This is a genomic window from Klebsiella planticola (assembly GCF_000783935.2).
GTDB lineage: Bacteria > Pseudomonadota > Gammaproteobacteria > Enterobacterales > Enterobacteriaceae > Klebsiella > Klebsiella planticola.
Genome location: NZ_CP026047.1, coordinates 747,647 through 975,742 on the forward strand (window position 1 = coordinate 747,647; position 228,096 = coordinate 975,742).

At 53.9% G+C, this 228,096-nt stretch carries 221 protein-coding genes, 2 tRNA genes, 1 other RNA gene and 9 pseudogenes (2 of these 233 only partly in view); 109 read left to right on the forward strand and 124 right to left on the reverse strand.

What is annotated here, in order from left to right; translation table 11 throughout:
• The 3 genes from MC50_RS03480 to MC50_RS03490 all read right to left on the reverse strand — a co-directional run.
• Window positions 1–148: the 5' end (the start) of a carbohydrate porin gene (locus MC50_RS03480; RefSeq protein ID WP_032690874.1), read on the reverse strand. It extends 1,196 nt beyond the left edge of the window; 148 of the gene's 1,344 nt are visible here — the first part of the coding sequence; it begins with the start codon at window positions 146–148; its stop codon lies off the left edge, out of view.
• A gap of 124 nt (window positions 149–272) precedes the next feature.
• Complete coding sequence (locus MC50_RS03485) at window positions 273–1,706, reverse strand: glycoside hydrolase family 32 protein (RefSeq protein ID WP_032698857.1); 1,434 nt, start codon at window positions 1,704–1,706, stop codon at window positions 273–275.
• A gap of 18 nt (window positions 1,707–1,724) precedes the next feature.
• On the reverse strand, window positions 1,725–2,966 hold the full coding sequence (locus tag MC50_RS03490) for an MFS transporter (RefSeq protein ID WP_004867177.1): 1,242 nt from the start codon (window positions 2,964–2,966) through the stop codon (window positions 1,725–1,727).
• Window positions 2,967–3,210: 244 nt separating this feature from the next.
• On the opposite strand from MC50_RS03490, the gene MC50_RS03495 reads away from it, so the two are divergent.
• On the forward strand, window positions 3,211–4,206 hold the full coding sequence (locus MC50_RS03495; protein ID WP_032696717.1) for a LacI family DNA-binding transcriptional regulator: 996 nt from the start codon (window positions 3,211–3,213) through the stop codon (window positions 4,204–4,206).
• Here MC50_RS03495 and araE read toward each other — a convergent pair whose 3' ends face one another.
• Both araE and kduD read right to left on the reverse strand, forming a co-directional pair.
• Entirely contained in the window at window positions 4,207–5,625 is a 1,419-nt protein-coding gene (gene araE / locus MC50_RS03500) for an arabinose-proton symporter AraE (RefSeq protein WP_032696716.1), read from the reverse strand.
• Window positions 5,626–6,003: 378 nt separating this feature from the next.
• Window positions 6,004–6,765: a 2-dehydro-3-deoxy-D-gluconate 5-dehydrogenase KduD gene (gene kduD, locus MC50_RS03505; protein ID WP_004867185.1), complete on the reverse strand. Its 762-nt coding sequence runs from the start codon at window positions 6,763–6,765 to the stop codon at window positions 6,004–6,006.
• A 537-nt stretch (window positions 6,766–7,302) separates the two neighbouring features.
• Here kduD and MC50_RS03510 point away from each other — a divergent pair.
• Complete coding sequence (locus tag MC50_RS03510) at window positions 7,303–8,478, forward strand: oligogalacturonate lyase family protein (RefSeq protein ID WP_047663443.1); 1,176 nt, start codon at window positions 7,303–7,305, stop codon at window positions 8,476–8,478.
• A gap of 282 nt (window positions 8,479–8,760) precedes the next feature.
• Here the strand turns inward: MC50_RS03510 and MC50_RS03515 are convergent, their stop codons facing one another.
• From MC50_RS03515 to MC50_RS03525, 3 genes are all read right to left on the reverse strand, one after another.
• On the reverse strand, window positions 8,761–9,456 hold the full coding sequence (locus tag MC50_RS03515) for an oligogalacturonate-specific porin KdgM family protein (protein ID WP_032690868.1): 696 nt from the start codon (window positions 9,454–9,456) through the stop codon (window positions 8,761–8,763).
• Between the two features lie 253 nt (window positions 9,457–9,709).
• Window positions 9,710–10,888, reverse strand: coding sequence for an acetyl-CoA C-acetyltransferase (locus MC50_RS03520; protein ID WP_047663444.1), 1,179 nt, complete (start codon window positions 10,886–10,888; stop codon window positions 9,710–9,712).
• 105 nt (window positions 10,889–10,993) lie between these two features.
• On the reverse strand, window positions 10,994–11,875 hold the full coding sequence (locus tag MC50_RS03525) for a LysR family transcriptional regulator (protein ID WP_032690867.1): 882 nt from the start codon (window positions 11,873–11,875) through the stop codon (window positions 10,994–10,996).
• A gap of 140 nt (window positions 11,876–12,015) precedes the next feature.
• Here MC50_RS03525 and MC50_RS03530 point away from each other — a divergent pair, with 140 nt between their 5' ends.
• The 6 genes from MC50_RS03530 (at window position 12,016) to mrkJ (MC50_RS03555) (ending at window position 17,368) form a co-directional block, all read left to right on the forward strand.
• Complete coding sequence (locus MC50_RS03530) at window positions 12,016–12,477, forward strand: multidrug/biocide efflux PACE transporter (RefSeq protein ID WP_032690866.1); 462 nt, start codon at window positions 12,016–12,018, stop codon at window positions 12,475–12,477.
• 135 nt (window positions 12,478–12,612) lie between these two features.
• Window positions 12,613–13,842, forward strand: coding sequence for an amino acid permease (locus MC50_RS03535; RefSeq protein ID WP_032690865.1), 1,230 nt, complete (start codon window positions 12,613–12,615; stop codon window positions 13,840–13,842).
• A 116-nt stretch (window positions 13,843–13,958) separates the two neighbouring features.
• Complete coding sequence (locus tag MC50_RS03540; RefSeq protein ID WP_047663445.1) at window positions 13,959–14,825, forward strand: aldo/keto reductase family oxidoreductase; 867 nt, start codon at window positions 13,959–13,961, stop codon at window positions 14,823–14,825.
• 415 nt (window positions 14,826–15,240) lie between these two features.
• Window positions 15,241–15,936: a flagellar brake protein gene (locus MC50_RS03545; protein ID WP_032696715.1), complete on the forward strand. Its 696-nt coding sequence runs from the start codon at window positions 15,241–15,243 to the stop codon at window positions 15,934–15,936.
• A gap of 4 nt (window positions 15,937–15,940) precedes the next feature.
• The gene (locus MC50_RS03550; protein ID WP_047663446.1) at window positions 15,941–16,516 is read left to right on the forward strand and encodes a helix-turn-helix transcriptional regulator; all 576 of its coding nucleotides are present in this window, start codon (window positions 15,941–15,943) and stop codon (window positions 16,514–16,516) included.
• Window positions 16,517–16,651: 135 nt separating this feature from the next.
• On the forward strand, window positions 16,652–17,368 hold the full coding sequence (mrkJ, locus tag MC50_RS03555) for a cyclic-di-GMP phosphodiesterase MrkJ (protein WP_032696714.1): 717 nt from the start codon (window positions 16,652–16,654) through the stop codon (window positions 17,366–17,368).
• A 45-nt stretch (window positions 17,369–17,413) separates the two neighbouring features.
• Here the strand turns inward: mrkJ (MC50_RS03555) and MC50_RS03560 are convergent, their stop codons facing one another.
• From MC50_RS03560 to MC50_RS03595, 8 genes are all read right to left on the reverse strand, one after another.
• The gene (locus tag MC50_RS03560; RefSeq protein ID WP_077267060.1) at window positions 17,414–18,001 is read right to left on the reverse strand and encodes a fimbrial protein; all 588 of its coding nucleotides are present in this window, start codon (window positions 17,999–18,001) and stop codon (window positions 17,414–17,416) included.
• A 77-nt stretch (window positions 18,002–18,078) separates the two neighbouring features.
• Entirely contained in the window at window positions 18,079–19,071 is a 993-nt protein-coding gene (locus MC50_RS03565; RefSeq protein ID WP_032690860.1) for a fimbrial protein, read from the reverse strand.
• Complete coding sequence (locus MC50_RS03570) at window positions 19,062–21,548, reverse strand: fimbria/pilus outer membrane usher protein (RefSeq protein WP_047663447.1); 2,487 nt, start codon at window positions 21,546–21,548, stop codon at window positions 19,062–19,064. Before MC50_RS03570 ends, MC50_RS03565 begins: the two co-directional genes overlap by 10 nt.
• Window positions 21,549–21,559: 11 nt before the next feature.
• Window positions 21,560–22,261: a fimbrial biogenesis chaperone gene (locus MC50_RS03575; RefSeq protein ID WP_032690859.1), complete on the reverse strand. Its 702-nt coding sequence runs from the start codon at window positions 22,259–22,261 to the stop codon at window positions 21,560–21,562.
• Window positions 22,262–22,354: 93 nt separating this feature from the next.
• The gene (locus MC50_RS03580; protein WP_004867230.1) at window positions 22,355–22,963 is read right to left on the reverse strand and encodes a fimbrial protein; all 609 of its coding nucleotides are present in this window, start codon (window positions 22,961–22,963) and stop codon (window positions 22,355–22,357) included.
• A 480-nt stretch (window positions 22,964–23,443) separates the two neighbouring features.
• Window positions 23,444–24,145: an ArsR/SmtB family transcription factor gene (locus tag MC50_RS03585; protein ID WP_032690858.1), complete on the reverse strand. Its 702-nt coding sequence runs from the start codon at window positions 24,143–24,145 to the stop codon at window positions 23,444–23,446.
• Window positions 24,146–24,151: 6 nt separating this feature from the next.
• The gene (locus MC50_RS03590) at window positions 24,152–24,541 is read right to left on the reverse strand and encodes an amino acid-binding protein (protein WP_046853488.1); all 390 of its coding nucleotides are present in this window, start codon (window positions 24,539–24,541) and stop codon (window positions 24,152–24,154) included.
• A complete protein-coding gene (locus MC50_RS03595; RefSeq protein ID WP_032690856.1) occupies window positions 24,534–24,860 on the reverse strand; it encodes an antibiotic biosynthesis monooxygenase family protein in 327 nt (108 codons plus the stop codon). The genes MC50_RS03590 and MC50_RS03595 overlap by 8 nt, the downstream gene beginning before the upstream one ends.
• A gap of 384 nt (window positions 24,861–25,244) precedes the next feature.
• Between MC50_RS03595 and MC50_RS03600 the strand changes: the two genes are divergently transcribed.
• Window positions 25,245–25,457, forward strand: coding sequence for a YdgH/BhsA/McbA-like domain containing protein (locus MC50_RS03600; RefSeq protein WP_015585822.1), 213 nt, complete (start codon window positions 25,245–25,247; stop codon window positions 25,455–25,457).
• A gap of 95 nt (window positions 25,458–25,552) precedes the next feature.
• Here MC50_RS03600 and MC50_RS03605 read toward each other — a convergent pair whose 3' ends face one another.
• Window positions 25,553–26,425: an EamA family transporter gene (locus MC50_RS03605; RefSeq protein ID WP_032690855.1), complete on the reverse strand. Its 873-nt coding sequence runs from the start codon at window positions 26,423–26,425 to the stop codon at window positions 25,553–25,555.
• An 81-nt stretch (window positions 26,426–26,506) separates the two neighbouring features.
• On the opposite strand from MC50_RS03605, the gene MC50_RS03610 reads away from it, so the two are divergent.
• Window positions 26,507–27,013: a MarR family winged helix-turn-helix transcriptional regulator gene (locus tag MC50_RS03610; protein ID WP_032698845.1), complete on the forward strand. Its 507-nt coding sequence runs from the start codon at window positions 26,507–26,509 to the stop codon at window positions 27,011–27,013.
• Here MC50_RS03610 and MC50_RS28770 read toward each other — a convergent pair.
• Window positions 27,013–27,186 (reverse strand): annotated as a pseudogene (locus MC50_RS28770) (nickel transporter); the annotation flags it as partial. The gene MC50_RS03610 and the pseudogene MC50_RS28770 overlap by 1 nt on opposite strands.
• Window positions 27,187–27,353: 167 nt before the next feature.
• Here MC50_RS28770 and MC50_RS03620 point away from each other — a divergent pair.
• From MC50_RS03620 to MC50_RS03675, 12 genes are all read left to right on the forward strand, one after another.
• Entirely contained in the window at window positions 27,354–27,824 is a 471-nt protein-coding gene (locus MC50_RS03620) for a MarR family winged helix-turn-helix transcriptional regulator (RefSeq protein ID WP_032698841.1), read from the forward strand.
• Window positions 27,825–28,184: 360 nt separating this feature from the next.
• Complete coding sequence (locus tag MC50_RS03625; protein WP_032698840.1) at window positions 28,185–29,354, forward strand: amidase; 1,170 nt, start codon at window positions 28,185–28,187, stop codon at window positions 29,352–29,354.
• Between the two features lie 141 nt (window positions 29,355–29,495).
• Window positions 29,496–30,662, forward strand: coding sequence for an acyl-CoA dehydrogenase family protein (locus tag MC50_RS03630; RefSeq protein WP_032696708.1), 1,167 nt, complete (start codon window positions 29,496–29,498; stop codon window positions 30,660–30,662).
• A gap of 19 nt (window positions 30,663–30,681) precedes the next feature.
• Window positions 30,682–31,026 carry an IacB protein gene (locus MC50_RS03635; protein ID WP_080748436.1) on the forward strand — a complete coding sequence of 115 codons (345 nt, stop codon included), beginning with the start codon at window positions 30,682–30,684 and terminating at the stop codon, window positions 31,024–31,026.
• A 3-nt stretch (window positions 31,027–31,029) separates the two neighbouring features.
• Window positions 31,030–31,557 (forward strand): nuclear transport factor 2 family protein, encoded by a 528-nt coding sequence (locus tag MC50_RS03640; RefSeq protein WP_047663449.1) that lies wholly within the window; start codon window positions 31,030–31,032, stop codon window positions 31,555–31,557.
• Window positions 31,558–31,618: 61 nt separating this feature from the next.
• Window positions 31,619–32,926 (forward strand): aromatic ring-hydroxylating oxygenase subunit alpha, encoded by a 1,308-nt coding sequence (locus tag MC50_RS03645; protein WP_032698838.1) that lies wholly within the window; start codon window positions 31,619–31,621, stop codon window positions 32,924–32,926.
• Window positions 32,923–33,402, forward strand: a complete 480-nt coding sequence (locus MC50_RS03650; protein WP_047663450.1) for an aromatic-ring-hydroxylating dioxygenase subunit beta — start codon at window positions 32,923–32,925, stop codon at window positions 33,400–33,402. The genes MC50_RS03645 and MC50_RS03650 overlap by 4 nt, the downstream gene beginning before the upstream one ends.
• 7 nt (window positions 33,403–33,409) lie before the next feature.
• On the forward strand, window positions 33,410–34,150 hold the full coding sequence (locus tag MC50_RS03655; RefSeq protein ID WP_032698836.1) for an SDR family NAD(P)-dependent oxidoreductase: 741 nt from the start codon (window positions 33,410–33,412) through the stop codon (window positions 34,148–34,150).
• A 24-nt stretch (window positions 34,151–34,174) separates the two neighbouring features.
• On the forward strand, window positions 34,175–35,143 hold the full coding sequence (locus MC50_RS03660; RefSeq protein ID WP_102990867.1) for a PDR/VanB family oxidoreductase: 969 nt from the start codon (window positions 34,175–34,177) through the stop codon (window positions 35,141–35,143).
• 11 nt (window positions 35,144–35,154) lie between these two features.
• Entirely contained in the window at window positions 35,155–35,649 is a 495-nt protein-coding gene (locus tag MC50_RS03665; protein ID WP_047663451.1) for a flavin reductase, read from the forward strand.
• A 158-nt stretch (window positions 35,650–35,807) separates the two neighbouring features.
• On the forward strand, window positions 35,808–37,076 hold the full coding sequence (locus MC50_RS03670; RefSeq protein WP_032696697.1) for an MFS transporter: 1,269 nt from the start codon (window positions 35,808–35,810) through the stop codon (window positions 37,074–37,076).
• 218 nt (window positions 37,077–37,294) lie between these two features.
• The gene (locus MC50_RS03675) at window positions 37,295–37,540 is read left to right on the forward strand and encodes a hypothetical protein (protein WP_032696696.1); all 246 of its coding nucleotides are present in this window, start codon (window positions 37,295–37,297) and stop codon (window positions 37,538–37,540) included.
• Between the two features lie 110 nt (window positions 37,541–37,650).
• Here the strand turns inward: MC50_RS03675 and MC50_RS03680 are convergent, their stop codons facing one another.
• Window positions 37,651–38,124, reverse strand: coding sequence for an Lrp/AsnC family transcriptional regulator (locus MC50_RS03680; protein WP_032696695.1), 474 nt, complete (start codon window positions 38,122–38,124; stop codon window positions 37,651–37,653).
• Window positions 38,125–38,275: 151 nt separating this feature from the next.
• Between MC50_RS03680 and MC50_RS03685 the strand changes: the two genes are divergently transcribed.
• From MC50_RS03685 to MC50_RS03745, 13 genes are all read left to right on the forward strand, one after another.
• Window positions 38,276–38,887: a LysE family translocator gene (locus tag MC50_RS03685; protein ID WP_047663452.1), complete on the forward strand. Its 612-nt coding sequence runs from the start codon at window positions 38,276–38,278 to the stop codon at window positions 38,885–38,887.
• Between the two features lie 1,062 nt (window positions 38,888–39,949).
• Window positions 39,950–40,555, forward strand: coding sequence for a tyrosine-type DNA invertase (locus tag MC50_RS03690; RefSeq protein ID WP_047663453.1), 606 nt, complete (start codon window positions 39,950–39,952; stop codon window positions 40,553–40,555).
• Between the two features lie 537 nt (window positions 40,556–41,092).
• Complete coding sequence (gene fimE / locus MC50_RS03695) at window positions 41,093–41,689, forward strand: type 1 fimbria switch DNA invertase FimE (protein ID WP_032690843.1); 597 nt, start codon at window positions 41,093–41,095, stop codon at window positions 41,687–41,689.
• A gap of 495 nt (window positions 41,690–42,184) precedes the next feature.
• A complete protein-coding gene (fimA, locus tag MC50_RS03700; RefSeq protein WP_032690842.1) occupies window positions 42,185–42,733 on the forward strand; it encodes a type 1 fimbrial major subunit FimA in 549 nt (182 codons plus the stop codon).
• A 72-nt stretch (window positions 42,734–42,805) separates the two neighbouring features.
• Complete coding sequence (gene fimI / locus MC50_RS03705; RefSeq protein WP_032690841.1) at window positions 42,806–43,345, forward strand: type 1 fimbrial minor subunit FimI; 540 nt, start codon at window positions 42,806–42,808, stop codon at window positions 43,343–43,345.
• Between the two features lie 35 nt (window positions 43,346–43,380).
• Window positions 43,381–44,106, forward strand: a complete 726-nt coding sequence (locus MC50_RS03710; RefSeq protein WP_032696874.1) for a fimbria/pilus periplasmic chaperone — start codon at window positions 43,381–43,383, stop codon at window positions 44,104–44,106.
• Window positions 44,107–44,179: 73 nt separating this feature from the next.
• A complete protein-coding gene (locus MC50_RS03715) occupies window positions 44,180–46,816 on the forward strand; it encodes a fimbrial biogenesis usher protein (RefSeq protein ID WP_047663454.1) in 2,637 nt (878 codons plus the stop codon).
• A 10-nt stretch (window positions 46,817–46,826) separates the two neighbouring features.
• The gene (gene fimF / locus MC50_RS03720) at window positions 46,827–47,357 is read left to right on the forward strand and encodes a type 1 fimbrial adaptor subunit FimF (protein ID WP_032690839.1); all 531 of its coding nucleotides are present in this window, start codon (window positions 46,827–46,829) and stop codon (window positions 47,355–47,357) included.
• 12 nt (window positions 47,358–47,369) lie between these two features.
• Window positions 47,370–47,873 (forward strand): type 1 fimbrial minor subunit FimG, encoded by a 504-nt coding sequence (gene fimG, locus MC50_RS03725; RefSeq protein ID WP_047663455.1) that lies wholly within the window; start codon window positions 47,370–47,372, stop codon window positions 47,871–47,873.
• A 17-nt stretch (window positions 47,874–47,890) separates the two neighbouring features.
• The gene (locus MC50_RS03730) at window positions 47,891–48,796 is read left to right on the forward strand and encodes a fimbrial protein (protein ID WP_032690837.1); all 906 of its coding nucleotides are present in this window, start codon (window positions 47,891–47,893) and stop codon (window positions 48,794–48,796) included.
• A gap of 28 nt (window positions 48,797–48,824) precedes the next feature.
• Window positions 48,825–50,273, forward strand: coding sequence for an EAL domain-containing protein (locus MC50_RS03735; RefSeq protein ID WP_046853553.1), 1,449 nt, complete (start codon window positions 48,825–48,827; stop codon window positions 50,271–50,273).
• 490 nt (window positions 50,274–50,763) lie between these two features.
• Window positions 50,764–51,987, forward strand: coding sequence for an MFS transporter (locus MC50_RS03740; protein ID WP_047663456.1), 1,224 nt, complete (start codon window positions 50,764–50,766; stop codon window positions 51,985–51,987).
• A gap of 183 nt (window positions 51,988–52,170) precedes the next feature.
• Window positions 52,171–53,409, forward strand: coding sequence for an MFS transporter (locus MC50_RS03745; protein WP_032690833.1), 1,239 nt, complete (start codon window positions 52,171–52,173; stop codon window positions 53,407–53,409).
• A 162-nt stretch (window positions 53,410–53,571) separates the two neighbouring features.
• Here the strand turns inward: MC50_RS03745 and MC50_RS03750 are convergent, their stop codons facing one another.
• Complete coding sequence (locus MC50_RS03750) at window positions 53,572–53,844, reverse strand: GNAT family N-acetyltransferase (protein ID WP_004867312.1); 273 nt, start codon at window positions 53,842–53,844, stop codon at window positions 53,572–53,574.
• 11 nt (window positions 53,845–53,855) lie between these two features.
• Window positions 53,856–54,086, reverse strand: a complete 231-nt coding sequence (gene yjdI, locus MC50_RS03755; RefSeq protein ID WP_015585797.1) for a 4Fe-4S mono-cluster protein YjdI — start codon at window positions 54,084–54,086, stop codon at window positions 53,856–53,858.
• Between the two features lie 310 nt (window positions 54,087–54,396).
• On the opposite strand from yjdI, the gene MC50_RS03760 reads away from it, so the two are divergent.
• The 4 genes from MC50_RS03760 to MC50_RS03775 are packed head-to-tail and all read left to right on the forward strand — an operon-like array spanning window position 54,397 to window position 59,087.
• A complete protein-coding gene (locus MC50_RS03760) occupies window positions 54,397–54,627 on the forward strand; it encodes a YtcA family lipoprotein (RefSeq protein WP_369974010.1) in 231 nt (76 codons plus the stop codon).
• A 6-nt stretch (window positions 54,628–54,633) separates the two neighbouring features.
• Complete coding sequence (mdtN, locus tag MC50_RS03765; RefSeq protein WP_015585795.1) at window positions 54,634–55,662, forward strand: multidrug transporter subunit MdtN; 1,029 nt, start codon at window positions 54,634–54,636, stop codon at window positions 55,660–55,662.
• 9 nt (window positions 55,663–55,671) lie between these two features.
• Entirely contained in the window at window positions 55,672–57,609 is a 1,938-nt protein-coding gene (locus tag MC50_RS03770; protein WP_102990866.1) for an FUSC family protein, read from the forward strand.
• 5 nt (window positions 57,610–57,614) lie between these two features.
• On the forward strand, window positions 57,615–59,087 hold the full coding sequence (locus tag MC50_RS03775; RefSeq protein WP_190306320.1) for an MdtP family multidrug efflux transporter outer membrane subunit: 1,473 nt from the start codon (window positions 57,615–57,617) through the stop codon (window positions 59,085–59,087).
• Between the two features lie 28 nt (window positions 59,088–59,115).
• On the opposite strand, the gene MC50_RS03780 is transcribed toward MC50_RS03775, so the two are convergent.
• Window positions 59,116–61,845, reverse strand: coding sequence for a LuxR C-terminal-related transcriptional regulator (locus tag MC50_RS03780; protein ID WP_047663458.1), 2,730 nt, complete (start codon window positions 61,843–61,845; stop codon window positions 59,116–59,118).
• Window positions 61,846–62,042: 197 nt separating this feature from the next.
• Here MC50_RS03780 and MC50_RS03785 point away from each other — a divergent pair, with 197 nt between their 5' ends.
• The 3 genes from MC50_RS03785 (at window position 62,043) to MC50_RS03795 (ending at window position 64,865) form a co-directional block, all read left to right on the forward strand.
• Window positions 62,043–62,822 (forward strand): acetoin reductase, encoded by a 780-nt coding sequence (locus MC50_RS03785; protein WP_032690828.1) that lies wholly within the window; start codon window positions 62,043–62,045, stop codon window positions 62,820–62,822.
• A gap of 201 nt (window positions 62,823–63,023) precedes the next feature.
• Window positions 63,024–63,662 carry a TetR/AcrR family transcriptional regulator gene (locus MC50_RS03790; protein ID WP_049266593.1) on the forward strand — a complete coding sequence of 213 codons (639 nt, stop codon included), beginning with the start codon at window positions 63,024–63,026 and terminating at the stop codon, window positions 63,660–63,662.
• Window positions 63,663–63,689: 27 nt separating this feature from the next.
• Complete coding sequence (locus MC50_RS03795) at window positions 63,690–64,865, forward strand: TCR/Tet family MFS transporter (protein WP_047663459.1); 1,176 nt, start codon at window positions 63,690–63,692, stop codon at window positions 64,863–64,865.
• A gap of 76 nt (window positions 64,866–64,941) precedes the next feature.
• On the opposite strand, the gene MC50_RS03800 is transcribed toward MC50_RS03795, so the two are convergent.
• From MC50_RS03800 to MC50_RS03810, 3 genes are all read right to left on the reverse strand, one after another.
• On the reverse strand, window positions 64,942–66,495 hold the full coding sequence (locus MC50_RS03800) for a peptide MFS transporter (protein ID WP_032690824.1): 1,554 nt from the start codon (window positions 66,493–66,495) through the stop codon (window positions 64,942–64,944).
• 571 nt (window positions 66,496–67,066) lie between these two features.
• Complete coding sequence (locus MC50_RS03805) at window positions 67,067–67,504, reverse strand: HNH endonuclease (RefSeq protein WP_223306633.1); 438 nt, start codon at window positions 67,502–67,504, stop codon at window positions 67,067–67,069.
• Between the two features lie 181 nt (window positions 67,505–67,685).
• The gene (locus MC50_RS03810; RefSeq protein ID WP_032698821.1) at window positions 67,686–68,072 is read right to left on the reverse strand and encodes a VOC family protein; all 387 of its coding nucleotides are present in this window, start codon (window positions 68,070–68,072) and stop codon (window positions 67,686–67,688) included.
• A 91-nt stretch (window positions 68,073–68,163) separates the two neighbouring features.
• Here MC50_RS03810 and MC50_RS29205 point away from each other — a divergent pair.
• A pseudogene (locus tag MC50_RS29205) lies at window positions 68,164–68,262 on the forward strand (type VI secretion system tube protein Hcp); the annotation flags it as partial.
• Window positions 68,263–68,671: 409 nt separating this feature from the next.
• On the opposite strand, the gene MC50_RS03820 reads toward MC50_RS29205, so the two are convergent.
• Both MC50_RS03820 and actS read right to left on the reverse strand, forming a co-directional pair.
• Window positions 68,672–68,745: transfer RNA gene (locus MC50_RS03820), tRNA-Gly, on the reverse strand.
• Window positions 68,746–68,825: 80 nt separating this feature from the next.
• Window positions 68,826–69,548 (reverse strand): amidase activator ActS, encoded by a 723-nt coding sequence (actS, locus tag MC50_RS03825; RefSeq protein ID WP_046853475.1) that lies wholly within the window; start codon window positions 69,546–69,548, stop codon window positions 68,826–68,828.
• 231 nt (window positions 69,549–69,779) lie between these two features.
• Here actS and idi point away from each other — a divergent pair, with 231 nt between their 5' ends.
• Window positions 69,780–70,334 (forward strand): isopentenyl-diphosphate Delta-isomerase, encoded by a 555-nt coding sequence (idi, locus tag MC50_RS03830; protein ID WP_032690820.1) that lies wholly within the window; start codon window positions 69,780–69,782, stop codon window positions 70,332–70,334.
• Window positions 70,335–70,451: 117 nt separating this feature from the next.
• Here the strand turns inward: idi and lysS are convergent, their stop codons facing one another.
• The 5 genes from lysS to xerD form a co-directional block, all read right to left on the reverse strand.
• A complete protein-coding gene (gene lysS / locus MC50_RS03835; RefSeq protein WP_004867343.1) occupies window positions 70,452–71,969 on the reverse strand; it encodes a lysine--tRNA ligase in 1,518 nt (505 codons plus the stop codon).
• A gap of 9 nt (window positions 71,970–71,978) precedes the next feature.
• Window positions 71,979–73,077 (reverse strand): peptide chain release factor 2 gene (gene prfB, locus MC50_RS03840; RefSeq protein ID WP_099001586.1). Its coding sequence is split into 2 segments (ribosomal slippage): window positions 71,979–73,001 and window positions 73,003–73,077, totalling 1,098 coding nucleotides; the frame shifts between segments, so codons are not numbered across the junction.
• 122 nt (window positions 73,078–73,199) lie between these two features.
• Window positions 73,200–74,933 carry a single-stranded-DNA-specific exonuclease RecJ gene (recJ, locus tag MC50_RS03845; protein ID WP_032696678.1) on the reverse strand — a complete coding sequence of 578 codons (1,734 nt, stop codon included), beginning with the start codon at window positions 74,931–74,933 and terminating at the stop codon, window positions 73,200–73,202.
• A gap of 5 nt (window positions 74,934–74,938) precedes the next feature.
• Window positions 74,939–75,652: a bifunctional protein-disulfide isomerase/oxidoreductase DsbC gene (gene dsbC / locus MC50_RS03850; protein ID WP_032690818.1), complete on the reverse strand. Its 714-nt coding sequence runs from the start codon at window positions 75,650–75,652 to the stop codon at window positions 74,939–74,941.
• A gap of 22 nt (window positions 75,653–75,674) precedes the next feature.
• Window positions 75,675–76,571, reverse strand: coding sequence for a site-specific tyrosine recombinase XerD (gene xerD, locus MC50_RS03855; RefSeq protein WP_032690817.1), 897 nt, complete (start codon window positions 76,569–76,571; stop codon window positions 75,675–75,677).
• Window positions 76,572–76,749: 178 nt separating this feature from the next.
• Here xerD and fldB point away from each other — a divergent pair, with 178 nt between their 5' ends.
• Window positions 76,750–77,271 carry a flavodoxin FldB gene (gene fldB, locus MC50_RS03860; RefSeq protein WP_032690816.1) on the forward strand — a complete coding sequence of 174 codons (522 nt, stop codon included), beginning with the start codon at window positions 76,750–76,752 and terminating at the stop codon, window positions 77,269–77,271.
• 7 nt (window positions 77,272–77,278) lie between these two features.
• Here the strand turns inward: fldB and MC50_RS03865 are convergent, their stop codons facing one another.
• Together MC50_RS03865 and sdhE are read right to left on the reverse strand one after the other, a co-directional pair.
• On the reverse strand, window positions 77,279–77,689 hold the full coding sequence (locus tag MC50_RS03865; protein ID WP_032690815.1) for a protein YgfX: 411 nt from the start codon (window positions 77,687–77,689) through the stop codon (window positions 77,279–77,281).
• A complete protein-coding gene (gene sdhE, locus MC50_RS03870) occupies window positions 77,670–77,936 on the reverse strand; it encodes an FAD assembly factor SdhE (protein WP_004867358.1) in 267 nt (88 codons plus the stop codon). The genes MC50_RS03865 and sdhE overlap by 20 nt, the downstream gene beginning before the upstream one ends.
• 296 nt (window positions 77,937–78,232) lie before the next feature.
• On the opposite strand from sdhE, the gene ygfZ reads away from it, so the two are divergent.
• On the forward strand, window positions 78,233–79,216 hold the full coding sequence (ygfZ, locus tag MC50_RS03875) for a tRNA-modifying protein YgfZ (protein ID WP_047663460.1): 984 nt from the start codon (window positions 78,233–78,235) through the stop codon (window positions 79,214–79,216).
• Window positions 79,217–79,325: 109 nt separating this feature from the next.
• On the opposite strand, the gene trhA is transcribed toward ygfZ, so the two are convergent.
• Both trhA and yqfB read right to left on the reverse strand, forming a co-directional pair.
• Window positions 79,326–79,985 carry a PAQR family membrane homeostasis protein TrhA gene (gene trhA, locus MC50_RS03880; RefSeq protein ID WP_004867362.1) on the reverse strand — a complete coding sequence of 220 codons (660 nt, stop codon included), beginning with the start codon at window positions 79,983–79,985 and terminating at the stop codon, window positions 79,326–79,328.
• A 161-nt stretch (window positions 79,986–80,146) separates the two neighbouring features.
• The gene (gene yqfB / locus MC50_RS03885) at window positions 80,147–80,458 is read right to left on the reverse strand and encodes a N(4)-acetylcytidine aminohydrolase (protein WP_004867365.1); all 312 of its coding nucleotides are present in this window, start codon (window positions 80,456–80,458) and stop codon (window positions 80,147–80,149) included.
• A gap of 49 nt (window positions 80,459–80,507) precedes the next feature.
• Here yqfB and MC50_RS03890 point away from each other — a divergent pair, with 49 nt between their 5' ends.
• The 6 genes from MC50_RS03890 to MC50_RS03915 all read left to right on the forward strand — a co-directional run bounded on the left by MC50_RS03890 (window position 80,508) and on the right by MC50_RS03915 (window position 86,432).
• On the forward strand, window positions 80,508–81,236 hold the full coding sequence (locus MC50_RS03890; RefSeq protein ID WP_032690813.1) for a MurR/RpiR family transcriptional regulator: 729 nt from the start codon (window positions 80,508–80,510) through the stop codon (window positions 81,234–81,236).
• A 119-nt stretch (window positions 81,237–81,355) separates the two neighbouring features.
• Window positions 81,356–82,789, forward strand: coding sequence for a 6-phospho-beta-glucosidase (locus MC50_RS03895; protein WP_032690812.1), 1,434 nt, complete (start codon window positions 81,356–81,358; stop codon window positions 82,787–82,789).
• 134 nt (window positions 82,790–82,923) lie between these two features.
• Window positions 82,924–83,283: a hypothetical protein gene (locus MC50_RS03900; RefSeq protein WP_047663461.1), complete on the forward strand. Its 360-nt coding sequence runs from the start codon at window positions 82,924–82,926 to the stop codon at window positions 83,281–83,283.
• Window positions 83,284–83,330: 47 nt separating this feature from the next.
• Window positions 83,331–85,328, forward strand: a complete 1,998-nt coding sequence (locus MC50_RS03905; protein ID WP_047663462.1) for a protein-disulfide reductase DsbD family protein — start codon at window positions 83,331–83,333, stop codon at window positions 85,326–85,328.
• Between the two features lie 2 nt (window positions 85,329–85,330).
• Window positions 85,331–85,942 (forward strand): DsbA family protein, encoded by a 612-nt coding sequence (locus MC50_RS03910; protein WP_047663463.1) that lies wholly within the window; start codon window positions 85,331–85,333, stop codon window positions 85,940–85,942.
• A complete protein-coding gene (locus MC50_RS03915; protein WP_032690808.1) occupies window positions 85,932–86,432 on the forward strand; it encodes a protein disulfide oxidoreductase in 501 nt (166 codons plus the stop codon). Before MC50_RS03910 ends, MC50_RS03915 begins: the two co-directional genes overlap by 11 nt.
• Window positions 86,433–86,538: 106 nt before the next feature.
• Here MC50_RS03915 and MC50_RS03920 read toward each other — a convergent pair whose 3' ends face one another.
• The 8 genes from MC50_RS03920 to MC50_RS03955 all read right to left on the reverse strand — a co-directional run bounded on the left by MC50_RS03920 (window position 86,539) and on the right by MC50_RS03955 (window position 96,581).
• Window positions 86,539–87,282 (reverse strand): SDR family oxidoreductase, encoded by a 744-nt coding sequence (locus tag MC50_RS03920; protein ID WP_032690807.1) that lies wholly within the window; start codon window positions 87,280–87,282, stop codon window positions 86,539–86,541.
• A gap of 60 nt (window positions 87,283–87,342) precedes the next feature.
• Window positions 87,343–90,216, reverse strand: a complete 2,874-nt coding sequence (gcvP, locus tag MC50_RS03925; RefSeq protein ID WP_032690806.1) for an aminomethyl-transferring glycine dehydrogenase — start codon at window positions 90,214–90,216, stop codon at window positions 87,343–87,345.
• Window positions 90,217–90,330: 114 nt separating this feature from the next.
• A complete protein-coding gene (gene gcvH, locus MC50_RS03930; protein WP_004867393.1) occupies window positions 90,331–90,720 on the reverse strand; it encodes a glycine cleavage system protein GcvH in 390 nt (129 codons plus the stop codon).
• A gap of 24 nt (window positions 90,721–90,744) precedes the next feature.
• The gene (gcvT, locus tag MC50_RS03935; RefSeq protein WP_047663464.1) at window positions 90,745–91,839 is read right to left on the reverse strand and encodes a glycine cleavage system aminomethyltransferase GcvT; all 1,095 of its coding nucleotides are present in this window, start codon (window positions 91,837–91,839) and stop codon (window positions 90,745–90,747) included.
• A 435-nt stretch (window positions 91,840–92,274) separates the two neighbouring features.
• Window positions 92,275–93,477, reverse strand: coding sequence for an FAD-dependent 2-octaprenylphenol hydroxylase (gene ubiI, locus MC50_RS03940; RefSeq protein WP_032690804.1), 1,203 nt, complete (start codon window positions 93,475–93,477; stop codon window positions 92,275–92,277).
• 10 nt (window positions 93,478–93,487) lie between these two features.
• The gene (gene ubiH, locus MC50_RS03945) at window positions 93,488–94,666 is read right to left on the reverse strand and encodes a 2-octaprenyl-6-methoxyphenyl hydroxylase (RefSeq protein WP_032690803.1); all 1,179 of its coding nucleotides are present in this window, start codon (window positions 94,664–94,666) and stop codon (window positions 93,488–93,490) included.
• Window positions 94,663–95,979 (reverse strand): Xaa-Pro aminopeptidase, encoded by a 1,317-nt coding sequence (gene pepP, locus MC50_RS03950; protein ID WP_046853469.1) that lies wholly within the window; start codon window positions 95,977–95,979, stop codon window positions 94,663–94,665. The genes ubiH and pepP overlap by 4 nt, the downstream gene beginning before the upstream one ends.
• A gap of 23 nt (window positions 95,980–96,002) precedes the next feature.
• The gene (locus tag MC50_RS03955) at window positions 96,003–96,581 is read right to left on the reverse strand and encodes a YecA/YgfB family protein (RefSeq protein WP_015585772.1); all 579 of its coding nucleotides are present in this window, start codon (window positions 96,579–96,581) and stop codon (window positions 96,003–96,005) included.
• Between the two features lie 166 nt (window positions 96,582–96,747).
• Here MC50_RS03955 and zapA point away from each other — a divergent pair, with 166 nt between their 5' ends.
• From zapA to MC50_RS03975, 3 genes are all read left to right on the forward strand, one after another.
• Window positions 96,748–97,077, forward strand: coding sequence for a cell division protein ZapA (gene zapA, locus MC50_RS03965; protein WP_004867406.1), 330 nt, complete (start codon window positions 96,748–96,750; stop codon window positions 97,075–97,077).
• 41 nt (window positions 97,078–97,118) lie between these two features.
• Window positions 97,119–97,302, forward strand: a non-coding RNA gene (gene ssrS / locus MC50_RS03970) — 6S RNA.
• Between the two features lie 121 nt (window positions 97,303–97,423).
• Window positions 97,424–98,023, forward strand: a complete 600-nt coding sequence (locus MC50_RS03975) for a 5-formyltetrahydrofolate cyclo-ligase (RefSeq protein ID WP_032696670.1) — start codon at window positions 97,424–97,426, stop codon at window positions 98,021–98,023.
• A 1-nt stretch (window position 98,024) separates the two neighbouring features.
• Here the strand turns inward: MC50_RS03975 and MC50_RS03980 are convergent, their stop codons facing one another.
• From MC50_RS03980 to rpiA, 3 genes are all read right to left on the reverse strand, one after another.
• A complete protein-coding gene (locus MC50_RS03980) occupies window positions 98,025–98,639 on the reverse strand; it encodes a DUF2238 domain-containing protein (protein ID WP_032690801.1) in 615 nt (204 codons plus the stop codon).
• A gap of 33 nt (window positions 98,640–98,672) precedes the next feature.
• On the reverse strand, window positions 98,673–99,905 hold the full coding sequence (gene serA, locus MC50_RS03985) for a phosphoglycerate dehydrogenase (RefSeq protein ID WP_032690800.1): 1,233 nt from the start codon (window positions 99,903–99,905) through the stop codon (window positions 98,673–98,675).
• Between the two features lie 267 nt (window positions 99,906–100,172).
• Complete coding sequence (gene rpiA / locus MC50_RS03990) at window positions 100,173–100,832, reverse strand: ribose-5-phosphate isomerase RpiA (protein WP_004867416.1); 660 nt, start codon at window positions 100,830–100,832, stop codon at window positions 100,173–100,175.
• A gap of 167 nt (window positions 100,833–100,999) precedes the next feature.
• Between rpiA and argP the strand changes: the two genes are divergently transcribed.
• A complete protein-coding gene (argP, locus tag MC50_RS03995) occupies window positions 101,000–101,893 on the forward strand; it encodes a DNA-binding transcriptional regulator ArgP (protein ID WP_004867418.1) in 894 nt (297 codons plus the stop codon).
• Window positions 101,894–101,946: 53 nt separating this feature from the next.
• Here argP and MC50_RS04000 read toward each other — a convergent pair whose 3' ends face one another.
• The 13 genes from MC50_RS04000 to tkt all read right to left on the reverse strand — a co-directional run bounded on the left by MC50_RS04000 (window position 101,947) and on the right by tkt (window position 116,107).
• A complete protein-coding gene (locus MC50_RS04000; RefSeq protein ID WP_015585769.1) occupies window positions 101,947–102,708 on the reverse strand; it encodes an oxidative stress defense protein in 762 nt (253 codons plus the stop codon).
• Window positions 102,709–102,793: 85 nt separating this feature from the next.
• Window positions 102,794–103,435: an arginine exporter ArgO gene (argO, locus tag MC50_RS04005; RefSeq protein WP_032690799.1), complete on the reverse strand. Its 642-nt coding sequence runs from the start codon at window positions 103,433–103,435 to the stop codon at window positions 102,794–102,796.
• 149 nt (window positions 103,436–103,584) lie between these two features.
• Window positions 103,585–104,442 (reverse strand): small-conductance mechanosensitive channel MscS, encoded by an 858-nt coding sequence (gene mscS / locus MC50_RS04010; RefSeq protein ID WP_032698022.1) that lies wholly within the window; start codon window positions 104,440–104,442, stop codon window positions 103,585–103,587.
• Between the two features lie 188 nt (window positions 104,443–104,630).
• Window positions 104,631–105,710, reverse strand: coding sequence for a class II fructose-bisphosphate aldolase (fbaA, locus tag MC50_RS04015; protein ID WP_004867428.1), 1,080 nt, complete (start codon window positions 105,708–105,710; stop codon window positions 104,631–104,633).
• A gap of 195 nt (window positions 105,711–105,905) precedes the next feature.
• Complete coding sequence (pgk, locus tag MC50_RS04020; RefSeq protein ID WP_032690798.1) at window positions 105,906–107,069, reverse strand: phosphoglycerate kinase; 1,164 nt, start codon at window positions 107,067–107,069, stop codon at window positions 105,906–105,908.
• Between the two features lie 77 nt (window positions 107,070–107,146).
• On the reverse strand, window positions 107,147–108,166 hold the full coding sequence (gene epd / locus MC50_RS04025; protein WP_015585767.1) for an erythrose-4-phosphate dehydrogenase: 1,020 nt from the start codon (window positions 108,164–108,166) through the stop codon (window positions 107,147–107,149).
• 287 nt (window positions 108,167–108,453) lie between these two features.
• The gene (locus MC50_RS04030; protein WP_032698024.1) at window positions 108,454–109,164 is read right to left on the reverse strand and encodes a nucleoside/nucleotide kinase family protein; all 711 of its coding nucleotides are present in this window, start codon (window positions 109,162–109,164) and stop codon (window positions 108,454–108,456) included.
• Complete coding sequence (locus MC50_RS04035; RefSeq protein ID WP_016154381.1) at window positions 109,161–109,670, reverse strand: MltR family transcriptional regulator; 510 nt, start codon at window positions 109,668–109,670, stop codon at window positions 109,161–109,163. The genes MC50_RS04030 and MC50_RS04035 overlap by 4 nt, the downstream gene beginning before the upstream one ends.
• A 15-nt stretch (window positions 109,671–109,685) precedes the next feature.
• Complete coding sequence (gene glpX / locus MC50_RS04040; RefSeq protein WP_032698809.1) at window positions 109,686–110,657, reverse strand: class II fructose-bisphosphatase; 972 nt, start codon at window positions 110,655–110,657, stop codon at window positions 109,686–109,688.
• Window positions 110,654–111,931, reverse strand: a complete 1,278-nt coding sequence (locus tag MC50_RS04045) for a zinc-binding dehydrogenase (RefSeq protein ID WP_047663465.1) — start codon at window positions 111,929–111,931, stop codon at window positions 110,654–110,656. The genes glpX and MC50_RS04045 overlap by 4 nt, the downstream gene beginning before the upstream one ends.
• 24 nt (window positions 111,932–111,955) lie before the next feature.
• Window positions 111,956–113,335 (reverse strand): PTS mannitol transporter subunit IICB, encoded by a 1,380-nt coding sequence (locus tag MC50_RS04050; RefSeq protein ID WP_064384454.1) that lies wholly within the window; start codon window positions 113,333–113,335, stop codon window positions 111,956–111,958.
• 27 nt (window positions 113,336–113,362) lie between these two features.
• Window positions 113,363–113,806 carry a PTS mannitol transporter subunit IIA gene (gene cmtB, locus MC50_RS04055; protein WP_046853465.1) on the reverse strand — a complete coding sequence of 148 codons (444 nt, stop codon included), beginning with the start codon at window positions 113,804–113,806 and terminating at the stop codon, window positions 113,363–113,365.
• 309 nt (window positions 113,807–114,115) lie between these two features.
• On the reverse strand, window positions 114,116–116,107 hold the full coding sequence (tkt, locus tag MC50_RS04060; RefSeq protein WP_032698806.1) for a transketolase: 1,992 nt from the start codon (window positions 116,105–116,107) through the stop codon (window positions 114,116–114,118).
• A 277-nt stretch (window positions 116,108–116,384) separates the two neighbouring features.
• Here tkt and loiP point away from each other — a divergent pair, with 277 nt between their 5' ends.
• Window positions 116,385–117,143, forward strand: coding sequence for a metalloprotease LoiP (loiP, locus tag MC50_RS04065; protein WP_032690789.1), 759 nt, complete (start codon window positions 116,385–116,387; stop codon window positions 117,141–117,143).
• A gap of 42 nt (window positions 117,144–117,185) precedes the next feature.
• Here loiP and MC50_RS04070 read toward each other — a convergent pair whose 3' ends face one another.
• The 14 genes from MC50_RS04070 to MC50_RS04135 all read right to left on the reverse strand — a co-directional run bounded on the left by MC50_RS04070 (window position 117,186) and on the right by MC50_RS04135 (window position 129,903).
• Window positions 117,186–118,826: a thiamine pyrophosphate-binding protein gene (locus MC50_RS04070; RefSeq protein ID WP_032698805.1), complete on the reverse strand. Its 1,641-nt coding sequence runs from the start codon at window positions 118,824–118,826 to the stop codon at window positions 117,186–117,188.
• Window positions 118,827–118,840: 14 nt separating this feature from the next.
• The gene (locus tag MC50_RS04075; protein ID WP_032697630.1) at window positions 118,841–120,310 is read right to left on the reverse strand and encodes an aldehyde dehydrogenase; all 1,470 of its coding nucleotides are present in this window, start codon (window positions 120,308–120,310) and stop codon (window positions 118,841–118,843) included.
• Window positions 120,311–120,319: 9 nt separating this feature from the next.
• Window positions 120,320–121,090: an aspartate dehydrogenase gene (locus MC50_RS04080; RefSeq protein ID WP_047663466.1), complete on the reverse strand. Its 771-nt coding sequence runs from the start codon at window positions 121,088–121,090 to the stop codon at window positions 120,320–120,322.
• Window positions 121,091–121,099: 9 nt separating this feature from the next.
• Window positions 121,100–121,894, reverse strand: a complete 795-nt coding sequence (locus MC50_RS04085; protein WP_047663467.1) for an SDR family oxidoreductase — start codon at window positions 121,892–121,894, stop codon at window positions 121,100–121,102.
• On the reverse strand, window positions 121,878–122,648 hold the full coding sequence (locus MC50_RS04090) for an alpha/beta fold hydrolase (protein ID WP_032690784.1): 771 nt from the start codon (window positions 122,646–122,648) through the stop codon (window positions 121,878–121,880). Before MC50_RS04090 ends, MC50_RS04085 begins: the two co-directional genes overlap by 17 nt.
• A gap of 9 nt (window positions 122,649–122,657) precedes the next feature.
• Window positions 122,658–123,188: a cupin domain-containing protein gene (locus tag MC50_RS04095; protein WP_032690783.1), complete on the reverse strand. Its 531-nt coding sequence runs from the start codon at window positions 123,186–123,188 to the stop codon at window positions 122,658–122,660.
• 10 nt (window positions 123,189–123,198) lie between these two features.
• Window positions 123,199–124,455, reverse strand: a complete 1,257-nt coding sequence (locus MC50_RS04100; RefSeq protein ID WP_032690782.1) for an MFS transporter — start codon at window positions 124,453–124,455, stop codon at window positions 123,199–123,201.
• A gap of 26 nt (window positions 124,456–124,481) precedes the next feature.
• A complete protein-coding gene (locus MC50_RS04105; protein WP_047663468.1) occupies window positions 124,482–125,678 on the reverse strand; it encodes an NAD(P)/FAD-dependent oxidoreductase in 1,197 nt (398 codons plus the stop codon).
• Complete coding sequence (locus MC50_RS04110; RefSeq protein ID WP_032697624.1) at window positions 125,675–126,601, reverse strand: VOC family protein; 927 nt, start codon at window positions 126,599–126,601, stop codon at window positions 125,675–125,677. Before MC50_RS04110 ends, MC50_RS04105 begins: the two co-directional genes overlap by 4 nt.
• An 88-nt stretch (window positions 126,602–126,689) precedes the next feature.
• Window positions 126,690–127,478: an IclR family transcriptional regulator gene (locus MC50_RS04115; protein WP_004867460.1), complete on the reverse strand. Its 789-nt coding sequence runs from the start codon at window positions 127,476–127,478 to the stop codon at window positions 126,690–126,692.
• Window positions 127,479–127,492: 14 nt separating this feature from the next.
• Window positions 127,493–128,242: an SDR family oxidoreductase gene (locus tag MC50_RS04120; protein ID WP_032690779.1), complete on the reverse strand. Its 750-nt coding sequence runs from the start codon at window positions 128,240–128,242 to the stop codon at window positions 127,493–127,495.
• Window positions 128,242–129,264, reverse strand: coding sequence for an aromatic ring-hydroxylating oxygenase subunit alpha (locus MC50_RS04125; RefSeq protein WP_032690778.1), 1,023 nt, complete (start codon window positions 129,262–129,264; stop codon window positions 128,242–128,244). Before MC50_RS04125 ends, MC50_RS04120 begins: the two co-directional genes overlap by 1 nt.
• 10 nt (window positions 129,265–129,274) lie before the next feature.
• A complete protein-coding gene (locus MC50_RS04130) occupies window positions 129,275–129,583 on the reverse strand; it encodes a recombinase-like helix-turn-helix domain-containing protein (RefSeq protein WP_032690777.1) in 309 nt (102 codons plus the stop codon).
• Window positions 129,580–129,903 (reverse strand): Rieske (2Fe-2S) protein, encoded by a 324-nt coding sequence (locus tag MC50_RS04135; RefSeq protein WP_004151769.1) that lies wholly within the window; start codon window positions 129,901–129,903, stop codon window positions 129,580–129,582. The genes MC50_RS04130 and MC50_RS04135 overlap by 4 nt, the downstream gene beginning before the upstream one ends.
• Before the next feature lie 429 nt (window positions 129,904–130,332).
• Here MC50_RS04135 and MC50_RS04140 point away from each other — a divergent pair, with 429 nt between their 5' ends.
• Entirely contained in the window at window positions 130,333–131,544 is a 1,212-nt protein-coding gene (locus tag MC50_RS04140; protein WP_047663469.1) for an MFS transporter, read from the forward strand.
• A 3-nt stretch (window positions 131,545–131,547) separates the two neighbouring features.
• On the opposite strand, the gene speB is transcribed toward MC50_RS04140, so the two are convergent.
• From speB to MC50_RS29350, 4 genes are all read right to left on the reverse strand, one after another.
• A complete protein-coding gene (gene speB / locus MC50_RS04145; protein ID WP_032690775.1) occupies window positions 131,548–132,468 on the reverse strand; it encodes an agmatinase in 921 nt (306 codons plus the stop codon).
• Window positions 132,469–132,720: 252 nt separating this feature from the next.
• The gene (gene speA, locus MC50_RS04150; protein WP_004867474.1) at window positions 132,721–134,697 is read right to left on the reverse strand and encodes a biosynthetic arginine decarboxylase; all 1,977 of its coding nucleotides are present in this window, start codon (window positions 134,695–134,697) and stop codon (window positions 132,721–132,723) included.
• Between the two features lie 8 nt (window positions 134,698–134,705).
• Window positions 134,706–134,822 (reverse strand): acid stress response protein YqgB, encoded by a 117-nt coding sequence (yqgB, locus tag MC50_RS28450; protein ID WP_015585756.1) that lies wholly within the window; start codon window positions 134,820–134,822, stop codon window positions 134,706–134,708.
• 85 nt (window positions 134,823–134,907) lie between these two features.
• Window positions 134,908–135,057: a hypothetical protein gene (locus MC50_RS29350; RefSeq protein WP_418324751.1), complete on the reverse strand. Its 150-nt coding sequence runs from the start codon at window positions 135,055–135,057 to the stop codon at window positions 134,908–134,910.
• Between the two features lie 465 nt (window positions 135,058–135,522).
• On the opposite strand from MC50_RS29350, the gene metK reads away from it, so the two are divergent.
• The 8 genes from metK to ruvX all read left to right on the forward strand — a co-directional run bounded on the left by metK (window position 135,523) and on the right by ruvX (window position 143,241).
• Window positions 135,523–136,677, forward strand: coding sequence for a methionine adenosyltransferase (metK, locus tag MC50_RS04160; protein WP_032690773.1), 1,155 nt, complete (start codon window positions 135,523–135,525; stop codon window positions 136,675–136,677).
• Between the two features lie 403 nt (window positions 136,678–137,080).
• A complete protein-coding gene (locus MC50_RS04165) occupies window positions 137,081–138,475 on the forward strand; it encodes a sugar porter family MFS transporter (protein ID WP_032690772.1) in 1,395 nt (464 codons plus the stop codon).
• Window positions 138,476–138,554: 79 nt separating this feature from the next.
• Complete coding sequence (locus tag MC50_RS04170; RefSeq protein ID WP_032690771.1) at window positions 138,555–139,055, forward strand: SprT family zinc-dependent metalloprotease; 501 nt, start codon at window positions 138,555–138,557, stop codon at window positions 139,053–139,055.
• A 94-nt stretch (window positions 139,056–139,149) separates the two neighbouring features.
• Window positions 139,150–139,857 (forward strand): deoxyribonuclease I, encoded by a 708-nt coding sequence (gene endA, locus MC50_RS04175; RefSeq protein WP_032697619.1) that lies wholly within the window; start codon window positions 139,150–139,152, stop codon window positions 139,855–139,857.
• Between the two features lie 87 nt (window positions 139,858–139,944).
• Complete coding sequence (gene rsmE, locus MC50_RS04180) at window positions 139,945–140,676, forward strand: 16S rRNA (uracil(1498)-N(3))-methyltransferase (protein ID WP_032697617.1); 732 nt, start codon at window positions 139,945–139,947, stop codon at window positions 140,674–140,676.
• A 20-nt stretch (window positions 140,677–140,696) separates the two neighbouring features.
• Window positions 140,697–141,644 carry a glutathione synthase gene (gene gshB / locus MC50_RS04185; RefSeq protein WP_032697616.1) on the forward strand — a complete coding sequence of 316 codons (948 nt, stop codon included), beginning with the start codon at window positions 140,697–140,699 and terminating at the stop codon, window positions 141,642–141,644.
• A 617-nt stretch (window positions 141,645–142,261) separates the two neighbouring features.
• Window positions 142,262–142,825 (forward strand): YqgE/AlgH family protein, encoded by a 564-nt coding sequence (locus tag MC50_RS04190; RefSeq protein ID WP_015585751.1) that lies wholly within the window; start codon window positions 142,262–142,264, stop codon window positions 142,823–142,825.
• The gene (gene ruvX / locus MC50_RS04195; protein WP_004867490.1) at window positions 142,825–143,241 is read left to right on the forward strand and encodes a Holliday junction resolvase RuvX; all 417 of its coding nucleotides are present in this window, start codon (window positions 142,825–142,827) and stop codon (window positions 143,239–143,241) included. The genes MC50_RS04190 and ruvX overlap by 1 nt, the downstream gene beginning before the upstream one ends.
• 74 nt (window positions 143,242–143,315) lie before the next feature.
• Here ruvX and MC50_RS04200 read toward each other — a convergent pair whose 3' ends face one another.
• Window positions 143,316–143,969 carry a LuxR C-terminal-related transcriptional regulator gene (locus MC50_RS04200; protein ID WP_047663470.1) on the reverse strand — a complete coding sequence of 218 codons (654 nt, stop codon included), beginning with the start codon at window positions 143,967–143,969 and terminating at the stop codon, window positions 143,316–143,318.
• Between the two features lie 334 nt (window positions 143,970–144,303).
• The gene (locus tag MC50_RS04205) at window positions 144,304–145,284 is read right to left on the reverse strand and encodes a type IV pilus twitching motility protein PilT (RefSeq protein ID WP_047663471.1); all 981 of its coding nucleotides are present in this window, start codon (window positions 145,282–145,284) and stop codon (window positions 144,304–144,306) included.
• A gap of 16 nt (window positions 145,285–145,300) precedes the next feature.
• Between MC50_RS04205 and MC50_RS04210 the strand changes: the two genes are divergently transcribed.
• The 8 genes from MC50_RS04210 to MC50_RS04245 all read left to right on the forward strand — a co-directional run bounded on the left by MC50_RS04210 (window position 145,301) and on the right by MC50_RS04245 (window position 152,099).
• Window positions 145,301–146,005 carry a YggS family pyridoxal phosphate-dependent enzyme gene (locus MC50_RS04210; protein ID WP_032697613.1) on the forward strand — a complete coding sequence of 235 codons (705 nt, stop codon included), beginning with the start codon at window positions 145,301–145,303 and terminating at the stop codon, window positions 146,003–146,005.
• 17 nt (window positions 146,006–146,022) lie between these two features.
• A complete protein-coding gene (locus tag MC50_RS04215) occupies window positions 146,023–146,589 on the forward strand; it encodes a YggT family protein (protein WP_032697611.1) in 567 nt (188 codons plus the stop codon).
• A complete protein-coding gene (gene yggU / locus MC50_RS04220) occupies window positions 146,586–146,876 on the forward strand; it encodes a DUF167 family protein YggU (RefSeq protein WP_032690761.1) in 291 nt (96 codons plus the stop codon). Before MC50_RS04215 ends, yggU begins: the two co-directional genes overlap by 4 nt.
• A gap of 12 nt (window positions 146,877–146,888) precedes the next feature.
• The gene (locus MC50_RS04225; protein ID WP_032690759.1) at window positions 146,889–147,482 is read left to right on the forward strand and encodes an XTP/dITP diphosphatase; all 594 of its coding nucleotides are present in this window, start codon (window positions 146,889–146,891) and stop codon (window positions 147,480–147,482) included.
• The gene (hemW, locus tag MC50_RS04230; RefSeq protein ID WP_047663472.1) at window positions 147,475–148,614 is read left to right on the forward strand and encodes a radical SAM family heme chaperone HemW; all 1,140 of its coding nucleotides are present in this window, start codon (window positions 147,475–147,477) and stop codon (window positions 148,612–148,614) included. The genes MC50_RS04225 and hemW overlap by 8 nt, the downstream gene beginning before the upstream one ends.
• Window positions 148,615–148,926: 312 nt before the next feature.
• Window positions 148,927–149,973, forward strand: coding sequence for an ABC transporter substrate-binding protein (locus tag MC50_RS04235; protein WP_047663473.1), 1,047 nt, complete (start codon window positions 148,927–148,929; stop codon window positions 149,971–149,973).
• 61 nt (window positions 149,974–150,034) lie between these two features.
• Window positions 150,035–150,847, forward strand: a complete 813-nt coding sequence (locus tag MC50_RS04240; protein ID WP_047665388.1) for an ATP-binding cassette domain-containing protein — start codon at window positions 150,035–150,037, stop codon at window positions 150,845–150,847.
• Between the two features lie 4 nt (window positions 150,848–150,851).
• A complete protein-coding gene (locus MC50_RS04245; RefSeq protein ID WP_032690756.1) occupies window positions 150,852–152,099 on the forward strand; it encodes a sugar ABC transporter permease in 1,248 nt (415 codons plus the stop codon).
• A gap of 53 nt (window positions 152,100–152,152) precedes the next feature.
• Here the strand turns inward: MC50_RS04245 and MC50_RS04250 are convergent, their stop codons facing one another.
• The 3 genes from MC50_RS04250 to trmB are packed head-to-tail and all read right to left on the reverse strand — an operon-like array spanning window position 152,153 to window position 153,968.
• Window positions 152,153–152,872 carry a YggN family protein gene (locus MC50_RS04250; protein ID WP_032697607.1) on the reverse strand — a complete coding sequence of 240 codons (720 nt, stop codon included), beginning with the start codon at window positions 152,870–152,872 and terminating at the stop codon, window positions 152,153–152,155.
• Between the two features lie 50 nt (window positions 152,873–152,922).
• On the reverse strand, window positions 152,923–153,249 hold the full coding sequence (locus MC50_RS04255; RefSeq protein ID WP_032690754.1) for a YggL family protein: 327 nt from the start codon (window positions 153,247–153,249) through the stop codon (window positions 152,923–152,925).
• Window positions 153,249–153,968, reverse strand: coding sequence for a tRNA (guanosine(46)-N7)-methyltransferase TrmB (trmB, locus tag MC50_RS04260; protein ID WP_032690753.1), 720 nt, complete (start codon window positions 153,966–153,968; stop codon window positions 153,249–153,251). Before trmB ends, MC50_RS04255 begins: the two co-directional genes overlap by 1 nt.
• 136 nt (window positions 153,969–154,104) lie before the next feature.
• Between trmB and mutY the strand changes: the two genes are divergently transcribed.
• From mutY to MC50_RS04280, 4 genes are all read left to right on the forward strand, one after another.
• Window positions 154,105–155,163 carry an A/G-specific adenine glycosylase gene (mutY, locus tag MC50_RS04265; protein WP_032698798.1) on the forward strand — a complete coding sequence of 353 codons (1,059 nt, stop codon included), beginning with the start codon at window positions 154,105–154,107 and terminating at the stop codon, window positions 155,161–155,163.
• A 27-nt stretch (window positions 155,164–155,190) separates the two neighbouring features.
• Window positions 155,191–155,466, forward strand: coding sequence for an oxidative damage protection protein (locus tag MC50_RS04270; protein WP_047663474.1), 276 nt, complete (start codon window positions 155,191–155,193; stop codon window positions 155,464–155,466).
• 50 nt (window positions 155,467–155,516) lie between these two features.
• Window positions 155,517–156,599 (forward strand): membrane-bound lytic murein transglycosylase MltC, encoded by a 1,083-nt coding sequence (mltC, locus tag MC50_RS04275; protein ID WP_015585742.1) that lies wholly within the window; start codon window positions 155,517–155,519, stop codon window positions 156,597–156,599.
• Between the two features lie 239 nt (window positions 156,600–156,838).
• Window positions 156,839–158,098: a nucleoside permease gene (locus tag MC50_RS04280; protein WP_032690751.1), complete on the forward strand. Its 1,260-nt coding sequence runs from the start codon at window positions 156,839–156,841 to the stop codon at window positions 158,096–158,098.
• A gap of 37 nt (window positions 158,099–158,135) precedes the next feature.
• On the opposite strand, the gene citG is transcribed toward MC50_RS04280, so the two are convergent.
• The 8 genes from citG to MC50_RS04320 are packed head-to-tail and all read right to left on the reverse strand — an operon-like array spanning window position 158,136 to window position 165,446.
• Entirely contained in the window at window positions 158,136–158,939 is an 804-nt protein-coding gene (citG, locus tag MC50_RS04285; RefSeq protein WP_047663475.1) for a triphosphoribosyl-dephospho-CoA synthase CitG, read from the reverse strand.
• Window positions 158,917–159,456, reverse strand: a complete 540-nt coding sequence (gene citX, locus MC50_RS04290) for a citrate lyase holo-[acyl-carrier protein] synthase (RefSeq protein WP_047663476.1) — start codon at window positions 159,454–159,456, stop codon at window positions 158,917–158,919. The genes citG and citX overlap by 23 nt, the downstream gene beginning before the upstream one ends.
• Before the next feature lie 4 nt (window positions 159,457–159,460).
• Window positions 159,461–160,978 carry a citrate lyase subunit alpha gene (gene citF, locus MC50_RS04295; RefSeq protein ID WP_032697601.1) on the reverse strand — a complete coding sequence of 506 codons (1,518 nt, stop codon included), beginning with the start codon at window positions 160,976–160,978 and terminating at the stop codon, window positions 159,461–159,463.
• Window positions 160,979–160,988: 10 nt separating this feature from the next.
• Window positions 160,989–161,864 carry a citrate (pro-3S)-lyase subunit beta gene (gene citE / locus MC50_RS04300; protein ID WP_004867558.1) on the reverse strand — a complete coding sequence of 292 codons (876 nt, stop codon included), beginning with the start codon at window positions 161,862–161,864 and terminating at the stop codon, window positions 160,989–160,991.
• Window positions 161,864–162,154 carry a citrate lyase acyl carrier protein gene (citD, locus tag MC50_RS04305; protein ID WP_032697600.1) on the reverse strand — a complete coding sequence of 97 codons (291 nt, stop codon included), beginning with the start codon at window positions 162,152–162,154 and terminating at the stop codon, window positions 161,864–161,866. The genes citE and citD overlap by 1 nt, the downstream gene beginning before the upstream one ends.
• A gap of 16 nt (window positions 162,155–162,170) precedes the next feature.
• Window positions 162,171–163,190 carry a [citrate (pro-3S)-lyase] ligase gene (gene citC / locus MC50_RS04310; RefSeq protein WP_032690746.1) on the reverse strand — a complete coding sequence of 340 codons (1,020 nt, stop codon included), beginning with the start codon at window positions 163,188–163,190 and terminating at the stop codon, window positions 162,171–162,173.
• A gap of 13 nt (window positions 163,191–163,203) precedes the next feature.
• A complete protein-coding gene (locus MC50_RS04315; protein ID WP_047663477.1) occupies window positions 163,204–164,067 on the reverse strand; it encodes a fumarylacetoacetate hydrolase family protein in 864 nt (287 codons plus the stop codon).
• 17 nt (window positions 164,068–164,084) lie between these two features.
• Entirely contained in the window at window positions 164,085–165,446 is a 1,362-nt protein-coding gene (locus MC50_RS04320) for a 2-hydroxycarboxylate transporter family protein (RefSeq protein ID WP_032690744.1), read from the reverse strand.
• Window positions 165,447–165,793: 347 nt separating this feature from the next.
• Here MC50_RS04320 and MC50_RS04325 point away from each other — a divergent pair, with 347 nt between their 5' ends.
• Both MC50_RS04325 and MC50_RS04330 read left to right on the forward strand, forming a co-directional pair.
• Entirely contained in the window at window positions 165,794–167,431 is a 1,638-nt protein-coding gene (locus MC50_RS04325) for an ATP-binding protein (protein WP_047663478.1), read from the forward strand.
• Window positions 167,421–168,113: a response regulator gene (locus MC50_RS04330; protein ID WP_047663479.1), complete on the forward strand. Its 693-nt coding sequence runs from the start codon at window positions 167,421–167,423 to the stop codon at window positions 168,111–168,113. The genes MC50_RS04325 and MC50_RS04330 overlap by 11 nt, the downstream gene beginning before the upstream one ends.
• Before the next feature lie 46 nt (window positions 168,114–168,159).
• Here the strand turns inward: MC50_RS04330 and MC50_RS04335 are convergent, their stop codons facing one another.
• Window positions 168,160–170,316: an ornithine decarboxylase gene (locus MC50_RS04335; RefSeq protein WP_032690740.1), complete on the reverse strand. Its 2,157-nt coding sequence runs from the start codon at window positions 170,314–170,316 to the stop codon at window positions 168,160–168,162.
• 436 nt (window positions 170,317–170,752) lie between these two features.
• Here MC50_RS04335 and MC50_RS04345 point away from each other — a divergent pair, with 436 nt between their 5' ends.
• The 6 genes from MC50_RS04345 to MC50_RS04370 all read left to right on the forward strand — a co-directional run bounded on the left by MC50_RS04345 (window position 170,753) and on the right by MC50_RS04370 (window position 176,079).
• Window positions 170,753–171,466 carry a DUF554 domain-containing protein gene (locus tag MC50_RS04345; RefSeq protein WP_032690739.1) on the forward strand — a complete coding sequence of 238 codons (714 nt, stop codon included), beginning with the start codon at window positions 170,753–170,755 and terminating at the stop codon, window positions 171,464–171,466.
• A 105-nt stretch (window positions 171,467–171,571) separates the two neighbouring features.
• A tRNA-Phe gene (locus tag MC50_RS04350) sits at window positions 171,572–171,647 on the forward strand.
• Window positions 171,648–171,842: 195 nt separating this feature from the next.
• A complete protein-coding gene (locus tag MC50_RS04355; protein WP_044346284.1) occupies window positions 171,843–173,111 on the forward strand; it encodes a tyrosine-type recombinase/integrase in 1,269 nt (422 codons plus the stop codon).
• 830 nt (window positions 173,112–173,941) lie between these two features.
• The gene (locus tag MC50_RS28650) at window positions 173,942–174,103 is read left to right on the forward strand and encodes a hypothetical protein (RefSeq protein ID WP_040216727.1); all 162 of its coding nucleotides are present in this window, start codon (window positions 173,942–173,944) and stop codon (window positions 174,101–174,103) included.
• A gap of 234 nt (window positions 174,104–174,337) precedes the next feature.
• Entirely contained in the window at window positions 174,338–175,117 is a 780-nt protein-coding gene (locus MC50_RS04365) for a hypothetical protein (protein WP_044346295.1), read from the forward strand.
• A 74-nt stretch (window positions 175,118–175,191) separates the two neighbouring features.
• On the forward strand, window positions 175,192–176,079 hold the full coding sequence (locus MC50_RS04370) for a hypothetical protein (protein WP_047663480.1): 888 nt from the start codon (window positions 175,192–175,194) through the stop codon (window positions 176,077–176,079).
• A 617-nt stretch (window positions 176,080–176,696) separates the two neighbouring features.
• On the opposite strand, the gene MC50_RS04375 is transcribed toward MC50_RS04370, so the two are convergent.
• The 8 genes and pseudogenes from MC50_RS04375 to MC50_RS04405 all read right to left on the reverse strand — a co-directional run.
• The gene (locus MC50_RS04375; protein ID WP_047663481.1) at window positions 176,697–177,455 is read right to left on the reverse strand and encodes a hypothetical protein; all 759 of its coding nucleotides are present in this window, start codon (window positions 177,453–177,455) and stop codon (window positions 176,697–176,699) included.
• Between the two features lie 3 nt (window positions 177,456–177,458).
• Entirely contained in the window at window positions 177,459–177,680 is a 222-nt protein-coding gene (locus MC50_RS28455) for a hypothetical protein (protein WP_047722926.1), read from the reverse strand.
• Complete coding sequence (locus MC50_RS04380) at window positions 177,680–180,070, reverse strand: S8 family serine peptidase (RefSeq protein WP_047663482.1); 2,391 nt, start codon at window positions 180,068–180,070, stop codon at window positions 177,680–177,682. Before MC50_RS04380 ends, MC50_RS28455 begins: the two co-directional genes overlap by 1 nt.
• A complete protein-coding gene (locus MC50_RS04385; protein ID WP_047663483.1) occupies window positions 180,063–181,256 on the reverse strand; it encodes an AAA family ATPase in 1,194 nt (397 codons plus the stop codon). The genes MC50_RS04380 and MC50_RS04385 overlap by 8 nt, the downstream gene beginning before the upstream one ends.
• A 794-nt stretch (window positions 181,257–182,050) precedes the next feature.
• A complete protein-coding gene (locus tag MC50_RS04390) occupies window positions 182,051–183,109 on the reverse strand; it encodes a hypothetical protein (RefSeq protein ID WP_047663484.1) in 1,059 nt (352 codons plus the stop codon).
• Window positions 183,110–183,152: 43 nt separating this feature from the next.
• Window positions 183,153–183,425 carry a hypothetical protein gene (locus MC50_RS04395; RefSeq protein ID WP_047663485.1) on the reverse strand — a complete coding sequence of 91 codons (273 nt, stop codon included), beginning with the start codon at window positions 183,423–183,425 and terminating at the stop codon, window positions 183,153–183,155.
• A complete protein-coding gene (locus tag MC50_RS04400) occupies window positions 183,422–183,964 on the reverse strand; it encodes a hypothetical protein (protein WP_047663486.1) in 543 nt (180 codons plus the stop codon). Before MC50_RS04400 ends, MC50_RS04395 begins: the two co-directional genes overlap by 4 nt.
• Window positions 183,965–184,176: 212 nt before the next feature.
• Window positions 184,177–184,617: pseudogene (locus MC50_RS04405) on the reverse strand (IS66 family transposase); the annotation flags it as partial.
• 376 nt (window positions 184,618–184,993) lie between these two features.
• On the opposite strand from MC50_RS04405, the gene MC50_RS04410 reads away from it, so the two are divergent.
• Genes MC50_RS04410 through MC50_RS04420 form a run of 3 tightly spaced genes read left to right on the forward strand, consistent with a single transcriptional unit; the run spans window position 184,994 to window position 190,924 of the window.
• Window positions 184,994–186,382: a hypothetical protein gene (locus MC50_RS04410; protein ID WP_047663487.1), complete on the forward strand. Its 1,389-nt coding sequence runs from the start codon at window positions 184,994–184,996 to the stop codon at window positions 186,380–186,382.
• A complete protein-coding gene (locus tag MC50_RS04415; protein WP_047663488.1) occupies window positions 186,379–188,286 on the forward strand; it encodes a phospholipase D-like domain-containing protein in 1,908 nt (635 codons plus the stop codon). The genes MC50_RS04410 and MC50_RS04415 overlap by 4 nt, the downstream gene beginning before the upstream one ends.
• Window positions 188,276–190,924 (forward strand): DEAD/DEAH box helicase, encoded by a 2,649-nt coding sequence (locus tag MC50_RS04420; protein ID WP_047663489.1) that lies wholly within the window; start codon window positions 188,276–188,278, stop codon window positions 190,922–190,924. Before MC50_RS04415 ends, MC50_RS04420 begins: the two co-directional genes overlap by 11 nt.
• Before the next feature lie 224 nt (window positions 190,925–191,148).
• Here MC50_RS04420 and MC50_RS04425 read toward each other — a convergent pair whose 3' ends face one another.
• The 3 genes from MC50_RS04425 to MC50_RS04435 all read right to left on the reverse strand — a co-directional run bounded on the left by MC50_RS04425 (window position 191,149) and on the right by MC50_RS04435 (window position 193,968).
• On the reverse strand, window positions 191,149–192,600 hold the full coding sequence (locus tag MC50_RS04425) for a hypothetical protein (RefSeq protein ID WP_047663490.1): 1,452 nt from the start codon (window positions 192,598–192,600) through the stop codon (window positions 191,149–191,151).
• Window positions 192,600–193,445, reverse strand: coding sequence for a hypothetical protein (locus MC50_RS04430; RefSeq protein WP_047663491.1), 846 nt, complete (start codon window positions 193,443–193,445; stop codon window positions 192,600–192,602). Before MC50_RS04430 ends, MC50_RS04425 begins: the two co-directional genes overlap by 1 nt.
• Before the next feature lie 73 nt (window positions 193,446–193,518).
• The gene (locus MC50_RS04435) at window positions 193,519–193,968 is read right to left on the reverse strand and encodes an integrase core domain-containing protein (RefSeq protein WP_080748437.1); all 450 of its coding nucleotides are present in this window, start codon (window positions 193,966–193,968) and stop codon (window positions 193,519–193,521) included.
• A gap of 432 nt (window positions 193,969–194,400) precedes the next feature.
• Here MC50_RS04435 and MC50_RS04440 point away from each other — a divergent pair, with 432 nt between their 5' ends.
• The 3 genes from MC50_RS04440 to mrkJ (MC50_RS04450) all read left to right on the forward strand — a co-directional run bounded on the left by MC50_RS04440 (window position 194,401) and on the right by mrkJ (MC50_RS04450) (window position 196,672).
• Window positions 194,401–195,111: a flagellar brake protein gene (locus tag MC50_RS04440; RefSeq protein ID WP_047663492.1), complete on the forward strand. Its 711-nt coding sequence runs from the start codon at window positions 194,401–194,403 to the stop codon at window positions 195,109–195,111.
• A gap of 118 nt (window positions 195,112–195,229) precedes the next feature.
• On the forward strand, window positions 195,230–195,814 hold the full coding sequence (locus MC50_RS04445) for a helix-turn-helix transcriptional regulator (RefSeq protein WP_047663493.1): 585 nt from the start codon (window positions 195,230–195,232) through the stop codon (window positions 195,812–195,814).
• A 141-nt stretch (window positions 195,815–195,955) separates the two neighbouring features.
• On the forward strand, window positions 195,956–196,672 hold the full coding sequence (gene mrkJ / locus MC50_RS04450) for a cyclic-di-GMP phosphodiesterase MrkJ (protein WP_047663494.1): 717 nt from the start codon (window positions 195,956–195,958) through the stop codon (window positions 196,670–196,672).
• A gap of 61 nt (window positions 196,673–196,733) precedes the next feature.
• Here mrkJ (MC50_RS04450) and MC50_RS04455 read toward each other — a convergent pair whose 3' ends face one another.
• From MC50_RS04455 to MC50_RS04475, 5 genes are all read right to left on the reverse strand, one after another.
• Window positions 196,734–197,384: a fimbrial protein gene (locus MC50_RS04455; RefSeq protein WP_047665395.1), complete on the reverse strand. Its 651-nt coding sequence runs from the start codon at window positions 197,382–197,384 to the stop codon at window positions 196,734–196,736.
• A gap of 14 nt (window positions 197,385–197,398) precedes the next feature.
• Window positions 197,399–198,373 carry a fimbrial protein gene (locus tag MC50_RS04460; RefSeq protein ID WP_047663495.1) on the reverse strand — a complete coding sequence of 325 codons (975 nt, stop codon included), beginning with the start codon at window positions 198,371–198,373 and terminating at the stop codon, window positions 197,399–197,401.
• A complete protein-coding gene (locus MC50_RS04465; RefSeq protein ID WP_047663496.1) occupies window positions 198,364–200,850 on the reverse strand; it encodes a fimbria/pilus outer membrane usher protein in 2,487 nt (828 codons plus the stop codon). Before MC50_RS04465 ends, MC50_RS04460 begins: the two co-directional genes overlap by 10 nt.
• 11 nt (window positions 200,851–200,861) lie before the next feature.
• Entirely contained in the window at window positions 200,862–201,563 is a 702-nt protein-coding gene (locus MC50_RS04470; RefSeq protein ID WP_047663497.1) for a fimbrial biogenesis chaperone, read from the reverse strand.
• 95 nt (window positions 201,564–201,658) lie between these two features.
• On the reverse strand, window positions 201,659–202,264 hold the full coding sequence (locus tag MC50_RS04475; protein WP_047663498.1) for a fimbrial protein: 606 nt from the start codon (window positions 202,262–202,264) through the stop codon (window positions 201,659–201,661).
• Window positions 202,265–202,661: 397 nt separating this feature from the next.
• Here MC50_RS04475 and MC50_RS04480 point away from each other — a divergent pair.
• Window positions 202,662–202,793: pseudogene (locus MC50_RS04480) on the forward strand (IS110 family transposase); the annotation flags it as partial.
• 110 nt (window positions 202,794–202,903) lie between these two features.
• Here the strand turns inward: MC50_RS04480 and MC50_RS04485 are convergent.
• Window positions 202,904–203,189, reverse strand: a pseudogene (locus tag MC50_RS04485) (IS3 family transposase); the annotation flags it as partial.
• An 83-nt stretch (window positions 203,190–203,272) separates the two neighbouring features.
• On the opposite strand from MC50_RS04485, the pseudogene MC50_RS04495 reads away from it, so the two are divergent.
• A pseudogene (locus tag MC50_RS04495) lies at window positions 203,273–203,964 on the forward strand (IS5 family transposase); the annotation flags it as partial.
• A 166-nt stretch (window positions 203,965–204,130) separates the two neighbouring features.
• Here MC50_RS04495 and MC50_RS04500 read toward each other — a convergent pair.
• The 4 genes and pseudogenes from MC50_RS04500 to MC50_RS04515 form a co-directional block, all read right to left on the reverse strand.
• The gene (locus MC50_RS04500) at window positions 204,131–204,547 is read right to left on the reverse strand and encodes a site-specific integrase (protein ID WP_223306634.1); all 417 of its coding nucleotides are present in this window, start codon (window positions 204,545–204,547) and stop codon (window positions 204,131–204,133) included.
• 300 nt (window positions 204,548–204,847) lie between these two features.
• Window positions 204,848–204,968, reverse strand: a pseudogene (locus tag MC50_RS28780) (transposase); the annotation flags it as partial.
• A 266-nt stretch (window positions 204,969–205,234) separates the two neighbouring features.
• The gene (locus MC50_RS04510; RefSeq protein ID WP_047665397.1) at window positions 205,235–205,441 is read right to left on the reverse strand and encodes a helix-turn-helix transcriptional regulator; all 207 of its coding nucleotides are present in this window, start codon (window positions 205,439–205,441) and stop codon (window positions 205,235–205,237) included.
• 275 nt (window positions 205,442–205,716) lie between these two features.
• The gene (locus MC50_RS04515) at window positions 205,717–205,959 is read right to left on the reverse strand and encodes a helix-turn-helix transcriptional regulator (protein ID WP_052135770.1); all 243 of its coding nucleotides are present in this window, start codon (window positions 205,957–205,959) and stop codon (window positions 205,717–205,719) included.
• A 112-nt stretch (window positions 205,960–206,071) separates the two neighbouring features.
• Here MC50_RS04515 and MC50_RS04520 point away from each other — a divergent pair, with 112 nt between their 5' ends.
• Window positions 206,072–206,938 (forward strand): hypothetical protein, encoded by an 867-nt coding sequence (locus MC50_RS04520; RefSeq protein ID WP_047663500.1) that lies wholly within the window; start codon window positions 206,072–206,074, stop codon window positions 206,936–206,938.
• A 342-nt stretch (window positions 206,939–207,280) separates the two neighbouring features.
• Here the strand turns inward: MC50_RS04520 and MC50_RS04525 are convergent, their stop codons facing one another.
• Both MC50_RS04525 and MC50_RS04530 read right to left on the reverse strand, forming a co-directional pair.
• Window positions 207,281–208,738, reverse strand: a complete 1,458-nt coding sequence (locus tag MC50_RS04525; RefSeq protein WP_080748438.1) for a YfjI family protein — start codon at window positions 208,736–208,738, stop codon at window positions 207,281–207,283.
• A gap of 234 nt (window positions 208,739–208,972) precedes the next feature.
• Window positions 208,973–209,605, reverse strand: a complete 633-nt coding sequence (locus MC50_RS04530; protein WP_072024984.1) for an inovirus Gp2 family protein — start codon at window positions 209,603–209,605, stop codon at window positions 208,973–208,975.
• A 540-nt stretch (window positions 209,606–210,145) separates the two neighbouring features.
• Between MC50_RS04530 and MC50_RS04535 the strand changes: the two genes are divergently transcribed.
• From MC50_RS04535 to MC50_RS28790, 10 genes and pseudogenes are all read left to right on the forward strand, one after another.
• Window positions 210,146–210,970: a DUF932 domain-containing protein gene (locus tag MC50_RS04535; RefSeq protein WP_044349280.1), complete on the forward strand. Its 825-nt coding sequence runs from the start codon at window positions 210,146–210,148 to the stop codon at window positions 210,968–210,970.
• Window positions 210,967–211,224 (forward strand): DUF905 domain-containing protein, encoded by a 258-nt coding sequence (locus MC50_RS04540; protein ID WP_044349282.1) that lies wholly within the window; start codon window positions 210,967–210,969, stop codon window positions 211,222–211,224. The genes MC50_RS04535 and MC50_RS04540 overlap by 4 nt, the downstream gene beginning before the upstream one ends.
• A gap of 79 nt (window positions 211,225–211,303) precedes the next feature.
• On the forward strand, window positions 211,304–211,747 hold the full coding sequence (locus MC50_RS04545) for an antirestriction protein (protein ID WP_047663501.1): 444 nt from the start codon (window positions 211,304–211,306) through the stop codon (window positions 211,745–211,747).
• A gap of 11 nt (window positions 211,748–211,758) precedes the next feature.
• Window positions 211,759–212,238, forward strand: a complete 480-nt coding sequence (radC, locus tag MC50_RS04550) for a RadC family protein (protein WP_044349286.1) — start codon at window positions 211,759–211,761, stop codon at window positions 212,236–212,238.
• A gap of 13 nt (window positions 212,239–212,251) precedes the next feature.
• Entirely contained in the window at window positions 212,252–212,473 is a 222-nt protein-coding gene (locus MC50_RS04555; RefSeq protein ID WP_044349288.1) for a DUF987 domain-containing protein, read from the forward strand.
• A 24-nt stretch (window positions 212,474–212,497) separates the two neighbouring features.
• Window positions 212,498–212,857 (forward strand): type IV toxin-antitoxin system YeeU family antitoxin, encoded by a 360-nt coding sequence (locus MC50_RS04560; RefSeq protein ID WP_044349290.1) that lies wholly within the window; start codon window positions 212,498–212,500, stop codon window positions 212,855–212,857.
• A gap of 40 nt (window positions 212,858–212,897) precedes the next feature.
• Entirely contained in the window at window positions 212,898–213,275 is a 378-nt protein-coding gene (locus MC50_RS04565; protein ID WP_044349292.1) for a TA system toxin CbtA family protein, read from the forward strand.
• Window positions 213,272–213,763 carry a DUF5983 family protein gene (locus MC50_RS04570; protein WP_044349294.1) on the forward strand — a complete coding sequence of 164 codons (492 nt, stop codon included), beginning with the start codon at window positions 213,272–213,274 and terminating at the stop codon, window positions 213,761–213,763. Before MC50_RS04565 ends, MC50_RS04570 begins: the two co-directional genes overlap by 4 nt.
• Before the next feature lie 128 nt (window positions 213,764–213,891).
• A pseudogene (locus tag MC50_RS28785) lies at window positions 213,892–214,098 on the forward strand (DUF4942 domain-containing protein); the annotation flags it as partial.
• On the forward strand, window positions 214,095–214,220 hold the full coding sequence (locus MC50_RS28790; RefSeq protein ID WP_223306642.1) for a DUF4942 domain-containing protein: 126 nt from the start codon (window positions 214,095–214,097) through the stop codon (window positions 214,218–214,220). The pseudogene MC50_RS28785 and the gene MC50_RS28790, both read left to right, overlap by 4 nt.
• A gap of 919 nt (window positions 214,221–215,139) precedes the next feature.
• On the opposite strand, the gene MC50_RS29355 is transcribed toward MC50_RS28790, so the two are convergent.
• Entirely contained in the window at window positions 215,140–215,613 is a 474-nt protein-coding gene (locus tag MC50_RS29355; protein WP_444547675.1) for an alpha-amylase family glycosyl hydrolase, read from the reverse strand.
• On the opposite strand from MC50_RS29355, the pseudogene MC50_RS04590 reads away from it, so the two are divergent.
• Window positions 215,600–216,064: pseudogene (locus MC50_RS04590) on the forward strand (iron-containing redox enzyme family protein); the annotation flags it as partial. The gene MC50_RS29355 and the pseudogene MC50_RS04590 overlap by 14 nt on opposite strands.
• Here MC50_RS04590 and MC50_RS04595 read toward each other — a convergent pair.
• Window positions 216,065–216,643: a TetR/AcrR family transcriptional regulator gene (locus MC50_RS04595; RefSeq protein WP_047663502.1), complete on the reverse strand. Its 579-nt coding sequence runs from the start codon at window positions 216,641–216,643 to the stop codon at window positions 216,065–216,067.
• 886 nt (window positions 216,644–217,529) lie between these two features.
• Here MC50_RS04595 and MC50_RS04600 point away from each other — a divergent pair.
• On the forward strand, window positions 217,530–218,015 hold the full coding sequence (locus MC50_RS04600; protein WP_032697582.1) for a GNAT family N-acetyltransferase: 486 nt from the start codon (window positions 217,530–217,532) through the stop codon (window positions 218,013–218,015).
• A 636-nt stretch (window positions 218,016–218,651) separates the two neighbouring features.
• Here the strand turns inward: MC50_RS04600 and MC50_RS04605 are convergent.
• Genes MC50_RS04605 through MC50_RS04620 form a run of 4 tightly spaced genes read right to left on the reverse strand, consistent with a single transcriptional unit; the run spans window position 218,652 to window position 223,551 of the window.
• Window positions 218,652–219,209: a DJ-1/PfpI family protein gene (locus MC50_RS04605; protein ID WP_032697581.1), complete on the reverse strand. Its 558-nt coding sequence runs from the start codon at window positions 219,207–219,209 to the stop codon at window positions 218,652–218,654.
• 22 nt (window positions 219,210–219,231) lie between these two features.
• On the reverse strand, window positions 219,232–220,422 hold the full coding sequence (locus MC50_RS04610; protein WP_032697580.1) for a glycoside hydrolase family 88 protein: 1,191 nt from the start codon (window positions 220,420–220,422) through the stop codon (window positions 219,232–219,234).
• A gap of 13 nt (window positions 220,423–220,435) precedes the next feature.
• Window positions 220,436–221,716 carry an oligosaccharide MFS transporter gene (locus tag MC50_RS04615; RefSeq protein WP_047663503.1) on the reverse strand — a complete coding sequence of 427 codons (1,281 nt, stop codon included), beginning with the start codon at window positions 221,714–221,716 and terminating at the stop codon, window positions 220,436–220,438.
• On the reverse strand, window positions 221,713–223,551 hold the full coding sequence (locus MC50_RS04620) for a DUF2264 domain-containing protein (protein ID WP_102990865.1): 1,839 nt from the start codon (window positions 223,549–223,551) through the stop codon (window positions 221,713–221,715). The genes MC50_RS04615 and MC50_RS04620 overlap by 4 nt, the downstream gene beginning before the upstream one ends.
• A gap of 229 nt (window positions 223,552–223,780) precedes the next feature.
• On the opposite strand from MC50_RS04620, the gene MC50_RS04625 reads away from it, so the two are divergent.
• A complete protein-coding gene (locus MC50_RS04625) occupies window positions 223,781–224,641 on the forward strand; it encodes an AraC family transcriptional regulator (RefSeq protein WP_032690723.1) in 861 nt (286 codons plus the stop codon).
• A gap of 9 nt (window positions 224,642–224,650) precedes the next feature.
• Here the strand turns inward: MC50_RS04625 and MC50_RS04630 are convergent, their stop codons facing one another.
• The 3 genes from MC50_RS04630 to MC50_RS04640 are packed head-to-tail and all read right to left on the reverse strand — an operon-like array spanning window position 224,651 to window position 226,861.
• Window positions 224,651–225,424, reverse strand: coding sequence for an amino acid ABC transporter substrate-binding protein (locus MC50_RS04630; RefSeq protein WP_032690722.1), 774 nt, complete (start codon window positions 225,422–225,424; stop codon window positions 224,651–224,653).
• Between the two features lie 35 nt (window positions 225,425–225,459).
• Window positions 225,460–226,227 carry an amino acid ABC transporter ATP-binding protein gene (locus tag MC50_RS04635; protein ID WP_047663504.1) on the reverse strand — a complete coding sequence of 256 codons (768 nt, stop codon included), beginning with the start codon at window positions 226,225–226,227 and terminating at the stop codon, window positions 225,460–225,462.
• Window positions 226,205–226,861: an amino acid ABC transporter permease gene (locus tag MC50_RS04640; RefSeq protein WP_049268324.1), complete on the reverse strand. Its 657-nt coding sequence runs from the start codon at window positions 226,859–226,861 to the stop codon at window positions 226,205–226,207. The genes MC50_RS04635 and MC50_RS04640 overlap by 23 nt, the downstream gene beginning before the upstream one ends.
• Before the next feature lie 541 nt (window positions 226,862–227,402).
• On the opposite strand from MC50_RS04640, the gene MC50_RS04645 reads away from it, so the two are divergent.
• Window positions 227,403–228,096: the 5' portion of a pyridoxal-phosphate dependent enzyme gene (locus MC50_RS04645; protein ID WP_181950508.1), read on the forward strand. It continues 683 nt past the right edge of the window; only the first 694 of its 1,377 coding nucleotides appear in the window; it begins with the start codon at window positions 227,403–227,405; its stop codon lies off the right edge, out of view.

Consider the following 228,096-nt stretch of genomic DNA (forward strand, 5'->3'; position numbering starts at 1 on the left):
CCGCCTCCGCGCTGGCCGCCCGCTGTTCGGTCGCCTTGAGCCGCTGCTCCATTTGCGCCAGCCGCTCCTCAAGAGATAACGGCGCCTGTGCATTAGCCAGAGGGGTAAATAAAGACGTCACAATACATCCGACCCAGATCTTTTTCATCGGTAAACCCTTTCTTATTATTTAATTAAATGAAATTTTTTATTTATGGATAAAACCGGCGACGACGATGACAATAATAACCCGCCCGTCGCCGCGGACGGGTTATTAACAACATTGAGTTTATTTATTCTAACTGCCAGGCGCCGCCCTCAGATAATAAAGCGGTACCGCTCCAGGCAAATAATGATAATTCCCGGCGGGAAGCGTCCGGATAAATACGGCTACTCAGGCAGGCCTCGCCATCATTGACGAAGACCTCAACCGAGGAGCTATCAAAGAACAGGCGCAGTTTCAGCGGCGCAGCGGCGGTGAGCGGTACGCTGCGTACGCCGCACAGGCCGTACTGCGGATAGTGGCGTTCGAGCACCAGACGCTGCATCTGCGCGTCAACGTAGACGCGTAGACCGTCGCCAAAGCTCAGTCCATATTGTTCGGCGGTGCTGTTGGCGCAGTCCCAGTGCAGGATCACCTCCATCGCGTCGCAGTTTTCCACCATCAGCAACTGCTGATTCTTCACGGTGCTGACCGGCCACGGGAACCAGGCGCGACGCAAACACTCCACCTCTTTCGCCGGACGCATCTGCAGACGGTTGTCCTCACTCAGGCTCAGCTCACGCGGGAGAGAGAGCATTCCTGCCCAGCCGTCCTGCTGTTCCGGCATCGGTGATTCCCACATATCCAGCCAGCCGATGACGATACGGCGGCCGTCGGGCGTTTCGAAGCTTTGCGGAGCGTAAAAGTCATGCCCGTGGTCCATTTCAACAAACTGACCTTCCCGCGCAAAGCGCTGTCCGGACTGCCAGTCGCCGAGCAGGTAGCCGCTCTGGAATAAATTACGGTTCTCGTAGCCCTGCGCCGCCAGCCCCTGCGGAGAGAACATCAGCACGTGCTTATCGCCGAGGGTGAAGAAGTCCGGGCATTCCCACATATAGCCCATCTTCTCTTCCGCTTCGTCGAGGACCCCTTCCTCATGCCACTGATGCAGATCGTCCGAGCGGTACAGGCGCACCTGACCGGTATCGCCGACGCGGGCGCCGACGATCATGTACCAGCTGTCGCCGACGCGCCACACCTTCGGGTCGCGGAAGTGATGCAGTCCCGGCGGCGTATCCAGTACCATCCCCTGACGCTCAAAGTGAATGCCGTCGCGACTGGTGGCCAGACACTGCACCTGATAGAGATTCTCTTCGTCGCTGGGATCGCCGTGGAATTTATGCCCGGTATAGATCAGCGCCAGCGTATCGCCGTCCACCACCGCCGAACCGGAGAAGCAGCCATCTTTATCCTCCGGCCCTTCCGGCGCCAGCGCCACCGGCAGGTGTTCCCAATGGACTAAATCCTTGCTGCGCGCATGACCCCAGTGCATCGGCCCCCACTGCGTGGAGTAAGGATGATGCTGATAAAAGGCGTGATACCAGCCGTCAAACCAGACCAGACCATTGGGGTCGTTGATCCAGCCCGCACGGGCGGCGAGATGGTAGCGTGGGTACCAGCGCAGGTTTAACGCCTCGCGTTTCGCCTGCAGTTCCTGCTCAGCGTTAGCAACGGTATACATCATATTCTTCACTCTTTTCATTCAGATAGCGGAGGGTTGCGACATCATCGGATCCGAAGATGAGCGACTGGATCGCAACAAGAAAATGGAGATAAAGGTGGTGCAGAACACCAGCAGTCCCATAATCAGATAGGACTGGGCGAAGCCATATTTCTCGTAGCTGTAGCCCGCCAGCGGCGACAGCACCGTGGCAATGACCGAGCTGGTGCAGGCAAAGCCCACCAGGTACAGCGTGGAAGAGAGGCGTTTATCAAAGTTTAAGCTGTTGTATTTAAAGATGGCGACCAGCAGTACCGGCAGCTCCACCGCATGGAGCAGTTTGGTGATGGAAATCAGCAGCGGCCCTTCCACCAGCCCGGAGGCCACCATACGTAATGCCATGACCATCCCGGCGAAAATCAGGCCGTTTTTCGCGCCAATACGGTTAACCAGCCACGGCGCGCAGAACATCCCGGCCGCTTCGAGGAATACCTGGAAAGAATTCAGGTAGCCGTACATCGCGTTCCCTTCCTGCAAGGTTGCGAACTGCGAGGAAAAGTAGACCGGGAACTGTTGGTCGTAGACGCCGTAAATGCAGGTCCCGACGACAAAAAAGACCAGCGCCCAGAAACGCGGCAGCGTCAGCAGACGCAGCGCATCCTCCAGCGTCACTTTGCCGCCCGAGATCGCTTCCTGCATGGCCTGCGGTGCGGAGGAGACCCGCAGCCGCGCCAGCAGAACAAAGAATACCAGGCCGGAACAGCTGGCGACCGCAAAGTTAAGTTTCGGATTGATGTTAAACAGCAATCCGGCAAAAAAGGTCGCCACCGCCCAACCCAGCGATCCCCACATACGCGCCCGACCAAATTCAAACTGGCTCTGGCGCGCCACGCGTTCGGTATAGGATTCGAGAACCCCGATGCCGCCGTTAAAGGTTAAGCCGATATAGATCCCGCCAAAAATACTGCCGAGCAGCACGTTTATTTTCAGCAGATAACCAAACAGCAGATAGGCCGGCCCGGAGAGAATCAGTAGCACGGTGATATACCACAGCAGGTTTTTACGCAGCCCGAGCTTGTCCTGAATAAAGCCGTAACACACCTGGGCAAACAGCGCTGATACGGAAAGCACGGCGTAGATGATCCCGGTATCCCCCGCCTTGAGCCCGACTTCCTGGTGCAACCAGATAGAGAGCAATGAGCCGGAAGAGGACCAGGTAACAAAAAAGAAAAACAGTAAGGCGCTGAGGAGCGGATAGCTGTGAGAGTGATGGGCTTTCATCATGACATTCTCGTGTAGGGGTAATGCATGCAATGGTAACGTTAACAAAAAACATAAATCATGCCGTTTTACTGAGATACATGATGTTAATCACAAAAGTTAACGTTAACATAACGAAGGTGCGATCGCGATCAAATAATCCGGCCCACGGAGAGAACACGGCATACGATAGAATATCGTATGATCCTTTTACATCAGCAACTTAGTTGTATAGCCTGTTGCATGCGGCAACGGTGGAGTGTGAAATATGGCATCCTTGAAAGATGTGGCAAAACTGGCAAACGTATCTCTGATGACGGTTTCACGGGCGCTGAACAACCCGGAACGTCTGAAACCCGAGACGTTGGCTCGCGTTCAGGCGGCTATCGAACAGACCAACTATGTCCCCGACCTGTCAGCCAAGAAAATCCGCGGCGCGCGCGCCACGCCGAATACCATTGGCGTACTGGCACTGGATACCGTCACCACGCCGTTTTCGGTTGAGATCACGTTATCTATCGAAGAGACCGCCCGCGCGCATGGCTGGAACAGCTTCGTGGTGAATATGTTTTCCGATGATAGTCCGGAAACCATCGTCGATCTGCTGCTCTCCCACCGTCCTGACGGTATCATCTACACCACCATGGGGCTGCGCCAGGTCCCCGTTCCGGCCAAGCTGCTGACGCTCCCCTGCGTCCTCGCCAACTGCGAAAGTCTTAACGACCCGGTCGCCAGCTATATTCCTGATGATGAGCAGGGTCAGTACGCTGCGGTAAAAGCGCTGCTCGCCGCAGGCTACCGTAACCCGCTCTGTTTACATCTCCCGGCCAACCATCTTGCCACCGTGCGCCGCCGCCACGGGCTGGAGCGCGCCTGCCGCGAAGCCGGTATCGATCCGGATACGTTGGTGCACAGCTATATGACCTGGGGCGATCAGCACTATCAAGATATTCCCGCCGTGGTGCAGGCCCATCTGCGTCGGGGGAAACCGTCGTTCGATTCGATTATCTGCGGCAACGATCGTATCGCTTTTATGGTCTATCAGACGCTGCTGGCGCAAGGATTGCGGATTCCGCAGGACGTTGCGGTGCTGGGCTACGATAATATGGTCGGCATTGGCGATCTATTTTTACCGCCGCTATCGACGGTGCAGCTGCCGCACTATGACATCGGGCGCCTGAGCGCCCTGCATATTATTCACGGTGATAACCATCGGGAAACGGTACGCGTAGCCAGTCCGTGGCTGCCCAGAGCATCCTTGTGATTAATTACCGATATTGCGCAGCTTTTCGCCGGACATCAGTCGGCGCTCAATATGTTCGAGCGTGACGTTTTTGGTTTCCGGAATCAGCCAGAACGTCACGCCGATAAACGCCACGTTCAGCGCGGTGTAGAGCCAGAAGGTCCCCGCTGCGCCAATCGTATCCAGCAGCGTCAGGAAGGTGGCGCCGATAATCATGTTCGACACCCAGTTGGTGGTGGTCGAACAGGTGATGCCAAAGTCGCGGCATTTCAGCGGCTGAATTTCCGAACACAGGATCCACACCACCGGCGCGGCGCTCATCGCATAGCCTGCAATGCACATCATGGTCATGCCGACGGAAAGCCAGGACAGCCCGCTGGAGGCGGTACCGTTATCAAACTGCATCAGGCAGTAGCCCAGCACCAGCGTTCCGATAGCCATCACGCTAAAGCCGATTTTCAGCGCCGGTTTACGCCCCGCTTTATCGACGGTAAAGACCGCGATAAAGGTCGCAAACATAAAGGTCAGGCCCACTACCAGCGTGGCAACCATCTGCTGCTCGGTGGTGGTGAAGCCGGCCATTTTAAAAATACGCGGCGCGTAGTACATGATGATATTCATGCCGGTAAATTGCTGCATCGCCTGTAACAGCATGCCAAGGAAGACCGCGCGGCGGACGTTGCGATTGATCTTAAACAGCGCCCAGCCGCCTTGCTTAAGCTTCAGGCTTTCGCGGATTTCATTGAGCTCATCACGGGCTTTTTCCGAAGTATCGCGCAGCATACGCAGCACCTCTTCCGCTTCGACGTGGCGCCCCTTTTCAGCCAGCCAGCGCGGGCTGTTCGGCAGGAAAATCACCAGAACCATCAGCAGGAGCGCCGGCAGCGCCAGAACGCCCAGCATCGCCCGCCAGTTACCGCTGTAGCTGAATGCGGTGTCGGACAGGAAGGCCATGACGATCCCCAGCGTCACCATCAGCTGATACATACTGATCATCTTGCCGCGCACATTTTCACTCGCCATTTCAGAAAGATACAGCGGCGCGGTATACGAGGCGATCCCCACGGCGATACCGAGAATGATCCTTGCCGCCAGCAGCATTTCGACACTCGCGGCAAACGCCGATCCGACCGACCCGGCCACAAACAGTACCGCCCCCGCCATCAGACTGTATTTACGTCCCAGTCGGAAGGAGAGCCAGCCGTTGAACAGCGCGCCAACCGCCGCCCCAAGCATCATGCTGCTGACCACCCACTCCTGCAGCCGGCTGGATAAGACAAAATGGTCGGTAATAAAGGGCAGCGCCCCGGCAATCACCCCTATATCGAGGCCAAATAGCAATCCAGCCACCGCAGCGGCAATAGAGACAAACTGGTTCATGCGTCGGGTATCACGCTGGCTACGCGCCAGGACCGTCGTGCCGTCACTGATTGAGGTCATTTTTTTCCTGCCTGAGCAAAGTAAAACGTTCAGTGAAAGTACGCGATCGACGCGACAAAGTGTCAGGGAGGAGACGTCAAAGATATGGATTAAATAGCTGGAAGGAGTTGTTTTGTGATGGACATTAAACTTTCTATTATTGCCGTTTCATCAATCACTGTTTATTAACTCCCTTTATTTATTGGTATATAGCTGAAAGCATGACGAAATGATATGGACGATCTTCAAATTAAGAGCCATCTAAATATGGATAATTAATGTTCATTTTTTATCGCTGTTGCGCCGGTTGCCGCATGGTGAAGTGACCTGGCCCACCGCCGCCAGGCATAAAAAAACCCTGCCGTCACAGCAGGGTTTATCGCCTGTCGCCGCGCGAGCTTAGCGCGCCAGCCAGCCGCCATCGACCGCCACGGTGTAGCCGTTAATGTAATCCGATGCGCTGGAGGAGAGAAAGACCACCGGCCCTTTCAGATCGTCCGGTAAGCCCCAGCGCCCTGCCGGAATGCGGTCAAGAATTTCCGCGCTACGCTGTTCATCGGAGCGCAGCTGCTGGGTGTTGTTGGTCGCCATATAGCCCGGCGCAATCGCATTGACGTTGATGTTGTACTTCGCCCACTCGTTCGCCAGCAGACGGGTCACCCCCATCACGCCGCTTTTTGATGCGGTGTAGGACGGTACGCGAATACCGCCCTGGAAAGAGAGCATCGACGCGATATTAATGATCTTGCCGCCGTTACCCTGGGCAATAAAGTGCTTCGCCGCCGCCTGAGACATAAAGAACACGGTCTTGATGTTCAGATCCATCACGTCATCCCAGTCTTTCTCACTGAATTCAAGGGCATCCTGACGGCGAATCAGACCGGCGTTGTTGACCAGAATATCGATATGACCGAATTCGGCAACCGCGCGCTCAAGCAGTTGAGGAATACCGTCAATCTGGCGCAAATCGGCGGTCAGGCTCAGGAAACGACGTCCCAGCGCGGTAACACGCTCAATCGTTTCCACCGGCTCAACAATATTAATGCCGACAATATCGCAGCCCGCTTCGGCCAGACCGAGCGCCATACCCTGACCCAGACCGGTATCGCAGCCGGTGACAACAGCCACTTTACCCTGTAGAGAGAATGCATCAAGTATCATACTTTGTTCCTTAATCTTTCAGAGCCCGTACAACACAGGCAAGGTTCTATTTGTCCGATCCGCATCCCTCACGGTTGCTTACGCCAGGGAAAACGCTCTGGGTATTACCCACCTTAAAAATAAAACACAGTTTCGTTTTACTGGTGTCGACATCTTACCCCCGAGGAAAGGTGTTTTCAATTTTTATTAAAACAATGTTTCATATTTTCACCATCTATTTATCAAAAATGCAAAACCGATCACGGAGCGATGCGCAAGAAAAGATATAAAAATAATAAAATACAATGAGTTAATTTAACTTTGAAAAAGGACGGCAAAACGCAAAAAGTGGGCATGAAAACAAAGATCGCCTCGAGATGCCAGGTGACAGAGCGGTAAAACCGCGATCCAGAGCAACATTTTATGGCGAATTGCGCTCGTCATCACAAATAATGAAACGATGTTTTGATAAATTAACACTCATCTTTTAAATCAACCTCACCTGGCTACACGTCCCCTGCAGACAGGCGACATCGCGGGAAGGAAAAGGAGTACATCATGGCTAAAGGCATGCGGGTAAAATTGAATTATGCAGTCAGTCGCGATCCGGATACCGGCGCGGAGATCACCCGCTTAACCCCTCCGGAAGTAACCTGTCATCGTAACTATTTCTATCAGAAGTGTTTTTTTAATGATGGCAGCCACCTGCTGTTCGCCGGCGAGTTTGATGGCCACTGGAACTACTATCTGTTAAATATCGCGACAGCCGAGGCCGTTCAGCTCACCGAAGGCGCCGGCGATAATACCTTCGGCGGCTTTCTCTCACCGGATGACTCCGCGCTCTATTACGTTAAAAACGACCGTACGCTGCTGGAAGTCAACCTTTCAACCCTCCAGGAACGTCAGGTCTACCGCGTCCCGGATGAGTGGGTCGGATACGGTACCTGGGTCGCCAACAGCGACTGCAGCAAACTGGTCGGTATTGAGATTGCGAAAAGCGACTGGACGCCGCTCAACGACTGGCAGATTTTCCACGACTTCTTCCATAAAGGTCCGCACTGCCGTCTGCTGCGCGTCGACCTGCAAAGCGGCGAGAGCCGCGTTATTCATGAAGAGAAAAAATGGCTGGGCCATCCTATCTACCGTCCGTTCGACGACAACACCGTCGCCTTCTGCCATGAAGGGCCGCACGATCTGGTCGACGCCCGGATGTGGATGGTCAACGAAGATGGCAGCCACGTACGGAAAGTCAAAGAGCATGCCGAGGGTGAAAGCTGTACCCACGAATTCTGGGTCCCGAACGGTTCTGCGCTGATTTATGTCTCTTATCTGAAAGGTCAACAGGGACGGACGATTTATCGCTTCGATCCGGATACCGGCATCAATACCGCGCTGATGCCGATGCCCGCCTGCTCGCATCTGATGAGCAATTTCGACGGCACGCTGTTAGTCGGGGATGGCTCTGGTACGCCGGTGGATGTGAAAGATACCAGCGGTTACACCATTGATAATGACCCTTATCTCTATGTCTTTGATGTCGCGAAACAGGCTTACTTCCGCGTTGCCCGGCATGATACCTCCTGGGCGACGGTCGCCAATAGCCGTCAGGTCACCCATCCGCATCCTTCGTTTACGCCGGACGATGGCGCAATCTTGTTCAGCTCGGACAAAGACGGAAAACCGGCTATCTACATCGCGAAACTGCCAGTGCATCCGGAGATGCTGCAGGCGTAATATCCGTATCGTTTTTGAGTGTGTTTCTGTAACTGGCCTTGCCCTCCTTCGCGGAGGGCTTTTTTGTTTCATTACCGCCCGGCGGGGTATCTGAGGCAGGCAAAAGCCGTTTCTGCTCACCTTCTGTTGCACCCGTGCCGGTGAAATTTTCCGCGGCTCCTCTCAACAGCGCGGGCGGCAAACCTGCTTTCGCCAGAATCAGTGCTAAAGGACGCGCTGCCGGACGACAGCAACAGAAAACCCCGGCTAACGGCTCCGGGGTCATGACGGAAGAGGGTTTTATCAGAAGCTGTAAGCCACCCCGACGCGGAAACGGGTCTGGCGATCGCTGCGGTCATTCACCCCAACGTTGCCCACTTCACCATACGGCGCCCAGTTTTTGTCCAGCTTATAGGCCAGCTTCACGTTGTACTCCTGGGAGTAAGGCTTGTTGTCGTTGCGGTTCACCCCCTCGGAGCTGCGGGCATAAACATAGTTCAGCTCGGTACGCCAGTTGCCCATCACAAAACCGGCCCACGCATCGCCACGGTTCACTTTATCGTCTTCTTTGCCGGCGCTCGCCGGGTAGCGGGTATAGTCGTAGCGATAACGGGCCGCCACGTAGAAACCATTATCGAAGCTGTATTGCACCCGCAGATTGGGTTTGTAGATTGAGCGGCTATCGTTACTCTCAATATTAAACCCCGGCGTCACGGAGAAGTTCTGATTCGCCTTCCACTGCCAGCTAATGGTCTCTTCGTGGCCGTTGCCGACAAAATCTGAATACGGTTGCGAGGTATTATCGCCGCCTGACTTCCACTTTGCCTCAACGGAGAAGCCGAATCCGTTGGCAAAGCGATGGGAGACCGAGACGCGGTCGGCGTTGGTTTTATCTGTTTTACCTCCATCAATGAATTCATGACGCAAATCAACGGTGACAGCGGAAGCGGAAAACGCTGCGGCACAGAGAGAAGCAAGGGCCAGAGATCTTGCAAACATAGGGTACCCCTCAAAATTAAAATTATGTTTCTATTTTATGAAACTGCATTTTATTTTTTAAGGACGTATGTTTTAGTGATCGAGATCGTAATTATTTGTTTCAAAAAACATGGCACAGCAGGACGTGACAAAGCTCAACAAAAAAGGCCTTTATCACCCCTGTTTCGCTGAATTTTGCCGGGATCTGCGGGGAGAAAAGCCAATAAAAAAGCCTCCGCAAGGAGGCTTGAGAAGCAGGTAAAGCAAAGCGGGACTATGCGCGTTCTACCGCCAGCGCAACGCCCTGACCACCGCCGATACAGAGCGTAGCCAACCCTTTGCGGGCATCGCGTTTAATCATCTCGTGCACCAGAGAAACCAGAATACGACAGCCGGATGCCCCAATAGGATGGCCCAGCGCAATCGCCCCGCCGTTGACATTGACCCGCCGCTCATCCCATTCCAGCACTCGTCCCACAGAAATCGCCTGGGCGGCAAATGCCTCATTGGCCTCGATAAGATCGACCTCATCCAGCCGCCAGCCCGCTCTCTCCAGACAGCGGCGCGTCGCGTGTACCGGCGCGATCCCCATCAGGGCCGGATCGACGCCGACGCTGGCAAAAGCGCGGATCCGCGCAAGGATCGGCAGACCGAGCTCCTGCGCTTTCGATTCGCTCATCATCATTACCGCCGCCGCGCCGTCATTGATGCTGGAAGCGTTGCCTGCGGTCACTGAACCCAGCCGATCGAAGGTGGGTAGCAGACTGGCCAGCCCTTCGGCGCTGGCATCGACCCGCGGCTGCTCATCGGTATCAACGGAGCGCGGCGCCCCGTTCAGCTCGGTGGTCACCGGCACAATCTCATCACGAAAGCGCCCTGAATCAATCGCCCGCCGGGCCTTTTGCTGCGAACTCAGCGCCCAGGCATCCTGCAGCTCGCGGCTGATACCATATTCACGCGCCAGATTTTCCGCCGTGACTCCCATGTGATAATCGTTGAAAGCATCCCACAAACCATCGTGAACCAGGCTGTCAATCAGCTGGCTGTTACCCAGCTGAGCGCCGGTGCGGCTATCGGTGAGAACGTGCGGCGCCCGGCTCATATTTTCCTGACCGCCGGCAATCACCACGTCGGCTTCACCGCACTGGATTGCCTGCGTCGCCAGATGCAGCGCCTTCAGTCCGGAACCACACACGTCGTTAATCGTAATGGCAGAAACGGTATTCGGCAGACCGCCGCGGATCGCCGATTGACGGGCCGGGTTTTGCCCGGTCCCCGCAGTCAGCACCTGCCCGAGGATCACTTCATCAACACTTTGCGGGTCGATACCGGTACGTTCCACCAGAGCCTTGACCACGAGACTCCCCAACTCTACCGCGGAGTGGCGCGACAACGTTCCCTGAAAACACCCTATCGGGGTGCGCAACGCACCAACGATCACGACATCTTTCATCCTCTACCTCTGCCCTGCCTGTGCGCAAAGAAACAGCAACATAGTAGAGAATTGTTATCAAAAAATTTCGCAATTGTTTAAAAAAAGTGAGGCAAATCACAAAGATTAGCCCCGCGTTGCGGGTTCCTGGCGCTGTAAATGCTGACGCAGCCAGCTCCCGGCTTTCCCCGGTGGCGCCTTCTTATTCCACAGTAAATCAACGGAAATCGCCCGCGGCCAGCCGGGAATGTTCAGCGCCACCAGCGTGCCTGACCCGGCAAACTCTTCAACCAGCGCACAGGGTAAAATGCACCATCCCAGCCCCTGTACCGTCATGCTGAGCAGCAGTAAATAGTTCGGCGCCGACCAGACCTGGCCTTTCGCAGGCTCCAGCGAGCTGGCCAGAAAAGTGCTCAGGCGCAGTTCTCGCCAGCTATGCAGCTCATCCCAGGTGACCCGCCCCTGTGCCGCCAGCGGATGCGCGGGGGCCACGTAGATAGCCATCGCCGTTTGTAACGGCAGCCGGGTGCTGCCAATCTCCGTCGGATAGCTATCCCGGGCCTCAATCAGCCCCACCTGCGCGCGCTCCTTCTGCAACAGGTCAATGACATCCTCATCTTCCCCTATGAGGCATTCAAACTCGGTGTGGGGAAAACGACGATCGAACTGCTGCAGCAGATCCTCCAGCACATCCGGGTGCAACGTGTCGGAGAGAACAAACGTCAGGCGCGCTTCCGTTTCATCAGACAGTGAAATAGCCAGCTCATCCAGCCGATCGCTGGCCGCCAGAATCGCTTTGACGTAACTCAGCACCTGTTCACCCTGCGGCGTCAGCGTGGGATGGCGGGTCGCGCGGTCAAACAGCGCGACGCCCAGATCGGCTTCAAGGTTTGAAATGGCGGTGCTGATGGTGGACTGGCTTTTGCGCAGCCGGCGGGCGGCGGCAGAAAAAGACCCGCAGGCCACGGCTTCAACAAATGCGGTGAGAGCTTCGGGAGAATAGCGCATGAACTATCTACTTTATCGATGGAATCTATCTTTTGTTTATCATATTTATCCATAAAATGCGGAGTAATTTCTCAGAATCTGTTCCCTCCCTGTCGCAGAGGAACCGGTCAGAGCAACGGCTTTTTCGGAGGTAGCAAGCCATGCAACAGAACCAATTTCAGCGTAAGACGCTGACAGAGCGCGTTATCCATGCAGTCAGTTTTGAAGGACTCGCCACATTAATTCTTGCCCCGACCGCCGCCTGGCTGATGCAGCGTTCGGTTCTTGAAATGGGTGGGCTGAGCGTGCTGCTCGCGACGCTGGCCATGGTGTGGAACCTGATTTATAACGCCGCTTTTGACCGCCTGTGGCCGGTATCTCGCGTGGTGCGAACCCTGAAAGTCCGCGCGCTGCACGCCATCGGCTTTGAGTCCGGGTTTATTCTTATCGGGGTCACCGCCGTGGCACTGATTCTCGGGATCCCGGTGATCCAGGCGTTTATGCTGGAAATCGGCTTTATGCTGTTCTTCCTGCCCTACACCATGCTGTTTAACTGGGGATGGGATACCCTGCGCGAACGGGTACTGAAATATCGCCAGCAGCGGATCCTGGCACGCAGCTAACTACACTTCATCGCCGGGGAGGATGCCCGGCGATCCCCTGCCTTATTTGTCATCCGAAAGTATCGCAACGGCGCATTCATTGTTGTGGTAAATTACACTCCTTTTTTTTGGTCTTACGGTTGATAAATTCACACAATGTCTAAAATTTGGTCTAAAGAAGAAACTCTTTGGAGTTTTGCCTTATATGGCACTGCCGTAGGCGCTGGCACTCTGTTTTTGCCGATCCAGCTGGGGTCTGCTGGCGCCATTGTTCTGTTCATCACCGCGCTGGTCGCCTGGCCGTTAACCTACTGGCCGCATAAAGCACTGAGTCAGTTCATTCTCTCCGCGAAAGTTGCGCCCGGCGTCGGGATCACCGGGGCGGTTAACCATTACTACGGCAAGAAAGTGGGTAATCTGATCACCGCGCTCTATTTCCTCGCCTTCTTCGTGGTGGTTCTGATTTACGCCGTGGCAATCACCAACTCGCTCGCCGAGCAGCTGGCAAGGCACATGCCGATTACGCCCGCCGTTCGCGCCATGCTAAGTCTGGCCGTGGTCATGGTGTTAAACCTGATCTTTTTGATGGGCCGCCATATCACAATTAAGGTGATGGGTTTTTTGGTGTTCCCGCTGATTGCCTGCTTCCTGTTCTTGTCGATCTATTTAATCGGCGACTGGCAACCTGAGCACCTCACCAGTCAGTTGCAGCTGACCTCACATACGTTCCACCAGGTCTGGATCTCGATCCCTGTGATGGTTTTCGCTTTTAGCCATACGCCAATCATTTCAACTTTTGCTATCGATCAGCAGGAGAAATATGGTGATCTGGCTATGGGTAAATGCAAAAAAATCATGAAGGTGGCCTATACCATCATCTGCGCCAGCGTGCTGTTTTTTGTCTTCAGCTGCCTGCTGGCGATACCGGTCTCCTATATTGAAAGCGCACGCAACGAAGGGGTGACCATTCTCTCCGCGCTGTCGATGATGCCAGGCTCCCCGGCGTGGCTGGCGATAACAGGCATCGTGGTCGCCGTCGTGGCCATGTCGAAGTCATTTCTCGGCACCTATTTTGGCGTGATTGAAGGCGCCAGCGAAATCGTGAAAACGTCGCTGAATCAGGTCGGCATTCGTAAAAGCCGCGCCTTTAACCGCGCGATGTCGATTCTGCTGGTCTCAACGCTGACGTTCATAGTTTGCTTCATCAATCCAAACGCCATTTCCATGATCTATGCCATCAGCGGTCCGCTGATCGCCATGATCCTGTTCATCATGCCGACGCTGTCGACCTACATTATTCCCGCACTCAAACCCTACCGTTCAGTGGGTAATTTCATCACCCTGGTAGTCGGCCTGCTGTGCGTTTCGGTCATGTTCTTTAGCTAATTTTCCCCTCTGCGGCAGCGGTTATCACCGCCGCCGCACGTTCTGCCAATATTCCTGCCATCCGGACTTCCTCGCCAGGTTTACACTTAGGGTTTGCACACCAGTGGGGAGTCGCCATGTCCAGCGTAAAACTATCCGGAAACGGAACATTAGGTCATCGCCAGGTCTATCGCCTGGGTTACGGGGCCATGCAGTTAGCCGGCCCCGACGTATTTGGTCCGCCTGCCGATCCGGACGCCGCTATCCGTGTCCTGCGCGCAGCGGTAGAGGCGGGGGTCAATCATATTGATACCTCCGATTTTTACGGTCCGCATATTACTAACCAGCTGATTCGCAAAGCGCTCTACCCTTATGCAGACGATCTCTGCATCGTGACGAAAGTCAGCGCTCGTCGTGATGAAAAGGGCAACTGGCTGCCGGCGATGTCGCCGGAAGAGCTCACCCAGGCGGTGGAAGACAACCTGCGTAATCTGGGGCTCGATGTTCTGGAGATCGTCAATCTGCGCAGCATGCTCGGCACCCACGGTCCGGTAGAAGGCTCACTGGAAGCGCCGCTGACCACGCTGCTTGAACTTAAAGAACGTGGGCTTATTCGCCACATCGGCCTCAGTAACGTCACGGCGAAGCAGGTGGCCGATGCGCAAAAATTGACGCCGGTTGTTTGCGTGCAAAACCAATATAACGTCGCCAATCGCGGAGACGATGCGCTGATTGATGAGCTTGCCGCACAAAATATTGCCTACGTCCCTTTCTTCCCGCTTGGGGGATTTACCCCGCTACAGGCACAGGAACTGAATGATGTTGCCGCCGCGCTGGAGGCGACACCGATGCAGGTTGCGCTCGCCTGGCTGCTGCAACGTTCGCCTAATATTCTGCTGATCCCGGGCACCTCTTCGCTCCAGCATCTGCAGGAAAACCTGGCCGCTGGCGCATTAACCCTGCCTCCTGAAGCCATCGCTACATTAGCGAAATTGCAGAGCTGACGGTCTTCGGTACACCTGTGCGTTTCCTTCCGCACAGGTCCTTGCCGGACGCCCTTTTCCCCTCCTATTATTTGGCTGGAATTAGCCCAACGCTGCTGGCACTATATATCCTACAAATGGGTATATGCTTGCACTAATCTGCACGAAACAACCCTATATACAGCATTGATTTATACTAATTTGACAAGTCCCCTTATTGGGGACTTCTGTCGTTTTTGCCTTCCCCAAAATTCTTTACAACTCTTGATTACAGGAAAAACAACATCTGATTCGACGTTTATACAAATCAATTTAGCGACAAAGATAGCTAATAACATCAAATGCTCATAAAAACATCTGGTTAATGCAATCAGAATGTTGGCATTGCCATAAGAAAAATTAACTACACACAATAAATAATCAACAAGGATTTTACATGACAGAGGGAACAATAAAGACCAGCAGGTATGAAATCATTGCTATTTTCAGGGAGGAACTTCGAAAGCAATCCGAGATAGAAATTTTCTTTAATAACAAAAACATCATGACCCGACTTACCCGGGTCGATTTTGCTGAGTTCCATATCGTCACCCATAGCAAAATCCCCCCCGGGCATAAATATAAATTCATCCTGCATAGTGATTCAGGAAAGATTGAGTTCTGTTCATCGTTAAAGAAAAGTTATAACTCCGACGCGGAACACGGCAATAAAGTCTCTTTTGCCTTACCCGAATGCATTCATGTGGTGCAACGACGTCGCGACCCTCGCTTTCGTTTGCATCACCGTTATGACTTTTTTTGTCGTGGTCGACATAGAAATGGCGAAAACTATCTTTTCGATATTAAAGACATTTCAGATGGCGGCTGTGCGCTGATCGCGAAAAGCCCGAATCTGAAGTTTCTCACGCATAATTCAATCCTCAAAAATTCAGTTCTGTCTCTGGCTGAGCATGGTGAAATCACTATTGATTTAGCAATAAAAAATGTTGTTGAAGTGACATTTGATGAAGACAGTGAAAGCTATCACCAGGTTTCCTGTCAGTTTAAATTCCGCAACCGCGAAGATAAGACCAGAATAGAGAAAATGCTGCTCGATTTGATTCTGGAAGCTAAGCGAAAAAAGAGAGTCTGACCCCTTGGACAGGATATTTCTGTATACCGATGATAATTTAATCGGTCAATCAATTCATCGGTATCTGGTTGATAACAATAAAAATATCACCATCTTCCGTTATCAGGATATCACTCGGGGGGCAATCGCCCCCCTGTCTGGGATCGTTATTTTCAACGCCATTCATAAGGACTTTTCTGCTGCCGACACGATGTTATTGCTCAACGATATGCGCTGGCGTCTTCTGCACTGCGCCCGGCTAATTCTGGTGGTCAGGAGCGATATTGCCAGCCTGTTCAGAGAACTAATAAACATAGATAACACAATGATTCTTACAGAAAAAACACCACTACACGATTTTTATCGCGCCGTCAGCGCGCCGGCAGACGACGGCGATTTTTCAGTACCGAAGAAGCTCTCCGCCAGAGAGCGCCAGGTGCTGGAGCTGACCCTGACCTGTCACAACAACAAAAAAATTGCCACCCTGCTGAATATTGACCATAAAACCGTACACAGCCACCGGATTCATATCATGCAAAAACTTGGCATGCATAATTCGCGAGCAATGCACAATAAAATAGTCGATATGTATCAATGCTAGAAAAAAAACCGCCCCCAATCGAAACCGGATAATTAATTGAAAAGTTACTTTTAATAAACATTCCAAACTGCAGAAAGGTCACTTATAATAATTTCACCCTGCAGCGATGTTCTGTAAAGTGCCTGACACGAGAAAATGAACGCTAACCTATTTTCTGACTATAACTTATCCCGTGGCGATATCTCTGTTCGTTATGTTTTTCAAAAAATGTTCTCACCGCGGGACACTCTCGTGGCAGTGGAGTGTTTAAGCCGCTTCGATTCTATTCCTGTGGCGCCGGAATTTTTCTTTCGCCATGCCAATGCGGCACTTCGTGAAAGTATTTTCATGGAACAACTGGCATTGATTGAAAAACATCAGGCATGGTTTATTGATAATGGTATTTCCGCGACAATCAATGTTGACGATCATATTCTCGGGATGTTGCGCCAGCCGCAACTCGAAACCTACATTAACCATCTGAAGTGTGTACATTTTGAGGTTACGGAAAATGCCAACAGCCTGCTTAATAACGCCTTAGCCAGCTGGAAAACTCCCCAGACGTCGACACTGTGGCTCGATGACTTTGGTTCTGGTTATGCCGGTATTAATGCTATTCGTGGATACCATTTTGATTATGTCAAAATTGACAAAGATTTTTTCTGGCATCTCATGCAGAAAGAATCCGGGCGGCCGCTGATGGATGCCCTGGTGACATTCCTGTCACGTAATAACCACAATGTCATTATTGAAGGTGTCGAGAGCGAAGCGCATAAAAACTGGCTTAAGGGAATGGAGTGGTTTGCTATTCAGGGTCATTACTGGAAAGAAGTCAGCATTGAACAACTGGTGCAGGAAAGGGTTAGCGCATAAAAATATCGCAATCATGCGGTATTTTATACGCTAAATAACACGCGCTTAATTATACACGAGTTCCCAGGTTGCCCAGCTGGTCAGCGGGCCGGTTGTCGCTTTTTCCGGGGACGGCGTGACATAGCCGATATAATAAGTAAATACACCGCCATTAACCGATTTTTCAACAAGCGGTACCCGATTTTGTTGCGGATCGGCGGGGACAATTTTATTACTCTTATCCAGCGTATTATTATCATTGGTTGACAGCGCCAGATAGATATTACGCGCCCCATCCGGTAGCGTATTCGCCAGATAGCCCGCATTTTCGTTCGCGACAGCATCGATCATAAATCCATCAATCCAGCGCACATTCACCGCGCGAATCTCATTTTTATCCGCCGCGCCGCCATCATGGCGGAGCTGACAATTCGACAACTCAAGAGTGAAGGACTGCGGCTTCATAAATGCGCCGGCCCCGCGGCCGTGGACTTCCGCCAGACTCACCGGCGCCAGCCAGACATTGCCGCTCCCGGCATTATTCGCGCCGTTAAGCGCAACGCTGCAGGAGATATCCGTCACCCGGCCGACAAAATCAACGCGTCCGTTATCATAATTGGTCATAAAACCGTAGGCCGACGAGGCGGCCAGCATCGCGCCAGCAACGGCCAGTCTGATGCATTGCCGGCCATATGTGCCACATCCATATTGCTTCATGCCCGCCTCCTGAATTAATCGTACGTCAGGTTAAAGATCATGTGCGATTCCACCTCGCCGGTACTGGTTGTCGGCAGGTATTGATAAAATCGCGCATGATAAGGTTGCGTAAAGTAACGCGTCTCCTGAGAACGCAACGTGCCTACGCTGTACTTCTTGTTAAATTCCAGCGGTACGCCATCCTTCAGTACCTGAATCCCGACCCCTTTGGCGGCGGAACTCCCGGCTTTTTCATTGAGCAATGCCCCTTGCTTAAGCGTGGTGCTGGTTGCCAGAGTTCCGGAAAAAGAGGTCTGGATATTGGCATATCCCGACTCGCTTAATCCGCCGCTGCACTGCAGCTCAATATTAAAATCCCGACCGCCTGCCGTTGTTCCGACCCCCTGCAGATCGCTACGCTTAATGCTGCCCACATCAACGTTCATATTCTTCCCGCTCAGTACCGTACAGGAAGGTGAGACAACGGTGATCGCATTGGCGCTCAGGTAGGTTTCCAGAATTGGGTTATTCCCCCTTTCCCAGTCATAGGAGGTATATTTCCCCGTTGCCAGCGTACCGCTGCCGGTCACCGCCGCGGTTTTGATCAGCTCAAGAGTAAAGCGCGAGCCTTCCAGAGAGTAGTTGGTCCCTCTGCCGCCGTTCGATGTAAAGGTGCCTGGATAAATAATATTAACCGTGGCACCGCCGCGGCTAAAACGCATGCCAATCCCTGGAACGCTAGTGGAATAGACCTTATTACCCAGATCCCGAACGCCAGTGGCGATAATATCGGCCTTAAAAGTGTTGCTGTTGGTACAGTAATAGCTGACGCCATTTCCCGCCGGCATGGTCCAGTCCTGCTTCGCGATAACCGCACCTACCGGCAGATCCGGTGATACCACTACCCGTCCCATGGCCATATCCAGCCTGACCGTGCTTGCCGCTCTACGCGAACAGTCCGCCCAGACCGTCGAGGTTCCAAGGGCCAGCAGGCCAACCGCCATCATCAATCGTTTACTCAGCGACATACCGTTTCCTTTAATTTTGCCTGGCCCAGATCCACCGCACATTGTCCGCCGCTCCACTTGACGATCGCCTGCTTAATCCCGGCATCGCTGATAAACATCATGCTTCCCTGACCAACAACCCCAATATCCTTACCAGACGGGTCCAGAATGGTGGCGGCAAACGGCAGCGGTTGGCCATTGGCCTGGCGCGCCTGAAGCGTGAGGGTGTTCTGTACCGTGGTATCAAACGAGACTTTCACCACGCTGCCTTCCCACGGAACGACCTGAGCCACAGTCCGCTCAAAGGCGATATCCTCCTGGCTGCCTTTCGGATCGATCTCGACGGCGTTGATCCGGTAAGGTCGCAGATAGGGCAGGATGGCGTAGCCGTTACTGTCGACTCGGGTCCCAGGTGAACCCGGCAACATGGCGCCCGCCGCATCTTTGGCTTCAATCAGCGCCATGGTATTGCCGCTCTCCGGTGAGAACACCACGCCATGACGATGGGCGATCAGCGTCCCGCTGGCGCCCAGCCCGCTCTGCCGGTAGCCTTCGCCCTGGCTGTAGCTGCCGTTAAGCGTGGTCCACGGCGTACGGTAGCTGCCGTTTAAGGCGACATCATGCTGACCACCGGTCGCTGCGGTCGTTGAAATGCCGTAGTTGAGGTTGTTCTCGCTATCCAGCGAACCGTTAACCCCAATCTGCGAGCTGCCGAAATGCGAATTGTTGAAGGTGGTGTTCGACGTCAGGTTGGCGGTGCGGTTCTCGCCAAACCACAGCGGATAGCTGAAGTTCAGCGAGATGCGATCGTCACGACGATGGCCGGAGTTATCCGGCGTATACACGCGCTGCGCGCTGGCTGACCATGAGAGGCGGCCGAACATATTGTTGTAGCTAAGCTGGTACTGCTTCTCGGTACCCGAACGGTTCCAGTAATCGGCAATCTGGCCACTCAGATAAAAACCGCCCCAGCCGTCCGGCAGGTTCTGGTTAACGGTGAAGGTCATGCCGTTTTTCTGCCGCCACAGGGTATAGTTGTTATTGCGGTTCTTCTCCTGATCGACGGCGTACAGCGCGTCGTTCAGGTTATAGTAGCCTTTCGTGGAGTAGCGGTATGCCGCCAGCACGATGCTGGTCTGGGTATCGGTAAACATCCGGTTAAAGGTGGCGCGATAGCTCTGCCCCTTTTCATCCAGGGTATCGCTCTTCAGTCGCGACTGGGTAATGTCAAATGACAGGGCGCCAATACCGGTATTCATCCCGGCCCCCAGCAGAAACGCCTGATAATCATCAAAACCGGTCACGCCGGTATAGCCGGTAAACATGTTGCTCAGGCCACGCTGCCAGGTGGCCTGGTAGAGCATGGGCTTATTGCGCAGCGAATTGTCATCGACTTTACCGGCCGACAGCGCATAGCGGGTCATGCCAGGACGCAGCAGCTGTGCCACCGACGCATACGGCACGCTGAAGACCTGCACCGATCCATCGGCCTCTTTTACCGACACCTCAAGGTCATTACCGTACCCGGACGGGTAAACATCCTGCAAAGTAAACGGCCCCGGCGGTACCGAGGTCTGATAAATAATATTGTTGCCCTGACGCACCGTCACCAGGGCATTGCTCTGCGCCACGCCGCGAATTTCCGGGGCATAGGAGCGCATTCCGTCCGGGAACATGTTGTCATCGGTCGCCAGGTTGACCCCACGCAGACCGATGGTGTCGAAGAATTCGCCGTTGGTAAATATCTGCCCGCCGCTGACAATCGAGTTGATTTGCGGGATCGGGCGCTGAAGATAGGTTTGGTTACTGTTCCAGTGCGCCTTCCCCTGCTGCTGCTGCCAGTCGAGGTTACCGATGTGCTTGAGGAGCCAGCCGTCCCAGGAGAAGCCGGCGTTAACGCCGAGATAGGCGCTGCTGTTGTCGGAGCCGTTGGCGGCAGAGGTATGGCTGGTCCAGGTGTTCGCCATCCAGCCAAGATTCAGCGCCGCAATGCCTTTATCCCAGAACTCCGGGCTGACAAAATTTTTCAGGCGCTGATCTTCGTAGATTTGCGGTACAGAAACTTCCAGCCGCAGCGAGGACTGTATCAGGTTATCTTTAACGTTTTCTTCGTTACGCCACTCCTTCAGACGTCCACAGTAACCTGCCTGCTGACTCAGCTGAGGATTGAGTTTTTCCGCCGCAATACCATAGCGCTCAAGCATTTCACGGGTGTAGCAGATCCCCATGTTGCCGTCTTTATCGCGGGTGACGTTCAGTTCATAGCGCCCTTTCCACTCATTGTTGGTATACACATCGAGCGAATAGGTCCCTTCCGTGATAGCACTGGCGGAGAAGCGAGACAGATCGACCTTTTCCCGGCTACCAACGATAAAACCATCATTAAACTGGTATACCGTTCCCGGGCTTTCCTGTCCGCTGGAAACTGGCGGAAAGCAGAACAGCGCCATCGCTACCGCTGTACTTAATCTTCCCGGGCAGATAGACCTCTGCTTCATGATCGTGTCCCTTATTTAACGGCTACTTTCACTGCCACATCTGCGCCATAGTCATTGATATTATTGATGGTCAGGGTCTCGCCTCGGCTCACGGAGGAAGAGAGGGACACGGTCTGACTGGACTGCGGAGCCAGCATCACCGTTTTGCTGTTCAGGGCTTTACCGCCATCGCGGGAAATACGGCTGACGGTGAGATAAAATGGCGTAGGGTTGCTGATTGACAGGCTGCTACCGCTGGCTGAAAGCGCTAATTTCTCCGGCGCCGCGTCGCGGTTACCCAGTCCGGCGGGACGGTAGATAAACTTAAAGCGCGAACGGATCGCCAGCTGGAGGACGTTCTGCCCTTCATTTTTCTGGTTGGCCACCACCGGCGGGATTTCCAGAAGATTCAGCCACCACAGCGTCTCTTTATTTTGTGCCAGTCCGGCGGCGCTACCCAGTTTAATACGTAAAGTCTGGCCGCTCTTTGCATCGACGCGTGAAATCGGGGGCGTAATAATAAACGGCGTGGTAATGGTATCCGGCGTCGCATCGGCATTGCCGTTATCCAGCCAGGCTTGCGCCAGCGCCGGACGGTCTGCGGTATTAGAAAGCTGTACCGTTATTTCTTTTTCATTTCCAGGATAAATAAAGCGGGTGCCGTTGACGATAATATTGTTGGCGTTGGCCGCAACACTAAAAATGAAACAGAAAAAAAGGACAATATGCTTCATGCTGACCTCAGAAGAAAAAAATAAGCGGCAGCAACTGCCGCTTTATCGTTGTTTTAAACCGCCGTTCGCGGCGGTTTTATTTTCTGTCGATAATTACTGGTAAGTAATTTCGTAGGTCGCGTAGCTGTTAACCACACCGGTGGTAACAGAAGCCGGGGTGTTGGTTGCATAGCCAACGTAGTAAGTGAAGCGTGCGCCATCCTGAACTGCGGTTGCGTCGCCTTTCGCTTTCGGCTGAGTGCTCACGCCTGGGATGATTTTGTTGGTCAGCGCAGTCGCGCTATCGGTGGACAGGACCAGCTGAATATCTTTCGCGCCAGAGGCTTCGGTGTTTGCCAGGTAGCCCTGCTGCTCAGTCGTTGCGCCAGCCAGCAGGTTACCACCGGTCCAGTTCACACCCAGTTTGCTCACGTCGTCTTGTTTGTCGCCGTTAGCAGCCTGGCAATCAGAGACGTCAATGGTGAAAGATTTAGGCTTCAGGTAGGTATTAGCCGCCGCTGCTTTAACTTCGGTCAGGGTAACCGGTGACAGGTAAACGTTAGCATCGCTGCCCTGGCCGTTAACGGAAACAGTACAGGATACATCGGTAACTTTACCGAAGAAATTAACCTGGCCACCGCCAACATTCGTATCAGCTGCGTTCGCTGCAGTCATACCGAAAAATGCTGTTGCCATAGCTGCAGAGAGAAGAACCTTTTTCATTGCCATTTCCTTGTCAGAGTGAGTTTTATATCAATAAACCAACAGTAAACCTGCACAAAAGTCAGAAGCGTTATGCGATGCTCACTTGTGCAACTGTGAATAGAAACTTCGACTGACCGGAAGCCGCAATATTTAAGGCGTCAGGACGCGAACTCTGTTTAAAGAATTCGTTAATGCTGTCGGCGTCAAAGAATGCTATTTTTCGCCAACAAATATACATTTGCTTATAACTTGTTACATCGGCCTTACGATAGATTTCAGCTATTGATAACAAATAAACAATAGACAAAAACAAACGTTAAGTTATTTACATCAGAAGGGACAAGGCGCAGGCAATATATTTTGCAGAGGGATTATCATGGCAAATAATACGATTCCATGACTATAGCGAACATTCTGAATAATACTGAGAGGGGGGTTGCTGAAATAACATAAACCGGTTAGAAAATTTCCCCCTGCTACCTGACGTGTAGCTGCCCGCTACAGCTGCAGATGGAAGTGCTGGCGCAGCGCGAGCCTGCCTGTTCGGGTGATACTCACTTCACGAAATCCCGGCGTCAGAGTGAACCAGCCTTTGCGCTGACCATGCTCTAACAATGCGGCCCCGACGGCACCGCCGGGATGGAAACGCCGCTCGCTCCAGTCCAGACAGGCGCAGCATACCCTGCGCCGGTTCCCGGCCGGCAAGGTAATGCCCAAACGGGCAAACTGCGCCTCGCCGCTCGCCGTCAGCGCGCTACCGTCCGGCACAATCCACGCCTCACGCAAGAGAAAAGCATAAATCGCCACCGCCACTTCACCGGCAAGGTGATCGTAGCAGGTTCGCGCCGTACGCAGACCCACCGGGGTCCGGGTGGTCAGCACGATGGCGCTTTTTCCGGCCATCGCCATCATATTTTCCAGCAGTCCGGCAACATCGGCACTCGCCAGCCGGTAATAGCGATGCCGTCCCTGCGCCAGACAAACCAGCAAATGGGAGCTGACCAGACGGCTGAGATGGGCGCTGGCGGTTGAGGCCGAGACCTCGGCCACCGTCGCCAGCTCCGTCGCGGTCCACGCGCGCCCGTCCATTAATGCACAGAGCATTTTCACCCGTGAAGCATCGGCCATGGCGGACGCCAGCGCGGTGATGGCCACGGCCAACGACTCATCATCCTCAATAACATGAGCGGGTTTTAGCATAACGCCTCACAAGGTGGTGGCCCAGGAACGCGTGGCTTCCTGCGCCAGTGGAAAGTTATCGGTCACCAGAATCAGGCGGTTAGCATGATCGCTGTACTGGGTCAGGATATTCACCCCGCGTTCGGCCAGCGCGTGAGCTATTGCGCCCAGCTCGCCGGGCTGTTCCTGTTTTAATCTGCGAATAAGCGGCAGGTAGACGCCCGCTACCGGGATCCCCGCCTGCTCCAGCACCGTTCTGGCCCGCTCCCCTTCAGCGACCAGAAAATGGGCGTGGCATTGATTGCCGACGGTGAAAACCCCGCCTCCTTCAAGCCCCACGCCATGTTTCCCCAGCGTTTGGCCTAACCGCGACAACTGGCCAGGACGATTTGGCAGAATGACATGAATATCATACATCGCCGTGCCCCTCCTGCATTTCTGAACCCCAGGCGCGAATGACCTGCACAATACGAATCTGGTAAGAGGCAAAAATAGTCGCCTTGCCCTCCTCCTGGGCCGCCTGATGGCAGAGATTGTTTTTCCAGGCCCGCACCGCCTCTTCATCGCGCCACCAGGACAGGGACAGGATCTTGCCCGGCGTGGTCAGGCTTTGAAAACGTTCAATGCTAATAAAGCCGTCGAGCGTAGCAAGCAATGGCTTCAGCTCCGCCGCCAGCGCCAGGTAACGGGCCTGTTTTGCCGGGGTGACATCGGCTTCAAAGAGTACCGCAATCATCGTGTCGTCCTTCCTCAATCAACAGTGACGCCACTTTATCGTATCCATAAAGCCCGATACTTCGCCGCTAAACGAAGTATGCCCTGCGCAAAAACAGGGCAAAAAGCCCGCCCGCGCCTTCACTCAGGCAGTCCGTTGCGACGGTTTTCAAAAAAACGCATGGCAATAGTCATTTTTTTTTAATTCATGAGGGTCGCAAGAAAACGATCAATGCATTGTTTTTTAATCAAAAAATAAAAACACCCTTAAAACTTCGTCATCTTACTGCCATAAAAGTGTGATCTAAATCGCACTTTTTGCAACGCTGGTTATAGTTAGCAGGCTTATTATAAACCCATCGAAAGCACAACGCTTTCCACCTAAAAAGTTAAAAGGAAAAACACCATGAAAAACGTAAAATTACTTGCCGCTGCCGGTATGCTCTCTCTGGTTTCTTTCGCCAGCTTCGCTCAGCACCCGGTCAGCGTAACGGCTGATACCCTGGATAGCGCAGAAGCTAAAATTGCGACCATCGCTAAAGATCAAGGCGCGTCTTACCACATTACCGAAGCCTATACCGGTAACCAGGTTCATATGACCGCTGAGCTGTCCAAATAAGAGAATGGTTGCAGAGGGAGCTGCCGGACAGGCCGCCTTACGGCGGCTCGTTTCGCTCCCGCTTCACGATAACCATGCTGCAATGTCGGGCCCCTTTATGGGGCTTTTTTTGTTAATGCGCGCTGTATTGACAGTACGCTCAGCAACACCACGATTAACCCCACCAGCGCCCCCCCTTCTATCTTCTGTCCAAGAAAGATCCAGCCCAGAAGCACTGCTGTCACCGGACTCAGCAGGCTGAGTGCTGAGACAGCGACCGATGGGAGACGGCTAATCCCGCGGAACCACAGCCCATAGGCCAGCATCGCACCGGCCACGCAGAGCCACAGATAGCCAACCGCCTGGGTCAACGTCACCCCCTGTAGCGGCGGATCCACCAGCCATGCAACGGGAGCCAGTACCACGCCGCCAATCAGCAATTGCCAGCCGGTCAGCGCCACCACCGGTAGCGAAATCGCCCAGCGGCGAGACAGCCAGGTCCCCAGCGCCATGCTGACCGCGCCTGCAAACGCCGCCATGATCCCCAGCGGATCCAACACCGTATGCGGCGACAGCAGCAGCAGCGCCATGCCGATAATGCCAGTGACTGCCGAGAGCACCGCCACCCACGGCGAGCGCTGCCTGTCGACACACCACGCCAGCATCATGACCAGCAGCGGCTGAATTGCCCCAATCACTGCCGCCAGCCCCCCTGGTAACCGGTAAGCGGCAATAAACAGCAGCGCCTGAAAAGCGCCAATATTGAGGATCCCGGTAGCAATAAGCTTCCACCACTCATTGCGCAGAGGAAAACGGCGGCACCAGATAAGCAGCGCAATCCCTGCGGGCAGCACCCGTAGCAGCGCGGCAATAAAAGGTCTGTCCGGGGGTAAAAACTGGGAGGTGACAATGTAGGTCGTCCCCCAGATGGCCGGAGCCAGGGCGGTCAACAGCAAATCAATAACGGGAGAGCGTGAGAAAAAGGTCATGATTTTATCTTCACATCAAGGTAAATTAGTCGCCAAAGTATGTAACGACAGATGTCTTGATATCAAGATAAGTGGGCACAATTGGACAAATCATCGCAGGCTGACGCCGTCGATCGTATTCTTGAACAGTGGAAACGGGAGCGCCCGGATCTGGACTGCAGCCCGATGGGCCCCATCGGGCGCCTGAAGCGCTGCGCTCTGCTGCTGGAGCCGCGCGTAGAGTCCGCCTTTATCCGTCACGATCTGGTGCGCTGGGAGTTTGACATGCTGGCCACCCTTCGTCGGGCAGGTTCGCCGTTTATTCTCTCCCCGACCCAGCTTTTCTCTACGCTGATGATCACCTCTGGCACCATGACGCATCGGCTTAAGGCGCTGGAAAAACGCGGCTTTATTACCCGTTTACCGGCCCCTGACGATGCGCGGAGCCTGCTGGTCGCCCTGACCGAAGCGGGGCGCGAGCGGATCGATGAGGCTGTGGAAAGCCACGTGGAAAACGAACGCCAGCTGCTGGCCGGACTCTCCACGGAGCAGCGCCAGCAGCTGGATCGGGCGCTGAAGGTCTTTATGCGCCTGCTGGAAGAGCCCTGACAACCGGCAGCAATATAATCGCCGTTGGTGCTCATCGGGTTCACGGTCAGAAACAGCAGGCAGGCAAAGAGAATCAGAAGGACGCCGCCGGCAATTTTTACCGCCGGCAGCAGCCATTTCAGGCGACCGTCATCCCAGGCAAACGGGCCGATCGCTCGTTCACGCGGGTAGCGTGCGAGTTGTCATCATTTTTACCATTAAATGAATCTGAATTTCCGCCTGGCGGTAGCGGTGAGCGGCGCCGACAGCCTGCTATATTGTCCGTAGATTGCATTTTGCAATGCCCGTCAAATACGCATACCATCTGCCCATTCTACCGTCGTCGGGCAAGGAGAGGCTTGTGGAACATAATAACGCATCAGCGCAACCAGACAGCCACGAGAGCCGCTTTCATAAAGAAGAGTTCCCCTTCTTCTGGGTGGTCAATGTTTATGCAAAGTATACGCAGCTGATGGAAATCGAATTAAAAAAAATCGACATCGATCTTTCCCGCTTCCGGGTATTGATGCTGGTCCATCAGTACCACAGAGCCAGTATCTCCCGCATCACCGAATACGCCGTCAGTAAAATGCCCACCGTCACCAAAATCGTGGGGCGCCTGCGTGAAGATGGGCTGCTGACGACCCACGTCAGCGCCAGCGATGGTCGGGTCACGGAAGCGGAACTCACCCCCGCAGGCCAGGCAAAGGTCGCCGAGGCCAAAGTACTGAGTCAAAAAGTGTTCGCCCGGGCATTTAAGGGCATTACCCCCGCGCAAGAAAAGAAAATGAACCACGTTCTCTCCCTGCTGCTGCACAACCTCAATGACTGATCGCCCTCTTCCGCAGGCACGCTAATAGCCTTTTTAAATAAAAGGCTATTAGCGTTTTCTCACCCTACCCTTCGTTTTTCGCACGCTTTTTTATCATTTTTTTAACTTATATTTTGCGGTTTATTTTGTGAGATCCCTCAAGAGATTAAAATATAGACACTTAAAAATAGACATAAAAATCAATACATTAAAATTTTTTATTTGTTTATAAAATGTTCTTATAGCCCAAAATGATGTGAAAAATACGTTACAAATTACTTGAAGTTTCAAGTTTTAATGACAAGATTATCTCAGATTCAATTCAGTCTGTTTTTTATACATTCGTCCTTCACTCGTCATCGTTAAACGGAAAAGTGAACCATGGCTAATGAACATCGTGCAGGCATGACATCCGCCCGTTCCGGGTTTATCTCGCGCTTTACGCTGGGTAGCGGCGCGCTGACGTTTGCCGCCAAAGATACTCTCGATATCGCCGGCTATCCCACTCGAGCCGGCAGCCCGGTGCTGCAAGATGCCCCGGAGGCGACGGCGCATGCGGCGGTGATTCAACAGCTGCTCGATAGCGGTTGTCAGCTGCGAGGGAAAACGACGCTCCATGAGCTGGCCTTTGGCGTGACCGGGATCAACGCCTGGAGCGGAACGCCGATCAACCCGCGCTACCCGGCGCTGATTCCCGGCGGTTCGTCGAGCGGTTCGGCAACCGTGGTGGCCGCCGGAGAGGTCGATTTTGCGATTGGCACCGATACCGGGGGTTCCGTGCGGATGCCTGCCGCCTGCTGCGGCATCGTCGGCCTGAAGCCGACCTGGGGGCGAGTGAGCCGTCAAGGGGTGATGCCGACCGACAGTTCGCTGGACTGCGTGGGATTTTTCAGTCGCGATGTCACCACGTTACGGCAGGTGCTGGCGCGGCTCCCAGGCGAAATCACCCCGGCCGTCAGCGCGTGCCAGACGGCCACGGCCTTTCTCTTCGGCCACGCCACGGCGGACATTGAACAGCTGATTCGCGCCCGTCTGGCGCAGGCGGGAATTTTTCCCGCAGACGCGACGCTGCCGGCATTCGCCGAGGCGCATCAGGCAGGGCTGACGATCATCTCCCAGGAGAACTGGCAGGCGTTTCAGTCTCTCGCTGAGAAGCCCGAACTGGCCGAGGATGTCGCCGTGCGCCTGCGCGCCGGCGCGGAAATCAGTCCGCACCAGCGCCAGGCGGCAGAGCGCATTCGTCAGACCTTTACCGAGGCTGTCGATGCGCAACTCGCCCGCACGCCGTTTCTTTTACTGCCGACGCTGCCGGCCTGCCCGCCGACGCTGGAAGAGGCGGCGAATCCACTCAATGTAGTGAACCTGACCCGGCTGGTGCGTCCGTTCAATTTAAGCGGTCATCCGGCGCTGACGCTTCCCGTTGGCGAGTTAAACCAGCGGCCGGTCGCCCTGCAAATAGTTGCCGGGAAAAATAAAGAATATGAATTACTCTGTTTTGCTGAATCTCTGATGGCAAAACTGCAATACCCGTCAGACTCGCAGAGCAAATAAAATAATACATCCTGAATAATCTGCTTTACCGTGCCGCGGCCACTCCATGGCTAAGTGAAATAAATATCGCCCGCGCACCGGCAATCAGCAATATGACGGAGATAAATATTTATTCTATTTAACTGGAAGAGGCACAGTCGCATGTTAAACCCATCTGCAACTCTGCGTGCGGAAAAGACCCCGTACGCCAGTAATAGTGAATTCAGCGCATTGCTCGGCGAATTAAAAAAGCGCAGCGAGGAGTTCGAACAACAACGCTATATCTCTGACGATATTATTTCGCATTTTAAACAGGCTGGAGTTTATCGTGCGCTGGTGCCCGCACAATATGGCGGCGATGAAATCTCGCCTGCCGAATTCTGTCAGTTGATTGAGACCATCGCCACCGCCGACGGTTCCGCCGGATGGGTCGCCAGCTTTGGCATGAACCCCTTCTACCTCGGCGGCCTGCCGCTCAGTACGCTGGATGAGATCTATCGCCACGGCCCGGACGTGGTGTTTGCCGGCGCTATTTTTCCCCCGCAGAAGGCCATCGCTCAGGACGGCGGTTTTCAGGTCAGCGGGCGCTGGAGCTTCGCCAGCGGCTGTACCGGCGCCGAACTGATTGGCGTCGGCATTCTGCCTGACGACGGCTCCGCTCGCCCGCTGCCGCGTATCGCGGTCCTCCCCGCCGGTCGCTTCACCATCGATCCGGTGTGGAATACCGTCGGTCTGGCGGGGACCGGCAGCCATGATGTGGTGCTCAAGGAGGCGTTTGTCCCCGAGGAGTGGACCTTTATTCGCGGCGGCGAACTCAATCTCGACGGCGCCCTCTACCGCTACCCGGTGCTGTCGCTGGCGACGCAGGTACTCTCGGTGGTGGCGCTGGGCATCGCCCGCGCCGCGCTGTCCGAAATCTATACCATCGCCGAACGTCAGAGTTCGGTCACCGGCGCCCCCTGTCTGGCCGATCGCCAGTTTGCGCAGATGGATATTGCCCACTGTGAAGCGGAGCTGCGCTCGGCCCGCTGCTGGTTTTACGATGCCATCGACGATGTCTGGCAGGTCATTTTACGCGGCGATGAGCCCGATGCAGGGATGATCAACGCCCTGCGCCTGTCATCGACGCACGTGACCCGCGTCTCTTCATCGGTGACCACCCGCGCGCTCAGGCTGGCCGGAATGCCCGGTATTACCATGCGCAGCCCGCTCCAGCGCTACGCCCGCGACACCATGGTCATCACTCAGCACGCCTTTATGGGCGAACTGACCTATATCAACGCCGGAAATATGTTCTTCGGCCACCCGCCGCTGCCCGGCTATTTATAACCCTGTAAGGAGTATGACGATGATCCGCGTTCTGTTTTGTATTGGCGTAAATCAAAACTTTTTCGATGCCACCCCGGAGGTCGGCAAACAGGTCTGGGCCGCGTTTGGCGAGATGATGAAAGGGATCGAACACACTGACGGTATTCAGGTGATCGGCAATATGGATGACGATCGGGTGATGGTCGGGCAGTCTACCGGCTGGCCGTGGACCACCTACGTCCTCGCCGATGCGCATGATTTTGACGCCGTCACCGCCGCCTGCAATCTGTTCCGCAGCATTCAGGTCGGCCCGGGGCCAGACCGGTTGTGGAAATATTGCAAAGTTGAAGCCCGAACCGGGCGCGAATTAATTATTCAGGCGTAACTCATGAATCTGGAAAAGTGTCTGCAGCGTCTGGATAAACTCGAAGCGGCCAATCAGATTCGCAACCTGATGAGTCAATATATGCATTTATGTGACGATTTATCTTATCCGGATATCGCTCAGGAAATTGCGGACTTATTTTGTGAAGATGCTATCTGGGAAGGCCTCGGCAGTTTATACCAAAACAAACTGGGGCGTTATTCCGGGCGAAAAAACATTGCCCAAATGATGGCCCGTTATATTAGCGAGCCCGCACACTTTGCCATCAACGTTCATTATTTAACGTCCGAACATATTGATATTGGTGCGGAGAATGAGGCCATTGGGCGCTGGAAAATGTTGCAGGTTTCCACCTTTCGCGCCGGAGGGTCGCATCTCAACAGCGCAGAGTTGGTGATTCGCTTTAAAAAAGCAGGCGAACGCTGGCTCATAGACCATTTCACCACCCGTAACTTATTGAGTCGCCCGGTGGATTACTGGCACTCGCCGGTGGATTTACCCGTACCCGACGCTACGCGGTCCCCGGAATGATTCAGCGCGCAGCCGATACATCTGCCCACTGAAGCATCACCGAGACTCAGGAGATTAAGCAATGTCTGAATGTATTCCGGTAAAAAATATTGAGAGCGGCTACGACGCCGCCACGCTGGGCGCCCTGGTTCAGTCCGACCGGGTTCATACCTCGCTATACACCTCCGGCGACATTTTCGCCCTGGAGATTGAGAAGATTTTTAACCAGACCTGGGTCTGGGTCGGGCACGAAAGTGAAGTCCCCGACGCGGGCAGCTTTAAGTCCTCCATGGTCGGAACGCAGCCGGTCATCGTGGTACGCGATCGCAAAGGCAATATCAACGTCCTGCTGAACCGCTGTCGCCACCGCGCCGCCACCGTCTGCGAACACCGCAGCGGCAAAACCAACAGCTTTGTCTGCCCGTATCACGGCTGGGGTTACGGTCTCGACGGCGCCCTGCGCGGCGTACCGCATCCGGAAAGCTACGGCGATACCCTGGAGAAAGAGCAGCTCGGCATGGTGCGCCTACGCAGCGAAAGCTACGCGGGGATGATTTTCGCCACCTTCAACCGACAGATGGAACCGCTGACCGATTTCCTCGGACCGGCCATGAAGTGGATGGATCTGTTTATGAAACAAGGGGCCGGCTACCCGCTGCAGGCCACCACCGCCCACCGCTTCCGCTTCCCCGGCAACTGGAAGATTCAGCTGGAAAATACCACCGATGGCTATCACTTTCCCGTCGTACATAAGTCCTTCCTGAGCTCCGTCGATAAGCAGACGGAAGAGATGCTCAACTTCGTTGACGGCAAAGGTTTTGTCGAAGACCTCGGGAACGGCCACAGCGTAATGGTGATGATCCCGGAACTGATTGACCTTGAAGAGAATCTCGATGCGCCGGTGCCGGATCGCTTCCTTGAACTGGCTCAGGCGCTGCGCGAAGAGGGCCACGAAGAGCAGCAGGTGCGTCGCATCGTCCGCGCAGTGGGCGGCAGCGGCTTCAACCTGAACCTGTTCCCCAACGTTGCCTGCTCGATGGCGTTCTTTCGCGTGCTGCAACCCGTCTCGGTGCAAGAGACCGAAATCCACCACGTGGTGCTGACGATGAAAGATGGCCCGGCGATTGCCAACCAGGCGCGACTGCGGATGCATGAACACTTCCAGGGGCCAATGGGCTTTGGCACGCCGGATGATTCTGAAGCCTGGGAGCGCGTCCAGCGCGGCGGCGGCGCGGGCAACGATCTGTGGATCATGCTCAATCGCGGCCTGCCTGGAGAGACGCGCACCGCCGATGGGCTGCGCAGCGACGTCAGCGCCGAAACCGGCATGCGTGCCGCCTATCAGCAGTGGAAAAAGTACATGACCGCAGAAAACCGGGGGCAAAAATGAGCGCACAACGGACCTTAACCGCCGCCATTCACTTTATTAATCAGGAGGCGGACCTGCTCGACCAGGGCGAATTCCGCGAGTGGCTGGCGCTGTGGCAGCCGCAGGGAATGTACATCATTCCTGTCGATCGGCAGACGACCGATTTCGCCAACGCGCTGAATTACGCCTATGACAACCAGGCCATGCGCGAGAAGCGCGTCCATCGTCTGTACAGCGGCGAGTCGATCTCGACGACGCCCCGCGCACGTACCATCCGCATGACCGGCCGCCACCGCCTGATCGAGGCCAGCGACCAGCGTGTCGAGATCCGCTGCACCCAGTTTCTGTATGAGTACCGCAAAGGCAAAGAACACCATTACGTCGCCGACCTGAGCTACACCCTGGTGCCGCAGGGCGAGCGCTTTCTTATCGCGCAGAAGGTCATCCGGCTGATTAACGGCGACGATTATCTGCATAGCATTGGCTACATCCTGTGAGGCTGCAATGACAAGAACCGTACTCATAACCGGCGCCGGCAGCGGCCTCGGGCTGACGATTAGCCGCCATCTGTGGCAGCTGGGTTATCAGGTGGCGATGGCGGATATCGCCATCGACGCCGCGGGCGAGGGCGCCCGGCAGATCGATGCCGAGGGGCAGCGCCTGCTGCCCCTGGCGCTGGATATCCGCGAACCCGAACACTTTCACGCTGCGCTGGCGTGGATCGATGAACGATTTGGCGGGCTGGATGTGCTGGTTAACAACGCGGCGCTCACGCTGACCACGCCGATCATGGAGATCTCCGTTGAGGAGTTCGATCGCGTCACCAGCACCAATCTGCGGGGCACCTTTCTCGGCTGTCAGATTGTCGGCCGTTATTTTAGTCAACGCCGACAGGGCAACATTATCAATCTCGCCTCGCTGGCGGGACAAAACGGTGGCACCGCCTCCGGCGCCCATTATGCGGCCTCGAAAGGCGGCATCCTGACGCTGACGAAAGTGTTTGCCCGCGCGCTGAGCGCCGCCGGGGTCAGCGTCAACGCCATTGCCCCCGGCCCGCTCGATTTACCGTCCGTTCATGCGGCGGTGCCGGAAGAAAAAATGCCGGCGCTGCTGGAAATGATCCCGATGAAACGCCTGGGCGATCCGCTGCTGGTCGCCCGCGCGGTAGAACTCCTGGCCGATCCGTCCGCCACCTTTATCACCGGGGCGACCTGGGATATCAACGGCGGCATCTATATGCGTTAAGCCCTGTCAGGGTGGAGAAGAAAGATGGCTGAAACACTGACCGTACGCGTCGCAGAACGCGAAATCCAGGGCACCGATGTGGTGGTCCTGACCCTGACCTCGCTGGACGGCGCCCCCCTGCCGCCATTTAGCGCCGGGGCGCATATCGATCTCTATCTCGGGGAGGAGATCGTCCGCCAGTATTCACTGTGCGGCAGCCCTCATCACCCGCAGCAGTATCGCCTGGGCATTCTCAAGGATCGGACATCGCGCGGAGGATCGCTGGCGGCGCATCGGCTCCAGGTCGGCGCCACGGTGACCATCGGCCCGCCGCGCAATCTGTTTGCGCTTGAGATGGATGCCAGCCACAGCCTGCTGATTGGCGGCGGGATCGGGATTACGCCGATGCTGGCGATGGCGGATACGCTGTTCCGCGCCGGAAAATCTTTCGCTATCCATTATTGCGGGCGGCGCCGCGACGGGATGGCCTTTTTGCACGAGCTGGCGGATTGCCCTTTTAGCGACCGCGTCCATCTGCACATCAGCGAGGAAGGGCAAAAAATCCGTCCTCACGAGGTGCTGGCCCCGCACCACGCCGCCGCTCACGTTTACGTCTGCGGCCCGGAAGGGTTTATGGACGACATCGCCGATGCGGCGCGCGGCTGCGGTTATCCACCCGAACGACTGCATCAGGAGTTTTTTAACCGGGAAGTGGAAACCGGCGGCGCCAGCTTTACCGTCGATGTCCCCGGGCTGGGCGTCACCGTTACCGTCGGGGAGGACGAAACCATTGTCGCCGCGCTGCAGAAAGCGGGGATCAAGGTCAAAGTCTCCTGCGAACAGGGGGTCTGCGGAACCTGTCTCGCCAATGTGTGCAGCGGCGTGCCGGATCACCGCGACGAGTATTTAACCGATGAAGAACGCGAAGATAACGACCAGATTCTGCTGTGCTGTTCGCGGGCCAAAACGCCCCGGCTGGTTATCGAAAGCTTCGAATACGTCAAACTGAAATAACGGATACTGCTATGAACCTGACATCTGATTTCCGTAACGCCATGGCACAGCTGGGCAGCGCCATCACCATTATCACCACCGATGGCCCGGCAGGCCGCTTTGGCTTTACCGCCTCCGCCGTATGCAGCGTCACCGATTCCCCCCCCACGCTACTGGTCTGTATGAACCGTTCTTCTTTCGCCCATGCCAAATTTAAAGAGAACGGCGTGCTGTGCGTCAACGTGCTCTCTGGTCAGCATCAAAACCTGTCCGCTATCTTCGCCAATAGCCAGCTGCGTTCGGAAGAGCGTTTTTTACACGAGCAGTGGCTGACGCTGGAAACCGGTTCGCCGGTGCTGGCTACTGCCGTCGCCAGCATCGACTGCACCCTATCCACCAGCCATGAAGTGGGCAGTCACAGCGTGTTTTATTGCGAGGTCAGACAGATTCGTCATCACCAGGCCGGCGACGGGCTGGTGTGGTTCAATCGCCAGTTCCATACCCTTAGCGCGCAGCCGTACCGCTAAGGTTCACCCTGACGAAAAATACCCTATCGCATAATGCCGCCCCATAAGCTTCGGGTTGCATCATGGCGCCAGCTCGTCGGCGCCCTCTTTTCACCTGTACTGGAGTAGATGTGATGTCTGGAACTGCAAGCGATACGCCGGTGAGCACTCCCCAATCAATGCGCAAATTGATTATCGGCTCTTTTCTGGGTAACTCCCTGGAATGGTATGACTTTTTCCTTTACGGCACGGCGGCGGCGCTGGTCTTCGGTCCCCTGTTCTTTCCGGCAACCGATGATCCGCTGCTCGGGGCCTTTCTGGCCTTTTCCGGTTTTGCCATCGGCTTTATCGCCAGGCCGCTGGGCGGCATCGCCTTTGGTCATCTCGGGGATAAATACAGCCGTAAAATGACCCTGATCATCACCCTGACGTTAATGGGCGCCAGTACCTTTCTGATTGGTCTGCTGCCAACCTATGAACACATCGGTATTCTGGCGCCGATCGCCCTGATTACCTTGCGTTTTATCCAGGGCGTCGCCTCCGGCGGCGAATGGGGCGGCGGCGTCCTGATGCTGAGTGAGAATGCCCCGGCGCAGCAAAAAGGCTACTACACCGCCTGGAGCCAGGTGGGGGTGTCCGGCGGATTTGTACTCTCTTCGCTGGCTTTTTATCTGGTGCAGCTGCTGCCGCAGGACGATGTGCTGGCCTGGGCGTGGCGCATCCCTTTCCTGCTGAGCCTGTTTATCTTTCTGGTCGGCGTCTATATCCGGCGCAACATTGAGGAAAATGCCGAGTTTGTCGCCCGAAAAAATGAGTCCACGGAGATACAGCTGCCGGTGCTCAGCGCCTTTAAACATCACCCGAAAGCGATCTTGCAGGCCATTGGTCTGCGGCTGGCGGAAAACGGCGCGGTCTACATCTTTTTCACCTTTTCCGTCGTCTATTGCAAACATATCGGCATTGAGACCAGCCAGGTGATCGCCGCCGTGACCATTGCCATGACGGTGGAGATCGCCACGATTCTCGGCTGGGGCTGGCTGTCGGACCGTATCGGCAGGAAAACGCTCTACTATATTGGCGTGACGGGCATGGCGCTGGTCGCCTTCCCGTTCTTCTGGCTGCTACACATGCATAGCTTCCCGGCGATTTTGCTGGCGATGCTGCTGGCGCTGCCGGTGTGTCACGGGGCGATGATCGCCGCCCAGCCGTGCATGATGGTGGAACTGTTTCCGGTAGAAGTCCGTTATACCGGTCTGGCGCTGGGCCACGAGATTGGCGCCGTTATCTCCGGCGGGATAAGCCCGATGCTGGCGGTCGCATTTTTAATGAAATGGGACAGCTACGTCCCCGTGGCGCTGATGCTGCTGGCCTTTGCATTGCTGGCCCTGGTGGCGCTGTTCAGTATTCGTCAGCCCGCGACGCCGCGCCAACAGCAGCCAGCACTGTAAACATCCGCGGATCGGTCCGCAGGGATGCGCGCTGATCCGGCAACCCGAACCGCCGGCTGAGGCTAACGCCTGCCGCCGCTCTGATAAATTTAATTTTAAACAAAACAATGGATAAACAGGCACTTATTGCCGAGAGATAAAAAATATATCCACGCCACAATAACGCCTAATTATTATTCATATATCAGTATGTTTGGTTTATCAGAAAGGCAATATTTATGAAAAAACTCATTCTCACTCTGGTTACCGCAGCGCTGTTGCTGCCGACCCTCTCGGCTCAGGCGACTTACCGCAGTGATAACCGTCAGGACTCACGCGACATCCGCCAGGATTCACGCCAGGGCGGACGCGATGCCAAACAGCAGTGCGTCAGAGATAACAATCAAAGCAACGCCAGCTGCCGCCAGGATAAACGCGATAACCGCCGCGATGGCCGCCAGGATGCGCGCGACGAAAAATGGTAAGTTAAGCGCGAACGGGCAGGCGTGGTTACCGCGCCCGCCTTCCCCTGCCCCTTGAGATTCAGCGCAACGCCTCCCCCCTTATCAGCAATGCCGGCCTGCCTGCGGGCGGATCAACGCGTCAGGTTTAAGCTTTCCAGGGGAAAGGGGCGATCCTGGACCACGGTTTTCATCACCAGCGTCGATCGCAAATGCTGCACGCCGGGCATCGCCGAGAGCTTGTCATCATAGAGCTTTTGAAACGCCGGGAGATCCCGGGTGACCACGTGCATCAGATAGTCCGGATCGCCAAACAGCCGCTGGGCCAGCACGATCTGGGGGATCTCTTCAACCGCCTCTTCAAACGCGCTCACCGCTTTTTTATCACCCTCTTTTAAGGTCGCAAACACGATGGCCAGGAAATTAAAGCCCATTTTCAGGGGATCGAGGTTGGCCCGATAGCCGGTAATAACCCCATCCTGCTCTAACGCCCGCAGCCGTCGATGACAGGGAGAGAGGCTCAAATTGACCCGTTCAGCCAGCTCGGTAATCGACAGACGACCATCGGATTGCAGCTCAGCAATAATTTTTCGATCTATGCTATCCATTTGGAAGATTTTCTCTTAAACAGGGGGTTTTAAGCATAACATTGAAAACTTATTTCCCGGAAATCCCGATATTCTTTTCCTCTACAGCACACGGATATGGACGGGAGATCGTTATGCGCAATACCTTGAAACACGGTGGAGAGAGCCGGTCATGGAGATGAGTTTTATCGCCGGGTTCTGGGTTGTCTCCTTCCTGCTGATCATCACCCCCGGTGCCGACTGGGCCTATACCATTAGCGCCGGCATCCACGGACAACGGGTACTTCCTGCGGTGATCGGGCTGATGTCCGGGCATCTGCTGGCGGCCATTATCGTGATCGCCGGGATCGGCGTAGCCGTCACCGGCCACCCGCTGGTGCTGTCGCTGATCACTCTGCTGGGCGCAGCCTATCTGCTGTGGCTGGGGATCACGATTTTGCGTCACCCCGCCACGCCTGGCGCCGCAACACAGCAGGCCGGAAGCTGGAACCGTTGGGCGCTAAAAGGGTTATGTATTAGCGGGCTGAATCCAAAAGTCTTTCTCTTATTCCTCGCCCTGTTGCCACAATTTACCGATCCTGAAGGTCGCTGGCCGGTCGCGCTGCAAATGTCGGCCCTGGGAAGCATTCACCTGTTGACCTGTACACTGATCTATTTCCTGGTTGGCTACGGGTCAAAAAGGCTATTAACCCACCGGCCAGAGGTGGCAAGAAGAGTCAGCATGACCTCCGGAGCGATGATGGTGGCGATAGCCATCCTGCTATTCTGCAGCCAGCTGAAATAACGCCGCCGACGCCGGATGAACAAAATAGATTCACGCCGGTTTAAGTTATTTGTGCCCTCTCGACAGGGGGCCATCGCTCTGTCTGAATATTTCGCGGCAAGGATTTGAATCTATTCGCCGTGGAAAACATCGTTTCCCTCAGATACCGGGGAAAGACTCCAGATAATTCCAGTAATCCTCATACCCCCCCAAAACACCGGCTTAACAAACAACAAGATAGCCAAAATCCCCAAGCAAAAGGCGTTAAATAACTCCAGTAAACCCCTGACCTCCGCCATTTTCAGCGCGCTACGCTTACGAAATCGCCCTCCGGCCCTGTGCCGAAATTAAGCCCCGTGGTGAGGGGACGCTGGTGTCTCCGGGCTTATTATTACTATTCTCAAACATAATTTTGCAGTATGGTTTAATCGCTGTTGTAGTGATGCGGTGAATGCTACCCAGGCGAGTATATCGTTCTTCGCGTTCTGCGAAGTGCTTCGCGGAATATTCACCAGGCCAGAGCCGAATTCACTTTTGTGAGGAATGGCAGCGGTTAACGGGCATTTAATTATTACCAGACCAGACACAAAAATCATTCAACCTGCGCTGAAGCGACAAGGGAGAACCCGGAGATGATTTATCCATTCCCGGCTGCTGAGAGATCCGCCAATCGTGATAGCTCATGGCAGCGCGGCATGTATCAGGATGTCGATATCCGTTGGGCTAGCGCCAGAGCGATGCCCTGCGCCCCTGTATCCCCGGCGTGCGCAACCAGGAGGAATGAAGGATGATCGGGACATGCTCCCCCCCAGGAACAGCGTCATTGTTTAACAAAAATAGATTTAATTCATTGCATTACATGAAGTCATTGGTTCCAGAGCATGGAGATACTTCATGATTCAACTAAATACCTGCCTTCTGATGACCCGGTTCAGCTTGATACAAGCTGGAGTAAGTTACACGTTTTAAAAGCACCTGGCGCGATGGCGAAATATAAGCGAAAAGATGTTCAATCGGACAACAATACTGGCCTGACGACAACGAATAGTTCGTAATGCACGCCTGCAATTAAAAGGGAATATAATGAAGAATAATGCCGATATCAAAAAAAGGAACTTCCTTACTCAGAATGAGATTGAGTCGCTTCTTAAAGCAGCGAACACCGGGGCACATGCTGCCCGAAACTATTGCCTGACCTTACTCTGTTTTATTCATGGATTTCGCGCCAGTGAAATTTGTCGCCTGCAAATCTCTGATATTGATTTACGTTCTAAGTGTATTTACATCCATCGTCTTAAAAAAGGTTTTTCCACTACCCATCCTTTACTCAATAAAGAAATACAGGCATTGAAAAACTGGCTGGATATTCGAAAAACCTATCCGCATGCCGACAGTGAATGGCTGTTTTTATCGCGCAAAGGTAATCCTCTTTCCCGCCAACAGTTTTACCAGATTATATCCTCCTCCGGAGGCACCGCCGGATTAACGATTGAAATTCATCCCCATATGCTTCGCCATTCATGCGGATTTGCGCTGGCGAATATGGGTATCGATACCCGCCTTATTCAGGACTACCTTGGCCACCGAAATATCCGCCATACCGTCTGGTATACCGCGAGCAATGCCGGGCGTTTTTACGGCATCTGGGACAATGCAAAAGAGAAGCAGCGTCACAGCATTTTGCAATGACGGTCCAGGCGTCAAAAGGAGTTGACGCCTGATACTCGCGATGGCGTGAAAATGAACAGCTGTCGCTGAACACATTAATAAATATTAACCATGCGTTAGTTACGATTATTGTTCCCACAAGTTCTTACTTCATTCATAATACGTTTCCTGCTGATATCCTTGTAAATATTCAGGATTTCAATTCGTTATTTATTGTTTGGTTAAACCATTCAGCATTATATTTTCCGTCCAAAGCCATCTCTTCATTAACTTTTTTCCCTGTGATTTGATGTACCTGGCGTGAAGCCTTGATGCCGCTATTGTGATATGCCATAAAATCTATAAAAATAAGAATTGTCGTGTAGCTATATTTTAACTATGTGTAAATGTAATGTGACCATCTATTTTTGCAGCGCCAACATCATGGCAACGTGAAGAATGAACTGTATCTGTGCCTTCATATAATACGCCTTTAACACTGCGGATTATTTTTTAACCGTCCTGATAATTGCTTCAGGGCGCTGTCTTTGTGCAAATTAATTTCAGGAGCATTGTATTGTGAATCGACGTCGTTTTCTTACCGCCAAAGAAGTTCAGGCAATGATGCAGGCGGCACGGCAGGGTCCAACCGGAGAGCGGGATTATTGTCTTATCCTGCTGGCCTTTCGCCACGGGATGCGCATCAGCGAACTGCTCGATCTGCACTATCGCGATCTTGACCTCAATGAGGGTCGCATCAACGTCCGTCGGTTGAAGAATGGATTTTCGACCATCCACCCGCTGCGATTCGACGAGCTGGAAGCCATTGCGCGCTGGACCCAGGTTCGCGCCGGCTGGAAGGCGGCACAAAAAACCAATGCGATTTTTATTTCCCTCCGGGGCACTCAGCTTTCCCGCCAGCAGGCCTATCGGATTATTCGTAGCGCCGGCGAAGAGGCCGGAACCGCCACCCATACTCACCCGCATATGCTGCGCCATGCCTGCGGCTATGAACTTGCGGAAAGAGGCACAGATACACGTTTAATTCAGGATTATCTGGGTCATCGCAATATTCGGCATACAGTGCGTTATACCGCCAGCAATGCCGCGCGTTTCGCAGGATTGTGGGAAAGAAATAACCTGCTTGAAGAAAATTCTCACGGCACAAAGAAATGACATATTCATTTGATAAATAAGGATAAATTTAAAAATGAACAAGTCAATTGGGGCCAAACTGTTTATATCATAAAAATGTTTTGCAAACTTTTGCAACCGGCAAGTACATATATTCTCACAAATTAAATTCATCTGATTGATTATTATCACATTTTACCATTAAGAAACTTTACTTATCTCTTCATCCTTTCCGCTTACCCGTCATCTCATCCGCCCTGACCTCGCCCGATGACCGCCCTTCTTCAAAACAAAAAACCAGACAATAACCCCAACAAAAACCAATAAAGCAGACCAATACACCAATAAAAATCTCAAAAAACCAAAAAATCAGTCATTTATCTCAATGAGTCAAAATGGCCCCAATTGACTCATCAGTTGGGCGAAAACTGCGCAGAGCCGGCAGTCGAACCATTCGGCTGATATATGGAATGCCTGGAAGGCACGACGACTGCCAATTTCGGTTCGTAATATCGACATTGTTTAAAGGAAAACAGCATGAAAATCAAAACACTGGCTATCGTTGTTCTGTCAGCCCTGTCTCTGAGTTCCGCGGCGGCCCTGGCTGACACCACCACGGTTAATGGCGGCACAGTGCATTTTAAAGGGGAAGTGGTCAACGCGGCCTGTGCCGTTGATGCTGGCTCTATCGATCAGACCGTTCAACTGGGCCAGGTTCGTTCAGCCAAACTCGCTACTGCAGGCAGCACCAGCTCTGCGGTCGGTTTTAACATCCAGCTGGATGATTGCGATACTACCGTCGCAACCAAAGCTTCCGTTGCCTTCTCCGGTACTGCCGTAGACAGCACCAACACCACCGTTCTGGCACTGCAGAACTCTGCGGCCGGTGGCGCGACGAACGTCGGCGTACAGATCCTCGACAGCACCGGGACTCCGCTGGCGCTGGATGGTGCAACCTTCGGTGCAGCAACCACGCTGAACGACGGCACCAACATCATTCCTTTCCAGGCTCGCTACTACGCGACTGGCGCGGCAACAGCAGGTACCGCTAACGCCGACGCGACCTTCAAAGTGCAATACGAATAATTCACTCATCACGCAAGGACGCAGCTCGGGCCAGGATGGCCCGTTATCCACAACAGGACTGGGGTGATAACGATGCAAGGAATGAAATCTGGCCTGCTGTTTTTTTTACTGTCGCCGCTCGCGCTGGCCGGAAACCACTGGAATGTGACGTTACCCGGCGGAAATATGCGCTTTCAGGGCGTCATTATTGCCGAATCCTGCCGTGTTGAAGCAGGAGACCAGCAGTTGACGGTCAACATGGGACAGATCAGCAGCAATCGGTTTCATTCGCCAGGGGAAGATACTGACCCTGTTCCTTTCGATATTCATCTCCAGGATTGCAGCACCGCCGTCAGTCAACGGGTTGGTGTCGCCTTTCATGGCGTCGCCGATGGCAAAAATCCGGACGTGCTCTCGGTTGGCGAAGGCCCCGGCATCGCAACCGGTATCGGCGTCGCGCTGTTCGACAAAGAAGATCGCCTGATTCCGCTCAACAGCCCAGCGGGCGCCTGGTCACGACTGTATACCGGCCCCACCACGCTCCATTTTGTCGCTAAATATCGGGCGACCGGACATCAGGTTACCGGCGGAGCCGCAAATGCTCAGGCCTGGTTCTCTCTGACCTATCAGTAATTAACCAGCAGGCATACCGGATGCAGGACATAACGGTGAGTATAAAAGGGGAAAACGTGAGAAAAACACTGGGGATGACACGCTGCTTACTGGCGGGCTTATTGATGATAGCGACCGCCGGTTTCGCTGCGCGTGCCGAAGCGGGCGTGGCGCTGGGAGCCACCCGAGTTATTTATCCCGCCGGACAAAAACAGGTTCAGCTGGCGGTGACCAACAATGACGACAACAGCACCTATCTGATTCAGTCGTGGGTCGAAAACGCCGACGGTCAAAAAGACGGGCGCTTTGTGATAACCCCACCGCTGTTCGCCATGCAGGGCAAAAAAGAGAATACGCTGCGCATAATCGATGCGACCAACGACAAGCTGCCGCAGGATCGAGAAAGTTTGTTCTGGATGAACGTGAAGGCCATCCCCTCGATGGATAAATCAAAGCTTAGCGATAACACGCTGCAGCTGGCGATTATCAGCCGCATCAAGCTCTACTACCGCCCGGGGAAACTCGCGCTGTCGCCGGATCAGGCGGCGGAGAAGCTGACGTTTCGCCGTAGTGCCAACACGCTGACGCTGATCAATCCCACGCCGTACTACCTGACGGTGACCGAACTCAATGCCGGCACCCGGGTGCTGGAAAATGCGCTGGTCCCACCGATGGGGGAAGCCTCGGTCAAAATCCCGTCCGACGCCGGACGCGACATCACCTACCGGACGATTAACGACTACGGCGCACTGACCCCACGGATGAAGGGCGTACTGCAATAACCACGGGGAAATAGCGTTATCCCCTGAAATATAAAAAGAACTGACAGCCGGGCGACTTCGGACCGGAGGGACTATGTCACATCTGAAATATGGATCGGACCGCCTGGGTGCCCGGCATGCGCGGCGCCGCGCGTCGGGATCGGCTCGCGTATTTGCCCGGTTCCCTTTGGCCCTTTTGCTTGCCATGCAGGCCTTTTCCGCGCAGGCGGAACTTTACTTTAACCCGCGTTTCCTCGCCGATGATCCTGCCGCGGTGGCGGATCTGTCGAGTTTCGAAAAGGGTCAAGAGGTGCCGCCGGGCACCTATCGCGTCGATATCTACCTGAATAACGGCTTTATGACCACCCGGGATGTCACCTTTAAGAGCGGAGAGAACCACCACGGCCTGGCCCCCTGCCTGACCCGCGGCCAGTTGGCCAGCATGGGCGTCAATACCGCCGCCGTGGCCGGTATGAATGCCCTCGCGGCCGATGCCTGCGTGCCGATGGCGGAGATGATCAAAGAGTCGACCAGCCGTTTCGACGTCGGCCAACAGCGCCTGTACCTGACCGTACCGCAGGCTTTTATGGGCAATCGTGCGCGCGGATATATCCCGCCCGAACTGTGGGATGACGGCATCACCGCCGGGCTGCTGAACTACAACTTTACCGGCAACAATGTCCATAACGATATCGGCGGCAGCAGCAACTATGCCTATTTGAATCTGCAAAGCGGCCTCAACCTCGGCGCCTGGCGCCTGCGCGATAACACCACCTGGAGCTACAGCAGCGGCGGCAGTTCATCGAGCAACGAGAATAAGTGGCAGCACGTCAACAGCTGGCTGGAAAGGGATATTGTCCCCCTACGCTCGCGCCTGACGCTCGGCGACAGCTATACCAATGGCGACGTGTTCGATGGCATCAACTTCCGCGGCGCCCAGCTGGCCTCTGACGACAATATGCTGCCGGATAGTCAGAAGGGGTTTGCTCCGGTGATCCACGGAATTGCCCGTGGCACGGCGCAGGTCTCGATCAAGCAAAACGGCTATGAGATCTATCAAAGTACGGTGCCGCCGGGACCGTTTACGATCGACGATCTCTATGCCGCCGGTAACGGCGGCGATCTGCAGGTTACCATCAAAGAGACCGACGGCACCCGCCAGGTCTTTACCGTGCCGTGGTCAACGGTGCCGGTGCTGCAGCGTGAGGGCCATTCGCGCTTCGCCCTGACGGCGGGGGAATATCGCAGCGGCAACGACCAGCAGGAGAAGCTGAAATTCTTCCAGGGGACGCTGCTGCACGGCCTGGCGGCGGGCTGGACGCTGTACGGCGGCTCCCAGCTTGCCGACCGCTACCGTGCCTTTAACCTCGGCGTCGGCAAAAACATGGGCGAGTTCGGCGCCGTATCGCTGGACGTGACCCAGGCAAACGCCACGCTACCTGACGACAGCAAGCATCAGGGGCAGTCGCTGCGTTTTCTCTATAACAAATCGCTTAACGAAGTCGGCACCAATATTCAGCTGGTCGGCTACCGCTACTCCACGCGGGGCTATTACAGCTTTGCCGATACCACCTATAGCCGGATGAGCGGCTACGACGTCGAGACCCAGGACGGCGTTATCCAGGTGAAGCCCAAATTTACCGACTACTACAACCTCGCCTACAGCAAACGCGGCAAGGTGCAGGTCAGCGTCACCCAGCAGCTGGGACGCACCGCCACGCTCTACCTGAGCGGCAGCCATCAGACCTACTGGTCAACCGGCAAAGCGGACCAGCAGCTGCAGGCCGGGCTCAACGCCGCGGTGGACGATATCAACTGGACGCTGAGCTACAGCCTGACCAAAAACGCCTGGCAGCAGGGGCGCGACCAGATGCTGGCGGTCAACGTCAACATTCCGTTCAGCCACTGGCTGCGCTCAGACAGCAAATCAGTCTGGCGCCACGCCAGCGCCAGCTACAGCATGTCGCACGATCTCGATGGCCGGATGACCAACCTGGCCGGGCTGTACGGCACGCTGCTGGAGGACAATAACCTGAGCTACAGCGTGCAGACCGGTTATGCCGGCGGCGGCAACGGTGGGAGCGGCGGCACCGGATACGCGGCGCTGAACTATCGCGGCGGCTACGGTAACGCCAACGTCGGCTACAGCCGCAGCGATGGCCTGAAACAGCTGTACTACGGCGTGAGCGGCGGCGTGCTGGCTCATGGCAACGGCGTCACCTTGAGCCAGCCGTTGAACGATACGGTGGTGCTGATTAAAGCCCCGGGCGCCGACAACGTGAAGGTGGAAAACCAGACCGGGGTACGTACCGACTGGCGCGGCTATGCGGTGTTGCCGTACGCCACCGAATATCGTGAGAACCGCGTGGCGCTGGACACCAACACGCTGGCGGACAACGTCGACCTGGATGATGCGGTGGTCAGCGTGGTGCCCACGCACGGCGCCATCGTGCGCGCAGATTTCAAAGCGCACGTCGGCATGAAGCTGCTGATGACGCTAACCCGTCATGGCAAGCCGGTCCCGTTTGGCGCCATGGTGACCTCAGCCAATAACCAGAGCGGCAGTATCGTGGCCGATAACGGGCAGGTCTATCTGAGCGGTATGCCGCTGGCCGGCAAAGTGCAGGTGACATGGGGTGAAGGCCCCGATGCCAGCTGCGTGGCCGAGTATCAGCTGCCGCAAGAGAGCCAGCAGCAGGCGCTGAGCCAGCTGTCCGCCGTCTGTCGCTAAGGAAGAAATAATGATGACCAAATCGCTGTATCTGCTGGGGGCCGTGCTGTCGCTGACCATCGCCAACGCTTTCGCGGCCGACAGTACCATTACCATCAGCGGATATGTCCGGGATAACGCCTGCGCGGTGGCGGGCGAGTCGAAAGACTTTACCGTCGACCTGATGGATAACGCCGCTAAGCAGTTCAACACCATCGGCGCGACAACGCCGGTGGTGCCGTTTCGCATCGTGCTGTCGCCCTGCGGCAGCTCGGTGACTGCGGTCAAAGTGGGCTTCACCGGCGTGGCGGATAACGACAACACCAGCTTGCTGAAGCTGGACAGCGGCGCGTCGGCCGCGGCGGGCATGGGGGTGCAGATTCTCAATGGTCAGCAGACGATGCTGCCGCTGAACGCCCCCTCAACGGCAATCGCCTGGACGACGCTGACGCCCGGGCAGACCAATACCCTGAACTTTTATGCGCGGTTGATGGCCACTCAGGTGCCGGTTACCGCCGGGCACGTCAACGCGACAGCGACATTCACGCTGGAATTTCAGTAACCGGAGGTTGAGATGAAATGGATTCCCCGAGAATGGCTTCTGGCGAGCACGCTGATACTGGCCTGCTCTCCTCTACAGGCGGCCGATATTACGATCACCGTTAACGGCAAAGTGGTCGCCAAACCCTGCACGGTCTCGACCACGAATGCCACCGTCGATCTCGGCGACCTGTATACCTTCAGCCTGGTCTCGGCAGGCGCCGCTTCGGCCTGGCACGGGGTGTCGCTCGATCTGAGCAATTGCCCCGTCGGCACCTCGCGCGTCACCGCCAGCTTTAGCGGCACCGCAGACGCCACCGGGTATTACAAAAACCAGGGCACCGCCGGCAATATCCAGCTGGAGCTGCAGGATGACGGCGGAACGACGTTGAACAACGGCGCCACTAAATCAGTCCAGGTCGATGACTCAACGCAGTCCGCCCGCTTCCCGCTGCAGGTCAGAGCCTTGACGGTCAACGGCGGCGCCACCCAGGGAACCATTCAGGCGGTGATTAGCGTCACCTACACCTACGCCTGAATCAGGAGAGTAAGTTGATGAAAAAAATGATTACCCTGTTGACCACGCTGCTGCTGTTGGGCTGGTCGGTTAATGCCTGGTCCTTTGCCTGCAAAACCGCGACCGGGGCGACGATCCCCATCGGCGGCGGCAGCGCGAACGTCTACGTCAACCTGACGCCGGCGGTGAACGTCGGGCAGAACCTGGTGGTCGATCTCTCCACGCAAATCTTCTGCCATAACGACTATCCGCAAACCATTACCGACTACGTGACCCTGCAACGAGGCTCCGCCTATGGCGGGGTGCTGTCGAGCTTTTCCGGCACCGTAAAGTACAACGGTACCTCCTACCCCTTCCCCACCACCACGGAAACCGCGCGGGTCATCTATGATTCAACCACCGATAAACCGTGGCCTACCGTGCTCTACCTGACGCCGGTCAGCACCGCTGGCGGGGTGGCGATCACCTCCGGTTCCCTGATCGCGGTGCTCATTCTTCACCAGACCAACAACTATAACAGCGACTCCTATCAGTTTGTCTGGAACATTTACGCCAACAATGATGTCGTGGTGCCGACCGGCGGCTGCGATGTCTCCGCTCGCGATGTTACGGTAACGCTTCCGGATTACCCTGGCTCTATGGCCGTTCCGGTGACGGTGCACTGCGCGCAAAACCAGAATCTTGGCTACTACCTTTCCGGCACCACCGCCGATACCGCCAATTCGATCTTCAGCAATACCGCTTCGACATCGGCGGCGCAGGGGATTGGCGTACAGATGACGCGTAACGGCAGCATCGTGCCCGCCAACAGCACGGTGTCGCTGGGTACGGTCGGTACTTCGCCGGTCAATCTGGGGCTAACCGCCACCTATGCGCGAACCACGGGTCAGGTGACGGCAGGTAATGTGCAGTCCATTATTGGGGTGACGTTTGTCTACCAGTAATGGCTGCGCGACGCAGGCCTCCCCGCCGGTGGACTATATTCTTTCGCCCTGTGCGATCGCCGCCGAGGGGCTCTCTTCCATGATGGACGACGGCGGTCTGCTGCGGCCCAGGCGCCTGTTCCCTCAGCTTCACGAGGCGCTGTTAATCCCCGATATTGTGACCGTCAGGCGTATCGTGGTTTTTTTACCCGACGATCCGTTCTGGCTGCTGCTCACTCTGCGGCAGGCGGGGCTGCTGCTGAAACACAGCGCCGTTCCGCTGCCGATGCTGATCCTCAGCCGCAGCCCGGCCAACTGGCTGTGGCAAACGCTGTTACATCAGGTCGGCAAGCCGCGCCATCTGGCCAGGGTACGGGCCGTGGCCTCTGATTTACCCTGTCGACAGCTGGCGGCACTGCTCAGCCCCGACGCCGGACAAAGCTATCCCCTGCTGGCGCAGCTGGCGTCTCAGGAGAGTGTCATCTGCGCTAAACCGGCCGCCGGCGTGAGCAAACCGGAACTGAGCACCGCGCTGGACTGGCTGCGGGGATTCAGCATCAATCATCAGGCGCAACGTCGGGGGCTTAGCCACAAAACCCTCTACACCCAGAGAAGCTCAGGACTGAAAAAGATGGTGGAACATCATCCCCATCTGGCCAGCCGTTTTCCCGGCAGCCAGACCAAAGGACAGAAAACGAGCGCGGTTGCCGCGCTCTCCGCTTTTGAACGCGAGTTCATCCATGCCATTCACTGCCGGCAAGTTTTTCCTGTGTTTCAGCCCATTACCGATGGCCGCCTGATATTACAGGGCATCGAAGTGCTGTCGCGTTGGCGACGCAATGGCGATGTGCTGTTGCCTGGCGAGTTTCTGCCGCAGATACGCTCGGAGTATGCCTGGCTGCTGCTCACGGCATTTGTCCTGCAGGAGGCCGTACAGAATATCAATCAATATCCGGGCGACTATTATTTCGCGGTTAACATCCCGCCGGTCATCGCCAACAACGCCAACATTATCCGGATGATGGAGGCGGCCCGTCAGCAGCTGCAGGAACCGCAGCAGGGGGAGAGGCTGGTACTGGAATTTGCCGAAACTGTCGATCTCAATCGTCACAGTAAAACGGGCGACACGATCGCCCGCTTACAGCAGCAGGGCTTTCGCATCATGCTCGACGACTGCTTTTCGCGTAGCAGCGTCCTGTTTCCGGTCCGCACCGTGCGCTTTAATGAGTACAAGCTGGATATCAGTATCGTGAACGATCTGCAGCGGGATCCCCATGCTCTGGCGCTGATCAAAAGCCTGATCTACTACTGCCAGCTCTCCGGTAGCCGCTGCATTGCCGAAGGGGTCGATAGCCTGGAAAAATTTAATATGCTGAAGGCGTTGGGGATCGATCGCTTTCAGGGCTATCTGATCTCACCGCCGATCACCGGCGATAATCTGGCGGATCTTATTCAGCGTTTTTCGCCGGGGCGCTACCCCACCAGCATTGCCGGGTAAATCCGGCCCATTTTCAGCTCTGTCCTGCATGAAAAACCCCCGACTATCCTGGTCGGGATTCTCCGTTAAGCCTCAGCCCCGATGCCGATTGAAACCGCCATTGCGGATCGATGGCAGAACCCCTGGATTACGGGGGTAGTCCGCCAGCTCTTGATGAGCAGCAGCGGGCTGTTGGTAGCGGGGCGAGGCTGCTCAGCCGTCTCCGTTTCTCAGTCTGGTTACGTATCAGGCCGCTCACCTTGTGAGATCGACGGCACATTTCAAAGAGGCATTTGACGGCAGAAGCAATGAGTCCGAGGGTAGGTTTGAGCGAGGAGCGGGTATTCAACTTCAAGGGCATTATCTGATTTTTTCTGTGCTAAAGTGTTATCTCCGTTTCCAGTAGCGTACCGTTTCCGATGTAACGATTTTCTCTTTTTAACAGTGCTTATCTTCCGCGTTGCCTGTCGGCTACGTGGGTTTCTGTTATTTAAGATGAGAATCTTTCTGCATGAACACGTTGCTGTTTGCGCTCATTGGCGCACTGCGTAGCCATCGCTGGCTACGCCTGCTTGGTTTTGCCTATATCCTGTCATCGCTGGGCAATGGGCTTACTCAGGTCATTATTTTCGGCCAGCTTTTACACTGGCAGGCTTCTTCTGCCACGCTTACCCTGGTGTATATGCTATCGATGCTGCCCAGCTTTGTTGGCAGCATCTGGGGCGAAATGCTGTGTAAGACAACCTCACCACTGCTGATCCTGATTTTTACTGAGATACTTGGTCTGCTTGCGCTTGTTTTTCCATTGTATGGTTTGCTGCATCATAACGTCCCGGCCCTGTTGGTCGTGCAGTGTGCGGAAGCACTGTTCAGCGGCATAAGCTACCCGGCGCTGACGTTATTGTTTAAACGCGGATTACGTCATGATCAACTCCCTGCTGCAACGGCCATGGAAACCATCATTTTTGCCTCACAGGTTTTGTTGGGTACCGGCTTGGGGGTTCTCCTGTTTGACTTGATTACGCCTGTGCATCTACTCGCCATTGATGCCCTCAGTTTTACGGCTTCAGTGGTTCTGCTTATGATGTCCGTTTCTACCTTTCGCGGAGCACAACCGCAACCTGCAGAGGCTACGTCTGGCCGAAAGAAACCGCTCTGGCACGCCATATCTCCCTTGCAAAAAAGAAGCATTATGCTGTTACCCGCACTTGCCGCTGTGGGATCACCAGCAATGGCGCTTTTACCTGCACTGGCACAAGAAATCCGGCCTGAGGATTCAGCCAGACTGGCATTACCGCTACTTTTTGCGCGCAGCCTGGGGCAGCTCTGCGGGCCGCTCATGCTTGATGCCCGTAAATTGCAGCAATTTAGCGCGAATAACGGCATATTGCTTATATGCCTGGGGACATTTATCGGAAGCTATTTTTTATTACCCCTATCCGCCGGATATCCCTGCGTCGGCCTAAGTCTGATCTTCAGTGCGCATATGGCATCGAATATTGTATTTTCTTTGGGTACTTTCGGTATTCTTAGAAACTTCTCGCAAACACACGTAGCGAAAGCCAGTGCGATGGCATGGCGCGGACAGGTACTGACCGCCGCTGTTTCCACCGGTATAACCAGCGTGATAGCGCAATACTTTGGCGCATTTAACGCACTCTACAGTGTTTCGTTGTTCAGTCTGGGAGCGGTCGGCGTTTTGCTCTGGTTGAATCGAACGAGCAACACAAAATAAAGTCAACCTCGCCTTCAAGTTTACGCTAAGTCCAGGTGGCAAAGCGCACGCCTTGCCACTGCCCGAACTCACAAGATATCGCACCTTGTCAGGCGGTAAAAAAAATAAAAGTCCCTGACGGACTTCGCACCAGGCCGGTACGACGATGCTGGCCGGAATATTGGCTTTAAATGGGATAAGACTATGGGTTCACAGGTATCCGCAGCGGATGATTCACTGCTGCGGCACAGGGCGTTCGTCACCTTTTGGCTGGCGCGCACCTGTTCATCGTTCGGTTTTCAAATGTTTTCGGTGGCCGTAAGCTGGCAAATTTATGCCATCACCCATAGCGCGATGGCGCTCGGGATGATCGGTCTGATGCAATTCTTACCCTCGGTCCTGTTGGCTCTCCCTGCGGGACACCTCGCGGATCAGTTCGATCGGCGGCGGATTGTGCTGCTTGGCCAGTTCATTGAATGGGTGGCGTTACTCGGACTGGTCGCGCTGACGTTGCTGCATTGGGCGGACAAGATTGAGATTTGGGGACTGGTCTTTTTAATCTCGGTGGCAAAAGCGCTGGAGTGGCCGGCGATCACCTCGATGCTGCCAGCCCTGGTGCCGCCGCCGATCCTCGCGCGCGCGATGGCGGCCAGTTCCGTCGGAGGGCAGGCGGCGGTCATTATCGGCCCAACGCTTGGCGGTCTGCTGTACGTGGCGGGTCCGGAAGTCGTGTATGGCGTATCTGCGCTGTTCTATCTGTTCTCTATTGTACTGGTTAGCCAGCTGCGCTACGAGCGGCCGCCGCAAACCCGTCTGCCGATGAATCTCACTAACCTGTTTGCCGGCGTGCATTTTATCCGCGAGCGAAAAGATGTGCTGGGCGTGATCTCGCTCGATCTGTTTGCCGTCCTCCTTGGCGGCGCGACGGCGCTGTTACCGATCTTCGCCCAGGATATTCTCCATACCGGCCCCTGGGGACTGGGGATGCTGCGCGGCGCGCCCTCGGTCGGCGCGCTGTTGGTCGGCGTCTGGCTCAGCCGCCACAAGCTGGAAAAGAACGTGGGCCTGATCATGTTCGCCTCGGTGGCCGGCTTTGGCCTGGCGACGCTGGTGTTTGCGCTTTCTACTCAGCTGTGGCTTTCCCTGCTGGCGCTGGCCGCGCTGGGCGGGTTTGATATGGTGAGCATGGTGATTCGCGGCGCGCTGGTACAGCTGGATACGCCTGATGATATGCGCGGCCGGGTCAATGCGGTGAACGCCATCTTCATTAATACTTCAAACCAGCTTGGGGAGTTTGAATCTGGTCTGCTGGCAGCGTGGATGGGCGCCGTACCGGCCGCGGCGCTTGGCGGGATTGGCACACTGGTGGTAGTGGCTATATGGATGACCATTTTCCCCCACCTGCGCAAAAGGCAGAAGCTGGAAAATGAAGGGCCGGGCTGACGACAGAAATGCTCCCGGTCGCGACTTCAGACGTCAGGCGGCATGCCGAACCCCTGCTGGCGCAAGAATATTATTCGCCATCATCGCCAATAACAGGCCCCCCGGATGCAGGAGCCCTTCATCATCTAAAATTAAGCACCGGCTTAGACCGGTGCTTTTATTTCAGGCCCGGATATCATCGTACTCGCGGGTATTATCAAACTCATGTTTCGCGAACGGACATAGCGGGATAATTTTACGCTGTTCTCCGCGCATCTTTTCCACCACTTTCGCCACCAGCTGTTTGCCTACACCTTGTCCTTTCAGGCTCTCATCGACATCGGTATGTTCAATAATGCTGAGATGCTCGCCGGTGGGAACAAACACAATTTCCGCGACCTGATTCCCTGCCGCATCGTTGACGTAAAACTTGTTATGGCCTTCCAGTATTTCCATCATTTCCTCACTTATTTCTGGCGATACTTCAGGGCGCCGCTCGGGCAGGTGTCGATCACGCGCACGACGGTGGCAACATCCACTTCATCCGGGATGATCCACGGCTTACGCTTCAGGTTGAAGAGTTTTGCACTACCGCGAACGCAGTTCCCCGAGTGCTGGCAGATGTCCGTGTTGAAGTAGACATCAATCTTCTCGCCGGTGTATGCGCGGTAGCCCGCCTCCAGTAATTCCTTATCCATGACATTGCCTCAGTTATTTTTCTTGTTCAGCAGCTAAGCATAGCCCCGCCGCGGAACGCCAGCTATGGTGAGATCAAAAATCACCTTCATATATGTCATAAGATTTATCGCATTGATGCGAAATAAACGATTTTATATTCACTTTTCCTGCGGGAGCGGCGCTGACGTTCCCATAAAATAGACAGCCCGTCTCTTCCCTTTGCTTTTATTTCCCCGAAAGGGCGATTAAACTCACTCCACAATGGTACGAGCGCTCAGGAATTATCCTTTGAATTATCGAGTGAAGCTGGCACGTCCGGTGCTATTATTCATGTTCTTATTTCTCTCTGGTTGTTCATTATCACCAGCGATTCCGGTATTAGGCGCCGCATTTCCTGGCTGGTTTTTCTGTTTATTGGGCGGCGTGCTGTTACTCATTCCCTGTCATATCCTGATCGTCCGCAAAGGCTGGCAATCACGTTTTTCTCCGCTGGTATTCAGCTACCTGGCTCTGATGTTCCTGTTCGCCACGCTCCTGTGGTTCCTTTTCTTTGTTTACTAAGCCCCTATGACAAACTCCAGCCCAAGCGTATTACGGAAAAAGTGGCCTCTGCTGGCCCTCGTCCTCGCCGCGATCGTGGCGCTTATCCTGGTTATCTGGCAGCTTCAGACCTCGCCGGAAACTAACGACGCCTACGTCTACACCGATACCATCGACGTGGTGCCGGAAGTGAGCGGCCGGATCGTAGAGATGCCCATCCGCGACAACCAGCGGGTGAAAAAAGGCGATCTGCTGTTTCGTCTCGATCCGCGCCCTTATCAGGCGATGCTCGATGACGCCCGGGCCAGGCTGACCACGCTGGATGCGCAAATCATGCTGACCCGGCGCACAATTAAGGCGCAGGAGTACAACGCCCAGTCCGTCGCCGCCGCGGTAGAACGCGCGAAGGCGCTGGTAAAACAGACCACGTCGTCACGCACGCGTCTTGAACCGTTAGTCCCGCAGGGCTTTGCTTCACAAGAAGATCTCGACCAGGCGCGAACCGCCGAAAAAGCCGCCCGCGCGGAACTCGACGCCACTCTGCTGCAAGCGAAACAGGCTTCGGCCGCCGTTACCGGCGTTGATGCCATGGTTGCCCAGCGGGCGGGGATACTGGCGCAGATCGCGCTGGCGGAATTGCACCTGGAATTTACCGAAGTCCGGGCGCCTTTTAACGGCGTGGTGGTGGCGCTGAAAACCACCGTCGGCCAGTACGCCTCGGCGTTAAAACCGGTATTTACCTTAATGGATGACGACCGCTGGTATGTCATCGCCAACTTCCGCGAAACCGATCTTAAAAATGTCCGCCCCGGCGTAGCGGCCAGAGTCACCATCATGACCAATCATGATAAATCGTTCGCCGGCGTAGTCGATTCCGTCGGCTCCGGCGTGCTGCCTGAAGGCGGGAGCGTAATTGAAGGTCTGCCGATTATTCAGAAGAGCATCAACTGGGTTCATGTTTCGCAGCGTTTCCCGGTGAAGATCGCGGTGAAAGATCCTGACCCTGAACTCTTCCGTATGGGCGCCTCTGCCAGCGCCGTTCTTCAGCCTCAGTAAGGAGGCGCTATGCAGAACGTCTGGTCATTTTTGCACCGGGAACTCCGCGACGCGCCGGGGCGAGCAAACTACACCCTGCGCCTGACCCTGAGTTGCGCGGTGCTGATCGTCCTGTTTATGACCCTGCAGATCCCTTTTTTAGCCGTGGCGCTGATCGTGGTGTTTTACGTCAGCCAGCCTAATGTGTTGATGATAAAGCTGGTGAGCGTGGTCTTTTTCCTCACCGTCAGCGTGGCGCTGGGCTGCGTGCTGCTGATCATCAAATGGACTTATGACTATCCGCTGATCCGCCTGGTCGCCTCGGTAACGCTGTTTTTCGGCGCCATCTATCTGATGCGGGTGCTGGGCAAGCTGGGGCTGGCCTTTTTCGTGGTCGCCCTGGTCGTTATTTACGCACAGACTTTCCCTTCGATGACCAGCCAAAGTGAGATTCTGGTACGTCTGCTGCTCTGGCTATGGGTGGTCATCAACCTCGCCATCGTGGTCACGCTGCTGGTCAACGCCGGTTTTCAGCAGGCTTTTCCCGGCTATCAGTTCAAAGCGAGGATGGTATTCTTGCTCCGCCAGGTGGCGGTGCTTCTCGCTCGTCCGGACGCCCGTTCTCCGCCGACGTTCAAAGAAATTGCCGAACAGTTCGCCCAGCTTCAGTCTCTGTATCAGCAGGCGACCCGCTCCAGCCCCGAGATAGCCGATAGCCCGCAGGCGTGGCAATCCCTGATGGCCACCACGCTTCACTGCTATCATCTGGCCGCGCTGCTGCAGCCGGAAGCATCCCCTTCCGCCGGGCGTCTGCAGCTTGCCGCCGCGCTCTCGACGCTGGCGCAGAATCTGGACGTCAGCACGCTTCCGGCAACCCTGCCGGAGGCCAGCGCGCGGGATACGGCGAACGGCGTAATTTTGCAGGAGATGGTCACCACGCTGAGCCGGCTGGCGCGCGGCGAACCGGTGCCGCTGCCGGCGGGCGAAGAGGAAAAAGCCCCCCTGCTGCTGCCTGACGCCTGGTCGAACCCCGCCTATTTGCACTTCGCGCTCAAAACGCTGCTGGCAACGCTACTGTGCTACGTTTTTTATACCGCCGCCGACTGGCAGGGTATCCATACGATTATGCTCAGCTGTGTGATTGTCGCCCAGCCGGGGCTCGGCGCAACGCTGCAGAAAACCTGGCTGCGAACAGGCGGCGCTCTGCTCGCTACCCTGCTGGCGCTGTTAATGATCGTCTTTATTCAGCCGCATACCGAATCACTCGTCGGCCTGCTGGCGATGACTCTGCCGGTGATGGCGCTGTCGGCCTGGATAGCTGCGGGGTCTGAACGCATCGCCTATGCCGGGATTCAGATAGGCTTTACCTTCTCGCTGGCGTTTCTCAGTTGGTTTGGCCCGCTGACCAATTTGACCGAGCTGCGCGATCGCGTCATCGGTATTTTACTCGGCGTGCTGGTCTCTTCGATTGTCCATCTCTACCTGTGGCCGGATAGCGAAGCCCCGCAGCTCAAATCGCGGCTGGCCGATCTCTACCGGCGGATTGCGGATGACCTGCGCGCCAGTCGTGATGAGGTAAAATTAGTGCCGCTGTTTCACGCCCTGAACAGCGCCGAAACGCTGATGCATCGGGTGGCGGCTGAACCGCTGAATGCTTATGCTCACCCGCATCCCGAGGCAAAAACCTGGCCGGTGAAGGCCACCTGGACGCAGGCCCTCGAAATCGTACGCTTCAGCGAAGGGTACCGGCTGTACGCTGCCCCGGAAGATACCTTTCTGCGCCACTGCGCCGGGTCGCTCGAGGCCTATGCCGATGATATCGACCAGCAGCGGGCGCCCGTGCCGTTCGGCGAGCTTCGACCCGCCCCCGGTAATCCTTTTGGCCCCCCGCTGGTCACCCTGCTGACGACATTACCGAGCTGGTCGTCCGCACCTTCACCGCTTTTGCGACAGGCAGATAAGTCATGACAAAAATGGACACCGCAGCCCGCTTCCTGCGCTACTCACCGCTCGCCTTCGTCCTGACGCTGGTCACCGGCTGCGCGTTAATTCAGGACGATCCGGGCCAGGTCACTATCGTGAACCCGCAGCAGGCTGAACTCGCGCAGGTGATTCACCTGGCCAACAGCGGCTGGCCAGCAGCCAGATGGTGGGAGGGTTATCACGATGCCCAGCTTAATATGCTGGTCAACCGTGCGCTGCAAAACTCCCCGACCATGCAGGCCGCCCGGCTGCGGATTGCGCAATCGCAGTCCACCGTAGAACTGGCGCAGTCGGCAATGGGTGTCCAGGCCACCGCCGTGGCGGCCCAGAACCGGCTGCGGGTTACCAACAAGCAGTTCACCTGGCCCTACTCTTACTCGCTGCCGGTCGATAAAAACGGTCCGTGGTACACCCTGAACACCGTTGGCGTCGGTGCCACGCTGAATATTGATTTATGGGGTGCCGATCGCGCCCGCGTTGCCGCCGCCATTGGCGAGAAAAATGCGCGTCAGGCGGAAACGGCGGGAATCGAGCTGGATCTCGCCAGCAGCGTGGCGCAGCTGTACTTTGCCATGCAGGCCACCTTCCAGAAGATGACGTTGTTGAATCAGCTTGAAGAGATTGCCCGTCTCTCTGTGCAGGCCCATGAGCACCGTACCCAGCGCGGCGTTGAGGATAGCGTGGATATCGCCAATGCCCAGGCCGAGCTGCTGGCGGCGCAGCAGCAGGTCATTACGGCAAACGGGACGCTGACGCAGTACCGGGAAACATTGCGGGCGCTGATCGGCGCCGATGCGCACAGCATGCCGGAGATCCACCCGGTCCCCCTGCCGACGCTACAGGAAACGCTGCCCGACTCGCTCTCCTTTGAACTGTTGGCCCGCCGCCCGGATCTCCAGGCGCTGCGCGGCTATGTCACGGCGTCATTAAGCCAGGTCGATGCGGCGAAGGCGGCGTTTTACCCGCACTTTGATATCAAGGCCTTCTGGGGATACAACGCCCTGAGCGTCGGGGATCTGTTTAAATCGTCCTTCCAGCAGATCAACCTGCTGCCGGGGCTGTATCTGCCGATCTTCGACGGCGGCCGGCTGAATGCCAATCTGCAATCGGTCCGTACCGCCAGCAATATTCTGATCAAACAGTACAACCAGGCGGTACTGGATGCCGTGCGCGATGTGGCGATCGGCTCCAGCGAGCTGAACGATCTTAATCAGCAGGTGGTGCTGCAGAAGCTGAAGGTGACGGCCGCCATGGCCACCTCCCGCAGCGCCAGCGCCCACTATCAGCGGGGGCTGGTCAGCTACTATGCGGCTCAGGAAGCGCGTCGGCCCGTCATCACCCAGCAATTGCTCCTGCTGGATATCGAGGCGCAGCGGCTGAGCAGCGACATTACGCTGATTAAGGCATTAGGCGGAGACTACCGCGGCCCGGCGCTGGAGAATCTGGGGAAAGAGACGCGCTGAGGCGCCCCTTGCGTACCGGCGAGCGGGGTCAGCTGAATAACTGCCACTCGCGCGCCTGGTTCACCGCCTGAATCCGGCCATTGACCTGCAGCTTTTCGTACAGCTGCTTGAGATGCCACTTCACGGTTTCGGCCGTAATTCCCAGGGCCCGCGCGATCTCTTTGTTGGAGTAGCCTTCGGCGATCAGCCCCAGCGTCTGCTGCTCCCGCTCGGTGAGGCGAAGCTGCGCGGGCGCCCGACGGCTGATGGTCGGCAAGATCCCGGCAGCGCTGAATCTGGCGAGATGCTGCGCCAGCGCGTCGCTGAAGACCTCGTCGTGCCCCCCGCGTTGCTGGATAGCCGCCAGTAATGAGGCCATCTCTTCTCCACCATCAAACAGGCTGCGCCACAGTTTCTGCTGAAAAGCGCGACGCAGCGTCGGGATCGCCAGCGTTATCGCCCTCTCCCGTTCCCCGGCGCGCCACAGGGCGACGGCCTGAATAAGCCGCAGGCGTACGGCAAACAGCCACTCGCCGCCGCGCTCCTGCTCAGCGGCCAGCGTATCGAGCTGCCGCGCCGCCGCCAGCGGTTGTCCGCCGGCCATCAGCACCCGGCTCTGACTGAGGGTTAAACAGGCGCTGACCACATCATTTTTCTCCGCGCCGAGGGTCAGCCCCTGAAGGCGAAGAAGCAAACTGTCGGCCGCCGTGCGATCGCCTGCGTGGAGCGCATTGGCAATACGCTCAGCCAGCAGCGGCGCCTGCGCCCGCAGCCATCCACGCTGAACCGCCAGACCTTCGGCATGCAGCAGCAGCGATGTCATCTCATCCGTCTGACCATGACGTTGCGCCAGCCTCGCCAGCACGATATAGCAGCGGCTAAACCCATCCGGCGGACAAAAGTCATCGATCATCTCAAGACGTAGCGTCAGCAGAGTGGGGATGCGCTGCACTTCCCCCTGCTCCCAGGCGATTTCGGCCAGAATCGGCGCCAGGGTGGCGCCGCTGCTGGAGTGAGGGCCGGTCTGCTGTTCAGCATACTGGAGCGCCCGCCCCGCCTGCCGCTGCGCTTCGGCCAGATTGCCCTGACGCAGGTATCCCTGGGCCATCACAAACGCCCGGTAGACCTCCACGAACAGGTTGCGGTTCGCCACCCGCACACCCGACACCCGCTGCTGGACATCCAGCGCCTGTTGCGGCCGGGCGTTCGCCAGATGGCAGTAGCTGAGAATATTGCACACCAGGCCATCCACCCAGATATCGCCGCAGGGCACCTCGTGCAGCAGCGGTTCCACGATAGCAATACTCTGGGCAATATTATCGGCGAAAGCTTCGCAGATCGCCCGAACGACGCGGAGCTTCACCCACGAACTGTGGGCCATCGCGCTGCGGTTGGCGACCGCCAGCGACTCAATGGCGTCCAGCAGCTGGCGGGCATCGTGGAAACGAAAGCGGTGCGCGAGCGCCCAGGCGAGGTTCGTTTGCAGCTCGATGCGGGAAGGGTCCAGATTTGCCGGCAGATAGCGGATCCAGCGCACCATCGTCTCGATATCGCCCTCTTCCGCCAGCGACTGCACGCCGGCCTCCGCATGCCCGGCTCCCGTTTTCCCGGCTTCCAGCGCATGGCGAATCGCCTCTGCCCACAGCTGCTGGCCGGCAAACCAGTTACTGGCCTGTTCATGCAGCACGCGGATATCCACTTCCGCACTGTGCTGCAGACGATACAGCAGCGCTTCGCGCATCAGCGGGTGGTAGCGGAACCAGAACCCGTCGGCATCGAGGGCCGAGAGAAACAGATTGTGCCGGGCTATCCATTCCAGCATGGCTTCCCCGTTGCGTTTCCCGGTCACAGCATCGCACAGCGATGGATGCAGGCGGTTGAGTATTGAGGTTTGCAGAAGAAAGTCCAACACCCCGGCGGGCAATGGCGCAAAGATCACCTCTTCCAGATAGCGAAAGAGGGCGCGGGAGGTGGTATTCAGCTTGCCGTCGCTCGGGCAACAATGGGCGCTGCCGCTTGCTAAAGCCGCCATTTTCATACCGGCAACCCATCCTTCCGTGCGGGCAATCAAGCGCGGAATCTCCTGCGGGTCCGGTGCCGGGGAGATCGACGTTGCAAAATAGGTTCTGGCCTCCTCAGCATTAAACCGCAGCGCATGGTCATCGATCTCCACCAGCCGATCCTCCATGTGCAGGCGACTCAGCGCCAGGTGCGGCTGGCTGCGGCTGGCGATAATCAGATGCAGAGACGGCGGCGCATGGTTCAGCAGCCAGTTCAGACCATCATCAATCTCCGGGTGAGCAATATTCTGGTAATCATCGAGGATCAGAGACAGCGAAATCGGATAACGGTGCAGCTGGTTGACGAGCCCGGCGAGAAACAGCCGGAAGTCGTCTCCGGGGGCGCTTTCCGGCAGAGTATTCGCCGCTTGCCAGAGCGGTCGCAGCGCCGCCTGCAGATAGCGCATAAACAGCAAGGGCGTGCTGTCATCTTCGTCAATGCTCAGCCAGGCCAGCGTATCGCCCTGCTGCTGCCGATGCTGATACCACTGGGCCAGCAGCGTGGTTTTGCCGAACCCGGCGGGGGCGCATACCAGCGTCAGCGTGCTGGTGAGCGCGGCATCCAGCCGCTGCAGCAGACGATCGCGCGGCTGCAATACCCCCGGTGAGCGCGGCGGCGTAAAGCGAGTCGCGATAAGCGGCAAGGTGCGCGCAAGGCGGAACGGTTCTTGATGAACAAACCCGCTCAATGCGTCATCCCTCGGGGGTAATAATTCCATAGCGCCATAACCTCCTCATCCCGTGCATACGCCATTATCCCCCCCAACCGGGGGGTAGGCCACGTTTATCCATACCTATAAAGTAGTTTTATCCTTTGCCGCCGATGGGCAGTACGCCAGGCCTGCGCCTGCGTGCAGCGAACCTTTTCTCCATCAGGCATCCATCGTTTCTTAATCAGTACAAGGTATGTACAGAAATGGCTATCGAAAATAAAGTTGCATTAGTCACCGGCGCCGGTCAGGGCATTGGCCGCGGTATTGCTTTACGTCTGGCCAAAGAGGGTGCGTCGTTGATGCTTGTCGACGTGAACCCGGAAGGGATTGCGGCGGTCGCCGCCGAAGTTGAAGCGCTGGGCCGTAAGGCCGCCACCTTCGTGGCGAATATTGCTGAACGTGACCAGGTGTATGCCGCCATTGATCGGGCGGAAAAAGAGCTGGGCGGCTTTGATATCATCGTGAACAACGCGGGGATTGCCCAGGTGCAGGCGCTCGCCGACGTGACCCCTGAAGAGGTCGATCGCATCATGCGTATCAACGTTCAGGGGACGCTATGGGGCATTCAGGCCGCGGCGAAAAAATTCATCGACCGTAAGCAAAACGGCAAAATCATTAACGCCTGCTCCATTGCCGGACACGACGGTTTTGCTCTGCTGGGGATCTATTCCGCCACTAAATTTGCCGTTCGCGCCCTGACCCAGGCGGCGGCGAAAGAGTATGCCAGCCGCGGGATCACCGTGAACGCCTACTGCCCGGGGATTGTGGGGACCGGCATGTGGACCGAAATCGATAAGCGTTTTGCCGAAATTACCGGTGCGCCGGTCGGTGAGACCTATAAAAAATATGTGGAAGGGATTGCGCTCGGCCGTGCGGAAACGCCGGACGATGTGGCGAGCCTGGTCTCCTATCTGGCCGGCCCGGATTCCGACTATATTACCGGTCAGTCGATCCTGATCGATGGCGGGATTGTTTACCGTTAATCCTCGACCCGGGTTGTCATTTGTGCCAGCCCGGTCAACCGCCCACTCCGTTTTGTCTCCTCTCTTCTCTTAGCATTCGTAACCGTACTCGCCCTGTGTCAACGCAGCAGCAAAAGTGCTGGATTTAATTTTATACCGATCATAAACTTTTACCAGGTAAAAATTAAATCGCCAGCAGAGACCTGTTGAGGGAGCGCATCAATGAGTACCCGGCAAAAAGCGGAAGGATTGCGTGAGCAAAAAAAGCGCCTTACGCGCCAGCAGCTTTCCAATACCGCCACCGAACTGTTTATCAAGCAGGGCTTTGATAACGTCACCGTAAGCGATATTGCCGCCGCGGCGAAGGTATCGAAAATGACCGTATTTAACTACTTCCCACGCAAGGAAGAGCTCTACTTCGATCGCATCGACGAAATCCACCAGTTACTGCAGGACGCCCTGGAACGTCACCGTACGCTGGCGCCGGTGGCGGTGTTCAGGGCCCTGACCCGGGAACTGATTGAGCAGGAGCATCCGCTTATCAGGATCGATCGGCGGGTTGCCGACTTCTGGCAAGGAGTGGCCGCAAGCCCGGCACTGCGGGTATATGCCCTGGAACAGTTTGCCGAACTGACGCAGGCGCTCAGTAACATGCTCGCTGCGCGCCTCTCTGCGCCTGAGCACAATCCCGTTGCCGCTCTGATTGCCAGCATCATCCTGAATAGCTGGCGTATCGCTTTTAGCGACGCACTGCGCCAGCCCGAACATCTTGCCCCCGCCGTTCGCCAGCGCTTTCTGACACTGCTGGAAAACGGATTTCGCGCCGCTGAAGCGGCGGCCCAGGATACGCCCTATGCCTGAGCCACGCGGCAAATACTGAACGCCATTATGAACAGAACCCTTAGCGTTATTTTTATGACCATCTGGCTCGATGCGGTGGGCATCGGGCTGATTTTTCCGATTCTGCCACAGTTGCTCAAAGAGGTGATGCATACCGCGGATATCGCCCATTACATGGGTATCCTGGCGGCGCTGTATGCCCTGATGCAGTTTATCTTCGCCCCGCTGCTTGGCGCGCTAAGCGATAATTTTGGTCGACGGCCGGTGCTGCTGGTCTCCCTGGCCGGAGCGGTGGTTAACTACCTGATAATGGCCTTTGCCAGCCATCTGTGGCTACTGTTGCTCGGGCGGGCCATCGCCGGACTGACCAGCGCGAATATCGCGGTGGCGATGGCATGGCTGACGGACATTACGCCCGCCGGGAAACGCGCCAGCCGTTTTGGGCTATTTAACGCCACGTTTGGCGCAGGCTTTATTATCGGCCCGGTGCTCGGTGGCGTACTAGGAGATTACGGTGTCCGGCTGCCCTTTTTCGTCGCCGCGGTGCTGAACAGCGCGAACGTTCTGCTGGCCCTCTTCGCCTTACAAGAGTCGCGCCAGCCGGCCAGGCAGAAAATGGCGCTTGCCGGGCTTAATCCCCTGCGCCCCATGCGCTGGCTCTTCTCCGTCAAAGGACTGCTGACTATCGCGCTGGTGTTCTTTTTCCTCAGCGCCACCGGCGAAGTCTATGGCACCTGCTGGGCGCTGTGGGGCCAGGATATGTTTCACTGGAACGGTTTATGGATCGGCCTGTCGCTCGCGGCCTTCGGGGTGTGTCAGACCCTGGCGCAGGCATTTTTACCTGGCCCGGCAACCCGTCTGCTGGGAGAGCGCGGGGCGATACTGGGCGGGATAGCCTGCTCCTGCACGGCATTAATAGTCCTGTCGCTGGCCCAGCAGAGCTGGATAGTTTTCGCGGTGATGCCGCTGATTGCCCTCGGCGGTATCGGTACGCCGGCCCTGCAGGCGCTGGCCACCCGCCAGGTACAGGCCGACAACCAGGGGCAGCTTCAGGGGGTGCTGGCGTCAACCGTCAGCCTGGCCTCGATTGTCGCCCCGCTGGTGTTCTCAAGCTTATATTTTGGCTTTCGTACCTGGTGGCCCGGGGCTATCTGGTTATCGGTAGTGGTTCTCTACGTCTTCGCGGTACCGTTGATCTACCGCTGTACCCGCGCGCCGTCCTGACTGGCCTGGCAACCTCAGACGAAAAAAAAGCTGGCGCATTACGCGCCAGCTTACCGAGTGCCCGTTTCCGTTGCCGTCAGGCGTGGGTAACCGGTTTTTGTGCGGTTTTGTTCTGAGTGTTTTCCAGCATCCGGCGCACCGGTACGATCAGCACGCAGAGTACGGCGGCACAGATCAGCAGCGCAATCGAACAACGCGCGAAGAGATCCGGCAGCATATCCAGCTGGTCAGCTTTTACATGACCGCCGATCAGGCCGGCCGCCAGGTTACCCAGCGCACTGGCGCAGAACCACAGCCCCATCATCTGGCCGCGCATTCTTTCCGGCGCCAGCAGCGTCATGGTTGCCAGGCCAATCGGGCTCAGGCACAGCTCGCCCAGGGTCAGCATCAAAATACTGCCTACCAGCCAGAACGGTGATACGCCGGCCCCGCCGTTGTTCAGCACATTCTGTGCCGCCAGCATCATCAGGCCAAAGCCCGCTGCGGCGCAGAGAATGCCGATGACGAATTTGCTGATGCTGCTCGGACGGACGCCATTACGCGCCATGGCCGGCCATGCCCAGCTAAAGACCGGCGCCAGCAGAATAATAAACAGCGCGTTGATTGACTGGAACCACACCGCCGGGATCTCAAAGCTGCCGATCATACGGTTGGTATAATCATTGGCGAACAGGTTGAAGGAGGTCGGCTTCTGCTCAAATGCCGACCAGAAGAAGGCAGCGGAAACCAGCAGAATAAAGCACACCAGCAGACGGGCACGCTCTTTGCGACTCAGTCCGGCGAAGGCAAACAGATAGATGAAATAGAGAACGACCGAAGCGGCAATCACGTATACCAGCATGCTGGCAACGGCAACAGGGTTAACCACAATCACCCCCTGCGCAATCAGCGTGATAATCACTGCGGCACCCACCGCCAGCGCCAGTAGCCAGGCGCCCACGCCGTTCTTCTTCGCCACCGGGCTGTTCCAGGTTGAATCGAGGCCCACTTCGCTGTCGTAGCGCTTCATCGCCGGTACCGCGAAGACCCGGAAGATCACCAGCGCCACCAGCATCCCGATGCCACCGATGCCAAAGCCCCAGTGCCAGCCGTGCGATTTAATCAACCAACCGGAAATCAGCGGCGCGATGAACGACCCCATGTTGATGCCCATGTAGAACAGCGAGAATCCACCGTCACGACGCGCATCGCCTTTCTTGTACAGCGTGCCGACCATAACCGAGATGCAGGTTTTGAACAGACCCGATCCCAGCACGATAAACATCAGCCCGATAAAGAACAGGTTGTCACCCAACACCGCTGACAGAGCAATCGACAGATGACCCAACGCGATGAGAATCGATCCGTACCAGACCGCCTTTTGCTGGCCCAGCCAGTTATCCGCCAGCCAGCCGCCCGGTAACGCCGCGAGGTACATACTGCCGGCGAAGATACCGACGATCGCCGAGGCATTTTCACGCGCCAGCCCCATGCCGCCGTCGTAAACGGTGGCGGCCATAAACAGTATCAATAAGGGGCGAATACCGTAAAACGAGAATCGCTCCCACATTTCGGTAAAGAACAACGAACCTAGCGGATAAGGATGACCAAAGAAGGTCCGGCTTTCATTTTTATTCACAGAGGAATGCATAACTTCTCCAGATAAGATGCACCGCAGTGCAGAGAGACCGCGGAAAGCGTGTTAGCCATGTTTACACTGGCCAATCATTTACATGAGGCATGATATTTTTTAACTATTTGATAACCAGCTTCTGGTTTTGTCTAGCCCCTCAACCCCATCTTTTAGATGAAAAGTCGACAAACGTCTACTTTTATAGATTTAAACTTGGCTGACAACAAAATGTGATTGACATCTCAAATGATAACAATGAATACAATTATATATTTATAAACAACATGTTAGACAAACAGATATTCATGCTCATGGCGGATACGCATTGCAGATAAAACGCGATAAAAAGTAGGGTAAATACGAGGTTGGTCTTAACGACAGGAGAAAGTAGCGATAAGTCACGCTCTTGATTATTTAGTCACAGAGTGAGGCTCGCACAGGCAACCGATGGCGGGCTGGACAGAAGCCAGTATGACGCTGCCGCAGTATCAAACCTTACGCTTTGCACATATGTTCAGGGGGGAGCCAACGATTTCGCAGAGCCTCTGACCCCGAACGGGGCGCTGAAAAAGAGCAGCAAAGTCCGCGGCTAACGCCATTTAATTTCGTCGCGGTTGCCTTTTGCAAGATTACAGTCGTGGCATAGCAGCTGGAGGTTATCCAGGCGTAGCGCCAGATGCGGGTATTTACTGCGGGGCCGAATATGATCGACATGGATGACTACCCCATGTTTTGCCGCTGAACGCCCGCAGGCGCTGCAGGCACCGCCATATTTTTTGAGCGCCTGATAGCGAAGCGCGCGCCACTCTCTGGACTGGTAGAACGCAGCAGAGGCACTCACGTCTTTTTCCTCTGCCGTGGCCTGTTGCCGCCGGTTGATCGACTGAAACAACCCCTCGTCATCTTCATCTTTCGTTGCGCGATTGACGCGACGGTACAGCGGACCTTCGCCTTCCTTGCGCCCCCAGGCATCGCGATCTGGTTTGGCGCTTATGGGTTCCGTTTTGTACAGAGTCCTGGCCAACATTTTCACGCCTTTATACAAAAGCCATATGACACAGGCGATGGCTATAAACGACCCCATTTCTCAATCTCTTCAATAACCTGACGCGGTACAGAATAGCAAATATCCGCACTCAGCGCATGGAGTACTGCCCGCCCTCGTCTGCGGACAGGGCCCGCCGTTCTGTCACGCAAGAGCCCCCAAGCTATGGCCAGTCCCGGTTCTGCAGCACCACCCGATAGCCGTCATTATCGACAAATGTTTTGCCGTTGGTATCCCAGTAGGGATTAAACGAACTCATCGCACGAAAACCCGCCTCCGTCATTCTGGCGCACGCCCGCTGCCAGTCTGCTTTATCGGGGTAATACAGCACGAGCAGGTCTTCATCGGTCGGTGCAGGTTGTCGCGGATGATCGTGGCAGTGGGTAAACTCAATATGCCAGGCCAGCTCCGGACGGCCCACCATGATCCCGCTAAAACCGGCATGGTCGGTAAAATCAGCAATCCGTTGGAGCTCTAATCCCTGGCTGTACATGGCGCAAGCGCGCGCCAGGTCGGTGACGGGTCTGGCAATACGCATATGGCTGAACATGATAACGGGCCTCCCGCTGGTTAAAATAGGTTTCCGGAATGGACAACGCCGCCCCTACTGTACCCGGGTTTCAGATTGCTATTTGTCGAGAAAAGCCGTTGCCACTGGTCAAACGCTAAAGCGTGCTGAGTTCAAATGGTACAAGATCAACGACGCAGGCCAGGAAGCTGAATACTTCAACATGCTGTTATTTAGTCCCTTCAGAAGTTACCCAAGACGCTTTCCTGAAAGGTGTGGGAGATAAGTACCACTTCTTTTTATCAACAGCTGACGGGAGCGCAAAGGTAGACATAAGTGACGGAGCTATTCACCTGTTTACATGGCTCATAAGGCTACATATCGGGCTTAAATGCGGGTGATCAGTCTGTCGATGAAATGACCATGCCCGGCCAGGCTTTTTCGTTCACGTGTTGCTATCGCGGTGTGACTCTGGAACTGCCGCCGACGTTAAGTTAAACGTTCATCTAGCCGTTAACTTTCCGTGACAACTAACCGTGCATTTTTGAGGGGTGGAACGAGAGACTGACATGCTATAGGAGGTAAGAAACTTGTTTCAAAAACAGCGTCTTATTTAAGATGTGTGACCGCAAGAGAAATTCTGGAGCGGGCGAAGGGAATCGAACCCTCGTATAGAGCTTGGGAAGCTCTCGTTCTACCATTGAACTACGCCCGCTTTAAGGTGCGAGGGCCATTATAGACCTTACGCACCGTCTTACAAGACTGAATCACGCTAACTGCTGATAAAATAACCTCTTAGCACTTTGGCTTACTGCCCTGCGGCGGTAAATAGCGCAGTGGATCGATGGCCGTCGCCCGGTAGCGAATCTGGAAATGCAGGCGCACGGAATCGGCGTCGCTACTGCCCATCGTGGCTATCTGCTGACCAATCTTCACGTTCTGACCGTTATTGACCATCATTTTGTCATTATGGGCATAGGCGCTGATGTAATCCTCGCCGTGTTTAATCATGATCAGATTACCGTAACCGCGGAGCTGATTACCGACGTACACCACTTTACCCGCCCCGGCCGCATAAACCGGCTGGCCGCGCGTGCCGGCAATATCAATCCCCTTATTACCACCATCATTTGATGAATAAGGCAGGATAACTTTACCGCTGGTCGGCCAGCGCCAGCAGCGTTGCCCCACCGGTGGCCAGGAGACCGGCGGCAGCGTGGCCGGCGGCTTGCTGGCCGCGGTGCGCTTACCGGCGCTGCTCTTCCCGGATGCACCGCTCCTGGTGGAGCCCGAGGCCGGATTCAGCTTCAGACGCTGTCCAACCTCAATGGTATACGGTGGGGAGATATTATTCAGTCGGGCCAGATCTTTAATGCTGGTACCGGTCGTCCGGGAAATACGGTACAGCGTATCGCCGCGTTTAACGGTGTAGACGGAACCGGAATCAGATGAACTGGAACATCCTGCAATCACCAGGCTGCTGACCAACATCATCATGATAAAAAAGCGTTTTCTCATCAGGCGTCCTGCACTCAGCACAGCTCTCATCTCGTCACAACGGACGACTATCATACCAGCCCGCGGGCAGATCCCCAATCGATACGCGGGCGTTGTCGGATTCGGGTTCCTCCATCAGCAGCGCCAGAAGCGCGTTTTGGTAATGCCTTTCACGCGGTTATCGGCTACCCTAGTGGCGAGTGCGTGACCAGGCGAGTGTATGCCGGGTCATTTTTATTATCAGGAGTTGTCATGACCGGGGAACATGTCATTTTGCTCGATGAGCAAGATAAGCCTGTTGGCAGGCTGGAAAAATATGCCGCCCATACCCTCAATACCCCTTTACACCTCGCCTTTTCCTGCTGGTTATTTAACGACCACGGCCAGCTACTGGTGACGCGTCGTTCACTGGGCAAAAAAGCCTGGCCCGGCGTCTGGACTAACTCCGTCTGCGGACATCCCCAGAGCGGAGAGACCTTTGAACAGGCCGTGACGCGGCGCAGCCGTTTTGAACTGGGCGTTAACATTGCCAACATCGCATCCGTTCATCCGGCGTTTCGTTACCGGGCGGTGGCCCCCAACGGGATTGTCGAAAACGAAGTCTGCCCGGTTTACGCCGCACGCATTATCAGCCCGGTACAGGCTAATAGCGACGAGGTCATGGACTATCAGTGGTGTGAGCTGGAGGATTTACTGCAGGCGTTGGCGCTCACACCGTGGGCCTACAGTCCGTGGATGGTGCTCGAAGCGGCTGATGATAATGCCCGGCTCGCGTTGAGAAACTATGTCGCGCAGCTGCGCTATTAGCCGTATTGCCGGATAGCGGTTCTCCGCCGCCTGTCCGCATCCTCGCGCGCAGCCGGTGCGGAGGTACCAACAAAAAACCCCGGCCTGTAGCCGGGGTTGCGTTTTTAACGGTCGGTCTTATTTAACCGGTCGCATGGCCGGGAACAGGATCACGTCGCGGATGGTGTGGCTGTTGGTAAACAGCATCACCATCCGGTCAATACCGATACCCAGACCCGCAGTCGGCGGCAGACCGTGTTCCAGCGCGGTCACGTAGTCTTCATCGTAGAACATGGCTTCATCGTCACCAGCAGCTTTCGCATTCACCTGGTCCTGGAAGCGCTGCGCCTGATCTTCCGCATCGTTCAGCTCGCTGAAGCCGTTACCGATTTCACGGCCGCCGATAAAGAACTCAAAGCGGTCGGTAATTTCCGGGTTCTGGTCATTACGGCGCGCCAGCGGAGAGACTTCCGCCGGGTATTCGGTGATAAAGGTCGGCTGAATCAGGTGCGCTTCCGCCACTTCTTCAAAGATCTCGGTCACGATACGGCCCAGACCCCAGCTCTTCTCAACGTGAATGCCGATAGACTCTGCAATCGCTTTTGCGGAATCGAAGTTATCCAGATCCGCCATCTCGGTTTCCGGACGGTATTTCTTGATAGCTTCACGCATGGTCAGTTTTTCAAACGGCTTACCGAAGTCGAAGGTCTGATCGCCATAAGGAACCGCGGTGTTGCCCAGAATATCCTGCGCCAGGGTACGGAACAGGGATTCGGTCAGCTCGATCAGATCTTTATAGTCCGCGTACGCCATGTAGAGTTCCATCATGGTGAACTCTGGGTTATGACGTACGGAGATGCCTTCGTTACGGAAGTTACGGTTGATTTCGAACACGCGTTCGAAGCCGCCCACAACCAGACGCTTCAGATACAGTTCCGGCGCGATACGCAGGTACATGTCCATATCCAGCGCGTTGTGATGGGTGATGAACGGACGGGCAGACGCGCCGCCAGGGATCACCTGCATCATCGGAGTTTCGACTTCCATAAAGCCGCGGCCCACCATGAACTGGCGGATACCGGCCAGAATCTGGGAGCGAACCTTAAAGGTCTTGCGGGATTCGTCGTTGGAGATCAGATCCAGGTAGCGCTGACGGTAGCGCGCTTCCTGATCCTGGAGGCCGTGGAATTTGTCCGGCAGCGGGCGCAGGGCTTTGGTCAGCAGACGCAGTTCGGTGCAGTGGATAGACAGCTCGCCGGTTTTGGTTTTGAACAGCTTACCGCGCGCCGCGATGATATCGCCGAGGTCCCATTTTTTGAACTGCTCGTTGTAGACGCCTTCCGGCAGATCGTCACGCGCGACGTACAGCTGAATGCGACCGCCGACATCCTGCAGAGTGACGAAAGAGGCTTTACCCATAATACGGCGGGTCATCATACGACCAGCAACGGAGACTTCAACGTTCAGTGCTTCCAGCTCTTCGTTTTCTTTCGCATCGAAGTCAGCGTGCAGTTGGTCAGAGGTATGGTCACGACGGAAATCGTTCGGGAACGGGATACCCTGCTCACGAAGCTGAGCCAGCTTTTCACGACGGGCTTTCAGTTCATTATTAAGGTCAATTGCCGCGTCAGCGCCCTGTGCTTGTTGTTCAGACATGTTGGTTCCTCATAACCCTGCTTTCAAACTTGCTTCGATAAATTGATCCAGGCTGCCGTCAAGCACGGCCTGAGTATTGCGGGTTTCCACCCCGGTGCGCAGATCTTTAATGCGGGAGTCATCCAGCACGTAAGAACGGATCTGGCTGCCCCAGCCGATGTCGGATTTGGTATCTTCCATCGCCTGCTTCTCGGCATTTTTCTTCTGCATTTCCAGCTCATAAAGCTTGGCTTTCATCTGCTTCATGGCCTGGTCTTTGTTCTTGTGCTGTGAACGGTCGTTCTGGCACTGCGTCACTAAGCCGGTCGGAATGTGGGTGATACGTACCGCGGATTCCGTACGGTTAACGTGCTGACCACCCGCACCGGAGGCGCGGTAAACGTCAATACGCAGGTCCGCCGGATTGATTTCGATATCAATATCGTCATCCACTTCCGGATAGACAAACGCGGAGCTGAAGGAGGTGTGGCGGCGGCCGCCGGAATCGAACGGGCTCTTACGCACCAGGCGGTGGACGCCGGTTTCGGTACGCAGCCAGCCGTAGGCGTAATCGCCGATAATCTTGATGGTCACGGACTTAATGCCCGCCACTTCACCTTCAGACTCTTCAATAATCTCGGTCTTAAAGCCGCGCGCTTCGGCCCAGCGCAGATACATACGCGTCAGCATGCTGGCCCAGTCCTGCGCTTCCGTACCGCCGGAACCGGCCTGAATATCGAGATAGCAATCGGCGCTGTCATACTCGCCGGAGAACATGCGGCGGAACTCAAGCTGCGCCAGCTTCTCTTCCAGCACGTCAAGTTCGGCAACGGCTTCGTTGAAGGTCTCTTCGTCTTCGGCTTCGACAGCCAGCTCCAGCAGTCCGGAAACATCTTCCAGCCCCTGGGACATTTGATCCAACGTCTCAACGATGGCTTCCAGTGAAGAACGCTCTTTACCCAGCGCCTGTGCGCGCTCAGGTTCGTTCCACACGTCCGGCTGTTCCAGCTCGGCGTTTACTTCTTCCAGACGCTCTTTCTTAGCATCGTAGTCAAAGATACCCCCTAAGAACGTCAGAGCGCTCCGTGAGGTCCTGAATGCGGTTTTTTACCGGATTTATTTCAAACATGATCGATTTTCTTTTAATGGATTCGACAAAATGCGGTGATAAGAGCGGAATTGTACCGGATCCCCGCTCTCTTTTATATATACTTCGGCTTTCCGTGAGCCTGTTTGTTGACGGCTTTTTCGTCACACCGGCCAGAGATGGTCGATGATAAGCTGCAGGCTGCGGTTGCCACGGAACTCATTAATATCGAGCTTATAGGCCAACGTCACCTCACGCACGCCGTTATCCGGCCAAATCGAAGTATCAACGTTGAAGGCAATCCCGTCCAGCAGCGGGCCGCCGCCAACCGGTTCAACCATCACTTTAAGATGCCGTTCGCCCACCAGACGCTGCTGTAACAGGCGGAAACGACCGTCAAACAGCGGCTCCGGGAACATCTGTCCCCAGGGCCCCGCCTCGCGGAGCAGATGGGCAACTTCCATGCTCATCTCAGCAGCTTCCAGCGGGCCGTCAGAGACCACTTCCCCCTGCAACAGCGCCGGATCCAGCCACTCGGTGACCAGTTCGCCGAAACGCTGCTGAAACTCCTCAAAGCGCGCCTCTTCCAGCGACAGTCCCGCCGCCATCGCATGGCCGCCGAACTTGAGAATGAGCCCCGGATGCAGCGTATCAAGGCGCTCGAGCGCATCGCGCATGTGCAAACCCTGGATGGAGCGGCCGGAACCTTTTAACAGTCCATCGCCGGTTGGGGCGAAGGCGATAACCGGGCGGTGGAAACGCTCTTTAATCCGCGACGCCAGAATCCCGACCACCCCCTGGTGCCACTGCGGATGATACATCGCCAGCCCCCCGGGCAGCGTGTCGCCGCTGCGTTCAAGCTGCTGGCACAGCGTGAGCGCTTCCGCCTGCATCCCTTGCTCAATCTCTTTGCGCGTCTGGTTCAGCGCATCCAGTTCATTGGCCAGCATCCGCGCTTCGCCGACGTTATCGCACAACAGCAGCGCCACGCCGACCGACATATCATCCAGCCGGCCTGCCGCATTCAGCCGCGGTCCGAGGGCAAATCCGAGGTCGCTGGCCGCCAGCTTTTGCGGATCGCGGTTGGCAATCTCCAGCAGCGCTTTGATACCCGGACGGCACTTACCGGCACGGATACGGCTCAGCCCTTGCCAGGTGAGAATGCGGTTATTGGCATCCAGCGGCACGACGTCAGCCACCGTCCCGAGCGCGACCAGATCCAGCAGCTCGGCAAGATTCGGCGGCGTGATGCCCCGTTCTGCAAACCAGTTTTTATCGCGCAGGAACGTGCGCAGCGCCAGCATCAAATAAAACGCCACCCCGACGCCGGCCAGCGATTTCGAGGGGAAATCGCAGTCGCGCAGATTGGGGTTCACAATCGCTTCCGCCGCCGGCAGCGTCTCACCCGGCAGATGGTGATCGGTCACGACCACCGGGATCCCCAATGCGTGGGCACGATCGACGCCGGCATGGGAAGAGATGCCGTTATCCACGGTCATGATCATCTGCGCGCCGCGGGCGTGGGCCTGATCGACCACTTCCGGGCTTAACCCGTAGCCATCTTCAAAACGATTTGGCACCAGATAGGAGACATTGCTGTAGCCCAGCGCGCGCAGCGCCAGCACGCTCAGCGCGGTACTGGTGGCGCCATCGGCGTCAAAATCCCCGACCACGACGATATGCCGCTCTTGCCGGAATGCGCCGTAGAGCATCTCAACGGCTTTTTCGATGCCATTCAGCTGCGTCCACGGCAGCATGCCTTTGACGCTGCGCTCCAGCTCCTGGGCATGCAGGACGCCGCGGCTGGCGTATAGCCGCTGCAGCAGCGGCGGCAGGTCGGCGGGGAGCTCAGCCCCTTCAACCACCTCACGGCGGCGTAGTTGTATCTGTGGTTTCACGCGAATTATTTACCGCTTGTCTGTTTTTGATGCTCATCAAGGAAGGCTTTCAGCTCTTTCGGCCCCTGATAGCCCGGAAGCACATAGCCGTTGCTCAGCACCATCGCCGGCGTGCCATTGACGCCGAACTGCACGCCAAGGGTGTAGTGTTTGCTGATATCGAGGTTGCAACTCGCCGTCGGTACGCCTTTGCCGGCCATGGCATCATCCAGCGCTTTGTTACGATCTTTGGCGCACCAGATGGCTTTCATATCCTGCTCGGTCTGGCTTTGCAGCCCCTGACGCGGGAAGGCCAGATAACGCACGGTGATGCCCAGCGCGTTATAGTCGCTCATCTCTTCGTGCAGCTTGTGGCAGTAACCGCAGGTGATGTCGGTGAAAACGGTGATAACGTGTTTTTCCTGCGGCGCTTTATAGATAATCATCTCTTTTTCCAGCGCGTTCAGCTTGCCCACCAGCAGCGCGTTGGTGACGTTTACCGGCTGTGCGCCGCCGACATCATACATCGGCCCCTGGATGACGTGTTTACCGTCATCGGTCACATACAGCACGCCGCTGTCGGTCAGTACGGTGCTCATTCCGGCAACCGGCGATGGCTGAATATCCGTACTCTGTACGCCCAGTTTAGCCAGCGACTGTTTGATAGCCGCGTTATCCGCATGGGCCGCACCGGACAGCGTCGCCGCCAGCAGAGTAAACATCAATAAACCTTTTTTCATACTCAGTCCTTTTATTCAGCACTCACGCCCGCGGGTGGTGCTGTTGATGAAGTTGTCTCAGACGCTCGGTCGCGACATGGGTGTAGATCTGCGTCGTTGAGAGATCGCTGTGTCCCAACAGCATCTGTACCACGCGTAAATCTGCGCCATGGTTAAGTAAATGCGTGGCAAACGCATGGCGTAAAACGTGCGGGGAGAGCTTCGCGCTATCTATCCCGGCCAGCACGGCATAGTGCTTAATCCGATGCCAGAAGGTCTGGCGCGTCATTTGCTGCGCGCGCTGACTTGGAAAAAGGACATCAGATGCCACGCCGTTCAGCAGCCAGGGGCGCCCGTACTCCAGGTAGTTCTCAACCCACAGCACCGCCTCTTCGCCAAGCGGGACCAGCCGTTCTTTATTGCCTTTGCCCACCACCCGCAGGACGCCCTGGCGCAGGCTGATGTCGCTCATCGTCAGGCCCACCAGTTCCGACACGCGCAGGCCGGTCGCGTACAGCACCTCAAGCATCGCTTTATCGCGGAGTTCCAGAGGCTGCTCGACCAGCGGCGCCTGCAGCAGACGCTCGACCTGAGCTTCACTGAGATCTTTCGGCAGCCGCTGCGGTAGCTTCGGCGACGCCAGCAGCGCGCTGGGGTCATCCGGACGAATTTTCTCCCGATAGAGGTGCTGGAAGAAACGGCGCACGGCGCTCAACAGCCGCGCGGTACTGGTGGCTTTATAGCCGCCCGTTTGTCTCTCGGCCAGCAGCGCCTGAAGATCCTCGCCGCTCACGCTAACCAGCGACGACTCGCGATGGTGCAGCCATTCCACTACCATCGTCAGATCCCGACGGTAGGCGCTCAGCGTATTTTCCGCCAGATTGCGCTCCAGCCACAAGGCATCAAGAAACTGTTCGATTCGTGCGAGATCCTCTTTCACATCGCCCTCTTTGCTCGTTAAAACGGCTTCAGTATACCCAAATAAGTGGCCCGGCTGGGCAAAAACGGCTGCGCTGTTTTTCCCCGACTGGCTGGCCGCACAGCTTAAGTATGCGGCTGACGGCGGCTTTCTGATAAACTAGCCGCAAAATCACCGCATGAATTGAGATGTTTACGCCATGAACATAGGTCTTTTTTACGGCTCCAGTACCTGCTACACCGAGATGGCAGCGGAGAAGATCCGCGATATCATCGGCCCGGAATTAGTGACGCTGCATAACCTGAAAGATGATTCCCCTTCCCTGATGACTCAGTATGACGTGTTGATTCTCGGTATCCCGACGTGGGATTTCGGCGAAATTCAGGAAGACTGGGAAGCCGTCTGGCAACAGCTGGATACACTGGATCTGCAGGATAAAATTGTGGCGCTGTATGGCATGGGTGACCAGCTGGGTTATGGCGAATGGTTCCTTGACGCGCTGGGCATGCTGCACGACAAACTGAGCGCCAAAGGCGTTAAGTTTATCGGTTACTGGCCGACGGAAGGTTACGAATTCACCAGCCAGAAACCGATTATCGCCGATGGCCAGCTGTTTGTTGGCCTGGCACTCGATGAGACGAACCAGTATGACCTGAGCGACGATCGCATCCAGAACTGGTGCGAGCAAATCCTCGGCGAAATGGCTGAACAGTTCGCCTGACAGGCTCTTAATCCTGTGCCGGTTTTTGTAAAACCAACCGGCGCAGATCTCGCCACTCTTTGGCATCCATACTGTCTGCAGCGACCCACAGATGCTGGCGGCGACGCGTTTGCATATCCTGCAGGCGCAGCAACATCCCGCTATTAATCACCCACGGCGTGCCGACAATTTCCCATTCCGCTTTTTGCCAACGCAAACGCGAATCGGTCATCAGCTTTATTTCCCCCCGGCAGGCGTGGATCCGCCGCTGGCTGCGCACGCTGTCGAACACCACCAGCGACAGCAGCAATAGCCATAGCGGTGTGTAGCTCAGCGGCCAGGGCATCAGCAGGACAATAGCCGCCACAATGCCGTGCAGCAGCAGCGAGAACCACTGCGAGCGCCAGGAAATGCGTAAATCAGATTGCCACAGGACCACGTTCCCGATTCCGAGTCTGGATTAATTTTACCATCCGTTGCAGTTGTGCATCAGCCGGTTCGCCATGATTCATCAGCCAGTTAAACAGGTCCGGATCGTCGTTTTCTAACAGACGGATAAACAGCTGTTTGTCTTCATCGCTGAGCGTATCGTATTCATACTCGAAAAACGGCATGATGGAGATATCAAGTTCACGCATACCCCTGCGGCATGCCCAGTGGATGCGGGCTTTATTCGTAATGTCCATGTTGTCCTTCCAGCATAAAGAGAGTCTTACGCGCCCTTCAGGTCGCCGAAGGGCAGCCTGAAAAGACGTCGTTGATAGGTTAGTTTAACCCGTTTTTTGCACTTACTTTACAGCAATATCGAGAACAGAGAACGCCATTCCACAAAAACCATATTTAAAATATGGCTTTATCTTTCTCCTTTGTTTCCCCGTTTGTGCTTTCAGGGCACAAATGGCCTGCCAAAAGCGCTTGCATTGCACCATAGCTCTTTTACCATTAGCTATTCACTCTGCGTTAAGCTATTCAGGACATGACTATGGCTTTTACACCTTTTCCTCCGCGTCAGCCTTCTTCTTCCTCTCGTCTGCCGTTAACGCTGATGACGCTGGATGACTGGGCGCTGGCAACGATTACCGGTCAGGATGGCGAGAAGTATCTGCAGGGGCAGATTACCGCCGATGTCAGCGCATTAACCGACGATTGGCATCTGCTTGCCGCGCACTGCGATGCCAAGGGCAAGATGTGGAGCAACCTGCGGGTTTTCCGCCGCGACGGTGGTTTTACCTGGATTGAACGCCGCAGCCTGCGCGATACCCAGCTCGCTGAACTGAAGAAATATGCGGTGTTCTCTAAAGTGACCATTGCCGCCGATGATGAACACGTCCTGCTGGGCGTTGCCGGTTTCCAGGCCCGCGCCGCGCTGGCGCCGCTGTTCAGCGAACTTCCGGGCAGCGACAAACCGCTCGTCACCGACGGCGTGACCAGCCTGCTGTGGTTTGAACATCCGGCGGAGCGCTTTCTGCTGGTGACCGATGTAGCAACCGCCACCCGCGTGGCCGACGCGTTGCGCAGCGACGCGCAGTTGAACAACAGCCAGCAGTGGCTGGCGCTCAACATCGAAGCCGGTCTGCCGGTCATAGACAGCGCCAACAGCGCGCAGTTCATCCCGCAGGCAACAAACCTGCAGGCATTGGGCGGTATCAGCTTTAAGAAAGGCTGCTATACCGGTCAGGAAATGGTCGCCCGGGCGAAATTCCGCGGCGCGAACAAACGCGCGCTGTGGTATCTGGCCGGGAAGGCGAGCCGCGTCCCGGAAGCCGGAGAAGATCTTGAGCTGAAGATGGGTGAAAACTGGCGCCGGACTGGCACCGTGCTGGCCGCCGTGCTGCTGGATGATGGGCAGCTGCTGGTGCAGGTGGTGATGAATAACGATATGGAGCCAGACAGCGTATTCCGCGTACGCGATGATGCCGGCACCTTAAGTATCGTTCCGCTGCCCTATTCGCTGGAAGAGAGTTAAGCCTTAGCGCTGCCAGGCTCTCCGGGCGACAACATCCCGGACCGTGCGGCGCCGTAGCTCCGGCATGCGCCGCACCGCCGGGGAATTTCCCGCTGATGCGGCATCTTATTTACACCTGGCCGACGTACAAATAAATGGCCAGGAAGTGACATACGCTGCCGCCCAGCACAAAACCGTGCCAGATCGCATGGTTATAAGGAATGCGCTTGCAGACGTAGAAGATAACCCCCAGCGAATACACCACGCCACCGACCGCCAGCAGCGTTACTCCCCCTGCCGCCAGTTTGATCGCCAGCTGATATACCACAATCAGCGACAGCCAGCCCATCGTCAGATAGGTCACCAGAGAGAGGACCTTAAAGCGGTGCGCAATGGTGAGCTTAAACAAGATCCCCAGCAGCGCCAGGCTCCAGATAACCACCATCAGGCCGCGCGCGAGCGGTGAGTTGAGCCCGACCAGCAGAAAGGGCGTATAGGTTCCCGCAATCAGCAGATAGATGGCGCAGTGATCGAATTTTTTCAGCCACAGCTTAGCTCGCTGATGGGGAATAGCATGATAGAGGGTAGAGGCGAGGAACAGCATTATCATGCTGCCGCCGTACAGGCTATAGCTGGTAATCGCCGTTGCGCTGGCGTTGCTGTCTACCGCCTGCACCAACAGGAGGACGAGGCCGACGATACCAAATACCAGTCCGATACCGTGACTGATACTGTTGGCCACTTCCTCTGCCAAAGAATAACCCTGTGTGATTAATGGTTTGCGAACCATATTTGACTCCGAAAACAAGAACGCTTTCAATGCTCACCTAGGGTAACTGAGAATGATTCCAGTGAACACCTGTTAGCTAAAATAAAAAGATGAATATTTGTAAACACTATAAAATCATAATGTTACATTAAAATTTCAACTAACAGTCGTTCGCTATTCCATCAAAGCCTTTTGAATTCAATAACATAAAACTGGTCTTCGCCAGGATAGATCTCCGCAATCACCTGGCGCAGCTGCGCCAGGGTCATATTCTCCTGTTCGGCGTGGCGTTCCGTGAGCGTATCGAGCGTCACCGTGGACGTCGCCACCACGCTTATCGTGCAAAAATAGCCGTCATCTTCATAGCGGCCAACGCGCAGCACGTCGCCGGTTTTAAAATGCGACTCGGCGGCATTACGAATGGTGATGGTTTTGCGCCCGGCGAGGATGTCGTCCTGAAAGCGCTGAAAAAAGGTTATGTCATTCGGCTGCATGATATAATTCCATCCTGGTCATTATGAATTGTGAGTTATTACTGTGAGTATGTTCTCCCACGCCGCGATCGCCAGTCTCAATAATCTTGAGATGATGGTCTACCACTACGTCATTAAGAATCGTGACAAAGTGATGTATATGACCATCCGCGAGCTGGCAGAAGCCGCCGGGGTCTCCACGACCACCGTCCTGCGCTTTTGTCGCAAACTGCAGTGCGAAGGCTACTCGGAGTTTCGCCTCCGCTTTAAATTATATCTCGAGCAGAATCAGCCTCAACAGGCAAATATCGGCGCCAGTGAAATTATGAGTTTCTTTAAAAGCGTCAACAATGACGAATTTGATAATTTACTCGAGCGCGCCGTCGATATTATTCTCGCATCAGAACGTATTATATTTGTCGGCGCCGGTACCTCCGGGGCGCTGGCAAAATATGGCGCACGGTTTTTCTCCAACGTTGGGAAATTCAGCAACCATATCGACGACCCTTATTTCCCGGTCACCAACGACATGGCGCGTAACGCGCTGGCGATCGTTCTTTCCGTTTCCGGGGAGACCGAAGAGATTCTCCGCTTCGCCAGCCAGTTCAGCCTGCACAACTGCAAGGTGATGTCGGTCACCAGCCATGAGCACTCCCGACTGGCGAAACTGGCGGACTTCAACCTCTCCTGGCACGTCCCGCAAACGCGCATCGGCGGCGTTTATGATATTACCACCCAAATTCCGGTTATTTATATTCTGGAGTCCCTGGGCCGTAAATTAGCGCGTAAACTCGCCTGAAAATAACACCCTGTTTTTTCGATGTAACATATTCCAGCTGAGGGAAATTGTTATATCGTGACATTTATATTCCCTTTGTTAGACTCGCCAACAGATGCTATTTGATGAGACGAGCCAGGATGAAAAAAATTACCTTACCGAAAGACTTCTTATGGGGCGGCGCGGTTGCTGCGCATCAGGTTGAAGGCGGCTGGAATAAAGAGGGCAAAGGCCCAAGCATTTGCGATGTGCTGACCGGCGGTGCTCACGGCGTGCCGCGCGAGATTACTCGCCAGGTGGAAGCGGGTAAGTACTACCCGAACCACGAAGCCATTGATTTCCACGGCCGCTACAAAGAAGACATCAAGCTGTTTGCTGAGATGGGATTCAAGTGCTTCCGTACCTCCATCGCCTGGACCCGTATCTTCCCGCAGGGTGATGAAACTCAGCCAAACGAAGAGGGGCTTAAGTTCTATGACGACATGTTCGATGAGCTGTTGAAGTACAACATCGAGCCGGTGATTACCCTCTCCCACTTCGAAATGCCGCTGCATCTGGTGCAGCAGTACGGTGGCTGGACCAACCGCAAAGTGGTCGATTTCTTTGTGCGCTTCGCCGAAGTGGTCTTCGAGCGCTATAAGCACAAAGTGAAATACTGGATGACCTTCAACGAGATCAACAACCAGCGCAACTGGCGCGCCCCGCTGTTCGGCTACTGCTGTTCCGGCGTGGTCTATACCGACTACGAAAACCCGGAAGAGACCATGTACCAGGTACTGCATCACCAGTTCGTTGCCAGCGCGCTGGCGGTGAAAGCGGCTCGGCGGATCAATCCACAGATGCAGGTCGGCTGCATGCTGGCCATGGTGGCGCTCTATCCGTTCTCCTGTAAGCCGGAAGACGTGATGTTCGCCCAGGAGTCCATGCGTGAACGTTATGTCTTTACCGACGTGCAGCTGCGCGGCTACTACCCGACCTACGTCCTCAACGAGTGGGAGCGCCGCGGTTTTAACATCGTTATGGCAGCGGGCGATGAACAGATCCTGCGTGAAGGCACCTGCGATTACCTCGGTTTCAGCTACTACATGACCAACGCGGTCAAAGCGGAAGGCGGCAGCGGCGATGCCATCTCCGGCTTCGAAGGCAGCGTGCCGAACCCGCACGTCAAAGCCTCCGACTGGGGCTGGCAGATTGACCCGGTGGGCCTGCGCTACTCGCTGTGCGAACTGTACGAACGCTATCAGAAACCGCTGTTCATCGTGGAAAACGGCTTCGGCGCCTACGATAAAGTTGAAGAGGACGGCAGCATCAACGACGACTACCGTATCGACTACCTGCGCGCGCATGTGGAAGAGATGATCAAAGCGGTGACTTACGATGGCGTCGAACTGATGGGCTATACCCCGTGGGGCTGTATCGACTGCGTCTCCTTTACCACCGGCCAGTACAGCAAACGCTACGGCTTTATTTACGTGAACAAACATGACGACGGCACCGGCGATATGTCCCGCTCGCGTAAGAAAAGCTTCAACTGGTATAAAGAGGTCATTGCCAGCAACGGCGAAAACCTCTGATTCCCTCTCCGTACCGCCCTCTCTTCGCCAGAGGAGAGGGCAATTGCCGGTCTTACAGACACTTCTTTACAGCTTTAACATTGCTAAAACGCGTTCGCCCGATAAGATAAGCCTCGTGAATCACAGAGGCGAAAATGATTAAGCAACAGCGAAAAGCCATTCTTCTTGTAGCCCTTGCCTGTCTGGTGGTGCTGGTATGCACCGCGCAGCGTATGGCCGGGCTGCATGCGCTGGTCATGAATGCCACCGCCGTGACGCAATCAGCCCAGCAGGGTCAGGATACGGGCGAAGCGCCGGTTACTCCCTGCGAGCTGAGCGCGAAATCACTGCTCGCCGCACCGCCGGTGCTGTTTGAAGGCGCCTTGTTTGCCGTCGCGCTACTGCTCACGCTGCTGGCGGCAATACCGCCGCGCATTGTCCGTCTCTGGCCTCCCCGCGTTATTTCCCCTCCCCGGCTACGGGTGCATTTGCGATTGTGCGTCTTCCGTGAATGAGGATTTCCTGACAGTTCAGGTTAATCAATCATTTACGGAGAAAATTTATGCTTATGGTATTCAGGCGACTGCTGGTCTGCCTGCTTTGGCTATGGCTGCCCGTCAGCCAGGCCGCCGACAGCGGCTGGCTACGCGCCGCCGAGAATCAACACGCCAGCGTCCGGCTGCGCGCACAACACGACGATGGCGCCACAACGCGCCTGCTGCTCGATGTGGCGCTGGAAAAAGGCTGGAAAACCTACTGGCGCTCCCCGGGAGAAGGCGGCATTGCGCCCGCTATCGCCTGGAAAACGCCGCTGGATGTCACCTGGCACTGGCCAACGCCGCAGCGGTTTGACGTCGCGGGGATCACCACCCAGGGCTATCACGGTAACGTCAGCTTTCCGCTGGACATCCGCGGACCGGTGCCACAGACCTTAAGCGGCGTGCTGACGCTTTCCACCTGTAGCAATGTCTGCATTCTGACCGACTATCCCTTTGCGCTGGATATGACCGTCCCTGCGGGAGATGGCTTTAGCTATGATTATACCCGCGCGCTGGGCACGCTCCCGCGCCCGGATGGCCTGACGTCCCGGCTGACCTCGTCCTATGGCGGCGGAAAGCTCACGGTGACCGCCGTTCGCGAAGCCGGCTGGCAACAGCCGTCGCTGTTTATCGACAGCGTGGAGAATGTCGATTTCGGCAAACCCATCTTCTCACTGACCGGCGATACGCTGGTCGCACAGATCCCGGTCACCGACAGCTGGGGTGAGGCGGCGCCTGACCTCAGCGGCAAACGTCTGTCGCTGGTCCTTGCCGACAGCGGTCTGGCGCAGGAGAGCGCGTCGATCGTTAGCGAAGGTCTCCCGGCGCAGGCGCCGGCTTTATGGTGGGTATTGCTGATGGCCCTTGCCGGCGGGCTGATTCTTAATGTTATGCCCTGCGTCCTGCCGGTACTGGCCATCAAGCTCGGTTCGCTGGTGCAGACCGGGACGCGCGAACGCGCAACCGTACGCCGGCAGTTTCTGGCCTCGGTTTGTGGCATCGTAGTGTCCTTTCTGGCGCTGGCATTGATGATGACTCTGCTTCGCCTGGGGAATCAGGCGCTGGGCTGGGGCATTCAGTTTCAGAACCCATGGTTTATCGGCGCGATGGCGCTGGTGATGGTGCTGTTCAGCGCCAGCCTGCTGGGGCTGTTTGAGATTCGCCTCTCCTCCGGCGCCAGTACATTTCTGGCTACCCGCGGCGGCAAGGGGCTGATGGGCCATTTCTGGCAGGGCGCCTTCGCCACGCTACTGGCCACGCCTTGCACGGCGCCGTTTCTCGGTACCGCCGTCTCGGTCGCGCTGGTCGCGCCGCTGCCGCTGCTGTGGGGTATTTTCTTCGCCATGGGGGTAGGGATGAGTCTGCCGTGGCTGCTGGTTGCCGCCTGGCCAGGCCTCGCCCGGCATCTGCCGCGCCCTGGACGCTGGATGAACGTCCTGCGCGTGATACTCGGATTGATGATGCTGGGATCGGCCGTATGGCTGCTCGGCCTGCTGACGGTGCATATCGGTCGGATGCCGGTTATCGCCCTGACGGCACTTCTGGCCCTCGCGCTTCTGCTGGCGACGCTCTGGCGCACGACGCTGAAAGCAGGCGCGCTAACGCTAGTTGTCGCCGGGGTCGTCGCTTTTCTGTCACCGCCTGACGGTCAGGCGTTGCGACGCGACCGCGTGAACTGGCAGCCGCTGAGCGAACAGGCGATTAGCGATGCGCTGGCAAGCAACAAGCGACTGTTTATCGACGTCACCGCCGACTGGTGCGTCACCTGCAAGGCCAATAAATACAACGTATTGCTGCGCGATGACGTTCAGAGCGCGCTCTCTGAACCAGACGTGGTGGCCCTGCGCGGAGACTGGAGTCGCCCGTCGGCCACTATCAGCCGTTTTCTGACCACTCGCGGCAGCGCCGCCGTCCCCTTCAATCAAATTTACGGACCGGGATTAACGCAGGGCCGCGTGCTGTCTCCGCTGCTCAGCCGCGACGAACTCCTCGCCACTCTGTCCGCTGCAAAAGGTCAATAATCATGAAAATCATCGCTGCACTCCTTCTGCTGTGCGTTGCAACCTTCAGTCTTGCCGCTCCGGCAGAACAGCCGGAGGCATCCGCCAACGACCAGTTGGCAAAGCTGCTGTTTAACGATCCTGACAGCCCGCGACTGGGCGCCAAAGCGCCGCGCCTGACTATCGTCTCGTTTACCGATTACAACTGCCCGTATTGCAAGCAGTTCGATCCGATGCTGGAGAAGATCGTTCACGATAACCCTGATGTCCTGCTGATTGTAAAACTGCTGCCGTTTAAGGGGCAAAGTTCGGTCAACGCCGCCAAAGCCGCGCTCTCTACATGGCGCCAGCAGCCGGATAAATTCTGGGCGTTGCATCAGCGGCTGATGGCCAAAAAGGGCTACCACGACGATGCGAGTATTCTCGCCGCACAGCAGAAAACCTCCACCGATGGGGTGAAAACCGATGATAAAACAATGGACTCGCTGAAGATGAACCTGATTTTGTCTCAGGTGCTGAATATTCAGGGCACCCCGGCGACGATTATCGGCGATCAGATGGTCGCTGGCGCGATTCCTTATCAGGAGCTGGAGGGGCTGGTGAAAGAACAGCTGGCAAAAGCCGATGGCCAGTAAATTACGCCGCTGGCTACGCGAGCTGATTATCCTGCTGCTGCTTGCGGGCGCACTCATCGCAGGGATGGATTATCTGCGTCGGCCTGCGCTACCGCCGAACCTGACGACGACACCGCTGCAGACGCTGGAGGGTAACGTGGTCGATCTGCACGCCATGAGTCAGCAGCGTCCGCTGCTGATCTACGTCTGGGCTACCTGGTGCGGAGTGTGTCGTTATACGACGCCATCCGTAGCGGCGCTGGCAAGCAACGGCGGCAATGTGATGACCGTCGCGCTCCGTTCCGGGGACGATGCCACCCTGTCCAACTGGCTGGCGCATAAGAAAATGGCGCTGCCCACGGTGAACGACCCCGACGGCGGACTTTCTCGCCAGTGGGGCGTTCAGGTCACGCCAACGCTTATCGTCATCTCTCGCGGCGAGGTTAAGTCGGTAACGACCGGCTGGACCAGCGGTTGGGGAATGCGCCTGCGGCTGTGGCTGGCGTCATAACCCCCGACTGGCGCTGCGCTTAGCCGGGCTACGAGTGCCGTGGGGTAGCGGTTATTTACCGCCGGCCAGCGGTTGTAGCCCGGATAAGGCAGAGCGTTCGCACATCTTATTTGCCGCCCGCCAGCTCCAGGAAACTACCGGTCACGTAGGAGGCTTTGTCGCTCAGCAGCCAGGCGATGGCCTGCGCGACCTCCTCCGGCTGCCCGCCGCGCTGCATCGGCAGCCCCGCTTTCACCCGATCCACGCGTCCGGGCTCACCGCCCGACGCGTGCATCTCGGTATAGATAAAGCCGGGACGCACGCCGTTGACGCGAATTCCCTGCGCCGCCACTTCCAGCGACAGTCCGGTGGTCAGGGTGTCCACCGCCCCTTTCGAGGCGGCATAATCCACATATTCCCCCGGCGCGCCCAGACGCGATGCCGCTGATGAAACATTGACGATCGCCCCACCTTTTCCGCCGTGTCGATATGACATCCGCTTCACCGCCTCCCGGCAACAGAGGAAATAGCCGGTGACATTGGTACTCAGCACCTGATTAATCCGCCCGGCGGTCAGGTGTTCCACGGTGCTTTGCGCAAACAGGATGCCGGCGTTGTTAACCAGCGCGGTCAGCGGTTCCGCAAGACGGTCGATTCCGTCAAACATCGCCATGACCTGCGCCTCATCGCTGATATCGGCCCCCAGCGCAACGGCTTTGCCGCCAAGGACGACAATCTCATTGACCACCGCCATCGCCGCGCTGATGTTGTGATGATAATTGACCACCACGGTATACCCTTCCTGTGCCAACAGCAGCGCCGTCGCCTTACCTATCCCGCGGCTGGCGCCGGTAATCAGTGCTATAGCCATCCTCTTCCCCCAAAAAATAAAGGCGCCGAAGCGCCTTTAAAAGATAGTCCAGTCAGTGAATTACTGGTATTCGCTCATCGGTACGCAGGAGCAGAACAGGTTACGGTCGCCGTAAACATCATCCAGGCGCTTCACCGTCGGCCAGTATTTATTCGCCAGACCTGCCGGGAATACCGCCAGTTCGCGGGTGTACGGATGGTTCCATTCGGCAACCAGCTCGCCCTGCGTGTGCGGAGCGTTAACCAGCGGGTTATCTTCCAGCGGCCACTCGCCCGCTTGCACACGGTCGATTTCACTGCGAATCGCCAGCATGGCATCGATAAAGCGATCCAGCTCGACTTTGCTTTCGGATTCCGTCGGCTCAACCATCAGCGTACCGGCCACCGGGAAGGACATCGTCGGCGCGTGGAAACCGAAGTCGATCAGACGTTTGGCAATATCCAGCTCGCTGATGCCGGTCTCTTCTTTCAGAGGACGAATATCCAGAATACATTCGTGCGCCACGCGACCGTCGCGGCCGGTGTAAAGCACCGGGAACGCCTCTTTCAGACGGGTAGCGATGTAGTTGGCATTCAGAATTGCCACCTGGCTCGCCTGCTTCAGCCCTTCGGCGCCCATCATGCGGATATACATCCAGCTGATTGGCAGAATGGAAGCGCTGCCGAACGGTGCGGCAGAAACCGCGCCCTGACGGGTCAACATCCCTTCGATCTGTACCACGCTGTGGCCCGGAACAAACGGTGCCAGATGCGCTTTGACGCCGATCGGCCCCATACCCGGGCCGCCGCCGCCGTGCGGGATGCAGAAGGTTTTGTGCAGGTTAAGGTGCGAGACGTCCGCGCCGATAAAGCCCGGAGAGGTAATGCCGACCTGGGCGTTCATGTTAGCGCCGTCGAGGTAAACCTGACCGCCGAACTGATGCACGATTTCGCACACTTCGCGGATCGTCTCTTCGTAAACGCCGTGCGTTGACGGGTAGGTCACCATGATGCAAGAGAGGTTCTCACCCGCCTGCTCCGCCTTGAGGCGCAGATCCGCGAGATCGATGTTGCCGTTTTTATCACAGGCAACCACCACAACCTGCATACCGGCCATCTGTGCCGACGCCGGGTTGGTACCATGCGCAGAACTTGGGATCAGGCAGATGTCGCGATGGCCTTCATTACGGCTTTCGTGGTAATGGCGAATGGCCAGCAGGCCCGCGTACTCGCCCTGTGCGCCAGAGTTTGGCTGCATGCAGACGGCGTCGTAACCGGTCAGTTTTACCAGCCAGTCGGAGAGCTGGGCGATCATCTGATGGTAGCCTTCCGCCTGTTCCGCCGGGCAGAACGGGTGCAGCTCGGCAAACTCTGGCCAGGTGATCGGGATCATTTCCGCCGCGGCGTTGAGTTTCATGGTGCAGGATCCCAGCGGGATCATCGCCTGATTCAACGCCAGATCTTTACGCTCCAGTGAGTGCATATAGCGCATCATCTCGGTTTCGCTGTGGTAGCGATTGAACACCGGATGCGTCAGGATCGCGTCGTTACGCAGCATGCTTTCCGGGATCGAGCGGCTGTCGAGCGCCACGTCTTTATCCAGGGTATCGATATCCAGGCCGTGGTCGTCGCCAATAATAGCGCGGAACAGATTCAGCACATCTTCGCGGGTTGTTGCTTCATCAAGGGTGATGCCAACGGCGTTATGGATGTCGCTGCGCAGGTTAATTTCCAGCGCTTCGGCGCGTGCCAGCACCGCCGCTTTGTCGACCACTTCCACGCACAGAGTGTCGAAGTAGTGGGCATGGCGCAGCTTGAGCCCTTTTTTCTGCAGCCCGTCGGCCAGAATATCGGTCAGCCGGTGGATGCGGCTGGCGATGCGCTTCAGGCCCTCTGGCCCGTGGAACACCGCGTACAGGCTGGCGATGTTTGCCAGCAATACCTGGGAAGTACAAATATTGGAGTTCGCTTTCTCGCGACGGATATGCTGTTCGCGGGTCTGCATCGCCATACGCAGCGCGGTGTTACCGGCGGCATCTTTTGATACGCCGATAATACGGCCCGGCATCGAGCGTTTAAATTCATCTTTTGCGGCAAAGAAGGCCGCGTGCGGGCCGCCGTAGCCCATCGGCACGCCAAAGCGCTGGGCGGAACCGAAGACGATATCGGCACCCTGTTTGCCCGGTGCAGTCAGCAGAACCAGCGCCATGAAGTCCGCAGCAACGCTGACCACCACTTTGCGTGCTTTCAGCTCGGCGATCAGCTTGCTGTAATCATGAATTTCGCCGGTGGTCCCCACCTGCTGCAGCAGCACGCCGAAAACGTCCTGATGGTCGAGCGCTTTTTCCGCCTCATCAACGATGACGTCAAAGCCAAAGGTTGCGGCGCGGGTGCGCACCACATCCAGGGTCTGCGGATGTACATCGGCGGCAACGAAGAAGCGGTTCGCATTCTTCAGCTTGCTGACGCGTTTGGCCATCGCCATTGCTTCAGCGCCGGCGGTCGCCTCATCCAGCAGTGAAGCGGAGGCGATATCCAGCCCGGTCAGATCGAGGGTCACCTGCTGGAAATTCAGCAGTGATTCCAGGCGACCCTGGGAAACTTCCGGCTGGTAAGGGGTGTAAGCGGTATACCAACCCGGATTTTCCAGCATATTGCGCTGAATAACCGGCGGCAGCTGCACGGCGGTATAACCCATGCCGATGTAAGACTTGAAGCGCTTGTTGCGACCGGCGATCGCCTTCAGTTCCGCCAGCGCGGCGAATTCGGTAGTCGCGTCACCCACCTGAGGGGGTGTCGCCAGCTGAATATCCTGCGGCACAATCTGGCCAATCAGGGCGTTAAGCGAATCGGCGCCGACGGTGTTCAGCATCTCCTGCTGTTGCTGAGCATCCGGACCGATGTGACGTTCAATAAAGGCGCCGCGGTTTTCAAGCTGACCTAAAGTCTGAGTCATGAGCGATGGTTCCTGAAACGTGCAGTGAATCGTATGTGTCTTTACTTACCTGAACAGGCAAAAATCATTCACGCTGCCGGCAGCAGATGCCCGCAGCGTGAAGGGACAAGATATTTACTCGTTTTCCAGCAGCGCCGCATAGGCATCCGCGTCAAGCAGGGCCGCAACCTGCGCTTCATCGCTGGCCTTAATTTTAAAGATCCAGCCGTCCGCGTACGGGTCGCTGTTCACCAGCTCCGGAGAGTCGTTGAGCTCTTCGTTCACCGCCACAATCTCGCCGCTAATCGGGGCATAAATATCCGAAGCTGCTTTTACCGACTCGGCAACCGCACAGTCGTCACCCGCTTCAACGGTTGCGCCAACGTCCGGCAGATCGACGAAAACCATATCGCCAAGCAGTTCCTGGGCATGTTCGGTGATCCCGACGGTGTAGGTGCCGTCAGCTTCTTTGCGCAGCCATTCGTGTTCTTTACTGTATTTCAGTTCTGCTGGTACGTTGCTCATCAATTAATCTCCAAAAAAGGGGAATCACACCACGGCTTTGCCGTTGCGTACAAAAACAGGTTTAGTCACTTTTACCGGCATTTCGCGGTTGCGAATCTGCACAATGGCCGTCTCGCCGATACCGGCCGGTACGCGCGCCAGCGCAATACTGTAGCCCAGCGTCGGGGAGAAGGTGCCGCTGGTGATAATACCTTCTTGCTGATTACCGTCTGCATCGCTAAAGCGCACCGGCAGACCGCCGCGCAGGACGCCTTTCTCGGTCATCACCAGCCCCACCAGCTGCTCGGTACCTTTTTCACGCTGCAGTTCCAGCGCTTCGCGGCCGATGAATGCGCGATCTGCGGGTTCCCAGGCGATGGTCCAGCCCATATTCGCCGCCAGCGGAGAGATGCTTTCATCCATCTCCTGGCCATACAGGTTCATCCCCGCTTCCAGACGCAAGGTATCGCGAGCGCCCAGACCGCACGGCTTCACGCCAGCGTCCAGCAGGCCACGCCAGAAATCAGCAGCCTGCTCATTCGGCATGGCGATTTCGTAACCGGCTTCACCGGTATAACCGGTGGTCGCAATAAACAGATCGCCGGCCTGCACGCCAAAGAACGGTTTCATCCCTTCTAAGGCCTGACGCTGTGCGTCGGTGAACAGGGTTGCCGCTTTCGCTTTCGCCTGCGGCCCCTGTACGGCAATCAGCGAAAGATCGTCACGAACGGTCATTTCAAGACCATAGGGTTCAGCCTGCTGGGTAATCCAGGCGAGGTCTTTTTCACGGGTGGCGGAGTTAACAACGAGGCGGAAATAATCTTCGGTAAGGAAATAGACAATCAGGTCATCGATGACGCCGGCGGACGCGGTAAGCATGCCGGTATATAGCGCTTTGCCCGGCACCGTCAGCTTCGCGACATCGTTAGCCAGCAGATAGCGCAGGAACTCCCGAATGCGGCTGCCGTGGAAATCGACGATGGTCATGTGCGAAACATCGAACATACCGGCGTCGCCCCGCACCGCGTGGTGCTCATCAATCTGGGAACCGTAATGTAGCGGCATCATCCAGCCATGGAAGTCCACCATGCGAGCGCCGCACAGCGTGTGTTGTTCATACAACGGAGTCTGTTGAGCCATCTTTTCCTCATCGAATAAAACGGAACCAGCTACTGGGTTGAGCGATGTCATTAGGGCGATTTCGCCCCACGAAATCCGCCGTCGGCGCCATGTCCGGACGCCGACGCAAACGTTCTCTTTTGCCTGAACTTACCACCTAACCCGGCGCTAAACCATAAGCTAAATCAGGACATCACATTAGCTTATGACTAAAAGTCGCCAAAAAGACTACAGAGTTATTGACTGGAAAAAAGCGATTTATGCCACATAAAATTAACATCATGAACTGATAATACCGAGCATGATGGTATTTTATGCGAAAAAAAGGGCCTGTTTTCTGTTTCAAAAAAAGAGAGACATTAATAAAACTAATGCGAAAAAATGGGTGAGATTAGATTATTTCAAATGAGAGGAGAAAACCCGGCGCCGGGGCCGGGAGAGAGAAGTGTGACGCGCTTAACGTAACCAGGCTGGAAGATCGTTTAAGCCCATTGCCTGGCGAATCAACTGCGGTTTGACGCCGGGTAGTGTATCCGCCAGTTTGAGGCCAATATCGCGCAGCAGTTTCTTCGCCGGGTGGCTGCCAGAGAACATTTCGCGGAAGCCCTGCATCCCCGCCAGCATCATCGCAGCGCTGTGTTTGCGACTACGTTCATAGCGACGCAGATACAGGTACTGACCAAAATCTTTGCCCTGCGCATGCAGACGACGGAGTTCATCGATCAGTTCCGCTGCATCCATAAAGCCCAGATTCACCCCCTGGCCGGCCAGCGGGTGAATGGTGTGCGCGGCATCGCCCACCAGCGCCAGGCGATGCGCGGCGAACTGGCGCGCGTAGCGACCGGTCAACGGGAAAGTCTGACGCTCGCTGGCAAGCTGGCACAGGCCAAGCCGGTTATCGAAGGCAATATTCAGCGCCTGATTAAACGCCGCTTCGTCGACCTGCTGCATCCGCTGTGCTTCCTGCGGCGACAGCGACCAGACGATCGAACACAGATGCGGATCGCTCAGCGGCAGAAACGCCAGAATGCCGTCGCCGTGGAACGCCTGACGGGCAATCGCCTGATGCGGCTCTGCGGTACGAATGGTGGCAACCAGCGCATGATGGCGATAGTCCCAGAACGTCAGCGGGATATCCGCTTTGTTGCGCAACCAGGAGTTTGCACCGTCGGCGCCGACCACCAGCCTGGCGGTCAGCATCTTGCCATCCTGCAAGCTGAGAAATGCTTCGTTTTCTCCCCACGCCACCTGCTGCAGCTGCGCCGGGGCCAGCAGCGTGACGTCGGCGCAACGCTGCGCCTTTTGCCACAGCGCATGATGAACGACCGCATTTTCAATAATATGGCCAAGGTGGCTGAAGCCCATACTCTGGTCATCAAAGCTGATGTGGCCAAAGCTGTCCTTATCCCACACTTCCATACCGTGATAACAGCTGGCGCGCCGGGCGACAATCTCCGGCCAGACATCCAGCCGGGTAAGCAGTTTTTCGCTGGCGGCGTTAATGGCGGATACCCGCAGCGCCGGCGGCGCATCGGCGTTTAACGGCTGCGGCTCGGCTTGTTCCAGCACCGCAACCCGCAGCCCGCTCCCCTGCAAACCGCAGGCGACCGCCAGACCCACCATGCCACCGCCAACAATGGCAACATCAACACTTTGCACGTTCAACTCCTTAACGAGGAACCCAACCGAGGGTACGCTGCGCCAGCGCGTCGCGCGCCGGGGTAAATAATTCCATCGCCATCAGACCCACGTTACGCCCCGCCACCAGCGGCGCCCAACGATTAGCGAACAGATGCACCAGCCCATCGGTCACGCCGATGGTCGCGGCCTTATCATCCGCTCGCCGCGCCTGATAGTGACAAAGAAGTGAGTAATCGCCGGGATCCTGTCCGTTAGCGCCGGCCTGGGCCAGCGTTTCCGCCAGGCTCATCACATCCCGCAGACCGAGATTAAAGCCCTGCCCGGCGATGGGATGCAGCGTCTGCGCCGCATTACCGACCAGCACCAGGCGATGGGAAACCGGGCGCGTAGCGGTAGTCAACGTCAATGGATAAACGCTGCGCTTCCCGGTATGAGTGATGCGCCCCAGCCGCCAGCCAAATGCCTGCTGCAGCTGCTCGCAAAATTGCGCGTCGGACCAACCCAGAACCTCATCGCGCCGCGACTGCGGGTGACACCATACCAACGAACAGCGTCCGTGTGACATCGGCAGCATGGCCAGCGGACCATGTTCGGTGAAGCGCTCAAAGGCGCGCCCTTCATGGGGCAACGCCGTGCTGACGTTGGCAATAATCGCCAGCTGCTGGTAAGGCTGCTGCTGCCAGCTCATGCCGCAGCGAGCGCCCAGCGTGGAGCGCGAACCATCGGCGGCAACCAGCAGTTGGCCGGCGATCGTCTCGCCGCTGTCCAGGGTGATGCTGACGCCCTCCTCCCACCGGGTGACGTCTTCGACTTTCGCCGGGCAGTGTAAGGTAATGCCCGGCGCTTCGCGCAGTTGCGCAAACAATCGCTGGCCGATATCGTGCAGCTCGACCACCTGCCCCAGCGCCGCCAGTCCGTAGTCCTGCGCATCGAGCGTCACGAATCCCGCATGCCCACGATCGCTGACGTGAACACGCTGAATCGGCGTCGCGCAATCGGCAATGCCTTGCCAGATGCCGGTCCGCGCCAGCTGCTGGCAGGTCCCCGCCGCCAGCGCAATCGCACGGGCATCAAACCCCGGATGCTGCGACGAATCCGGCTGCGCGGCCTCGACCAGATGCACCGGGAGCGCGCCGTGGGTTAGGCGCGAGATAGCTAACGCCAGGGTTGCCCCGGTCATCCCTCCGCCAACGATCAGGATGCTCATGACCGCCGTGCCGCCGCCATCAGCGCCTCAATATCATCAGCTTTTTTCACCACGCCGGCGGTGAGGTTTTCATTGCCGTCTTCGGTGATGACGATATCGTCTTCAATACGCACGCCAATGCCGCGATACTGTGGCGGCACATCGGCGTCGACGGCAATGTAGAGACCCGGCTCAACGGTCAACACCATGCCCGGCTCAAGGAGACGCGAGCGATCGACATCGTAGTGGCCGACATCATGGACATCGAGTCCCAGCCAGTGGCTCAGGCCATGCATAAAGTACGGACGGTGGGCATTGTTTGCCATCAGCTCGTCGACATCCCCTTTCAGGATGCCGAGACGCACCAGACCGGTAATCATAATGCGCACCACTTCCTGGTTAACCTGCTGAATGGAGGTGCCAGGACGGTAAAGCTCCAGCGCGGTTTCCAGCGACTCGAGGACAATATCGTAAATCTCGCGCTGCGCCGGGCTGAATTTACCGTTCACCGGGAAGGTGCGAGTGATATCGCCGGCATAGCCGAGGTATTCGCAGCCGGCGTCAATCAGCACCAAATCGCCATCGCGCAGCTCGGATTCGTTTTCCGTGTAATGGAGAATACAGCCGTTTTCTCCACCGCCCACGATGGTGTTATAGGAGGGGAAACGGGCGCCGTGGCGGCTGAATTCATGCAGAATTTCCCCTTCCAGCTGGTATTCGAACAGGCCCGGACGGCATTTCTGCATTGCGCGGGTATGAGCCAGCGCGGAAATTTCGCCAGCGCGGCGCATCACCTCCAGCTCTTCCGGCGATTTAAACAGGCGCATCTCATGCACCATCGGCCGCCAGTCAATCACTGAACCGGGCGCCTGCAGATTCTGGCGCACGCCTTTACGCAGTTTTTCCAGCGCGTTGAAGACGATTTTGTCAGCATAGGCATATTCGCCCTGGGCAAAATAGATCGCATCAAGGCCGTTAAGCAGCTGGAATAGCTGCTGGTTAATTTCGCTGAACGCCAGAGCGCGGTCGACGCCCAGCTTCGACGGCGCGGCCTCCTGCCCCAGACGACGGCCGAACCAGATCTCTGCGGTCAGATCGCGGACGCGGTTAAACAGCACGCTATGGTTGTGGGTGTCGTCGCTTTTAATCAACACCAGCAGGGCTTCCGGCTCATTAAATCCCGTGAAGTACCAAAAATCGCTGTTCTGCCGGTAGGGGTATTCTGAATCTGCGCTGCGGACCGCTTCCGGTGCGGCGAAAATCAGCGCGGCGCTGCCTGGCTGCATCTGCGCCAGCAATGCCTGGCGACGAGAAAGAAATTCCTGCTGTGTCATGACGCCCCCTCAACAAATTATCGTTAGTGTAATGTTGGCTTGCGAACTTCCGGTGCGGTTGGCTGCTGGCGAGAAAAGGTTTCGTGGCACAGCAGCGCAGCGACGCGCACGTACTCGATAATCTCTTCCAACGACATCTCCAGCTCTTCCTGATCTTCGTCTTCGTCGTACCCCAGTTGCGCAATGTTACGCAGGTCGTCGATGGCTTCACCGGTTTCGTCTTTGATTTTATCCAGTTTAGGCTGCGTAACGCCCAGGCCGAGCAGGAAATGGTTAACCCAACCGGCCAGCGCGTCGGCGCGTTCAAACACGCTTACCGCGTCACCTTCCGGTAAATAGAGCTGGAACAAGAAACCGTCGTCTTCCAGCGAGTCGCTGGTCACGGAATGTATGGTGCGCAGAGACTCGGCCAGCTCGTGACCAAATGCGAGGCCTTCGTTTGTCAGGTCGTGCACCAGCGGCTGCCAGCTGCTGTCTTTATTGCCGCCGCACAGGATCCCACTGATCAAACCGTGCATTTCGGCCGGGGTTAAGCCCACGCCCTGTTGGTTCAGTAACTGGTCTACAGCGTTGTAACCAGGCATTTCGTTCTGTATAGACATGCGCATTCGTCATCGTTGGGAGGAATATTCATGGTATGCTACCACTTTGGACCCTGGTGAACCAGAATAGGGCTTGTACCTTCGCACCAGGGTAGCTATAGTGTCGCCCCTTTGCAGTCCCGGATTCGGGTGTGAAGGCCGCGCAGTCAATCAGCAGGAAGGTGGCATGTCTGCACAACCCGTCGATCTCCAAATTTTTGGCCGTTCACTCCGCGTGAATTGCCCGCCTGAACAAAGGGATGCCTTGAATCAGGCAGCTGATGACCTGAATCAGCGGTTGCAAGATTTAAAAGAACGCACTAGAGTCACAAATACTGAGCAGCTGGTCTTCATCGCCGCGTTGAACATCAGCTATGAGTTGACTCAGGAAAAAGCGAAAACCCGCGATTACGCCTCCAGCATGGAACAGCGTATTCGGATGCTACAGCAGACCATCGAACAAGCGTTGCTTGAGCAAGGTCGCATAAGCGAAAGAACCGGGCCGAAGTTTGAATAACACTTTGCAGTTAACTGTGTTAGAGTAAGCGCAAGAACAAAATTTCTCTGAGATGTTTGCAAGCGGGCCAGTCCCCTGAGCCGATATTTCATACCACAAGAATGTGGCGCTCCATGGTTGGTGAGCATGCTCGGTCCGTCCGAGAAGCCTTAAAACTGTGACGACGCATTCACCTTGAACCAAGGGTTCAAGGGTTACAGCCTGCGGCGGCATCTCGGAGATTCCCTTCTTTTCAGTTCCATCCCTCGTGCTTCCTTTTCGGTTTTTATCACCTTGTGTATTACACTACGCCTACAGGCAACTGACCCACGTATTATCGTGCTCATGCTAAATCAAGCGACCCGTCATGACTCAACTTTCTGACACGCAAACTACCCGACAGCTGATTCGTCAACAGATTCGCCAGCGACGACGCGCGCTGACGGCAGAACAGCAGGCGCAGTTCGCCCGCCAGGGTGCCGATCGCGTGATGGCATATCCGCCCGTCGCGCAGGCGCAAACCGTCGCCCTGTTTCTGTCATTTGATGGCGAACTCGATACCCGACCGCTGATTGATCGGCTGTGGCGGGCCGGCAAGCAGGTTTATCTGCCCGTACTCCACCCGTTCAGCCCGGGAAATCTGCTGTTTTTGCGCTATCACCCGCGCAGCGAACTGGTGACCAACCGGCTGAAAATCGACGAGCCGAAGCTCGATGTACGCGACGTCCTGCCGCTGGGCCGGCTCGATGTACTGATGGTCCCGCTGGTTGCCTTTGATACCGCCGGACAGCGGCTGGGGATGGGAGGCGGCTTCTACGACCGAACATTACAGAACTGGCAGGATTATTCCCTGCAGCCTGTTGGCTATGCCCACGATTGCCAGCAGGTCGACGCACTGCCCACTGAGCACTGGGATATTCCACTGCCCGCGGTGATTACCCCCTCGGCGCTGTGGCAGTGGCCATAAGCTATGGCGTACCGAGCTTCTTCAGTTGCCGGTTATGCCATCCGCTAAGTAACAAGATCGTCGTCAGCGCCCCCAGCAACGCGCAGAACATATCCGACTGCGTGTCCCACGGATCGCCCTGGGTGCCGAGAAAATCATCCGCCCCTTGCCCCATCGCCAGCGCCGCCCACCATTCGATAAGCTCGTAGGTGGCGCTGATCGCCAGCGCAATGCAGCACACCAGAAACGAGAGCATCTTGCGCCCGCGCACATAGCCGCCGCGCAGCAGAATTTCCCGCGCCGCCAGCGCCGGAACCAACCCCTGGAAAAAGTGGCCAAGCTTATCGTACGGATTACGACTTAAATTCAGCCACGCCTGCACATCAAATCCAATCGGCACTTTCGCATACGTATACATCCCCCCAACCATCAAAATAATGGCATGGAAGAAGATAAGCGTGTAGAGGAGCGGCGTGAGCGGGTAGCGTGAACGCGTCACAAGCAGCAGCGGAACGATGATAATGACCGGCGTCACTTCCATCAGCCAGGTGAGGCTATCGTGGGTGCCCAACCCCGTCCATGCCAGAATCAGCAACAGCAGGAAGACACCGGTATTCTGTAGCGATGTGCTCATCATGTAAAAGGATCCCCGCAGGGATCCTTGCGTCAATCAGAACAGCAGACGGGCGCGAATGGTGCCCGGAATCGCCTTCATGGCCTGCAGCGCCTGCTGGGCCACATCTTCTTCGGCCTCAATATCAATAACCACGTAGCCCATCTGCGGCGTGGTTTGCAGATACTGTGCTGCGATGTTGATGCTCTGCGCGGCAAAGATCTGGTTGATAGCGGTCAGCACGCCGGGACGGTTTTCGTGGATGTGCAGCAAACGACGACCGCCGTGCAGCGGCAGAGAAACTTCCGGGAAGTTCACCGCTGAAAGGGTCGAACCGTTATCGGAATACTTCGCCAGCTTACCGGCCACTTCCAGACCGATATTCTCCTGCGCTTCCTGAGTTGAGCCGCCGATGTGCGGCGTCAGGATCACGTTGTCAAACTCGCACAGCGGCGAGCTGAACGGATCGCTGTTGGTCGCCGGTTCGGTCGGGAACACATCAATCGCCGCGCCCGCCAGATGCTTACGCGCCAGGGCATCGCACAGCGCCGGGATATCCACGACCGTACCGCGCGAGGCGTTGATCAACAGCGCGCCGGGTTTCATCAGCGCCAGCTCTTGCGCGCCCATCATATTTTTGGTGGAGGCGTTTTCCGGCACATGCAGACTAACCACATCGCTCATATTCAGCAGGTCGGAGAGGTGCTGGACCTGGGTAGCGTTGCCCAGCGGCAGTTTGCTTTCGATATCATAGAAATAGACGTGCATCCCCAGAGATTCAGCCAGAATACCCAGCTGCGTACCGATGTGTCCGTAACCGATGATCCCCAGTTTTTTGCCACGCGCTTCAAAACTGCCTACCGCCAGCTTGTTCCACACGCCGCGGTGCGCTTTCGCGTTAGCTTCTGGTACGCCGCGCAGCATCAGCAGCAGTTCGCCAATGACCAGCTCGGCAACGGAGCGGGTATTTGAGAACGGCGCATTGAAAACGGGAATCCCGCGTTTCGCTGCCGCGTCTAAATCAACCTGGTTGGTGCCGATGCAGAAACAGCCGACCGCCACCAGTTTTTCCGCGGCGGCGAAGATCTCTTCAGTCAGATGAGTACGGGAACGCAGGCCAATGAAATGGGCATCACGGATCGACGCTTTCAGCTCTTCGCTGTCCAGCGCGCCTTTATGAAATTCGATGTTGGTGTAGCCCGCCGCGCGGAGATTCTCCACCGCTTTTTGATGCACACCTTCAACCAGTAGAAACTTAATCTTGTCTTTTTCCAGTGATACCTTAGCCATTTCCCCGTCCTGTTTTGTCTTATCTGATGTCGTGCTGAACGAAAGTTCTTCTCAGCAACATATCAAAAAAAACTATCGCGGCAATATGAACGTTTGCGTCGACGACCTGAAGAAATATCACGCAGAGGGAAATGGCAGGACAAAACACCAGAAAGAAAAGAAAAGGTAGATTGTTACTAAGCCTGGTTGCATAAATGTGACAGAAGTCACCAAATTTAGCCTGGAGAAAAAATATTTGCGAGGGAGCCATTCGCTCCCCCGATTATATTATTTTACGATGGTTTTTACGCCATCGGCGGTTCCAATCAGTGCCACATCCGCTCCGCGGTTGGCAAACAGGCCAACGGTGACGACGCCAGGAATACCGTTAATTTTGTTTTCCAGAGCGATGGCATCAAGAATTTCCAGGCCGAAGACGTCAAGAATCACGTTACCGTTATCGGTCACCACCCCCTGGCGATACTCCGGACGGCCGCCCAGCTTCACCAGCTCGCGCGCGACAGCGCTACGCGCCATCGGAATGACTTCGACCGGCAGCGGGAATTTGCCCAGAATATCCACCTGCTTGGAGGCATCGGCGATGCAGATAAACTTGTCTGCTACCGAGGCGATAATCTTTTCGCGAGTTAACGCCGCCCCACCGCCTTTGATCATCTGCATATGGCCATTAATCTCGTCGGCGCCATCAACATAGATCCCCAGGCGGTCCACGCTGTTCAGATCGAAAACCGGAATGCCAAGGCTTTTCAGTTTTTCGGTGGAGGCATCAGAGCTGGAGACCGCGCCTTCAATCTGCCCTTTCATGGTGCCCAGCGCATCGATAAAATGCGCGGCCGTGGAGCCCGTACCGACACCGACGATGGTGCCCGGTTGTACATACTGCAATGCCGCCCAGCCTACTGCTTTTTTCAGTTCATCTTGCGTCATGATTATGGTCCGAGATGTGAATACCTGTGGCGCATTATAGAACACCGGGAGGGGAATTGTCCCTGCGACAGGGTCACACAACTGAACAGACCATTTTTCATCTTCATCAAAAACGAATTTATGTCATAGTGCGAGTTAATGAAAAGTGATAGGGGTACGCCAGAATAATGAAACGACCGGACTACAGAACACTACAGGCGCTGGATGCGGTGATAAGAGAACGTGGGTTTGAGCGCGCCGCGCAGAAGCTCTGCATTACACAGTCCGCCGTCTCTCAGCGTATTAAACAGCTGGAAAATATGTTCGGCCAACCGCTGCTGGTGCGTACCGTGCCGCCGCGTCCGACCGAACAAGGGCAGAAACTGCTGGCCCTGCTGCGTCAGGTTGAGCTGCTGGAAGAGGAGTGGCTGGGCGATGAACAGACCGGCTCCACACCGCTGCTGCTGTCGCTGGCGGTCAACGCCGACAGTCTGGCCACCTGGCTGCTGCCCGCGCTGTCTAATGTCCTTTCCGACTCCCCTATCCGCCTCAATCTGCAGGTGGAGGATGAAACCCGTACTCAGGAACGCTTACGTCGCGGTGAAGTGGTCGGCGCGGTGAGTATTCAGCCGCAGGCGTTGCCGAGCTGCCTGGTGGATCAGCTCGGGGCGCTGGACTATCTGTTCGTCGCCTCGAAAGAGTTTGCGCAACGCTATTTCCCTAACGGCGTCACCCGCTCAGCGCTGCTGAAAGCGCCGGTTGTCGCTTTCGATCATCTGGATGATATGCATCAGGCGTTTTTACAGCAGAACTTCGATTTGCCGCCGGGCAGCGTCCCGTGCCATATCGTTAACTCTTCGGAAGCCTTTGTGCAGCTTGCGCGCCAGGGCACGACCTGCTGCATGATCCCGCATCTGCAGATTGAAAAAGAGCTCAACAGCGGCGAGCTTATCGACCTCACGCCGGGGCTGTTTCAGCGGCGGATGCTCTACTGGCATCGCTTCGCGCCGGAAAGCCGAATGATGCGCCGGGTCACCGATGCGCTGATCGATTACGGCCACAAGGTGCTGCGCCAGGACTAAGCGCGGGCAATAAAAAAAGCCACTTCATCTGAAGTGGCTTTTTGTTTTATGGCTTACTGTGCCGCATCAGGCTGCTTAGCCGGCGCTGCGGGGGCCGGGGCTGGCTGAGCGGGCTGCAGTTCAAAAACAACATCGACCTGATCGTCAAACTGAATGGTCGCCTGCTCGTAGGTTTCCTGTGCGGAAACCGGGGCCGCATCGGCAGCTTTCATCATGCGTACCATCGGGCTCGGCTGGTAGTTCGACACATGGTAGCGAACGCTATAAACCGGTCCCAGCTTGCTGTGGAAACCTGACGCCAGCTCTTGCGCCTGATGCACCGCGTCATCAATGGCCGCTTTACGCGCTTTGTCTTTATAGGCATCCGGTTGCGCAACGCCCAGCGAAACAGACCGCACTTCATTCAGACCCGCTTTCAGCGCGCCATCCAGCAAACCGTTCAGCTTGTCCAGCTGGCGCAACGTTACTTCGACGGTGCGCACCGCACGATAGCCTTTCAGGATGCTTTTGCCATTCTGATAGTCGTAATCAGGCTGGGTGCGCAGGTTGGCTGAGTTAATATCTTTTTTGGCGATGCCGTTCTTTTCGAGGAAAGAGAGATACTGCGCCACGCGATCGTCGGCCTGCTTTTTCGCCGACGCGGCGTCTTTCGCGGCAACATTCACTTCAATTGCCAGGGTGGCGATATCCGGCACAGCGGCTACGCTGGCGGTCCCCGAAGTCACAATATGCGGGCCATTCGGCAATTCATTTGCCTGTACTGCCATCGCGCTCAATCCGATTGCTGCCGCCAGGGCCATGAGTTTTAACTTCACTGTCGTTTCTCCATCTTACATTGGGTCGCCCGTCTACGGACGCATGTCTGCAAGCTTAACGCGTCCGCGGAGAAAGTCCATCGGACTAAGCCTGGTAAAACAGAGCCTGGACATGCTGGAGACCGTCTTTCGCCAGCTGCAGCGCAATAAACCACATCACCAGGCCGACCAGCACATTAATAATCCGCTGCGCTCGCGCGGTACGTAAGCGTGGCGCCAGCCACGCTGCCAGCAGGGCCAGTCCAAAGAACCACAGGAATGATGCGCTAATGGTGCCTAAGGCAAACCAGCGCTTTGGCTCCACGGCCAGCTGCCCTCCCAGGCTGCCCAGCACGACGAAAGTATCGAGATAGACATGCGGGTTAAGCCAGGTAACCGCCAGCATGGTGACGATAATTTTCCAGCGTCCCTGCTTCATGACTTCCGCACTGGCCAGTTCCAGGTTGCTGCTCAGCGCCGTTCTCAAGGCGCCGAAACCATACCAGAGCAGAAAGGCCACGCCTCCCCAGGTGACCAGCGCCAGCAGCCACGGCGACTGCATCAGCAACGCGCTACCGCCAAAAATACCGGCGCAAATCAGCAGCAGATCGCTCAACGCGCACAGCAGCGCGATCATCAGATGATACTGCCGGCGAATTCCCTGATTCATCACAAACGCATTTTGCGGACCGAGCGGCAAAATCATAGCCGCTCCCAGGGCAAGCCCCTGAAAGTAATACGATAACATGGTGTTTTTTCCGGTAGGTCGTTAATGCCGGGGAATATAGCGCGATAAAATCATTAGAGGAAATTGAAAATTTTAATCATTAATAAGTTTAACTAATACAGCAGTGGCAATAAAGGCCAGCATCGCTGGCCTCTGGATCGGCGGCTGAATTACTCCACTTTCTCCTGCGGACGAACCATATGAACATCCATCTGCGGGTACGGGAAGCTGATGCCGTTAGCGTCAAACTCGCGTTTAATACGCTCCAGCACATCCCAGTATACGCTTTGCAGATCGCTGCTCAGACTCCAGACGCGCACCACATAGTTCACCGACGACGCCCCCAATTCATGCAGACGTACGGTCATTTCGCGATCTTTGAGAATACGATCTTCCGATTCGATAATACGGGTGAGCAGCTGCTTGACCTTATCGATATCGGCATCGTAGGACACGCCGATAATAAATTCGTTGCGCCGCGCCGGCTCACGGGAAAAGTTAATGATATTGCCGGCGATAATTTTACCGTTCGGAACCACCACAATTTTACCGTCTGCCGTACGCATGGTCGTAGAGAAAATCTGCACGCTCAGTACCGTACCGGCGACGCCGCCGAGATCGACATACTCACCCGCGCGGAACGGGCGGAACATCACCAGCAGTACGCCAGCGGCCAGGTTAGACAGCGATCCTTGCAGCGCCAGACCTACGGCTAAACCGGCGGCACCGAGGACGGCGATCACCGATGCCGTCTGCACGCCTACGCGGCCTAATGCGGCAATCAGGGTGAACGCGACAACGGCATAGCGTACCAGGGCGGACAGAAAATCGGCAACGGTCGCATCAATCTTACGCGCCAGCATCAGTCGGTTCACCGTATTAGAGATGACCCGTGCCACAATCATACCGACGATAATAATCGCGATAGCGGCAACGATATTGACGGCATAGCTCAGCAGTAATTCCTGATTGCGCACCAGCCAGGAACTGGCGTTGTGTAGGCTATCGCCAACGTTCAACTCTTCCATTTAATCTTCCTTATGAATACCCGTAGGGGGAATAAAAAACCCAACCTGTACAGCGACAGGTTAACTAAGGGTAAACAATATGCACATGATTTGCCAAGTTGATCACAATTCTCAGCGAGATATCGCGTTGTTCAGCCATAAAAAAAGCCCGCTATTCAGCGGGCTTTCGGGCAAGAAACAGACGTTTCTTACAGAACGTCGATCGCGTTCAGCTCTTTAAATGCCTGCTCCAGACGCGTCACCATGGACGTCTGTGCAGCACGCAGCCATACGCGCGGATCGTAGTATTTCTTGTTCGGCTGGTCTTCGCCTTTCGGGTTGCCCAGCTGGCCCTGCAGGTAAGCTTCGTTGGTTTTGTAGTACTGCAGGATACCGTCCCAGGTTGCCCATTGGGTATCGGTATCGATGTTCATTTTGATAACGCCGTAGCTTACGGAGTCTTTGATTTCCTGAGCGGAAGAACCGGAACCGCCGTGGAAGACGAAGTTCAGGCTGTTGTGCGGCAGGTTGTGTTTCTTAGAAACATATTCCTGAGAATCGCGCAGGATGGTCGGAGTCAGCACGACGTTACCCGGCTTGTACACGCCGTGTACGTTACCGAAGGAAGCCGCGATAGTGAAACGCGGGCTGATTTTGCTCAGTTCAGTGTACGCGTAATCAACGTCTTCCGGCTGAGTGTACAGGGCAGAAGCGTCCATGTGGCTGTTGTCCACGCCGTCTTCTTCGCCACCGGTGCAACCCAGTTCGATTTCCAGAGTCATGTCCATTTTGGCCATGCGCGCCAGATATTTAGAGCAGATTTCGATGTTTTCGTGCAGAGACTCTTCAGACAGGTCAATCATGTGAGAAGAGAACAGCGGTTTGCCGGTAGCAGCGAAGTGTTTTTCACCCGCGTCCAGCAGGCCGTCGATCCACGGCAGCAGTTTCTTCGCGCAGTGGTCGGTGTGCAGAATAACCGGCACGCCGTAGTGTGCAGCCATCTGGTGAACGTGATGTGCGCCAGAGATAGCACCCAGGATTGCTGCGCCCTGAGGAACGTCAGTTTTCACGCCTTTGCCCGCGATAAACGCTGCGCCGCCGTTGGAGAACTGAACGATAACCGGAGAACGAACTTTTGCAGCAGCTTCCAGAACGGCGTTGATGGAGTCAGTACCCACACAGTTAACCGCTGGCAGAGCAAAGTTATTTTCTTTAGCTACCTGGAACACTTTCTGAACGTCATCACCAGTGATCACGCCAGGTTTTACGAAATCAAAAATTTTAGACATGTTACGTAGTCCTGTATCTTCGGCCGTTTATGCTCGCCATCATTCGTGCGGCAGTCCTCTGGCTTACCTCGCTTACCCCGGTTACGTAAGAACCTGGCGTTCGCGCTGTCGCCACCTTCCGGCAACACGAATTATTTAGAGCAACAAATTGAATTTTATTTGCAAAACAGGCGGGATTTCCCCGCCTGATCAAACTTACTTCTTAGCGCGCTCTTCAAGCATAGCTACTGCTGGCAGGACTTTACCTTCCACGAATTCGAGGAATGCGCCGCCGCCAGTGGAGATGTAGGAAATTTTGTCCGCAATGCCGAACAGGTCAATCGCTGCCAGGGTGTCACCACCGCCAGCGATGGAGAAACCTTCGCTGTCAGCGATGGCGTTAGCCACGATTTCAGTCCCTTTACGGAAGTTCGGGAATTCGAATACGCCAACCGGACCATTCCACAGAATAGTTTTAGCGTTTTTCAGGATATCAGCCAGTTTCTGTGCAGAAACATCGCCCAGGTCCAGGATCTGCTCGTCATCTTTGATGTCGTTAACAGATTTCAGCGTCGCGGTCGCCGTTTCGGAGAACTCAGTTGCCACGCGAACGTCGGTCGGAACCGGGATATCGCAGGTGGTCAGCAGGCGTTTCGCTTCGTCAACCAGGTCAGCTTCGTACAGGGATTTACCCACGTTGTGGCCCTGAGCGGCAACGAAGGTGTTGGCGATGCCACCACCGACGATCAGCTGGTCAGCGATTTTAGACAGGGAATCCAGAACGGTCAGTTTGGTGGAAACTTTAGAACCACCTACGATGGCAACCATCGGGCGAGCCGGTTCTTTCAGCGCTTTACCCAGCGCGTCCAGTTCGGCGGCCAGCAGCGGGCCTGCGCACGCAACATCGGCGAATTTACCGATACCGTGGGTAGAGGCCTGCGCACGGTGTGCAGTACCGAAGGCGTCCATGACGAACACGTCGCACAGCGCCGCGTATTTTTTGGACAGCGCTTCGTCGTCTTTCTTCTCGCCTTTGTTGAAGCGAACGTTTTCCAGAACAACCAGTTCACCGGCTGCAACTTCAACGCCATCCAGGTAATCTTTAACCAGACGTACCGGGTTAGACAGTTTGTCTTTCAGGTAATTAACAACCGGCAGCAGAGAGAATTCTTCGTTGTACTCGCCTTCGGTCGGACGACCCAGGTGAGAAGTGACCATCACTTTAGCACCCTGTTTCAGCGCCAGCTCAATGGTCGGCAGAGAAGCACGGATACGCGCGTCGCTGGTTACTTTCCCGTCTTTGACTGGTACGTTCAGATCGGCACGGATAAAAACGCGTTTACCAGCCAGATCCAGATCGGTCATCTTAATTACAGACATGGTGAATCCTCTCAATGATTCTTAAAGTTTTGCAGACGCCATACGCTCCATCGTGAACAATGTTGCGCAGGGATGTCTCACCTGAAACCAATAACGGCCATCGCTAACGTCGTGTCGAGCATCCGGTTAGCAAAGCCCCATTCATTATCACACCAGACCAATGTTTTGATCAGATGAGCACCACTGACTCGGGTTTGGGTGCCATCAACGATGGCGCTGTGCGGGTCGTGGTTGAAATCTATCGAGACCAACGGCAATTCCGTATAGTCAACTATACCATGAAATGCACCTTGTGCTGCTTTTTGCAGCAACTGGTTGACTTCATTAGCCTTTACAGGTTTTTTCACCGTCACGCTAAGGTCAATCGCCGTCACATTAATCGTCGGTACGCGGACCGCAATCGCCTCGAAACGGTCATTAAACTGCGGGAAAATTCGCGTGATCCCCGCAGAGAGTTTGGTATCAACCGGAATAATCGACTGGCTGGCCGCGCGCGTACGGCGCAGATCCGGATGATAAGCGTCGATCACCTGTTGATCGTGCATGGCGGAGTGGATTGTCGTTACCGTTCCTGACTCAATGCCGTAGGCATCATCTAACAGTTTTATGACCGGGATAATGCAGTTGGTCGTGCAGGAGGCGTTGGAGACAATACGGTGCTCCGTACGCAACTCATCATGGTTCACGCCAAATACAACGGTCGCGTCGAGATCGCTGCTGCCGGGATGGGAAAAGAGCACTTTCTTTGCCCCTGCCCGAATATGGGCTTCGCCATGCTCACGGCTGCCGTAAACACCGGTGCAATCGAGAACAATATCAACCGCCAGCTCCTGCCAGGGCAGCGCCTCAATCGAAGGTTCATGCAGCAGGCGTATGGCATCATCGCCGACATACAGCTGCTCTCTCTCCTGGCGAACATCCCAGGCAAAGCGCCCATGGCTGGTGTCATATTTCAACAAATGCGCGATGCCCGCGGCATCCGCCAGCTCGTTGATTGCCACCACGGTAATTTCCGCACGACGCCCGGATTCATATAAAGCGCGAACCACGTTGCGTCCTATGCGACCGAAGCCATTAATCGCGATGCGTATGGTCATAGGTCTCCTGCAAGGTTGTCCCTGATTTGAGATGGCTGACAGAGTAATCCAGCCACGCCCGAAGGGAAACCTTACCCGTCGCAAACTGCGACTGATTGATTAATTGTCGAACATTTAATCGACTGAAACGCTTCAGCTAGAATAAGCGAATCAGGGAATAAAAGGAATGACTGTCCAGCCAAAGAAGACAGTTATCTGACGTACGTCACATTTTACCTACTGAGACGGGGGGCAATTATCCCAGTAAGTCGTAATAATCATTACGGCATAACTGGAATAATTTACCTTCACGCAATCCGATACTCACCTGATTCCAGCATCTCCAGCGTCAGGTCGCCAGGCCGGCTAGTTTCCAGGACCCGACGAACATTCGGTCCGTCGGTACGCTCATAAAACGCCTCAGCATCAGCTCGCGATAATCCACCAGCCAGTTTACGGCCCACCAGTCGTGTACGAAGCGCATTGGCTGGGGCGCGAATAAACAGCGAGTAATCACAAAACGCAGCTAACGCTCGCCATCTTTCGTCATCGCGCAATAACCAGTTTCCTTCCACAATCACAATCGGCGCCGTCACTGTGATGGCCGCTTCTACCGGATCATGCTTTTGCCGGTCATATTGCGGCCAGCATCCTTCCCCTTCCCTTATCTGGCGCAGATTCTGCGCAAGTTTCCCCACATCAAAGGTTTCCGGCGCACCTTTGTAGGCCCGCAGATTATGGGTATCCAGCCAGCTGTTATAATGATGGAAGCCATCCATCGGCAGCGTCTGGATCTCCGGCAAGCAAGGATCATGGCGAGAGAGGTATTCCCAGAAACTTGTCAGCGTCGATTTACCCGTCCCCGGCGGTGCGCTGAGAAAAACGATCGTTCGTCGCTGCGGGTTAGCGGCATGTATTTTTGACAGCTGCTGCAATAACGGTTTGTGAACGTTCTGTATCTCATCATCCTGGTAATGTGCTTCAACCTGGAGCCCATTCACCGTTAGTTCGATTTTCACGGCGTTAATTCCTTTAAAATCGCCGTCACTGCCAGCGTCATTGCCGTCTTGACCATTGCGCTAAAGCGCACTTCAGACCACGCAGCAAAGTCAGCAAACTTCATCGACTCCAGCGCACCATAAAGGGTCGCGTTGCGGGTGATACTGTTGACGTTGCTGACAAAATCCCAGGTAATGTCATCGGCAAAACCGGGGATATTATCCTGCTCGTTCAGGTACTGATAAAACTGAGAAAAATGAGTAATGTCGGCATAAAGCCACTTATCCATTTTCCCCAGCGCATAAATCAGACGTAACGCAACGTCGATATCGTCAAGCGGCCCACTCTGGGCGAGTAACGGCTTCACTGCATATTCCACGATCTCTTCATCGTTATTGACGAACAGCGACGGTAGAAAGCGCTTAATGCCCTGGAGCAAAATGTTATGTGCCGTCGTCATAAACGAGAGTAAATTATTTTGAGCATCCAGTTGCTCAAGCACATCGTCTTCTGTCAGCGTCGTCATTCGTTTCTCGATGAATCACCATGAATGCAGGGAGTCTATTATATTACACGTTCGATCCGCGCCGCCGATCAGTAAAGTTTGCGTGCGCACACCATTCGCAACCTGTTGGATCCCTTTAACAAGATCGCCGCCCGTGACCCCCGTCGCGCTGAAGAGGATCTCGTTTCCCCCTACCAGTTCGTCGAGCGTATAGATTCGGTTGATCTCAACGCCCATCTCCGCGCAGCGCTGACGTTCCTGGGTTGCAATCAGACGATGATCTGCGCTATCCCCTTTCGCTTCGCAAAAATCGATCAGCTCAGCCTGCATATCGCCCCTCAGCGCTTTAACCGCACAGGCTGAAATAACCCCTTCAGGCGCCCCGCCAATGGTATACATCAGGTCATAGGGATTATCTTGCATACAGGCCAGCACGCTGGCGGCAACATCGCCATCGGGCAGAGCAAAAACCTTGACGCCAAGTCGTGTCGCCTCAGCAATCGCCGGTTGAAGGCGCGGTTTATCCAGCGTCACCATACGCAGTCGCTCCAGCGGTTTGCCCAACGCCTCTGCTACATTACGCAGATTGTCTGCCAACGGCAGCGCCAGATTAATCGCCCCTTTGGCGCAGCGATTAACAACCAGTTTTCTCATGTACATATCTGGGGCGTGTAACAAACTGCCACGGGGTGCAAACGCCATGACGGCCAGGGCGTTGCTTTGCCCCATCGCCACCATTCGGGTTCCTTCGATAGGATCGACGGCGATATCTACCTCAGGCCCGACGCCGTTTCCCACCTCTTCACCAATCCACAGCATCGGGGCTCGATCAATCTCCCCTTCGCCAATGACGATTCGTCCACGGATGCCAATACTGTTCAATGCTTCCCGCATTGCCGTCACGGCCAGACCGTCAATCTTGTTTTTATCGCCGCACCCGGTTTGTGGCCAGGCGGCCAGCGCAGCCTGCTCCGTGATGCGAAATAGCGGCCATGCCAGCGACATCATATCGCCGCCTCCCCGATATCAACGCCAAAGTGCGCCAAAAGGTATTTTTCTGCATTTTCATTCCAGATACCGTGCGTCTCTTCCACCAGCTGCGCCAGTTCTTTGAATAATGGGTCAGTTTTCCCTTTCTCCGCAAAATCAGCAATGGCAGTCAACGGCATGGTAACGCCGTTATATATAAGCTTTTTACCCCCGGGGATCGCAGGTAAATTCAGTACGGTTTCCGGAACCGCATCAAGGCCGCCAATGTGCGTCACCATAAACGACGGTTGCAGCTGGCCGGTTGCACTGAGCGCAATTGCCTCTTTCATATCATCCGTTGAACCACCGGATGTCCCGACAACGTGAGTACTGTTGTAGTGCACGTTATAAAAATTAAACGGCACTTTGAAGTGACTGTCCGTAGGGCCGGCAAAGAAGTTCAGGCAACCATCTTCCGCGAGCAAATCATCAGCCATTTCAATGACTGCAGGCACTGCCGCATACACAAAGATATCATCAAAACCTATGTCATTGGTTAACGCACGCAGCATCGCTGTCGGAGAATCCATACCGGAAGTATTCACATAGATAAGCTCAATCCCCTTTTCTGCCGCCAGCTCAACCGGCAACAGTTTTTTAGCCTGTGCCAGTCGCGCTTCGTCAATATCGACCACCACCACGCGTGACGGCTGAATACTGCCGTTAATGGCATAATCTATTGCGCCAATACCCATCGGCCCGGCGCAGGCCAGAAGGGCAATGCTTCCCCCCGGCTTAATCCCCATACGATGCTCATAGACGTAAGGCGTCGTATGATAGTTTGCGTTATAGGCGCCAATAATGCAGCACATCGGTTCTGCCAGTGAGGCGGCGGCAAAGTAAGATCCGTGGTAAGGCAAAACGCATCCCAGGTTAATCGCGACCTCCGGGATAATCATATATGTCGCATTGCCGCCAAAATATTCATAGCTGTACCCCGCTGAATAGCCACTTGGTAATCCCATCGCGGGTTGCAAAACAAAACGCTGACCTTTCTTATATTTATCCGTCAGGTTTTTTCCAACCTCAACAATGATACCTGCACATTCATGCCCGGTAATAACCGGATGGTTTTCCAGATCGTCCGGTACGCGTTTATGATCGCTCCCTAAGGCTGCCGCTTTCCAGGTGGATAAACAAACGCTATCGGATATTACGCTGACTAATAATTCATTATCTGTAATGGCAGGTAGTTCAAACTCGCGGATACGAATATCCTGCTTGCCATATATGGCAGCAACTTTCGTTTTCATATTCACTCCAATAATAGAATAAGGTTAGTTCGCAGTAATGCGTTTAAATAAATCGTCCAACAGTGGGTCACCAATATAATTTTTAATCAGCACTAATGGCTTTTCACTCACACGTTTAACACGACCTTCAAGACTGGCATGGGTGACAATAATATCGGCATCTTGCGGAACGTTTTCGATGGCGTAATGCGTTACATTAATATTCAACCCCGCTTTTTCCAGACGTTTACGAAACGTGGTTGCCCCCATGGCACTAGAACCCATTCCCGCATCACAAACAAAAGCGACGCGTTTAATATTTTTATAAGAAAACTTACCTTCCTGCTTCATTGCCTTGACGGTTCTGGCTGATTCAGCGAAGCCATCTTCACTTTCTGTTTCGACGTTCTTTTCCATTTTCAGGATTAAAGAGGTAATAACAAAGGTGACAATCGTTCCCGCGGTGACTCCTGCAATAGTTGCGAGGAAAGAACCTTTTGGCGTTAATGCCAGGTAAGCGAATATTGAGCCGGGGCTCGGTCCTGCAACCAACCCACCGTTCAGCAGATAGAACACCCACGTCCCGGTCATTCCCCCGGCAATCATACCAATCAGGGTCAGAGGCTTCATCAACACATATGGGAAATACAGTTCATGAATACCACCGAGGAAGTGGATAATCATAGCGCCTGGCGCAGATTTCTTACTCATCCCCTTGCCAAAGATGGCAAAGCCAAGTAACAAACCTAACCCCGGTCCAGGGTTGGATGCCACCATGAAAAAAATCGATTTTCCCGTTTCTGAAGCTTGCTGCATTCCCAGCGGATAATACACGCCCTGATCGATGGCATTGTTCAGAAAGAGGATTTTTGCAGGCTCATTGATCACGGACAGCAACGGCAGATAACCCGCATGAACCAACGCTTCAATACACTCCTTCACAAAATTATTGGCAATGAGAACCGCTGGACCAATGACTTCAAACCCCAGCAAGCATAAAAGCATCCCCGCAATACCAAGTGAGAAGTTATTGATAACCATCTCGAACCCTGCAGGAATGCGTTTTTCCAGCAGCTGGTCAACATGCTTAATCACCCAACCGCCAAGCGGTCCCATCACCATCGCGCCAAGGAACATCGGGATATCCGCGCCCACAATCACGCCAATAGACCCAATACCTCCCATTACCGCGCCACGTTTCCCCCCCACCAGATGCCCCCCTGTGGAGCCAATCATGACGGGCAGTAAATAGGTAATCATCGGACCGACAATTTTGGCGAAATGCTCATTCGGCATCCAACCGGTAGGAATAAACAATGCGGTTATAAAACCCCAGGCAATAAAAGCGCCGATGTTGGGGATGACCATTGCAGTCAAAAACCCACCAAAAGCCTGGACTTTGGCACGAGCAGACTTGTTTTCCATAATAATATCCTGAAAGGAAACGGTTAATTATGCGTGGGCGATAATATCCGCCAATTGTTTCTCTGATTTAGCCGCTAACAACGCGGTCAGTACTTCCTCTTCACATAATAATTCGCTTAAGGCCTGAATAGCGCCAATGTGTGAATCTGCATTTTCCGCCGACAATCCGATTAATAATCGGACACCTTCATCATCTTCGGCAAATTTAACTTCCTGTTTGAGGAGTGTTAATGACATCCCGGTTTTTAACGCGCCACATTCCGGACGAGCGTGTGGCATGGCGACGCCAGGCGCTAAAATATAATAAGGGCCATTGTTAATCGTTGAATCTTTAATGGCCTGAATATAACCTGAATTGACATAATGATTAGCGAGTAAGGAAGACATAGAAAAGTCAATTGCCTCCTGCCAGTTCTTTGCGGAATTTTTTATTGAGATAGATGCTTCTGGAAAGTAATCAATCAGCCGCATATATTTTCCTTATTTTTAGGGTACGAGTGAGCGTTAAAAACAAAATACTCGAGCGGCAAAATGAAATCAATCGAGGAGAAAAACACATACAGCGCAGGATGCTTTTACATGAAGCCTTTAAAAACAATTAGTTGTTAACAAAAATATAAAAAGCAATACAAATTATGTGACACGCATTACAAAATTCAAACATTGCTAAATATCATATTTGTGATTCAGATCTACAATATTGGGTTGCACAGACTTAAATAAATTTAATCCCATAAAAAACGGGCCGCCTGAGCGACCCGTTTTCACCTGTAAACGTAATTACAGCAGCGCTTTTGCCTTCGCAACCACGTTGTCGACGGTGAAGCCGAACTCTTCGAACAGCTGCTCTGCCGGCGCAGACTCACCGAAGGTGGTCATGCCAACGATAGCGCCATTCAGGCCCACGTATTTGAACCAGTAGTCGGCGATGCCGGCTTCGACGGCCACGCGAGCAGAGACCGCTTTCGGCAGCACCGATTCACGGTACGCCGCGTCCTGCTTGTCGAACGCGTCGGTGGACGGCATAGAGACCACGCGCGCCTTCACCCCTTCGGCCGTCAGTTTATCCCACGCGGCCACCGCCAGTTCGACTTCAGAACCGGTGGCGATGAAGATAAGCTCCGGCTGACCGGCGCAGTCTTTCAGCACGTAGCCACCGCGGGCGATGTTCGCCAGCTGCTCTGCAGTACGATCCTGCTGTGCCAGGTTCTGACGGGAGAGGATCAGCGCGGTCGGGCCGTCATGACGCTCAACGCCGTATTTCCACGCCACCGCCGATTCCACCTGGTCACACGGACGCCATGTGGACATGTTCGGGGTCACGCGCAGGGACGCCACCTGCTCTACCGGCTGGTGCGTCGGGCCATCTTCGCCCAGACCGATGGAGTCGTGGGTGTAGACCATCACCTGACGCTGTTTCATCAGCGCCGCCATACGCACCGCGTTACGCGCATATTCCACGAACATCAGGAAGGTGGAGGTGTACGGCAGGAAACCACCGTGCAGAGAGATCCCGTTGGCGATCGCGGTCATACCGAATTCACGCACGCCGTAATGGATATAGTTACCGGCGGTGTCTTCATTAATCGCTTTAGAACCAGACCACAGGGTCAGGTTGGATGGCGCCAGGTCAGCGGAGCCGCCGAGGAATTCCGGCAGCCACGGGCCAAACGCTTCAATCGCATTCTGCGACGCTTTACGGCTGGCGATTTTCGCCGGGTTAGCCTGCAGCTTAGCGATAAATTCATTGGCTTTAGCGTCGAAGTCAGCCGGCATTTCGCCCTTCATACGACGGGTAAACTCAGCGGCTTCCTGCGGGAAGGCTTTGGCATACGCGGCGAACTTCTCGTTCCAGGCCGCTTCTTTCGCCTGACCGGCTTCTTTGGCATCCCACTGCGCATAGATATCAGACGGGATGTCGAAGGCCGGGTGTTTCCAGCCCAGGGCTTCGCGGGTCAGGGCAATTTCGGCATCGCCCAGCGGCGCGCCGTGGGAATCGTGGGTACCGGCTTTGTTCGGCGAACCGAAACCGATGATGGTTTTGCACATCAGCAGGGACGGCTTGTCGGTGACCGCACGAGCTTCTTCTACCGCGCGTTTGATCGCCTCAGCGTCGTGACCGTCAACGCCGCGCACTACGTGCCAGCCATAGGCTTCGAAACGTTTAGCGGTGTCGTCGGTGAACCAGCCTTCCACATGACCGTCGATGGAGATACCGTTGTCATCATAGAACGCCACCAGTTTGCCCAGCTTCAGGGTACCGGCCAGGGAGCAGACTTCGTGCGAGATCCCTTCCATCATGCAGCCGTCGCCCATGAAAGCGTAGGTGAAGTGGTCAACGATATCGTGGCCCGGACGGTTGAACTGCGCAGCCAGCGTTTTTTCCGCAATAGCCATGCCCACGGCGTTAGCAATCCCCTGGCCCAGCGGACCGGTGGTGGTTTCCACGCCAGCGGTGTAGCCCACTTCCGGGTGGCCCGGAGTCTTAGAGTGCAGCTGACGGAAGTTTTTCAGCTCTTCGATCGGCAGATCATAACCGGTGAGGTGCAGCAGGCTGTAAATCAGCATGGAACCGTGGCCGTTGGACAGCACAAAGCGGTCGCGGTCGGCCCAGGCCGGGTTCTGCGGGTTATGGTTCATGAAATCACGCCACAGGACTTCGGCAATGTCAGCCATACCCATCGGGGCACCCGGGTGGCCGGATTTGGCTTTCTGTACAGCATCCATGCTCAGCGCACGAATAGCGTTAGCAAGCTCTTTACGTGAGGACATTTTGACTCCAGTTCGGACTGTTGAAGGCCATACCCTTAACGACTTGACGAGAGCGCGTTTTGGGCTACGCCAGAAAAAAGTGTCAACAATGTAACCCAAGCGCGAAAGCATGTACATGGAGCATCCTTTTGTGGTTTAAGAAATCTCCGGAACACGTTGTGCTGCCCCGGAATCCTCTCGCCCGCGTCGCGCAATAGTCTTTATAATTTGTACAGGATGCGACAGCCTTATTGTTGCCTTTTTCAGTCAGATCATCGAACGAGTGTGGAAGATAAAAATGAAAATTCGCTCAACTATTCTTGCCCTTGGGATCGCAGCAACCCTCACCGGATGTCAGAACATGGACTCCAACGCCCTTCTCAGTTCGGGCGCCGAAGCTTTTCAGGCCTATTCCCTGAGCGACGCTCAGGTTAAAAGCTTAAGTGACCAGGCTTGCAAAGAGATGGATAGCAAAGCCACCCTCTCGCCGGCCAGCAGCGAATACAGCAAGCGCCTGAGCAAAATCGCCGCCGCGCTGGGCGACAATATCAACGGCCAGCCGGTGAATTACAAAGTGTATGAAACCAAGGACGTCAACGCGTTCGCGATGGCGAATGGTTGCATCCGCGTCTATAGCGGCCTGATGGACATCATGAACGATAACGAAGTTGAAGCGGTCATCGGCCATGAGATGGGCCACGTCGCCCTCGGCCACGTCAAGAAAGGGATGCAGGTCGCGCTCGGCACCAACGCCGTTCGCGCTGCCGCTGCCTCGGCGGGCGGTATCGTCGGCAGCCTGTCGCAATCTCAGCTTGGCGATCTGGGCGAAAAGCTGGTGAACTCGCAGTTCTCCCAGCGCCAGGAGTCCGAAGCGGACGACTACTCCTACGATCTGCTGCGTAAGCGCGGGATTAATCCAGGAGGGCTGGCCACCAGCTTCGAGAAGCTGGCTAAGCTGGAAGCCGGGCGTCAAAGCTCAATGTTTGACGATCACCCGGCCTCCGAAGAACGTGCTCAGCATATCCGCGATCGTATGAAGGCAGACGGCATTAAATAATCTCTCCGTCCCCTCTCTGCGCCGCAGAGAGGGGAAAAGAGCTTAGTACAGCGTCTTCTGCGGCGGCCCGGCAAAACGCAGCGCGCCAATCTGCCCCATCCTGACCTCTACCACCGACGGCCCTGGCGTCGCCAGCGCTTCGGTCATCACCGCGGTGAAATCTTCCGCTCGCTCAACGCTCCATGCCTGTAGACCGATAGCCTGCGCCAGCAGCGTGAAATCCGGCGTGTGCAGCTCGTTGTAATACTGGCGACCGCCGAAATACTTATCCTGAATACCGCGCATCACGCCATAGCCGCCATCGTTCATGATCAGCAGCGTCACGTTGGCCTTTTCCTGCGCCAGCGTCGCCAGCTCTCCGAGGTTCAGGCTCAGACCGCCATCGCCGACCAGGCCGACTATCTTGCGCTGCGGGTTGGCGATCGCCGTGCCGATCGCCATCGGCAGCCCCATACCAATGGCCCCCGCCAGCGAATGCACGTTCATCAGCGGGCCATTTGCACGGAACAGACGACTGCCCCACAGGCTGCCGGAGACGGTGATATCGCGGACCAGAATACCGTCATCAGGCAGCGCCTGTTCGATAGCGTCGTTCAGTTGGGCATAGGCGCCGCACTGTTCACGTAGCCCGTGCTCCGCCTGCGTCACCGCCTCTTTGACCTGTGCGTCCCAGTGACCATTGCCCCATTCACGCCCCTGCGCTTTGGCCGCCAGCGCCGCCAGTAAAGCCGAACAATCGGCGATCAGCGTGTTGTCCATCAGATAGTTACGGCTGGCCGCCGCCGGATCGATATCAATCTGTACGCGTGGCGAAGGCAGTTCAAGCGTCCAGGAGCGCGTTTCGTTACTGCGCAGACGCGAGCCCGCGACCAGGGTGAAATCACATTGCGCCATCAGCGCCTCAACGGAAGGCGAATTATGGAAGGCGCGCAGGCTGGCGCGATGGCTGTCCGGCAGCACGCCGCGCCCGTGGGTACTGGAGATCACGGTGATCCCCGCATCCGCCAGTTTTTTCACCGCCGCCGCGCTACCGATAGCCCCGCCGCCCAGCCACAGCAGCGGCTGTTTCGCCTGCCTGAGCTGCGCCCACAGGGTATCCACCGTTGCCTGAGCGACGGGCGCCGCCGGCGCGATGTTCAGCGGGGCGGTGACCAGCGCCAGGGGAATGCTTGCCCCCTGAATATCAATCGGGATCTCCACCGATACCGGCCCGCACGGCGGCGTCCGCGCTTCCTGAATCGCCTTGTGCAAAATGGCGATCGCCTGATTGGCGTTACTGATGCGATACGCACGTTTCGAACTGGCTTTCAGGAAGGTCAGCTGATCGCGGGTTTCGTGAATAAAACCGGTATCCGCATCCAGCCAGGTTTTCTCTACCTGACCGGTCAGATGCAGCAGCGGCGTACCGGCATTCATCGCCTCCACCAGCGCCCCGACCGCGTTCCCCGCCCCGGCACCGGTGCTGGTTAGCGCGACTCCAAGGCCGGAAAAGCGACCGTGGGCGTCGGCCATGGTCACCGAACCGGCTTCGCCACGCGCCGGAACAAAGCGGATGTTGCCGCGTTGGCCAATAGCATCGGCAACCGGCAGGTTATGAATAGAGATGACGCCGTAAATAGCCTCAACGTTGTACTGCTCCAGCGTTCTGGCGATGGCTTCGCCGACGGTTATCATTTCGCTCATTGCTCACCCTTATCTCAATCGCACCAGTGATTCACGCTATTACCCGTCGCCAGATAAATGCTCTTTTGTTGCATCCAGGCTTTCAGCCCCTGAATACCTTTTTCGCGGCCCAGACCGCTCTCTTTAAAGCCCCCGAACGGGGTCGAAATGGAGAAAACCTTGTAGGTGTTGATCCACACCGTCCCGGCTTCCAGACGCTCGCTTAAGCGCAGGGCACGTCCGCTATCCCGCGTCCAGATCCCCGCCGCCAGGCCATAGACCGAGTCATTGGCTTCGCGGATCAGCTGGGCTTCATCGCGAAAGGGCATCGCCACCAGTACCGGGCCGAAGATCTCTTCCTGACAGACGCGCGCCTGATTCGTCAGCCCTTCGACGATCGTCGGCTGGAAGTAGCTCCCCGCCGCCAGCGCCGGATCGGCCGGAATCTCTCCTCCGCATAGCACCCGCCCGCCTTCGCGTTTCGCCAGTTCGACGTACGCGAGCACGCCGTCACGGTGCTGTTCATTAATCAACGGCCCGATGTGGGTATCGTCGCTGAACGGATGGCCAATCCGCAGTCCGCGCGTCAGCTCCAGCAGCCGCGCCATCAGCTGTGGGTAAACTTTTTCATGCACAAACAGCCGCGAACCGGCGATGCACGCCTGACCGCCGGAGCTGAAAATGCCGTAGCAGATCCCCCGCGCCGCCTGTTCGATATCGGCATCCTCCAGCACGATGGTCGGCGATTTACCGCCCAGCTCCAGCGATGCCGGGATCAGTTTTTCTGCCGCCACGTGCGCCAGATGGCGTCCGGTGCGGGTGCCGCCGGTAAACGAAATTTTGCGCACCAGCGGATGACGCGCCAGGGCGTCGCCAATCACCGCTCCTTTCCCCGGCAGCACGCTCAGCAGCCCCGCAGGTAAACCGGCTTGCTCGAAGATCCGCGCCAGTTCCAGCGCCATCAGCGGCGTCGCTTCCGCGGGTTTGAGGATCACCGCATTACCCGCGGCGATCGCCGGCGCCACTTTTTGCATTTCGCTGGCGATCGGCGAGTTCCACGGGGTGATCGCCGCCACCACGCCCAGCGGCTCGTAGCGGCTCAGGGTCAACAGGTCTGTCTGACGCGGAGTCGGCAGCTCCCCTTCCAGCAGCTCGCAGGCGGCGGCGAAATAGCGGGCGCTTGCCGCCGCACTCATCACCAGCCCCCGCGCTTCCGCCAGCGGCTTGCCGTTGTCCCGACTTTGCATTCGCGCCAGTTCATCCAGACGGGATTCAATCAGATCCGCCACCTTATGCAGGATCTTTGCCCGCAGATGCGGCAGCATGTTGCGCCACGTTGGTTCCCGCCAGGCACGCTCGGCGCAGGTTATCGCTTCCTGCAGATCGTCGAGACTGGCCGCCCGCAGCGTCGCGTTCACCGTGCCGTCCGCCGGAAAGTAGCTGTGCATCAGATTGCCGCCGCCGTGGCGCCAGTGACCGCCGATAAAGATCGTTAATTCGTCCATTGCCGCCTCTTAGCGTTGCGCCAGTTCACGGCAGGCGCGTACCGCGCTCAGTGCCGCCAGGGTAGATGTTTTAGGATTGTCGGCCAGCGGCAGGCCGCTCAGCTCGAGGCGAAACTCACCGAACGCGCCTTCAACATGTAACGTGTGGGTATTGCGCCGCGTGGCCGGATCGACCATCAGCTGCACCCGCGTGTCGTCCATTCCGATACCGCCCAACGCCACGGTTGCCGCCACGTTGGCATTCGCCGGAAACAGGCGTGCCGCTTCGCGAGCGCTGCCTTCAAAAAAGATTTTCGCCTCGCTGACCGCATTGAGGTCGATGAGCATTTCCGCGTAGCTTCCACGCCAGCTGGCCGGGCTTTTGCGCGACTGATAGGTCACGCGCTCAAGACCGCCCTCTTTTGCCGCCGCCAGTCCGTCAATGCCGGCCACCGCGCCGGAGAGCAGCGTCAGCCTGCCGCCCGCCTGATATAAACGCTGTTCGAGCGCGCTATCGGCCAGCGCGCCGGTAGAGATCACCGCCAGATGCCAGCCGCGGGCGAGAATGGCTTCGCCATACTGCGCAACCGCCTGTTGGCTGGCGCACTCCAGCACCAGATCCGGGGTTTCCGTACAGGATTGCGGATCGTCAAGCACCGTCACCGCATCGCCAAAGCGGGCGCGAATCGTCGCCTGATGGGCTTCCCGAGCGACAATCCAGCCTAACGTGACCTGCGGGGGCAGCCGTTCAATTACCGCTTGCGCCATGGCGCCATAGCCGATAAGCATAATTTTTTTCATGATGGCTCCTTAAAGGTGACGGCAAAAACCGCCGGAGACATCCAGCGCGGCGCCGGTGGTAAACGATGCCAGCGGCGAGGCCAAAAACAGCAGCGCCTGCGCAGGTTCCTGCGGCTTGCCGAGACGCGCCATCGGGATCCCACGTTTACGGGCGATATCCGCCGTCCACTCGGGCCAGCTCTGCTGCTTATCAGCACGATTTTCAAAGCGCCGCTGCCACTGCCCCGACTCCACCATTCCCAGCAAAATCGAGTTGACGCGAATGCCTTTTCCCACCAAATCTTTTGACAGCGTCAGCGTCATGTTGAGCAGCGCCGCGCGGGCGGCGGAGGTGGCAATCATGTGCTCTTCCGGCTGTAGCGCCAGCAGTGAATTGACGCAGGTAATCGAGGCGATATCCGACCGCTCCAGCTGCGGCTGAAAGGCCTTTACCGGGTTGATCACGCCAAACAACTTCAGCTCCGCCTCATGCAACCAGGCCTCGCGCGGGGTATCGGCAAAGTGCGCCACGTAGCCCTGCCCGGCGTTGTTGATCAACATGTCCGCGCCGCCAAAACGCGCCGCCACCGCATCGGCAAAGGCCTGCACCTCGTCTTCTTGCAGGACGTCGCAGCGGTAAGAGAAAACCTCCGCTCCGGGATACTCGTTCTGCAACGCGGCATGCGCGCTGGCGAGCCGGTCGGGATTGCGGCCGCAGAAAGCGACTTTCGCCCCTTCGCCCAGCAGCAGACGCAGCGTTTCAAAGCCGATCCCTGACGATCCTCCGGTGACTACCGCTACACGGCCTTCAATTTGTGCATTCATCGCGCACCTCTTCCCCTACCCGTAAAAGCTGTTGATTAAAAAAGGTTTCATTATCGAGATAGCTGGCGTGACCCGCGTGCGGAATCGCGGTGTACGGCATGCCGTAGCGTAGCGCCAGACCACGCACCAGCTCTGGTTGAGTGATAGCGTCCTGCTCACCGCACCACACCTCAAACCGGCCGTGATAATCGCCAAGCCAGCGGTGAATATCGTCGTGCGCCAGCATCCACGCCGCGGCCAGATAGCCCTCACGACGCAGCTTGCGCATTCCGGCGGCAACGGTGGCGATATCGGCCTCCGCCGCACAGGGATGCAGCAGCTTCGCCGCCCGGGTTTGCGCCAGCCGCTCTGCTCCTGACGCCATTTGCTGCTGGCGACTGCGCCAGACTTTTTCCCGCTGTTCCGCCTCCGCCTGGCCGTACCCCTGTGCGGCATCGGCTAACACCAGGTAGCGCACGCGGCGGGGATATTTCGCCGCAAAGGCGCTGGCCACCAGCGCACCGAGCGAATGCCCCACCACGACCGCCTGCTCAACGCCGGCGTGGTCCAGCATGCGCGCCAGCGCATCGGCATAATCACCCGCATTCGCCTGCGCAACCGGCAGCATCGGGCTTTCGCCATAACCGGGCATATCCCAGGCCAGCACACGATAGCCGGACAGCGCCATCTGTTTATGCCAGGAAGCCGCGCCGGAGCTGATGCCATGTAACAGCACCAGCGGCGTGCCGTGCCCTTGTTCACGAAAACCCGTCATACCGCCTCCTTAATTACGTTTTACTTTCGACAGGGGGTGATCTTCCGGATAGGTCGGAATATTCGGCTTCCTGGTGCCCAGCATCACGCACATCAGCGCCTCTTCCTCACCGTGGTTAAACAGCCCGCGGTAGATGCCCGCCGGGACGGAGATCAGATCGCGCTCGCGCAGCACGGTTTCGGTATAGCTGTCGCCATCCTGAATCATCAGCGTTATCTGCCCTTTGAGCATGAAGAACACCTCCTCCACATCATCATGCAGATGCAGAGGCCCCTCACATTTCGCCGGCAGCACCATGGTGGAGAAGGTGAAGTTTTCCGCCGCCACGGTATTGGTATCGCTCGCCACGCCGGTGGCGCCGGTGCCGATATAGCGCATCTGAGCGCGACGGTATTTCGGGTCGAAATCAGCCTGGAACTTCAGCGCGTTCCAGTCATATTTCCGTCCCTCAAAGCGCGCGATACGCGACTCTACCCACTCTTCCATCGTCAGATGTTCAGGTTTGATACCCGGTTTTGCAGTCACGGTTGAATCAGTCATCGTTTTCTCCTCAGTAACGTCTCAGCAGCGGCAGTAACAGGACGCAGCCCACCGCCGCCATCACCGCCAGAAAAATCAGCCCGGAATCCATGCTGTGGGTGAAGGCGATCAGCGCCCCCATCACCGCCGGCGACAGGGCGCCTGCAAAGTTCCCCAGCCCGTTGAAAATGCCCCCCGCCGTGGCGCTGACCCGGGGATGGGTCGCCTTGGCCAGCAGGGCGAAAATATTGGGTGCGCCGGTGCCCCACATAAAGGTGCTGAAACTCATCGCCGCAATGACCGTCAGCGGGGTGGCGAAGTGCATCACCGCCGCCAGGCCAACCGCCGCCCCGGCCAGCGAGACAAAGCAGGCGGCGGCGCGTTTATCAAGACGATCGGAGAGCCAGGCGCCAATTATTTCGCCCAGCAGCATGGCGATAAACGGCATCGACGACAGCCAACCGGCATGCTCCAGATGGATCCCTTTACCTTTAATCAGATAGCCCGGCAGCCAGCCGTTGATGCCCCACAAATAGGCCAGAAAGGCGATGTTAAACACGCAAATCATCCAGAAATGCGCGCTGACGAACAGCTCCCGCCGCGCGGCGCGGCGCGCCTCCTGGGATACCTTTTCGCCGGACGCTTTGCTCTCCAGCTGCACCCCGCGCAGGCCGATGCGCACGAAAATCAGCACCGGCACCGTCAGCATCGCCATCACAAAGAAGGTGCTCTGCCAGCCAAAGGTATTGAGCAGCCAAATCGACAGCGGAAAACCAATTGCTGCGCCGACCGGTGTTCCGAGCAGCCACAGCATGGTGGCCCGCGCCTGAAGCCGCTGCGGGAAGGTGTGGCGGACGATGGCGAACGCCAGCGGAAACAGCGGCCCTTCGGCGATGCCGAGCAGAATGCGCAAGGTGACCATCACCGTGTAGTTATGGGTGAAGCCCATCATCACCATTAAAACGCACCACACCATCATCATGCCGGTGAGCAGGCGCAGCGGCGCGATGCGATCGCCCAATCCGCTGAGCAGCACCGAGGAAAAACCGTAGCTCAGCAGGAAGGCACTCATCAGAATGCCCAACCGCGTGGTGTCAAAATCCATCCCCATCGCCTGCTGGAAATGGCTATCGGAAAACAAGGCGGCAATGCTGATTTTGTCGAAGAACGCCAGCAGTACGCAGGCCAGCAGCGACAGCGGAATCGCCCAGCGGACCGCCTTTTCAGGCGTATGGACGCCCTCACCGCCTGCCTCAAGCGGCGCGGTGTTTGTCTCTAATGTGGTCATCTCTCCCCCTTAAGGGTGCGCGGGTCTTATCGCAATGACATCAGCGAAAAGGCCAGGTCATCGAGCGGTACGGCGGAAAGATCTCTCCCCGCAGCCATCCAGCGTTTCGCCAGCTTGACGGTGCGAGCGTCGTTAAACGCCACCAGCTGAGTCAGGCGACCGTCAGCGTCGATCGAGAAAAATAGCGCTCCCTGCGGATCCCGGCGCGTCACCGTCCGACTGCCTGGCTGCGGAATGCCGAGGATCTGAATATTGTCGGCATATTGATCCGACCACAGCCATGGCGCGTCGGCGTAGCCGGCCGCCTGCGGGTTCAGCATCGCTTTCGCCGTCGCCACCGCCTGGTTCTGGGCAAAGGCCCACGACTGGATGCACAGGCCATACTGGTGATGCTGCGCCACATCTCCGGCCGCGAAGATCGCCGGGTCGCTGGTCTGTCCCAGGGCGTTGACAACGATCCCGCGATCGACAGCCAGTCCCGCGTCCCGCGCCAGTTCGAGGTTGAGATCGACGCCGATCCCTACCACCACCGCATCAAAGGTTTCCCGCTGACCGTCGCAGTGAATAACCGGCAGACCGCCATCATCTTCCAGCTCCAGCGCACCGCAGCCGTGACGAATATCGACGCCCCGATCGCGATGGATCCGTTCCAGTTCCTGCGACACTTCCGCACTTACCGAACGCATGCACAGCAGCGGCTGCTGTTCAAATAAGGTGACCGCGACGCCGCTTTTTCGCGCCGAGGCGGCAATCTCAAGACCAATCCAGCCGCCGCCGACAATCGCCAGCCGCGCGGTGGTCGCCAGCCGTTGCTTCAGGCGCTGCGCGTCCTGCCAGTGGCGCAGCGTGTAAACCTGCGGCTGTTTCGCCCAGGCTTCGCCGGGCAGGCGGGCGCGACCGCCGGTGGCGATCAGCAGCTGGTCATAGCCGAGCTGTTCGCCGTTACTCAGATGAACGCTTTTGCTCTGGCGATCGATGGCCTCAGCGCGCAGCGGGCGGAACCAGCGCAGGTTTAACGCCTGCTGCACCTCTTCGCTGAACAGACGCGGCAGCGGCGCATCGGCCTCCAGCAGCGTCGCTTTTGACAGCGGCGGACGCTCGTAAAAATCCCACTCTTCTTCCGCCACCACGCAAATCTCGCCGTCGTAGCCTTCGTCACGCAGGGTTTTCGCCGCCCAGCCGCCCGCCTGGCCACCGCCGATAATGACTATTCGCGCCGTCATACCGCCTCCGGCTTTTTCTGCTGGCGGCGGGTATCGTGGTCGATCCCCCCTTCCACCGCCCACTCGGTAAAGGAGACCAGCGAGTGTTCCAGCTCGCGCGGGCGCCAGTTCTCCGTCAGGAAATCATCGTTGGTGTAGTACTCAAAAGCGCCGCCGGTCGGGCTGTTGACGTACCAGAAATAGGCGGAAGAGACCGGGTGACGGCCGGGACCAATAAAGGTGCTCCACGCGTTTTTATTCATCGCAATGCCGCCGCCAATCACTTCATGGATATCGCGCACGGTAAAGGCCACATGGTTCAGGCCGCGCTTGCGGTTGGGCAGCTGCAATAAAAAGAGGTTGTGGTGGCCACCGCGTACGCCGCAGCGCAGGAATACCGCACGATTGATGTAGCGATCGGAAACCTGGAAACCGAGCACCTCACGATAGAAGGCCTCGACCGCCGCCAGCTCTTCGACGAAGAACACCACGTGGCCTACGTTGATCGGCTGCGCGCCGTCATATACCGGGCTTGGCGTATCAATCCGCCGCATATCGCCCCACTGGTTAATCGGCTCAACGTTCAGCGTCACCGCGACTTGTTGAGTGACCTGCACCCGCAGCGTCATGCCGTTGGGATCCTGGCACTCGAGGGCACCGTCAATCTCACGAAAGGCGGGCTGGCGGGACAATTTGGGCCGCAGAGCATCCAGCGCCGCCCGATCCGCTACGCCCCAGGTCATACGGCGTAGGGTGTTACCCGCTTCAAAGGCCGGCGGCAGATCCGGGCTATGGATCGGATTCAGTTCCACCCGCGCGCCGCTTAAGGTGGTAAAACGCTGGCCGCTGGCATCGCCCGCCAGGCCAAAATCACGCATAAACCTGGCGCAATGAGTCAGGTCGTCGACGCCAAATTCCAGCTTTTCAATTCCGGTTACGCTCATCGTTGGTAGCCTCTTTACCGTTCTGTCGCCCTGATTTGGGCGTAAAACATCCCCGACGCACGCAAGCGCCTGATGTTAAGTTATTGATTTAACTAGCTTGTGACAGGTAGCCTAAAAAGCCAGAAATTTTGTCCGCCGCCAGGCTGACGTCGCTTTGCAGCCGTTCCCGATCGCTTTGCGGGATCTCATCCGACGGCACCAGAATACTGACCACCGCCGCTACCCGACCGCTGCGATCGTAGACCGGGTAGACGATGGAAGAGATGCCGTGGCGGTAGAAAGATTCGCCAATCACATAGCCACGCGCTTTATCCTGCTGCACCATCTGCCATAGCGCTTCGCGATCGTGAAGTTGCCCCGGCGTATTGCCCGGCAGCCGTTCATCGGGAAACAGCTGCTCAAACTCGCCGCGCGAGACATCGGTCAGCAGCATGCGGCCCAGCGAGGTGCAGTGAACCGGCAGGCGGGTACCGATACTGACCTGATTGATCCGTGAGCCGGCGGCGCTGACGCGGGCAATGTAAATAATGTCCCGACCGTCGCGGATCGCCAGATGACTGCTGCACTGACTGGTATCACGCAGCTGCTCGATCACCGGCTGGCCAACCTGCGCCACATCCAGCGACGCAATATATTCAAAGCCCAGACGCAGGACATTCATCCCCAGCGAGAAGGTATTGGTACGCGCGTTGCGCTCCAGAAACCCCATATACTCCAGCGTTTGCACCACGCGATAGGCGGTTGCTTTCGGCATATCCACCAGCCGATGCAGCTCGGCAAAGGTCAGATCGCGATGTTGCTCGCCAAATGCCAGCAGCAGCTGCAGTCCCCGCTCCAGCCCCGGCACCAGGTATTTCACTTCCTGAACGTTTGCCATACCGCCTCGCCTCTTTAGTTAAAAACAAATCCGCCGTTGACCGGAATCAGCTGCCCGGTAATAAACCGCGACAGGTCGCTTAACAGCCACACCACGCTGCCGGTGACATCTTCCGGCTGCTGGGCGCCGCTTAACGCGCGCCCGTTTTCGTACAGCTGATGACGCTCGGCAGGCACATATTCCGTCGCTTCAACCCGGGTCAGACCGGGGGCGATCGCGTTGATCCGAATACGCTTTTCGCCCAGTTCGCGGGCCATCGAGCGCGTCATGGCGATCACCGCTCCTTTGCTGGCGACATAGGCCATCAACCGGGGGGCGCCCCACAGCGCGGTATCGGAGGCGACGTTGACGATCCCGGCCCCTTCACGCAACAGCGGTACCGCCGCCCGGGTCACCAGCCAGGTGCCTTTGACGTTTACCGACATCACCCGATCCCACAGATCCGGATCGTAATCGATCATATTTTTACCGCCGACGCCGGTGGCCATCGCCGCGTTATTGACCAGGCCGTCGATCTTTCCTCGTTCGCCGATCGCGAGGAACGCCTCCTCGATGGATGAGGCATCGGCCAGATCGATAGTCTGTGATTCAATGCGATAACCCTGCTCGCGCAGACGATGCGCGCTCTCCGCCAGTTCGCCCTGCAGGATGTCGCACATCACGACGTCAGCGCCCTGCTCCGCGCAGGCTTTGGCAAAATGAAAGCCCAGGCCGCGTGCCGCGCCGGTAATCACCATACGTTTGCCGGTTAACAGCCCGTTCATCAGGCCGCTCCCTGCTGCTCTTCCCGAGCTGCCAGCTGCTCTTTCGCCGCTTTTTGCATCATCCGGCGCAGACGGGAAAGGCCGACGTCATGCTGATACAGGTATTCGTGATCGCGGGCGTTCGGCGCCAGGCTTTCGAGCACCACGCGATCCTGCTCCAGCACTTCCCAGTGCAGTTTTTCCAGACGGTTGCGATACATAAAGCGCCACAGATCGCGCTGCCAGCCCTGCACGCCGCGAATACGCCAGAAGAAGACCCGGCAGTTGTCGTTATCTTCCGGCACCACCATGCCGACGATCCAGAAGTGGCCGCCCGGCCCAAAACGCTTCTGGTACGGGATAGACAGGCGCATCCAGTAAGCGCCGCTGTTGCCCAGCTCGACCCAGTCGAAGTTGACGCCGCTCTGGCCTTTTTTCTCAAAGATAAAGCCGGTTTTCGTTGGCTGCAGCACCATGTCAGCTTTGCGATCGCCTTCCGCCATTGAGTGCGAAGAGGAGTGCAGGTAGGTGCCGTGCATCGGGTCCATGACATTTTCCAGCGCGTACTGATAGTTGCATTTCCACGCTGCGGTACAGAGGAAGTTGCTGTATTTGTCGCTATCGGCCAGCTCTTCCGGGAAGGTGAGCGGTTCGGGCTGCTGGTCGGCCGTGGCCGCAAACCACAGGAATATCGCGCCATGCGCTTCCTGAACGTGGTAGCTGCGCACGCACTGCTGGCCCACCAGCGGACATTTGTCGACCGCCGGAACATCTTTCACTTCGCCGTTAGCTGCCACTTCCACGCCGTGATACCAGCAGGCGATACGATCGCCGAGATTCCAGCCCATCGACAGACGAGCACCACGGTGCGGGCAGCGGTCTTCCAGCGCCTGCAGCTCTCCGTCCTTGTTACGCCACACCACAATTTGTTCGCCGAGACGGGTAATACCCACCGGAGCGGACTGCACTTCCCAGCTCGCCAGAACCGGATACCACAGGCCACGTAAACCTTTATCGAGATAGTTTTGTACCGTTGTCGTCATCGCCGTGCCCTCAGTATCCGTTTACCTGCAAAAATACCCGAAAGCTCTCTTCGCTCCAGGCATCGCCTTGCCGATCGTGCATCTTCAGGGTATTCAGCCCGTCCACCAGCTGCGTCAGGCTCTCCGCCCCCTGCTCGAAAAGCGTTTCAAGGGTCGCGATAAGTTCCAGCTCCCAGCTTTCCGCAACGCGACTGCGGGTTTGCCAGATAAGGTTGTGATAATCGCCAGGCTTATGGATGTTGCCGTTCCCGCCTTCCGCAGGCGGCGTAAACTGGCGGCTTTCCGGCAGCGCCGGGTTAAAGTCCAGGGATTCGCTCATGCCACGTTCTCCTCGATAAAGGTAATCTGGATCTGATTGTCGTATACCCGCACCGGATAACGATTAAGGTTGCGCCCGCCGGGACCATGCAGACACTGGCCGGTTTTCACGTCGAAGACCGCTTCATGCAGCGGGCATTCAACTTTGCCGTCTTCCACAAACCCCTGGCTTAACAGCGCATAGGCATGTGGACACACGTCTTCCAGCGCGTAGTACTCACCATCAATCAGATAAATACCGATTTCTTTACCGTCGATGTTGCCGCTATAAGGGAAATCTTCCTGTACCTGCTCTGCGTCACATACGCCTATCCAGCTCATCACGATCCTCCAGGCTTTTGTTTCATATATGAAACTCTGTTTCTTATTTAATACGGTCAATATAAAAGCGTTCAATCTTTCGTCAAGCGGCAATGTGAAGAATTTGTTAACCAGGGGCTGTTTAATTATCTAAGTGTGCAATTGATCACGAAAAAAAGTGGCAATATGAAATTGTGATATTTAAAGAGTGATATGAAATTAAATTAAGCTGTCGCTAAAAACCTCGTTAATAGCTATTGACTTTCGTTCTCAATGATCATTAAAAATGATAAAGGTAGCGCGTCATCAAGTTTCACTGGTGAAACAAAAGATTAAATTATTCATTTAAATCAAGGGGTTTCACTAATTAACCATTTTACACCCGTGATTATCACTGCGATTTAAAAATAACAAGAACGATCCATCAATGAGCGAGGAAGAAGAATAACAATGACCGCAAAATGGCAGGGAGCAATCGCATTATTGTTACTTATCATTATTTCTTACATTGACCGGGTAAATATTTCGGTCATGATTCTTAACCCCGATTTCGCCGCCCACTTTCATTTAAATGAAAACAGAATGTTACAGGGAATGCTGATGACCTGCTTTCTTCTGGGTTATGGATTCTCGGCGTTATTATTAACACCAGTTATAGAAAGTAAGCTGCATTACCGACAGGGATTGTTAAGCAGCGTGGTGATATGGGCGCTGGTCTGCGCCATCTCGCCGCTGCTGGGCTCACTAATGGGGATGCTGCTGGCCCGGATTATCCTTGGGATCGCGGAAGGTCCGCTGTTTTCCCTTAAAACGCGCTTTATCAGCGATAACTTCTCTGCCGAAGAGATCGGCAAGCCGAACGCCGTCACCGCCCTGGGGGTCTCGTTGGGGCTGGCGGTGGGCTTTCCGCTGGTGACTTTTTTAGTCGAGCACCAGGGGTGGATGGGATCGTTTTACAGCCTGGCGGGACTCAACCTGGTACTCGGCGGCGGAGCTATCTGGCGCTTTTTGCCGGCGCCGGCAGCCCCGGTAAACAGCGCGCGTCCCGGCTTGCAGCGGACCTTTCTGCTGGCCTGGCATACGCCGCTTCTCGGCTGGATCCTGCTGGTTGAGATTGCCACTCTCAGCTATCTGTGGGGCAGCAGCGCCTGGCTGCCGGCCTGGCTACGTGATGAACACCACTTTTCGCTGCAGGCCACCGGTTTGCTGGCCGCGATCCCATTTCTGCTCAGCCTCGGTTCAAAATTTCTCGGCGGCGTGCTGCTCGATAAGTTACGCCCGGAACAGGCGCCGCTGCTGTTTATCATCGGCGGCGCGCTGACCGCCTGCTCGGTCGTGGCGCTGATGCTTAGCCAGCAGCCGGCCCTGCTGGCGCTGTTCATGCTGTCGGCCAATATCTTCTGGGGATTGCAGGGGGCGGCGATACCGGCGGTAGTACAGCATCATGCGCCGCGCCAGGCGGTGGGCAGCGCCTACGGCATTATTAACGGCGTGGGTAACATCTGTGCGGCATTTATTCCGCTGCTGATGGGAATGGTGATGAAGTCGGCGGGATCGGTGAGTTCAGGATTTTCCGTGCTGGTGGCCTCGCAGGTGATAACGCTGCTGGCCGGGGGAATGCTGCTGCTGCGCATGCGTCGCGCAGCAGCAGTGAGCGCGTAAGGTTTATTCGCCTTTTTTCGCCGCCTGGATGTAGAGCATTTCCAGCGCCAGGGTCGCCGCTGCCAGGGCGGTGATCTCGGACTGATCGTAAGACGGAGCCACTTCCACCACGTCCATCCCGACGATGTTCAGATCCTTCAGACCGCGTACCAGCTTGATCGCGCGATCGGAGGTCAGCCCGCCGATCACCGGCGTACCGGTGCCCGGGGCAAACGCCGGATCCAGGCAGTCGATGTCGAAGGTCAGGTACACCGGCATATCGCCGACGATCTGCTTCACCTGGGCGATGATGTCATCGACGGTGCGATCGTTCACCTGGCCGGCATCCAGGACGGTAAAGCCGTTATCCTTGTCGAACTCAGTACGAATACCGATCTGCACAGAGTGGTTCGGATCGATCAGCCCTTCTTTCGGCGCGGTGAAGAACATGGTGCCATGGTCGAATTCGCAGCCGTTGGCGTAGGTGTCGGTATGGGCATCAAAGTGCACCAGCGCCATTTTACCGAAATGCTTCGCGTGGGCGCGCAGCAGCGGCAGGGTCACGAAGTGGTCGCCGCCGAAGGAGAGCATACGCTTACCGGCCGCCAGCAGTCTTTCCGCATGCGCCTGCAGCTTCTCGCTCATCTCACGCGCGTCGCCGAAGGCGTAAACCAGATCGCCGCAGTCAACCACGTTCAGGCGCTCGCGCATGTCGAAGTTCCATGGGAAGCGGTTATGTTCCCACGCCAGGTTGGTAGAGACCTGACGGATCGCCGCCGGGCCATGACGGCCGCCCGCGCGCCCGGAAGTCGCCATATCGAAAGGTACGCCGGTAATGACCCAGTCAGCATCGCTGTCGTACGGCTGGAAATTCAGCGGCAGACGCAGAAAACCAAACGCGTTAGATACCAGGGAGTTATCGTATTGATGACCTAAGGTGCTCATGGGTATGACCTCTTTTTACAGTCGGTGTATGTAACTACAGATATAAAAAAACCCTTCCGCGTCGTTAGGCCCGACGAGGAAGGGTTTGAATAGGGTTGCTGCTTATATAGGCGAATTATCGCCGTTAATGTCTACGGGTTCAAGAGAGTATAGCAAATACCGAACCGTAGCTTGTTGCTGCCGGATGACGCTTCGTCTTATCCGGCCAGCGTCCGTAGGCCCGGCAAGCGCAGCGCCGCCGGGCAACAACGGTTACTCGTCTTCCAGATAAGTATATCCGTACAGCCCCGCTTCAAACTCTTCGAGGAACTGCTGCTGCAGCGCTTCGTCGAGACCGGAGTTTTTCACCTGATCGCGGAACTGGGTCAGCAGCGTGTTCGGATCGAGCTGCACATATTGCAGCATATCCGCCACGGTATCCCCTTCGTCGGAGAGCTCAACCTCAACGCTGCCGTCAGGGAAGACGAATACGTCCACCGCTTCGGTATCGCCGAACAGGTTGTGCATATTCCCGAGGATCTCCTGATAGGCGCCAACCATAAAGAAGCCCAGCATCGGCGGATTTTCAGGATCGTATTCCGGCATCGGCATGGTAGTGGCAATCCCGTCGCCATCCACATAGTGGTCAATCGCGCCATCGGAATCGCAGGTGATATCCAGCAGCACCGCGCGGCGTTCAGGCACCATGTTCAGCCCTTCCAGCGGCATCACCGGGAACAGCTGATCGATACCCCATGCATCCGGCATCGACTGGAACAGCGAGAAGTTGACGTAAATCTTATCCGCCATCCGTTCCTGCAGTTCGTCGATAATCGGTCGATGCGCACGGTTGCTCGGGTCGAGCTGTTTCTGTACTTCATGGCACATGTTCAGATACAGCTGTTCTGCCCAGGCGCGCTCCTGAAGATTGAAGGTACCGGACGAGTAGCCGATATGAATATCGTGGAGATCCATCTGGCTGTCGTGCAGCCATTCGCGCAGCGAGCGGCGGTTGCCGGTCTCGTGCATCTCCTGCCAGGTTTCCCACATACTCTGCAGCGGACGCGCCGCGTCTTGCGCAGGCGGGGTCGCTTCGGTGTATTCGTTACGTTCAACGCCGATGATGTTGGAGACCAGCACGGTGTGGTGAGCGGTCACCGCGCGCCCGGATTCGGTAATCACCGTCGGGTGCGGCAGGCCGTTCTCTTCACAGGCATCGCCAATCGCCCAGATAATGTTGTTAGCATACTCGTTCAGGCCGTAGTTCACCGAACAGTCAGACTGTGAGCGGGTACCTTCATAGTCCACGCCGAGACCGCCGCCGACATCGAAGCACTGAATATTAACGCCGAGCTTATGCAGCTCAACATAGAAACGCGACGATTCACGCACGCCGGTGGCGATATCGCGAATGTTGGCCATCTGCGAACCGAGGTGGAAGTGCAGGAGCTGCAGGCTTTCCAGATGCCCTGCCGCGCGCAGAATCTCAACCAGCTGCAGAACCTGCGTTGCCGCCAGGCCGAACTTCGATTTTTCACCGCCGGAAGACTGCCATTTACCGGAGCCCTGCGAGGCCAGACGCGCACGCACGCCAAGGCGCGGCACGACATTCAGACGCTCGGCTTCTTCCAGCACAATGGCGATTTCCGACATTTTTTCGATGACCAGATAGACCTTGTGGCCCATCTTTTCGCCGACCAGCGCCAGACGGATATACTCGCGGTCTTTGTAGCCGTTACACACAATCACGCTGCGGGTCATACCGGCGTGCGCCAGTACCGCCATCAGCTCCGCCTTGGAACCGGCTTCCAGACCCAGCGGTTCACCGGAATGGATCAACGACTCAATCACGCGGCGGTGCTGGTTAACCTTGATCGGATAGACCAGGAAGTAGTCGCCGTTATAGCCATAGGACTCACGCGCGCGTTTAAACGCGGCGTTAATCGAACGCAGGCGGTGTTGCAGAATCTGCGGGAAGCAGAACAGTGCCGGCAGGCGCTGCCCCTGCGCTTCGCGTGCTTTCACTAATTCTGCAAGGTCAACGCGCGCTTCCGGGACGTCAGGATCCGGGCAAACGCTGATATGGCCCAGTTCGTTAACGTCGTAGTAGTTATTACCCCACCAGGCAATATTGTAAGTACGTAGCATTTTGCTGGCTTCCTGGGAGCTCATCGCAACCTCCTGCATGGAACGTAGTACGCCGTGTTCGCCTGCTGACGAAGGCGAAACTGAAGAAATGTCGTCAGACATAGCGAACCTCAAATTGTAATATTGACTACTATCGCAGTCCGAAGACGCGATAACAACCCATGAACAGTCCTAAACCCCAGCAGATAGTGCTGGCTTTGCGACTGCGCGACCGGTTTCTTATTCATATCATAGTAAAACACATACCCGAACGTAGTATGACAGTCCGGAGAAACCACGAGAAAACCCTTGCGACAGCAAGAGCGCCCTTGTTCAGTTTTCAGATAGCCTGCCGGCCCTGGAATCCTGAGAAGCGCCGAGACGGGTAGAACATCGGCTGATTTGCATGAAAGAGATGCAGATTGCGGGATAGCGACGCGCGACGGAACGACGCGACGAGTCGGATGAAAAACGTGGGTTCATTATCTGATATCACCTCCACACTGCCCCGATACGGGCCAGCGATAAGCCAAAGCTAGACATACCACAGCAGGTGCCAAAACACCGCTGCAGATTTCTGTAAAAACAGACTGCTTAACCCGGCTGGAAGTGGCGTCACGAGATGGGCTTCGTGCGCTTTTTTAATGAGCCGCGCGCGGCGTTTTATACCGATAAGCCGGCTAAAATGCAAAATAAAAATGGGCGAGTTGCCGCGAATGGCAGGAAAAATTGCCACCCTCTATTTTTCGTCAATGCGATCTGCATCAAAAAAGGCTGGAAATGGGATTAAGATTTGACCTAAAATAGCCATCCAGAAGTTAATCCGTCTATACTGATTAACACTCAGACTGCTCGTGTCACTACCTGCAAGTTTTGGTAGAATCATCTACCACAGCTAATCCACACAACAGTATGAGCTACACGAATACTCCACAGGTAAAATAAAACATGGCAAAACACCTCTTTACGTCCGAGTCCGTATCAGAAGGGCATCCAGACAAAATTGCTGACCAAATCTCCGACGCCGTGCTGGATGCGATTCTCGAACAGGATCCGAAAGCGCGTGTCGCGTGTGAAACTTATGTCAAAACTGGCATGGTGCTGGTCGGCGGTGAAATCACCACCAGCGCATGGGTTGATATCGAAGAGATTACCCGTAACACGGTTCGTGAAATTGGCTACGTGCATTCCGATATGGGCTTTGATGCCAACTCCTGTGCCGTACTGAGCGCCATTGGCAAACAGTCCCCGGATATCAATCAGGGCGTTGACCGCGCCGATCCGCTGGAGCAAGGGGCGGGCGACCAGGGCCTGATGTTTGGCTATGCCACTAACGAAACCGACGTCCTGATGCCGGCGCCGATCACCTATGCTCACCGTCTGGTGCAGCGTCAGGCTGAAGTGCGCAAAAACGGCACGCTGCCATGGCTACGTCCGGATGCGAAAAGCCAGGTGACCTTCCAGTACGACGACGGCAAAATCGTCGGTATCGATGCCGTGGTTCTGTCTACTCAGCACGCGGAAGACATCGATCAGAAATCCCTGCAGGAAGCGGTGATGGAAGAGATCATCAAGCCGGTTCTGCCGACGGAATGGCTGAGCAGCGCGACCAAATTCTTCATCAACCCGACCGGTCGTTTTGTTATCGGCGGCCCGATGGGCGACTGCGGTCTGACCGGCCGTAAAATCATCGTGGATACCTACGGCGGCATGGCTCGTCACGGCGGCGGCGCGTTCTCTGGTAAAGATCCTTCTAAAGTTGACCGTTCCGCAGCCTATGCCGCACGCTATGTCGCGAAAAACATCGTTGCGGCAGGCCTGGCTGACCGTTGTGAGATTCAGGTCTCCTACGCTATCGGCGTGGCAGAGCCGACCTCCATTATGGTGGAAACCTTCGGTACCGAAAAAGTGCCGTCCGAGCAGCTGACTCTGCTGGTGCGTGAATTCTTCGACCTGCGTCCTTACGGCCTGATCCAGATGCTGGATCTGCTGCACCCGATCTACAAAGAGACGGCGGCATACGGTCACTTTGGTCGTGAACATTTCCCGTGGGAAAAAACCGACAAAGCCGCTCTGCTGCGTGAAGCTGCCGGCCTGAAATAATCCCGACGTTTTTCTCCTGCCATGGCCAGCCTCGCGCTGGCCTTTTTGTTTTCCCCGCTTCCACACTTTCCCCCTTACGCCCGCCACTCCCGCATTGCCGCCGAACCTTTCCACCATTCAATGAAAGCGATTACATTAGAGCTGTAGCCAGAAATCATGCACGATAATGAGTTAGTGAAACAATTTTTCACCATATTGCATTATGTTTCAGGGTTATCTGATTATCGCTTTCCTCAGGAGGTTTTATAATCACCTATCTATTTGAAATTAATCTATTTTAATAGATTACGTTTCTTTACCTTAGTGTAACCGATTACACAGCCGTGACTGATATCACGTTTTTTTGCGATAGACTCCCCTACCCTAAGCATCGACAGAATCAATAACTCAACTGGAGGGCGTTATGCCTGACAACAAAAAACAAGGGCGCTCGAACAAAACGATGACGTTCTTTGTCTGTTTCCTCGCCGCGCTGGCAGGTCTGCTTTTCGGCCTTGATATCGGTGTTATTGCGGGTGCCTTACCCTTTATTGCCAACGAGTTCCAGATTAGCGCTCACACTCAGGAGTGGGTGGTAAGCTCCATGATGTTCGGCGCTGCGGTCGGCGCCGTCGGCAGCGGCTGGCTCTCCTTCCGTCTCGGTCGGAAAAAGAGCCTGATGATCGGCGCGATCCTGTTCGTCGCCGGTTCGCTGTTCTCTGCTGCCGCCCCGAACGTTGAAGTGCTGCTCGTCTCCCGCGTGCTGCTCGGCCTGGCCGTTGGCGTCGCGTCGTACACCGCTCCGCTGTACCTGTCGGAAATTGCACCCGAAAAAATCCGCGGCAGCATGATCTCCATGTACCAGCTGATGATCACTATCGGGATCCTCGGCGCCTATCTGTCGGACACCGCCTTCAGCTACAGCGGCGCATGGCGCTGGATGCTGGGCGTGATTATCATCCCGGCGATTCTGCTGCTGATTGGCGTTATCTTTCTGCCGGATAGCCCGCGCTGGTTTGCAGCCAAACGCCGCTTTGTTGATGCTGAACGCGTACTGATGCGCCTGCGTGATACCAGTGCCGAAGCCAAACGTGAACTGGATGAGATTCGTGAAAGCCTGAAGATCAAGCAGTCTGGCTGGGAACTGTTTAAAGAAAACAGCAATTTCCGCCGTGCCGTATTCCTCGGCATCCTGCTGCAGGTGATGCAACAGTTCACCGGGATGAACGTCATCATGTATTACGCGCCGAAGATTTTTGAACTGGCGGGTTATACCAACACCACCGAACAGATGTGGGGGACCGTGATCGTCGGTCTGACCAACGTGCTGGCGACCTTCATCGCTATCGGGCTGGTTGACCGCTGGGGCCGCAAACCGACGCTGATCCTTGGCTTTATCGTCATGGCCACCGGCATGGGCGTTCTGGGCACCATGATGCACGTGGGTATTCACTCAGCCACCGCCCAGTACTTCTCCGTGCTGATGCTGCTGATGTTTATCGTTGGCTTCGCCATGAGCGCCGGCCCGCTGATCTGGGTACTGTGTTCCGAAATTCAGCCGCTCAAAGGCCGCGATTTCGGCATCACCTGCTCTACGGCAACCAACTGGATTGCCAATATGATCGTCGGCGCCACCTTCCTGACCATGCTTAACTCGCTGGGCAGCGCCAACACCTTCTGGGTCTACGGCGGTCTGAACGTCCTGTTCATCCTCCTGACCCTGTGGCTTATCCCGGAAACCAAAAATGTGTCGCTGGAACACATCGAACGTAACCTGATGAAAGGCCGCCCGCTGCGCGAAATCGGCGCTCGCGACTGACCGTTAACGCTTCCTCCTCTCGCGGGAGGAAGCGTCTGCCTCTTGCTCTCCCCTTCACGGCGCACTATCCTCTGGCGCTATGAAAACGCCCCGAATTCCCATCGCCATTCAGCAGGCCATTATGCGCAGCCTGCGGGAAAAGCTCGCCCAGGCCAACCTCAGGCTTGGCCGTCAGTACCCGGAACCGAGCCTGGTCTATCAGCAGCGCGGCACCTCCGCCGGTACCGCATGGCTGGAAAAGAACGAAATTCGCCTCAACCCGGTACTGCTGCTGGAAAACCAGCAGGCCTTTATCGATGAGGTCGTCCCGCATGAACTGGCGCACCTGCTGGTGTGGAAACACTTCGGCCGCGTGGCGCCGCACGGCAAAGAGTGGAAATGGATGATGGAGAGCGTGCTCGGCGTCGCCGCCCGCCGCACCCATCGTTTCGAACTCGACTCCGTTCGCCAGAACACCTTTCCCTACCGCTGCCAGTGCCAGCAGCATCAGCTTACCGTCCGTCGCCACAACCGCGTCGTGCGGGGAGAAGCGACTTACCGCTGCGTTCGCTGCGGCGATCTGCTGGTCGCTGAAGAGTAAATATCGGGTACAACTGGAAATTTTCTGATCTGACTGATTGCATCTGACAATCGCATTCGCTACGTTGCGGGCTCGTTTTGACACGGAGTTCACGATGTCCCGTATTTATATTTTTGCCGCGGCGTTTCTGACCGCCGCCTGTAGCGGCCAGGTCGCGGCCGAAGGAATCAACAGTTTCTCCCAGGCGAAAGCCGCCGGGGTAAAGGTCAATGCCGATGTCCCCGGCGATTTCTACTGCGGCTGTAAAATTGACTGGCAGGGGAAAAAAGGCGTTATCGATCTGGAGTCCTGCGGTTATAAAGTGCGTAAAAATGAAAACCGCGCCAGTCGGGTCGAGTGGGAACACGTCGTTCCAGCCTGGCAGTTTGGCCACCAGCGCCAGTGCTGGCAGGACGGCGGACGGAAAAACTGCGCCAAAGATCCGGTCTATCGCAAGATGGAAAGCGATATGCACAACCTGCAGCCGGCGGTGGGCGAAGTTAACGGCGACCGCGCCAACTTTATGTATGGCCAGTGGAACGGCGGCGAAGGCCAGTACGGCCAGTGCGCCATGAAGGTCGACTTTAAGGATAAGGTTGCCGAGCCGCCCGCTCGCGCCCGCGGTTCTATCGCCCGCACCTACTTCTATATGCGCGATACTTATCAGTTGACCCTCTCCCGCCAGCAAACCCAGCTTTTTACCGCCTGGGATAAGATGTATCCGGTCACCTCCTGGGAGTGCGAACGCGACGAGCGCATCGCTAAAGTACAGGGCAACCACAATCCGTACGTCCAGCAAGCTTGCCAGGCGCAAAAGAGCTAACCTACACTAGCGGCAATTGTTAATTTGCAGGTGCCGCTTCCCCCGACATGGAAAAGCGGCACCTGCGCGAAGAACGGAATAGCCAGCATGCGCATCCCTCGCATCCACCACCCGGAACCTGTTACCGTAGGTAGTCAAATCGCCCTCTCTGACGATGCCGCCAATCACGTTGGCCGCGTATTACGTATGGGCAAAGGCCAGGCAATCCAGCTTTTTGACGGCAGCAATCAGGTTTTCGATGCCGTGATCGCCGAAGCCGGAAAGAAAAACGTGTTAGTTGACGTGATCGGCAGCGAGACCGACGATCGCGAATCCCCTCTGCATATTCATCTGGGCCAGGTGATGTCGCGCGGCGAAAAGATGGAGTTCACCATCCAGAAATCGATTGAACTCGGTGTAAGCCTCATAACGCCACTGTTTTCCGAGCGCTGCGGCGTTAAACTGGATGCCGAACGTTTGCAGAAAAAGATCCAGCAGTGGCAAAAAATCGCCATCGCCGCCTGCGAGCAGAGCGGCCGCAACGTGGTGCCGGAGATTCGCCCGGCGATGCAGCTGGAGGCCTGGTGTGCTGAGCAGGATAATGGCCTGAAGCTCAATCTGCACCCGCGCGCCAGCGCCAGTATCAACACGCTGCCGTTGCCGGTTGAACGCGTTCGCTTGCTGATTGGCCCGGAAGGCGGCCTGTCAGCGGAAGAGATTGCGATGACCGCTCGCTACCAGTTTACTGATATTCTGTTGGGACCGCGCGTTCTGCGTACAGAGACAACTGCGCTCACTGCCATTACCGCCCTGCAGGTGCGTTTTGGCGACTTAGGTTGAAGCGTTAACGGAGAATAACCATGATCAAGCTCGGCATCGTGATGGACCCCATCGCAACCATCAACATCAAGAAAGACACCAGCTTCGCTATGTTGCTGGAAGCGCAGCGTCGCGGCTATGAACTCCATTATATGGAGATGAACGACCTGTACTTAATCAACGGGGAAGCCCGCGCCCGCACGCGCAAGCTCAGCGTGGAGCAGAATTACGATAAGTGGTATGAGTTTACCGGTGAGCAGGATCTGCCGCTGGCGGATCTCGACGTCATTCTGATGCGTAAGGATCCGCCGTTCGATACCGAGTTTATTTACGCGACCTATATTCTTGAACGTGCCGAAGATAAAGGCACGCTGATCGTCAACAAGCCGCAGAGCCTGCGCGACTGTAACGAGAAGCTGTTTACCGCCTGGTTTGCCGACCTGACTCCGGAAACGCTGGTGACCCGCAATAAGGCCCAGCTGAAAGCCTTCTGGGAAAAACACGGCGACATTATTCTGAAACCGCTGGACGGCATGGGCGGTACCTCTATTTTCCGCGTGAAAGAGGGCGATCCTAACCTGCCGGTCATTGCGGAAACCCTGACCGAGCTGGGCAGCCGTTACTGCATGGCGCAGAACTACCTGCCGGCAATTAAAGATGGCGATAAGCGCGTGCTGGTTGTCGACGGTGAGCCGGTGCCTTATTGCCTGGCGCGTATCCCACAGGGTGGTGAAACCCGCGGTAATCTTGCTGCCGGTGGCCGCGGCGAAGCACGTCCGCTGAGCGATAGCGACTGGGCCATTGCGCGCCGCGTCGGGCCAACGCTGAAAGCTAAAGGGCTGATCTTCGTCGGTCTGGATATCATCGGCGATCGTCTGACGGAAATTAACGTCACCAGCCCAACCTGCGTGCGTGAAATTGAAGCGGCGTTCCCGATCTCCATCACCGGTATGCTGATGGACGCTATCGAGAAGCGCCTCGGAAAATAGGATCATTCAGGCTAACGACCCGTATCGTTAGTCTGCAAAATCTTCTGATTCAACGAAAGATTTCAGGCTACAGGCAGGCGATGACGCAGCGAGTACCCGGGAGCCTAGTCCGCTATATGACCGGGTTGAGCGAGGAAATCAACGCCCCTGTCGCCTGAAGAATACGCCGCGAGATTCAACGACAGATTTCAGGCTACAGGCAGGTGATGACGCAGCGAGTGCCCGGGAGCCTAGTCCACTATGTGACCGGGTTGAGCGAGGAAATCAACGCCCCTGTCGCCTGAAGAATACGCCGCGAGATTCAACGACAGATTTCAGGCTACAGGCAGGTGATGACGCAGCGAGTACCCGGGAGCATAGTCCACTATGTGACCGGGTTGAGCGAGGAAATCAACGCCCCTGTCGCCTGAAGGATACGCCGCGAGATTCAACGACAGATTTCAGGCTACAGGCAGGCGATGACGCAGCGAGTACCCGGGAGCATAGTCCACTATGTGACCGGGTTGAGCGAGGAAATCAACGCCCCTGTCGCCTGAAAGATAAAGTTGAATCGACAGGTCCTTGCTTTACCCGCATACTGGGTGCTGCTTTTTGAACCAGGAACAGAACCTCTGACAATGAATTTACAGCATCACTTTCTGATTGCCATGCCTGCTCTTCAGGATCCGATATTCCGCCGCTCCGTGGTCTATATCTGCGAATACAACGACGATGGCGCCATGGGCATTATCATCAATAAGCCGCTGGAAAACTTGCAGATTGACGGAATTCTGGAAAAGTTAAACATTGTCGCTGAACCGCGCAATCCGGAGATTCGTCTGGATAAGCCGGTGATGCTCGGCGGGCCGCTGGCGGAAGATCGCGGTTTTATTCTGCATTCACCGCCTTCTGATTTTTCCTCCAGCATTCGCATCTCCGATAACACGGTGATCACCACTTCCCGCGACGTACTTGAAACGCTCGGCACGGACAAGCAGCCGGCTAACGTGCTGGTCGCCCTGGGCTATTCCTCCTGGGAAAAGGGTCAGCTGGAGCAAGAAATCCTTGATAACGCCTGGCTGACGGCCCCGGCGGACCAGAATATTTTGTTTAAAACGCCTATTGCCGACCGTTGGCGCGAGGCGGCAAAACTGATCGGTATCGACATTGTGACGATGCCCGGCATAGCGGGGCACGCGTAATGAGTGGAACGCTGCTGGGTTTTGATTTCGGTACCAAAAGTATCGGCGTGGCGGTCGGCCAACGCATCACCGGTACCGCCCGCCCTCTTCCTGCGCTGAAGGCGCAGGATGGTAAACCGGACTGGAACGTTATCGAAAAGCTGCTTAAAGAGTGGCAACCAGAGGCCGTCATCGTCGGCCTGCCGCTGAATATGGACGGGACTGAGCAACCGCTCACCGCGCGCGCGCGTAACTTCGCCAATAAAATTCACGGCCGCTTTGGGGTGAAAATCACTCTGCACGACGAGCGTTTGAGCACGGTAGAAGCCCGTGCCGGGCTATTTGAGCACGGCGGATTCCGCGCCCTGAACAAAGGCAGCATTGATTCTGCCTCCGCGGTGATTATCCTGGAAAGCTACTTCGAGCAGGGCTTCTGATCCCGAAGCCATAATGATGATATGGCGCCCTCTTCTGCGAAGTGGCGCCATCGCTCTTTCGCCTGTCTTAATGCCTAGTGACGTAAATGCTCATTGGCCCAGCTGACTGCCTGGGTGCGGTTTTTTACGCTCAGCTTACGGAAAACATTGTACAGATGTGTACGTACCGTGTTTTCACTGATAAACAGCGCACGAGCAATATCCATATTGGTTGCACCGCAGCGTAATTCATTGAGAATTTCACATTCACGCTCGGTGAGCGGCGAACTCTCCGTCGGGATCGATGTATGATCCGCGGCATACATCGCCGGGTGCATCACGCTCAATTCAGCCGTCTGTTCGCCATTAAGTACGGCCTTAACGCCCTCAATTAAACGCGATTCATCATCGTCATGGCGGAAAACGCCATACAGCGCTGGCCACTGCGCCATTTCATAAAGCTCATATTTTTGTGCGCTGTTGATAATCAGCAGCCGCGGGTTTTCCGCGCAAGATCGAATAATATCTCGCCACAGCCCGTTGAGCTTTTTATTCGACACGGCGATATCAAATACTATTACCGACTCTTTCGGCAGACGCTGAGTTAGCGGTTTGTTAATATTATGGAGCGTCACCCTGACCGACAATGTATTGGTCAGGTAATTGGCAAATGCCTGACTCTGAATTGACGGATGAGTAATAAAAACGATCTGACGGGAAGAAGATAAATTACCTGAAAAATTAATCACTTAAAACTCTCCTTAGCAAGCACCCACCATCATGGCGGTTAAATGAATTAAACCTAAAATTACAAATAATTAATAAATTTACATTTCAAAACAATATTTCACAAGAAACGTCCTGTTTCCATAAACAGCATAAGTCGAAGAGATGAAAAGTGTCAAAAGATAATCTTATTTTTTCTTTATTCTGCGAGGGAAATGCCGCTCGCCCTTTCACAGCCGTCATTAATTTGACGTAGTCATTTATGGCTAAATTATATTCAGCCATAATAACCACAAACATTAATAAAACATTACGATAACAACACTCAGGTATGAAAACTGAATATTAAAACAGCGCTTATAACAGACCCGCTGCCACACGCTGTTGAAAACTTTGCGTAAAAGTCAGCATTCCGGCCTGTTGACCGGTTTGCATGACCCCCGGCAATTGATGAGTTTTCCCCTCGCGAATCAAATTTGCTACCGCCGGGGTATTCACCAAAAGCTCGTATAGCGCAACTCTTCCCTCTGACGCTGTCGGCAGTAATTTTTGTGCCAGCACCGCACATAAACTTCCCGCTAGCTGGCTACGTATTTGTTCTTTTTCCTGCGCAGGGAAGACATCAACCAGACGCTCAATCGCCTGAGCCGCGCCGCGGGTATGCAGCGTGGCCATCACCAGATGGCCGGTCTCCGCAGCGGTCAGCGCCAGGCGGATCGTTTCGCTGTCGCGCAGCTCACCCAGCAGAATCACATCGGGATCCTGGCGCAGCGCCCCCCGCAGCGCCGTGGAAAAAGAGGGACAGTCGCGTCCGATTTCACGTTGTTGAATCAGACATCGCTTGCTGTGATGGATAAACTCCACCGGATCTTCAAGCGTCAGAATATGCCCTTCACGCTGCTGGTTGAGATGATTGACCATCGCCGCGAGGGTGGTCGACTTACCGCTGCCGGTGGCTCCGGTCACCAGAATCAAACCGCTTTCTTCATTCAGCAGTTCCGTCAGCGCCGCAGGAACACGCAGCGCCTCAATCCGGGGACAGCTTTCCGGCAACAGGCGCAGCGCTAATGAAATACCCCGAGCGTGAGAAAATGCGCTGGCGCGAAGGCGCGGTCCGCCGTCGGGGGTTAAGGCAAAATCCACCTGTCCGTTGGCCTGCCAGTGCGCGCGCTGTTTCTCATCGAGCCACCCGTCAAGCCATTTCCCGATATCCGGCGTGTGAAATGGCGCCGGCTCAAGCTTTCCCTGTCGACGCCAGCGCGCTGCCGAGGTATTGCACAGGTGTAGATCGGAGACATTATGCTTTACACTAAGGGCCACGATTTCTTCCAGCTCCATAACACATCCTCGGAATATGAACGATATTGCGCATAACCTGGCACAGGTCCGGGACAAAATCTCAGACGCTGCCGCGCGCTGCGGCCGCGATCCAGAAGAAATTACGTTGCTTGCAGTGAGTAAAACGAAGCCTGCGAGTGCGATTGAAGAAGCGATAGCCGCAGGCCAGGTGGCTTTTGGCGAAAACTACGTCCAGGAAGGGGTGGAAAAAATCCGCTACTTCCAGGAAGCAGGCGCCTCTTCGCTGCAGTGGCACTTTATCGGGCCGCTGCAGTCCAACAAAAGTCGTCTGGTGGCGGAACACTTTGACTGGTGCCACACCGTCGATCGTCTGAAAATCGCCACGCGGCTCAGCGAGCAGCGCCCTTCGCATCTTCCGCCGCTTAATGTATTGATTCAAATAAACATTAGTGACGAACAGAGCAAGTCGGGCATTCTGCTGCAGGCGCTGGATGCGCTGGCAGCGGAGATTGCCGCCCTGCCCAATCTGCGGCTGCGCGGGTTAATGGCCATTCCGGCACCTGAGTCAGAATATGTAAGGCAGTTTGCCGTGGCCCAACAAATGGCGGTAGCATTTGCGCGATTGAAAACGCAATACCCTACGGTCGATACGTTGTCTTTGGGCATGTCGGATGATATGGAAGCCGCAATCGCGGCGGGAAGCACGATGGTGCGCATCGGTACCGCAATTTTCGGTGCGCGCGACTACAGCAAAAATTAAGGAATCTGAGGAACGCCATGAAGACGTTGACTTTCCTGCTGGCAACGGTCATTGAACTCTACACCATGATCATGTTGCTACGCGTCTGGATGCAGTGGGCACGCTGCGATTTTTACAACCCGTTTTCGCAGTTTATCGTTAAGGTCACCCAGCCTGTCGTCGGGCCGCTGCGACGCATTATCCCGGCCATGGGCCCCATCGACAGCTCCTCGCTGCTGATCGCCTTTATTCTCTGCGTCGTGAAAGCCATCGTGCTGTTTATGGTGGTCACCTTCCAGCCGATTATCTGGATCTCCGCGCTGCTGATTTTGATTAAGACCGTCGGCCTGCTGATATTCTGGGTGCTGCTGCTGATGGCGATCATGAGCTGGGTAAGCCAGGGCCGTAGTCCGGTGGAATTCGTTCTGATGCAGCTGGCCGACCCGCTGCTGCGCCCGATTCGCAGAATGCTGCCGTCGATGGGCGGTATCGATTTCTCGCCGATGGTGCTGGTGCTGCTGCTGTACGTGGTCAATATGGGCATCGCCGAACTGCTGCAGGCGACGGGTAACGTTCTGCTTCCGGGGCTGTGGATGGCGCTATGAGTGCCGTCGAAGCCTGCGCTGACGGGCTGGTGCTGCGGCTGTATATTCAGCCCAAGGCCAGCCGTGATAGCATCGTTGGTTTACATGGCGACGAACTGAAAGTCGCCATTACCGCTCCCCCCGTAGATGGCCAGGCTAACGCCCATCTGGTTAAATTCCTCGCCAAACAGTTTCGTGTCGCGAAAAGCCAGGTGCTGCTTGAAAAAGGCGAGCTTGGCCGCCACAAACAGATAAAAATCATCAACCCGCAACAGATCCCGACTGCGGTCGCGGCGCTGACAAAATAGACAGGATTAATGATGCAAAAAGTTGTTCTCGCCACCGGTAACGCCGGGAAGGTTCGCGAGCTGGCCTCGCTGCTGGAAGATTTTGGACTGGATATCGTTGCTCAAACCGAGCTGGGCGTGGATTCCGCCGAGGAAACCGGACTGACCTTTATCGAAAATGCGATTCTGAAAGCCCGCCATGCCGCGCAGATAACCGGCTTACCGGCGATTGCCGACGACTCCGGTATCGCGGTAGACGCGTTGGGCGGCGCACCGGGTATCTATTCAGCTCGTTACTCCGGAGAAGACGCTACCGACCAGCAGAACCTGGAAAAACTGCTCGATGCCCTGAAGGACGTCCCGGACGACCAGCGTCAGGCGCAATTCCACTGCGTGCTGGTCTATCTGCGGCATGCGGCCGACCCGACGCCGGTTGTTTGTCACGGCAGCTGGCCTGGGGTCATTACCCGTCAGGCGGCGGGCAACGGTGGCTTCGGCTACGACCCGATTTTCTATGTTCCGTCCGCAGGCAAGACCGCGGCGGAACTCAGCCGTGAAGAAAAAAGCGCGATTTCCCACCGCGGGCGCGCGTTAAAACTGTTACTGGAAGCGTTACGTAATGGCTAATTTGCCGCCTCTGAGCCTGTATATTCATATCCCATGGTGTGTGCAGAAATGTCCGTACTGCGACTTTAACTCGCATGCGCTAAAGGGCGAGGTGCCGCATGATGATTATGTGCAGCATCTGCTGACCGACCTGCGGGCCGATGCGGACTACGCCCAGGGACGTGAAATCGGCACGATTTTCATTGGCGGCGGAACGCCGAGCCTGCTCTCCGGGCCGGCTATGCAAACCCTGCTCGACGGCGTACGCGACTGCCTGCCGCTGGCCGCCGGTGCGGAGATCACCATGGAAGCCAACCCAGGCACCGTGGAAGCCGATCGCTTCGTGGAGTACCAGCGTGCGGGCGTGAACCGCATCTCCATCGGCGTGCAAAGCTTTAGCGAACCTAAACTGCAGCGCCTGGGGCGTATTCACGGCCCGGATGAGGCAAAGCGCGCGGCGCATCTGGCAACGGGGCTTGGCCTTCGTAGCTTTAACCTCGATTTGATGCACGGCCTGCCGGACCAGACGCTGGACGAGGCGCTGGACGACCTGCGTCAGGCGATCGAACTCAATCCGCCGCATCTCTCCTGGTATCAGCTGACTATTGAGCCGAATACTCTGTTTGGCTCCCGTCCGCCGGTGCTGCCGGATGACGACGCCCTGTGGGATATCTTTGAGCAGGGATATCGTTTGCTGACGGCGGCAGGTTATCAGCAGTATGAGACATCGGCCTATGCTAAACCGGGTTATCAGTGTCAGCACAACCTGAACTACTGGCGCTTTGGCGACTACCTTGGCATCGGCTGCGGTGCGCACGGGAAAATTACCTTCCCGGACGGGCGCATTTTACGTACGGCAAAAACGCGCCATCCGCGGGGCTACATGGAAGGCCGCTACCTCGAACGTCAGCATGACGTAGAGGCTGCCGACAAACCCTTCGAATTCTTTATGAACCGCTTCCGTCTGCTGGAAGCGGCACCGCGCAGTGAATTCAGCCGCTACACCGGTCTGGAAGAGCACGTGATCCGGCCGCAAATTGACGCCGCCATCGCCCAGGGCTACCTGGCTGAAGATGAGCGCAGCTGGCAGATAACCGAGCACGGCAAGCTGTTTTTAAACTCGCTGCTGGAGCTGTTTCTCAGCGAAGATTAATCCCCCCCGGGCGGTCCTCGACCGCCCGCTGTTGCTCTTTTCCCCCACTTCTCCGTCCGTTTTATTGTCCCCGTTCCGGTCAAATCACCTGATCACTTTTTATGCAATTCTTTGCAGCCAATCACAAATCCGCATCGACTTTTTTCCATTTCTTGACTCCGTTTTAGTGCAGTGGTAATCCTGCTTCATCGGTTGAGCAAATGTAAAACAGAAGTATCCTACATGTGAATTATTAGTAACTCTTATTAAAAAAGTCTGTATGACGTCGGCTCCGGCTGGCGGGCTCAAACCTATAAAAAAGAGGGTAATATAATGAATTACCGTAATATTTTTATCGCACTCGCAACAATATCCGGCGGTATTTCCGCGTCGGCACAAGCGGCCGAATCCGCCACCGTAGCATTTCTCATGCCCGACCAGGCCTCCACGCGTTATGAGCAGCATGATTTCCCCGGATTCAAAGCGGAAATGAGCAAGCTGTGCGCAGAATGTAAGGTCATTTATCAAAACGCTAACGCCAGCGCGACGCTGCAACAGCAGCAGTTCAATTCGGTCATTGCCCAGGGGGCGAAGATTATCGTTCTCGATCCGGTTGACTCCTCCGCGGCCGCCGCCCTGGTCGAAAATGCCCAGGCCCAGGATGTTAAAGTGATCGCTTACGATCGCCCTATCCCCGATAAGCCAGCTGATTTTTACGTCTCGTTTGATAACGAAGGTATCGGCTATGCGATTTCACAATCGCTGGTTAATCATCTGCAAGAGAGCGGCGTGCCAAAAGGGGCCGGCGTCCTGCAAATTAACGGCTCGCCGACCGATGCCGCCGCAGGGCTTATCCGCGATGGTATTCATCGTGGGCTGAAAGCATCGGGTTACACCACCCTCGCGGAGTTTGATACCCCGGAATGGGCGCCGCCTAAAGCGCAGGAGTGGGCCGCCGGGCAGATAACCCGCTTCGGGGACAAAATTAAAGGCGTCGTCGCGGCCAATGACGGCACCGGCGGCGGTGCCATTGCCGCCTTTAAAGCCGCCGGCGTACAGCCGGTTCCGCCGGTCACCGGGAACGACGCGACGATTGCCGCGCTGCAGCTCATCATCGCCGGCGACCAGTACAACACTATCTCCAAACCGTCAGAAATCGTTGCCGCAGCCGCGGCGAAAGTGGCCGTGGAACTCATTCAGGGTAAGAAACCGCAGGCGAGCACCACGCTGTACAACACGCCTTCTCAGCTGTTTACCCCGGCAGTCATCACCGCCAAAAATATCAAAGCGGAAATTTTCGATAAAAAGATCCAGACCTACGCTCAGGTGTGTACCGGTGAATACACCGCAGCCTGCCAGAAATTAGGTATTGAGAAGTAATGCTGCCCCTGCGTCCGTCGTCGCCGACGGGCGTAGTTTCACCATCATTGAGGTCTTTTTTATGTCGCAACAATCAGACATCGTCGCCGGCACCAGGCAACCTGTTTTAAAACTGAGTCATGTCTCCAAACACTTCGGCGCGGTCTCTGCTCTGACGGATATCGAGCTGGAGGTTCATGCCGGCGAAGTGGTCGCGCTGGTGGGCGATAACGGCGCGGGAAAATCCACGCTGGTGAAAATTCTCGCCGGCGTACACCAGCCCACGACCGGCACCATTGAGTTTGACGGTAAGACCATCACTCTCGACAGCCCAGGCAAGGCGCTGGAATACGGTATCGCTACGGTCTTTCAGGATTTAGCGCTGTGCGAAAATCTCGATGTCGTCGCAAACCTGTTTTTAGGCCACGAGATTTCGCCGCTGCAGCTGGACGAAGTGGCGATGGAGGTACGGGCCTGGACGTTATTGCAGGAGCTGGCGGCCAGAATCCCGTCGGTGCGCGAGCCGATTGCCTCGCTTTCCGGCGGCCAGCGCCAGACGGTGGCGATCGCCCGTTCGCTGCTGATGAACCCCAAAATCATCATGCTTGATGAGCCTACCGCCGCGCTCGGCGTGGCCCAGACGGCGGAAGTGCTCAATTTGATTGAGCGCGTTCGCGAGCGCGGCCTCGGCGTCATCATCATCAGCCACAACATGGAAGACGTCCGTGCGGTGGCCGATCGCATCGTGGTGCTGCGGCTCGGGCGCAATAAAGGCATCTTTACCCCCGACGCCTCAAACCAGGATCTGGTGGCGGCCATTACCGGCGCAACAGAGAATGCCGTTTCACGTCGCGTCGAACGAAAATCACAGTCTAGCGCTTCCGGAGTGATTTAATTTTATGAACAGCAAGACAGCATCCCGCCCCGCACTGGATCGCAGCGATGAGCGCGTCCAGCACAACGACGGCCTGTTCGGCGTGGTACGTGCGCAGATCAATCGTATCAAAACCGGCGATCTGGGGACCGCGCCGGTCATCGCCGGGCTGATCGTGATCTCCCTGGTTTTCACCTGGCTCAACCCGGTATATATCGCGCCCAATAACCTGGTTAACCTGCTTTTTGACTGCGCGACCGTTGGATTTATCTCACTGGGGATCGTCTGCGTACTGATGCTCGGCGAAATCGATCTTTCGGTGGGCTCAATGAGCGGACTCTCTTCAGCGATTGTTGGCGTGCTGTGGGTTAATGCCGGCTGGCCGGTTGCCGCGGCGATTGCCGTCGCGCTGCTGTGCGGTATCGCCGTCGGGCTGCTTTACGCCCTGCTGTATAACCGCGTCGGCATGCCAAGCTTCGTAGCGACGCTCGCCGGCCTGCTGGCGCTGCTCGGGCTGCAGCTGTATATCCTCGGCCCCAGCGGCAGCATTAACCTGCCCTACGCCTCTCCGCTGGTGCGGTTTGGTCAGCTACTGGTGATGCCGGGCTGGTTCTCTCATCTTATGGCGCTGCTGCCCGGGCTGGCGATCCTGGTATTTGGCCTCAAAACGCGTACGCGCCGCCTGGCGGCGAACCTGTCGGCGGAAGCCGTCAGCTCACTGTTATTGCGCGCGATTCTGCTGACGGTAATCTTTGAAGCCGCCGTGTTCTATCTTAATCTCGGGCGCGGCGTACCGTGGATTTTCGGCCTGTTCGTCGCGTTGGTGATGATGCTCAACTATGCGCTCAAGCGGACGCAATGGGGGCGCTCGATGTTTGCCGTCGGCGGCAACCGCGAAGCCGCACGCCGTTCAGGGATCAACGTGCGGGCTATTTACGTCAGCGCCTTTGTACTCTGTAGCACCCTCGCCACCTTCGGCGGCATTCTGGCCGCTTCCCGGCTGGCCTCGGCGAGCCAGCAGGCCGGGACAGGTGACGTGAATCTGAACGCCATTGCGGCGGCGGTCATCGGCGGTACCAGTCTGTTCGGCGGGCGCGGCAGCGCCTGGTCCGCTCTGCTGGGGATCATCGTGATTCAGTCGATTTCAAATGGTCTGACGCTGTTAAATCTGCCGTCATCGCTACGCTACATCATTACCGGCTGCGTGCTGGCGATTGCGGTGATTATTGACTCGCTGGCCCGTCGTTCCCGCGTATCGCACGGACGTGCCTGAGAAGGATGAACGCGGTGTGCCCCGGTGAAGGCCGCGGCACACCGCAGAGAGCGTTATTTCAGGGAGCTCACCAGCGCCTTGCGGCTGTCTTCAAGGGAGACGACCCGGCTACAAACGTCTTTGCCAAATTTCTGGAAATCCGCTTCCTGGTTTTTCCACTCTTCCTGAATTGCCGTTTGCAGGCCGCCGAGGCTGCCGAGGATCCCCTGCAGCGGATTGCCCCCGCCTTTCAGCACTGCCTTTGCGCCCATCTCGTTGATGCTGTCCTGCAGAATGCCGCCCATCGCCTGATTAACCAGCTGCTGGCCGTCGGCGCGCACCTGATCGATCGCTTTGTAATGGAAAGTCAGGCCGTCGCTGCGACGTTCAATAATGCGGTTCATCTGGGTTTTCAGCTGCGCGTCAAGTTTGGTCAGACGACTATGCATACTGCTGCTGGCGCCAACCTGCTCGGTAATGATTTTATCCAGCGCCTGACGCCCTTTTTCGACTCGCGAACGCGCGCCGTCATCAATCCACGGCAGGCTGCTGCGCAGGCCGGCCTGATAGTCCTGGGCCTGCTCACGCTGGGCCGCAGACAGAGAATACTGTTTTCCGTTATAGGTCAGATTGCCGTCCGGTTTAATCACCAGATCGCCGTTCTCCCCGGTTACCTGCACCTGATGCGGGCTGAGGATCACGTCGTCACGCGGCGTGACGCTACATTGGTAGTCCGCGTGCGCGGACAGAGCGGTAACGGACAGCGCCACCGCCAGCAGCGTTTTGCGCATCATAAAACTCCCTTAAGACAAAACGGGTCGGCAATTGCCGACCCTTGTCAAACTTAGTCCCACCAGACGTCAAAAAGTTCGCTGGTGCGCACATCGGCAAGCCCGCGATCTTCCAGCCACTTACGCACGATAGCCTGATGCTCCTCGGTACATTTACCGATTTCCTGCAGGCAGATTAGCCCTTCCCAGGAGAGGTAACCGCTGCCGTCAAACGCCAGTTTGTTCGGCTCGATCACTTCCTCAATCAGGTCATTCACGGTGCGATCGATATGCTCTTCAGTGCTCCCTTCCGGAAAACGCCATGCGACGGAAAAACCGATTTCCTGAAACTCGTCGATATGCATTTTTTTACGCAGACGACGGCTACGATTCTTTGCCATTATTTCACCCTCTCGAACATTAAGTCCCATACGCCGTGGCCAAGACGATGGCCACGCTGTTCAAATTTGGTTACCGGACGCGATTCCGGGCGCGGTACATAATCGTTGCTTTCTGACAGGTTACGATACCCTTCCAGCGATGACATCACTTCCAGCATATGCTCAGCATACGGCTCCCAGTCGGTCGCCATGTGGAAGACGCCGCCCAGTTTAAGCTTGCTTTTCACCAGCTCAGCAAAAGGCGCCTGCACGATACGGCGTTTATTATGACGCGCTTTATGCCACGGGTCAGGGAAAAACAGCTGCACCATGTTGAGAGAATTATCCGGAATCATGGTGTGGAGCACCTCGACCGCATCGTGACACATCACGCGCAGGTTGTGTACACCCTCTTCTTCGGCGGAGGCCAGGCAGGCACCGACGCCCGGTGAGTGAACTTCGATACCGAGGAAATTCTGCTCAGGCTTCGCTTGCGCCATCGCCACCAGCGAAGCGCCCATGCCGAATCCGATCTCCAGCGTAGTCGGCGCGTTGCGACCAAACAGCGCGGCGAAGTCGAGCGGCGCATCGTTGAACTCAACGCCCATCACCGGCCAAATGTTATCCAGCGCATGCTGCTGCCCTTTGGTCAGGCGGCCCTGGCGGCGGACGAAGCTACGAATACGGCGCAGCGGGCGGCCGTTTTCATCGAATTCCGGAGATATGACGTCGTTTTTCATAAAAGTTAGGTCTGCTTGTGAGAGTGTTCGGAAAACGGGCATTATCCAAAGTTACCCGACGGATGCAAGGGTTTACAGCCTGTCGCCCTTATGCTGCAATCTGCCACCCTGATATCGCGATTCCGGAGCTGTAGCTTTGACTTTTCTCGCCGCGCAATTTTCAGCCCAGGTGCTGGACTGGTACGACAAATACGGGCGTAAAACCCTGCCATGGCAAATGGGTAAAACGCCTTACAAAGTATGGCTCTCCGAGGTGATGTTGCAACAAACGCAGGTCGCTACGGTGATTCCCTATTTCGAACGCTTTATGGCCCGCTTCCCGACGGTAACCGATCTGGCCGCGGCGCCGCTGGATGAAGTGCTGCATCTGTGGACCGGACTGGGCTATTACGCCCGCGCGCGCAATTTACATAAGGCGGCGCAGCAGGTGGCGAGCCTGCACGGCGGCGAATTCCCGCAAACCTTTGACGAAGTGGCGGCGCTGCCCGGCGTCGGGCGTTCCACGGCCGGCGCGATTTTATCCCTCTCCCTTGGCAAGCATTACCCCATTCTCGATGGCAACGTGAAGCGCGTGCTGGCCCGCTGCTATGCGGTCAACGGCTGGCCGGGGAAAAAAGAGGTTGAGAAACGATTATGGCAGATCAGCGAAGAGGTCACGCCGGCAAAAGGGGTCGAGCGCTTTAACCAGGCGATGATGGATCTCGGGGCGATGGTCTGCACCCGCTCGAAACCCAAATGCGAGCTCTGTCCGTTAAGTAACGGCTGCGTCGCTTACGCAAACCATTCATGGGCACAATATCCTGGCAAAAAACCAAAGCAGACCATTCCGCAGCGAACGGGCTATTTCCTGCTGATGCAGCACGGCAATGAAGTATTGCTTTCCCAGCGTCCGCCGGTCGGCTTATGGGGCGGATTATTCTGTTTTCCGCAGTTTGAAGAGGAGGCCGCACTGCGCGAATGGCTGGCTCAGCGCGGGATAAAGGATGATGATCTGACGCAGCTGACCGCGTTCCGCCACACTTTCAGCCATTTCCATCTGGATATTGTGCCGATGTGGCTTAGCATAGATTCATCTGGCGCATGCATGGATGAAGGCAGCACACTCTGGTATAACTTAGCGCAGCCGCCGTCGGTTGGACTGGCGGCTCCCGTGGAGCGCTTGTTGCAACAGTTGAAGGCCGGGGCTCTTGCATAGCTTTCTGGCGAATAAAGAGGATGACTAATGAGCAGAACGATTTTTTGTACTTTCCTGCAGCGTGAAGCGGATGGCCAGGATTTCCAGCTGTATCCGGGTGAGTTAGGCAAACGCATCTATAACGAGATTTCGAAAGAGGCATGGGCTCAGTGGCAGCACAAGCAAACCATGTTAATCAACGAGCAAAAGCTCAACATGATGAACGTGGAGCATCGCAAGCTGCTGGAACAGGAGATGATCCAGTTCCTGTTTGAAGGGAAAGATGAGCACATTGAAGGCTACACGCCGCCTGAAAAAAAGTAAGAGTCCTCTGACTCTTAAGCACAACAAACACAACGCACACACCCGGAATGATGAAAAAATATTTAGCGCTAGCGCTCATTGCGCCTTTGCTCGTTTCGTGTTCCAGCTCAAATAAAAAGGGCGATGGGTATAACGAGGCCTGGGTTAAGGACACCAACGGCTTCGATATTCTGATGGGTCAGTTCGCCCATAACATCGAAAATATTTGGGGTTATAACGAAGTTCTGCTCGCCGGGCCGAAAGACTACGTTAAGTACACCGATCAGTATCAGACCCGTAGCCACATCAACTTTGATGAGGGCACCATCACCGTCGAGACCATCGCCGGTACCGATCCGACCGGCCGTTTACGCCAGACCATCATTAAGACGCTGCTGATGGGCGACGATCCGGGGTCAATCGACCTCTATTCCGACGCCGATGATATCCAGATTTCGAAAGAGCCGTTCCTTTACGGACAGGTGGTGGATAACCACGGCGATCCGATTCGCTGGGAGTGGCGGGCCTCGCGCTATGCCGATTATCTGTTGCAAACGCGGCTGAAAAGCCGCAGCAACGGCCTGCGGATGATCTATAGCATTACCATTAATCTGGTGCCGAACCACCTCGACAAACGTGCGCATAAGTACATCGGCTACGTTCGCCAGTCGGCGCGGAAGTATGGCGTCGATGAGTCGCTGATTCTGGCGATTATGCAGACCGAATCCTCTTTTAACCCGTACGCCGTGAGCCATGCTGATGCGCTGGGTCTGATGCAGGTTGTGCAGCACAGCGCCGGGAAAGATGTCTTCCGTGCGCAGGGGAAATCGGGGCTGCCAAGCCGCAGCTATCTGTTCGATCCGGCGAATAACATTGATACCGGCACCGCCTATCTGGCGATGCTGAATAATGTGTATCTGTCAGGTATCGATAACCCGACCTCGCGCCGCTATGCCGTGATCACCGCGTATAACGGCGGCGCCGGCAGCGTATTGCGCGTCTTCTCCAGCGATAAGGTCCAGGCGGCCAATATTATCAACAGCATGACGCCGGGGGATGTCTATTCCACCCTCACCAACCGTCACCCGTCGGCGGAATCGCGCCGCTATCTTTATAAGGTGAATACGGCGCAGAAGTCCTACCGCCGGAAATAAGGTTATCTCCTCGCCCGCCCCTTTCCCGAGCAGAGAGGGTCGGGTTTTCCCGCTTCACCTCGCCTTTCCCATAGGAAAATGTTATTTGCATCACAATCTAATCTGCAAATTAATGGGGATTGCATTTTTTTGCGGAAGGTAACAAAACATCGCGGCGTTAACTGATAGAATTTCATCAAATTGAAACCCTGAATGTAATTATCACAACACATCCCCCGCTTACTCGTGAGGAAAATAACATGAACCTTAAGCTGCAGCTTAAAATATTGTCGTTTCTGCAGTTCTGCCTGTGGGGTAGTTGGCTGACTACACTTGGCTCCTATATGTTTGTGACGCTCAAGTTCGACGGTGCGTCTATCGGCGCCGTTTACAGCTCGCTCGGCATTGCGGCAGTTCTGATGCCAACGCTGCTGGGTATCGTGGCGGATAAATGGATCAGCGCGAAGTGGGTTTACGCGCTGTGCCATCTGGTGGGGGCAGGTACGCTGTTTATGGCGGCCCAGGTCACCACGCCTGGGGAGATGTTCTTTGTGATTCTGCTTAACTCGCTGGCCTATATGCCAACGTTGGGCTTAATCAACACGATTTCCTACTACCGTCTGAAATCCGCCGGTCTGGATATTGTGACCGATTTCCCACCGATTCGTATCTGGGGCACCATCGGCTTTATTATGGCGATGTGGGGCGTCAGCTTCGCGGGCTTCGAGCTGAGCCACATGCAGCTCTACATCGGTGCGGCGCTCTCCGTTGTCCTCGCGCTGTTCACCCTGACGCTGCCGCACGTTCCGGTCTCCAATCAGCAGAAAAACCAGAGCTGGAGCAGCATGCTTGGCCTCGATGCCTTTGCCCTGTTCAAAAACAAGCGGATGGCGATTTTCTTTATTTTCTCCATGCTGTTAGGCGCAGAGCTGCAAATCACCAACATGTTCGGCAATACCTTCCTGCACAGCTTCGATAATAACCCGCTGTTCTCCGGGAGCTTTATCGTTGAGCACGCGTCGGTGATGATGTCGATTTCCCAGATCTCCGAAACCCTGTTCATTCTGACTATTCCGTTCTTCCTGAGCCGCTATGGCATCAAGAACGTGATGATTATCAGTATTTTCGCCTGGATGCTGCGCTTCGGTCTCTTCGCCTATGGCGATCCGACCCCGTTCGGCACCGTGCTGCTGGTTCTGTCGATGATTGTTTACGGCTGCGCCTTCGACTTCTTCAACATCTCCGGCTCGGTGTTTGTTGAGAAAGAGGTGAGACCTGAAATCCGCGCCAGCGCCCAGGGGATGTTCCTGATGATGACCAACGGCTTCGGCTGTATCCTCGGCGGCGTGGTGAGCGGGAAAGTGGTGGAGATGTATACCACCAACGGCATCACCGACTGGCAGCCTGTCTGGCTGATCTTTGCTGCCTACTCGTTGGTTCTGGCCATCGCCTTCATCGCGCTGTTTAAATACAAACACGTGCGTGTACCGGCCGGCGCGCAGACCACCCCCGCGCATTAACCGATTGTTCCCTCCCCTCTCTTCGGGGGGAGGGAAATTAACCGCACTTCCCTAAAACCCACGCCACCGACAGTAAATCCGCGCTCCCTCCCGGGCTTAAATGACGCTTTATCAGCGCCCGGTCCATCTCCAGTAAACGCCGGCGATCCCAGCCGTTTGCCAGCAGCGTTCGCGCATAGCTCTGCACATATCGCAGCCCATGAATACCGCCGCGCGACACCAGATTACTGTCCGGATTCACCGCCATCAGGCGCAGGAGCAAATCATGCAGCTGGCGGCCGTTCCACTGAGGCAAGACGCGACGTACCGTCGCAAAACCACTTTCCGCCTCACCGCGGGCGCCGGTTAAACCCAGCTGCCGGAACTGACGTTCGCCTGCGGTTGCTGCCGCGCTGCGGCCAGCCAGCTCGCGCGCCACCAGCCCCCGGCACAGAATTCCCACTTCGCGACAGAGGTTTGACGCGGTCACCTCCCGCACCCTTCCGGCGGCAAAACAGAGTAGCCCGAGAGCAAATATCCCCCCTTTATGAGTATTCACGCCACCGGTTGCGGCATACATTGCCTGCTCGCAGGCAATGCCCATCGGGCGTAGCAGGCGCAACTGCTCGCCTGCCGGTTGGTCTGCGTAGTCACTCCCCAGCGCGGTAAAGCGGGAGAGCCACGGCGCAATCGCGGTAATACTGCGGACAAACAGAGCGTGGTCCATATCGTGATGAGACCCGTTGTTGAGTCGGTCCACCAGCCCCGGCTTAGGGGTCAGCTCCAGCTCCTGCCACAGAGCCTCTTCCGCCAGACGAGGGACCTCAATGGCGCAAAATTTAGTCGCGGGCAAACCAGTCATTGATAATCTTCTCCACACTTCCCACCACCTGCCCGACCGGATGCTTGCGCGAGCGAGAGCAGACATGCGCCGGCTCATCACACACCAGGCAACGGCGCATGTGCAGGCCAAGCGCCAGGCGGCCAACGTGGCCATCCTGCGGGCAGATCACATCCAGGTCCCACAGCCTGCCGAGCGGATGGCTCTGCTCCAACGCCACGCAGTGGGCCTTGATCTCCGGCGCATTGTGCGCCACGGACCACATCGCCTCAGGCCCCGTCGGGAGCCACAGTATCTGGCGATCCCGCACCGGCCAGCGGTTCTCCCACAGCAGCTGGTCGCACATCTGTAGCGCCACGCCCATCGTATTGCGGTAGCGGAGACTATTTTTTACCGTTCCCGGTGTCACCAGGGTCAGCGAAATAATCGGCTGTTGATAACGTTTTAGCCAGTCAGCCTGGCGCGCCGCGCGGCATTCTTTCGCCGCCAGCCACGCCTCAAGGCTGACACCCGCCGCCACGGGTGTCGCAGTGTTCATGTCGCTACTCCTTAACCTGGCGCACGGTATCAATCACCCGCCCGTCGCGGTAGCGAATGACGCCGACGATTTTGTCGGTGAATTCAATGGGTTTGGGGATCCCGCTTAGCGAGATAGCCCGCGCATACAGCGCGTCGATATCGACGATGTTCATCCCGGCGGCAATCAGGCGCGCGCGGATCTCCGGTCGCGCCGGATTCACCGCAATCCCGTGGTCAGTGACCAGCACATCGATGCTTTCTCCCGGCGTCAGTCGCGTCGTCACCCGCTTGACTACCGTGGGAATGCGGCTGCGCAGCAGCGGGGCGACGACAATAGTCAGGTTTGCCGCTGCCGCCACATCACAGTGACCGCCGGACGCCCCGCGCATCACGCCGTCGGAACCGGTAATCACGTTAACGTTGAAATCGACGTCGATTTCCAGCGCGCTGAGAATAGCCACGTCCAGCTGGTCGCAGCTCGCCGCCTTGCTGCCCGGGTTGGCATAAACGTTGGTGGAGATCTCCACGTGATTGGGATTGCGCGCCAGCGAAGCGGCCGCCTGACCGTCAAAGCACTGGGTATCGAGCAGCTTTTCAATCAGCCCCTTCTCATGCAGATCCACCAGACTGCCGGTAATCCCACCCAGCGCAAAGCGGGCTTTCACGCCGCTGCGCTCCATCTTCTCTTCCATAAAGCGGGTGCAGGCGGTAGCCGCCGCCCCGGAGCCGGTCTGCATCGAAAAACCGGCTCTGAAGTAACCGGAGTGCTCAATCACATCTGCCGCATAGCGGGCGATCATCAGTTCACGCGGGTTACTGGTGACGCGCGCCGCACCGACGCTGATCTTCGCCGGGTCGCCCACGCTATCAACCTGCACGATGTAATCCACCTGATCCTGCATCAGGCTCGCCGGCATATTGGGGAATGGCACCAGTTCTTCAGTCAGCAGCACCACCCGCCGGGCAAAGTGCGCATCGACCATCGCATAGCCGAGCGAACCGCAGCAGGAGCGCCCGTGGGTCCCGTTGGCATTGCCGAACTCATCGCTGCACGGCACACCGAGAAACGCGACGTCAATGTTCAGTTCGCCATCCTGTAGTAATTTCACCCGCCCGCCGTGGGAATGGATCTGCACCGGCTCATCCATCACTCCGTGGGAGATAGCCTCCGCCAGTTTCCCGCGCATCCCTGAGGTATAAATGCGGCGAATCACTCCGTTCTGGATATGTTCGATAAGGGCATCGTTGCAGGTCATCAGTGAGCTGGAAGCCAACGTCAGGCCTTTAAAACCCATTTGCGCAAGCTTCGCCACTACGCTGTTAATCACCCGATCGCCTTCACGGAAGGCATGGTGAAAGGAGATAGTCATTCCGTCCTGCAGGCCGCTGCGCGCCACCGCCTCTTCGAGGGATGCACACAGCTTACGACGATGCTTTTCCTCCACGTCGGCCAGCCAGGGCGTAGCGCTGAGGGCAGAATCAAACGGTTTTAAATCCCGCAGATGAGGGAAGGTCGCATGGAGAAGTTCTGTCTGGTTCATTGTTTTATCCTTAACGGCGCACGCCGGAGGCGGCCGCGCGTTCCAGCACTCTCTGTGCGTGGTTAATAATCGGGGCATCGACCATTTTGCCGTTGAGCGAGACCACGCCCAGGCCATTGCGTTCCCCCTCCTGCGCGGCTTCAATCACTAACTGCGCGTGTTCGACCTCCTGCCGGGTTGGCGCATACGCATTGTGCAGCAGGTCAATCTGACGCGGGTTAATCAACGATTTGCCGTTAAAGCCCATTTTGCGGATCAACTCGACTTCGCGCAGGAATCCGGCTTCGTCGTTCACATCTGACCACACCACGTCGAAGGCATCGATACCGGCTGCCCGGGCGGCATGCAGTACCGCGCAGCGGGCGTAGAACAGTTCGGTACCGTCGCTGCGCTCGGTCTGCATATCCATCACATAATCAAAGGCCGCCAGCGCAATCCCAATCAGCCGCGGGGAACGACGGGCAATGGCCACGGCGTTAATGACGCCAACGGCCGACTCAATCGCCGCCATGATGCGGGTGGACCCCACTTCACGCCCGCAGTCGCGCTCGATACGCACCAGGTGGCTTTCCAGTTCGTCAATATCTTCCGGAGTATCGGTTTTCGGCAATCGGATCACGTCCACGCCAGCCCGCACGGCGGCTTCCAGATCCAGCAAGCCAAACGGCGTGCTCAGCGGGTTAATGCGCACCACGGTTTCGATATCCTGATACATCGGGTGCTGGAGCGCATGCCAGACCAGCAGCCGCGCGCTGTCTTTCTCACGCAGCGCCACCGCGTCCTCAAGATCGAACATGATCGAATCGGGACGGTAAATAAAGGCGGTAGAGAGCATGGCTGCGTTAGCGCCCGGCAGGAATAACATGCTACGACGGAGCCTGTTCATCACAGTGTCCTCCAGTCGATATGCGGTTCATCGACGGCGCGCAGCACCGCGCTTTGCAATCGCGCACGAATGACGCAATCCAGCGCGCCTTTGTCTTCGATGATAATCAATCCCTGCCGCACCGCCATCGCGCGCAGCGTTTCCTCAACCACCTGACGAATCTGCTCGCCAAACTGCTTCATCACTTCACTGTGGATGACAATCTCCAGCTCGCCGTCGGCGGGGGCGATTTTCACCATCAGGTCGCTGGACTCCTGCGTACCGGCCAGCGCCTCCCTTACAATTTTCATGTTCGTTTCCTGATAGTTAAGCGACTTCCGCGCTGTAGTGCGCTTCGAGATGCGCGAAAGTGGATTCCGGGACAATGTCCCGAATACGAGAATACTGTTCTGTCTTAAGTAAACGACGGACTTCCGAGGCCGAAATGGCGCTGCCCCCGGCCTTGATACGGGCCACCTCCTCAACGTGGATGTGGCCAGCCAGCAGTTCATGCAGCGTCTGGTTGTACTGACGGGTGATATCGCAAAACGGCTCGGAGCCGATAAAACGATGGGTAATGCCGAGAGACGGCGCGATGTAGTCGCGAAAGATCAGCACGTCGATTTCGCTCCACGCCTGCTGCACTTTTCCGCTCTCTTTCAGGAAGTAGGCCGGAAAAGTGGCGCGCGAGATGATGTACTGCGAGCCCTCGTGCACGGAGACATTCGACAGATGTGCCACTCCGGCCCGTACCATCTCCAGACGCGCGGTGAACGGAAAGAAAGAGGCGTCTTCACGTACCACAAACAGATGCAGCCAGTCGCAGCGTGCCGCCGCGTGTTCCACCAGATGGCGGTGCCCAAGCGTGAACGGATTAGCGTTCATGACAATCGCGCCGATATCCTGGCCGGGCCGGCGCTCCTGGCGCAGCGAACGGCAGTAGCGCGTAATGCCCTGCGGCGTGTTTTCCATCAATACCGCGTTATTGCCACTGCGGGCGACAGGCCAGAAGCCGCTGCGGGCAAAGCGCTCCTCGTTGCAGGGCCGGGTGCAAAGGAAGAGATGAAAATGGCCGCGCGCGAGGGCGACGTTTTCCACTTCCGCCAGCAGCCGCGCGCTAAGGTTCACACCGCGCAGCTGCTCATCGACCGCCACGCATTTGATAACGTTGGCGGCCAGCCCCGCGCAGCCCACCAGCTGCCTTCCGGACCAGGCCTCAACAAACAGCGTGATATCGTTGTCCATCCCCAGACCGCTGTCCGTCAGCAGGTAACGAATCTGGCTCAGACGTTCCGGGTGTTGGGCCACTTCCGTGAAGCGAAAGTCGATAGCGGGTTGCGAGTCCATCATCACGCCCTACTCAGTGTGCCGTCGTCAGCGTGCTGGCTGGCGCTTCCATGATCACATTACTGAGATGGCCAATATGCTCAATCTCAACCTCAATGCGATCGCCCTCCTGCATAAACAGCGGCGGGTTACGCTTTTTCCCCACCCCGCCCGGCGATCCGGTGATGATCACATCGCCCGGGCTTAAGCGGGTGAAGGTGCTGATGTACTCGATAAGCTCCGCCACCTTGTGGATCATGCTGCTGGTGTTGTCGTCCTGAACCATCCGGCCGTTCAGCCAGGTGCGGATCGTCAGCTGATGCGGATCCGGGATCTCATCCGCGGTCGCCATCCACGGGCCGAATGCGCCGGTCTGCCGCCAGTTTTTCCCCGCGGTAAACCAGCTGTGCTGCCAGTCGCGTGCGGAGCCATCCATGTAGCAGCTGTAGCCGGCAACGTGGCGCAGCGCCTCCTCGCGACGGATGTTTTCGCCGCTTTTGCCGATAATCACCGCCAGTTCGCCTTCGTAGTCAAATTCGCTGGAATGGCGCGGTTTCAACACCGGCGCGTTGTGCGCCGTCTGCGAATCCGGGAAACGAACAAACAGCGTCGGCGCCGGATTGTGCTGGTCGAACTCTTTGCGCTTTTCGGCATAGTTCATGCCGACGCAGAGGATTTTTTCCGGCTGCTCAATCACCGGCAGGAAGGTGACGGCGCTCATCGGCACATCGACCGCATCGTTGAGATAGCGGCCGGCTTCCGCCAGCCCGTTGCCCTGCAGCAGCGCCTTGAGGTCACCGTAGCGATCGCCGAGGCGACGACCTAAATCGATCATCCCTTCCGCCTTGACGATGCCAAAGCTACGGGAACCCTGATAGATAAAGCTTGCGAGTTTCATGATGTTTTCCTGAAAACTTAAACGAGGAAGTTGCCGAGAACCAACAGCGAGATGGAGACGTTGATCGCCCCGCCGATGCGGGTGGCAATCTGGGCGAATGGCATCAGGCTCATACGGTTGCCGGCGGTCAGAATCGCCACATCGCCGGTGCCGCCCTGTCCGCTCTGGCAGCAGGAGACGATGGCGACATCAATCGGATGCATGCCAATCTTTTTGCCGACGAAGAAACCGGTCGCCACCAGCGCAGAGACGGTGCTGATAATCACCAGCAGGTTGCTGACGGTGAAAGCGGCGACCAGTTCGTGCCATGGGGTGATCGCTACGCCAACGGCAAACAGGATGGGATAGGTCACAGAGGTCTGGAAGAATTTGTAGACCACCTGAGAACCTTCAAGAATGCGCGGGGAGACGCCATTAAACAGCTTCACCAGCACCGCCATAAACAGCATGCCAACCGGTGCAGGCAGACCAATCAGCTTGTGGCCCAGCATCCCCAGCATATACAGCAGTACCGCCAGTAGCGCGCCGGAAGCGATGGTGGTGACGTCGACTTTGCCGGAGAAGGCAGGCTGTGAGGCCGTTTCGTCGGTATTCGCGCGGTTTGGCATCAGCTGGCCTTCACCGGTCAGGTGCGGATAGCGTTTGCCGAGTTGGTTCAGACAGCCGGAGATGATAATGGCGGTGAGGCCGCCCAGCATCACCATCGGCAGGACGCGTCCCAGCGCCACGCCCTGATCCATATGCAGCAACGTCGCATAGCCGATCGACAGCGGGATCGCCCCTTCACCCACGCCGCCCGCCATGATCGGCAGAATGATAAAGAAGAAGATCTGGAATGGTTCGAGGCCGAGCGCCAGCCCCACCCCCATGCCGACGATCATGCCGACGATTTCCCCGCACAGCATCGGGAAGAAGATGCGCAGGAAGCCCTGGATCAGCACGGTGCGGTTCATACTCATGATGCTGCCGACAATAATGCAGCAGATATAGAGATAGAGGATGTTGGTGGATTTGTAGAATTTGGTGGTGGACTCCACCACCACGTCCGGCAGCAGGCCGTAATAAACCAGCGCGGAGGGGATGAAGGTGGCGCAAATCGCCGCCGCGCCGAGCTTGCCGACAATCGGCAGACGCTTGCCGAATTCACCGCAGGCAAAACCAAAAAACGCCAGCGTGGCAACCATCACCACGATATCGCTCGGTAACTTCCCCCCCAGACAATCGATGGCGATCAGCAGCCCGGCAAGAACAAACAGCGGTAAAGGAATAATCCCCACTTTCCAGCTATCCATAATATGCCACCAGCGCTCTTTGAGCGAAGGTTTATGAATATCAATTGGGTCCTGGGTAACAGAGAAAGAATCGTCAGTTGTGCTCATGATTAAGCCCCTTGGTTATTTTGTGCAGGCAGCTTAATGTGCCCGAAGCAGACTTAATGTGAGGCTCAGCATATTAAAACCGAAACTTTAATGGACGCTATGGTTTTAATGGTTTCTTTTATTTAATGTGATTCACAGTTTATTTATTAGCGTGGTTTTTATGGTTTATTTTCTAAAACGAATAAACAAATAACATTTATTAACCTAAATTTAAGATCTGTGGCGACAGCAATATTTTTCTCATGCAGAGCGCTTGTGCAAAGGATCACAAGTTTCCGGCAAAGCAGATGTCAGCCGGAAAAAAGATGATATATTAGCCACTTCCCTTGATACCCAGCGTGATAGCGATGAAAGTTTCATTTCAAATAAAGCTGTTCATTTCACTGACGGCCTTTTTCTCAGTGCTCTTCGTGCTGTTAGGAGGCTATTATTATATTGATGTCGAAAAACAGCTGTATATGGAAATGAGCACGCGGGCAAAAATACAAGCAGAAGAGATCGCCATCATCCCTGTATTACGTGAAAATGTCGCCCGCAAGGATATTAGCGCAATCACTAATTTTATGCATAAAATAGCGGCGCGCAGTGACGCCAGTTTTATTGTCGTCGGCGATAATCAGGGCCGTCATTTGTTTCATTCGGCGTTCGCCGACCGGGTCGGCACTCTGCTCGTCGGCGGTGATAATGAGGAGGTGCTGAAGGGCAAAACCACCACCACCATTCGCCAGGGGGGTTTAGGGATTTCGCTACGCAGCAAAGCACCGATCTTCAGCGATGACGGTCAGGTGGTGGGGATTGTCTCCGTGGGCTACCTCACCAGCTACCTCGACACCATTACCGTCAGTAAAGCCGTCAATATTCTGCTCGCTGCCGTTTTGCTGCTCGTTGCCCTGTTCGTGTTCTCGTGGTTTTTTACCCGCAGCATTAAGAAGCAGATTTTCTCGCTGGAGCCGCGTGAAATCGGCCTGCTGGTGCGCCAGCAAAAAGCGATGATGGAGTCAATCTACGAAGGGGTGATCGCTATCGACGACCATCTGCGGATCGAGGTGATCAACCAGGCTGCGCGGAAGCTGCTGGGCCTGAACCAACCCGCCCGACAGCTGCGCGGGCAGCCGATCGGCCAGGTGATCGCCCCCGTCCCTTTCTTCTCACCGCAAACGATGCTGCAACGGGACACGCATGATGAGATCTGTCGGTTCAACGATCTGACGGTGATCGCCAGCCGCGTACGGATCATGCTGGAGGATTCGCTGCAGGGCTGGGTGATAACCTTCCGCGATCGCAATGAGATAGACACCCTCAGCGCTCAGCTCAGCCAGGTGAAACGCTATGTCGACAATCTGCGCATCATGCGCCATGAGCAGCTCAACCGCATGACCACGCTCTCCGGCCTGCTGCATATGGGGCGTTATGAGGAAGCCATTGGCTATATTCAGGCCCAGTCAGAACACGCCCAGGAGCTGCTGGACTTTATCTCGTCGCGCTTTCATTCGCCAACGCTGTGCGGTCTGCTGTTAGGCAAGGCCTCCCGCGCCCGCGAAAAAGGGGTGCAACTCAGCTTCGATCCGGCCTGCCGGATGGAGAGCCCCTTCGCCCCGCTTGCCGAAGCAGAGCTGATTTCGATTATCGGCAACCTGCTGGATAACGCCATTGAAGCGACGCAGCGCGCGCCGCTGCCGCACGAGGCGGTAGAGGTGCTGATTAAGCTCAACGCCCGTGAGCTGATTATTGAAGTCGCCGACCGCGGCGTCGGCATTACACCGGCCTTGCGCGAGAGGATATTTGAGCGCGGCATCACCACCAAAACCTGCGGCGACCACGGTATCGGACTGTACCTGATCGACAGCTATGTCAGCCAGGCTGGCGGAACGATCGAGGTCGCCGACAATATGCCCCGCGGCGCGATTTTTTCACTGTTTATTCCCGCCACGGGAAGCGCCTGGCGCCCGGAACAGGAACTGGAAGAGACCGACTATGCAACATGAACTTATCGATGTACTGATCGTGGAAGACGAGCACGCGTTGGCGCAGCTGCATGCGGAGCTGATTGGCAAACATCCGGGCCTGCGGCTGGTGGGCATTGCGTCATCCCTGGCCGACGCGCAGACGCAAATTGAGAGTAAGCAGCCGCAGCTGGTGCTGCTGGATAATTACCTGCCGGACGGGAAAGGCATTACGCTTATCGGTAATGCGCTGCTGGCACGTACCCCCTGTTCGGTCATTTTTATCACCGCCGCCAGCGATATGGATACCTGTAGCCTGGCGATCCGCAACGGCGCGTTCGACTACATCCTCAAGCCGGTATCGTGGAAGCGTCTTAACCAGTCACTTGAGCGCTTTATGCAGTTCGCTGAACAGCAGCGGGTGTGGAAGATCGTCGATCAGCAAAACGTGGATTCCCTGTATCAACTGCAGGCGAAAAACTACCGTCAGGATAACGGCAGCAAAGGCATAGAGGGGAATACGCTGGCGCGGGTACAAAATCTCTTTAGCCACCATACGCTGCGCTGCTTTTCGGTGGACGAAGTCGCGAGCGCGACGGGACTGAGCAAAACCACCGCCCGCCGCTATCTGGAACACTGCGTGGAGAGCGGTTTTCTCAGCGTGGAGATGCAATACGGTAAGATTGGCCATCCGCGCAGAATGTACCGACATAGCGCGGGCTGAGCCACCGCATCCCCTCTCCCGACACACTGCGGGAGAGGGGTCGCTATTAAGAAAGGCGCATAGCCGCCTGGTTCAGCACATAGCCGTACAGCCGCTTGATGCCGTCAGAATCCGTTTCGCTATATACCCCCTGCAGCTCGGGTGAAAAACCGGGCAGCATGTTGACGCCCTCTTCCAGCGCCAGGAAATAGCGCAGTACCGCCCCGCCCCAAACTTCTCCCGGTACCACGCACAGCACGCCCGGCGGATACGGCAGCGCCCCTTCCGCGGCGACCCGGCCTTCGGCCTCGCTTAACCGCACCAGCTCAACGTTGCCGCGAATAAACTCGCGGTTTGCATCCTGGGGGTTCATCACCACGCGCGGGAAGCTCTGCTTGCGGAACATCTCTTTTTGCAGATCCTTCACGTCAAAGCTGACATACAGATCATGCATCTCCTGGCACAGCTCGCGGAGGGTATAATCGCGATAGCGAACCGGATATTTGTTATAGATAGTCGGCAGTACATCGGCCAGCGGCGTGTCGGCTTCGATATGCTGTTCAAACTGCTCCAGCATCGCCACCAGGCGGGCCATTTTTTCCGCACTCTCGGCCGGCGTAAGCAGGAACAGGATCGAATTCAGGTCGCACTTCTCCGGCACAATGCCGTTCTCACGCAGGTAGTGCGCCAGAATGGTCGCCGGAATACCGAACCCGGTATATTCGCCGCTTTCGGCGTCAATGCCCGGGGTAGTCAGCAATAGCTTACAGGGATCGACAAAGTACTGCTCGCTGGCATAACCCGCGAAACCGTGCCAGCTGGCGCCCGGTTCAAAGCTGAAGAAACGCCGCTCGCGGGCAATCGTCTCGGTAGGATAATCCTGCCATGGGCGACCCGCCACAGCCGGCGGAATAAACGGCTGTATCATTTTGCAGCGGGCGATAATCGCCTTGCGCGCTTCAATGCCCTGCACCACGCACTCTGCCCACAGCCGGCGACCGCTCTCTCCTTCATGGATTTTGGCGTTCACATCCAGCGCCGCAAACAGCGGGTAAAACGGACTGGTGGAGGCATGTAGCATAAAGGCGTTATTCAGCCGCTTATGCGGGCAGAATCGCGCCTGGCCGCGCAGGTGATTATCTTTTTTGTGGATCTGCGACGTTTGCGAGAACCCCGCCTGCTGCTTATGCACCGATTGGGTTACAAAAATGCCCGGATCGTTTTCATTCAATTCCAGCAGCAGCGGTGAGCAGTCGGCCATCATCGGAATAAACTGTTCATAGCCTACCCACGCGGAATCAAACAGAATGTAGTCGCACAGGCCGCCGATTTTATCCACCACCTGACGGGCGTTGTAGACCGTCCCGTCGTAGGTGCCCAGCTGAATGACCGCCAGACGGAACGGACGTGGCGCGTCGGCTTTTTCCGGCGCCACTTCCCGAATCAGATTACGCAGGTAGTGTTCATCAAAGCAGTGGTCATCGATGCCGCCGATAAAGCCAAACGGATTTCGCGACGCTTCGAGATAGACCGGCGTGGCCCCCGCCTGAATCAGCGCGCCGTGGTGGTTGGATTTATGGTTATTGCGGTCGAACAACACCAGGTCACCGCGCGTCAGCAGCGCGTTGCTGACCACTTTATTCGCCGCCGAGGTGCCGTTGAGGACAAAATAGGTTTTGTCGGCATTGAAAACCTTCGCCGCGAACTTCTGCGCATGCTTCGCCGAGCCTTCGTGGATCAGCAGATCCCCAAGCTTCACATCGGCATTGCACATATCGGCGCGAAAGACGTTTTCGCCAAAGAAGTCAAAAAACTGGCGGCCCGCCGGGTGTTTTTTAAAGAAAGCACCGTGCTGATGCCCCGGACAGGCAAAGGTGCTGTTGTCCATCTCGACGTACTGCGTCAGGGTATTGAAGAACGGCGGGAGCAGGTTCTCTTCATAGCTGCAGGCAGCGGCTTCCAGTTCGAGCCACTCCTGCTCCTTCCCGCCGATGATCGCCGTCACGCCGTCTGGCTTTGCCATGTCGCTATCGGTCAGCAGATAGACCGGCAGGTTAAAGCCGCTGCGTTTAAGCAGAGAGAGGATGCCGCTGCGGCTGTCCGCTGCGGTAATGACGACTGCCGCCACATCGGTAAAATCAGTACTGTCCAGCGCCACCACGCGACGGTGGGTAGAGAGATGAGAGACCAGCGCGTGGCTGGCGGCAATGTGCATTGATTTCATTAGCGCGAATACCCGTTTCCGGAGAGTAAAAGGCTTCAGGCAAGGCGTTGATGCCTTGCCCAACGAAATGTCAGGGTCCGACTGGATTCCAGCTCCGACCGCCAGACATCAGTAAAAGCAGACCGGGTCCGATCTTACTGTTGTCCTGCAGTGAGCATGCGCTGCCTTCACCGCATGGGGTGCAGGGAATCAGAATGCAGAGTAGCAAGATGAGACGGCTTACGCATCTGCGCGCAGCGGCAATGATGATGTACGGATGGGGTGATCATCGGCGGCCTCATCGCTGAAGAGAAGAAAATTCGCGCAATAATGTCACCTTTGACATACCTGCGCAAGATGAAATCTGTATGCAAACAGGCGACGTATTTGCAGGTCTTTACCCTGCTTTCGGGTCATAATGATGCCGTTGTCAGGGATAATGAACAGGAGCACTGCTATGGTGACAGGACCTTTTATTAATGCCGGCGCGGTCCTTTTAGGCGGCGTACTGGGCGCGCTGTTAAGCCAACGATTGCCGGAGCGAATTCGGACATCGATGACCTCTATTTTCGGTCTGGCCTCATTGGGGATTGGTATTCTGCTGGTAGTGAAATGCGCCAACCTGCCGGTGATGGTGCTCTCCACGTTGGTCGGCACGCTGCTTGGCGAAGCCTGCAATATGGAAAAAGGCATCAATACTCTGGTCAGCAAGCTTCAGCAGTGGCTCACGCCAGCGGGCAAAAAAAAGGCGCAGTTGAATACGTCGTTTATTCAGAGCTATGTCGCCATTATTGTCCTGTTCTGCGCCAGCGGTACCGGGATTTTCGGCGCCATGCGCGAAGGGATGACCGGCGATGCCAGCATTCTGATCGCCAAAGCCTTTCTCGACTTTTTCACCGCCACGATTTTCGCCTGCACGCTGGGATTTGCCGTTTCAGCTATTTGCGTCCCGATGCTGCTCATCCAGCTCACGCTGGCGGCCTGTGCATCGCTGATCATGCCGCTCACCACGCCGATGATGATGGCCGATTTCAGCGCCGTCGGCGGCATGCTGCTGCTGGCGACCGGGCTGCGCATCTGCGGAATTAAGATGTTTGCGGTGGTTAACATGCTACCTGCCCTGCTCCTGGCGATGCCGATTTCAGCGGCCTGGACGCTTTTTTTCACCTGAAAACGGGTGCTTTTAATTCAAACTGGTGATAGATTGTGCAGTCTGCATCGATTTAAATAAATTTCGTTGACGAAGCGAGGCGAATCGGTTTTAATGCGCCCCGTTGCCCGGATAGCTCAGTCGGTAGAGCAGGGGATTGAAAATCCCCGTGTCCTTGGTTCGATTCCGAGTCCGGGCACCAAATTTATATCAACGGACCTCCACGGAGGTCCGTTTTTGCATTCTGCGCCCGCCAAAATACGCACCTCGCGAATCATCCGTTTCCACAGAACTCCATCGAATTCCACCTGCATCAAGTTTCTTGTGCGGGTACATATGAGGGTATAGTCTGATTCGATAAAATTCTGTACCCTCATCCAACATCAGGAGCATAGCTATGGCACTGACTGACGCTAAAATCCGCGCAGCCAAACCGGATGAAAAACCTTATAAGCTGGCCGACAGCGGCAACATGTTTTTGCTCGTTCACCCTAATGGCTCCCGCTACTGGCGATTGCGCTATCGTCATCTCGGTAAAGAGAAAACACTGGCGCTTGGTCAGTATCCCGAAGTATCACTGTCTGAAGCGCGTGATAAACGCGATGAGGCCAGAAAACTCATATCTGACGGTATTGACCCGTGTGAACAACGGAGAGCGAAGAAAGGTGCACCGGAGGCCGTAAACACTTTTGAGCTCGTAGCCCGTCAATGGCATAAGAGCAATAAAAAATGGTCCGAAGCTCACAGCGAGAAGGTACTCAAAAGTCTTGAGTGTCACGTATTCCCCTATATAGGTTTACGCGATATCACAACGCTGAGAACACCAGATTTGCTGGTACCCGTCAAAGCGGCCGAAACCAAAGAGATATATGAGATTGCAGCCCGCCTTCAGCAACGTATCACTGCAATCATGCGCTATGCCGCCCAGTCCGGTATTATAAGTTATAACCCTGCTGTGGATATGTCCGGTGCGTTAACAACGGTGAAACGACAGCATCGCCCTGCTCTCGCCTTAAATCGCATTTCAGAGCTCCTTGAGCGACTAAATATATACAGAGGCCAGCCTCTCACCCGACTGGCAACAAAACTGACCCTGCTTATCTTCATCCGTTCAAGTGAACTCCGTTTTGCCAGATGGTCTGAGATCGACCTTGATAAAGCCATGTGGACCCTTCCCCCAGAGCGGAAACCCATTGAAGGGGTCAAATACTCGCACCGTGGCTCTAAAATGCGTACAGAACATCTGGTACCACTTTCGGTCCAGGCGCTGGATATACTGAAACAAATCCAGGCTATCAGCGGTGAACATGAGCTGATCTTTACTGGTGACCATAATCCCTGGAAACCTATGAGTGAAAATACGATCAATAACGCATTACGCCTGATGGGCTACGATACAAAGATCGATGTCTGTGGTCACGGCTTCCGGGCAATGGCTTGCAGTTCGTTGATTGAATCAGGATTATGGTCGAAAGATGCAGTGGAACGCCAGATGAGCCATCAGGAACGTAATGGCGTACGTGCGGCTTATATCCATAAAGCGGAATTTCTGGATGAGCGCAGACTGATGCTGCAATGGTGGGCTGACTTTCTTGATGCTAACCAAGAGGAAACAATTAGTCCGTTTGATTATACAAAACTCAATAACCCGATGCGGGCAAGATAAATCGTGTAGTACACAAATTACATACAGAAGGCACCTGGACTTTAACGTCCGGGTGCCTTCTTCTTTTTAACAACCGAAAAGCAGGAGATTTTATCAATGGTTACAATGTGTCCAAAATGTGGTTCTGAACGCGTTAGCGAACGTAACATTGGGAGGAAGGCTGGAGGTATTGCTGGAGGTGTGGCTGGAGCCCTTAGTGGAGCAAGCTCGGGGGCGGCAATTGGTTCTGTTGTGCCAGTTCTGGGAACTGCGACCGGGGCTGTTATTGGTGCTGTGCTGGGGAGGTTTGTGGCTGGTGCAACTACAGGAGCAGTTACCGGCTCAGCCCTTGATGGACTCCTGTTTGACAGATACGAGTGCGACGATTGTGGTCATACCTTTGACTAGAAGGCTATGAAAAATTTCATATCTTTATGATTTTAATGAATAAAAAATATCCACTACTTGCCTCATCAATTTTAATACACCACATCCCCCGCATAAACTGATCTACAAAAACGATCGATATCATTGTAATGATAGTTATAAACTATCAAAAATACATAATTGATCGCTTTTATCGATAGATATTGCAGATCAATTATTGAAATTCGATCGGTAATAACAATTTTACCTGCACTCATAACCTCCCTATCTTAGAAAGGATTTAATTAGAATCAGGCCAGGATTCTTACCGGGTGACAATAAGGAGATGCACCATGCGCCTATAGCAAGGAGGTTTCAATGCGGCAGGTATAAGTCTGCCCATCTATTCAACATGCTTACCGGACAAAGTGACGGCATTAAACCACCACTTCAGTCATTTATTGCTATTTTTCAAGGAGCCAACGATGGCATTTATTCTTTTACTTTTGTGGATCGGAGCATCGATAGTTATTGGTAAATTGGCTCAGGCCAGTGGCCGTTCGTTCTTCATATGGTTTGTTATCAGTATGCTTATAGACCCCATATTTGGTGCTATTCTTTTTGCTGTAGTCGTGAGGTCAAAATGAAACCAGACAGAATTAAGGGGCTTTTTAAAGCCTATCTTGGCAGTGGTGCTTTATTCATGTTGCTTGTTTGTACAGGGATTGTTGTTTTGTTAGGTCAATAAGGGAAATGATTACGTATTTTAATAATTATTTTATATTTACTGCCATCCCCCCCTCCGGTTCAACACTCTTGATGTATATCAGTATAACGTTCTCTGTAATATTTCGGCTATTATGTAAAGATAAGGAATTATCATGATAAACTATTATGAATATCTTGAACTGGATATGAATGCCAGCGTTGATGAATTAAACCATGCGATACAAAAAGTAAGTGAACGTGATGATGCAGATTTAAAATTCATCCGTGAAATGAAATCTATTTTGTTAAACGATGAAGCCAGGGTTCTGTATAATAACAAATTGATTTCTTTTATTGTTGGCGATCGTAAAAAGTCTGATTTGGTAAGCGCTGAGAATATTCGTGAATTATTAAATATAGACAACTCGTCGTTACATGAAAAATATATCTGGATTGCAACGGGATTGTTTGTTGTCGGCGTTTTATCCGCATGTTTGTTTAGTTTAGCTGTCAACTATACGGTTAATCTGTTCGTTATGATTGCCCTGGTTATTTTGTTCTATATGGACTGGAAGCTACTGGATAAACATGGTAAGGCAAGCTTTTCAAAATGGTGGATTCTTTTTTCGCCAGTTTATATTGCTAAACGTTGTAAAGCCGTTGGTCAGGGGAAAATGCTGTTGCTGGTCTGGCTTGGGATCTGGGTTGTATATGGCATCGGGAACTTTGCGTTCAACGGTAGCAAAGCGATGCTGGAACGTACAGCATGTGAGGTAGTAACGGATATCTATCATAAACAGTTACGTCAATACTCACAGCAATGTGAGAAGGTAACATTAACTGAAAGTGAAGGGAGACAGCACTATGGATTTGCTCAACTTAGTGATGGTACCACTAAGGATATTACCGTGACGGAACAATCAGATGGTAAGATTGTTGTATATATTGAATAGGCACTTTTGAGGCAAAGCACTTACCTTTGGGGTAAGTGCTTTTTATATATTGTTTATTTTTAGAGAAGGTTTGTATGAAATTTCTAAATGGAATTAAATATGTGACTGCTCTGGGGGTAGTTACTATCTCCTGTTCAGTAATAGCATCACCTTATGGAGATTCAGATGTCTTGTTCGGGTGTTTTATAAAAGGTAAAACCACTAAAGAGGTGGCTGTGTTAAGGAATAATAATGAGATCACTTATTTATTCGGTAAATCGGACATTAACGGAGGTGGTGGGGTTATTCCTGAAATCACTCTGGTAAAAAATGTGAGTCAGTTAAGTCAGTCCTGGAATTACAGTCGGGCTGAGGGGGTGTCGATACATACATTGAACATACCAGAAAACGAGTATACTTACTCTATTTCCTATATCGATGATGGAAAAAATACTGATGGGGAAATAACTATTTTAAAACAGGGAAAAGAAATCAGTACGATAAAATGCGATGATATCTGGGAACAACATCTGGGTGACAGCAATATGATGCATGGTATCCCCGATGAACATTCAGACAATATTAACGAATATGTAAGTAATAAATCCAACTCAAAATCAGAGAAGATACCATCTCAATCACCTGTTAAGATCAAAATAGAAGATACCACTTACAACTTCAAAGGTAATGTCAGTGCTGAGCACACTATAAGAAGACATGCTTATGTTTATGGTTTGAAGGATAGTGTAACGATTACTGGTTTAAGTATAGACCGTGGTAGTTGTTATCGGTGGAATACCCGACCAGTAACTCTGGGCTATGGTAAGGGTACAGATTTCTCTCTTGTTATCAGTCAAAAGGTTGCCTATGCAAACTCCGGGTGGAACTGGGTTGAGATGAATAATAAATACTCAAAATGTATGTGGACTGAAATTGAAATTAAAACCGATAGCGGTAATTATAATTTTAATCTTTCAAGATAAGTGGGAATAGAGTATTCTACACCTATATATACAAATGCTTAATCGCAAAATTTGATGAATAAGCATTTGTTGATATTTTATTTATTCCTAATGCAAGTCTATCTATATTACTAGTCGCTTGATGATGTAAGTGCAGATTACTTCAATGCTTGAATATTTGGATGTGCAGAGATTGGTATCACAGTTGTTAGCTTACTATCTTGCTTCGAACCGAGAAAAGAGTATTTATCCATTTGGAGATAAAATATTTCCTAATTGATACAATTGTATAGCGTCATAGAAATACTATTCGGTAATAAATCCTCTGTCTAAAATTAATCTGAATTGGAACTAAAAATATGCTTAAACAAATATCCAAAATATAACTTAATGTTTGTAATTATCACAATAATGTTTTTATGATTGTAAGTGAAAAATTTAAGCCGTAACAAATACAGTATCTACAATATCGATTTTTAACAGTTACATCAGTCAAACTTTAGCATGGCGAAGCTATTGCATTGATTGAAAAACTAAAATAACAAAGTGATTGTTTAATGAATTCTCTAGGAAATTAAAAAGACTAAGCCGTATTTATTTATACTTTTAATACGGCTATGTATGTAATTTAAATTAATCTATATCTTTACTTCATTTATTCTTTTTTGAAAGCTATCCATGAATATTTTTTCTCCAAACCCCATTACTAACCCAGCAGAAAATGCCAATATTGGATCACTTTCAATATTAGCTGAGTTAAAATTACCTAGTTGAATAATAATTACTCCCGCCTTCATCAGTAATGCAAGAGACATAGAGAAAATAATTATAAATATAATGCGAGAATAAATACTGATACTGTCACTTAAAATTGGGATAATTTCACTAAATTCAATCTTCTGAGTTCTGAATGCAAGTGAGAGCCAACATCCAGCACTAGCACCCATGCCAACTAATATCAATTTTGAAATATAAATTACATAAATATTTGTCTGAGAATTGACAATTCCTAAGTAAATTAAAAAACTTAAAAAAAACGGGATGAGAATTATTTTTAAATATCTTATTAAGATACTACTCCTGAGATATGGGGCTTTTTCATATAGAAGTTCTTGCTTAATTTTATCAATGCTATTCTGAGCAAGGATACATTGTGTTATATTTCCATTAAATGCAAGATCTGCAACAATAAATACTCTTTCATAATAGAAATTATACATTGAGTGATCATCGGCACAAAGCCGCTGCAGGACGAGCATAAATAACTCAATGTCATCTTTTAACTTGACAATGGCATCAGGGAATTCACTTACGTCATCCTCAACCTTGAAGAAGATATCTTTTAATTCATTATCAACTTCATATTTTGAGACCGTAAAATATTTATCATTTCCCATAAGTTATTTCCCGCAGAATCGGCATACTGATTTTGGTAAGGTAGGATTTTCTCTGCCCGTTATTGAAAACATTATCCCTAAACTGATCTTGTTTTTTAATATATCAATGCTTTTTTTTATTTCATCAATTTCTACCTGAGAAGCTTTCAGGCATGAAGCCGACTTTAAAGCGTCTAAACGATAAATAATTTGTTCAAAATCGTAAACCACTTCAGACTTCTTCATTATACTCTTACCTCATCACGGATAGTGATATCTTGAAATACAACACCTAAAGCTATTAAACTCTGACTCATTTCATTATATATCTTAGTGGCTTTTTTTGTTGGATCTTCGATTGTAATTATGACAGAAAATGGAATACCATCCAAAGGATGTGATACACCATCTCGAACTTGAGATGTAACCCTTAAACGCCAGTTTGATGAATTTCCAAATCCATTTTTACTGTATCTCTCATAAACTTTAGATGGCCACCATTTGAAACCGTGGTCAATCAGATTTTTTTCAAAATTAAGATCTGAACCAAGTCTATTATCCCAAATAGAATTAACAGCTTTGCTAAAATTACTTTCTGTTTTTTTTATTTTTTCTTGTTGTAAGGATGCATCAATATTAACTCTAATATATTCTTGACCATACTGCCTATCAATTGTTGGTGTATATACTAAAGACATTTTAACTTTCCCTTTACATTTTCTTGTTGCAGTTATCAGAGATTCTGGCCATATAAAGTTAAACTCAGCTACTTGTCCTTTTTTAATAATATCTTCAAAAATAAAAGTGAAGGAAGCTTCATCTCTATTTATAATATTAGAAGAATCACTTGGGAACCCGAATCCAACAAAGTCCTTGGCCTCTTTACCTAGGTTTTTTGAAGATAAACAATCAGGTATTTTTGCACTGTGAATTAGTAGTGCTTTGAGTGTATTTGTGTTAAGACTTTCATTTGATTTAAAATCAATTGTAGCGATCGATTTTGCTATATGTGGTGCTGCTAAACTAGTACCATGAGAGTTTAAGCATAAATGATTGTTTCCATCGAGTGTCACATAACAAGAATTATTTGGATCACCAATTCCACCAATATGCACTAAGTCAGGCTTTATTCCGTAAGCTGTCGCCGGTCCTCTTCGTGTATATCTTGTGGGTGCCTGAAAGGTTATTAATTCATTTTCGATATGATTGACAGATCCCACAGATAAGGATGTTACCGAATCAGCAGGCTGCAGAACTTTATCTTGTTGTTGAAATCTTGCAAGCATACGGAAAACTTGCTCTTCTGTTTTAGGCCACTCGCTCCGATATTTTTTATCTTCCAGGTTACCTACCGAAATAACAAATATTACGTTAAGTTTATTTGATATTTCATCAATCCTTGCTGCTAAGAAACTATACTCACTGTTGGATACAATTTGTTGAAAATTAATACTCATACTTATTACACGAAAACCATTTTCTCTGGCAGCTTGAACCTCAAGATATAACCAATCTGTAAATTCAGCTAGCGTTTCGAAATGATCTTCGAAACTGTACTTATCGGCTGGCAACCAGATATCATATATTTCACAACCATCCTCTTCTAAATAATCATAGTTAGAATTTAAATGTTTTGAGCCAATTAAAATGCTAGCCATTTCATCTGCATGATAATCTTCGATAATTTCTGAACCCAGTGCATCTGATTTATCATTTACCCAAGTGGATAGAATGCTGCTTCTTATTCCTTTGTCTATTAATATTACTTTTGGATATGATTGATTAGCTAATTTCTTAGGGAATGTAGTTAATTTTTTTTCGATGTCAATATTCTTTTTTGCAACTGTGAAAATTGGTGAAAGGTAATATTTTCTTACTATGGGATTAATTTTTAATTCCCGCAGCAATTCAATAACATCGGTGTTAGAATTATTCTTTGGGAAGAGTGTAATTATGTTATCCGAGAAAAACCTCGATTCAGTGACGAATTCAATAGTTGGGAACCTCGACTTTAGTTCATCCACAAGGTTTTTATAAATTAAAGAAATTTCACCATCGCTTAACGTTTCATTTTTCCTGGCAGTGAACAATTCAACGATAATTTCTCGTTTATTCTTAAGTAACTCTTGAGCAAACTCGATATCGCTCATTATAGACTTATCATTACCTGTATATAATTCAATATTTTCAATCGCACTAACTTCGCTTCGTAATTTTCCTACTTTAGGAACAATTTCTCCATTCTTATTAAATTTTATCTCAGATTGAACCTTAGCTTGGGAGATGCGTTCAACCAAACTTGGTAAGGATTTTTCATTAACCTGAACGTATATCTCACCAATATCACCACCACCGATTACTGGGTATTTATAATTAAATACTGCAGATGTAGGCCTGTGGCTTTTAGCTATAGCATCTTCTTTTAATGAAACTTTTATCGTTGCAAATTTTTTATTTTTCCTTTCTTGTATCTGCTGAGATATCAATGAAGTTTTAAGTATCAGTTTAGTTTTGTGACGAGCAAATGCAGCGTCATCTCCGTGGAAAAAATCTTTATTATCTCCGCCGGGAATGACTTCAGGACTATAGATATATTTTTTGCTGTTTTTTATCTTCAATATATTTTTTTTATTCATTTTTATCTTTCACCCATCTTGATATAGTACTCTTATGCTTTCCAATAAGATTAGATACATCTTGTATTGAATAATCATGTTTGGTTATAAGGTTTTTTGCTAATTCATGCTCTGAACCTGAAAGAATAGATTTTGTTATATCATTGTTATAATTTGCATTAATTACGAAATAAGCTTTAATTGCATTATACAGATCTACAGTTTTGCATTCATTTATGATGGTGAATCGTTTTATAAATTCAATGCAGTTTTTTATTTCTGCTGGTGTAAAACCATCCAGAATTATATTTAAAAATGTAAGATCACCATTCGATATGATCATAGGTGAAATATAAGCTGATATTATTTTCTCGCGAATTAACTTTGTCGGTTTAGGTATTTTTATCTTATTCTGAAAACGTCTCCAGACGGCAGGATCTAACAAGTTTTCATGATTTGTCGTAGCGATTACTATACCGCTTTCTTTTCTTCTGTCTAAGCATTGAAGAAGAGTATTTACAACTCTTTTTATTTCACCTACTTCTTTACTGTCATCTCTATATTTTGCTATAGCATCAAATTCATCTAATAAAAGAATGCAATTATATCTTTCAACAAAATCGAAAAGAGATGATATATTCCTTGCACTAGTTCCTAAGTAGGATGACAACATAGCATCCAGTCTTGCTGAGACTAAGGGGAGATTAAGTTTTGCTGCTAAGTGCTTTGCTAATTCAGTTTTACCTGTCCCTGGTTCGCCAAAGAAAAGGCAACTATAACTGGGTTGTATTCCATTCACTCTTAGACGTTCCGCATGTTCCCATTCAGCTAAAATACCATCAATAGCGCTTGTAATATTGTCATCAAAGAAATGAAATTCTTGGAAATCATTGATTTCTTTAGGAAACAAAACCTCAGCTAAAGGCATGCTATTTTCTTTATCAACTGGTAAAGGTGTAGATACAGTCATTTCACTTTTACCGGAAAGGAAGCCCTTGCTCCAAGTTATTTTCTTGTTGTCTAAAGTAAGATTTTTCTTCGTATCAGCTTTATCCACTAGAGCACTAAGTGCTCTAGCCTCAACAATCAAACCATCTTTTTGAAGTGTATCTCTCAGTTTGAGAACTGCTTTGATCACTTCGCGTGAGGGATCGTCTTTTAAAGCAAAACGACAGATTGTGGCTATTAGGTTCATGTACTTAGTCATTTTATCATTTCTTGGGTATTTGTTGCATTTTATTGCAACTATACACCTTAAAAAAGAATCAAAAAAGAGATTTTGTGCAACTATTTTCGATATGATGGAATGTTGTCCACTTTTATATTTCTCTATGGAAAGGGTAATTATCCAACAAAGATTGATGGACGTTATATAATGGTGGAGTTGTAATATTATATATAATTCAATGTGATAGACTGATTTCGTTAGCTTGATCTAGATAATTCTTATACAGAGGACATATGCTGCATTTTCTTAGCATTTGCTCCATTGTAGACCACGTCCAGTTATCTTGAGTGATAAAAGATTCAGTTTACCATGATGATCGTGAAGATGATTAGGTTAGAATCTGACCCTAAATCCTGCTGCATTCAGAAATACAATTCCGGCATGATAAGCTCTTCCCCCTTAGCGGAGGTTATGCCGCTTCAAATCATCATTAATAATTTTCCGTACATAAACAGGTTCCTTACCGCCAGACGACACGCAGGTAAACGCCGTCCTTGTGCAGGCAGGCTCGCTATGTGTGAATGACGGATATATTCAGAAGAGATGAGAAGCTGCAATGGCGATCAGACGTTACATTGGCTTAGATTTGTAATATCACCCGTGATTTGCCACCCGATGATCTTATTGATTCAGTTTACGTCAAGCGTACCCGCCATCGACTGAAGGCGCAGGGTTTTAGCGCAGTATGGTGAAGCGTTCAGAATACAGGCATCGGTACCCAGCCTGATAACAACTGAGCAAGTCCTCTGGTCTGGCCTTCCTCAGTGCATTCGCTAATCCGATGACTTGTTTAACTGGTAATCTTTAGTGACAGCACCCTGAGCAGAGCCAGGATTCACAACTGAAGGACGTACCCAGATCAAGCGCTCGCCAAGGCGGCGAATATGCCCCCTGCGCAGATGCATACGCTTTGTATGTGCCCCTACACCGATACCTTTACCCGTTGAGTTTGTTCGTTGTTCATCCGTAATCTGCAGCACTTTGTAGGTAAAACGGGGCCTCACTGCGGGCTCTAGTACATTAACTCGCTTGCCTCTCACCCATTGCGTTTTTCTGGTGTTCGATGGCGCCAGTTCATCCACCACCACGTTTGCGCAGTTCAGAATACTGCAGGCGTTGATGAATGCCTGTAACTCATCCCGGGAGTTGATGATAATATCTGCAAAAAGCTTATCGCGGCTTCCCAGTACAGATTCTGTCTGGCTGGCAATCTCTGGCAGGATCACCACAGGTTCAGCCTTGTATTGTTTCATGCGCGTTCTGGACACCAGACCCGCGTCCTGTAATGAGGCCACAGCCAGTCTTGTCGCCCCCGGACGGGAGGTTAAATCAGAAACGTTATTGAGCGTGTTGTCATAGGGGTAAAAGAGCCCGCCGTAACTCGGGTGCCAGCGCTTATCATCATCAACCCAGTAGACAGAGCACACAAAAACTCCGCCCTCCGGAAAACGCTCAAGCATCCGGTTAATTCCAGGTACAGGCTCCAGGTCCACTTTCGCTTCCCAGCACAATGCGATCCGCTTAGTTGAACGTAGGGACTGTTTATCAAAATAGGTCTCGGGCGTCCCCTCTTTTTCCCATGGGATTTCAAACACGACTACCGGGTAAGGCAAATGAGCCATATCCAGATGCGTCTGCCGCAGATCTTCAGGCGCAATAAAGTCAGCACAATTTGGCAGGATGAATTTAACGCTGCTCTCCAGCAGGTTTATCACATTGCGCAGAACGTAAGCTGAATACGGCGCTTCATGCAGACAATTACGTTCCAGCGCCCGCAGATCATCGATCGCAGAAGATGTGTAGTTTAATGGCGTTATCGCTTCTCTGGTCATTTGTACTCCCTGAAGAGTTGTACTTCGATGCTGTCGTGGCTGATCACTTTATCTTAATGTATTTGTTATTTTTAAAAGAATTAACCAAATCCTTCTTCATCTGTTCAACCAGCCCATCAGCATACGCCCGGGCTATTTCCATCCCTTTCGATTTAGCTATGATGAGCAAAGACGTCACATCATTTTCCCTTCCACAATTGGCACAGACGACAAAACTGTGACCAGGAGGTGAGTAATCCGTGTAAGGTAAGGCGAACTGCTCCGAGCGGCAGAATGCACAACGCAAGCGGATCGTTTCTTTAAGATCGTCCATCATCCCATCAGACCAGGCAGCGAACCAGCAAGACCGCCCACGATAGATCCGACCAGCGGGTGTTCCAGAAACTTAGCCAGGCGGCTCCTGGCTTCCTGCTTGTCTTCATCAGAAGCTGAAGACGTCTCGATCTGCTGAAGCAACTGGTTAAATACGTTGTGGATGTTTTGTGTGTTACCGTTGCCAACCTGCGCTGGCCCATGAACATTTAGCGTAGCAATCTGCATACTGGCCCCTAACTCGTATGAGCGATTTTTCCCGTGTTTAACTGAGATAGCACGACTCTGACCTTCTTCTGTCAGGGAGACATCCTGAAAGCCACCATAATCCTTACGCACAAGAGAACGGGAATGACAGATATTGATGATTTTGAACAAATACTCTTCTGGCCAGTGAAGCAGCTCGTCAATAGCAATGCGATCGTTCTGGCTCGTATCGAATCCAAATGAAACGGTTTTGATCGTTTCTCCGAGGTTCTCCATGTCGTCGTTCATGTACGTCAAAAGGGCATCAATATCAGACTGAATTTTATCTGCGTCCATGTGTAGCCTTATTTAGTGTTCTGGTGAAAAAAGAAGCATTATACATCTGGTGCAGCCAGGCGGTAAGCCCTGATGCAATTAATGATCTGGTAGCTCTGATGATGCCGTTGTTCCTGCCGCTCTGCCAGCAATGGGGCTCCTGATGACTACTATACAATCTGCAGAGCCACTGAGGAATTAACGTAAGCGTTAAGTGAGCGCCGTATTGACGATTATTTATTAGTGAGTTCTACGTTCCATGGCTGCAGTTCTGCCACTTTGTTGCTGGGCCACTCCGGCAGTACACTCAGGATATGGCGAAGGTAAGCTTCCGGATCGATACCATTGAGCCTGCATGTTCCGATGAGACCATACAGCAGGGCTCCGCGCTCGCCGCCATGATCGCTGCCGAAGAAGATATAGTTTTTCTTTCCCAGACATACTGCACGTAATGCCCGCTCAGCGGCGTTGTTATCAGGTTCTGCCAGGCCATCATCACAGTAGTTGCACAGCGCATCCCACTGGTTCAGAGCATAAGCGAACGCTTCACCCAGACGGGACTTTTTCGATAGAGTCGTTCTTTTTTCTACCAGACTCTCATGCAGGGATGCCAGTAGCGGCTTGCTTTGGGATTGTCTGGCTACTACTAACTCAACTGTCGGAAGGCTGCGTAACCACAAGCACCGATAGCCTGCATACCTGCGCATGTGCCAGCGGCTGTTCCAGCAACAACTGGCCGGAGGCGTCAGCAGCTTATTGCCGGAACCGCCCGTCTGGCGGAAGCTAGAGCCGGGACCTGCGGCGAGCATGATAATGCTGGGCGCGTTCATGAGGACGGGGTCTGTCAGTTGTGATGGGGTATTATTCCTCGCTTTCGGGGGAAGATCTAATGCAGAAGTACTTTACTATGAAGGCGAGAGTTTACATCCATTTCTGATCCGCAGATACCTTAACGGGATGTTATAAACTGATAAACATTGACCTTGATAGAGGGCTCCCGCCACGCGTCATGCTATTCTTACTCGTAGTTTCTCCAACGAATTCAGTACAATGTACATTGATAAATTTTTAACTGAATATGATGAGTCGCTGACCGGCGAGATGAATATCGACCCTTTGGGCCAACTGGTTATCTGGTCATCCTGGGGACAGGACCTCTTTCACGGACGCATCACTTCTATTGCCAATGATGTCAGGCAGTATACGCTCAACCTGCTGCACCACAGCGTCATCCGAAAAATAATGCTGGATGATGCTGTGCAAACCGCTGGCGCGATGAAAATACGCTATCCCAAAAAGCAGCTCAAAGAGTTTATCGCGGCAAGCCTTATCCACCTGGAGAATATTTATATTTATTCGATGCTGGGGGCAGAACAGGGCGACGTAACGCTTGCGGGGGTGCAGGGGATTAATAAGGCCAGGGCAAAATGGCATACCTCAGATAAGAACCCTCAGCTCACTTTTGGCCATCAGAAGGAAAGTGAACTGCTGACAAACCAGCTTGCGCTCGGTACTAACGGCCGCTATAAATCGCCAATGATCAGTATGCGTTTTTTCACGACGACCTACGACTATGATCTGCCGGATAGTAAGCCTGTATGGGAGGCCGCTGAAGCCTTTATTCGCCATGTCCCCGAGTTACACCAACTGCATGCTGATGTACTGACCTATCTTAAGTCGCTGATGTGTGAAGCAAGCAAGGATGCCCTGACGCCCTTCTTCAGTAAAATTCCAGACAGTCTTAAAACTCTCTACGCCAGCGCATTTCGCAACCCTAAACATGTGGGCAACTACTCGCAGGCATTCTGGCTCGCCAGAACCGGGCTCAATAAAAATGGTGCAGGTGCCATTTATCGGGTACTGGAGCGAGAACGAAAATACCCTGAGCAATCACTTTTGCCGATTTCGAGTGTTTTTCTTGAAGCCTGGAAGAATGCCGATGCAACGATGGAAATGGAAGAATGCGAGCGGCAAACGCTGGGATACATTATTGAGGCAGAACCGTTTCTGTCTTTAATTGACCTGATGTTCACAGGACTAAGGCGGCAGAACCAGCAGAGCCTCGGCGACTTCGCGCTATTCTGGCAGCGGAACGGACTGACGACTCAGAGTTTACCTAAACTGTCGATGAGTCTTGAGCGAAACAATGAGCTGGTGGCGTCGCTTTCCGGTACGCCCAACAGACGCTTTCGGCAACTGCTTGCGCTAGCCAGTGGGCCGTCTCTGGAGGAGCAGGTGCGTGGGCTGCTGGCGTATCATAGTGGATTGATGGAAGCACGTGGGCAGTTTCCATGGCTTATGCTTGAAGGCAATATCATCTCGCTGCAGACTCCACCTGTAGCTATTGATCAGGAACGTAAAAGTAGCGATTGGGTAAACCATTATTACATACCGCAATTCCGTCATTTACTGGATGGATTATGGGGAGATGAAGCGTGAAGCTCCTTGATGCGTTTAAAGAGCAAATAGCGCAGATGGGGCCGCTGAAGCGAGTCTGGCTTACGACCTTTAATCTTGATATCGCGTTTGTCGAAAGCCGGATTCTTCCCGCCATTCTGGATATGGACCCACCTGTAGGCCGCATGGACTATGAAGGGCTACAGCGGGCATTAAATGAAAGCAATATTGATTTTCGTGTTTATTGCGATCCGCGAATGATCGCCCTGGATAAACCTAAAAGAACCTCAATTGCAGTTTATCCCGTGTCGGTGCGTAAGCTTGCTGTGGATGAAGCATTATATCTGGACGGGGAGCGCAGCCTGTTTCATCCCAAGGTGTTTTACCTTGAAGGTAAGAACAAGAAAATTGTCCTCGGTGCCGGAAGCGCGAATCTTACGCTCAGCGGCTGGGGGCGGAATCAGGAAGCCGTGGACTTTCGGATGGTTTCCAGCAATGCGCAGTATCAGCAGATAAAACAGTTTTTCATGGGACTTGATGAGGAGCCTAGCCAGGACATATTGCCTGCAGATGGTGACATACTCTATGGTGACGATCCAAAGTGGTCGTTTATTCACAGCCTCAGCGAGTTCACGCTGATGGATGCGCTAATCGCGAATGGTGAACTGACAACGCTCAGCGTCTGGTCTCCTTATCTTGCCGATAACTTGCCTGCTCTGATAGCAAAGTTGGCAGGGCCTTATCTGCGCGTTGAGCTTGTGCCCGACCTTGCTGCAGGTCAATTCATTCGTACCCGCTGGGGAGAGGAGCTGCAGGCGTTAATTGCGGCACAGAGATTGACGTTATTTAAACCTCCCGCCGAACGTGATCCGCGATTAATGATGACGCACGCCAAGCTGTGGCTGGCAGAGAGTTCAACGGGCCGTCACCTTGCGATAGGCTCATGGAACTTCACCGGACCGGGCTGCAGTAGCCTGAAGATAAAGGGGAGAAACGTTGAAGCCGGGATCGTACATCCCGTCAGCAAGCGGACCACATTGTGCTCGACGGTGTGGGCCGTGAATGAGGGAGATTTTGCCAGTGAAGAATTGCTGGAAGAGGAGGCCCTGGTACCAGGTAGTCTCCCGCCTTTCGACTTGACGGTTATTTTTGACTGGCAGCACTGCGAATACAGGCTTACCGGAAAGTGGTTTCTCGGCAAGCCGAAGGAGGGGCACCGGCTGCTTCTGCCCGGGATCAAAAAACCGGTCAGACTTACCTGGAACACAGCTGACGGTACGCTGGCATCTCCTTTGCTGATAGATGTCGAGCAAAGCGCAGCGCTGCTGGATAGCCCTTTCTACACGCTGCGTAAAACCGGTGAAGCGGACTGGACAGGGACTATTGTTGAAGCGGGCTCAGAATATCGCCGCGTCCTGCGCTTTAAATCACTGGACGATATTCTCGACAGTTATATGAATTCCTCCGAACCTGAACAAAGCGATAATCTGATACTCCGCAGCGTGGCAGGTCAGGATGAATTATTCAGCGAGGAGAGCGACGAGACAGGGGTCCTAAGCCCGGAAGCTACCAGCTACTTCCGGCTGTTTCAGGCAATACGGCTACGCAGTAAAGCGTTATCAGCCATGGATAATAGAGAACAACTACACCGTCGCCTGTTCAGCGAACCCGGTTGTTTGCTGGAACTGGCAGAAATGGTCAAAGCGCGAGTTGAAAAGGAACCCGCGTCAGTGTTCAACTGGTTTCTGACACATGAGGTCAATAGCATGGCTGCTCTGGCACAGGCGCGATTTGATGATATCAATAAAGAAAATGCATCGAGCACCGCAGATATTTCCCCGCATCAGTGGAGCTCACTGCGCGTTCCTCCCCCACCTCTGAAGGGGAAAAAAAGTACCCAACGTTATCTGGATATCATCCGTAAAGAGTGTGGATATGATAACTAAACAACCTCAGCCTGTTACGCCTCATTGTATCTCAGAAAAGATGAACTTTGATGTAGCCGACCCCTTATGGAGTTACGAAACGTGCAGCACCAGCATGGCTGCAAAGCAGGCTGAAGGCGTAGCGGGCCTGTGGAATTTGCTTGCTGAGCAGCGGGTAGCGCTGCTTGCGGATGAAGTGGGTATGGGAAAGACCTATCAGGCAATAGCAGTGATGCTGCTAAGGTGGCAGGAGAAGCCTGATGCACGCATTCTGGTCATGGCCCCAAACTCGACACTGTGTAACAACTGGAAAACAGAGTTCACTACCTTTATTCATAAGCATCTTAGAATGAAAGATAACCCCTTTACTTCTTATAAGGGAAAGGAAAAATACGCGCCGCAGTTTCATGGTCGGCTGAAAGAACTGAGCGCAGCTGTTAAAGAAAAGTCACACCATTTCTTTCTGACCACTATCTATTCGTTGAGCGGACTGGTACCGAAGGATGAAAAAGACAATGCATTTTTTGTCGCTGAGAAGTATGGGGAGATATATCGGCAGGAAATAAAAGACGCTCTCGGTGGTACGGGTTTTGATTTAATTATCATCGACGAAGCCCACTATTTCCGCAACCGTAATGACAGCCAGCGAGCTGCTGCGGCACGTACTTTCTTTGGGGAAGGGAAAGACCGACTGGCCCGAAATGCACTGCTTCTGACCGCAACGCCAAATCATTCTGCGGCACGGAATATATACGATATATTAAGTTACTTCACAGATATTACGCTGAAGTATGACATGGATGATGTACGTTCTTTGATGGAGAATTTCGCCATCCGTCGATTGCGGAAGATGTGCGGGAGCGATAATCAGCATTACAGTAAATATGCATATCGTCGGGAGCAGGCAATTGCCGCCAGCTTTTCTGGTAGCGCTGAGGCAGAGCTGTTTTTTGCTTTTTATCAAAAAAAACTGGTTGAAGAACTGGATAAAGAGAACAAAGGCAGCGGCGACAAGCGGATGATGTATGGATACCTGGAGGGTTTTGAATCCACTGGCAATATTGAGAATGAGCAGGATGAACATGATAATGAACATACTCAAACTGATTTTAGCCGGGCGCTGGATTCGTCTCTGTTAACCGGGCTGACGCGGCAGTTTCATGATGTTTACCACCGTTTTCCGGATCATCCCAAATACGATGTACTGGTCAATGAGTGTATGTCCGACGATCCCTTTGCATCTCAGGCACTATATAGCCGCAAGCATTTGGTCTTTGTCCGCCGTATCCCGTCGGTGCGCGAGATAACTCAGCGTATTAATGCTCGCTATGATGAGATGATGGCTGAGCGATTGATTCGGCTTTGGCAACTGCCGCCGGAGGCGTTGGAGAAGTGGCGCAGTACGCGCTGGTCCCGGGAAGAGTATGAAAACCTTATATCGGAAAAGACTATCAATTCTCAGGATACAGATGAGCCTGCAGAGGAGTGCTTACTGGACGATGATAGCGAAGAAAATGAAGCAAAGCTTTCCAGCAGGATCGCGGCGCTTTTCGTGACCAAAACGAGTGGCATACTGCGGCGCACGGACTGCAGTAACGTCAGCCTGCGCTTTCGCCGTCCGGAGAGTTTGTTATCGCTGTTTCTGGAACCTGCCCGCGATGGTATTTCGGCAACTTATACACAGTATTATCGCAGAGAGTCCGGAGAGCGGATGCGTGATAGCTACAGTGATGCCGCGAGGGATATTCGTCAGGAAATGCTGGTGGAGTTTGTTTCAAACTATGCCCACCCGATGCCTACGGCCTGGGGAATTATGTTCGATTTACTTCCTGAGCAGCATCAACATCAGATCAGGACATGGAAAGCGCAGCCGAACGGCATGGCGATAGTCGAGAACCTTGCCAACTATCTGCGCATTGGCTACCTGTTTGCCAGCCCGGTGATGGTCGAACTTTACTGTTGGTTTACTGAATTTAACCGTGTATCCCAGCGCGGCGATGCCCAGCAGCGCTATCTGCAATTTATTGAATGGGTGACGCCGAAATTCAAGGATTCGCTGATACTGCGTTATTTCTCGGCAGCCATCCAAACGTTTGAAACGCTGTGTGAGAAGATTGTTGGCCAGCCGCTTGATAATAGCCTTTACGCCTGGCGCGAACTCAGCAGCCTGAACAGTCCGGCATGGTACGCCAGCGGTGAGTCTCACAACCGTGAGCGGCTTATACGCGGATTTAACTCGCCATTCTTCCCGGATGTGCTTGTGGCGACTTCGGTGATGCAGGAAGGCGTAAATCTGCATCTGCAATGCCATAAAGTCCATCATTACGGCATTGCCTGGACTCCCGGCGATAATGAGCAGAGGAATGGTCGCGTCGATCGCCTCTTTGGCCGCGTGAATATGCTGCTTAAAGAGAGCAGTAATGCCGAGATGGTTATTAATTATCCTTATCTCGCAAGCTCATTCGATCAGGATCAACTGGCTTCATTCATTCACCATAAGTACGTCGTGGAGGAAAAACTGGATAACTGTGAAACGCAGAGTTTCAATCGAGAAATTGATACGAAAGAGAGTACATCGGGCTGGCGTCGGTGGCTACGGAAGCCTGTCAGGGATCGCGAAGTTGAAGATCCTTACCCGGCAAAGTTTGGTCACCAGTAGTGGCGTTATTAATTTTCTGGGAAATAAACCTCGCCTCTCTAACAGAGACATCAGCCATGGCGGAATATTTCCGGAATACTGGAAGCACTACTGACTGGCGCAAACTGCTGAAGCTGGTACCCCTTATAATGTATTGCGTCAGGATATCGATACTCTGACGCATATCGAGTGTTTTGTGTGCTAGCCAGATGGGTTTCAATTTTAGTAGAGGGACCAGACTCTCATCATGCCATCATAAAAGCATCCAAATCGTCCGCATTTTTGATAATTTTGTTTTTATCGACACCGTAAGCTTGTGCCAGCGTAATGCTTGCTTCCAGCAACTGGCGGTTGTTTTCCACGTTGAAGGCTGCAGTTGTCAGCTCACCTAATGCCTCAAACTCGGACAGAATACGCTTAAGCGCCCGCTGCTCAATGTCATTCAAACGGCGGTTGAAATCGTCCATTTTCGCCTGCAAGGCCTGGCTGGTTTTGCCATCCAGATTTTTGGCAACAGTGACCAGAAACTTTCCTGAGATAGATCCAATCAGTGCTCCCAATACAGGCACAGGGATTAATGTCTGGCCAGCAATGGTCATAGCGCCCACAATGGCTGATTCAGCGCAGACTATAAGCCCGAGATCGGTAAACTCATTGAGATCTATCTCACCACGCTGATAAGACATAGTAAGACTTCCTACCCCCTTGGTTGCGGTAACTAATGCGCTGGCGAAGGGGGCTCCCATTGAGGCGTAATTTGTCAGGGTGTAAATAGCCCCTGCGGACACGCCCCCTATAGCTGCTCCTTTCAGCGTATCCAGCCCTACGTCCTGCCAGTCCTCTGTATCGAATTCGCCACGGAAGATATTTTTACCGTCTTGATACTTGCGGTAAATACCCGTACCGAGAGCAAAAGTGGCCCCGAAGGCTGCCCCCATAACCGTAGCTCGCATGGCTTCGTTGAGCGAAGGCTGGTGTTCTTCAACGATTTCGGCTTTTTTTACCTCATTTTTCTCAGCTAATTCCTGGTCATGTTTATCGAGTGTTTCATCGATTTTCCCCCACTGGACATCTTTATAATTAGAGTCTCCTGGACGTACAACGTCCGCAAATGATCGGCCGGTTGCGTTTTCAATTTCTGCAACCTTTTCCCTGATGGCCCGCAGACTTCTCTCATTCATTCCCTCAACAGGTTTCCCGTCGATAACATCCTGTATCGTTTGCCAGGTATCTTTCGGGATATGGTAAAACGCTTTGTTTTGGGTGAAGTCAGGGTAGTCTTCCATGTGTTTCAGGACATGTGTCAGATTACTATTGATGCCGTTTATGAATTTTGATTGCACTTCAACGCCATCAATTAAATAGTCCGCAGGGGCCGTCCGGCCAACCCCGTCGAATGTTGCGCGAAAAGCGGACTCATCCTGTAGTCTCTCTTCGAGCGCCTGACGGGCGTTACGCACACCTACTTCTACTTGCTCGGCAATTTCACCATGCTTGGTACCTGTGGAGCCTAGTATGGTGTTGGGTGAGGCGATAAAATCACGAACCTTCAGCATTTGCTCGCCCGCATTCTCAAACGCACGAGCTTGCCTCTCTAATTCGAATATTTCGTCCTGCATCCTGGTCTGATTGAGTGCATTAACAGCACTACCGATAATCTGATCACTTACAGCATCATGGCGGTCAATAATTTTCATCACTGAATTTTCTTGTTGATCAGTTTTGATAATGCATGGATATGGTTAATCAATGCCCCGAGTTGATCTTTCTGATGCGCATTAAACTGGTTGTAGTCACGCGGTGCGGTCTTCTCCAGCCCATCAATAATGCTTTCAGTGCCATGATAATGCTCAGATGTTAGTGCCTTCAATTTATTCGCACCACGTTCCATTACCAGCAATTCGCTAGTTTTAGCCCGAATATGACGCTCTTCCTGCTGAGCTTTGTCAATAATTTTGCCGTTCTTACGACGAGCCAGAAGAGTGCCCCCTGCAATACCTGCAACTCCGATCCCCCAACCGATGGGACCTGCCAGCGCTAGCAGCGCACCGCCTGCAGACATACCACCGCCGCCAGCTGCTAAAGCCCCCCCGCCAAGCCATGCCAGTGCTGCATTTGTAGCTGCAGCACCGCTCAATGTGGCAATTGCAGTTCCGGTTGATGCTGTACCAAAGGTCGTAGCGACTGCCAGCGCTGCCGTAGGTGCAAATGCTGCAACACCGGCTCCGACGGCAACTCCCGCCGTTGCAGTCCCTTTACCAACGTGCGATGTGCGATATTCCTCCTCTAGTTTTTCAACAACATTGTCGAACTCAACAATTTCTGCTTTTAGTTCACTCCAGGATTTATCGAATTCTTTTGGTTTATTTGCCAGTTGACTCACATAGTTTTCGACGTGTGTAATAAGTTGTTCACTGCATTTCTGACGCAACAGGAAGAGATTTGTAATCTCTTCCTGCGTCCTTTTTGCCTGAGTCTCATAACGGTCAGTTGCATTTTTAAGTTTGGATAAAGCGGTTTCTCTTTCGGATCCACGTAACATTTTTTTACTCCTGCTGTATGTCGTCTAAATTATTCCTATATTTGACCCTATATATCCAGATATTTTTACTCTCTTACGGTTGCGATAACTTTCTGCGTATATATTCCTGTGGTGACTGATATCCCAGTGCACTATGCGGATGACGTTTGTTGTAATGAATGAACACCACCGCCGGATTTATCACCGCAGCCAGGCTGTCCGGATTCGCCATGATGCCGATGCAGTCCCGTTTTATCATCTTCACGAAGCTTTCTGCTATTTCGTTGATTTCTGGGCTGCTCACCGCTGTTGTGCATGGCTCCAGATTCAGATCTCTGGCGAACTTCCGCGTTTCATGTGCGGTATACGCTGAACCGTTATCCGTCAGCCACTGCACCGGTATGTCCAGTAACCTGTACGCGACGATATCCGTAACTCGGCATGTCGCTGATGATATTGAGGATGTCAGACTGTATCCCAGCGTCAACTTCGTCATTACGCCGGGTACAGCATCTGTCCTGTCAGACGGCTGAACGGTTACCATGTAGGTGGACTACGTGGGAGACATTCATACTCGGCTCCATCGTCTGCTGGATAATGGCGATTTTCTCCTGAGGAGTCTTACACTTACGGGCTTATTGCCCTAACAGGATCTCGGTCATCTCAAAATTAGCGCCAGTGTTAGACAAATATTCAAGCCTATCTCTTATCTGAAGATACAGCTACTGTCTGTTTAAGGAGTCTACATCACTGTCCGCTATCGTCACTGTTGGTAGACCTGGAAAATTTATATTAAAAGATTATTCACTCCAAATGCCAAAAAAGAAAGTTCGACAATGTCAACCCCCAATCAATAGGATTATCCTATTTTTTTAAATTAAACAATAGGTTATGAGGGCGTTTTTTTAAGAAAAATACGATTCCAGCATGGGATAATAAATTAAAATTTTGGCTGTTTTTGGATTAGGGAGTCAATATGTCTGAGGGAGTTTCTAAAAAGTCCAAATATGAAATTATTGCAATTCTGAGAGATGAACTCAGGATTCAATCTAAATTGTACTTCTATTGTAATGGTATAAAACACCAGTCGACACTAAAAAAAGTAGAAGGTAATTTTTTCTATATAAAACCATCCACCTCTCATCCAGGTCTTCCTAAAGAGAGCATTTTTTATTTTATCATCCACAGCCCATTAGGGAAAATAGAATTCACAACCAACAATCGAATCACTGACAAAAGAAATTCAAACAATCTTCTATGCTTCATTATTCCTGAATCATTATCAATACTACAACGAAGGACATCACCAAGAATTAACGTTAGGTACGAAAGTCAGTTTTATTGCTCTGGAAGATACAGAAGTGGCACTATTTATAAATATCACTTGAATGATATATCAGAAGGTGGTTGCTCGTTTATATCCCTGGAACCTTTGCATAGTTTTATTAGAAGTGGAAATAAACTTGAAAACTCAGAGTTAAATCTTGGGGAGTACGGACGAATCCTTGTTAATTTAAAAATAAAACATATATCCGAAACAAATAACCACAAACAATGTGATGCAACAAACTTCAGGGTATCTTGCATGTTTTATTACGAAAGTGAAGAAAAAAAAGAGGAAATAGAAGAAATAATTGTCAAATTGATAATTGATAGAAAAATAAAAAACAGGCGAGTCTTGGTTTAATTCACTTGACGAAATAAAATTTCAAAAAAACACAATCACTTTAACCTAAATCAACATTAATGCAATAGTACGCAAGATGTTTTTATGATAAAGATAATCAACAGGAAATTTTACCCCATTGGAAAACATATTGCTTTATACTGACGACAATATCATCGGACAATCAATCCACGATTATATGGTTGATAACGAAAAAAACATCACCACCCTTAACTTCCAGGATATGGTTAAGGGAGTCATCACACCATCGACCACTACCGTTATTATCAACACTATCCATAAGGATATACCTGCAGCCACAACTGTCGCATTGCTTAACTCCCTGCGCAAGCGTCTTACGCACTGCGCGTTGCTGGTTTTAATTGTAAAAAGTGACCTCTCCAGACTGTTTCGGGAGTTGCTTGATATTAATAATTTATTGATTTTGAATGAAAAATCGTCTTTATCAGATTTCTCTGCCATCATCAACAGACCTTTAACCGCCGATGGCTGTCAGGGATTATGTACCCGGCGTACGCTAACCTCCAGGGAACTTCAGGTTCTGGAGTTAATCATTGCCTGCAACAACAATAAAAGAATCGCATTACTCCTCGATATTGATCACAAAACGGTACACAGCCATAAGGTACATATTATGAAGAAGCTGGGGATGAATAACTCACGGATAATGAATAAAAGGATAGTCAATATGTATCGGTGCTGAAGCCAAAAATATGTGGGTGACCAATCAAAAGCCGCTAATTCATTGGCAACCTTCCTTTAATAATCATTCCCATCGACACAAACCTCACCTATAATAATATTATCTTCTCTTTACCTTCGGCCTGATTTTTGACGAGAGATAATGAACGCGACGCTATTTTCCAATCATAACTTATCACGTAACGATATATCCGTTCGTTATGTCTTTCAAAAGATGTTTTCCCCAAAAGGTACGCTCGTCGCCGTTGAGTGCCTGAGTCGTTTCGATAGCCTGCCTATCTCTCCAGAAAACTTCTTCCGCTATGCCAATACGGGATTGCGCGAGAGCATATTCATGGAGCAGCTGGCGCTCATTGAAAAACATAAACAGTGGTTTAATAAAAACGGCATCTCTGCAACAATCAATGTTGATGACCATATACTCAACATATTGCTAAGATCGGAGATTAAAAACCTCGTTGACCACATTGGCTGCGTTCACTTTGAGGTAACAGAAAACTCGAATAAATTATTGAACAATGCTCTTGCTACCTGGAGCGATCCACAAAGCACGACGCTCTGGCTCGATGATTTTGGCTCAGGCAATGCGGGTATTAATGCGATTCGAAGTTACCATTTTGATTATGTCAAAATCGATAAAGACTTCTTCTGGCATTTAATGCAAAAAGATTCTGGCCGACCGCTGATGGATGCACTGATCACCTTTCTTTCCCGTAACCACCATAATGTGATTATTGAAGGCGTAGAAAGCGAAGCGCACAAGAAGTGGTTACAGGGCATGGAGTGGTTTGCTATTCAGGGACACTACTGGAAGGAAGTCAGCATTGAACAACTGGTCAAAGAAGATATCAAGGTTTAAAAAAATGCCGGAGCATTCCGGCATCAATATTAACATTCGCGCAATAAAGTCAATCAATCACTCAATTATAAACTAACTCCCAGGTCGCCCAACTGGTCAACGGACCACTGGTCGCTTTTTCCGGCGCGGGCGTAACGTAGCCAATGTAATAAGTAAATATCCCGCCATCCACCGCCTTTTCCACCAGAGGCACCCGGTTTTGCTGCGGGTCAGCCGGGACAATTTTATTGCTTTTGTCCAGCGTATTATTATCGTTGGTCGCCAGCGCCAGAAAAATATGGCTGGCACCGTCCGCGCGCGTATTCGCCAGATAACCGGCGTTTTCATTACTGACGAAATTGACCATAAACCCATCAATCCAGCGCACACTCACCATCCGAACTTCATCTTTATCCGCCGCGCCACCATCATGGCGAAGCTGGCAGTTTGAGAGTTCCAGAGTGAAAGGCTGCGGTTTCATAAATGCCCCCGCCCCGCGTTCGTGTACTTCCGCCAGGCTAACCGGTGCCAGCCAGACGCTTCCACTCCCTGCATTATTGCCGCCGTTAAGCGCCACGCTACAGGAGATGTCGGTCACCCGTCCGGCAAAATCCACCCGCCCACGATCGTAATTCGTCTCGAATCCCCACACCGAGGAGGCAATAAGCGTCCCGCTCATCAGGGCAAACTGAATGAGTCGTATGCTATTTATATACTTTGCTGAATCACTCATACCCGCCTCCCGCATTAATCGTACGTCAGGTTAAAGATCATGTGCGACTCCACTTCACCGGTACTGGTGGTCGGCGCATATTGATAGAAGCGCGCATAGAGCGGCAGGGTGATATAGCGGGTTTCCTGGCTTTGTAATGTACCAATATTATATTTTTTGTTGAATTCCAGAGGAGTGTTATCCTTTATAACCTGCACACCAACGCCCTTAGCAGCAGAACTTCCGGTCTTTTCATTTAACAGAACACCTTGATTCGCCGAAGTATTTGTAGCTAATATTCCAGAAAATGAGGTGTTAATATTTGCATAACCACTGACACTGACTCCCCCACTACACTCCAGTTTAATATCAAATGGTGTACCGCCAGCCCAGGTTCCCACCCCTTTTAAATCGGCTCGTTTAATCGTGCCTATATCGACATTCATATTTTTGCCACCCAAAATGGTACAAGAAGGTGAAACAATTGTAATGGCATCAGCATTGAGGCTGGTTTTCAGGATTGTAAATCCTGGGCCATATTCTGTATACGGCCCACTGGCTAATGTCCCACTCCCTGTTGTGGTGCTGATCTTAATTATATCTAATGTGAATGTTGAACCTGCGAGTCTAAAGGAGGAACCTGTCGTGGTATAACTATCAGGGTAGATCATACTGATCGCCCCTTTACGTGAGAAACGTAGACCAATTCCAGGAATTGCAGTCGAATAGACTTTATTGGCCCCCTGAACCAAACCAGCAGCAACAACTTTCGCATCTGATTTCAGAGTAGTACTTCTATCACATGTAACATAAATCGTATTATTATCCGGCATTGTCCATGTTTTAGTTGCAATAACACTACCTACTGGTAAGTCCGGGCTAACAACCACGCGCCCCATAGCCATATTAATTTCATAGGCACTATTAGATTGCCAACATGATGCCCATGCCGACGTTGTCCCCAGCGCCATTAAGCCAATAAAAAGCGTCAGTTTTTTACTTAGCGACATAGCGTTTCCTTTGTTTTTGCCTGACTTAAATCCACCGAACACTGTCCGCCGCTCCACTTAACCGTCGCCTTCGGCACGCTGGTATCGCTGATAAACATCATGCTGCCCTGGCCCACCACGCCTATCTCTTTCCCGGACGGGTCGAATATCGTGGCGGCAAACGGTAACGGCAGGCCATTAGCCTGGTGCGCCAGAACCGTGATGTTGTTCTGCACCGTGGTATCGAAGGAGACCTTGACCACGCTGTCTTCCCACGGCACCACCTGCGCCACGGTACGATCAAAGGCGACATCGTCGTTGCTGCCCTTCGGGTCAATTTCAACGGAGTTAATCCGGTAAGGCCGCAGATACGGCAGGATGGCGTAACCATTGCTGTCAATACGGGTTCCCGGCGAGCCGGGCAACATCGCGCCAGCGGCATCCTTCGCTTCGATCAGCGCCATGGTGGTGCCACTTTCCGGCGAGAACACCACGCCGTGGCGATGGGCAATCAGCGTTCCGCTGGCACCGACGCCGCTCTGGCGATACCCTTCGCCCTGGCTATAGCTGCCGTTCAGCGTGGTCCACGGAGTACGGTAGCTGCCGTTCAGCGCCACATCATGCTGACCGCCGGTAGACGTGGTTGTCGACACGCCGTAGTTGAGGTTGTTTTCGCTATCCAGCGAACCGTTGACGCCAATTTGTGAACTGGCGAAGCGTGAATTATTAAACGAGGTATTTGACGTCAGGTTAGCGGTACGGTTTTCACCGAACCACAGCGGGTAGCTGAAGTTGAGCGAAACGCGATCGTCGCGACGGTGGCCAGAGCTATCCGGGGTATAGACACGCTGCGCGCCCACCGACCACGAGAGCCGGCCGTACATGTTGTTGTAACTAAACTGGTACTGCTTCTCCGTTCCCGAACGGTTCCAGTAATCCGCCACCCGGCCGCTCAGATAAAAACCGCCCCAGCCATCCGGCAGGTTCTGGTTAACGGTAAAGGTCATACCGTTTTTTTGCCGCCACACGGTGTAGTTGCTGTTACGGTTCTTTTCCTGATCGACCGCATACAGCGCGTCGTTCAGGTTGTAATAGCCTTTGGTGGAGTAGCGATATGCCGCCAGCACGATGCTGGTCTGGGTTTCGGTAAACATGCGGTTAAAGGTGGCGCGATAGCTTTGCCCCTGCTCGTCGAGGGTGTCGCTCTTCAGCCGTGAATGCGTAACGTCGAATGACAGCGCGCCGATGCCGGTGTTCATCCCGGTTCCCAGCAGGAACGCCTGGTAGTCATCAAAACCAGTGACGCCGGTATAGCCGGTAAACAGGTTATTTAAACCGTGCTGCCAGGTTCCCTGGTAGAGCATCGGCTTATTACGCAACGAACTGTCGTCGACTTTACCGGCAGAGAGCGCATAGCGGGTCATTCCTGGACGCAGTAATTGCGCCACCGAGGCGTAAGGCACGCTAAACACTTCAACCGTACCATCGGCTTCTTTAACCGAAACTTCAAGGTCACTACCGTAGCCGGAAGGGTAAACATCCTGCAGGGTAAACGGCCCCGGCGGCACCGTGGTCTGATAGATAATATTGCTGCCCTGACGAACCGTGACCAGGGCGTTACTTTGCGCTACGCCGCGAATTTCCGGGGCGTAGGAGCGCATGCCGTCCGGGAACATATTGTCATCGGTCGCCAGGCTTACCCCGCGCATGCCGATGGTGTCGAAGAATTCGCCGTTGGTAAAAATCTGACCGCCGCTGACTATCGAGTTAATCTGCGGAATGGGCCGCTGCAGGTAGGTCTGGTTGCTGTTCCAGTGGGCTTTTCCCTGCTGCTGCTGCCAGTTCAGGTTACCGATATGCTTGAGCAGCCAGCCGTCCCACGACAGGCCCGCGTTAACACCCAGATAAGCACTGCTGTTATCAGAACCGTTGGACGACGAGCTGTGGCTGTTCCAGGCGTTTGCCATCCAGCCTAAATTCAGCGCCGCAACGCCTTTATCCCAGAACTCCGGGCTGACGAAGTTTTTAAGGCGCTGATCTTCGTAGATTTGTGGTACGGATATATCCAGTCGCAGGGAGGACTGGATCAGAGTATCTTTAACATTCTCTTCGTTGCGCCACTCCTGCAGGCGTCCGCAGAAGCCCTCTTTCTCGCTGAGCTGCGGGTTGAATTTTTCAGGCGAGATCCCGTATTGCATCAGCATCGCTTTGGTATAGCAGACGCCCATTTTGCCGTCTTTACCGGCGGTGATTTTCAGGTCGTAGCGCCCTTTCCATTCGCCGTTGGTATACACATCAAGTGAATAGACGCCTTCGCTGATAGCGCTGGTAGAAAAGCGCGACAGATCGACCTTTTCGCGACTGCCAACGATAAAACCATCGTTAAACTGATAGACCGTTCCCGGGTTTTCCTCTCCGCTGGAAAATGGCGGAAAGCAGCACAGCGCAACTGCAATGGCCGTGCTTAATCTTCCCGGGCAGATTGACCTCTGCTTCATGATCGTTTCCCTTATTTGACGGCAACTTTCACTGCAACATCTGCGCCATAGTCATTAATGTTGTTAACGGTCAGGGTCTCGCCTTTACTCACTGCGGAAGAAAGGGCGATGGTCTGGCTGGACTGCGGGGCAAACATCACCGTTTTGCTGTTCAGCGCTTTGCCGCCGTCGCGGGAGATACGGCTGACGGTGACATAAAATGGCGTCGGATTACTGACGGACAAATTGTTACCGTTTGCGGAAAGGACTAATTTTTCTGCCGCCGCATCGCGGTTGCCTAATCCGTTGGGACGATAGATAAACTTAAAGCGCGAACGAATCGCCAGTTGCAGAACATTCTGCCCTTCGTTTTTCTGGCTCGCCTCGACTGGCGGTATTTCCAGAAGGTTTAGCCACCACAGCGTTTCTTTATCTTTAGCGAGTCCCGCATTACTGCCGAGCTTAATACGCAGGGTCTGGCCGCTTTTCGCGTCAACGCGGGAAATAGGTGGGGTGATAATAAATGGCGTCGTAATAGTGTCCGGCGTCGCGTCGGCATTACCGTTATCCAGCCAGGCTTGTGCCAGCGCCGGACGGTCGGCGGTGTTGGAGAGCTGCACCGTTATTTCTTTTTCATTTCCTGGATAAATAAAGCGGGTGCCGTTAACAATAATATTATTGGCATGGGCCGCAAAACTAAAAATGAAACAGAAAAAAAGGGCAATACGCTTCATGCTGACCTCAGAATAAAAAATAAGCGGCAGCAGTGGCCGCTTTATTATTGTTTTATGCCGCCCCGGCGCGAGGCGGCTTTATCTCTCAGTCGATATTACTGATAGGTAATTTGGTAAGTCGCGTAGCTGTTAACCACACCGGTGGTAACCGTTGCCGGGGTGCTGGTTACATAACCAACGTAGTAAGTGAAGCGTGCGCCATCCTTAACGGCGGAATCGTCACCAGTCGCTTTAGGCTGGTTGTCATCGCCTGGGATAATTTTGTTAGTGATCGTATCGCTGGTAGATAAAGCCAGTTGGATATTTTCCGCGCCTGCGGCTTCAGTATTTGCCAGGTAGCCCTGTTGTGTGGAGGTTCCACCAGCCAGCAGGTTACCGCCGGTCCAGTTCACGCCCAGTTTGCTCACATCGTCTTGTTTTGTACCGTCAGCAGCCTGACAGTCAGATACATCGATGGTGAAAGTTTTTGGTTTAAGTAAGGTATCTTGTGTGCCTGGCGCTTTAACTTCCGTTAAAGTCACCGGAGCCAGATAAACGTTAGCATTGCTGCCCTGGCCGTTTACGGAAACAGTACAAGAGACGTCGGTAACTTTACCGAAGAAATTAACCTGACCGCCGCCTACATTGGTATCAGCAGCATTTGCCGCAGCCATACCAAAAAACGCAGTCGCCATCGCAGCAGAGAGAAGAACCTTTTTCATTGTCATTTCCTTGTCAGAGTGAATTAAGTATCAATGAGCAAACAGTTAATTCGCACAAAAGTCAGAAGCGATATGCGATGCTCACTTGTGCAACTGTTAATAGAAACTTCGACTGACCGGAAGCCGCAATATTTAAGGCGTCAGGAACGGATTCTATAAAAGAATTCGTCGATGCTGTCGGCGTCAAAGAATGCTATTTCGAAATTAAATATACATTTTTTTACAACTTGATTGAGACTGTTTTATGGATTGACACCTATTAATAAATAAAAAAACAATCAGCATTTCCAATCAAATACGCATTGACTTTTGTCAAACGCCATGAAAAACATGGTAATCGATTGATTTTTATAGATTATAATTACATAGCTATAATTTTAATGATGTTTAAAATCACAATGGCATGGGTAAGCCAGTTTATTCAAAGCGCACTGGTCGAAAAGAATTACTCCAGACAGTGGCGAACATTCCGGCCTGCCTGATTAGTGTCGAAGCGTGCACTGGGGCATTTTACTGGCAGCATGAGTTTTAAAAATTGGGACATAAAGTAAAAGTTATCAGTCCTCAGTATGTAAAACACTTTACCCGCCCTGAACTCCGGGCACACTGTAGGTGATATCAGTCACTCTGACCTGATCTGATCTGATTAGGCTTTACCACGGTAAATTCACGCTGCACGCGATTAGGGGCAATGACCGAAGGTTTGGGCCATCCGGCGTGGAGATTTATAGCCACGTACCGCTTTGATCCGGTTCAGTTGCATAATGCGATCTACACGATTTTTAACGCAGGTTTCACCGATTTCGCTCAGATAACCATTAACCCGATGATAACCATACATGCCGCAACTCAGTGTATATGAGTCTCGGATGAGCGTCAGTAGGCGTTCATTGTCTTTATCGTGTCCGGAAACAGGGTTATGCAACGACGGCAGCGGTATCGAGAGTCACAGGAAGTAGCTGAGGACTCTCTGAAGAAGATAATAGCAGCTTTCCCTCGCGCCATTGCTGGCGCGATTTGCCTGAGCGATATGGCCCAAGGAAGACCTTTTATAACCGTTTTAACCGATGGTCTAAATCGGGAGCAATTAACATTATTTTCAACAGATTACTTTCTTCTCTTGATGCCCATGGTCTCGTTGACTGGTCCACGACTGCGCTGGATGGCAGCAAAATCCGAGTACTCAGGTGCGCCGCTGGTGCGCAAATAAACATTCCGATATCACCGGAGATAATGGACTGGGTCGCTCTCGCGGTGGTTTTGGCACCAAAATCCATTTGGCGACAGACGGAAGTGGTCTGCCGTTAAATATCGTACTGAGTCCCGGTCAGGCTCACGAAAGCCAGTTTGCACAACGTCTTCTGGATGGTATTGGTATTCAACGCCAGAACGGCTGCATGAAACGTCGTGGCCATGCAGTGCTGGCTGACAAAGCCTACTCCGAGCATATATTACATAAAGAACTGAAAAGAAAGGGGATAAAAACGGTCCCCCCGAAAAACCAATGAAAAAATGGCAGCAGATAGTCGTTCACAACTTAATCGAGATGCCTACCGCAATCGCAACGTTGTTGAGCGGTGTATTGGGTGCCTGAAAGAATACTGCCGCATTGCCACACGTTACGTCAAAATGGCGAGGAATTATCTGGCGATGGTGAAACTGGGGTGTATCCGGCTGTTTTACAAAGGGTATGTAATTAAGGGATACAGCCTCGTTTGATGTTCATTTTGCCCTCCCCGGGCGTTAAAAGAACATCTGAATTACACTCTCATAAACTGCTGGGTGTCCTGGCACAAATTACCTTGCATGAGCATACTTAATCACTCCTTGCTCGGTAGTTTTTGCATGCGCTATCGGGTGAGGCGATCAAACGACAACCTTACGAGCATTTTTACTACTGGCAAGTTCACCAGTGGCTAACTTGCTAACCTTTCTTAAAGCAGCATTAAAAGCAATCACGGTAACTGGACTGTCACGGTTTTTGACGCGGTTTGAATGGCTCTGAAACACAAAAACATCTTGAGGATACGTCTCTCTTCTACGTTCCAGTATCGCGCAAACAGGCGCGCTTAACTCAATCCGTTTTGCTTTTATTCTTCCTTTCACTCGCAGATAAGCAGAACCTCTTTCAATGTCTGTATAACGAAGATCAATCAATCTACCAACACTTTGACCAGTATAAAAAATTACCGCCCATAAATCAGACCAAGTATCCGATACATGAACCAGATTGCTATTAATAGTTAAAAATTTCTTGAAACTTATTGCTTTCTTGTCTTTCACAACCAGAACATTCCCATAACCAAAACACTTATTATCCTAAACATCGTACCTCTGCAAAACTACCTATGTTTTGGATGGCTAATGGTCGCCGTAAAGTATTTGTAAACCGTCTTTACCCCTAACTGAGAAGGATGGCAGTACCGTTGGCGAGTGCCGGTAACCTCCGCTGTCAGTTTGGTATGGTGCCACTGACGGCAGCAACACTACGGACAATTGCAGGTGACAACTCCGAACGCACGAAAAACGAAACTGCATTAGTATCGCTCTGTGACGTTGAAATTTCCGACCCGAGCCTCTTTATCCAGGCGTGAAAACTGTGGGTGGTGATACAGAGACGTATTGCAACGCCTGAAATAGAATGACCGCTATTAACAACCTGTCTGACTGCTTCAACTTTAAACTCTTCGGGATAACGCTTAATGCCCGCAGGTATTTATATTTGAGCCATCTTGAATGACATCTCAGATGTATGTTAAACCTATTGTGATTCAGTGTTGGGCTGCTTAGTGAGCATCAAAGGAATTTAGTGAGCTTCTCCTGTTATCCGATAACAAAATGGGCAGGGCTTAGCCCCACAATACTGACGTTTGCATTGGTTACAGATCCAACGGGACCGTTTATTTGCGGTAGTACCTTGAGTGGAGTGAGTCCGTCGGTTAGTGTAGTCAATACGTTTTGCATGCATGGTTAGTTTCCTCTTGATTTTTCCATACGCTGTTTTAACCACGACTTTACTTCGCTTTCAGTCCAGCGGGAACTGCGACCCAATTTAATTGGCTTCGGGAATTCACCGTCTTTGATGAGCTTATAAAACCATTTGTCTGTTAATCCGGTGTAAGCAGTAATAAAAGCCATATCTACAAGGCGATCTTTTGTGAAGTCTGTATCTGACATGTAATTATCATTTTTCTGATTAAATATTGATGCATGTTCTTTCATTGTTAATTCTCACTCGGTAAAAATACAATGTACAGATTTATTTGAAGCTTAGACTTGTTTGTCTAAGCGTTATCTTTTCAGCATATAACTGCTCGAAGAAAAATCATCTTCGGAAATTATAAATTTCATCATTCAGGATGGATTATGAATTAACAGCGATTTTTTGTATCTATCGTTAATTTACCTCTATGCTGACGTGAGTTGTTCTGGTTAGCATTACACCTACAATATCAGATTGATATCGGGCGATTATTTAGCCAGTCGTCCAGTTCTGACTCCAGCCAGCCAACGGATTTAGTGCCCAAGCGACGTTGGATGGGAAAAGTTGGATCATATCGTGGTGATTTGGTGTTTAACCAGTCATAGATGGTCGCACGAGCGATGCCTAGCTTTTCCATGACATCTTTGATCCTGAGCATTTTAGCTGGATTTACATACTTTACTGTCTGCTGTGTTGAGTTACTTTGAGACATAATCAATACCTTTTTTGCGTTTTAGACAGGGACTATGTTGCCAACAAATGCCAGGCTACAATAGGCCTTAAGTAAATGAGCAGTTAAATCACTTCAGGGGGCTTTACTTTTTATGGATAATGTGAGTTGCGATTCTTTGGATGAAATATATCAAGACATACGCAAGGCTTTTGAAGAGAAGCTTGAAGCGTTAGTAACAAAGCTGAAAGGTTCAGTCCAATACGATGAACTGATAACAATGCGTGAAAAAGCTAATGAGGTTATTGAGGAATTTAAGACCATCGAGGAGGTACTGCCGGAGAGAATTGTTGATGAATCCCATCCAGATAATTTCCGTTTACTACAGGAATTTAATGATGTTAATGGAATTATTGTGCCAAAACCGTATGTCTATAAAAAAACTTACGCTGAGGCTCGGGCCAGTATACAGAAAGAAATGTTTGACGGTCGAATTTCTGGAATTATCAAATTAGTGGATGAAAACTTCTGGTTACATTATCTTTTTATGGGGTTTAAGGATTTTTACTGGAGTGAGTATATTTTATCAAATGGCAATAAAAAAGATAGTTGCGAGTTTTTACTTTATGCACTACTTTATATCACCTACGCCGCAGACAGAAATGATAAAGCAAAGACTGGTGATTGGCTTAGATTAAATGAAAGGTTTGATAGAATTAAAAGAAAATCAGCATCAAGCCTTGGCGGAAAGAAAAAATCAAAAGATCTCGATTATCTAAAGTTATATATATCTTCAGCGCTGTCCGATCATTCCCCTGAAGGTGGTTGGGAAAGCAAGAGGCAATTCATTGATACCATTATCCCACTCGTTGTAAAACTTGATGGAGAACACAATTCCGAAAAATGGAAGGGAGATCCAATAAAAAGGGAAAACACATTACGTAATAGAATCGATAAATGGTTATTGGACGACCTGCGGGACAATTATGATAAATTTATTCGAAATAAGAATAAGCGTTAATTAATTGAGTTAAAAATAACTTTTTGCACCTCCAATGCCCTTCCATATCTCATGTATTCACAAGTGTGCTTAACACTTGACCAGGGAAGGGCATTATTTTTCTTTGCAAACTTAGAATAGTATAAAATTAATATGATAATGTCCGGAGGTGACAGTGATAACTGATGTTTTTCCCGCCTGGAACACCATCCCTGAAAATAATATTTTTATAAAAAAAGTTTTTATATATTTTCAAAAACATCATATATATCAATTTATTGCCACTCCATTTGAAATATTCAACATATCTTAATCACTGCTATCAGTTGCTACTGGTAGCAACTGATAGCAGTGCAGTTGACATCAATGACGATGGATATGTATTATTTCGCTGGTGCTGCCATTACTATTTTTAATTTTTTCAATTCTTATTTTCTCATCTTCTTCCAGATAAGCTAGCGCATCGTTAAGTTTTCTTGAGTTTCTTAGAGCATATGGGCCTTTTCTCCTTACTATCATTTTATTCAGAATGGTGGGAGTGTTTAATATTTGAGGGTAATTAACATCAGGATCCTTGTATTTTAATAACCATTTGTACAATATATCAGCGTTATGCTCTATTGAATCTGAGCATGATGAGATAGCATCAAGAGCCTGTTGATAATAAAAATACGCTGTTTTCGCACCTGCCTGAATGGTTCTTTCAGATATTTCATTTCCGTGCTCATCACTAAAAAGATGAAAAACCCCAGCCAGTCTGACAATATTTTCAGGCATCTTAGACAACATGCCTTCTACAACAGGATGTTTCTCTCTGTCTTTAAGTATACGTGATTCAATATGTTTATATACTAAACCGAGTGCTGACTGAGCCTCTTCGGATAAGTATAGATATTTATGCTTTTCATTATTTTTGTACCTCTCTTCAGAAAGCAGCAGTAGTTCCTTTATTCTGTCATGAAACCTGATGGTGTTACTTTTACTGTTATTCTTAACAGAGCTGCGGTGACCTCTTTTTGAAGTTACTCCGGTTATCATAAAACGGGACAGAAACCCTGAGCCTACTGCATAATCCCCCTGAAGTTTGATATATTTTTTAAACTCACTGGACTGAATCATTAATAACATTGTAAACATACATTCATCCATACTACATCTGCCACTTTTTCGTTCTATATCAAACGGAGCTCCATCCCATAAAAGGTTTAAAAATCCCAGGTTATTCTTTGCACGTCCTTTGAAGAAAATACCGGCCTCATCCGACATAAGACTCGATGAAGGCACATGACTGCAGAGTCCCTGCTGTAGCGCTTCTGGTGTCGTATCACTGTAGATCAACTTATGCAATGCGGGTGGTTGCGGTTTTTTTCGGTAAAGCTCTTTCATGCTCTGAGTATCGTATTCAACATCAATTCCTTTCTCGGTTTTTTTACTAATCACTTTCAATAGTGCTTTCTCCTGACTTTTCCATGACTGAAGTTCTGCATTGTAATCCAGCATTAATAACGTATATTTTTGACGTGATTCCTTTTCAAAATCAAAAAATGGTTGTGTGACTAATTTAAATACGGCACTTTTTCTCTCTCCAGAGTCAGCAATAACGGTGTAATACATTGGGCAAGGGCTCACTCTCCCGTCTGGATGTTGTATTTTTATTACCCCCTGGCATGCCAGTGATACAGCAGCCAGAACAACTGTTTCAATGAGTTCTACCGGAGCCTGTAGTTCTCTTTCTATCTCCTCCACGGCATCTCTTAAAATGGGAGGAAAAAAATTTACAGGATTGTTATTTCTATCATTAAGCGAACATCCAACACTCATATCTTATCTCTCATGTCAGGTTTATTTAAAGGATATCTCCTTCCGGTAATGAGAATATGCTACCTGGCTGCTATTTGGAATACACCAGAAAACCATCAGGCCAAATTAGCTTTATTTGGATTGATATTTTTTAGTCAGGATTGTTTTGCTACCTGATACTGTACAGATATGAGTCATGAACAGCCCTGTACTGGTCTGTTTTACTCATGGGTAAATAGATGATTTGTGATGCCATTATTTAAAGCTACATCCAAAATTACGTTCACCATCTGTAAAGCATTTGCTTTTCTCTTTTGCAAAGTAACTTGTCCGGTAAATCAGCGAGCAATATGACTCACTTTGCTTGCCATCCTTTGCATTCAGGTAATAACAAGGATTCCTGGGTGTGTGGACTAACTCTTTATCGGGGGGATATATGAAACTGACAGCACTCATCCATGACTCACGTATAAGCCGGAGGAGTGTACCTTTTTTACTATCGTACGCTCCCAGTGTATTGAAAGTGTCCCCGTTGAGTAAAAGTAATACGTGATAATGTTTTTTATGTGAATCAGGTGCAAACTCTCTGGCCCAGACAACGCGTAATGATGTCTTACGAACTCGCTTTCCCTCTTTCTCCCGCTTGTTAAGATAATGTGAAATTTTTGCTTTCAGAGAATCCGTAAAGCGGGATATTACTGATGAATCTGTCCTTGCGAAATTAGCCTCATCAGGCATGTCATTTAATGGTTTGAGAACAGGAGTATGTAAATCTATTCTTACAGCCAATACTCTTGAGTGTTCACTCAATGCTTTATCAATAGTTTGTTCTATTTTCTTTAAATGGTATTGATTCAATTTTCCGTGAGAGGTGATATATTCGTACATACTATTTGTTTCCTTCTTTATATTTCGAAAGTGTTAGTCGTAGTAGAGCTGATTATTTAATTAAATCACTTGCTCTACGCTTGTATTGTTCATATGCATTATGCATACGGTATATGTTTACTTGCCGAGTTATATGCATGAGCGTTGTTTTATTAGTGATGAAATGTTTGTTGGTTTCAATGTATTGAATTACATGTGTTCTCATGTTTATTAATCTACAGATGTTAATTTAAATGCATTGATATGTATCAGTAATCTATATACACATCTATATACATACATAGACAAACGCCACTATTCTTTAGTCAGGGGTTGAAATTGCAATAAAGGAAGGAATTAACGATATTCATGATTTTTATACCTTTTTAGCCATCAAATTGCTCTGGAGTTATCACATATAATGTTTGGGATTTTTTTATTAAGTTATGGGTAAATTTGAACCTATATTACTTTGGTGAAAATCCGTTATTCCTCGAAGCATATATCTATTCTTCTGAGGTTAAGCCGTTTGGTGCAAAGAGATAAATTAAGGAGCTCATCATGAAACTAGCCAGTCGTTTTGGACGGGTAAATCAGGTACGGCGCGACCGCCCGTTAACCCGTGAAGAATTGATGCATTACGTCCCCAGTGTTTTTAGTGAGAATAAACACGAATCCCGCAGTGACCGATATACCTGGATACCGACCATCACTATTCTTGATAATCTGCAGCGGGAAGGTTTTGAGCCTTTTTTTGCCTGCCAGACCCGCGTACGTGACCAGAGCAGACGGGAGCACACCAAACACATGTTGCGCCTGCGTCGTGCCGGACAACTCACCGGCCAGCAGGTTCCCGAAATTATCCTCCTCAATTCACACGATGGCTCATCCAGCTATCAGATGTTGCCGGGACTGTTTCGTGGCGTCTGTACCAACGGACTGGTCTGCGGGCAGTCATTCGGCGAAGTACGGGTGCCGCATAAAGGGGATGTGGTGGAGAAAGTTATTGAAGGGGCTTACGAGGTACTGGGGATATTTGACCGGGTTGAGGAGAAACGTGATGCCATGCAGTCGGCTCTGTTACCACCACCAGCGCAGCAGGCGATGGCGAGGGCTGCTCTCCACTATCGTTTTGGTGAAGACCACCAGCCCGTCACTACCGCTCAGATACTGACGCCACGACGTTACGAAGACCGCAGTGACGACCTCTGGACGGTGTACCAGCGGGTGCAGGAGAACCTGATGAAGGGAGGACTGGCGGGACGCACTGCACAAGGACGAAGCAACCGTACCCGTGCTGTGAACGGTATCGACGGCGATGTGAAACTTAATCGTGCGCTGTGGGTGATGGCAGAGAATATGCTCGAACTGCTGGGACAGGAATGACTTCGACGAGGAGAGACATACCCGTGAACACCGAAACTCACCCACACCTTCCCTCCGGCCCGTTTACGCGTGAGCAGGCCTCAGGCATCGCAGCGCAATATGACAACGTCGCCATTGAAGACGACCAGGGAACGCATTTTCGTCTGGTTATTCGTTGCGAAGGTGTGATGGTCTGGCGGGCATGGAACTTTGAACCTGAAGCCGGAGTGATGCTGAATCGCTACATCGCACGTTATGGCATCCGCAGGTCCTGACCAACCTTACCAGACTTCAGTCTCAGCCTTTCCCGCCAGCCCTGACCGGCTGGCTTTTTTATTTCCGGAGTCATTAATCATGAACAACGCATTAACGGATAACACCATTCCGACAGACACTCTTTGTGCCATACCTGTTAAAGATGAACAGCGCCTTCGTTTCTGGCCTCAGCATTTTGGTCGTATCCCGCAGTGGATAACCCTCGAACCCCGCATCTTTGCCTGGATGGACCGGTTGTGTGCGGATTACAGCGGTGGTGTCTGGGATTTTTACACTCTCAGCAACGGTGGCGCTTTCATGGCTCCGGAAGAGAGTGAAGGTCCCTGTTCGCTGTTCAATATCCTGAATGGTAACGGCGCTGAAATGAGTGCTGAAGCTGCCGGGATTGCAGCCTGTCTGATTGCTTACAGCCACCATGCCTGCCGCACGGAGTGTGATGCCATGACGGAACACTATTACCGTCTTCGGGACTACGCGCTGAACCATCCGGAATGCAGCGCCATTATGCACATTATCGACTGAGGTCCCGCACCATGGAAAAACAGTTACCGTTGTTTGCATATGAACTGACGGCATCAGCACAACAGACCATCCGCGAGGCACTGACCCTGCTGGAGCGCCAGTTACGCGAACCCGGCGCATCGTTTACGTCCAGCAGCTCAGTACGTGACTGGTTACGGCTCCAGCTGACAATGGAGGAAAGAGAGGCATTTGTTCTGCTGCTGCTGGATAACCAGCACCGGCTGATTACGCACGAAACGCTGTTCAAAGGCACCATCAGCCACACTGAAGTCCATCCACGGGAAGTGGTGAAGGCCTCCCTGAAATACAATGCGGCAGCGGTGATTGTTGCTCACTGTCATCCCTCAGGTCATGCCGAACCCAGTCAGGCTGACAGACGGGTGACAGAGCGTCTGAAGAATGCTCTGGACCTTGTGGGTGTGCGTCTCCTGGACCACCTCGTTATCGGCGGAATGGATATCGTCTCGTTTGCTGAACGGGGCTGGTTGTAAGGGAGGAGTATTAATGAAAATTATCAGTAAGCGTCAGGCGATGGCGATATACCGCCAGCATCCACAGTCCCGGTTGTTTCGCTTCTGTACCGGCAAATATAAATGGTCCGGCAGCATCTGCCACTATGTCGGTCGCGAGGTGGAAGATATCAGCGGTGTACTGGCCGTATTCGCTGAGCGCCGCCAGGACCGCAATGGCCCGTATGTCGTATTACGCAGCGTAAGCCTGAATTAATTCACGATTAAGAAGGACTACATTTTGTCGAAGAAAACCACGATAACAACGCATGATATCAGCGAACCCTGGTGGGGGCTCAGGCGCAGTGTCTCTCCGTGTTTTGGGGCCCGTCTGGTCCAGGAGGGGAATCGGCTGAATTATCTGGCTGACCGTGCGAACTTTGATGGTCAGTTCTGCGATGCGGATTTGCGCCATCTTGACCAGGCTTTCCCGGTATTGATGAAACAGCTGGAGTTAATGCTTACCAGCGGTGAACTGAATCCCCGTCATCAGCACTGCGTCACGCTGTATGCAAAAGGTCTGACCTGCGAGGCCGATACCCTCGGCTCACACGGTTACCTTTACCTCGCGATTTACACAACGCCTGCTACTGCCGCATAACCCCTGCGCCGTAGAGCACCATCCATAAAGAGATCACACCATGAAAATATTATCAGACTCCCCCACACGGGCGGCGCCGTCGCGCCCGTCTCCCGTTGAAATCTGGCAGACTCTGTTGACGTACCTGCTGGATCAGCACTACGGTCTTACGCTTAACGACACACCGTTTGGCCACGATGGCGTGATCCAGGAGCATATTGGCACCGGGATCACCCTGTGTGATGCGGTGAATCTTATCGTCGAAAAATACAAACTGGTCCGTATCGATCGTCACGGTTTCAGCGCAGACACACAGTCACCGCTTATCGGCAGTATCGATATCCTGCGGGCCCGAAAAGAAACTGGGCTGATGACCCGCCATGGCTACAGAGCGATTACTGATATCACGACGGGTAAATACAGTGAGGCCGGGCAATGAAACTCTCTCTGACCGTGGAAGCCGATGCCATCAACGTACTGGCCCTCAATATGGGCCGGATCGCTGTAGATATTGACGGGATTGAACTGGCCGACCTGATGAATGTGGTCAGCGATAACGGTTATTCACTTCGTGTTGCTGATACTCCCGGAAAGCTGGTTGTTGAAGATCCGCTACCACGTACCACCCGTCTGAACGGGATCCAGTGCAGCACCGCGCATATTACCGAAGACGACAACACCCTGCTGTTTACATTGTCACATCAACATGAAGACCATGGTGACAGTGAATGGATAAGTTATACCGGATCCGGCTATCTGATTTATCTGGATTCCTGGCAGTACCCGGTACTCCAGCTTAAGAAGCGGGGATTATCGAAGCCCTGCCGTCGGCTAATCGTGACGCTGATACGTCTCCACGCCATCAGAATTATCCTTCTGGATGCTCTGGGCGAATTGCTGCCCGGCTTTGCCACTTTCGACTGGTAGACCCTCATTCCGATATACTCAGTCTCTGCAACACATCCGGTCAGAATAATCGCTATCCGATATTAACCTTACGCATAAACGCCAGCCTTCATCGGCTGGCGCTTTGCTTTATATAAGGAAGGAGAACCATGTCAGAACTTACTCTCACCGAATCCGAAGTGTTAACTGACCATACTGACGTAATTTGCTCCACCAGCATTGAACGCATCATCATCGGACGTAGTAACGTACTTAAACAAATTGAGACACTGATACAACACGTTGCCGATATATCGACGCTGACCAGCAGTATCGGCGGTAAAACTGTTCTGGACTGGGCCATGAAGATGAGATGTTTTCTATTAAGTACTTTCAGAAGGGAACAGCGCATATCACATTTAAGCGGGCAGAGCTGGTTGATAAGCTGAATGACATCATCGCCCACCACTACCCTGGCACGCTGGCATCCATGCAGTAGTCAGGATGATTTACCTGTCTGCACATAAGTGGAATTTCATTACCAGTGAAGGGGCTAAACAAACGCCTTGCCATCTCAACTACTTATGGCCAAAATAAAGCAGGCGTACCTGGTGCTTTTCTTCTGGTGGTTTGTTACTGGATCCTTGTGACGCACCAGGTGCGTCGCCAGACATAAGACCATAATGAAGCATCTACACATCATCCTCATATGACCATCCCCTTGCCGTCCCCGATTCGGTTTTTAAATTCGTAACAGGTGGGACAGAGGGTACAAATGAGGGTACATTTTTAACCACATCAAAAATTTTACTTGTAAATCATAAGAATAAAGCAAAGCATCGATTCCGAGTCCGGCACCACTTATTTAAAGAAACCAGCCTGAGGGCTGGTTTTTTGCTTTCTGCAACACGGACTCTTCATCGAACTTCGTTCGATTATTCGCGGCGCGCCGCTCACCCCTTCGGGGCCAGCGCGACAAGCGCGCTGTTCAACGCCTGCGGCGTTAGTCCGAGTCCGGGCACCACTTATTTAAAGAAACCAGCCTGATGGCTGGTTTTTTGCTTTCTGCATCACGGACTCTTCATCGAACTTCGTTCGATTATTCGCGGCGCGCCGCTCACCCCTTCGGGGCCAGCGCGACAAGCGCGCTGTTCAACGCCTGCGGCGTTAGTCCGAGTCCGGGCACCACTTATTTAAAGAAACCAGCCTGAGGGCTGGTTTTTTGCTTTCTGCAGCACGGACTCTTCATCGAACTTCGTTCGATTATTCGCGGCGCGCCGCTCACCCCTCCGGGGCCAGCGCGACAAGCGCGCTGTTCAACACCCCAGCGGGCCCTCGCTGTAAAATAGCGATGCTGAACGCTGGCCCGCCCCTCCCGAATCATTTGTGATGCGTAAATGAATGCCCCGCTCTCCTGATTAATGCAGTTTATACACGCCCGCCTGCCATGGGCTTAAGGCGATAGAGGTACTTCCCTGCGGCGTATCGTTATGCTGATTAGTCTCGATAACAACCTGCTCGATGGCATCACTGGACGGCAGGAGATAGCGAACAGGCTGCTCTTTAAAGTTCACTACGACCAGATAGCGCTCCCTGCCCAGGATTCGCGTACAGGCATAGACAGTATTATCCTGGGCATTGAGATCCTGATAGGCGCCATACACCAGCGCCGGAATTTTATGACGCAGCTGAATCATTTTTTTATAGTCATTCAGCACCGAATCTCCCTGGGCCGACTCGCGCTCGGCATTGATTTGCACATAGTTTGGATTGATGTGAAACCAGGGCTTGCCGCGAGTGAAACCAGCGTTAGGACCATCATTCCACTGGAAAGGGGTTCTGCTGTTATCGCGGCTGGTCAGGCGCACGTTATCGAGGAACAATGAAATCACGCACGTCAATCTGTATAAGGATTTACTGAAGCGTCGGGATATTGCCTTACCCGATAATCATTTTACCCATCTGTATGACTGGCAAGGGCTTGCGGGATATAACGCTTTCATGCCTGACGGCGTGAACCGGCAGCACTACTACAAATCGCCTGGCGTGATGGCGATGACTGAATTACTCGATCCCCCCCAGTATCAAAAACTGGTCGCCGGTTGCCTGCGTATTGGCATGACAGAACGCGATGTGCATTATTATGCTGAACACATCACGGTTGATATCGGGCACGCCGATGGATGGCTGAATAACGTTATCGTACCGACAGGTAAAAGACATCCGGCAGCGATGGAGGAAGTGTACTTCGGCGCCGCGCTGCGACTGCAAACCTGCAACGATTACTACGATCGCCTGCTGGAGACGTTACGCGCACTTGAAATACCCAACACGGTGCGATGATCAGAGCGTCCCGCCTTCGGAATAAATAAGAGCTTTCGCCGCACTCCAGGCCGTCATTCCCGGGGGGATCTCCCGGCACTCAGATGACTCAGCCTGCAGGGCGGCGATTGCGCCATCGATCAGCATGACCATCATCATCGCCACCCGTTCCGCCGGCTCCGGTTTTAATACGCTCACCAGAATGTCGCGAAAAAACTGGTAAAGGCGTGATTTAAACGTCGAGCAGGTCATCCGGATGGACTGGGAAGAAGTGCCATATTCGAAGAGTGCGCGGGTGAACATGCAGCCATGAAAATCCTCGCACTTAAACCAGTTGTTGTAGTATTCAAAGACGGCAAACAGCTTCTCCCGCGCCGAGGATTTATCCGCAATAATGTTCTGCAGATCCTGCATAAACTCGTATTCTTTCAGCTGTAAAATAGCGAGGATGAGCGCTTCTTTATCCGGATAGTAGCGGTAGAACGTCATTTTAGAGATGCCCGCATTTTCCGAAATTCGGTCGATGCTTGGCGACAGGTACCCTTCCCGGTTAAACAGGGACATGGAATGACGGATAATTTCCGCTTGTTTTGGCTTCATACGTCGTTTTCCTGTTAAAGGATGCAATATTAGCTTTATACTGAAAACCTTAAGCGATAAACATTCAATTGATACACTGCTTTGCACTGCGCAAAGACAGGAGGCGGCAAGTAACCACGCTGCCGCAGTCTCTGACCCCTGCCTCTCCCCGCGTTAATGAAGCATTCATCGACGAAAAACACGTTGCCGGATGCCTGCACCCAATGCAAAAAGAGCACAGGTACTCAGCCATCCCCCCGCAGTCGCGCTTGCGCTGTGCGCCCGTTCCTGGACTGTTGTCACGGTACTGCTTTGCTCAACAACGAAATAAATTCTGACGTCTGCAACACGAGCCGCATCCCCCTACCGACAAGATGATGAGCAAAGAGGGCTTCCCGCAGGCAAAGGGAAGCGATGCGCCCTGATTTCGCACCTCACTCAACCAACCGTCAGCTCTATGACCTTAACTGCAAAGGTATGCCGTTCCGGGGGGAGAATCCCCTGCTGTTTCATAGCCGGTATCAGAATCTCACTGCGCTCAATCTGCGCACAATCTGCGCACAATCTGCGCACAATTCACTGGATAAAAACCGCGGCGTTAACAGCATAAAATATCGTCAATGGAAATATAATACCTCAACGCCAAACATAATTATAATGATTCTCTCTTTACCAGGCTAATTGTTCATCTTCAGCTGAATTCGCCCGACCCGTTTCGACACAAGATTGATCCTTCTCACGCTATTATTTTAACGGCCGTCAACGGTTTTGCTGACCCGTTCCTTCCGGTATTCCCCGGAGGGGAATAAATCAGACGAAAAGATGATGCTGTAATTGACCTATTCTAATGCAATAATTAGAATATTTTCGCACATCCACTTTCAGTGTTTGTTGAGGGATAATACCGATGAATATAAAGGGGTTAAAACATAGAGCAGTAACAGAGGAAGACATTGCCATAATATGCAACTTTATAAAAAACCCCACAGAACTATTCTATTTCTTCCCAAAAGCAGAGTTCCCTCTTACCGTCTCTCAATTGCGAGAAGCGATTGCCCAGCGCCAGGACTCAACCGTTTTTGTTATTAATGAAGTCCCCGTAGGTTTTGCAAATATCTACCGCTGGGAACAGGGAGGATGCTGTTCTATAGGAAACGTAATTATTTCTCCTGAGTTCCGAGGACAGGGAGTATGCCGCTATCTAATAGCGACAATGTGTTCAATTGCTCGCGAGAAGTATCAGGCATCAGAGATTGCCGTCTCCTGTTTTAATCAAAATACAAGCGGGTTACTGGTTTACACGGCTCTTGGATTCACACCTTCCGCAATTGAAAAAAGAAAGGATAAATCAGGGAATAATGTGGCACTGATTCATCTCCACTTGACTGTATAAACTATTCGCCGCGCCAGCTCCCACCGAAGACAGGCATGCCGATGAATAGCTGAAAGCCCCGAAGAAACCCAAAGCTACTGACTCTGCTTTATTTACAAAACACCACCTCTAAAATTATATCACTGGCCCTTGAAATCCCCACTCACCACTCTGAAACTAAAACAATAAACATTAACAATAAAACCCCATCTAAAACAAAATCCTTATAGCAATAAAAATCATAACCAGGAAAGACACCCTCACCATTACAGAACCAGATTTATGTTTTCCGACAGCGGATTATTTGAACATCGGTAAAAGAAGTGATTTTCAGCTCTGCCATATGCGAAGCCATGACTAACGGAGAAGTCTATGGGCTGACAAGATTTTCTCGCCCATGTATGACTGATGCGGACCTGGTGTTATCGAATGGCGTAACCCAACCTCAGAGGCAGAGAAAACATCGATGCGGCGATACCTCTGGTACCGGGCTCTGCCTACCCCCTGGCGAGCATGACCCTTTCCTGGCAATAACCTGTCTGGCCGCGATGGGGGGCGGGTACAAACGACAGGCCTTATCGCTAAAGCCCGGGACATCTGCCCGGGCCAGTTTTTGCTTACCTCAGCGCGCCAGATAACCGGCGACCGCCCCCTGCGCTACCAGCGGTAATAGATATGCTCCGCATGCTCACGGGCCGCCGCCTCATCGCCCTGCAGACGCGCCGCCACCGTCAAGGAAAAATCAAACACCTTCCCGAGCCCCCGACCGCTAATCAGATTGCCGTCCTCCACCACATCGGCGTCAACATATACGCCGTCGCTCACCTGCCGCCAGAGCTCGCCGGAACAGACATAGCGGCGGCCTTTCAGCAGACCGTTGCCCCCCAGCACGCGCGCCGCGGCGGAACAAATCGGGCACAGGTATTTACCCAACTCATCGTGGCGGCGTACGAAGGCGATCACCTGCTCGCTTTGGGCCAGAAAGACGCTCCCTTCAGGCCCGCCCGGCAGGACCACCGCGTCAAAAGTCTGCTCCATGCTTTCCGCCAGCGTACTGTCCGCCATCATCGGAATAGCGTGATAGCTAACCACCTCGCGCGTCTGCGCGCAGGCAATCGTCTGCACGTGGATCTTCAAGCGCCGTAAAACATCGATTGCGACAATCGCTTCCCCTTCTTCGAAGCCCGGGGCCAATAAGACCGCTACCGTTTTCATGTTCTCTCTCTCCATTTCGCCATTACCACCACGAGTACCAGGTCTGGCGCAGACGTATCAGTGCTTCAAGATAGAAGTAGTCACCCCAGCTGCAGCACTGATCCACCCCTTTTCCACTGCCCATGTGATAAACCGAGTGCTTGAGCAGCCCTTCGGTCGGGTCATCGTCGGTCGCCAGATAGTTATCGGTCAGCGACTGGACGATACGCAACGCCATCTCCTCGTAATGCGGGCGATGCTGATCGAGCGCCGGCAGCGCATTGACCAGCTCCAGCAGACCGCAGGCAGTAATCGCCGCCGCCGAGCTGTCGCGTACCGCGTCGGTACCGAGCAAGGCCAGATCCCAGTGGCACACATCATCTTCCGGCAGGCGGTTGAGGAAGTAGTGGGCCAGGCTGCGCGACAGCTCCACCATACTTTTATCACCGGTATAGCGATAGCTGAGCAGGAAGCCATAGATGCCCCATGCCTGGCCGCGGGACCAGCAGGAGGTGTCGCTATAGCCCTGATGGGTGTTGCCAAAACGCGGCTCGCCGCTGTTCACGTCAATGTAGTAGGTATGGTAGGTCGAGGCGTCTTCACGCACGATATAGCGCGCCGCCTGTTGCGCATGGGCCGTGGCCGCCTGCGCATAGCGCGGGTCCCCGGTCTGCTCGCTGGCCCAGTAGAGCAGCGGCAGATTCATATTGCAGTCGATGATCATCCGCCCCTGCTGTTCCGGGTCGTTCAGATCCCCCCAGGCCTGAATAATTCTGGCCGTCGGGTTGAAGCGCTCCATCAGCGTTTCCGCGGCCAGCAGCGCGCTCTGGCGGGCGGCCTCATTGCCGGTGAGTCGCCATGCGCTGACGCAGGAGAGTGTATAGAGAAACCCCAGATCGTGGGTCGCCGTATCGATACGCTCCTCGATGCGCCGGGCAAAAGAGGGCAGATAGCGCTCTGCCGCCTCGCGATAGGCGGGATTACCGCTCATTTCCCACGCCAGCCACAGCTGGCCCGGCCAGAAGCTGGTCGTCCACTCGACGTTTTCAGAACGCGGCCAGATGCCGTTTTCACAGGCCTCGCCCGGGAATTTATCGCCAAAAGCGACAATGTTTTTATCGAGCTTGCGGGTCACGCGGGCCAGCGCATCATCGAGCTTCTGGCGCAGCGCCAGCCGGTCGACCTGATACAGCTCGACGGGGCGGAGGGCTTCGGTAATCACCTTTTTGGACATAACAACTCCTGAATTAATGTTTGGCCGGTTCAACCGGGGTGGCGTCCAGCGCCGGGGAAAAAGGTCGCGATGCGTCCCACGTCGAGCGACAGCGCGAGAGCGTAAAAGCGGAGATAAGGGTAAACAGCAGAGCGCAGCTGCCCATCAGCAGATAAGTATGCTCAAAGCCGATTTTGTCGTAGAGGTAGCCCGCCGGCGGCGCCACCACAATAGAACCGACGTAGATCATCGCCTGATAGCCCAGCAGGTACATCGTGGCGTTGACTCTGCGGTCAAAGTGCTCGGCGATGTATTTAAAGACCGAAATCAGCAACAGCGCGATTTCGACGCCATAAAACGGTTTGATAATCGAGATGATCACCGGATCGCTGGTCAAGCCTGAGGCGATCAGCCTGGCCCCGACAACGCAGCCGCAGAACAGCAGCCCCCGCTTTGCGCCGTAGTGATTCACCAGCAGCGGAATGAACATCATCATCACGAATTCCATACCGGACTGCACGGTGCTGAGATAGCCGTACCAGGCATTCCCCTGCTCTTTGGTGGCAAAAAAGGAGACGAAGTAGCGCGGAAACTGCTGCTCAGCAATAAACATCATCCATGCGACACCGGCGACATACAGGCTGAACATCCAGAATTTACGGCTTTTCAGTAACTGCATCACGTCGCTAAAAACGATTTTGTTCGCCGAAATCACGCTGTTGTTACGCAACTGCTCATCGCCGATCTTCAGGCTGATTAATACCAGCAGCATCAGGAGCGACGTGCTGCTGCTCAACAGAAAGTTGGCCAGCGGCGTGAAGTTGAACAGCAGCCCGGAAACGGAAGCGGCCATCGCCCAGCCGAGCGATCCCCACATGCGAATACGACCGAACTCCAGGCCGTACAGCCGGCTAAAGCGATCGGCATACGATTCCGACGCCGCGACGCCCGCATACCAGCCAAGACTTAAATAGAGCGCGCCAAGGATGATGCCGATCGTCGTGTGGCTTTGCAGTAGAGGTTGATAGACGAAGGCAAAGAACGGCGCCATCAGGGCCGACACGGCGCAGACAAAATAGAGCAGCCATTTGCTCATAGCGATCTTGTCCATGATGTAGCCGTAAACCGGCTTCAGGATCACCGCGAACACACCGTTGATGGCGAAAACGCTGCCGATGGTGATGCTATCGAGGCCGACTTTCTGGCTCAGCCACAGCGCGTAGAGGCCAAAGCTTGAAGACCAGGTAAAAAAGTAGAGAAAGATAAAGGTGCTCATTTTGTACTGTGCGCCACGCACAGAGGATGAAGTGGTCATAGGACGTTCTCCGGGGACAGCGTAAGATGTTTTTCTTCCTGTGCCGTCACGAAGCGTACAGCATCATCGCTGATGAAGGCCTGTGGACAACCCTGCGGTGCAAAGGTGTCGGGATTCCCCGCCCAGACCGCACTTAACAACAGATGTGTTCCTGGTGCTAAATCACCGCGTAACACCGGAACCGCCGCGCGTTCGGCAAACAGCAGGTTGCTGTTAGGCGGCGTCAGTACCGCCTCGCCGCAGCGCCTTTGCGGGCTCAGGCAGAGAATGGCCGACGTATCGGCAGGGGTGATGATCCGGCAGCCGCCCTCCCCGTCCTGCACCTCAGGCAGGGGGCGGTTCGGCACGCCGAATCCCCCTTCGGCCGTATCAAGCGCGCGGGCCGTGCGGATACGATGTACGCGCAGCTGCCAGTCGCCCATCGCGATAAGCCAGGTCTCAATCGCCACATCGCGCCACGGCCGCCAGCGGCTGTAAATCATGCCATCGGCAGTCGTCACCGCGTCACAGTCGCGCCGCCCGCGCCAGTAATCATCTTTCTCACAGAGCAGCAGCATGGAGTAAGGCGCAGCGTGGCTTAACCCATAGCGTCCGCGCTCAATTGTGAATCCGTAGCGCGTGGAGTAGGCAAACTTGCAATATTTCGCTTCGGTATTGACGAAGTTATTCCGCTCAAGCTGGCCGGAGGTGAGCATCCACAGATGATCGGTCTGATGCACCAGCACCTGATCGGCGTGCTTGATGCTGTGCTGCGCGGCGAGCGGCGGCAGCGGCAGCTCCGGCGCCAGCCAGAAGGGATCATCCTCACCCATCGCCAGAACCAGCATGGTTTTCAGGGCCCAGTAGGGAGAGCCCGGCGCATTGTAATCCTCGGCCATAATCAGATTCGGGTAGCTATAGCCCACGCTCAGCACGCCATCACGATCGAACAGCGGTTGCTTCAGCCACCAGCGGAGATGGCGCAGGACGATGCCCTTGATCACCCCCGGGGAGAATGCCTCCAGTCCGGCAAAAGCCGCCGCGCTCCAGAAGGCCGCCTGAGCAAAACGGTAAGTCAGGCTGCGACCAAACGGCACGGCCGCCCCGTCGTCGGCAAAAAAATGGATAAAGTCGGCGGAAAACAGCAGCGCCCGATGACGCAGTTCAGCACAGCGCTGCGGGTCGATATCGGCCATCAGCTTCGCGTAAATCAGCCCGTAGAAGTGGAAGCCCATCGAAATGTAATAGTCCCGCGGCCTGTCCGGGCCATCGGAATACCAGCCGTCGCCCAGGTAGTAGCGCTCCATGGCGTTAAAATGCGCTTCCCGCACCTGAGGATTGGTCGGCATCCCGGCGTGATGAAAACCGACCTGTACCAGAATGGGAAAGAAGTGCCAGTTATTGTCCGGGATCGCCTGCGCCTCGCTCTGCTGCAACCAGCGCCAGAGATGGGCTTTCTCCTGCTCGTTGAAATGCGCCAGCACGCTATCGCCCGCCAGCGCTAACAGCAGGCCGTAGGCGGCCATCTCCACGATGCGCTGATCGTAGGGGTTCACTTCTCCCCAGTAATCGGCATGCCGCGGGTTGGTTCCGTTTTTAATGGCCTGCAGGTAGAAAGAAAACTGTTGCGGCTCGCTGCCGCCTGCCAGCAGCGGCGTCACGCCCCACAGCAGGCGCGAGAAGGTTTCCATACTCGCCACGCGTTGCCCGTAATGGGCGGTGAAATTCGCCAGATCGACACGGCTGGCATCATTTTTAAAATTGGGCGACACGGCATTCAGCAGCTCATTGACCAGCTGCCGGAGGTCGTTGCCGGTTCTTAAAGGATTGGTCAGATGAATATTTTCAGGTTGCAAAAGGTCCTCCCGTCATGACACGAGAATTAGATAAGTTATTGTTATTTCGATTTTATAAAATTATTTATACGTCAACGGGAGGAAGAATAGTCGCTTTTATTTGTGCGGCTAAGTGAGCACAATCACAAAATTAAACCGCCATTTCATTTTTGCTGGATATTTCACGCTGCCGGGGGGATAAATTGCAAATGATGGCGTAAAAACTTAAATCTGTTGTCCTGGAGGAAAAATGAGTGAACCACAGCGGCTGGAACGCATCACACTCGATAGCCGGGCGATCTCTTTTAACCGATTGCGCTCAACCAGCGCGATTTACTACCACTGGCACCAGTGCGTCGAATTCCTCTATATCTCCAGCGGCTATGGCATTGTGGTGGTAGATAATCAGCACTACACCGCTCGCCCGGGGCGCCTGTTTATTTTTCCTCCGTTTCGCCTGCACAAAGTCCAGGTCGACCACAGCGAGAAAAATCCCTACCACCGCACCACGATGCATATTGAACAGTCGGTAGTTGAAAGCATTATGGGGGGGTTTTCGCGCCATCAGGCCCAGTTTGCCGCGCTTGCCGCCAGCAACGCGCCGGCACAAATTTACGACCTCAGCGAACACGGCCCTTTCATGGAGAGAATTCTGACCCAATTTGACGGGCTGTATCACGGCGGGCAGATCGCCACCAGCGAGGTGGCCTTTCTGGTGATGCAGATAATGGGCTTTCTCCCCGCGCTACCCGAGCCATGTATTCCCCGACAGCAGACGGTCGCGTCGCGGATTATGAGCTGGGTGGAGGCTCACTACGCCAACAAATTTTCGCTGGATGAACTCGCCCAGGCGCTGGGCCTGTCGCGCAGCTACACCTCGCGCATATTCCGCCAGCAAACGGGCGGCAGCATCCACGAGTATCTGCTGACGCGCCGAATAAAGCGCAGTTGCGATCTCCTGCGCAGCACCAGCGTCAGTATGGATGAGATTGCGGCCGAAGTCGGATTTCGCGAAGTGACCTACTTTATTACCTGCTTCAGGAAGATGATGGGCCAGACGCCGCTGCAGTACCGCAAGGCGAGTCTGGCCAGAAACAGCGTGCTAACGTAGCCCGCGGGGCTATTTCGAGACGTCCGCGCCGAAATAGTGCCTGGAAATTCGCTGATAGGTGCCGTCGGCGCGAATATCGGCGATGGCGGCATCGATCGCCTGGCGCAGCTCCGGTTCCCCTTTGCGGATCAACACCGCTTCTTGTTCAGCATCGGTTCTTTCCGCCACAATTTTCACCGGCGCGTCGGGCTTGTGCTTTTTGAAATCGAGGAACGAGAGGTTGCTGTTGATGGTCGCATCCGCGCGCCCCTGTGATACCAGGGCGATTGACTGATCAAAGCCATCCGTCCCCACCACCTCCGCGCCATTTTCACGGGCAATTTGCGCGTAGTTGCTGGTCAGCGTGTGGGCGGACTTTTTGCCCTTCAAATCCGCAAAGGTGTGAATATCCTGATTGTTGTTATTCACGATGAGGACCGCTTTCGGGGTGATATAGGGGACCGAAAAATCATATTTCGCCTGGCGCTCCGGCGTAATCGAGACCTGATTAATCACCGCGTCGTAGCGATTAGCATCCAGCCCGGCCACCAGACCGTCCCACTTGCCCTCAACAAACTCCGCTTTCACCCCAATCCGGCGGGCAATTTCACGCGCGATATCGACATCAAACCCCACCAGCTTGCCGGAAGTATCATGATAGGTAAAAGGCGGGAAGGTCCCTTCGGTACCGACTTTAAATACTCCTGCTGATTTTATCTTCGCCAGGTTTTCCCCGGCACAGGCCGCGTGCGTCACGCTCAGTTGAATGGCGGTAGCCAGCAATGCGGTCATCAATACTTTCATCATTCACTCCTTTATCTGGATTGCCGGGTTATTTTTTAAATTTCCCAGGAGTCGGGAAACGTCTCGGTCAGCGTGGAAATAAAAAGCTGCGTACGCGTTTTCTTTGCCCGGGTAAAAATGTCCCGCGAGGTCCCGCTCTCCACAATCTGACCGGACTCGAGGAACACCACCTGGCTGGCAATATTTGCCGCCAGCCGAAGATCGTGGGTCGCCATCAGCATCGTCGTTCCCTCCTGCGCCAGCTGGCGCAAAACGGCGATCACCTCCTGAGCCAGTTCAGGATCCAGCGCCGAGGTCGGCTCATCGCAGAGCAGCACTTTCGGCGAGGGGGCCATCGCCCGGGCAATGGCGACCCGCTGCTGCTGGCCACCGGAGAGCATCGCCGGCCAGGCATGGCGCTTGTGCGCCAGGCCGACTTTAGCAAGCAGCTCTTCCGCCCGTGCCCTTGCCCGTTCGCGGGGCCATTTCTGCACCACCATCAGCCCCTGCATAATATTTTCCAGCACCGACAGATGCGGAAATAACTGGAAGTTCTGAAAGACCATGCCGGTTTGCTGGCAAATACGCCGAACGTCTTTTCTTTTTGGCGTCGCGGCGGGAGAAAAAATAATCTCCTCATTACCAATCGTTAATTTCCCGACCTGCGCGATTTCCAGTAAATTAATGCAGCGTAATAATGTACTTTTACCGCTGCCCGATGGGCCAATCAGCGCCGTCACGCTCCCCTCAGGAATCGTTAGCGAAATATCATGCAGCACCTTCTGGCGGGCGAAACTCTTTTCAAGTCCGGACAGCGTTATCATGATGTTCTTCCTTTGCCACCGTATTTCTTTCTAAACGTAATTCCAGCCGGGACTGTAAATATGATAAAACCGAACAAATTAATAAATAGAGCAGAGCCGCTTCGCTATACAGAATAAGCGGCTGATAGGTGACGGCGGCAATACGCTGAGCGGCTAAAAACAGTTCCGGAACGGTAATGACCGAGGCCAGCGAGGTATCCTTAACTAATGAAATAAAGGTGTTCGACAGCGGCGGCACCGCTACTCTCGCCGCCTGCGGCAGAATAATATAACGCAGCGATTGCCCCCAGCTCATGCCAATAGAGTGCGCGGCCTCCCACTGCCCTTTGGCGACCGACAGCAGCGTCGCCCTGATCACCTCCGAGGTAAAGGCGCCGACGTTCAGGGTAAAGCCGATAACCGCGGCCGGAAAGGCGTCAAGGGTGATCCCGACGCTGGGCAGGGCATAAAAAATCAGGAACAGCTGCACCAGCAAAGGCGTACCGCGGATAATCCAGACATAAAAACGCACCACGTTTTTCAACGGTGCCGGGCCATATAAACGAATCAGCGCGACAATAAACCCCAGCAGCAGCCCGAGGAAAAATGAAATTAAGGTTATGGGAATAGTAAAAACCAGCCCGGCATAGAGCATCGGCCAAAACGAGCTTATTGCTAATGAAATAAATTCCGGCACATATCACCTTTCTGCAAATCATCATTATTTATTACTGTTCTTTCCGGGGAACAGCTTATTAAAAGAGCTTACCATGCAGAACACCGCATCAGCATGTATCAATACTGGCATTAAATAGCCGACTTTGTGCTTTGCGCGGGCCGACCGCTACTCGTTGTTGCCGCGCCTGCGGCGCGTCGCTGACGCGACCAATGAATTTGCGCAGCTGGCGAAAAAATAATAATCACCAACCATAAAAATCTCCTGCAGCCTATGGAATATTTTCGCCAATCCTTTGCCGAAATAAAGATAAGCGTCGCCAGGAAAGGGATAATCCGGTGAAAAATACGGCAAAAAAGGGCTTATCTGGAAATCAACACACCCAGGCGGCTAACAGGCTTTCCCTCCGGATGGCTAAAAAGCATCTTATATTCCATTTCGCTCTTAATAGCGGACAAATATTCTTTAAATTACCAATTTTGCAGACCTACCATTCAAATATCTCGATACGAATGGGCAAATAGTTATGTCAGTCTTTCACTCCATTAGCGACCTGATTGGTCACACTCCCCTGCTTCAACTGCATAAGCTGGATACCGGCCCCTGCAGCCTGTTTTTAAAGCTGGAAAACCAGAACCCCGGCGGGTCGATTAAAGACCGCGTTGCGCTGTCGATGATCAACGAGGCGGAACGGCTGGGGAAATTAAAACCCGGCGGTACCCTTATTGAAGCGACGGCGGGTAACACCGGGCTGGGGCTGGCGCTGATCGCCGCGCAAAAAAATTACGCCCTGACGCTGGTGGTTCCCGATAAAATGAGCCGGGAGAAAATTTTCCATCTCCGCGCCCTGGGAGCCAAAGTGCTCCTCACCCGCTCGGATGTGAATAAGGGCCACCCGGCCTATTATCAGGATTATGCGCGCCGCCTGGCGGAGGAAACACCGGGCGCTTTCTATATTGACCAGTTCAATAACGAAGCCAACCCGCTGGCGCACGCCACCACTACCGCGCCCGAAATATACGATCAGCTCGACGGGGATATCGACGCCATCGTCGTCGGCGTCGGCTCCGGCGGCACCCTCGGCGGCCTGCAGGCCTGGTTTGCCAGACACTCGCCAAAAACCGAATTTATTCTTGCCGACCCGGCGGGATCGATCCTTGCCGACCAGGTTGAAACCGGGCGCTACGGTGCAACAGGCTCCTGGCTGGTCGAAG

Excerpts from the sequence above, each read along its gene's own strand:
- MC50_RS03485 (WP_032698857.1), bottom strand. The coding sequence starts at position 1,706 with ATGATGTATACCGTTGCTAACGCTGAGCAGGAACTGCAGGCGAAACGC.
- MC50_RS03490 (WP_004867177.1), bottom strand. The coding sequence starts at position 2,966 with ATGATGAAAGCCCATCACTCTCACAGCTATCCGCTCCTCAGCGCCTTA.
- MC50_RS03495 (WP_032696717.1), top strand. The coding sequence starts at position 3,211 with ATGGCATCCTTGAAAGATGTGGCAAAACTGGCAAACGTATCTCTGATG.
- araE (WP_032696716.1), bottom strand. The coding sequence starts at position 5,625 with ATGACCTCAATCAGTGACGGCACGACGGTCCTGGCGCGTAGCCAGCGT.
- kduD (WP_004867185.1), bottom strand. The coding sequence starts at position 6,765 with ATGATACTTGATGCATTCTCTCTACAGGGTAAAGTGGCTGTTGTCACC.
- MC50_RS03510 (WP_047663443.1), top strand. The coding sequence starts at position 7,303 with ATGGCTAAAGGCATGCGGGTAAAATTGAATTATGCAGTCAGTCGCGAT.
- MC50_RS03515 (WP_032690868.1), bottom strand. The coding sequence starts at position 9,456 with ATGTTTGCAAGATCTCTGGCCCTTGCTTCTCTCTGTGCCGCAGCGTTT.
- MC50_RS03520 (WP_047663444.1), bottom strand. The coding sequence starts at position 10,888 with ATGAAAGATGTCGTGATCGTTGGTGCGTTGCGCACCCCGATAGGGTGT.
- MC50_RS03525 (WP_032690867.1), bottom strand. The coding sequence starts at position 11,875 with ATGCGCTATTCTCCCGAAGCTCTCACCGCATTTGTTGAAGCCGTGGCC.
- MC50_RS03530 (WP_032690866.1), top strand. The coding sequence starts at position 12,016 with ATGCAACAGAACCAATTTCAGCGTAAGACGCTGACAGAGCGCGTTATC.
- MC50_RS03535 (WP_032690865.1), top strand. The coding sequence starts at position 12,613 with ATGTCTAAAATTTGGTCTAAAGAAGAAACTCTTTGGAGTTTTGCCTTA.
- MC50_RS03540 (WP_047663445.1), top strand. The coding sequence starts at position 13,959 with ATGTCCAGCGTAAAACTATCCGGAAACGGAACATTAGGTCATCGCCAG.
- MC50_RS03545 (WP_032696715.1), top strand. The coding sequence starts at position 15,241 with ATGACAGAGGGAACAATAAAGACCAGCAGGTATGAAATCATTGCTATT.
- mrkJ (WP_032696714.1), top strand. The coding sequence starts at position 16,652 with ATGAACGCTAACCTATTTTCTGACTATAACTTATCCCGTGGCGATATC.
- MC50_RS03560 (WP_077267060.1), bottom strand. The coding sequence starts at position 18,001 with ATGCTGGCCGCCTCGTCGGCCTACGGTTTTATGACCAATTATGATAAC.
- MC50_RS03565 (WP_032690860.1), bottom strand. The coding sequence starts at position 19,071 with ATGTCGCTGAGTAAACGATTGATGATGGCGGTTGGCCTGCTGGCCCTT.
- MC50_RS03570 (WP_047663447.1), bottom strand. The coding sequence starts at position 21,548 with ATGAAGCAGAGGTCTATCTGCCCGGGAAGATTAAGTACAGCGGTAGCG.
- MC50_RS03575 (WP_032690859.1), bottom strand. The coding sequence starts at position 22,261 with ATGAAGCATATTGTCCTTTTTTTCTGTTTCATTTTTAGTGTTGCGGCC.
- MC50_RS03580 (WP_004867230.1), bottom strand. The coding sequence starts at position 22,963 with ATGAAAAAGGTTCTTCTCTCTGCAGCTATGGCAACAGCATTTTTCGGT.
- MC50_RS03585 (WP_032690858.1), bottom strand. The coding sequence starts at position 24,145 with ATGCTAAAACCCGCTCATGTTATTGAGGATGATGAGTCGTTGGCCGTG.
- MC50_RS03590 (WP_046853488.1), bottom strand. The coding sequence starts at position 24,541 with ATGTATGATATTCATGTCATTCTGCCAAATCGTCCTGGCCAGTTGTCG.
- MC50_RS03595 (WP_032690856.1), bottom strand. The coding sequence starts at position 24,860 with ATGATTGCGGTACTCTTTGAAGCCGATGTCACCCCGGCAAAACAGGCC.
- MC50_RS03600 (WP_015585822.1), top strand. The coding sequence starts at position 25,245 with ATGAAAAACGTAAAATTACTTGCCGCTGCCGGTATGCTCTCTCTGGTT.
- MC50_RS03605 (WP_032690855.1), bottom strand. The coding sequence starts at position 26,425 with ATGACCTTTTTCTCACGCTCTCCCGTTATTGATTTGCTGTTGACCGCC.
- MC50_RS03625 (WP_032698840.1), top strand. The coding sequence starts at position 28,185 with ATGGCTAATGAACATCGTGCAGGCATGACATCCGCCCGTTCCGGGTTT.
- MC50_RS03630 (WP_032696708.1), top strand. The coding sequence starts at position 29,496 with ATGTTAAACCCATCTGCAACTCTGCGTGCGGAAAAGACCCCGTACGCC.
- MC50_RS03635 (WP_080748436.1), top strand. The coding sequence starts at position 30,682 with ATGATCCGCGTTCTGTTTTGTATTGGCGTAAATCAAAACTTTTTCGAT.
- MC50_RS03640 (WP_047663449.1), top strand. The coding sequence starts at position 31,030 with ATGAATCTGGAAAAGTGTCTGCAGCGTCTGGATAAACTCGAAGCGGCC.
- MC50_RS03645 (WP_032698838.1), top strand. The coding sequence starts at position 31,619 with ATGTCTGAATGTATTCCGGTAAAAAATATTGAGAGCGGCTACGACGCC.
- MC50_RS03650 (WP_047663450.1), top strand. The coding sequence starts at position 32,923 with ATGAGCGCACAACGGACCTTAACCGCCGCCATTCACTTTATTAATCAG.
- MC50_RS03655 (WP_032698836.1), top strand. The coding sequence starts at position 33,410 with ATGACAAGAACCGTACTCATAACCGGCGCCGGCAGCGGCCTCGGGCTG.
- MC50_RS03660 (WP_102990867.1), top strand. The coding sequence starts at position 34,175 with ATGGCTGAAACACTGACCGTACGCGTCGCAGAACGCGAAATCCAGGGC.
- MC50_RS03665 (WP_047663451.1), top strand. The coding sequence starts at position 35,155 with ATGAACCTGACATCTGATTTCCGTAACGCCATGGCACAGCTGGGCAGC.
- MC50_RS03670 (WP_032696697.1), top strand. The coding sequence starts at position 35,808 with ATGCGCAAATTGATTATCGGCTCTTTTCTGGGTAACTCCCTGGAATGG.
- MC50_RS03675 (WP_032696696.1), top strand. The coding sequence starts at position 37,295 with ATGAAAAAACTCATTCTCACTCTGGTTACCGCAGCGCTGTTGCTGCCG.
- MC50_RS03680 (WP_032696695.1), bottom strand. The coding sequence starts at position 38,124 with ATGGATAGCATAGATCGAAAAATTATTGCTGAGCTGCAATCCGATGGT.
- MC50_RS03685 (WP_047663452.1), top strand. The coding sequence starts at position 38,276 with ATGGAGATGAGTTTTATCGCCGGGTTCTGGGTTGTCTCCTTCCTGCTG.
- MC50_RS03690 (WP_047663453.1), top strand. The coding sequence starts at position 39,950 with ATGAAGAATAATGCCGATATCAAAAAAAGGAACTTCCTTACTCAGAAT.
- fimA (WP_032690842.1), top strand. The coding sequence starts at position 42,185 with ATGAAAATCAAAACACTGGCTATCGTTGTTCTGTCAGCCCTGTCTCTG.
- fimI (WP_032690841.1), top strand. The coding sequence starts at position 42,806 with ATGCAAGGAATGAAATCTGGCCTGCTGTTTTTTTTACTGTCGCCGCTC.
- MC50_RS03715 (WP_047663454.1), top strand. The coding sequence starts at position 44,180 with ATGTCACATCTGAAATATGGATCGGACCGCCTGGGTGCCCGGCATGCG.
- fimF (WP_032690839.1), top strand. The coding sequence starts at position 46,827 with ATGATGACCAAATCGCTGTATCTGCTGGGGGCCGTGCTGTCGCTGACC.
- fimG (WP_047663455.1), top strand. The coding sequence starts at position 47,370 with ATGAAATGGATTCCCCGAGAATGGCTTCTGGCGAGCACGCTGATACTG.
- MC50_RS03730 (WP_032690837.1), top strand. The coding sequence starts at position 47,891 with ATGAAAAAAATGATTACCCTGTTGACCACGCTGCTGCTGTTGGGCTGG.
- MC50_RS03740 (WP_047663456.1), top strand. The coding sequence starts at position 50,764 with ATGAACACGTTGCTGTTTGCGCTCATTGGCGCACTGCGTAGCCATCGC.
- MC50_RS03745 (WP_032690833.1), top strand. The coding sequence starts at position 52,171 with ATGGGTTCACAGGTATCCGCAGCGGATGATTCACTGCTGCGGCACAGG.
- MC50_RS03750 (WP_004867312.1), bottom strand. The coding sequence starts at position 53,844 with ATGGAAATACTGGAAGGCCATAACAAGTTTTACGTCAACGATGCGGCA.
- yjdI (WP_015585797.1), bottom strand. The coding sequence starts at position 54,086 with ATGGATAAGGAATTACTGGAGGCGGGCTACCGCGCATACACCGGCGAG.
- MC50_RS03760 (WP_369974010.1), top strand. The coding sequence starts at position 54,397 with ATGTTCTTATTTCTCTCTGGTTGTTCATTATCACCAGCGATTCCGGTA.
- mdtN (WP_015585795.1), top strand. The coding sequence starts at position 54,634 with ATGACAAACTCCAGCCCAAGCGTATTACGGAAAAAGTGGCCTCTGCTG.
- MC50_RS03770 (WP_102990866.1), top strand. The coding sequence starts at position 55,672 with ATGCAGAACGTCTGGTCATTTTTGCACCGGGAACTCCGCGACGCGCCG.
- MC50_RS03775 (WP_190306320.1), top strand. The coding sequence starts at position 57,615 with ATGGACACCGCAGCCCGCTTCCTGCGCTACTCACCGCTCGCCTTCGTC.
- MC50_RS03780 (WP_047663458.1), bottom strand. The coding sequence starts at position 61,845 with ATGGAATTATTACCCCCGAGGGATGACGCATTGAGCGGGTTTGTTCAT.
- MC50_RS03785 (WP_032690828.1), top strand. The coding sequence starts at position 62,043 with ATGGCTATCGAAAATAAAGTTGCATTAGTCACCGGCGCCGGTCAGGGC.
- MC50_RS03790 (WP_049266593.1), top strand. The coding sequence starts at position 63,024 with ATGAGTACCCGGCAAAAAGCGGAAGGATTGCGTGAGCAAAAAAAGCGC.
- MC50_RS03795 (WP_047663459.1), top strand. The coding sequence starts at position 63,690 with ATGAACAGAACCCTTAGCGTTATTTTTATGACCATCTGGCTCGATGCG.
- MC50_RS03800 (WP_032690824.1), bottom strand. The coding sequence starts at position 66,495 with ATGCATTCCTCTGTGAATAAAAATGAAAGCCGGACCTTCTTTGGTCAT.
- MC50_RS03805 (WP_223306633.1), bottom strand. The coding sequence starts at position 67,504 with ATGTTGGCCAGGACTCTGTACAAAACGGAACCCATAAGCGCCAAACCA.
- MC50_RS03810 (WP_032698821.1), bottom strand. The coding sequence starts at position 68,072 with ATGTTCAGCCATATGCGTATTGCCAGACCCGTCACCGACCTGGCGCGC.
- actS (WP_046853475.1), bottom strand. The coding sequence starts at position 69,548 with ATGAGAAAACGCTTTTTTATCATGATGATGTTGGTCAGCAGCCTGGTG.
- idi (WP_032690820.1), top strand. The coding sequence starts at position 69,780 with ATGACCGGGGAACATGTCATTTTGCTCGATGAGCAAGATAAGCCTGTT.
- lysS (WP_004867343.1), bottom strand. The coding sequence starts at position 71,969 with ATGTCTGAACAACAAGCACAGGGCGCTGACGCGGCAATTGACCTTAAT.
- dsbC (WP_032690818.1), bottom strand. The coding sequence starts at position 75,652 with ATGAAAAAAGGTTTATTGATGTTTACTCTGCTGGCGGCGACGCTGTCC.
- fldB (WP_032690816.1), top strand. The coding sequence starts at position 76,750 with ATGAACATAGGTCTTTTTTACGGCTCCAGTACCTGCTACACCGAGATG.
- sdhE (WP_004867358.1), bottom strand. The coding sequence starts at position 77,936 with ATGGACATTACGAATAAAGCCCGCATCCACTGGGCATGCCGCAGGGGT.
- ygfZ (WP_047663460.1), top strand. The coding sequence starts at position 78,233 with ATGGCTTTTACACCTTTTCCTCCGCGTCAGCCTTCTTCTTCCTCTCGT.
- trhA (WP_004867362.1), bottom strand. The coding sequence starts at position 79,985 with ATGGTTCGCAAACCATTAATCACACAGGGTTATTCTTTGGCAGAGGAA.
- yqfB (WP_004867365.1), bottom strand. The coding sequence starts at position 80,458 with ATGCAGCCGAATGACATAACCTTTTTTCAGCGCTTTCAGGACGACATC.
- MC50_RS03890 (WP_032690813.1), top strand. The coding sequence starts at position 80,508 with ATGTTCTCCCACGCCGCGATCGCCAGTCTCAATAATCTTGAGATGATG.
- MC50_RS03895 (WP_032690812.1), top strand. The coding sequence starts at position 81,356 with ATGAAAAAAATTACCTTACCGAAAGACTTCTTATGGGGCGGCGCGGTT.
- MC50_RS03900 (WP_047663461.1), top strand. The coding sequence starts at position 82,924 with ATGATTAAGCAACAGCGAAAAGCCATTCTTCTTGTAGCCCTTGCCTGT.
- MC50_RS03905 (WP_047663462.1), top strand. The coding sequence starts at position 83,331 with ATGCTTATGGTATTCAGGCGACTGCTGGTCTGCCTGCTTTGGCTATGG.
- MC50_RS03910 (WP_047663463.1), top strand. The coding sequence starts at position 85,331 with ATGAAAATCATCGCTGCACTCCTTCTGCTGTGCGTTGCAACCTTCAGT.
- MC50_RS03915 (WP_032690808.1), top strand. The coding sequence starts at position 85,932 with ATGGCCAGTAAATTACGCCGCTGGCTACGCGAGCTGATTATCCTGCTG.
- MC50_RS03920 (WP_032690807.1), bottom strand. The coding sequence starts at position 87,282 with ATGGCTATAGCACTGATTACCGGCGCCAGCCGCGGGATAGGTAAGGCG.
- gcvP (WP_032690806.1), bottom strand. The coding sequence starts at position 90,216 with ATGACTCAGACTTTAGGTCAGCTTGAAAACCGCGGCGCCTTTATTGAA.
- gcvH (WP_004867393.1), bottom strand. The coding sequence starts at position 90,720 with ATGAGCAACGTACCAGCAGAACTGAAATACAGTAAAGAACACGAATGG.
- gcvT (WP_047663464.1), bottom strand. The coding sequence starts at position 91,839 with ATGGCTCAACAGACTCCGTTGTATGAACAACACACGCTGTGCGGCGCT.
- ubiH (WP_032690803.1), bottom strand. The coding sequence starts at position 94,666 with ATGAGCATCCTGATCGTTGGCGGAGGGATGACCGGGGCAACCCTGGCG.
- pepP (WP_046853469.1), bottom strand. The coding sequence starts at position 95,979 with ATGACACAGCAGGAATTTCTTTCTCGTCGCCAGGCATTGCTGGCGCAG.
- MC50_RS03955 (WP_015585772.1), bottom strand. The coding sequence starts at position 96,581 with ATGTCTATACAGAACGAAATGCCTGGTTACAACGCTGTAGACCAGTTA.
- zapA (WP_004867406.1), top strand. The coding sequence starts at position 96,748 with ATGTCTGCACAACCCGTCGATCTCCAAATTTTTGGCCGTTCACTCCGC.
- MC50_RS03975 (WP_032696670.1), top strand. The coding sequence starts at position 97,424 with ATGACTCAACTTTCTGACACGCAAACTACCCGACAGCTGATTCGTCAA.
- MC50_RS03980 (WP_032690801.1), bottom strand. The coding sequence starts at position 98,639 with ATGATGAGCACATCGCTACAGAATACCGGTGTCTTCCTGCTGTTGCTG.
- serA (WP_032690800.1), bottom strand. The coding sequence starts at position 99,905 with ATGGCTAAGGTATCACTGGAAAAAGACAAGATTAAGTTTCTACTGGTT.
- rpiA (WP_004867416.1), bottom strand. The coding sequence starts at position 100,832 with ATGACGCAAGATGAACTGAAAAAAGCAGTAGGCTGGGCGGCATTGCAG.
- argP (WP_004867418.1), top strand. The coding sequence starts at position 101,000 with ATGAAACGACCGGACTACAGAACACTACAGGCGCTGGATGCGGTGATA.
- argO (WP_032690799.1), bottom strand. The coding sequence starts at position 103,435 with ATGTTATCGTATTACTTTCAGGGGCTTGCCCTGGGAGCGGCTATGATT.
- mscS (WP_032698022.1), bottom strand. The coding sequence starts at position 104,442 with ATGGAAGAGTTGAACGTTGGCGATAGCCTACACAACGCCAGTTCCTGG.
- fbaA (WP_004867428.1), bottom strand. The coding sequence starts at position 105,710 with ATGTCTAAAATTTTTGATTTCGTAAAACCTGGCGTGATCACTGGTGAT.
- pgk (WP_032690798.1), bottom strand. The coding sequence starts at position 107,069 with ATGTCTGTAATTAAGATGACCGATCTGGATCTGGCTGGTAAACGCGTT.
- epd (WP_015585767.1), bottom strand. The coding sequence starts at position 108,166 with ATGACCATACGCATCGCGATTAATGGCTTCGGTCGCATAGGACGCAAC.
- MC50_RS04035 (WP_016154381.1), bottom strand. The coding sequence starts at position 109,670 with ATGACGACGCTGACAGAAGACGATGTGCTTGAGCAACTGGATGCTCAA.
- glpX (WP_032698809.1), bottom strand. The coding sequence starts at position 110,657 with ATGATGTCGCTGGCATGGCCGCTATTTCGCATCACGGAGCAGGCTGCG.
- MC50_RS04045 (WP_047663465.1), bottom strand. The coding sequence starts at position 111,931 with ATGAAAACGAAAGTTGCTGCCATATATGGCAAGCAGGATATTCGTATC.
- MC50_RS04050 (WP_064384454.1), bottom strand. The coding sequence starts at position 113,335 with ATGGAAAACAAGTCTGCTCGTGCCAAAGTCCAGGCTTTTGGTGGGTTT.
- cmtB (WP_046853465.1), bottom strand. The coding sequence starts at position 113,806 with ATGCGGCTGATTGATTACTTTCCAGAAGCATCTATCTCAATAAAAAAT.
- tkt (WP_032698806.1), bottom strand. The coding sequence starts at position 116,107 with ATGTCCTCACGTAAAGAGCTTGCTAACGCTATTCGTGCGCTGAGCATG.
- loiP (WP_032690789.1), top strand. The coding sequence starts at position 116,385 with ATGAAAATTCGCTCAACTATTCTTGCCCTTGGGATCGCAGCAACCCTC.
- MC50_RS04070 (WP_032698805.1), bottom strand. The coding sequence starts at position 118,826 with ATGAGCGAAATGATAACCGTCGGCGAAGCCATCGCCAGAACGCTGGAG.
- MC50_RS04075 (WP_032697630.1), bottom strand. The coding sequence starts at position 120,310 with ATGGACGAATTAACGATCTTTATCGGCGGTCACTGGCGCCACGGCGGC.
- MC50_RS04080 (WP_047663466.1), bottom strand. The coding sequence starts at position 121,090 with ATGAAAAAAATTATGCTTATCGGCTATGGCGCCATGGCGCAAGCGGTA.
- MC50_RS04085 (WP_047663467.1), bottom strand. The coding sequence starts at position 121,894 with ATGAATGCACAAATTGAAGGCCGTGTAGCGGTAGTCACCGGAGGATCG.
- MC50_RS04090 (WP_032690784.1), bottom strand. The coding sequence starts at position 122,648 with ATGACGGGTTTTCGTGAACAAGGGCACGGCACGCCGCTGGTGCTGTTA.
- MC50_RS04095 (WP_032690783.1), bottom strand. The coding sequence starts at position 123,188 with ATGACTGATTCAACCGTGACTGCAAAACCGGGTATCAAACCTGAACAT.
- MC50_RS04100 (WP_032690782.1), bottom strand. The coding sequence starts at position 124,455 with ATGACCACATTAGAGACAAACACCGCGCCGCTTGAGGCAGGCGGTGAG.
- MC50_RS04105 (WP_047663468.1), bottom strand. The coding sequence starts at position 125,678 with ATGACGGCGCGAATAGTCATTATCGGCGGTGGCCAGGCGGGCGGCTGG.
- MC50_RS04110 (WP_032697624.1), bottom strand. The coding sequence starts at position 126,601 with ATGAGCGTAACCGGAATTGAAAAGCTGGAATTTGGCGTCGACGACCTG.
- MC50_RS04115 (WP_004867460.1), bottom strand. The coding sequence starts at position 127,478 with ATGGCAAACGTTCAGGAAGTGAAATACCTGGTGCCGGGGCTGGAGCGG.
- MC50_RS04120 (WP_032690779.1), bottom strand. The coding sequence starts at position 128,242 with ATGAACGGGCTGTTAACCGGCAAACGTATGGTGATTACCGGCGCGGCA.
- MC50_RS04125 (WP_032690778.1), bottom strand. The coding sequence starts at position 129,264 with ATGACGACAACGGTACAAAACTATCTCGATAAAGGTTTACGTGGCCTG.
- MC50_RS04130 (WP_032690777.1), bottom strand. The coding sequence starts at position 129,583 with ATGAGCGAATCCCTGGACTTTAACCCGGCGCTGCCGGAAAGCCGCCAG.
- MC50_RS04135 (WP_004151769.1), bottom strand. The coding sequence starts at position 129,903 with ATGAGCTGGATAGGCGTATGTGACGCAGAGCAGGTACAGGAAGATTTC.
- MC50_RS04140 (WP_047663469.1), top strand. The coding sequence starts at position 130,333 with ATGACCGCAAAATGGCAGGGAGCAATCGCATTATTGTTACTTATCATT.
- speB (WP_032690775.1), bottom strand. The coding sequence starts at position 132,468 with ATGAGCACCTTAGGTCATCAATACGATAACTCCCTGGTATCTAACGCG.
- speA (WP_004867474.1), bottom strand. The coding sequence starts at position 134,697 with ATGTCTGACGACATTTCTTCAGTTTCGCCTTCGTCAGCAGGCGAACAC.
- yqgB (WP_015585756.1), bottom strand. The coding sequence starts at position 134,822 with ATGAATAAGAAACCGGTCGCGCAGTCGCAAAGCCAGCACTATCTGCTG.
- MC50_RS29350 (WP_418324751.1), bottom strand. The coding sequence starts at position 135,057 with ATGAACCCACGTTTTTCATCCGACTCGTCGCGTCGTTCCGTCGCGCGT.
- metK (WP_032690773.1), top strand. The coding sequence starts at position 135,523 with ATGGCAAAACACCTCTTTACGTCCGAGTCCGTATCAGAAGGGCATCCA.
- MC50_RS04165 (WP_032690772.1), top strand. The coding sequence starts at position 137,081 with ATGCCTGACAACAAAAAACAAGGGCGCTCGAACAAAACGATGACGTTC.
- MC50_RS04170 (WP_032690771.1), top strand. The coding sequence starts at position 138,555 with ATGAAAACGCCCCGAATTCCCATCGCCATTCAGCAGGCCATTATGCGC.
- endA (WP_032697619.1), top strand. The coding sequence starts at position 139,150 with ATGTCCCGTATTTATATTTTTGCCGCGGCGTTTCTGACCGCCGCCTGT.
- rsmE (WP_032697617.1), top strand. The coding sequence starts at position 139,945 with ATGCGCATCCCTCGCATCCACCACCCGGAACCTGTTACCGTAGGTAGT.
- gshB (WP_032697616.1), top strand. The coding sequence starts at position 140,697 with ATGATCAAGCTCGGCATCGTGATGGACCCCATCGCAACCATCAACATC.
- MC50_RS04190 (WP_015585751.1), top strand. The coding sequence starts at position 142,262 with ATGAATTTACAGCATCACTTTCTGATTGCCATGCCTGCTCTTCAGGAT.
- ruvX (WP_004867490.1), top strand. The coding sequence starts at position 142,825 with ATGAGTGGAACGCTGCTGGGTTTTGATTTCGGTACCAAAAGTATCGGC.
- MC50_RS04205 (WP_047663471.1), bottom strand. The coding sequence starts at position 145,284 with ATGGAGCTGGAAGAAATCGTGGCCCTTAGTGTAAAGCATAATGTCTCC.
- MC50_RS04210 (WP_032697613.1), top strand. The coding sequence starts at position 145,301 with ATGAACGATATTGCGCATAACCTGGCACAGGTCCGGGACAAAATCTCA.
- MC50_RS04215 (WP_032697611.1), top strand. The coding sequence starts at position 146,023 with ATGAAGACGTTGACTTTCCTGCTGGCAACGGTCATTGAACTCTACACC.
- yggU (WP_032690761.1), top strand. The coding sequence starts at position 146,586 with ATGAGTGCCGTCGAAGCCTGCGCTGACGGGCTGGTGCTGCGGCTGTAT.
- MC50_RS04225 (WP_032690759.1), top strand. The coding sequence starts at position 146,889 with ATGCAAAAAGTTGTTCTCGCCACCGGTAACGCCGGGAAGGTTCGCGAG.
- hemW (WP_047663472.1), top strand. The coding sequence starts at position 147,475 with ATGGCTAATTTGCCGCCTCTGAGCCTGTATATTCATATCCCATGGTGT.
- MC50_RS04235 (WP_047663473.1), top strand. The coding sequence starts at position 148,927 with ATGAATTACCGTAATATTTTTATCGCACTCGCAACAATATCCGGCGGT.
- MC50_RS04240 (WP_047665388.1), top strand. The coding sequence starts at position 150,035 with ATGTCGCAACAATCAGACATCGTCGCCGGCACCAGGCAACCTGTTTTA.
- MC50_RS04245 (WP_032690756.1), top strand. The coding sequence starts at position 150,852 with ATGAACAGCAAGACAGCATCCCGCCCCGCACTGGATCGCAGCGATGAG.
- MC50_RS04250 (WP_032697607.1), bottom strand. The coding sequence starts at position 152,872 with ATGATGCGCAAAACGCTGCTGGCGGTGGCGCTGTCCGTTACCGCTCTG.
- MC50_RS04255 (WP_032690754.1), bottom strand. The coding sequence starts at position 153,249 with ATGGCAAAGAATCGTAGCCGTCGTCTGCGTAAAAAAATGCATATCGAC.
- trmB (WP_032690753.1), bottom strand. The coding sequence starts at position 153,968 with ATGAAAAACGACGTCATATCTCCGGAATTCGATGAAAACGGCCGCCCG.
- MC50_RS04270 (WP_047663474.1), top strand. The coding sequence starts at position 155,191 with ATGAGCAGAACGATTTTTTGTACTTTCCTGCAGCGTGAAGCGGATGGC.
- mltC (WP_015585742.1), top strand. The coding sequence starts at position 155,517 with ATGAAAAAATATTTAGCGCTAGCGCTCATTGCGCCTTTGCTCGTTTCG.
- MC50_RS04280 (WP_032690751.1), top strand. The coding sequence starts at position 156,839 with ATGAACCTTAAGCTGCAGCTTAAAATATTGTCGTTTCTGCAGTTCTGC.
- citG (WP_047663475.1), bottom strand. The coding sequence starts at position 158,939 with ATGACTGGTTTGCCCGCGACTAAATTTTGCGCCATTGAGGTCCCTCGT.
- citX (WP_047663476.1), bottom strand. The coding sequence starts at position 159,456 with ATGAACACTGCGACACCCGTGGCGGCGGGTGTCAGCCTTGAGGCGTGG.
- citF (WP_032697601.1), bottom strand. The coding sequence starts at position 160,978 with ATGAACCAGACAGAACTTCTCCATGCGACCTTCCCTCATCTGCGGGAT.
- citE (WP_004867558.1), bottom strand. The coding sequence starts at position 161,864 with ATGAACAGGCTCCGTCGTAGCATGTTATTCCTGCCGGGCGCTAACGCA.
- citD (WP_032697600.1), bottom strand. The coding sequence starts at position 162,154 with ATGAAAATTGTAAGGGAGGCGCTGGCCGGTACGCAGGAGTCCAGCGAC.
- citC (WP_032690746.1), bottom strand. The coding sequence starts at position 163,190 with ATGGACTCGCAACCCGCTATCGACTTTCGCTTCACGGAAGTGGCCCAA.
- MC50_RS04315 (WP_047663477.1), bottom strand. The coding sequence starts at position 164,067 with ATGAAACTCGCAAGCTTTATCTATCAGGGTTCCCGTAGCTTTGGCATC.
- MC50_RS04320 (WP_032690744.1), bottom strand. The coding sequence starts at position 165,446 with ATGAGCACAACTGACGATTCTTTCTCTGTTACCCAGGACCCAATTGAT.
- MC50_RS04325 (WP_047663478.1), top strand. The coding sequence starts at position 165,794 with ATGAAAGTTTCATTTCAAATAAAGCTGTTCATTTCACTGACGGCCTTT.
- MC50_RS04330 (WP_047663479.1), top strand. The coding sequence starts at position 167,421 with ATGCAACATGAACTTATCGATGTACTGATCGTGGAAGACGAGCACGCG.
- MC50_RS04335 (WP_032690740.1), bottom strand. The coding sequence starts at position 170,316 with ATGAAATCAATGCACATTGCCGCCAGCCACGCGCTGGTCTCTCATCTC.
- MC50_RS04345 (WP_032690739.1), top strand. The coding sequence starts at position 170,753 with ATGGTGACAGGACCTTTTATTAATGCCGGCGCGGTCCTTTTAGGCGGC.
- MC50_RS04355 (WP_044346284.1), top strand. The coding sequence starts at position 171,843 with ATGGCACTGACTGACGCTAAAATCCGCGCAGCCAAACCGGATGAAAAA.
- MC50_RS28650 (WP_040216727.1), top strand. The coding sequence starts at position 173,942 with ATGGCATTTATTCTTTTACTTTTGTGGATCGGAGCATCGATAGTTATT.
- MC50_RS04365 (WP_044346295.1), top strand. The coding sequence starts at position 174,338 with ATGATAAACTATTATGAATATCTTGAACTGGATATGAATGCCAGCGTT.
- MC50_RS04370 (WP_047663480.1), top strand. The coding sequence starts at position 175,192 with ATGAAATTTCTAAATGGAATTAAATATGTGACTGCTCTGGGGGTAGTT.
- MC50_RS04375 (WP_047663481.1), bottom strand. The coding sequence starts at position 177,455 with ATGGGAAATGATAAATATTTTACGGTCTCAAAATATGAAGTTGATAAT.
- MC50_RS28455 (WP_047722926.1), bottom strand. The coding sequence starts at position 177,680 with ATGAAGAAGTCTGAAGTGGTTTACGATTTTGAACAAATTATTTATCGT.
- MC50_RS04380 (WP_047663482.1), bottom strand. The coding sequence starts at position 180,070 with ATGAATAAAAAAAATATATTGAAGATAAAAAACAGCAAAAAATATATC.
- MC50_RS04385 (WP_047663483.1), bottom strand. The coding sequence starts at position 181,256 with ATGACTAAGTACATGAACCTAATAGCCACAATCTGTCGTTTTGCTTTA.
- MC50_RS04390 (WP_047663484.1), bottom strand. The coding sequence starts at position 183,109 with ATGACCAGAGAAGCGATAACGCCATTAAACTACACATCTTCTGCGATC.
- MC50_RS04395 (WP_047663485.1), bottom strand. The coding sequence starts at position 183,425 with ATGATGGACGATCTTAAAGAAACGATCCGCTTGCGTTGTGCATTCTGC.
- MC50_RS04400 (WP_047663486.1), bottom strand. The coding sequence starts at position 183,964 with ATGGACGCAGATAAAATTCAGTCTGATATTGATGCCCTTTTGACGTAC.
- MC50_RS04410 (WP_047663487.1), top strand. The coding sequence starts at position 184,994 with ATGTACATTGATAAATTTTTAACTGAATATGATGAGTCGCTGACCGGC.
- MC50_RS04420 (WP_047663489.1), top strand. The coding sequence starts at position 188,276 with ATGATAACTAAACAACCTCAGCCTGTTACGCCTCATTGTATCTCAGAA.
- MC50_RS04425 (WP_047663490.1), bottom strand. The coding sequence starts at position 192,600 with ATGAAAATTATTGACCGCCATGATGCTGTAAGTGATCAGATTATCGGT.
- MC50_RS04430 (WP_047663491.1), bottom strand. The coding sequence starts at position 193,445 with ATGTTACGTGGATCCGAAAGAGAAACCGCTTTATCCAAACTTAAAAAT.
- MC50_RS04435 (WP_080748437.1), bottom strand. The coding sequence starts at position 193,968 with ATGGTAACCGTTCAGCCGTCTGACAGGACAGATGCTGTACCCGGCGTA.
- MC50_RS04440 (WP_047663492.1), top strand. The coding sequence starts at position 194,401 with ATGTCTGAGGGAGTTTCTAAAAAGTCCAAATATGAAATTATTGCAATT.
- mrkJ (WP_047663494.1), top strand. The coding sequence starts at position 195,956 with ATGAACGCGACGCTATTTTCCAATCATAACTTATCACGTAACGATATA.
- MC50_RS04455 (WP_047665395.1), bottom strand. The coding sequence starts at position 197,384 with ATGAGTGATTCAGCAAAGTATATAAATAGCATACGACTCATTCAGTTT.
- MC50_RS04460 (WP_047663495.1), bottom strand. The coding sequence starts at position 198,373 with ATGTCGCTAAGTAAAAAACTGACGCTTTTTATTGGCTTAATGGCGCTG.
- MC50_RS04465 (WP_047663496.1), bottom strand. The coding sequence starts at position 200,850 with ATGAAGCAGAGGTCAATCTGCCCGGGAAGATTAAGCACGGCCATTGCA.
- MC50_RS04470 (WP_047663497.1), bottom strand. The coding sequence starts at position 201,563 with ATGAAGCGTATTGCCCTTTTTTTCTGTTTCATTTTTAGTTTTGCGGCC.
- MC50_RS04475 (WP_047663498.1), bottom strand. The coding sequence starts at position 202,264 with ATGAAAAAGGTTCTTCTCTCTGCTGCGATGGCGACTGCGTTTTTTGGT.
- MC50_RS04510 (WP_047665397.1), bottom strand. The coding sequence starts at position 205,441 with ATGTCAGATACAGACTTCACAAAAGATCGCCTTGTAGATATGGCTTTT.
- MC50_RS04515 (WP_052135770.1), bottom strand. The coding sequence starts at position 205,959 with ATGTCTCAAAGTAACTCAACACAGCAGACAGTAAAGTATGTAAATCCA.
- MC50_RS04520 (WP_047663500.1), top strand. The coding sequence starts at position 206,072 with ATGGATAATGTGAGTTGCGATTCTTTGGATGAAATATATCAAGACATA.
- MC50_RS04525 (WP_080748438.1), bottom strand. The coding sequence starts at position 208,738 with ATGAGTGTTGGATGTTCGCTTAATGATAGAAATAACAATCCTGTAAAT.
- MC50_RS04530 (WP_072024984.1), bottom strand. The coding sequence starts at position 209,605 with ATGTACGAATATATCACCTCTCACGGAAAATTGAATCAATACCATTTA.
- MC50_RS04535 (WP_044349280.1), top strand. The coding sequence starts at position 210,146 with ATGAAACTAGCCAGTCGTTTTGGACGGGTAAATCAGGTACGGCGCGAC.
- MC50_RS04540 (WP_044349282.1), top strand. The coding sequence starts at position 210,967 with ATGACTTCGACGAGGAGAGACATACCCGTGAACACCGAAACTCACCCA.
- MC50_RS04545 (WP_047663501.1), top strand. The coding sequence starts at position 211,304 with ATGAACAACGCATTAACGGATAACACCATTCCGACAGACACTCTTTGT.
- radC (WP_044349286.1), top strand. The coding sequence starts at position 211,759 with ATGGAAAAACAGTTACCGTTGTTTGCATATGAACTGACGGCATCAGCA.
- MC50_RS04555 (WP_044349288.1), top strand. The coding sequence starts at position 212,252 with ATGAAAATTATCAGTAAGCGTCAGGCGATGGCGATATACCGCCAGCAT.
- MC50_RS04565 (WP_044349292.1), top strand. The coding sequence starts at position 212,898 with ATGAAAATATTATCAGACTCCCCCACACGGGCGGCGCCGTCGCGCCCG.
- MC50_RS04570 (WP_044349294.1), top strand. The coding sequence starts at position 213,272 with ATGAAACTCTCTCTGACCGTGGAAGCCGATGCCATCAACGTACTGGCC.
- MC50_RS28790 (WP_223306642.1), top strand. The coding sequence starts at position 214,095 with ATGTTTTCTATTAAGTACTTTCAGAAGGGAACAGCGCATATCACATTT.
- MC50_RS04595 (WP_047663502.1), bottom strand. The coding sequence starts at position 216,643 with ATGAAGCCAAAACAAGCGGAAATTATCCGTCATTCCATGTCCCTGTTT.
- MC50_RS04600 (WP_032697582.1), top strand. The coding sequence starts at position 217,530 with ATGAATATAAAGGGGTTAAAACATAGAGCAGTAACAGAGGAAGACATT.
- MC50_RS04605 (WP_032697581.1), bottom strand. The coding sequence starts at position 219,209 with ATGAAAACGGTAGCGGTCTTATTGGCCCCGGGCTTCGAAGAAGGGGAA.
- MC50_RS04610 (WP_032697580.1), bottom strand. The coding sequence starts at position 220,422 with ATGTCCAAAAAGGTGATTACCGAAGCCCTCCGCCCCGTCGAGCTGTAT.
- MC50_RS04615 (WP_047663503.1), bottom strand. The coding sequence starts at position 221,716 with ATGACCACTTCATCCTCTGTGCGTGGCGCACAGTACAAAATGAGCACC.
- MC50_RS04625 (WP_032690723.1), top strand. The coding sequence starts at position 223,781 with ATGAGTGAACCACAGCGGCTGGAACGCATCACACTCGATAGCCGGGCG.
- MC50_RS04630 (WP_032690722.1), bottom strand. The coding sequence starts at position 225,424 with ATGAAAGTATTGATGACCGCATTGCTGGCTACCGCCATTCAACTGAGC.
- MC50_RS04635 (WP_047663504.1), bottom strand. The coding sequence starts at position 226,227 with ATGATAACGCTGTCCGGACTTGAAAAGAGTTTCGCCCGCCAGAAGGTG.
- MC50_RS04640 (WP_049268324.1), bottom strand. The coding sequence starts at position 226,861 with ATGCTCTATGCCGGGCTGGTTTTTACTATTCCCATAACCTTAATTTCA.